Annotated in this window: 214 protein-coding genes and 6 tRNA genes (2 of these 220 running past the window's edge); 111 read left to right on the top strand and 109 right to left on the bottom strand. The window is 55.8% G+C overall.

The window, feature by feature from the left end; translation table 11 throughout:
- The 8 genes from QC816_RS06580 to QC816_RS06545 all read left to right on the top strand — a co-directional run.
- Positions 1-135, top strand: partial view of a flavodoxin domain-containing protein gene (locus tag QC816_RS06580; protein ID WP_085918638.1) — the 3' end only. The gene continues 333 nt to the left of window position 1, outside the view; only the last 135 of its 468 coding nucleotides appear in the window; its start codon lies beyond the left edge, outside the window; it ends in the stop codon at positions 133-135.
- The gene (locus QC816_RS06575) at positions 135-503 is read left to right on the top strand and encodes a hypothetical protein (protein WP_264827410.1); all 369 of its coding nucleotides are present in this window, start codon (positions 135-137) and stop codon (positions 501-503) included. Before QC816_RS06580 ends, QC816_RS06575 begins: the two co-directional genes overlap by 1 nt.
- Positions 504-706: 203 nt before the next feature.
- Positions 707-2,059, top strand: a complete 1,353-nt coding sequence (gene tig / locus QC816_RS06570) for a trigger factor (RefSeq protein ID WP_085918637.1) — start codon at positions 707-709, stop codon at positions 2,057-2,059.
- A gap of 65 nt (positions 2,060-2,124) precedes the next feature.
- Positions 2,125-2,742: an ATP-dependent Clp endopeptidase proteolytic subunit ClpP gene (gene clpP, locus QC816_RS06565; protein ID WP_085918636.1), complete on the top strand. Its 618-nt coding sequence runs from the start codon at positions 2,125-2,127 to the stop codon at positions 2,740-2,742.
- A 74-nt stretch (positions 2,743-2,816) separates the two neighbouring features.
- Positions 2,817-4,097, top strand: coding sequence for an ATP-dependent Clp protease ATP-binding subunit ClpX (gene clpX, locus QC816_RS06560; RefSeq protein WP_066317568.1), 1,281 nt, complete (start codon positions 2,817-2,819; stop codon positions 4,095-4,097).
- Positions 4,098-4,273: 176 nt separating this feature from the next.
- Positions 4,274-6,685: an endopeptidase La gene (lon, locus tag QC816_RS06555; protein ID WP_264827412.1), complete on the top strand. Its 2,412-nt coding sequence runs from the start codon at positions 4,274-4,276 to the stop codon at positions 6,683-6,685.
- A 189-nt stretch (positions 6,686-6,874) separates the two neighbouring features.
- Complete coding sequence (hupB, locus tag QC816_RS06550) at positions 6,875-7,147, top strand: nucleoid-associated protein HU-beta (RefSeq protein WP_066317565.1); 273 nt, start codon at positions 6,875-6,877, stop codon at positions 7,145-7,147.
- 112 nt (positions 7,148-7,259) lie between these two features.
- Positions 7,260-9,080, top strand: a complete 1,821-nt coding sequence (locus QC816_RS06545; RefSeq protein WP_268901205.1) for a SurA N-terminal domain-containing protein — start codon at positions 7,260-7,262, stop codon at positions 9,078-9,080.
- Positions 9,081-9,148: 68 nt separating this feature from the next.
- Here QC816_RS06545 and QC816_RS06540 read toward each other — a convergent pair whose 3' ends face one another.
- Together QC816_RS06540 and QC816_RS06535 are read right to left on the bottom strand one after the other, a co-directional pair.
- Entirely contained in the window at positions 9,149-9,919 is a 771-nt protein-coding gene (locus QC816_RS06540) for a UDP-2,3-diacylglucosamine diphosphatase (RefSeq protein WP_085918633.1), read from the bottom strand.
- Between the two features lie 14 nt (positions 9,920-9,933).
- Positions 9,934-10,434, bottom strand: coding sequence for a peptidylprolyl isomerase (locus QC816_RS06535; protein WP_085918632.1), 501 nt, complete (start codon positions 10,432-10,434; stop codon positions 9,934-9,936).
- Between the two features lie 155 nt (positions 10,435-10,589).
- Here QC816_RS06535 and QC816_RS06530 point away from each other — a divergent pair, with 155 nt between their 5' ends.
- The 10 genes from QC816_RS06530 (at position 10,590) to QC816_RS06485 (ending at position 23,093) form a co-directional block, all read left to right on the top strand.
- Positions 10,590-12,269, top strand: coding sequence for a glutamine--tRNA ligase/YqeY domain fusion protein (locus QC816_RS06530; protein ID WP_199285281.1), 1,680 nt, complete (start codon positions 10,590-10,592; stop codon positions 12,267-12,269).
- An 11-nt stretch (positions 12,270-12,280) separates the two neighbouring features.
- The gene (gene cysS / locus QC816_RS06525; RefSeq protein WP_085918629.1) at positions 12,281-13,687 is read left to right on the top strand and encodes a cysteine--tRNA ligase; all 1,407 of its coding nucleotides are present in this window, start codon (positions 12,281-12,283) and stop codon (positions 13,685-13,687) included.
- A gap of 107 nt (positions 13,688-13,794) precedes the next feature.
- A complete protein-coding gene (osmF, locus tag QC816_RS06520; RefSeq protein ID WP_085918628.1) occupies positions 13,795-14,709 on the top strand; it encodes a glycine betaine ABC transporter substrate-binding protein OsmF in 915 nt (304 codons plus the stop codon).
- A 2-nt stretch (positions 14,710-14,711) separates the two neighbouring features.
- On the top strand, positions 14,712-15,929 hold the full coding sequence (locus tag QC816_RS06515; RefSeq protein WP_085918627.1) for an ABC transporter permease: 1,218 nt from the start codon (positions 14,712-14,714) through the stop codon (positions 15,927-15,929).
- Positions 15,926-16,891, top strand: coding sequence for an ABC transporter ATP-binding protein (locus tag QC816_RS06510; RefSeq protein ID WP_309781408.1), 966 nt, complete (start codon positions 15,926-15,928; stop codon positions 16,889-16,891). The genes QC816_RS06515 and QC816_RS06510 overlap by 4 nt, the downstream gene beginning before the upstream one ends.
- Positions 16,892-16,934: 43 nt before the next feature.
- Positions 16,935-17,657, top strand: a complete 723-nt coding sequence (locus QC816_RS06505; protein WP_085918661.1) for an ABC transporter permease — start codon at positions 16,935-16,937, stop codon at positions 17,655-17,657.
- A 134-nt stretch (positions 17,658-17,791) separates the two neighbouring features.
- Positions 17,792-18,994: a thiamine pyrophosphate-dependent dehydrogenase E1 component subunit alpha gene (locus tag QC816_RS06500; protein WP_085918625.1), complete on the top strand. Its 1,203-nt coding sequence runs from the start codon at positions 17,792-17,794 to the stop codon at positions 18,992-18,994.
- Position 18,995: 1 nt separating this feature from the next.
- The gene (locus QC816_RS06495) at positions 18,996-19,973 is read left to right on the top strand and encodes an alpha-ketoacid dehydrogenase subunit beta (RefSeq protein ID WP_066317536.1); all 978 of its coding nucleotides are present in this window, start codon (positions 18,996-18,998) and stop codon (positions 19,971-19,973) included.
- Between the two features lie 18 nt (positions 19,974-19,991).
- Positions 19,992-21,236: a 2-oxo acid dehydrogenase subunit E2 gene (locus QC816_RS06490; protein ID WP_268901208.1), complete on the top strand. Its 1,245-nt coding sequence runs from the start codon at positions 19,992-19,994 to the stop codon at positions 21,234-21,236.
- Positions 21,237-21,248: 12 nt separating this feature from the next.
- Positions 21,249-23,093: a protein kinase domain-containing protein gene (locus QC816_RS06485; protein ID WP_309781407.1), complete on the top strand. Its 1,845-nt coding sequence runs from the start codon at positions 21,249-21,251 to the stop codon at positions 23,091-23,093.
- A 22-nt stretch (positions 23,094-23,115) separates the two neighbouring features.
- On the opposite strand, the gene QC816_RS06480 is transcribed toward QC816_RS06485, so the two are convergent.
- Complete coding sequence (locus tag QC816_RS06480; RefSeq protein ID WP_309781406.1) at positions 23,116-24,819, bottom strand: SulP family inorganic anion transporter; 1,704 nt, start codon at positions 24,817-24,819, stop codon at positions 23,116-23,118.
- 246 nt (positions 24,820-25,065) lie between these two features.
- Here QC816_RS06480 and QC816_RS06475 point away from each other — a divergent pair, with 246 nt between their 5' ends.
- On the top strand, positions 25,066-26,715 hold the full coding sequence (locus QC816_RS06475; RefSeq protein WP_264827425.1) for a methyl-accepting chemotaxis protein: 1,650 nt from the start codon (positions 25,066-25,068) through the stop codon (positions 26,713-26,715).
- On the opposite strand, the gene rarD is transcribed toward QC816_RS06475, so the two are convergent.
- Positions 26,686-27,594, bottom strand: coding sequence for an EamA family transporter RarD (gene rarD, locus QC816_RS06470; protein ID WP_264827441.1), 909 nt, complete (start codon positions 27,592-27,594; stop codon positions 26,686-26,688). The genes QC816_RS06475 and rarD overlap by 30 nt on opposite strands.
- A 72-nt stretch (positions 27,595-27,666) precedes the next feature.
- Here rarD and QC816_RS06465 point away from each other — a divergent pair, with 72 nt between their 5' ends.
- Positions 27,667-28,482, top strand: coding sequence for an amidohydrolase (locus QC816_RS06465; protein WP_309781405.1), 816 nt, complete (start codon positions 27,667-27,669; stop codon positions 28,480-28,482).
- Positions 28,482-29,186, top strand: a complete 705-nt coding sequence (locus tag QC816_RS06460) for a pseudouridine synthase (protein WP_309781404.1) — start codon at positions 28,482-28,484, stop codon at positions 29,184-29,186. Before QC816_RS06465 ends, QC816_RS06460 begins: the two co-directional genes overlap by 1 nt.
- A 132-nt stretch (positions 29,187-29,318) precedes the next feature.
- Here QC816_RS06460 and QC816_RS06455 read toward each other — a convergent pair whose 3' ends face one another.
- Genes QC816_RS06455 through gloB form a run of 6 tightly spaced genes read right to left on the bottom strand, consistent with a single transcriptional unit; the run spans position 29,319 to position 37,032 of the window.
- Positions 29,319-30,911: an ABC transporter ATP-binding protein gene (locus QC816_RS06455; protein WP_309781403.1), complete on the bottom strand. Its 1,593-nt coding sequence runs from the start codon at positions 30,909-30,911 to the stop codon at positions 29,319-29,321.
- Entirely contained in the window at positions 30,904-31,977 is a 1,074-nt protein-coding gene (locus QC816_RS06450; protein ID WP_085918616.1) for an ABC transporter permease, read from the bottom strand. The genes QC816_RS06455 and QC816_RS06450 overlap by 8 nt, the downstream gene beginning before the upstream one ends.
- A gap of 2 nt (positions 31,978-31,979) precedes the next feature.
- Positions 31,980-33,053 (bottom strand): microcin C ABC transporter permease YejB, encoded by a 1,074-nt coding sequence (locus tag QC816_RS06445; RefSeq protein WP_085918615.1) that lies wholly within the window; start codon positions 33,051-33,053, stop codon positions 31,980-31,982.
- Between the two features lie 35 nt (positions 33,054-33,088).
- Positions 33,089-34,990 (bottom strand): extracellular solute-binding protein, encoded by a 1,902-nt coding sequence (locus QC816_RS06440; protein ID WP_309781402.1) that lies wholly within the window; start codon positions 34,988-34,990, stop codon positions 33,089-33,091.
- 33 nt (positions 34,991-35,023) lie between these two features.
- Complete coding sequence (locus QC816_RS06435; protein WP_309781401.1) at positions 35,024-36,238, bottom strand: transglycosylase SLT domain-containing protein; 1,215 nt, start codon at positions 36,236-36,238, stop codon at positions 35,024-35,026.
- A gap of 26 nt (positions 36,239-36,264) precedes the next feature.
- Positions 36,265-37,032 (bottom strand): hydroxyacylglutathione hydrolase, encoded by a 768-nt coding sequence (gene gloB, locus QC816_RS06430; protein WP_085918612.1) that lies wholly within the window; start codon positions 37,030-37,032, stop codon positions 36,265-36,267.
- Positions 37,033-37,130: 98 nt separating this feature from the next.
- Here gloB and QC816_RS06425 point away from each other — a divergent pair, with 98 nt between their 5' ends.
- The 4 genes from QC816_RS06425 to nudC all read left to right on the top strand — a co-directional run bounded on the left by QC816_RS06425 (position 37,131) and on the right by nudC (position 39,917).
- Positions 37,131-37,877, top strand: coding sequence for a methyltransferase domain-containing protein (locus QC816_RS06425; RefSeq protein WP_199285289.1), 747 nt, complete (start codon positions 37,131-37,133; stop codon positions 37,875-37,877).
- A gap of 62 nt (positions 37,878-37,939) precedes the next feature.
- On the top strand, positions 37,940-38,401 hold the full coding sequence (rnhA, locus tag QC816_RS06420) for a ribonuclease HI (RefSeq protein WP_085918611.1): 462 nt from the start codon (positions 37,940-37,942) through the stop codon (positions 38,399-38,401).
- Between the two features lie 9 nt (positions 38,402-38,410).
- Complete coding sequence (gene dnaQ / locus QC816_RS06415) at positions 38,411-39,142, top strand: DNA polymerase III subunit epsilon (RefSeq protein ID WP_309781400.1); 732 nt, start codon at positions 38,411-38,413, stop codon at positions 39,140-39,142.
- On the top strand, positions 39,135-39,917 hold the full coding sequence (gene nudC, locus QC816_RS06410; RefSeq protein ID WP_085918609.1) for an NAD(+) diphosphatase: 783 nt from the start codon (positions 39,135-39,137) through the stop codon (positions 39,915-39,917). The genes dnaQ and nudC overlap by 8 nt, the downstream gene beginning before the upstream one ends.
- A 21-nt stretch (positions 39,918-39,938) precedes the next feature.
- Here nudC and QC816_RS06405 read toward each other — a convergent pair whose 3' ends face one another.
- Positions 39,939-40,250: an SCP2 sterol-binding domain-containing protein gene (locus QC816_RS06405; RefSeq protein ID WP_085918608.1), complete on the bottom strand. Its 312-nt coding sequence runs from the start codon at positions 40,248-40,250 to the stop codon at positions 39,939-39,941.
- Between the two features lie 189 nt (positions 40,251-40,439).
- Here QC816_RS06405 and sohB point away from each other — a divergent pair, with 189 nt between their 5' ends.
- Positions 40,440-41,471, top strand: coding sequence for a protease SohB (gene sohB, locus QC816_RS06400; RefSeq protein WP_309781399.1), 1,032 nt, complete (start codon positions 40,440-40,442; stop codon positions 41,469-41,471).
- Positions 41,472-41,491: 20 nt separating this feature from the next.
- On the opposite strand, the gene QC816_RS06395 is transcribed toward sohB, so the two are convergent.
- The gene (locus QC816_RS06395) at positions 41,492-41,809 is read right to left on the bottom strand and encodes an ArsR/SmtB family transcription factor (RefSeq protein ID WP_085918606.1); all 318 of its coding nucleotides are present in this window, start codon (positions 41,807-41,809) and stop codon (positions 41,492-41,494) included.
- A 288-nt stretch (positions 41,810-42,097) separates the two neighbouring features.
- Between QC816_RS06395 and QC816_RS06390 the strand changes: the two genes are divergently transcribed.
- The 3 genes from QC816_RS06390 (at position 42,098) to QC816_RS06380 (ending at position 45,649) form a co-directional block, all read left to right on the top strand.
- Positions 42,098-44,011, top strand: coding sequence for a propionyl-CoA synthetase (locus QC816_RS06390; RefSeq protein WP_085918605.1), 1,914 nt, complete (start codon positions 42,098-42,100; stop codon positions 44,009-44,011).
- 123 nt (positions 44,012-44,134) lie between these two features.
- Positions 44,135-44,803, top strand: coding sequence for a 7-cyano-7-deazaguanine/7-aminomethyl-7-deazaguanine transporter (locus QC816_RS06385; RefSeq protein WP_199285292.1), 669 nt, complete (start codon positions 44,135-44,137; stop codon positions 44,801-44,803).
- 27 nt (positions 44,804-44,830) lie between these two features.
- Positions 44,831-45,649 carry an alpha/beta fold hydrolase gene (locus tag QC816_RS06380; RefSeq protein WP_085918603.1) on the top strand — a complete coding sequence of 273 codons (819 nt, stop codon included), beginning with the start codon at positions 44,831-44,833 and terminating at the stop codon, positions 45,647-45,649.
- On the opposite strand, the gene QC816_RS06375 is transcribed toward QC816_RS06380, so the two are convergent.
- Together QC816_RS06375 and QC816_RS06370 are read right to left on the bottom strand one after the other, a co-directional pair.
- On the bottom strand, positions 45,644-46,498 hold the full coding sequence (locus QC816_RS06375; protein WP_254902893.1) for a GIY-YIG nuclease family protein: 855 nt from the start codon (positions 46,496-46,498) through the stop codon (positions 45,644-45,646). The two genes, QC816_RS06380 and QC816_RS06375, sit on opposite strands and share 6 nt — an antisense overlap.
- Before the next feature lie 39 nt (positions 46,499-46,537).
- Positions 46,538-47,605, bottom strand: coding sequence for an ABC transporter substrate-binding protein (locus tag QC816_RS06370; protein ID WP_233337404.1), 1,068 nt, complete (start codon positions 47,603-47,605; stop codon positions 46,538-46,540).
- Positions 47,606-47,827: 222 nt separating this feature from the next.
- On the opposite strand from QC816_RS06370, the gene QC816_RS06365 reads away from it, so the two are divergent.
- From QC816_RS06365 to QC816_RS06345, 5 genes are all read left to right on the top strand, one after another.
- On the top strand, positions 47,828-49,534 hold the full coding sequence (locus QC816_RS06365) for a potassium/proton antiporter (RefSeq protein ID WP_199285294.1): 1,707 nt from the start codon (positions 47,828-47,830) through the stop codon (positions 49,532-49,534).
- 48 nt (positions 49,535-49,582) lie between these two features.
- Positions 49,583-49,673, top strand: a tRNA-Ser gene (locus tag QC816_RS06360).
- 272 nt (positions 49,674-49,945) lie between these two features.
- Positions 49,946-51,082 carry an endonuclease/exonuclease/phosphatase family protein gene (locus tag QC816_RS06355; RefSeq protein WP_309781398.1) on the top strand — a complete coding sequence of 379 codons (1,137 nt, stop codon included), beginning with the start codon at positions 49,946-49,948 and terminating at the stop codon, positions 51,080-51,082.
- A gap of 161 nt (positions 51,083-51,243) precedes the next feature.
- Complete coding sequence (locus QC816_RS06350) at positions 51,244-51,534, top strand: BCCT family transporter (RefSeq protein WP_264823080.1); 291 nt, start codon at positions 51,244-51,246, stop codon at positions 51,532-51,534.
- A 413-nt stretch (positions 51,535-51,947) separates the two neighbouring features.
- Positions 51,948-52,607 carry a metallophosphoesterase gene (locus QC816_RS06345; RefSeq protein WP_309781397.1) on the top strand — a complete coding sequence of 220 codons (660 nt, stop codon included), beginning with the start codon at positions 51,948-51,950 and terminating at the stop codon, positions 52,605-52,607.
- 79 nt (positions 52,608-52,686) lie between these two features.
- On the opposite strand, the gene QC816_RS06340 is transcribed toward QC816_RS06345, so the two are convergent.
- Entirely contained in the window at positions 52,687-53,718 is a 1,032-nt protein-coding gene (locus QC816_RS06340) for a sodium:calcium antiporter (RefSeq protein WP_199285295.1), read from the bottom strand.
- A 229-nt stretch (positions 53,719-53,947) separates the two neighbouring features.
- Between QC816_RS06340 and QC816_RS06335 the strand changes: the two genes are divergently transcribed.
- Positions 53,948-55,153 (top strand): GGDEF domain-containing protein, encoded by a 1,206-nt coding sequence (locus QC816_RS06335; RefSeq protein WP_233337405.1) that lies wholly within the window; start codon positions 53,948-53,950, stop codon positions 55,151-55,153.
- Between the two features lie 193 nt (positions 55,154-55,346).
- Here QC816_RS06335 and QC816_RS06330 read toward each other — a convergent pair whose 3' ends face one another.
- Both QC816_RS06330 and QC816_RS06325 read right to left on the bottom strand, forming a co-directional pair.
- Positions 55,347-56,732 carry an FAD-binding oxidoreductase gene (locus tag QC816_RS06330; protein ID WP_309781396.1) on the bottom strand — a complete coding sequence of 462 codons (1,386 nt, stop codon included), beginning with the start codon at positions 56,730-56,732 and terminating at the stop codon, positions 55,347-55,349.
- A gap of 305 nt (positions 56,733-57,037) precedes the next feature.
- Positions 57,038-57,778: a dienelactone hydrolase family protein gene (locus tag QC816_RS06325; protein WP_309781395.1), complete on the bottom strand. Its 741-nt coding sequence runs from the start codon at positions 57,776-57,778 to the stop codon at positions 57,038-57,040.
- 153 nt (positions 57,779-57,931) lie between these two features.
- On the opposite strand from QC816_RS06325, the gene QC816_RS06320 reads away from it, so the two are divergent.
- Together QC816_RS06320 and QC816_RS06315 are read left to right on the top strand one after the other, a co-directional pair.
- Positions 57,932-59,569, top strand: a complete 1,638-nt coding sequence (locus QC816_RS06320; RefSeq protein ID WP_085918596.1) for a BCCT family transporter — start codon at positions 57,932-57,934, stop codon at positions 59,567-59,569.
- A gap of 79 nt (positions 59,570-59,648) precedes the next feature.
- Positions 59,649-59,936, top strand: coding sequence for a sll1863 family stress response protein (locus QC816_RS06315; RefSeq protein ID WP_085918595.1), 288 nt, complete (start codon positions 59,649-59,651; stop codon positions 59,934-59,936).
- Positions 59,937-59,951: 15 nt separating this feature from the next.
- Here the strand turns inward: QC816_RS06315 and QC816_RS06310 are convergent, their stop codons facing one another.
- From QC816_RS06310 to QC816_RS06295, 4 genes are all read right to left on the bottom strand, one after another.
- Positions 59,952-61,148: a toxic anion resistance protein gene (locus QC816_RS06310; RefSeq protein WP_085918594.1), complete on the bottom strand. Its 1,197-nt coding sequence runs from the start codon at positions 61,146-61,148 to the stop codon at positions 59,952-59,954.
- Positions 61,149-61,224: 76 nt separating this feature from the next.
- Positions 61,225-62,166, bottom strand: a complete 942-nt coding sequence (locus tag QC816_RS06305) for a cobyrinic acid a,c-diamide synthase (RefSeq protein WP_085918593.1) — start codon at positions 62,164-62,166, stop codon at positions 61,225-61,227.
- A gap of 126 nt (positions 62,167-62,292) precedes the next feature.
- Positions 62,293-63,228 carry a GGDEF domain-containing protein gene (locus QC816_RS06300; RefSeq protein WP_309781394.1) on the bottom strand — a complete coding sequence of 312 codons (936 nt, stop codon included), beginning with the start codon at positions 63,226-63,228 and terminating at the stop codon, positions 62,293-62,295.
- 357 nt (positions 63,229-63,585) lie between these two features.
- The gene (locus tag QC816_RS06295) at positions 63,586-65,460 is read right to left on the bottom strand and encodes a bifunctional diguanylate cyclase/phosphodiesterase (protein ID WP_254902891.1); all 1,875 of its coding nucleotides are present in this window, start codon (positions 65,458-65,460) and stop codon (positions 63,586-63,588) included.
- Between the two features lie 242 nt (positions 65,461-65,702).
- Between QC816_RS06295 and QC816_RS06290 the strand changes: the two genes are divergently transcribed.
- The 4 genes from QC816_RS06290 to QC816_RS06275 all read left to right on the top strand — a co-directional run bounded on the left by QC816_RS06290 (position 65,703) and on the right by QC816_RS06275 (position 68,412).
- The gene (locus QC816_RS06290; protein WP_309781393.1) at positions 65,703-66,260 is read left to right on the top strand and encodes a response regulator; all 558 of its coding nucleotides are present in this window, start codon (positions 65,703-65,705) and stop codon (positions 66,258-66,260) included.
- 197 nt (positions 66,261-66,457) lie between these two features.
- Entirely contained in the window at positions 66,458-67,144 is a 687-nt protein-coding gene (locus QC816_RS06285; RefSeq protein ID WP_085918590.1) for a LuxR C-terminal-related transcriptional regulator, read from the top strand.
- 18 nt (positions 67,145-67,162) lie between these two features.
- Positions 67,163-68,173, top strand: coding sequence for a hydrolase (locus QC816_RS06280; RefSeq protein ID WP_085918589.1), 1,011 nt, complete (start codon positions 67,163-67,165; stop codon positions 68,171-68,173).
- A 77-nt stretch (positions 68,174-68,250) separates the two neighbouring features.
- Positions 68,251-68,412, top strand: coding sequence for a hypothetical protein (locus QC816_RS06275; protein WP_176243658.1), 162 nt, complete (start codon positions 68,251-68,253; stop codon positions 68,410-68,412).
- Positions 68,413-68,461: 49 nt separating this feature from the next.
- On the opposite strand, the gene QC816_RS06270 is transcribed toward QC816_RS06275, so the two are convergent.
- Positions 68,462-69,220, bottom strand: a complete 759-nt coding sequence (locus QC816_RS06270) for a dienelactone hydrolase family protein (protein WP_309781431.1) — start codon at positions 69,218-69,220, stop codon at positions 68,462-68,464.
- Between the two features lie 193 nt (positions 69,221-69,413).
- Between QC816_RS06270 and QC816_RS06265 the strand changes: the two genes are divergently transcribed.
- The 5 genes from QC816_RS06265 to QC816_RS06245 all read left to right on the top strand — a co-directional run bounded on the left by QC816_RS06265 (position 69,414) and on the right by QC816_RS06245 (position 71,621).
- On the top strand, positions 69,414-70,094 hold the full coding sequence (locus tag QC816_RS06265; protein ID WP_085918588.1) for a Bax inhibitor-1/YccA family protein: 681 nt from the start codon (positions 69,414-69,416) through the stop codon (positions 70,092-70,094).
- A gap of 105 nt (positions 70,095-70,199) precedes the next feature.
- Positions 70,200-70,592 (top strand): sulfurtransferase complex subunit TusD, encoded by a 393-nt coding sequence (tusD, locus tag QC816_RS06260; protein WP_085918587.1) that lies wholly within the window; start codon positions 70,200-70,202, stop codon positions 70,590-70,592.
- Between the two features lie 8 nt (positions 70,593-70,600).
- Positions 70,601-70,966, top strand: coding sequence for a DsrE family protein (locus QC816_RS06255; protein WP_309781392.1), 366 nt, complete (start codon positions 70,601-70,603; stop codon positions 70,964-70,966).
- An 8-nt stretch (positions 70,967-70,974) separates the two neighbouring features.
- On the top strand, positions 70,975-71,265 hold the full coding sequence (tusB, locus tag QC816_RS06250; RefSeq protein ID WP_085918585.1) for a sulfurtransferase complex subunit TusB: 291 nt from the start codon (positions 70,975-70,977) through the stop codon (positions 71,263-71,265).
- A 29-nt stretch (positions 71,266-71,294) separates the two neighbouring features.
- Positions 71,295-71,621, top strand: a complete 327-nt coding sequence (locus tag QC816_RS06245; RefSeq protein WP_199285303.1) for a TusE/DsrC/DsvC family sulfur relay protein — start codon at positions 71,295-71,297, stop codon at positions 71,619-71,621.
- Positions 71,622-71,654: 33 nt separating this feature from the next.
- Here QC816_RS06245 and QC816_RS06240 read toward each other — a convergent pair whose 3' ends face one another.
- Positions 71,655-72,596, bottom strand: coding sequence for a histone deacetylase family protein (locus QC816_RS06240; RefSeq protein ID WP_264823092.1), 942 nt, complete (start codon positions 72,594-72,596; stop codon positions 71,655-71,657).
- Between the two features lie 104 nt (positions 72,597-72,700).
- On the opposite strand from QC816_RS06240, the gene QC816_RS06235 reads away from it, so the two are divergent.
- Positions 72,701-75,448, top strand: a complete 2,748-nt coding sequence (locus QC816_RS06235) for a bifunctional acetate--CoA ligase family protein/GNAT family N-acetyltransferase (RefSeq protein WP_309781391.1) — start codon at positions 72,701-72,703, stop codon at positions 75,446-75,448.
- A gap of 51 nt (positions 75,449-75,499) precedes the next feature.
- On the opposite strand, the gene pdxH is transcribed toward QC816_RS06235, so the two are convergent.
- The 4 genes from pdxH to QC816_RS06215 form a co-directional block, all read right to left on the bottom strand.
- The gene (pdxH, locus tag QC816_RS06230; protein ID WP_085918581.1) at positions 75,500-76,144 is read right to left on the bottom strand and encodes a pyridoxamine 5'-phosphate oxidase; all 645 of its coding nucleotides are present in this window, start codon (positions 76,142-76,144) and stop codon (positions 75,500-75,502) included.
- A 65-nt stretch (positions 76,145-76,209) separates the two neighbouring features.
- A complete protein-coding gene (locus QC816_RS06225; RefSeq protein WP_085918580.1) occupies positions 76,210-76,605 on the bottom strand; it encodes a DUF2069 domain-containing protein in 396 nt (131 codons plus the stop codon).
- Positions 76,602-77,225 (bottom strand): NAD(P)H:quinone oxidoreductase, encoded by a 624-nt coding sequence (gene wrbA / locus QC816_RS06220; protein WP_199285305.1) that lies wholly within the window; start codon positions 77,223-77,225, stop codon positions 76,602-76,604. The genes QC816_RS06225 and wrbA overlap by 4 nt, the downstream gene beginning before the upstream one ends.
- Positions 77,226-77,249: 24 nt before the next feature.
- Positions 77,250-77,720 (bottom strand): gamma-glutamylcyclotransferase family protein, encoded by a 471-nt coding sequence (locus QC816_RS06215; protein ID WP_309781390.1) that lies wholly within the window; start codon positions 77,718-77,720, stop codon positions 77,250-77,252.
- A gap of 132 nt (positions 77,721-77,852) precedes the next feature.
- Between QC816_RS06215 and smrA the strand changes: the two genes are divergently transcribed.
- Positions 77,853-78,443: a DNA endonuclease SmrA gene (gene smrA, locus QC816_RS06210; RefSeq protein ID WP_085918577.1), complete on the top strand. Its 591-nt coding sequence runs from the start codon at positions 77,853-77,855 to the stop codon at positions 78,441-78,443.
- A 74-nt stretch (positions 78,444-78,517) separates the two neighbouring features.
- Here smrA and QC816_RS06205 read toward each other — a convergent pair whose 3' ends face one another.
- From QC816_RS06205 to metH, 4 genes are all read right to left on the bottom strand, one after another.
- A complete protein-coding gene (locus QC816_RS06205) occupies positions 78,518-79,060 on the bottom strand; it encodes a DUF934 domain-containing protein (RefSeq protein ID WP_085918576.1) in 543 nt (180 codons plus the stop codon).
- Positions 79,050-80,705, bottom strand: a complete 1,656-nt coding sequence (locus tag QC816_RS06200) for a nitrite/sulfite reductase (protein ID WP_085918575.1) — start codon at positions 80,703-80,705, stop codon at positions 79,050-79,052. The genes QC816_RS06205 and QC816_RS06200 overlap by 11 nt, the downstream gene beginning before the upstream one ends.
- 124 nt (positions 80,706-80,829) lie before the next feature.
- On the bottom strand, positions 80,830-82,155 hold the full coding sequence (locus QC816_RS06195) for an MATE family efflux transporter (RefSeq protein ID WP_309781389.1): 1,326 nt from the start codon (positions 82,153-82,155) through the stop codon (positions 80,830-80,832).
- A gap of 2 nt (positions 82,156-82,157) precedes the next feature.
- On the bottom strand, positions 82,158-85,853 hold the full coding sequence (metH, locus tag QC816_RS06190) for a methionine synthase (protein ID WP_264823099.1): 3,696 nt from the start codon (positions 85,851-85,853) through the stop codon (positions 82,158-82,160).
- Positions 85,854-86,125: 272 nt separating this feature from the next.
- Between metH and nfuA the strand changes: the two genes are divergently transcribed.
- Positions 86,126-86,749, top strand: a complete 624-nt coding sequence (gene nfuA, locus QC816_RS06185) for a Fe-S biogenesis protein NfuA (RefSeq protein ID WP_309781388.1) — start codon at positions 86,126-86,128, stop codon at positions 86,747-86,749.
- Between the two features lie 80 nt (positions 86,750-86,829).
- Here nfuA and QC816_RS06180 read toward each other — a convergent pair whose 3' ends face one another.
- Entirely contained in the window at positions 86,830-87,876 is a 1,047-nt protein-coding gene (locus tag QC816_RS06180) for a DNA-binding protein (RefSeq protein ID WP_309781387.1), read from the bottom strand.
- A 235-nt stretch (positions 87,877-88,111) separates the two neighbouring features.
- Between QC816_RS06180 and QC816_RS06175 the strand changes: the two genes are divergently transcribed.
- Positions 88,112-89,269 carry a tyrosine-type recombinase/integrase gene (locus QC816_RS06175; RefSeq protein ID WP_309781386.1) on the top strand — a complete coding sequence of 386 codons (1,158 nt, stop codon included), beginning with the start codon at positions 88,112-88,114 and terminating at the stop codon, positions 89,267-89,269.
- Between the two features lie 38 nt (positions 89,270-89,307).
- A complete protein-coding gene (locus QC816_RS06170; protein ID WP_085918570.1) occupies positions 89,308-89,727 on the top strand; it encodes a SufE family protein in 420 nt (139 codons plus the stop codon).
- Here the strand turns inward: QC816_RS06170 and yidD are convergent.
- The 6 genes from yidD to QC816_RS06140 are packed head-to-tail and all read right to left on the bottom strand — an operon-like array spanning position 89,724 to position 94,404.
- The gene (yidD, locus tag QC816_RS06165; RefSeq protein ID WP_085918569.1) at positions 89,724-90,053 is read right to left on the bottom strand and encodes a membrane protein insertion efficiency factor YidD; all 330 of its coding nucleotides are present in this window, start codon (positions 90,051-90,053) and stop codon (positions 89,724-89,726) included. The two genes, QC816_RS06170 and yidD, sit on opposite strands and share 4 nt — an antisense overlap.
- Positions 90,050-90,508, bottom strand: a complete 459-nt coding sequence (gene hisI, locus QC816_RS06160) for a phosphoribosyl-AMP cyclohydrolase (protein WP_085918568.1) — start codon at positions 90,506-90,508, stop codon at positions 90,050-90,052. The genes yidD and hisI overlap by 4 nt, the downstream gene beginning before the upstream one ends.
- Positions 90,509-90,510: 2 nt before the next feature.
- Positions 90,511-90,960, bottom strand: coding sequence for a transcriptional repressor (locus QC816_RS06155; protein ID WP_199285311.1), 450 nt, complete (start codon positions 90,958-90,960; stop codon positions 90,511-90,513).
- 49 nt (positions 90,961-91,009) lie between these two features.
- Positions 91,010-92,008 carry an alpha-L-glutamate ligase-like protein gene (locus QC816_RS06150; protein WP_085918566.1) on the bottom strand — a complete coding sequence of 333 codons (999 nt, stop codon included), beginning with the start codon at positions 92,006-92,008 and terminating at the stop codon, positions 91,010-91,012.
- Entirely contained in the window at positions 92,005-93,528 is a 1,524-nt protein-coding gene (locus QC816_RS06145; RefSeq protein ID WP_264823104.1) for an inactive transglutaminase family protein, read from the bottom strand. The genes QC816_RS06150 and QC816_RS06145 overlap by 4 nt, the downstream gene beginning before the upstream one ends.
- Before the next feature lie 36 nt (positions 93,529-93,564).
- Complete coding sequence (locus tag QC816_RS06140) at positions 93,565-94,404, bottom strand: ATP-dependent zinc protease family protein (RefSeq protein ID WP_309781385.1); 840 nt, start codon at positions 94,402-94,404, stop codon at positions 93,565-93,567.
- A 213-nt stretch (positions 94,405-94,617) separates the two neighbouring features.
- On the opposite strand from QC816_RS06140, the gene QC816_RS06135 reads away from it, so the two are divergent.
- Positions 94,618-95,166: a DUF3833 domain-containing protein gene (locus tag QC816_RS06135; RefSeq protein WP_309781384.1), complete on the top strand. Its 549-nt coding sequence runs from the start codon at positions 94,618-94,620 to the stop codon at positions 95,164-95,166.
- A gap of 114 nt (positions 95,167-95,280) precedes the next feature.
- Here the strand turns inward: QC816_RS06135 and QC816_RS06130 are convergent, their stop codons facing one another.
- The 4 genes from QC816_RS06130 to gorA all read right to left on the bottom strand — a co-directional run bounded on the left by QC816_RS06130 (position 95,281) and on the right by gorA (position 99,262).
- Positions 95,281-95,673 carry an ectoine synthase gene (locus QC816_RS06130; protein WP_066320560.1) on the bottom strand — a complete coding sequence of 131 codons (393 nt, stop codon included), beginning with the start codon at positions 95,671-95,673 and terminating at the stop codon, positions 95,281-95,283.
- Between the two features lie 74 nt (positions 95,674-95,747).
- Entirely contained in the window at positions 95,748-97,016 is a 1,269-nt protein-coding gene (gene ectB / locus QC816_RS06125; RefSeq protein ID WP_309781383.1) for a diaminobutyrate--2-oxoglutarate transaminase, read from the bottom strand.
- 74 nt (positions 97,017-97,090) lie between these two features.
- The gene (gene ectA / locus QC816_RS06120; RefSeq protein ID WP_085918560.1) at positions 97,091-97,669 is read right to left on the bottom strand and encodes a diaminobutyrate acetyltransferase; all 579 of its coding nucleotides are present in this window, start codon (positions 97,667-97,669) and stop codon (positions 97,091-97,093) included.
- 207 nt (positions 97,670-97,876) lie between these two features.
- A complete protein-coding gene (gene gorA, locus QC816_RS06115) occupies positions 97,877-99,262 on the bottom strand; it encodes a glutathione-disulfide reductase (protein WP_309781382.1) in 1,386 nt (461 codons plus the stop codon).
- Positions 99,263-99,413: 151 nt separating this feature from the next.
- Here gorA and can point away from each other — a divergent pair, with 151 nt between their 5' ends.
- Positions 99,414-100,061 carry a carbonate dehydratase gene (gene can, locus QC816_RS06110; RefSeq protein ID WP_085918558.1) on the top strand — a complete coding sequence of 216 codons (648 nt, stop codon included), beginning with the start codon at positions 99,414-99,416 and terminating at the stop codon, positions 100,059-100,061.
- 49 nt (positions 100,062-100,110) lie between these two features.
- Here can and msrA read toward each other — a convergent pair whose 3' ends face one another.
- The 6 genes from msrA to galU are packed head-to-tail and all read right to left on the bottom strand — an operon-like array spanning position 100,111 to position 109,737.
- Positions 100,111-100,749 carry a peptide-methionine (S)-S-oxide reductase MsrA gene (msrA, locus tag QC816_RS06105; RefSeq protein ID WP_199285317.1) on the bottom strand — a complete coding sequence of 213 codons (639 nt, stop codon included), beginning with the start codon at positions 100,747-100,749 and terminating at the stop codon, positions 100,111-100,113.
- A gap of 10 nt (positions 100,750-100,759) precedes the next feature.
- Positions 100,760-104,806: an autotransporter assembly complex protein TamB gene (gene tamB / locus QC816_RS06100; RefSeq protein ID WP_309781381.1), complete on the bottom strand. Its 4,047-nt coding sequence runs from the start codon at positions 104,804-104,806 to the stop codon at positions 100,760-100,762.
- Between the two features lie 9 nt (positions 104,807-104,815).
- Positions 104,816-106,672, bottom strand: a complete 1,857-nt coding sequence (gene tamA, locus QC816_RS06095) for an autotransporter assembly complex protein TamA (protein WP_309781380.1) — start codon at positions 106,670-106,672, stop codon at positions 104,816-104,818.
- A 53-nt stretch (positions 106,673-106,725) separates the two neighbouring features.
- Complete coding sequence (locus tag QC816_RS06090) at positions 106,726-107,541, bottom strand: coiled-coil domain-containing protein (protein WP_309781379.1); 816 nt, start codon at positions 107,539-107,541, stop codon at positions 106,726-106,728.
- Between the two features lie 9 nt (positions 107,542-107,550).
- Positions 107,551-108,843, bottom strand: a complete 1,293-nt coding sequence (locus tag QC816_RS06085) for a nucleotide sugar dehydrogenase (RefSeq protein WP_085918553.1) — start codon at positions 108,841-108,843, stop codon at positions 107,551-107,553.
- A gap of 3 nt (positions 108,844-108,846) precedes the next feature.
- Complete coding sequence (gene galU, locus QC816_RS06080) at positions 108,847-109,737, bottom strand: UTP--glucose-1-phosphate uridylyltransferase GalU (protein ID WP_085918552.1); 891 nt, start codon at positions 109,735-109,737, stop codon at positions 108,847-108,849.
- 146 nt (positions 109,738-109,883) lie between these two features.
- Between galU and ubiG the strand changes: the two genes are divergently transcribed.
- Together ubiG and QC816_RS06070 are read left to right on the top strand one after the other, a co-directional pair.
- A complete protein-coding gene (gene ubiG, locus QC816_RS06075) occupies positions 109,884-110,627 on the top strand; it encodes a bifunctional 2-polyprenyl-6-hydroxyphenol methylase/3-demethylubiquinol 3-O-methyltransferase UbiG (protein WP_085918551.1) in 744 nt (247 codons plus the stop codon).
- Positions 110,627-111,295 carry an HAD-IA family hydrolase gene (locus QC816_RS06070; protein ID WP_264823114.1) on the top strand — a complete coding sequence of 223 codons (669 nt, stop codon included), beginning with the start codon at positions 110,627-110,629 and terminating at the stop codon, positions 111,293-111,295. The genes ubiG and QC816_RS06070 overlap by 1 nt, the downstream gene beginning before the upstream one ends.
- 14 nt (positions 111,296-111,309) lie before the next feature.
- Here the strand turns inward: QC816_RS06070 and QC816_RS06065 are convergent, their stop codons facing one another.
- The 13 genes from QC816_RS06065 to QC816_RS06005 all read right to left on the bottom strand — a co-directional run bounded on the left by QC816_RS06065 (position 111,310) and on the right by QC816_RS06005 (position 122,055).
- A complete protein-coding gene (locus QC816_RS06065; RefSeq protein WP_085918549.1) occupies positions 111,310-112,074 on the bottom strand; it encodes a YciK family oxidoreductase in 765 nt (254 codons plus the stop codon).
- 27 nt (positions 112,075-112,101) lie between these two features.
- The gene (gene ybgF, locus QC816_RS06060; protein WP_309781378.1) at positions 112,102-112,893 is read right to left on the bottom strand and encodes a tol-pal system protein YbgF; all 792 of its coding nucleotides are present in this window, start codon (positions 112,891-112,893) and stop codon (positions 112,102-112,104) included.
- A gap of 51 nt (positions 112,894-112,944) precedes the next feature.
- The gene (gene pal / locus QC816_RS06055; protein ID WP_085918547.1) at positions 112,945-113,490 is read right to left on the bottom strand and encodes a peptidoglycan-associated lipoprotein Pal; all 546 of its coding nucleotides are present in this window, start codon (positions 113,488-113,490) and stop codon (positions 112,945-112,947) included.
- Positions 113,491-113,524: 34 nt separating this feature from the next.
- A complete protein-coding gene (gene tolB / locus QC816_RS06050) occupies positions 113,525-114,814 on the bottom strand; it encodes a Tol-Pal system beta propeller repeat protein TolB (protein WP_085918546.1) in 1,290 nt (429 codons plus the stop codon).
- Positions 114,814-115,938 (bottom strand): cell envelope integrity protein TolA, encoded by a 1,125-nt coding sequence (tolA, locus tag QC816_RS06045; protein WP_309781377.1) that lies wholly within the window; start codon positions 115,936-115,938, stop codon positions 114,814-114,816. The genes tolB and tolA overlap by 1 nt, the downstream gene beginning before the upstream one ends.
- A 13-nt stretch (positions 115,939-115,951) precedes the next feature.
- Complete coding sequence (gene tolR, locus QC816_RS06040; protein WP_085918544.1) at positions 115,952-116,389, bottom strand: protein TolR; 438 nt, start codon at positions 116,387-116,389, stop codon at positions 115,952-115,954.
- 12 nt (positions 116,390-116,401) lie between these two features.
- Entirely contained in the window at positions 116,402-117,076 is a 675-nt protein-coding gene (gene tolQ / locus QC816_RS06035; protein ID WP_233337408.1) for a protein TolQ, read from the bottom strand.
- A gap of 67 nt (positions 117,077-117,143) precedes the next feature.
- Positions 117,144-117,536 carry a tol-pal system-associated acyl-CoA thioesterase gene (gene ybgC / locus QC816_RS06030; RefSeq protein ID WP_199285323.1) on the bottom strand — a complete coding sequence of 131 codons (393 nt, stop codon included), beginning with the start codon at positions 117,534-117,536 and terminating at the stop codon, positions 117,144-117,146.
- The gene (ruvB, locus tag QC816_RS06025; protein WP_066320533.1) at positions 117,533-118,570 is read right to left on the bottom strand and encodes a Holliday junction branch migration DNA helicase RuvB; all 1,038 of its coding nucleotides are present in this window, start codon (positions 118,568-118,570) and stop codon (positions 117,533-117,535) included. Before ruvB ends, ybgC begins: the two co-directional genes overlap by 4 nt.
- A gap of 32 nt (positions 118,571-118,602) precedes the next feature.
- The gene (ruvA, locus tag QC816_RS06020; RefSeq protein WP_085918540.1) at positions 118,603-119,214 is read right to left on the bottom strand and encodes a Holliday junction branch migration protein RuvA; all 612 of its coding nucleotides are present in this window, start codon (positions 119,212-119,214) and stop codon (positions 118,603-118,605) included.
- Between the two features lie 79 nt (positions 119,215-119,293).
- Complete coding sequence (gene ruvC, locus QC816_RS06015) at positions 119,294-119,848, bottom strand: crossover junction endodeoxyribonuclease RuvC (protein WP_085918539.1); 555 nt, start codon at positions 119,846-119,848, stop codon at positions 119,294-119,296.
- Between the two features lie 74 nt (positions 119,849-119,922).
- Positions 119,923-121,704 (bottom strand): aspartate--tRNA ligase, encoded by a 1,782-nt coding sequence (aspS, locus tag QC816_RS06010; protein WP_309781370.1) that lies wholly within the window; start codon positions 121,702-121,704, stop codon positions 119,923-119,925.
- A gap of 66 nt (positions 121,705-121,770) precedes the next feature.
- The gene (locus tag QC816_RS06005) at positions 121,771-122,055 is read right to left on the bottom strand and encodes an FmdB family zinc ribbon protein (protein ID WP_085918537.1); all 285 of its coding nucleotides are present in this window, start codon (positions 122,053-122,055) and stop codon (positions 121,771-121,773) included.
- Between the two features lie 182 nt (positions 122,056-122,237).
- Between QC816_RS06005 and QC816_RS06000 the strand changes: the two genes are divergently transcribed.
- A complete protein-coding gene (locus QC816_RS06000; RefSeq protein WP_309781369.1) occupies positions 122,238-123,179 on the top strand; it encodes a D-2-hydroxyacid dehydrogenase in 942 nt (313 codons plus the stop codon).
- Here QC816_RS06000 and yccX read toward each other — a convergent pair.
- Together yccX and QC816_RS05990 are read right to left on the bottom strand one after the other, a co-directional pair.
- Complete coding sequence (yccX, locus tag QC816_RS05995) at positions 123,176-123,451, bottom strand: acylphosphatase (protein WP_085918535.1); 276 nt, start codon at positions 123,449-123,451, stop codon at positions 123,176-123,178. The genes QC816_RS06000 and yccX overlap by 4 nt on opposite strands.
- Positions 123,452-123,465: 14 nt before the next feature.
- Entirely contained in the window at positions 123,466-124,374 is a 909-nt protein-coding gene (locus tag QC816_RS05990; protein ID WP_309781367.1) for a YihY/virulence factor BrkB family protein, read from the bottom strand.
- A 155-nt stretch (positions 124,375-124,529) separates the two neighbouring features.
- Between QC816_RS05990 and QC816_RS05985 the strand changes: the two genes are divergently transcribed.
- Entirely contained in the window at positions 124,530-125,633 is a 1,104-nt protein-coding gene (locus QC816_RS05985) for a bifunctional nicotinamide-nucleotide adenylyltransferase/Nudix hydroxylase (protein ID WP_085918533.1), read from the top strand.
- A 4-nt stretch (positions 125,634-125,637) separates the two neighbouring features.
- Here QC816_RS05985 and QC816_RS05980 read toward each other — a convergent pair whose 3' ends face one another.
- The 7 genes from QC816_RS05980 to QC816_RS05950 all read right to left on the bottom strand — a co-directional run bounded on the left by QC816_RS05980 (position 125,638) and on the right by QC816_RS05950 (position 133,320).
- The gene (locus QC816_RS05980) at positions 125,638-126,555 is read right to left on the bottom strand and encodes a LysR substrate-binding domain-containing protein (RefSeq protein WP_199285327.1); all 918 of its coding nucleotides are present in this window, start codon (positions 126,553-126,555) and stop codon (positions 125,638-125,640) included.
- 55 nt (positions 126,556-126,610) lie between these two features.
- Complete coding sequence (gene cls, locus QC816_RS05975) at positions 126,611-128,029, bottom strand: cardiolipin synthase (protein WP_085918531.1); 1,419 nt, start codon at positions 128,027-128,029, stop codon at positions 126,611-126,613.
- A 116-nt stretch (positions 128,030-128,145) separates the two neighbouring features.
- The gene (locus QC816_RS05970; RefSeq protein WP_309781365.1) at positions 128,146-129,651 is read right to left on the bottom strand and encodes a fumarate hydratase; all 1,506 of its coding nucleotides are present in this window, start codon (positions 129,649-129,651) and stop codon (positions 128,146-128,148) included.
- 181 nt (positions 129,652-129,832) lie between these two features.
- Positions 129,833-130,660: an endonuclease VIII gene (nei, locus tag QC816_RS05965; RefSeq protein ID WP_309781364.1), complete on the bottom strand. Its 828-nt coding sequence runs from the start codon at positions 130,658-130,660 to the stop codon at positions 129,833-129,835.
- A gap of 3 nt (positions 130,661-130,663) precedes the next feature.
- A complete protein-coding gene (uvrB, locus tag QC816_RS05960) occupies positions 130,664-132,688 on the bottom strand; it encodes an excinuclease ABC subunit UvrB (RefSeq protein WP_085918528.1) in 2,025 nt (674 codons plus the stop codon).
- 27 nt (positions 132,689-132,715) lie between these two features.
- A complete protein-coding gene (locus QC816_RS05955; RefSeq protein WP_309781363.1) occupies positions 132,716-133,123 on the bottom strand; it encodes an OsmC family protein in 408 nt (135 codons plus the stop codon).
- Complete coding sequence (locus QC816_RS05950) at positions 133,123-133,320, bottom strand: hypothetical protein (RefSeq protein ID WP_199285331.1); 198 nt, start codon at positions 133,318-133,320, stop codon at positions 133,123-133,125. Before QC816_RS05950 ends, QC816_RS05955 begins: the two co-directional genes overlap by 1 nt.
- A gap of 209 nt (positions 133,321-133,529) precedes the next feature.
- On the opposite strand from QC816_RS05950, the gene ygfZ reads away from it, so the two are divergent.
- A complete protein-coding gene (ygfZ, locus tag QC816_RS05945) occupies positions 133,530-134,492 on the top strand; it encodes a CAF17-like 4Fe-4S cluster assembly/insertion protein YgfZ (protein ID WP_199285332.1) in 963 nt (320 codons plus the stop codon).
- Positions 134,493-134,499: 7 nt separating this feature from the next.
- Here the strand turns inward: ygfZ and QC816_RS05940 are convergent, their stop codons facing one another.
- The 4 genes from QC816_RS05940 to QC816_RS05925 form a co-directional block, all read right to left on the bottom strand.
- Positions 134,500-135,276: a TatD family hydrolase gene (locus tag QC816_RS05940; protein WP_309781362.1), complete on the bottom strand. Its 777-nt coding sequence runs from the start codon at positions 135,274-135,276 to the stop codon at positions 134,500-134,502.
- Between the two features lie 20 nt (positions 135,277-135,296).
- Positions 135,297-136,886 carry a peptide chain release factor 3 gene (locus QC816_RS05935; RefSeq protein ID WP_085918523.1) on the bottom strand — a complete coding sequence of 530 codons (1,590 nt, stop codon included), beginning with the start codon at positions 136,884-136,886 and terminating at the stop codon, positions 135,297-135,299.
- A gap of 259 nt (positions 136,887-137,145) precedes the next feature.
- Positions 137,146-137,355 (bottom strand): putative motility protein, encoded by a 210-nt coding sequence (locus tag QC816_RS05930; protein ID WP_066320510.1) that lies wholly within the window; start codon positions 137,353-137,355, stop codon positions 137,146-137,148.
- Between the two features lie 71 nt (positions 137,356-137,426).
- On the bottom strand, positions 137,427-138,668 hold the full coding sequence (locus QC816_RS05925) for an NAD(P)/FAD-dependent oxidoreductase (RefSeq protein WP_309781361.1): 1,242 nt from the start codon (positions 138,666-138,668) through the stop codon (positions 137,427-137,429).
- Between the two features lie 322 nt (positions 138,669-138,990).
- Between QC816_RS05925 and amt the strand changes: the two genes are divergently transcribed.
- Positions 138,991-142,368, top strand: coding sequence for an ammonium transporter (amt, locus tag QC816_RS05920; RefSeq protein WP_309781360.1), 3,378 nt, complete (start codon positions 138,991-138,993; stop codon positions 142,366-142,368).
- A gap of 143 nt (positions 142,369-142,511) precedes the next feature.
- Here amt and QC816_RS05915 read toward each other — a convergent pair.
- The 4 genes from QC816_RS05915 to QC816_RS05900 form a co-directional block, all read right to left on the bottom strand.
- A tRNA-His gene (locus tag QC816_RS05915) sits at positions 142,512-142,586 on the bottom strand.
- Between the two features lie 41 nt (positions 142,587-142,627).
- Positions 142,628-142,702 (bottom strand) — tRNA-His (locus QC816_RS05910).
- Between the two features lie 52 nt (positions 142,703-142,754).
- Positions 142,755-142,831 (bottom strand) — tRNA-Arg (locus QC816_RS05905).
- Positions 142,832-142,918: 87 nt separating this feature from the next.
- Positions 142,919-142,995, bottom strand: a tRNA-Pro gene (locus QC816_RS05900).
- A gap of 203 nt (positions 142,996-143,198) precedes the next feature.
- Between QC816_RS05900 and folD the strand changes: the two genes are divergently transcribed.
- A complete protein-coding gene (folD, locus tag QC816_RS05895) occupies positions 143,199-144,062 on the top strand; it encodes a bifunctional methylenetetrahydrofolate dehydrogenase/methenyltetrahydrofolate cyclohydrolase FolD (RefSeq protein WP_309781359.1) in 864 nt (287 codons plus the stop codon).
- A 43-nt stretch (positions 144,063-144,105) separates the two neighbouring features.
- Positions 144,106-144,813 (top strand): 5'-methylthioadenosine/S-adenosylhomocysteine nucleosidase, encoded by a 708-nt coding sequence (mtnN, locus tag QC816_RS05890; protein ID WP_085918520.1) that lies wholly within the window; start codon positions 144,106-144,108, stop codon positions 144,811-144,813.
- Here mtnN and pyrC read toward each other — a convergent pair.
- A complete protein-coding gene (gene pyrC, locus QC816_RS05885) occupies positions 144,806-145,840 on the bottom strand; it encodes a dihydroorotase (RefSeq protein ID WP_309781358.1) in 1,035 nt (344 codons plus the stop codon). The genes mtnN and pyrC overlap by 8 nt on opposite strands.
- Positions 145,841-146,008: 168 nt before the next feature.
- Here pyrC and QC816_RS05880 point away from each other — a divergent pair, with 168 nt between their 5' ends.
- The 3 genes from QC816_RS05880 to QC816_RS05870 are packed head-to-tail and all read left to right on the top strand — an operon-like array spanning position 146,009 to position 148,280.
- On the top strand, positions 146,009-146,425 hold the full coding sequence (locus tag QC816_RS05880) for a hypothetical protein (RefSeq protein ID WP_085918518.1): 417 nt from the start codon (positions 146,009-146,011) through the stop codon (positions 146,423-146,425).
- Between the two features lie 5 nt (positions 146,426-146,430).
- Positions 146,431-147,699, top strand: coding sequence for an ATP-binding protein (locus tag QC816_RS05875; protein WP_199285337.1), 1,269 nt, complete (start codon positions 146,431-146,433; stop codon positions 147,697-147,699).
- Between the two features lie 41 nt (positions 147,700-147,740).
- Entirely contained in the window at positions 147,741-148,280 is a 540-nt protein-coding gene (locus QC816_RS05870) for a response regulator transcription factor (RefSeq protein ID WP_085918516.1), read from the top strand.
- A 49-nt stretch (positions 148,281-148,329) separates the two neighbouring features.
- Here QC816_RS05870 and QC816_RS05865 read toward each other — a convergent pair whose 3' ends face one another.
- Positions 148,330-149,100 carry a 3-hydroxybutyrate dehydrogenase gene (locus QC816_RS05865; protein WP_264823122.1) on the bottom strand — a complete coding sequence of 257 codons (771 nt, stop codon included), beginning with the start codon at positions 149,098-149,100 and terminating at the stop codon, positions 148,330-148,332.
- Between the two features lie 194 nt (positions 149,101-149,294).
- Between QC816_RS05865 and QC816_RS05860 the strand changes: the two genes are divergently transcribed.
- Positions 149,295-149,570: a GrxA family glutaredoxin gene (locus tag QC816_RS05860; RefSeq protein WP_309781357.1), complete on the top strand. Its 276-nt coding sequence runs from the start codon at positions 149,295-149,297 to the stop codon at positions 149,568-149,570.
- 113 nt (positions 149,571-149,683) lie between these two features.
- A complete protein-coding gene (locus tag QC816_RS05855; protein ID WP_309781356.1) occupies positions 149,684-150,451 on the top strand; it encodes a VOC family protein in 768 nt (255 codons plus the stop codon).
- A gap of 50 nt (positions 150,452-150,501) precedes the next feature.
- Here QC816_RS05855 and QC816_RS05850 read toward each other — a convergent pair whose 3' ends face one another.
- Together QC816_RS05850 and QC816_RS05845 are read right to left on the bottom strand one after the other, a co-directional pair.
- Entirely contained in the window at positions 150,502-151,167 is a 666-nt protein-coding gene (locus QC816_RS05850) for a CoA transferase subunit B (RefSeq protein WP_085918512.1), read from the bottom strand.
- Between the two features lie 66 nt (positions 151,168-151,233).
- Positions 151,234-151,932 carry a CoA transferase subunit A gene (locus QC816_RS05845; protein WP_066320486.1) on the bottom strand — a complete coding sequence of 233 codons (699 nt, stop codon included), beginning with the start codon at positions 151,930-151,932 and terminating at the stop codon, positions 151,234-151,236.
- Positions 151,933-152,117: 185 nt separating this feature from the next.
- On the opposite strand from QC816_RS05845, the gene QC816_RS05840 reads away from it, so the two are divergent.
- Genes QC816_RS05840 through QC816_RS05830 form a run of 3 tightly spaced genes read left to right on the top strand, consistent with a single transcriptional unit; the run spans position 152,118 to position 154,851 of the window.
- Positions 152,118-153,032, top strand: a complete 915-nt coding sequence (locus QC816_RS05840; RefSeq protein WP_268901353.1) for a LysR family transcriptional regulator — start codon at positions 152,118-152,120, stop codon at positions 153,030-153,032.
- Between the two features lie 44 nt (positions 153,033-153,076).
- Positions 153,077-153,958, top strand: coding sequence for an acyltransferase (locus QC816_RS05835; protein ID WP_085918510.1), 882 nt, complete (start codon positions 153,077-153,079; stop codon positions 153,956-153,958).
- A gap of 20 nt (positions 153,959-153,978) precedes the next feature.
- On the top strand, positions 153,979-154,851 hold the full coding sequence (locus QC816_RS05830; RefSeq protein ID WP_309781355.1) for a LysM peptidoglycan-binding domain-containing protein: 873 nt from the start codon (positions 153,979-153,981) through the stop codon (positions 154,849-154,851).
- 49 nt (positions 154,852-154,900) lie between these two features.
- Here the strand turns inward: QC816_RS05830 and gcvT are convergent, their stop codons facing one another.
- Together gcvT and QC816_RS05820 are read right to left on the bottom strand one after the other, a co-directional pair.
- Positions 154,901-156,013: a glycine cleavage system aminomethyltransferase GcvT gene (gene gcvT / locus QC816_RS05825; protein WP_309781354.1), complete on the bottom strand. Its 1,113-nt coding sequence runs from the start codon at positions 156,011-156,013 to the stop codon at positions 154,901-154,903.
- Between the two features lie 94 nt (positions 156,014-156,107).
- Complete coding sequence (locus QC816_RS05820; RefSeq protein ID WP_309781353.1) at positions 156,108-157,496, bottom strand: alanine/glycine:cation symporter family protein; 1,389 nt, start codon at positions 157,494-157,496, stop codon at positions 156,108-156,110.
- Between the two features lie 414 nt (positions 157,497-157,910).
- On the opposite strand from QC816_RS05820, the gene gcvH reads away from it, so the two are divergent.
- Entirely contained in the window at positions 157,911-158,297 is a 387-nt protein-coding gene (gcvH, locus tag QC816_RS05815) for a glycine cleavage system protein GcvH (protein WP_085918506.1), read from the top strand.
- 78 nt (positions 158,298-158,375) lie between these two features.
- On the top strand, positions 158,376-161,273 hold the full coding sequence (gcvP, locus tag QC816_RS05810) for an aminomethyl-transferring glycine dehydrogenase (protein ID WP_309781351.1): 2,898 nt from the start codon (positions 158,376-158,378) through the stop codon (positions 161,271-161,273).
- A 52-nt stretch (positions 161,274-161,325) separates the two neighbouring features.
- Here the strand turns inward: gcvP and QC816_RS05805 are convergent, their stop codons facing one another.
- Positions 161,326-162,216, bottom strand: a complete 891-nt coding sequence (locus QC816_RS05805; protein WP_085918654.1) for a LysR family transcriptional regulator — start codon at positions 162,214-162,216, stop codon at positions 161,326-161,328.
- A 128-nt stretch (positions 162,217-162,344) separates the two neighbouring features.
- On the opposite strand from QC816_RS05805, the gene ppnN reads away from it, so the two are divergent.
- From ppnN to QC816_RS05790, 3 genes are all read left to right on the top strand, one after another.
- Positions 162,345-163,727 (top strand): nucleotide 5'-monophosphate nucleosidase PpnN, encoded by a 1,383-nt coding sequence (ppnN, locus tag QC816_RS05800; RefSeq protein ID WP_085918504.1) that lies wholly within the window; start codon positions 162,345-162,347, stop codon positions 163,725-163,727.
- Between the two features lie 72 nt (positions 163,728-163,799).
- A complete protein-coding gene (locus tag QC816_RS05795; RefSeq protein ID WP_309781349.1) occupies positions 163,800-164,000 on the top strand; it encodes a hypothetical protein in 201 nt (66 codons plus the stop codon).
- 220 nt (positions 164,001-164,220) lie between these two features.
- The gene (locus tag QC816_RS05790) at positions 164,221-165,528 is read left to right on the top strand and encodes an MFS transporter (protein WP_264823126.1); all 1,308 of its coding nucleotides are present in this window, start codon (positions 164,221-164,223) and stop codon (positions 165,526-165,528) included.
- A gap of 121 nt (positions 165,529-165,649) precedes the next feature.
- Here the strand turns inward: QC816_RS05790 and QC816_RS05785 are convergent, their stop codons facing one another.
- On the bottom strand, positions 165,650-166,561 hold the full coding sequence (locus QC816_RS05785; protein ID WP_309781348.1) for a homocysteine S-methyltransferase family protein: 912 nt from the start codon (positions 166,559-166,561) through the stop codon (positions 165,650-165,652).
- Between the two features lie 186 nt (positions 166,562-166,747).
- On the opposite strand from QC816_RS05785, the gene QC816_RS05780 reads away from it, so the two are divergent.
- From QC816_RS05780 to QC816_RS05770, 3 genes are all read left to right on the top strand, one after another.
- On the top strand, positions 166,748-167,263 hold the full coding sequence (locus tag QC816_RS05780) for a molybdopterin-binding protein (protein WP_085918501.1): 516 nt from the start codon (positions 166,748-166,750) through the stop codon (positions 167,261-167,263).
- Entirely contained in the window at positions 167,263-168,387 is a 1,125-nt protein-coding gene (locus tag QC816_RS05775) for a GGDEF domain-containing protein (RefSeq protein WP_309781347.1), read from the top strand. The genes QC816_RS05780 and QC816_RS05775 overlap by 1 nt, the downstream gene beginning before the upstream one ends.
- A gap of 418 nt (positions 168,388-168,805) precedes the next feature.
- Positions 168,806-169,333, top strand: a complete 528-nt coding sequence (locus QC816_RS05770; RefSeq protein WP_085918499.1) for an HPP family protein — start codon at positions 168,806-168,808, stop codon at positions 169,331-169,333.
- 151 nt (positions 169,334-169,484) lie between these two features.
- Here the strand turns inward: QC816_RS05770 and QC816_RS05765 are convergent, their stop codons facing one another.
- On the bottom strand, positions 169,485-170,543 hold the full coding sequence (locus QC816_RS05765; protein WP_085918498.1) for an SDR family oxidoreductase: 1,059 nt from the start codon (positions 170,541-170,543) through the stop codon (positions 169,485-169,487).
- Between the two features lie 144 nt (positions 170,544-170,687).
- On the opposite strand from QC816_RS05765, the gene QC816_RS05760 reads away from it, so the two are divergent.
- The gene (locus QC816_RS05760) at positions 170,688-171,626 is read left to right on the top strand and encodes a LysR family transcriptional regulator (protein ID WP_268901575.1); all 939 of its coding nucleotides are present in this window, start codon (positions 170,688-170,690) and stop codon (positions 171,624-171,626) included.
- A 345-nt stretch (positions 171,627-171,971) separates the two neighbouring features.
- Here QC816_RS05760 and QC816_RS05755 read toward each other — a convergent pair.
- The 5 genes from QC816_RS05755 to QC816_RS05735 form a co-directional block, all read right to left on the bottom strand.
- Positions 171,972-172,048: transfer RNA gene (locus QC816_RS05755), tRNA-Pro, on the bottom strand.
- Positions 172,049-172,175: 127 nt separating this feature from the next.
- On the bottom strand, positions 172,176-172,994 hold the full coding sequence (locus tag QC816_RS05750) for an inositol monophosphatase family protein (RefSeq protein WP_268901359.1): 819 nt from the start codon (positions 172,992-172,994) through the stop codon (positions 172,176-172,178).
- Between the two features lie 25 nt (positions 172,995-173,019).
- On the bottom strand, positions 173,020-173,472 hold the full coding sequence (locus QC816_RS05745) for an anti-virulence regulator CigR family protein (RefSeq protein ID WP_254902887.1): 453 nt from the start codon (positions 173,470-173,472) through the stop codon (positions 173,020-173,022).
- Between the two features lie 131 nt (positions 173,473-173,603).
- On the bottom strand, positions 173,604-174,101 hold the full coding sequence (locus QC816_RS05740) for a pilin (protein ID WP_309781345.1): 498 nt from the start codon (positions 174,099-174,101) through the stop codon (positions 173,604-173,606).
- Between the two features lie 80 nt (positions 174,102-174,181).
- Positions 174,182-174,673 (bottom strand): pilin, encoded by a 492-nt coding sequence (locus QC816_RS05735; RefSeq protein ID WP_309781343.1) that lies wholly within the window; start codon positions 174,671-174,673, stop codon positions 174,182-174,184.
- 240 nt (positions 174,674-174,913) lie between these two features.
- On the opposite strand from QC816_RS05735, the gene pilB reads away from it, so the two are divergent.
- The 6 genes from pilB to QC816_RS05705 all read left to right on the top strand — a co-directional run bounded on the left by pilB (position 174,914) and on the right by QC816_RS05705 (position 180,588).
- The gene (pilB, locus tag QC816_RS05730) at positions 174,914-176,671 is read left to right on the top strand and encodes a type IV-A pilus assembly ATPase PilB (RefSeq protein WP_264823132.1); all 1,758 of its coding nucleotides are present in this window, start codon (positions 174,914-174,916) and stop codon (positions 176,669-176,671) included.
- Positions 176,672-176,674: 3 nt separating this feature from the next.
- Positions 176,675-177,907, top strand: coding sequence for a type II secretion system F family protein (locus tag QC816_RS05725; protein ID WP_085918493.1), 1,233 nt, complete (start codon positions 176,675-176,677; stop codon positions 177,905-177,907).
- Positions 177,908-177,928: 21 nt separating this feature from the next.
- Positions 177,929-178,774, top strand: a complete 846-nt coding sequence (locus QC816_RS05720; protein WP_309781341.1) for a prepilin peptidase — start codon at positions 177,929-177,931, stop codon at positions 178,772-178,774.
- 39 nt (positions 178,775-178,813) lie between these two features.
- A complete protein-coding gene (coaE, locus tag QC816_RS05715; RefSeq protein WP_085918491.1) occupies positions 178,814-179,416 on the top strand; it encodes a dephospho-CoA kinase in 603 nt (200 codons plus the stop codon).
- 62 nt (positions 179,417-179,478) lie between these two features.
- The gene (yacG, locus tag QC816_RS05710) at positions 179,479-179,712 is read left to right on the top strand and encodes a DNA gyrase inhibitor YacG (protein ID WP_085918490.1); all 234 of its coding nucleotides are present in this window, start codon (positions 179,479-179,481) and stop codon (positions 179,710-179,712) included.
- Entirely contained in the window at positions 179,713-180,588 is an 876-nt protein-coding gene (locus QC816_RS05705) for a ubiquitin family protein (RefSeq protein WP_268901362.1), read from the top strand.
- Between the two features lie 37 nt (positions 180,589-180,625).
- Here QC816_RS05705 and QC816_RS05700 read toward each other — a convergent pair whose 3' ends face one another.
- Complete coding sequence (locus QC816_RS05700; protein ID WP_199285359.1) at positions 180,626-180,952, bottom strand: hypothetical protein; 327 nt, start codon at positions 180,950-180,952, stop codon at positions 180,626-180,628.
- A gap of 371 nt (positions 180,953-181,323) precedes the next feature.
- Between QC816_RS05700 and QC816_RS05695 the strand changes: the two genes are divergently transcribed.
- Positions 181,324-182,154 carry a helix-turn-helix domain-containing protein gene (locus tag QC816_RS05695; protein ID WP_085918487.1) on the top strand — a complete coding sequence of 277 codons (831 nt, stop codon included), beginning with the start codon at positions 181,324-181,326 and terminating at the stop codon, positions 182,152-182,154.
- A gap of 69 nt (positions 182,155-182,223) precedes the next feature.
- Here QC816_RS05695 and QC816_RS05690 read toward each other — a convergent pair whose 3' ends face one another.
- From QC816_RS05690 to QC816_RS05655, 8 genes are all read right to left on the bottom strand, one after another.
- Complete coding sequence (locus tag QC816_RS05690; RefSeq protein WP_085918486.1) at positions 182,224-182,598, bottom strand: histone-like nucleoid-structuring protein, MvaT/MvaU family; 375 nt, start codon at positions 182,596-182,598, stop codon at positions 182,224-182,226.
- 275 nt (positions 182,599-182,873) lie between these two features.
- Entirely contained in the window at positions 182,874-184,553 is a 1,680-nt protein-coding gene (rpsA, locus tag QC816_RS05685; RefSeq protein ID WP_066320448.1) for a 30S ribosomal protein S1, read from the bottom strand.
- Positions 184,554-184,736: 183 nt separating this feature from the next.
- Positions 184,737-185,426, bottom strand: coding sequence for a (d)CMP kinase (cmk, locus tag QC816_RS05680; RefSeq protein WP_085919564.1), 690 nt, complete (start codon positions 185,424-185,426; stop codon positions 184,737-184,739).
- Entirely contained in the window at positions 185,423-187,684 is a 2,262-nt protein-coding gene (locus tag QC816_RS05675; protein ID WP_309781337.1) for a bifunctional prephenate dehydrogenase/3-phosphoshikimate 1-carboxyvinyltransferase, read from the bottom strand. Before QC816_RS05675 ends, cmk begins: the two co-directional genes overlap by 4 nt.
- 17 nt (positions 187,685-187,701) lie before the next feature.
- Positions 187,702-188,793, bottom strand: a complete 1,092-nt coding sequence (pheA, locus tag QC816_RS05670; RefSeq protein ID WP_085919562.1) for a prephenate dehydratase — start codon at positions 188,791-188,793, stop codon at positions 187,702-187,704.
- Between the two features lie 5 nt (positions 188,794-188,798).
- Entirely contained in the window at positions 188,799-189,902 is a 1,104-nt protein-coding gene (gene serC / locus QC816_RS05665; protein ID WP_268901364.1) for a 3-phosphoserine/phosphohydroxythreonine transaminase, read from the bottom strand.
- Positions 189,886-192,579: a DNA gyrase subunit A gene (gene gyrA / locus QC816_RS05660; RefSeq protein WP_309781336.1), complete on the bottom strand. Its 2,694-nt coding sequence runs from the start codon at positions 192,577-192,579 to the stop codon at positions 189,886-189,888. Before gyrA ends, serC begins: the two co-directional genes overlap by 17 nt.
- Positions 192,580-192,732: 153 nt before the next feature.
- A complete protein-coding gene (locus QC816_RS05655; RefSeq protein WP_085919559.1) occupies positions 192,733-193,170 on the bottom strand; it encodes an acyl-CoA thioesterase in 438 nt (145 codons plus the stop codon).
- 179 nt (positions 193,171-193,349) lie between these two features.
- Here QC816_RS05655 and QC816_RS05650 point away from each other — a divergent pair, with 179 nt between their 5' ends.
- From QC816_RS05650 to nth, 12 genes are all read left to right on the top strand, one after another.
- Positions 193,350-194,294, top strand: a complete 945-nt coding sequence (locus QC816_RS05650; protein WP_309781335.1) for a recombination-associated protein RdgC — start codon at positions 193,350-193,352, stop codon at positions 194,292-194,294.
- A 71-nt stretch (positions 194,295-194,365) separates the two neighbouring features.
- Entirely contained in the window at positions 194,366-195,547 is a 1,182-nt protein-coding gene (locus QC816_RS05645) for a 1-acyl-sn-glycerol-3-phosphate acyltransferase (protein ID WP_085919557.1), read from the top strand.
- Between the two features lie 98 nt (positions 195,548-195,645).
- Complete coding sequence (locus tag QC816_RS05640) at positions 195,646-195,927, top strand: hypothetical protein (RefSeq protein ID WP_085919556.1); 282 nt, start codon at positions 195,646-195,648, stop codon at positions 195,925-195,927.
- Positions 195,928-195,993: 66 nt separating this feature from the next.
- The gene (gene metG / locus QC816_RS05635; protein ID WP_309781334.1) at positions 195,994-198,030 is read left to right on the top strand and encodes a methionine--tRNA ligase; all 2,037 of its coding nucleotides are present in this window, start codon (positions 195,994-195,996) and stop codon (positions 198,028-198,030) included.
- A gap of 93 nt (positions 198,031-198,123) precedes the next feature.
- Complete coding sequence (locus QC816_RS05630) at positions 198,124-199,725, top strand: sensor domain-containing diguanylate cyclase (RefSeq protein ID WP_309781333.1); 1,602 nt, start codon at positions 198,124-198,126, stop codon at positions 199,723-199,725.
- A complete protein-coding gene (rsxA, locus tag QC816_RS05625) occupies positions 199,722-200,303 on the top strand; it encodes an electron transport complex subunit RsxA (protein ID WP_199285364.1) in 582 nt (193 codons plus the stop codon). The genes QC816_RS05630 and rsxA overlap by 4 nt, the downstream gene beginning before the upstream one ends.
- A gap of 8 nt (positions 200,304-200,311) precedes the next feature.
- Positions 200,312-200,920, top strand: coding sequence for an electron transport complex subunit RsxB (rsxB, locus tag QC816_RS05620; RefSeq protein ID WP_309781331.1), 609 nt, complete (start codon positions 200,312-200,314; stop codon positions 200,918-200,920).
- Positions 200,904-202,556: an electron transport complex subunit RsxC gene (gene rsxC / locus QC816_RS05615; protein ID WP_309781330.1), complete on the top strand. Its 1,653-nt coding sequence runs from the start codon at positions 200,904-200,906 to the stop codon at positions 202,554-202,556. Before rsxB ends, rsxC begins: the two co-directional genes overlap by 17 nt.
- Positions 202,553-203,590, top strand: a complete 1,038-nt coding sequence (locus tag QC816_RS05610; RefSeq protein ID WP_309781430.1) for an RnfABCDGE type electron transport complex subunit D — start codon at positions 202,553-202,555, stop codon at positions 203,588-203,590. The genes rsxC and QC816_RS05610 overlap by 4 nt, the downstream gene beginning before the upstream one ends.
- Complete coding sequence (gene rsxG / locus QC816_RS05605; protein WP_264823141.1) at positions 203,587-204,225, top strand: electron transport complex subunit RsxG; 639 nt, start codon at positions 203,587-203,589, stop codon at positions 204,223-204,225. Before QC816_RS05610 ends, rsxG begins: the two co-directional genes overlap by 4 nt.
- Complete coding sequence (locus QC816_RS05600; protein WP_264823142.1) at positions 204,222-204,923, top strand: electron transport complex subunit E; 702 nt, start codon at positions 204,222-204,224, stop codon at positions 204,921-204,923. The genes rsxG and QC816_RS05600 overlap by 4 nt, the downstream gene beginning before the upstream one ends.
- A 14-nt stretch (positions 204,924-204,937) precedes the next feature.
- Positions 204,938-205,576 carry an endonuclease III gene (gene nth, locus QC816_RS05595; protein WP_264823143.1) on the top strand — a complete coding sequence of 213 codons (639 nt, stop codon included), beginning with the start codon at positions 204,938-204,940 and terminating at the stop codon, positions 205,574-205,576.
- Here nth and QC816_RS05590 read toward each other — a convergent pair whose 3' ends face one another.
- Positions 205,577-206,668 carry a tRNA-queuosine alpha-mannosyltransferase domain-containing protein gene (locus QC816_RS05590; protein WP_264823144.1) on the bottom strand — a complete coding sequence of 364 codons (1,092 nt, stop codon included), beginning with the start codon at positions 206,666-206,668 and terminating at the stop codon, positions 205,577-205,579.
- A gap of 203 nt (positions 206,669-206,871) precedes the next feature.
- On the opposite strand from QC816_RS05590, the gene QC816_RS05585 reads away from it, so the two are divergent.
- Genes QC816_RS05585 through QC816_RS05570 form a run of 4 tightly spaced genes read left to right on the top strand, consistent with a single transcriptional unit; the run spans position 206,872 to position 212,271 of the window.
- Complete coding sequence (locus tag QC816_RS05585) at positions 206,872-207,246, top strand: response regulator transcription factor (RefSeq protein ID WP_085919545.1); 375 nt, start codon at positions 206,872-206,874, stop codon at positions 207,244-207,246.
- A complete protein-coding gene (locus QC816_RS05580; protein WP_268901373.1) occupies positions 207,243-209,306 on the top strand; it encodes a 3'-5' exonuclease in 2,064 nt (687 codons plus the stop codon). The genes QC816_RS05585 and QC816_RS05580 overlap by 4 nt, the downstream gene beginning before the upstream one ends.
- Positions 209,303-209,512 (top strand): hypothetical protein, encoded by a 210-nt coding sequence (locus QC816_RS05575; protein ID WP_085919543.1) that lies wholly within the window; start codon positions 209,303-209,305, stop codon positions 209,510-209,512. The genes QC816_RS05580 and QC816_RS05575 overlap by 4 nt, the downstream gene beginning before the upstream one ends.
- A gap of 2 nt (positions 209,513-209,514) precedes the next feature.
- The gene (locus tag QC816_RS05570; protein ID WP_309781328.1) at positions 209,515-212,271 is read left to right on the top strand and encodes a sensor histidine kinase; all 2,757 of its coding nucleotides are present in this window, start codon (positions 209,515-209,517) and stop codon (positions 212,269-212,271) included.
- Between the two features lie 12 nt (positions 212,272-212,283).
- On the opposite strand, the gene QC816_RS05565 is transcribed toward QC816_RS05570, so the two are convergent.
- From QC816_RS05565 to QC816_RS05555, 3 genes are read right to left on the bottom strand one after another with little or no spacing between them, the layout of a single operon-like run.
- Positions 212,284-213,411, bottom strand: a complete 1,128-nt coding sequence (locus QC816_RS05565) for a DUF294 nucleotidyltransferase-like domain-containing protein (RefSeq protein WP_085919541.1) — start codon at positions 213,409-213,411, stop codon at positions 212,284-212,286.
- 33 nt (positions 213,412-213,444) lie between these two features.
- Positions 213,445-213,768, bottom strand: a complete 324-nt coding sequence (locus QC816_RS05560) for an HlyU family transcriptional regulator (RefSeq protein ID WP_085919540.1) — start codon at positions 213,766-213,768, stop codon at positions 213,445-213,447.
- 55 nt (positions 213,769-213,823) lie between these two features.
- Complete coding sequence (locus tag QC816_RS05555; RefSeq protein WP_085919539.1) at positions 213,824-215,044, bottom strand: argininosuccinate synthase; 1,221 nt, start codon at positions 215,042-215,044, stop codon at positions 213,824-213,826.
- A 191-nt stretch (positions 215,045-215,235) separates the two neighbouring features.
- On the opposite strand from QC816_RS05555, the gene rnt reads away from it, so the two are divergent.
- Together rnt and QC816_RS05545 are read left to right on the top strand one after the other, a co-directional pair.
- Complete coding sequence (rnt, locus tag QC816_RS05550; RefSeq protein WP_066320406.1) at positions 215,236-215,904, top strand: ribonuclease T; 669 nt, start codon at positions 215,236-215,238, stop codon at positions 215,902-215,904.
- 81 nt (positions 215,905-215,985) lie between these two features.
- On the top strand, positions 215,986-217,245 hold the full coding sequence (locus QC816_RS05545; RefSeq protein WP_309781327.1) for a 6-phosphofructokinase: 1,260 nt from the start codon (positions 215,986-215,988) through the stop codon (positions 217,243-217,245).
- Positions 217,246-217,338: 93 nt separating this feature from the next.
- Here QC816_RS05545 and QC816_RS05540 read toward each other — a convergent pair whose 3' ends face one another.
- Entirely contained in the window at positions 217,339-219,054 is a 1,716-nt protein-coding gene (locus QC816_RS05540) for a bifunctional protein-serine/threonine kinase/phosphatase (protein WP_085919637.1), read from the bottom strand.
- Between the two features lie 262 nt (positions 219,055-219,316).
- On the opposite strand from QC816_RS05540, the gene ppa reads away from it, so the two are divergent.
- The 8 genes from ppa to purH all read left to right on the top strand — a co-directional run bounded on the left by ppa (position 219,317) and on the right by purH (position 228,120).
- A complete protein-coding gene (gene ppa / locus QC816_RS05535; RefSeq protein ID WP_085919537.1) occupies positions 219,317-219,847 on the top strand; it encodes an inorganic diphosphatase in 531 nt (176 codons plus the stop codon).
- Positions 219,848-219,991: 144 nt separating this feature from the next.
- Positions 219,992-221,917, top strand: coding sequence for a protein-disulfide reductase DsbD (gene dsbD, locus QC816_RS05530; RefSeq protein WP_309781325.1), 1,926 nt, complete (start codon positions 219,992-219,994; stop codon positions 221,915-221,917).
- Between the two features lie 259 nt (positions 221,918-222,176).
- Positions 222,177-222,647: an acetyl-CoA carboxylase biotin carboxyl carrier protein gene (gene accB / locus QC816_RS05525; RefSeq protein ID WP_199283354.1), complete on the top strand. Its 471-nt coding sequence runs from the start codon at positions 222,177-222,179 to the stop codon at positions 222,645-222,647.
- 30 nt (positions 222,648-222,677) lie between these two features.
- Positions 222,678-224,018: an acetyl-CoA carboxylase biotin carboxylase subunit gene (accC, locus tag QC816_RS05520; protein WP_085919534.1), complete on the top strand. Its 1,341-nt coding sequence runs from the start codon at positions 222,678-222,680 to the stop codon at positions 224,016-224,018.
- 71 nt (positions 224,019-224,089) lie between these two features.
- A complete protein-coding gene (prmA, locus tag QC816_RS05515; protein ID WP_085919533.1) occupies positions 224,090-225,001 on the top strand; it encodes a 50S ribosomal protein L11 methyltransferase in 912 nt (303 codons plus the stop codon).
- Between the two features lie 109 nt (positions 225,002-225,110).
- Entirely contained in the window at positions 225,111-226,148 is a 1,038-nt protein-coding gene (dusB, locus tag QC816_RS05510) for a tRNA dihydrouridine synthase DusB (RefSeq protein ID WP_309781324.1), read from the top strand.
- Entirely contained in the window at positions 226,145-226,492 is a 348-nt protein-coding gene (fis, locus tag QC816_RS05505; RefSeq protein WP_085919531.1) for a DNA-binding transcriptional regulator Fis, read from the top strand. The genes dusB and fis overlap by 4 nt, the downstream gene beginning before the upstream one ends.
- Positions 226,493-226,539: 47 nt before the next feature.
- Positions 226,540-228,120: a bifunctional phosphoribosylaminoimidazolecarboxamide formyltransferase/IMP cyclohydrolase gene (gene purH, locus QC816_RS05500; protein WP_309781322.1), complete on the top strand. Its 1,581-nt coding sequence runs from the start codon at positions 226,540-226,542 to the stop codon at positions 228,118-228,120.
- 87 nt (positions 228,121-228,207) lie between these two features.
- Here the strand turns inward: purH and QC816_RS05495 are convergent, their stop codons facing one another.
- From QC816_RS05495 to QC816_RS05485, 3 genes are all read right to left on the bottom strand, one after another.
- Positions 228,208-229,665 (bottom strand): NAD-dependent succinate-semialdehyde dehydrogenase, encoded by a 1,458-nt coding sequence (locus QC816_RS05495; protein WP_085919529.1) that lies wholly within the window; start codon positions 229,663-229,665, stop codon positions 228,208-228,210.
- Positions 229,666-229,772: 107 nt separating this feature from the next.
- On the bottom strand, positions 229,773-230,324 hold the full coding sequence (gene folE / locus QC816_RS05490; protein ID WP_085919528.1) for a GTP cyclohydrolase I FolE: 552 nt from the start codon (positions 230,322-230,324) through the stop codon (positions 229,773-229,775).
- Between the two features lie 251 nt (positions 230,325-230,575).
- A protein-coding gene (locus QC816_RS05485; RefSeq protein ID WP_309781321.1) for a serine/threonine protein kinase crosses the window boundary here: on the bottom strand, positions 230,576-230,686 show its end. The gene runs 864 nt beyond the window's last position; the window shows 111 of its 975 coding nt (coding positions 865-975); the start codon falls outside the window, past its right edge; the stop codon is at positions 230,576-230,578.

Here is a 230,686-nt window from a genome sequence, read left to right as displayed (position 1 = left end):
CTGGCAGATCTTGGTGCGACACGTCTGGGCGAGCGATTGGAAGTCGATGCCATGGAAACCTTTATGGCCGATGACGCCGCATTACCCTGGGTCGAAGAATGGCTGGCGTCTGAGCAACTGCCGGTGAATAGCTGATGCAGCCGGGGGAGGCAACGTCAGCCAATAAAGTGAGCAGTGCGCTAGGCCTGTGTGTCGTGATGCTCGCCACCTTGCCTCGCTACATGGCGGGTGGCCACGAAACCCGCTTGACGTTGATACTGCTGGCTCTGGTGGTTGTGCTAGTGGCTACCGTCGTGCAGTGGCGTCTCCTGCCGCGCGATGGTCGACAGCAGCTTCCTGGTATGCTTAAACGTCTTGCCATCATGATGATGCTCGGAGTGTTGGTAATGGGGGCGTGGCATGCACTGTTCACCGACTGGATGAGCTGGCAGGTGTTTATTTCCCATGCAAGCACCTTTGGCCTTATTGCCCACGTTGTCAGTCTATGGTGGGTGGCCAAATAAGGCGGCAGGCCATGAAAATTGTCCGCCTTGGTACTAAATCGATGTCAAAGGGGCTCTGAAACCAGCACTATCCCCTTGTTTTTCACGATGCTGCCCCCATCTTGCGAGCATGGCGCTTGCCACGATGCGCAAGGGTTCTTAAAATTGCCCCTTGGACTTATTTACAGCAATCAACACAACGCCCAGCCGTTAGAGGACAATTCATGCAAGTTTCCGTCGAGACGACCTCCCAGATTGAGCGCCGCATCACGATTCAAGTGCCTGCTGGCGAAATCGATGAGGCTGTCAATACTCGCTTAAAAGAAACGGCGAAGAACGTTCGCTTGAATGGTTTTCGCCAAGGGCGAGTGCCGATGGCCGTGGTTCGTCAGCGTTACGGTCAAAGCGTGCGTAATGAAGTTGTTGGCGAAGTAATGCGTGAACGCTACGTGCGTGCAATCACCGATGAAGGATTTAACCCGGCGGGCTATCCGCAAATCGAGCCGGTCGTCAACGAAGCGGGTAAAGACTTTGAATTTGTTGCCACCATGGAAGTCTATCCCGACGTCGAGCTTGCTTCGATTGAGGGTACAGAAGTGGAGCGCCCGGTAGTAGAAGTCACCGATGCTGATGTTGACGAAATGATCGACACACTGCGTAAGCAAAATGCGACCTATGAAGAAGTCGATTCTGCTGCGCAAGACGGCGATCAAGTGACCATCGACTTCCAGGGCTACCTTGGCGACGAGCCGTTCGAAGGCGGTAGTGCTGAAGGTCATGAGCTGGTGATTGGTTCCAATAGCTTCATCCCCGGTTTTGAAGAGCAGCTCATCGGTGCCAAAGTTGGTGACGACAAAACCATTACGGTGACCTTCCCTGAAGACTACCAGGCCGAGCACCTCGCGGGTAAGGAAGCCACCTTCAAGGTCAAGGTGCACAAGGTCAGCCGCCAGGCGCTGCCGGAAGTCGACGCCGAGTTCATCGAGCGTTTCGGCGTTGAGGGCGGAGACGAAGCCAAGTTCCGCACTGAAATCAAGAAGAACATGACCCGTGAAGCAGAACAGGCGGTCGATAACCGCGTCAAGCAGCAGGTGCTGGATGCGCTGAAAAAAGCCAACGACATCCCTGTTCCGAGTGCGCTCGTGCAACAAGAGACTGACGGCATGAAGCGGCAGGCTGCTCAGCAGTTCGGCCTCGGTGAAGATTTCGACGTCAGTCAATTGCCGAATGAGCTTTTCGAAGAGCAAGCGAAAGGCCGCGTTCAGGTCGGTTTGTTACTCGCCGAGGTCATCAAGGCGAACGAGCTTGACGCATCAGACGATGAGATTAAGGCGAAGGTTGAAGAACTGGCGGAGCAGTACCAGGATCCTTCTGAAGTCGTTGACTACTATATGGGCAACGAGCAGATGAAAACCCAGGTCAAATCTGCCATTCTCGAAGAAAAAGCGGTTGATAAGCTGCTTGAGCAAGCAACCGTCGCCGATGTTGATATGTCCTACCAGCAAGTGCTGGCAGCGGCTCAGCAACAGGCTGAGGCAGGTGAGGGCGCTGAGGAAGACGAAACAACCAACGCGTAAACTCCCTGACACTGGCGCACTTTCCGGGTGCGCCATTCCCTTATCGGACGCAAGGAATCACCTAAATGAGTGAATTTGATATTCAAAACGCCGGCGGTCTAGTGCCCATGGTGGTGGAGCAAAGCGCCAAAGGGGAAAGATCCTACGATATATACTCGCGTCTGCTTAAAGAGCGCGTTATCTTTTTGGTGGGCCCCGTCGAAGATTACACAGCCAATCTGGTCGTTGCCCAGCTGCTGTTTCTTGAATCTGAAAACCCCGACAAGGACATCCACCTTTACATCAACTCTCCCGGTGGATCCGTGACGGCAGGTATGTCGATCTACGACACCATGCAGTTTGTGAAACCCGATGTGTCGACAGTGTGTATTGGCCAAGCGGCCAGCATGGGTGCTTTGTTGTTGACCGCCGGTGCCCAAGGCAAGCGCTATTGCCTGCCCAATTCACGCGTGATGATCCATCAGCCGCTGGGTGGCTATCAGGGCCAAGCGTCGGATATCGAAATCCACACCCGTGAGATTTTGGGTATTCGTGAGAAGCTGAATCAGATTCTGGCACATCACACTGGCCAGGAGATTGAGGCTGTTGCGCGCGACACTGATCGCGACAACTTCATGAGTTCCAGCCAGGCTCAAGAATATGGCTTGATTGATGCAGTGCTGGATAAGCGGCCTACATCCTGATAGCGTGATGGGATACTGCATTTCCAACGAGCTTACAAGGCGGTCTTTACCGCCGCAGTGAAAGAGGTACGCGAATGGCCGACGGCAAAGGCAAAGACGAAGGTGGCAAGCTGCTTTACTGCTCGTTTTGTGGCAAGAATCAAAACGAAGTAAGAAAGCTGATTGCAGGTCCATCCGTCTATATCTGCGATGAGTGTGTCGACTTGTGTAACGACATCATTCGCGAAGAAGTTCTCGAAGCCGATGCCGAGAGCGATGAGGAGCGTTTACCTACGCCTCGCGAAATACGTTACACGCTTGACGACTACGTCATCGGACAGGATCGAGCCAAAATGGTCCTGTCGGTCGCTGTGTACAACCATTACAAGCGACTGAAATCTGAAGTCCGTGAAAGCGACGTCGAGCTCGGAAAATCCAACATCCTGCTGATTGGTCCGACGGGGAGCGGTAAAACACTCCTGGCCGAAACCATGGCGAGATTGCTGAATGTGCCGTTCACGATTGCTGATGCCACCACGCTGACGGAAGCGGGCTATGTGGGTGAAGATGTTGAAAACATCATCCAGAAGCTGCTGCAGAAGTGTGACTATGACGTCGAGAAGGCGGAACGAGGCATCGTCTATATTGACGAAATCGACAAGATTTCGCGCAAGTCGGACAATCCTTCAATTACGCGTGACGTTTCCGGCGAAGGCGTACAGCAGGCGCTGCTCAAGCTGATTGAAGGTACGACAGCGTCTGTTCCTCCGCAGGGTGGTCGCAAGCATCCCCAGCAGGAGTTTGTGCAGGTCAATACCGCCAACATGCTGTTTATTGTCGGTGGGGCATTTGCCGGGCTGGACAAGGTTATCCGTGACCGTGTTGAAAAGGGTGGTATCGGTTTCAATGCGACGGTTAAGAGCAAGGAATCATCTCGGGGTGTCGGTGAAATGCTTGCCGATGTCGAACCGGATGACTTGGTCAAGTTTGGCCTTATTCCTGAGTTCGTCGGTCGTCTTCCAGTGATCGCCACGCTTACCGAGCTCACTGAAGAAGCGCTGATCGAGATACTCACCGAACCCAAGAACTCCTTGATCAAGCAGTATGCCAAGCTGTTTGAAATGGAGAATGTAACGCTTGAGTTTCGTGATGATGCGCTTCGTGCCGTTGCGGAAAAAGCGATGGAACGCAAAACCGGTGCGCGTGGCTTGAGGTCGATCCTTGAATCCGTATTGCTTGATACCATGTACGAAATACCTTCTTTGGAAGGTGTCAGCAAAGTGGTGATCGAAGCTTCGGTAATCGCCGGTGAAAGTGAACCGCTGTTGATTTACTCCCAGCAAGAAGAGGCACGGGTCGACGGTACCGATGGCTAAACCCATCACCGAAGAGCCTTAGCTTTCTATCGCTTTCGCGGTTAGCGCCAGTCAAGGGGGTCGCCTAGGCGGCCCCCTGTCATTAGTAGCGCAGTGCTACATGGTGCTTAGGCCGTGCTTTAAACGTAGTCAGTTCTCTTCCCAGAACTCATCTGATTTATCGAGGAACGTCTGCGATGCAGCAGAGCGCCGAACAGACACAATGTCTACCCTTGTTACCATTGCGCGATGTGGTGGTTTATCCACAAATGGTGATCCCCCTTTTTGTGGGACGTGAAAAGTCGATCCAGGCCCTCGAGGCGGCAATGGAGGCTGACAAACGCGTTCTGCTAGTGGCTCAACGCGAGGCATCTCAAGATGAGCCCGACAACGCCGACCTTTATGCCATGGGGACGGTGGCTGACATCATGCAGCTCCTGAAGCTGCCTGATGGAACGGTAAAGGTGCTGATCGAAGGCAACTTCCGGGCGGACGTGAGTCGCATCGAAGAGCATGCTGATGGTTACACTCAGGCCTATCTGGTGGCCCGTGAAAGCCAGCCGCTGACGACCCGCGAGCAAGAAGCATTGGTTCGCGTACTGCTCAATCAGTTTGAACAGTACGTCAAGCTGTCCAAAAAAGTACCCAATGAAGTCCTCAACTCGTTGTCCGGCATTGAGGATCCAAGTCGCCTGGTGGATACCATCTGTGCGCATTTATCGCTGAAAATCGGCGATAAACAAGAGCTCCTGGAAATGGATCGTGTGCGTGATCGCATCGAGCATTTGATGGCGCTCATCGAGTCTGAAATTGACCTCTTGCAGGTAGAAAAGCGGATTCGCACGCGTGTCAAAGAGCAGATGGAAAAGACGCAGCGTGAGTATTACCTGAACGAGCAAATGAAAGCCATCCAGAAAGAGATGGGCGAGCTCGATGATGTACCCAATGAAGTGGAAAAATACGAGCAGGCGATTGCCGCATCCGGCATGCCGAAAGAGGCGGCGGACAAGGCCAACCAAGAGCTGAACAAGCTCAAGATGATGGCGGCCAACTCGGCTGAAGCCAGCGTGGTTCGTTCTTATCTGGACTGGCTGGTTGCAGTGCCGTGGAAAAAACGTACCCGTGTTAAGCACGACTTGCAGAAAGCCCAACAGGTGCTTGATGAAGATCACTATGGTCTGGAAGAGGTAAAGTCACGCATCCTTGAATACCTCGCGGTACAAAAGCGTGTACGCAAGATGAAAGGCCCCGTTTTGTGCCTGGTTGGCCCTCCTGGCGTGGGTAAAACGTCGCTTGGTCAATCGATTGCTCGGGCGACGAATCGTAAATACGTGCGCCTTGCTCTGGGCGGCGTGCGTGATGAATCAGAGATTCGGGGACATCGCCGAACCTATATTGGTTCGTTGCCAGGTAAACTCATGCAACGCATGAGTCGGGCAGGTGTTAAAAACCCCTTGTTTTTGTTCGACGAAGTCGACAAGTTAGGCATGGATCACCGGGGTGACCCGGCGTCTGCGCTGTTAGAGGTCTTGGATCCTGAGCAGAACAACAGCTTCAGCGATCATTACCTTGAGCTTGATTATGATCTGTCCGAAACGCTGTTCATCTGCACAGCAAATTCGATGAATATTCCGGGTCCCTTGCTGGACCGTATGGAAATCATTCGTCTTCCTGGCTATACAGAAGATGAAAAGCTGGCGATCGCCAAGCGTTACTTGCTACCCAAGCAGTTGAAAGCCAATGGTTTGAAAAACGCCGAGCTGGCGGTTGAAGATGAGGCCTTGCTGGAGCTTATTCGGTATTACACCCGTGAAGCGGGTGTGCGTGAACTGGAGCGCCAGATCGCCAAGGTCTGCCGGAAAGTGTTGCGCGAGCGTATAGAACCTTCTGCCGTCAAGGATGGCGAATTGCCACCTGATCTGCTCGCGGCCAAGCACGTCGAGCACTATGCCGGCGTTCGGCGCTACAGCTATGGTCTTGCCGAAGAAGATGACCAGGTGGGCCGTGTGACCGGGCTGGCATGGACCTCTGTAGGTGGTGAGTTGCTTAATATCGAATCGGTTGTGACGCCAGGCAAAGGGCGAATCAACAAAACCGGCTCGTTGGGCGATGTCATGAAGGAGTCCGTCAGTGCTGCGCAAACCGTGGTACGTGCCAGAGCGCAGGCATACGGTATCGACGCCGAGCGATTCGAGAAAGAAGATCTACATATTCACGTCCCTGAGGGCGCCACCCCCAAGGATGGACCGAGTGCCGGGGTAGCCATGGTAACGGCGATTGTCTCTGCCTATACCCAACGGCCAGTGAAGTGTCAGGTTGCGATGACAGGTGAAGTCAACCTGCGTGGCGAAGTATTGCCGATTGGTGGGCTAAAGGAGAAATTGCTGGCAGCCCGTCGTGGTGGTATAAAGATAGTCCTGATTCCGGAAGAAAATCGTCGCGATCTCAAGGAGGTACCGGACAATATCAAGGATGCACTGGATATCCGTCCGGTACGCTGGATTGACGATGTACTTGCCGTGGCGTTGGCGGACGAACCTCTAGAAGGTGCGCCGCTACCTAAAGCGGATAAAGCGTTGGGTAACTCCGCCGTCGCCAATACACATTAGGCAACGTCGGCAAACCAATAGCATTTTGTTTGTATCATTGCCCAAAGCCTTTATGGCGGGCACATCCAGGCAAGGTTGCTTGACAGGCGTTTCAGGGCATTGCTATAAAACGCTGCTATGCCTTGATCGTCGATACCGTCGGTGACCATGTCTTTAGAACCATTTTTTGAAACAGTCAAGGGGTGAAGTGTGAATAAGTCTGAGCTGATTGAAGCCATTGCCGCGTCTGCAGATATTCCAAAAGCAGCGGCAACCCGCGCATTGGATGCCATGGTGGAGTCTGTCACCGATAGCCTAAAAAATGGTGACAGTGTTTCACTGGTGGGCTTTGGTACCTTCGCAATCAAAGAACGCGCTGCGCGTACGGGCCGTAACCCACAAACAGGTCAGCCGATCCAGATCAGTGCGGCAAAAGTGCCTAGCTTTAAAGCCGGTAAAGCATTGAAAGACGCCGTTAACTAAGTTGTACGCGTTTGTAGTCATCTATGGGCGCATCGCAACCGCGATGCGCCCATGTTATTTTCTAGCTCACCTTTAGGGGCGACCCGTTTAGCTGTGACTGCCTGAGGAAAACATGCTGCAAAGTATTCGGAATGGATCCAGAAGCTGGGGAGCCAAGATTATTATCGGGGTCATGGTGGCTGCCATGGCGCTTTTCGGTGTGGAATCTTTGTTTGGTCTGTTCGGTGACGACCCGAATCAGGAAATCAGCGTGAATGGCGAGCCCATCATGCGCCAACAGATTGAATTGGAAGTTCAGCGTGCTATGCGTTCGGGCCAGGTCCCTCCTGAGCAAGAGCGTCAACTGCGCAATGACATAAGGGATGAACTGGTAACACAAACACTGCTTACCCAATACGCAGAAGAAGGCGGCTTGTACGTATCCGAAGATCAAGTCGACCAGCTCATTGTGGGGATTCCTGAATTCCAGGATGAAGACGGACGATTCTCGCCCGACATATTTCGCAACCGCCTATCAGGTGCTGGCTATACCCCTCTTTCATTTCGTGAGGAACTGGAAGTGGACGTTAAACGTCAACAGCTTCAGCAAGGCCTCGCGTTTAGTGACTTCACGCTGGATAACGAACGTCAGCGTCTGGCAGAACTTCAACGTCAACAGCGAAGTTTTCGTTACGTGATGTTGGATGAAGATGACCTCGAGGGGGGTATCGAGATCAGCGACGATGAGCTTCAAACCTACTATGAAGCCAATGCTGATCGGTTTGAACGTCCCGAACAGGTGCGTCTTGAGTATGTTCTGGTCGACCGTCGAGAAATGGCAAATAACGTCGATGTGGATGAAGAGGCACTGCGAGAAGCCTGGCTAGAGCGGACCGAAGACGCAGATCGTCGCGTTTCGCACATCATGATTACATTCGGTGATGAGCGCAATCGCGATGAAGCTCAGCAGCGGGCGGATGAAGCGCTACAAGCCCTTGAAGACGGCGAGTCTTTCGCCGATACGGCACTCCGCTATTCTGATGATACGGCCAGTGCTGAAGAAGGCGGCGACCTCGGCACGATCAGCCCTGGCTTCTTTGGTGAAGCCTTTGATGAGGCGGCATTTTCTCTTGATGAGGGGGAAACGTCATCGGTTGTCGAAATGGACAACGCCTTGCATATCATTCAAGTCACCGACATTGAGCGTCCGGCGTTTGAGGACCAGCGGGATTCGCTGCGTGAAGATGTCGCGATGAACGAAGTGAATGATGCGTTTAACGATAAGGTTCAGCAGCTCATCGACGAGAGCTTTGCCGCCGATGACTTGCAAAGCGTCGCCGAAGACCTTTCGCTAACCCTTGAAGAAAGCGACTGGCTGTCCCGGAATGACCAGGGTAGTAGCGTTCTATTTGAGCCAGGCGTCATGGAGCAGGCCTTCAGTGACGACGTTCTGGAGGAAGGTTATAACAGCGAAGTGATCGAGCTCGATGAAGACCGTCGATTGGTCGTTCGCGTTGCTGACCATCGTGAGCAGACTCAGTTGCCGCTAAATGACGTGCGCGATGAGGTCGAGGCAGCGGTACGCGCCAAGCGGCAACAGGAGCGGCTTCAGTCGCAAGCCGAAGACATGGTGGCACGCCTGCAGGCAGGTGAGTCGATTGATAGGCAATGGCTGGAAGCCAACAATGTACGCCGCCAAGATGAAGTCACGGCTTCTCAACTGATCGTGCAAGCTGCTTTCCGGATGCCCCATCCCGATGACGGCGAAAGCACCTACCAAACGGCAGTTCTACCTACTGGCGTTGCGGTCCTTGCGCTTGACGAAGTCACGGCGGGTGATGTGGATGAAGAGCGTGAGCGGTTTGTCGCTCAAATGGCCCAGCAATTGCGCGCGCAGGCGATTATTCAGGGGCTTGTTGAAGACCTGCGTAGTGACGCCGAGATTGAGCGATGATATTTGGGCGTTAAGCACGTACCGTCAAAAAAGCCGATCCAAGGGATCGGCTTTTTTTATAGTGGCCGCTAGGGAGGCGGTGGGTCGTTAAGGGGGAACTGCCGCAGCCGAGGGGTAGTATGGTCTGTTTTCTCGACCACAATATCCCAACCGTGACTGGCATCCCAGTCGCCAAGCACGAAGCGTTTTGCAGGAACATCTTCCACGGTTAAATCGTGCACTTTGGGGCGATGGGTATGGCCATGAATCATGGTTGTGACACCATGCTTTTCCATCAGCGCTACCACCTCATCGTGGGTAACATCCATGATGGCATCTGCCTTCTTGGCATTGGCATCTCCCGACTGCAGGCGTAGGCTGCTGGCCAATTCCAAGCGTTGATCCAGCGGCATGGCGAGTATCTGAGCTTGCCATTCAGTGTCCCGAGATTGTTGGCGAAATGCCATATACGCCTCATCCCGAGTGCACAGGCTATCGCCGTGCAAGATGACGGCAGGCACGCCCTGGAGCTCGATTTGTTCGACCTCGGAAAGCAGTGTCGCCTGGCAGGCGTCAATAAAGCGTTGGCCCAGCAAGAAATCACGGTTGCCGTGAATAAAATATATCGCGGTTCCATCGCTGCTAAGCCGGTGTAATTGCTGAATGACCTCGCGAGCGACAGCGCCCAGTGGGTGAGGCGTATCGAGGAGATCATCACCGATCCAGGCGTCAAACAGATCGCCCAGAATGTACAGGGCATCCGCTCCTCTGGCGGTATGGGCTAAATAATCATAGAACCCCTGATTGATCTCAGGGGTATCATGACTTAAATGCATATCAGCAACTAGCAGGGTACGCATATAGCTCCCGGAGATTATTCTGCTTCCTTGAGATAGGCGCGCTCGATGATAACGTCCTCGGCGGGTACGTCGGCATGCATACCGCGACGCGTGGTGCTGACGTTTTTAATGGCGTTGACCACGTCCATACCGTCGACGACTTCACCAAAAACGGCGTAACCCCAACCCTGCAAATTCTTGCCGCTATGATTCAGAAAACTGTTATCACCGACATTAATGAAGAACTGAGCAGTAGCGGAGTGAGGGTCCTGGGTGCGTGCCATCGCCAGGGTCCCCAGGGTATTTTTCAGCCCGTTATCCGCTTCGTTTTCGATTGCATCACGGGTGGGTTTTTGATTGAAATCCTGGTCAAAGCCACCGCCCTGGACCATAAAGCCATCAATGACACGGTGAAAAAGGGTGCCATCGTAAAAACCATCGCGAACGTACTGCTCGAAGTTGGCGGCGGTGACGGGGGCTTTTTCGTGATTAAGCGCAATCGTGATGTCGCCGTGGTTCGTCTGTAATACGATCATAGATAAATTCCTGTTCAATAAAGGCGTTCGCCTTGGCGCTGTGCATCGGCGTCACGTTATAATACCGGTTTTGCTTGGCACCGCGAAGCGCTATACCGTTAGAGTAGGCAGACGACGCCAAGCATGCCATCCACCACGAGGTTATCAACACCACCATGACCAACGAGACCACCCCAGCGCCGAACTTCATTCGCAACCAAGTACGCGACGAAATCGAGGGCGGCCAGGTCACTAAGATTGTGACGCGCTTTCCCCCTGAGCCCAATGGCTTCCTGCACATCGGCCATGCAAAGTCGATCTGCCTGAACTTTGGGTTGGCGGAACAGATGGGTGGTGAGTGTCATTTACGCTTTGACGACACCAACCCTGCTAAAGAAGAGCAGGCCTATATTGACGCGATTAAAGAGGACGTCAGTTGGCTGGGCTTCCAGTGGGCAGGGGCGGTGCGTTTTGCTTCTGACTACTTCGACCAGCTATATGCCTGGGCGCAACACCTGATTCGTGAAGATAAAGCCTATGTTGATGACCTGACGCCTGACGAGATTCGCGAATACCGCGGTACGCTAACCGAGCCAGGCCAGCCGAGTCCTTACCGTGAGCGTAGCGCGGAGGAGAACCTTGATCTTCTCGAGCGCATGCGCCTGGGAGAGTTTGCTGAGGGTGAAAAGGTGCTGCGTGCCAAAATTGACATGGCATCGCCCAATATCAACCTGCGTGACCCGATCCTGTATCGAATCCGACATGCCAGCCACCATCAGACCGGCGATAAGTGGAAAATCTACCCGTCTTACGATTTTACCCATGGGCAGTCTGATGCCATCGAGGGGGTTACCCACTCGATCTGCACGTTGGAGTTCGAAGACCATCGGCCGCTTTACGAGTGGTTCTTGAATCATCTTCCGGTACCCACCAAACCCCGTCAGATCGAGTTTGCCCGATTGAACCTGAACTACACGCTGACCTCGAAGCGTAAGCTTAAAATGCTGGTGGACGAACAGATCGTCGACGGCTGGGATGACCCGCGTATGCCGACTATCTCTGGCATGCGTCGCCGCGGCTATACACCCGCCGCCATCCGCAAGTTCTGCGAGATGATTGGCGTTACCCGCGCAGATGGCGGCCTGGTGGATATCGCCATGCTGACCCACGCGATTCGTTCGGACCTTGAAGATAATGCGCCGCGTGCGATGTGTGTATTGAAGCCACTGAAAGTGGTGCTGACCAACGTGCCTCAAGATCACGAGGAAGTATATGAAGTGGCAGGCCACCCGGCGCGTGACGACATGCCGGTGCGGAAAGTGCCATTAACCCGTGAGGTCTACATCGACCAGAATGATTTCATGGAAGATGCGCCGAAAAAATTCTTCCGCCTGGCGCCGGGCAAGGAAGTCCGCCTGCGCAATAGCTATGTTATCTGCTGCGATGAGGTCATCAAGGATGACGCTGGGGAGGTAACAGAACTGCGCTGCTCGGTTGATTTTGACACCCTGGGCAAAAACCCCGAGGGTCGAAAAGTGAAAGGGGTCATCCATTGGGTCAGTGTCGACCATGGTATCCCGTTGGAAGTGCGTCTCTATGATAATTTGTTCATGGTGGAGCAGCCTGACCGGGACAAAGATGTCGACTTTCTGGACCATCTGAACCCCGAGTCACTGACGGTTTGCCACGCCATCGGCGAACCCAGCCTGGCGGATGCAGGACCTGAAGCGCGTTTCCAGTTCGAGCGTGTGGGTTATTTCTGTGCTGATCGGCATGTATCGACGCCAGACCATCTGGTGTTCAACCGTACTGTCGGGCTCAAGGACAGCTGGGCGAAAATCAAACAGAAAGGTTAAGGAATCGGCACATGCATATTTACAATACGCTGACACGTCGCAAAGAGCCTTTTACCCCGCTGGTGGCGGGCAAGGTGAGTATGTATGTCTGCGGCATGACGGTGTATGACTATTGCCACCTTGGCCATGCCCGCGTCATGGTGGCGTTCGATGTCATTACGCGCTACTTGCGGGAGCGAGGTTATGAAGTCAATTATGTGCGCAATATCACCGATATTGACGACAAGATCCTGAAGCGTGCCGATGAAAACAGCGAGACTATCTCGGCGCTGACCGAGCGCATGATTGCGGCGATGCACGAGGACGAGGCGCGCCTCAGTGTGTTGCCGCCCAGCCATGAACCCAGGGCAACCGGGCATGTCGACGATATTATCGCCATGATCCAGACGTTGATTGAAAAAGGCTTTGCCTATCCGGCCGACAACGGCGATGTGTATTACCGCGTTCGCCGTTTCGCTGACTATGGCAAGCTGAATAATCGCCAGTTGGATGACATGCGCGCAGGCGCCCGCGTTGACGTAGACGTTCATAAAGAGGACCCGCTGGATTTCGTGCTGTGGAAGGCGGCCAAACCCAGCGAGGCCAGTTGGCCATCTCCCTGGGGAGATGGCCGCCCCGGTTGGCATATTGAATGCTCGGCAATGTCGACCTGCTGCCTGGGCGACACTTTCGATATTCATGGAGGTGGCCCGGACCTGACCTTCCCTCACCACGAAAATGAAATCGCACAGTCTGAAGCGGCCACCGGCAAGACCTATGTGAATACCTGGATGCACGCGGGGGCCGTCCGTGTTGACCAGGAAAAGATGTCGAAGTCGCTGGGAAACTTCTTCACAATTCGTGAAGTGCTGGCTGAGCACGACCCCGAAGTGGTCCGTTTTCTGCTGGTCGCCAGCCACTACAGAAGTGCGATTAACTACTCACTGGATTCGCTTTCAGAAGCCAGAAAGTCATTGACGCGGTTTTATACGGCGTTGGAGGGCGTGCCAGTTGATGCCGCCGCCGCGAGCGATGATCCGGCGGTTGCCCACTATCGCGAGCGTTTTACCACAGCCATGGACGATGACTTCAATACCCCCGAAGCGTTGGCGGTCTTGTTTGACCTGGCGCGTGATGTCAACCGTGCTAAATCCGATGCACCTGAAAAAGCCCTGGGTCTGGCCGTTGAATTGAAACAGCTGGGCGGCGTGCTGGGGCTTCTCCAGCAATCACCAGAGGCGTTTCTCAAAGGCTCGCAGCAAGACAATCTCGCGCTGAGTGAGTCGGCCATCAACGAAAAGATTGCCCAGCGTCAGGCTGCCAAAGCCAACAAGGATTTTGCTCAAGCCGACGCCATCCGCGACGAACTGGCGGCGCTGGGGATTATTCTTAAAGATTCCCGAGAAGGCACCACCTGGGTCGTCGAGTCTGCTTCTTAAGCAGGGCCAAGCGATGGTTTAGATAGCGCTGTGGATTCGAAGGGCGTCTGACTTCAACGCACGAGGGGCATATACTCCTACCAAACTCTGCCAAAAGGATGATGACAATGCGTTTTGCGACTAAATCGGCCATCGCCATCGGATGTGTCAGCCTGTTACCGCTATCATCGGTTAATGCCAATGACCCTGTGGTAGTCTCGTCAAAAATCGACACGGAAGGGTCGGTGCTGGGTGAACTGATCATACAGACGCTGGAGCGTAACGATATCCCCACTGAAGACCGCCTGCAGTTGGGCGGCACCAGTGTTGTACGTAGCGCCCTGCAAGCGGGGGAAATCGACCTTTATCCCGAGTACACCGGCAACGGCGCCTTTTTCTTCGATATGGGCGGCAGCGATGTATGGAACGACCCGGAAAAGGCGTATGAAACTGTCCGTGAGCTCGATGCCGAACAGGGACTGGTGTGGCTAAGTCCGGCGAGTGCCAACAATACCTGGGCCATGAGTGTGCGAAAGGACGTCGCAGAGGCGAATGGCCTGGAAACGCTCGATGACCTGGCGGCTTATCTGGACGAAGGGGGCGAGTTCAAGTTTGCGGCAAGCGCCGAATTTGTTGAATCCGAGCAGGCTCTTCCCGCTTTTCAGCAAGCCTATGGGTTTGAACTCAGCGAAGACCAACTGCTGGTGCTTTCTGGCGGTAACACGGCGGCCACCATGCGGGCAGCCGCCGAGCAGACCAGTGGCGTCAATGCCGCGATGACATACGGTACCGACGGCGGTTTGAATGCGCTGGGGCTCGTGGTGCTTGAAGATTCAAGGGGTGTTCAACCCATTTATCAACCCGCCCCGGTCGTACGCGAAAGCGTATTGGAAGCGTATCCTGATATCGCTCCGTTGCTTGAGAACGTATTCAGCACGCTGGATCTTGAAACGCTGCAAAAACTCAACGCTGACGTGGCAGTGAACGGCATGTCACCCGGTAATGTCGCAGGCGATTACCTCGATAGCCTGGATAACGACTGATAATGGCGTTGCTGGATGCTTTGCCAAGTCCGCGTATGTCTTGGCGACAGTGGCGGCCCAATAGTGTTCTCGTCGTTCTCCTCAGCGTCCTATTGGTGGCCGTTTGGCTGTTCGATGTCGTCAGCGTCTCCCCCAACCGGATCGTCAGCGGCCAGGGAGCTGGTCTGGTTGAAGCCGTGGGCTGGTTGGGGGCATTGCTGGTCAGCGGTGTCATTCTCACCCTGGTGCTGCTGTCTCTCCAGCCTAGTCGACAGAACTATCAGGTTGCCCTGGTAGGTGTCTGTCTATTACTTCTCCTGATGCCGTTTGGTTTGATGGTGGCCAGCGACCGGCTGGTCAGTAGCGATGCGCCACCAGCTCGACTGAATATGGGGATGGCCTATTGGCTGATGCTATCTCTATTATTCCTGTGCTGGATCGAGCTGCGCTTGCGTTTAACGCTGCCACGGCGTTGGACTGTCCTGATGCTTCTGGGCGTCGCGATCGTCTGGTGGCTGTGTGCCATGTGGGCGCTTGAGGCGTTGGCGTTGGGGCAGGAGTTTCGCGCTCGGGACGATGAATTCTGGCGCGCCTTGCGACAACATATATCGCTGGTGAGTGTCGCCGTGGCTATCAGTATTGGATTGGGTCTATCCCTTGCCATGCTGATGCGCCGCTATGCAAACTTTCAGAAAGTCGCCTTTGGGGTGCTCAATTTCCTGCAGACCATTCCGAGTATCGCCCTGTTCGGTTTAATGCTGGGCCCCCTTGCTTGGCTGGCGGCTCAGTGGCCGCTGTTGTCTCAACTGGGAGTCAGTGGCATTGGCTGGGCACCCGCTTTGCTGGCGCTGGTCGCTTACAGTCTACTGCCGATGGTGCGAAACACCTACATTGCCCTTGAGCAAGTCAGTCCTGAAACATTGGAAGCGGCACGCGGGATGGGGATGCGCAATAGCCAGCGCTTCTGGCAGGTACGTTTGCCACTGGCCTTGCCGGTGCTGATTGAGGGTATAAGAATCACATCGGTCCAAGCTATTGGCCTTACGGCGGTTGCTGCCTTGATTGGCGCGGGCGGTCTGGGGGCTTTTATTTTTCAGGGATTGGGGCAGGCAGCGATGGATATGGTGTTACTGGGCGCATTGCCCATTCTGATACTGGCGCTCATAGCAGACGCCGGACTGGGGGCCTTGTCTGATATCCTCCGGCCGAAAAATACCGTGCCGCCTGGAGAAGCCCAATGATCGAACTCGCCCACGTTTCCAAACGTTTTGGCGACGCTGTCGCAGTGGATGACATTTCGCTGCACATCCCAAAAGGCAAGTTTTGTGCGCTTGTGGGTACGTCGGGCTGTGGTAAATCAACCACTTTACGGATGATTAACCGTCTGATCGAGCACAGCGAGGGTGACATCATATTGGATGGTCAAGCGATTGCCGCCTATGACCCGGTCAAGTTGCGGCGTCGCATCGGCTATGTGATTCAGCACACAGGATTATTTCCCCACTGGACGGTGGCTCGCAATATTGGCCTCGTTCCACGCCTGCTTAAATGGTCCGCCGCAGAGGTTCAGGCAAAAGTTGACGAGCTGATGAACCTGCTGGGTTTGCCGAAAGATGAATTCGCCCATAAATACCCTCATCAGCTGTCGGGCGGGCAGGCGCAACGTGTCGGTGTGGCGCGGGCGCTGGCTGCTGACCCTGATATTTTGCTGATGGATGAACCCTTTGGCGCACTGGATCCGATTACCCGTGAAAAGCTTCAGGATGAACTTGCCAGGCTCCAGGCAAAGATGCATAAAACGGTGGTGTTTGTTACCCATGACATGGATGAAGCGCTAAAGCTGGCGGATCATCTGGTCGTGATGCGTGAAGGCCATATTGTTCAGCAGGGCACGCCACTGGCACTGCTTCAGCATCCGCAGGATCCGTTTGTGGAATCGTTGCTCGGCGGACTTGAGCGCGGGCTGAAGCAGGCGGCATTGACCCGGGTAAAGGACCATATGGCCCCGATGGGACCAACATTACCTGCTCAATCGAGAATTCCCGCGGCGTTTTCCCTGCGCCAGGGGCTTTCCATGATGCTGCGTGACCATACGGATCGCCTTACCGTCGTGGACCAACACGACGTGCCGGTAGGCGAGCTCACACTGCGCAAAATCGTCAAGGAAGCCCAACCGGAACAAGGAAAAGTGCGTGAGTCATAATGCCTTGGGCCGTTCGCTGACGGCGCGCGGCGCTAACCAGGTGATGTGGCCGGCTATCTGGCTGGTGCTTTTAATGGTGTGTGTCTGGGGATTTCCTTACGCTGACGGTGTGCTACGCGTGATAGAGCCGGATGCCCGTCAGGTAGTCTATCAACGCGCCAGCTTAGCGTCGCTGTTGGTGCAGCACCTCCTTGTGGTCAGCGCGGCCGCCGTGATTACCACGGCGAGTGGCGTGTTGGCGGCGATTGTCGTGACAAGGGAATGGGGACGTAATTTTTTACCTCTGGTGGCGCAAGTCGCCTCACTGGGTCAGACCTTTCCACCGGTTGCCGTGCTGGCGCTGGCGGTACCGGCATTAGGTTTTGGCACACTGCCGATCATTGTTGCGCTGGTGCTGTATGGCGCGCTACCCATCGTTCGAAATACACTAGGCGGCATACAGGGCGTTGATAAAGAGGTTAAAAGCGCCTCCGCCGCGATGGGCATGACGGGCTGGCAAACCCTTTGTCAGGTGGAGTTGCCCCTGGCGGCCCCAGTCATACTGGCCGGCATTCGGACCTCCATCACCATCAATATCTCGACCGCCGCGATCGGCGCCACCGTCGGTGCGAGCAATCTGGGTGACCCCATCATTGCCGGTATTGTGAACGGAAACATGGCTTATATCATTCAGGGGGCGCTGACCATCGCGTTGCTGGCGTTGACTGTCGATAGCCTGTTCGAGCGTCTTCAGGAACGGCTACGTTCGCGCTTTTATACCTCTTAAGTCGAATCCCTAAAGTGTCTCAGCTGCGTTACTGTCGCAGGTGTTGCGTTGACCAATGTCAGATAAATCCACTGGCATAAAAGGTCATCACCGACAACACTGCCCTCAAAAGGGGTACGACAAGGACAATAATGATGACACAGCATGCACACCAGCCTGTCTTCCTGACAGGCGATGAATTTTCGATTCCCACCTTCAGTTTGCTGAGCCCCGAGGGCGAACTCTACAGCGAAGCTGATGCCCCGACGCTTGAAAAAGACCATGCCCGGCGCATTTATCATGCGATGCTGGCAACGCGTATTCTCGATGAGCGTATGTTGGCGGCCCAGCGTCAGGGACGGCTGTCTTTCTACATGCAATGCACCGGCGAAGAAGCCGCCGTGGTAGGCGCCACTGCGGCGCTCGACGATGCCGACATGATCATGGCGCAGTATCGCGAGCAGGGTGCCTTGATGTACCGCGGGTTTTCCATTGATGAATTCATGAATCAGCTATTCGGCAACGAGCTGGACTATGGCAAAGGCCGCCAGATGCCGATTCACTATGGGTCGCGAAAGCTCCACTACATGACCATTTCCTCGCCGCTTGCTACCCAGATTCCCCAGGCGACAGGCTATGCCTATGGTCAGAAAATGGCGGGCGATGGGCACTGTACCCTAACGTTCTTTGGTGAAGGGGCGGCTTCTGAAGGCGACTTTCATGCGGCGCTGAATATGGCCTCGGTCCACCAGGTCCCGGTGATCTTTTTCTGCCGCAACAATGGCTACGCGATTTCGACGCCGGCGGTAGAGCAGTTTGCAGCCGACGGTATCGCCCCCCGGGCTTTTGGTTATCACATGCATGTGATCCGTGTGGATGGCAACGACATACTGGCGGTCTATGAAGCCACGCGACAGGCTCGTGAAATCGCCGTTGAACGCAATCAACCCGTGCTGATAGAAGCGATGACGTATCGGCTGGCCGCGCATTCCTCTTCCGATGACCCGTCGGGTTATCGTTCCAAAAATGAGGAAGAGGCCTGGCGTATCAAAGACCCACTGTTGCGCATGCAGAAGTGGCTGTTGGCCAAAGGCTGGTGGAGCGAAGACGAAGAGGCCAGCGAGCAGGAACGTCTGCGTCGTGAAGTGTTGGACACCATGAAGCGCGCCGAAAAGCGCTCGCCTCCGCCCCTGGACTCCCTGATCAGCGATGTCTATGCGGATGTCACCCCGGCGTTGCAGCAGCAGTTCGACCAGCTCAAGCAGCATATCCGCCGCTACCCGGAGGCTTACCCGCGTGGGGCCAAGTCATTGGATCTGAGTGTGAGCACCGATGCCGACTCCCAGGGGGGCGAATAAAATGCCGACAATGAATATGCTTCAGGCAATTAATAACGCCCTCGACATTGCCATGGCGGAAGACGAAAAAGTCATCTGTTTTGGTGAAGATGTGGGGATTTTTGGCGGCGTCTTTCGTGCCACCAGCCACCTGCAGGAAAAATATGGCAAGGCCCGCTGTTTTAATACCCCTTTGGTAGAGCAGGGTATCATTGGCTTTGCCAATGGCTTGGCTGCTCAGGGATCGGTTCCAGTCGCTGAAATTCAGTTTGCCGATTATATTTTTCCCGCCTTCGATCAAATCGTTAACGAAACCGCCAAATTCCGCTATCGCTCGGGCGATTTGTTTAACGTCGGCGGCCTGACCATTCGGACGCCTTACGGCGGTGGGATTTCCGGTGGCCTTTATCACTCACAATCCCCCGAGGCCTACTTCACCCATACACCTGGGTTAAAGGTTGTGGTGCCCCGCAACCCCTATCAGGCCAAGGGGCTACTACTGGCGTCCATTCGTGACCCGGATCCGGTGCTGTTTCTAGAACCCAAGCGGCTTTACCGCGCGTCAGTCGGCGAGGTACCGGAAGACGATTACCAGCTTCCCATCGGCGAGGCCGAGATCACCAAGGAAGGCAGCGATATTACCCTGGTCGGTTGGGGCGCGCAGATGGAAGTGATTGGCAAAGCGGTGGAGTTGGCAGAGGAGCAGGGCATTAACTGCGAAGTCATCGACCTGCGCTCGCTATTGCCCTGGGATGCAGATACGGTCGCCGAGTCCGTTCTCAAGACAGGTCGGTTAGTGGTCAGCCATGAAGCGCCGTTGACCGGTGGTTTCGCCGGTGAAATTGCCGCGACGATTCAGGCGCGTTGTTTTCTCTACCTGGAATCGCCCATTGCACGGGTGACCGGGCTGGATACGCCTTTCCCGCTGGTGCTGGAAAAAGAGTATCTACCCGACCACCTGAAAATCTTTGAAGCGATTCGTGAAAGCGTTAATTTTTGACGCCAGAGGAGAACAACAATGAGCGATTTTATGTTGCCGGATATCGGCGAAGGTATCGTCGAGTGTGAAGTGGTCGAATGGCGCGTCGCTGAAGGCGACCGGATTGAAGAAGATCAGCCTATTGTCGAGGTCATGACCGACAAGGCGCTGGTGGAAATCACCGCCCATGAGGCAGGCGTGGTCACTAAACTGTATGTCGATCAGGGGCAAATTGCCAAGGTCCATGCCCCCCTTTATGCCTACCAGGCTGAGGGTGAAGATGCTGATGAGGCAAAGGTATTGAATGATAGCTCAGAAGCGTCGTCGTCCAGTCAGCCCCCGGCTGCTGAAAAACAGGCGGAAACTCAGCCGTCACCCTCAACCCCATCGGTTGTTACTCAGGGGAAAGTGCCTGCCAGCCCCGCCGTCAGACGGCTGGTCAGAGAGCATCAGTTGCAGCTCACGGATATCGCGGGAAGCGGCAAAGACGGCCGAGTCCTCAAAGAAGACGTCCTGGCGCATCTTGATCAACCTGCAGAGACCGTTTCGATGGCTTCTTCATCACGAGGGAGTGGTGAAGTGAGCCGGGTCGAGCCACTGCGTGGTATGCGGGCGATGATGGCCAAGCGCATGGTGGAATCGGCCAGCACGATTCCGCATTTTCATTACGGTGAGGAAATCGACGCGACGCAGCTTCTCGCCATGCGGGAACGCTTGAAACCGGTAGCAGAAGCCCAGGGGGAGCGCTTGACGCTGATGCCTTTCTTCATGAAAGCGATGGCATTGGCGATTGCCCAAACACCGATTATCAATGCCCAGCTCAATCAAGCAGGCGACGAGCTGCGCTACTACTCTCATTGCAATATCGGCATGGCCGTGGACAGCAAGGCTGGCTTGCTGGTGCCCAATGTCAAAGGTGTCGAGCGATTGACGCTCCTGGAGATTGCCAGGGAAGTTGGTCGTTTAACCCATGCGGCCAGAGAAGGGCGGGTTGATCAGGCGGATCTCAAGGGTGGCACCATCAGCATTTCCAACATTGGGGCGCTGGGCGGCACCTACGCGGCGCCGATCATTAATGCCCCGGAAGCCGCCATCGTGGCGATTGGCAAAACCCAGTGGCTGCCGCGTTTTGATGATCAGGGCGAGGTCCAGCGGCGTGCGATCATGACGATTACCTGGGCGGGGGATCACCGTTTTATCGACGGCGGTACGATCGCGCGCTTCTGTAATACCTGGAAGGGCTTTCTGGAAGCCCCAGATAGCATGTTGTTGCATCTGGGATAACGCAGGCACCCCATGGCTCAGGCACCCCTTCAGCAGTTTTATATACCCGAGGAGCAGTCGGTATACCTGCTGAGCCACCACGATGCCCGCAAGCTCAAGGACTGGGTGGCGCTGTGCCAGGAGCAGCTCTCTCAGTTGGGCTACCGGGACATCGAACTGATCGGTAAGGGTGCCTACGGTTTCGTTTTTGCCGGTAGTGCGCCGATCCAGGGAGCGACGGCGCACTACGTTTTCAAGTTCTCGCGCATTACCCTGCCTATTCACCTCCAGGAACGCCTCGAAGAAGAGGCGTTCATGCTGGAGCAGGTGTCGCACCCGCTCATTCCCAGGTTGATTACCTACCAGCGCGCGCGGGGGCAATCGATTCTGGTCATGGAGCGCGCGCCCGGCTTGAATCTTGAACAGGTATCGCTCAAGGAGGGGCGCCTGTCACCCCGTCTGATCGTCCGCATCGCCGCTCAGTTAGCCGATATCCTCATGGCGTTACGCAGAGAGTCCGGACCCAAGGCGCGACCTGTCGTCCACGGTGATATCAAACCCTCCAATCTGGTCTTTGACCCGACTGACGAGTCCATCGCCTTGATCGATTGGGGCTCATCCGTCTTTGCCAAGCTCGATGCCCAATTGCAGTTCGTTGGTGCCAATGTGATGGAGTTGATGTCGGATAACCTGCAACAGACCAATGCGCGACTGGGCGATGTCTACTTCATTGGCGAGGAACAGCTCAATGGAGCACTTTCGTCGCCACGCTTTGACGAGCAGGGCGTGGCGGGCACCTTGTATGCCTTGGCGTCTGCCCAGTCGTGCCGCTTTGGTCATCGCGCGATTCCTGCCAGTTCGCTGGGGCTTCCCATGGAGTTTGCCCGAACGCTGGACGCTATGCTCGACCCAGATCCTCAAATACGCCGCAAAGCGGGTGACTATTTTTTGCGCGCCATGCCCCGGATGGCCCGCGTGGTGATGCTGGACCTGCCGGGTAGCGTTCAATCACCGCTGGTACCGGTATGGGGGCGTCCGGCTGAACAGGAAATTGACACCGTGGTGTACAGTTCTCGCAAGGCGTTTCTGCGTGAAGCCAATGCCCCTGAAACCCTCAACGACGTTAACGATGTGCAGCTGGATCGCTATTACAAACAGTTCATGCAGGGGATGGGAGAAACTGAAAAAGCCTTTCTGGCCTCGGTGAGCCGTCTGGGCAAGTACCCGGTTGTAGGCGGTCTGGCGGTACGCTGGGAGCGCGACGGGGTCTATATCGATTCGTCGTTGAACCTGCACGACCCGGCATTGAAGCCTGCGTTTATCGAAGCGGTCAATAACATGGTGCACCTGGCGCGGGCGATCCATCGCCAAGGGGTATTCAAGAGCTGTCTGTTTAACGCCCGTCAAACGTTGCATCTGGAGCGGGGTTCAGCGTCAGAGGCTTTTGATTGCGAACCCGGCATGGCGATCAGCTATGAAATGAGCGCCGTTCCGGAACTTGAGGACCGTACTCGTCAGCATAGCTACTTCGAGGATGGTCCCGATCCCGAAGAGCTATTAGCATTGCCAGAATCGATCATGCAGGTGCTCAAACAGCTTAACGAGATTCATCACACCGGCATGATCATTTTTGAAGCGCTGCCCAAGCACCTCAAGATTCACAGCTACTATCGTCTTCTCGACCCTTCCAGGGAGGGCGAATTTCGTGCGTTGCTGGTGAAAATGCTCGCATCAGTCAGCCAAATTGAAGGTCTGGGGGTCTCTGGATTCATGAAAATGCCTTACAAAGATACCCGCTACTTTACGCACCTTGAAAGCCAGCCCGAACGATACTACCCGCGTGACCCCCGGGACTATATCAGGAAACATGGCCAATAAAGGCAGACCATTTTTGCAGGTGTTACCGGGAGAATTCCCGCCATGCCGCGTAAGTACTGAGAAAGACGCGACCGGTGAGCGCCTCAAGAAAGTCACTTTTCTTGAGCTGATCCATCACAGGGCCTTTTACCTCTGAAAGGTGCAGCTTGACACTTGCGTCCTTGAGGCGGGCATTGATGGCGTCGAGGCTTTCCAGTGCTGATGCATCAATCAGGTTAACGGCTGAGCAAATCAATACCACGTGTTCCAGTTCGGGGCGGCTGGCCACCAGATTATACAGCGTATCTTCCAGATAGCGCGCATTGGCGAAGTACAGGCTTTCATCAATTCGCAGTAGTGCGACACGGCTTACAGTCTCGACATCGTGACGGGTAATGTTACGGAAGTGTTCGGTGCCAGGAACGCGCCCGACAAGCGCGCTGTGCGGGCGACTGGTACGATATAGATAAAGTGCAATGGAAAGGGTCACGCCCCCCAGAATACCCGCCTCGATTCCCTCGACAAGCGTCAGGATGATGGTAAGCGCCATGGCTGAGAAATCACTGCGGGAATAGCGCCACGTCTGGCGCAGCATGGGGATATCCACCAGGGTCAGGATAGACACGGTAATCGTCGCTGCCAGGGTGGCAATTGGCAGGTAGTAAAGCCATCCCGTAAACGCCATCGTCACCAGCGCAATGCCCAGCGCGGCAAAAGCACCGGCAGCTGGCGTCTGAGCGCCCGCATCAAAGTTAATCACCGTGCGTGACAGGCCGCCGGTCACCGGCATGCCATGGGTAACGGCCGCGGCCAGGTTGGTTGCGCCCAGGCCAATCAATTCCTGATTGGGGGAAATGCGCTGGCGCCGTTTGGCCGCCAGCATCTGCCCCATCGACACCGACTCGACAAAACCGACCAGGCTGATGAGCAAGGCCGGAATGAATAGCGCTTTCCATAACGAGGCATCAGCCCACGGCAGGCTGAAAGCGGGAAGCCCAGACGGCACGTCGCCGACGACATTGACGCCCTGATCAGCAAGCCCCCAGTACCAGGTGGCAAGGGTGGTAGCAACCACGGCGATCACCGGCCCTGCCTTGGCGACCAGGTCGGCAGCACTATTGGGTAGCCCCAGGCGCTTGAGTGTCGATTTCCCATGTCGACGAAGCCATACCAAAAACACCAGTGTGCCAAGCCCCAAAAGGCAGGTGGGCACGTTGAGGGCATCCAGGTTGGGGATGAGCGTCATCAAACGCTCCACCAGAGTGAAACCGCTGCTTTCGATCCCCAACAGACTGCCAAGCTGACTGACCGCAATCAGAATACCTGAGGCCGTTAGAAAACCTGAAATGACCGGGTGGCTCAAGAAATTGCTAAAAAAGCCCATTTTCAGCAGCCCCATGGCGACCAGCATGCCCCCCGAAAGCATCGACAGCACCAAGGCGGCTTCCAGGTAGACATCAGATCCTGGAGAGGCAACCGATGAAAGGGCAGCCCCGGTCATTAGCGCAATAATCGCCACAGGGCCCACAGCCAGGGTACGGCTGGTACCAAACAGGGTATATACCAGCTGCGGTAAAATACTGGCGTAAAGGCCCACCACGGCCGGAAGTCCTGCGAGAAGGGCATAGGCAAGCGACTGCGGTATGACCATGACGGTGACAATCAAGCCGGCAAGTAAATCTGCTCCCAGTAACCGCTTATGGTAGTAAGGCAGCCAGGACAGAATTGGCAAGTAGCGCTTTAGCATGGGCTCCCGGGGCGATCCGCCTCAATTCATCGGATTGATAAGCTGTGTCAGAGCTTAACGCGAATGTAGGTCATTATATTAACAAGTTATAAGTCAAATTACGGCACCCTGCGGTAATTTCATCTTCAGAGGGGCGTCCTTCCCCCAAAGTGTTACTTATTTAATCCTCATTAATTAGTAAGCTTACGATAAGTCTAATGGAAGACTTGGGGCATCATTACCACTTTAATAACAAGAGAACTGACTATGCGTGTCATTCAATGGGCGGTTCCCATCGTGCTCTTGGCACTGGCGGGTTGGCTGGTGTCTTTCAGTACATTTGGGGGATATGTAGCGGTGGGGTTGGCGGCCCTTGCGGGGGGGCTGAGTGTTTTGATGGCCTGGGGAGCGCTATACCAGGCAGATCAGCAGTCGTTGGAGAGCAGGCGACCTGTCAATCGGTTAATGGCCGATTATGCGTCGCTACGCGCCATGGCGTTTAGGTTAATGAAGCGCGCCAGCAGCACCGCGATCGCCTCGGCAGAAGTTTCACACTACGCAGATTTGATGGATCAGCGTCTCACTAAACAGGAAAGAATGGCTCGAGAGTCGTCAGCCAGCATGGGGGCTATCAATACGGCTATCATGCAGGTCAGTGCCAGCGCCTCTCAGGTTGCCACGCTCGCTGAAAGCGCCCGCGAAGCCAGTCATCACAATCAGGAAGCACTCACCGATATCATCCAGGAAATGAGCGATGTGTCCGAACAGTCCCAGCAAGCGCTGGAAATGCTGACCGCGCTTAACGACAAGATCGAGCGTGTGCGCAACGTCACCTCAATGATTGAAGACATTGCCGAACAAACGCACCTGTTATCGCTCAATGCCTCCATTGAGGCCGCACGGGCAGGCGAGCACGGACGAGGGTTTGCTGTCGTGGCCGGTGAGGTTCGCAACCTGGCTCACAAGACCTCGACGGCCACTCAAAGCGTGGATGAGCTCGTCAAGGATATGCATCAAAGCGGGCAAAACGTGGTGTCATCGATGGGGAGCCTGATGAGTCGAATCAGCCACCGGTCCGCTGACATGCAGCACGTCGGTACCAGTCTGGGCACCATTACCCAGGAATTTGATCAAGTGCAAAGTGAAATCAGCAGCGTTGCGGACGCCATCGATAATACCCATCAGCATAGCCAGACCGTGGCCGATACCTTGCACGAGCTGGAAGCAGACGTTGATGAAGGCAACCGCGACATGCACGACCTGGCGAATCAGGCCCGTGCGCTGATGGAAGCGGCAGAAGGTGTTGATGGCGAGCTGGCGCAACAGCGGCTCAACGGTCGTCATCAACAAGTTTTTCATGCGGCGCGGAAAGCCGCCGACCGGTTGGGCAAACTGTTTGAGAACGCCCTCAAACGCGGCGAATTAAGCGAAGCGGCGTTGTTCCAGCCCAGCTATCAGCAGATCCCCGATACTCGGCCACCGCTGTATCGAACGTCGTTCGATGACTTTACCGATAAATATCTGCCCGATATCCAGGAACCGTTACTTACCCAACTTGAGTTGAGCTACGCGATTACCTGCGATAAGAAAGGCTATGTGCCCACCCACAATCAAGCCGTGAGCCGTGCGCCCACTGGCGACTTTGAACACGACTTAAAATTCTGTCGCAGCAAGCGTATCTTCGACGACCCGACGGGGCGCCGCTGTGGTGCACACGAAAAGCCACTGCTACTCCAAACCTATAAGCGTGATACGGGCGAGATCATGCATGACCTGTCAGTACCCATCTATATCAATGGCCGACACTGGGGTGGTTTCCGTATCGGCTATCAGCCAGAGCGCGAACCGGTTTCTCAGGCTCTGGACCATCAAGACGATGTGCCCGCGCTACCTGGCCGACAGCTGGCCGGGACGTGATTGCCAGGCAGACCAAGAGTAAAGTGCCAGCCCTGTCCAGATCATGATAAACGTCACCAACTGGATAGGGCTGAGAGGTTCTCCAAAAACAGCCAGGGCGATTAAAAACTGGATACTGGGGTTGATGTACATCAGAAACCCAAGCGTCGCGAGGCGCAAACGCCTCGCAGCGCCCGCAAAAGCCATGAGCGGGAGGGCCGTAATGACCCCGCTGGCGATCAACAGGGCCGTTGTCTGGGTGTCGCCTAAAAAGTGGGATGTTCCTTGCCAGCTAAAGCCTGCCAATGCGATCAGCGCAACGGGGAATAGCAACAACGTCTCAACAAAAAGCCCCGACAGGCCATCAAGCGGGACCTGTTTGCGAAACAGGCCATAACTTCCAAAGCTCAGTGCCAGCAGTAGACTGATCCATGGCAATTCCCCCAACATGAAAAACTGAATGGCGATCGCCAGGCTGGCCAACCCCAGTGCCACCAGTTGCAACCGTGCCATCACTTCACGCAGTACCAGCATGCCCAGCGCCACATTGACCAGCGGGGTTAAAAAATAACCTAAACTGGCCTGTAATACTTGGCGGGTTTCAACCGCGTAGATATACATTCCCCAATTGAACCCAATCAGCAAGGCGCAGGCGAGAACACGGCCGAGACGCCTGGGCTCCACCAGGGCGGCGACAACCGGCGGCCAGCGGCGTAGGAGGGTAATAAGGCCCACCAGGAAAAGACATGACCACAAAATGCGGTGAACCAGTATCTCGACCGCCGGTACGCCATCAAACAGCGCAAAAAAAAGCGGGAAGCATCCCCACATGGTATAGGCCGTCAAACCAAAGGTGACCCCTTTGACGGCTTCGGGATCGCGTGGTGGAGTGGGATGCATAGCAGCCTCATTATTTAAAAATGCTAATCTAACACAAACTCGACAACATGAACGGCGTAAAGGAGTGATTCGATGAGCCAACTCAGAACCAGCCTGGTGCAGTGCGATCTGCGCTGGGAAAACCCGGAAGCCAACCACACCCACCTTGAGAAGCTGCTGGGTGATCTAGATAACCGGGAAACTGATCTGATCGTATTGCCCGAAATGTTTGCCACCGGGTTTACGATGAACTCCCGTGAGATGGCACAGCCCATGGACGAAAGCCAAAGTGTTGCCTGGATTAAGCATCAGGCCCGGTCACGTCAGTGCGTCATGACCGGGAGTGTGGCCATCCAGCATGAGGGTGAATTCTACAACCGGCTGATCTGGGCCATGCCGGATGGGGAGCTGACCTATTACGACAAGCGACACCTGTTTCGCATGGCCGGTGAACATGAGCGTTATGACATGGGGGAGCGTCGTGAAATTGTCGAATTGAACGGATTCAAAATACTGCTCACGGTCTGCTACGACTTGAGATTTCCGGTTTGGCTGCGCCAGCAACCGGCACAAGGCGAACATTTCGAGTATGATGCGCTGCTGTGCGTGGCCAACTGGCCCGCACCTCGCCGTCAACCCTGGCGCACCTTGCTTCGGGCCCGGGCGATTGAAAACCTGACCTACGTGATTGGCGTCAATCGCGTGGGCGAAGATGCCAAAGGCCTGGCGTACAGCGGCGACTCCATGCTGGTTGATTTCAAAGGCGAGCCACTTATCGACCATTCAGCGCATACGCCGTTTGTGGAAACGGGATGCCTCAATAAAACGGATCTAGATGCTTTTCGAGAAAAATTTCCTGCCTGGCAAGACGCCGATCGATTTTCATTACTCCCAGGAGTCGGCCAATAATGCGTCTTGATCGCTTTTTAAGTGAAACGACCCCGTTAACGCGCAGCCTGGCTAAGCGCGCGCTAAAAAACGGTGAGGTTACCTTGAACGGCGAGCCGATCAAGCAGGCAGCAACGCATATTGATACGCAAGAAGACGTGGTGCTGCTTAACGGCGCGCGTCTGGCGCTGGTAGGGCTACGCTATATCATGCTGAACAAGCCTGCTGATGTGGAGTGCACCGCCAGGCGAGGGCTTTACCCCAGGGTCATCGACCTGATTGACCTTCCCAAGGCGGAGCGATTACAACCGGTCGGTCGTCTTGATGTCGATACTACGGGTCTATTGCTGCTTACCGACGATGGCCAGTGGTCGCATCGTGTGACGTCACCGCGCCATCGCTGCGCCAAGGTGTATGTGGCTGAGCTTGCCGAGCCCATGGAAGGTGATATGGCCGAGTGGGCCATCAACCAGGTGGCAGAAGGCATCATGCTCGATGGTGAAGAAACCCCGACCCAGCCAGCAACGCTGCGTTTTATATCACCGCGCCAGGCCAAGTTGACCATCACGGAAGGCCGCTATCATCAGGTCAAGCGCATGTTTGTAGCGTTAGGCAATCACGTAGATGCACTGCATCGACGTTCCATTGGCGATATTGAGCTGACTGATGCCCTTGCGCCAGGCGAATGGCGTGAACTGACCCCGGAAGAAATCGCCACCTTTTAATTGCCCACGAACGCCCTGAGCTTACGCACACCGATATGGCTCAGGCGCGTTTCATTTTACTATCATTTTATACCGTTATCTTTTTTACCTGGTCTTTAGGCAATCTCGAGATATTCTTGAACAGGGAACAAATCAGCCCGCGAAATCTTTCAGATACGCCGCCGCTATAAGCGATTGGGTATAAGGATGCTGGGGGGAGGCCAGTACATCCAGACAGGATCCTTGCTCGACGACGTCGCCATCTTTCAGCACCATGATGCGATGGGCCATCGCACGCACCACGGCGAGGTCATGGCTGATAAACAGATAGCTGAGCTGGCGCCGTGCCTGGAGGTCCCTCAGCAGTGTCACCAGCTGCTTTTGAACGGTGCGGTCCAGTGCTGACGTCGGTTCATCCAGCACCAGCAGCTCAGGCTCCAGGATAATGGCTCGCGCGACGGCGATCCGCTGGCGCTGACCACCGGAAAATTCATGCGGGTACCGCGCTGCACAGCTTTCCGGCAGGCCAACTTCTCTCAGCGTTTGATGGACGCGCTCGGTGACTTCCGCATCAGACAGGTGCGGGTAGTGAAACCGCAAACCTTCGCTGACGATATCGAATACCGGCATACGCGGTGACAGTGCGCCATAGGGATCCTGAAAAACCATCTGTAGCCGGTGCCGCTGACGGCGCAAGTCGTTACCCGTCAGCTTACTCAAGGGGGCATCACCCAGGGTGATATCGCCCTGGCTGGTCACCATCCGCATGATAGCGGAGGCGAGGGTGGTTTTGCCCGAACCTGACTCACCCACAATACCCAAGGTTTCGCCTGGTGCGACGGTGAGGTCAGTGGCTTTGACCGCTTCAAAGGCAGGCGGTTGACGCTTGAACAATCCGGGTTTGGGTCGTTTAAAGCTTACGCTCAACTGTCTGACGGTCAGTAACGGCGAACGCTCGGCAACAGGCGATGGCCTGCCTTCCGGCTCGGCGGCCAGCAGTCGCTGGGTATAATCGCTTTGTGGCCGCTCAAACACCTGCTCGACGGGGCCAGACTCCTGGATTTTACCCTGATACATGACGCACACACGGTCTGCATGACGGCGTACCAGGTTAAGGTCGTGACTGATCAACAGCAGCCCCATGCCGTGCTGGTCGCGCAGCTCTTTCAGCAGGGCCAGAATTTCCTGTTGAACGGTGACGTCCAGTGCGGTGGTGGGCTCGTCGGCGATCAACAGCGATGGGTTATTGGCAATCGCCATTGCGATCATAACCCGTTGACGCTGCCCCCCGGATAGCTGGTGAGGCCATGCATCGAGCAGTTCTTCAGCACGCGGCAGTTTCACTTGTTCAAGCAGGTTTTTGGCCCTTGCTCGGGCGGCTTTTCCACGAAGCCCCTGGTGCAGGCGAAGGGATTCACCAATCTGCTTACCAATCCGGTGTAGTGGGTTGAGCGATGTCATTGGCTCCTGGAAGACAACGCCTACCGTATTGCCGCGCAGGGCGTTCCACTCGGCATTGCCAAGTGAGTTAAGCGGGGTACCGTTCAGACGTCGTTCGCCGCTTACCCTGGCATTGGCCGGCAACAGATTCATCAATCCGAGCGCCGATACCGATTTGCCTGAGCCGGATTCGCCCACAATGGCCAGCGTCTCGCCTGCATGTAGCTCCAAACTCAGTGACTCGACCACCGAGCTACCATCAAAGGCGATGGTCAGGTTGTCGACGCAAAGTAGCGGCTCAGGCATGGGGCGTTTCCTTAGCAGGCGTTGGTAGCTGCTGAACGTGGCGGGGGTCAAAGGCGTCACGTAGGCCTTCGCCGATAAACACCAGCAGCGAAAGCATAATGGCCAGGGTCATGAAGGCGGTGATGCCCAGCCAGGGTGCGTGCAGGTTGTTTTTGCCCTGAGCGGCAAGCTCGCCCAGTGAAGGCGCTCCCGGTGGTAGTCCAAACCCCAGAAAATCCAACGCGGTCAAGGTGCCAATGGCCCCGGTAAACAGGAAAGGGATGAACGTCAGGGTGGCCACCATGGCATTGGGCAGCACGTGTCGCCACATGATCAGACGCGACGGCAGCCCCATGGCTTTGGCCGCGCGAACGTACTCTAGGTTACGTGCACGCAGGAATTCGGCGCGCACGATGTCCACCAGCCCAAGCCAGGAAAACAGCAGCATGATACCCAGCAGCCACCAGAAACCGGGCTGCACGAAACTGGCGAGAATGATCAGCAGAAACAGTACTGGGAGTCCTGACCATATTTCGGTAATGCGTTGGCCGACAAGGTCCGTCTTGCCGCCAAAATAGCCCTGGACACCCCCCGCAAGCACGCCTAGTACCAATGATCCAGCCGTTAATACCAGGGCAAACGCGACCGAAAGACGAAAGCCGTAAATCACACGCGCAAGCACATCCCGTCCCTGGTCATCGGTGCCCAGCCAGTGGCGACCATCTGGCGGGGCAGGCGACGGGCGGGTCATCTGCATATCCAGGGTCTGGTAAGAAAACGGAATCAGGGGCCACAACGCCCAACCGTTGTTCTCGATCTGCTGCTGGACAAAGGGGTCCAGGTAATCGGTTCGTGTAGGCAAGAAGCCGTCAAATTCCGTTTCGGGGTAGTCGACCAGCAGCGGAACATACCACTGACCATCGTATTGCATGATGATCGGTTTATCGTTGGCGATCAGTTCGGCAAACAGGCTCAACACAAACACGACACCAAACACCCATAATGATACCCAGGCGCGGCGGTTCGACCTGAATGCGGCAAAGCGGCGCCGGGTAATGGGTGAAAATCGAGACGTAGAAACAGTCATGGTCACGACTCCCGGGTGGCAAAGTCGATGCGCGGGTCAACCCACACATAGGTGAGATCTGACAGCAGTTTCAGCAGCAACCCGATGACCGTATAGAGAAACAGCGTACCGAAAATGACGGGATAGTCTCGCTGCATGACCGCTTCAAACCCCAGCAGGCCCAGCCCATCAAGAGAGAAAATCACCTCAATCAGTAACGAGCCAGTAAAGAAGATACCAATCAAGGCTGAGGGCAGGCCGGCAATAATGATCAGCATGGCATTACGAAACACGTGTCCATAAAGAATGCGCTGCTCATCGGCGCCCTTGGCCCGGGCTGTCAGCACGTATTGCTTGTGGATTTCATCCAGAAAGCTGTTCTTGGTCAGCATGGTGAGCGTGGCGAAACTGCCAATCGATGCAGCCAATACAGGAAGCGTGATATGCCAGAAATAATCCTTGACCTTACCCCAGGTGGAAAGCTGGTCGAAATAAGGGGAAGTGAGCCCCCTGAGTGGAAACCAGTCCAGGTAGGTGCCACCGGCAAATAGCACAATCAGCAAGATGGCGAATAAAAACCCCGGGATGGCGTAACCGACGATGACCAGCCCGGATGTCCAGACGTCAAATCGTGAGCCGTGGCGCAGGGCCTTCCGTATGCCTAGCGGAATCGAGATGAGGTAGACCAGCAAGGTCGTCCAAAGCCCCAGCGAGATAGATACCGGCAAACGCTCTATCATCAAATCGATTACCGGCCGGTCGCGAAAAAAGCTGGTGCCGAAATCGAAGGTGAGATAATCCGCCATCATGCCGATGAAACGTTCATGGGCCGGTTTATCAAAGCCAAACTGCTGTTCCAGTTGCTCAATAAAGCGAGGGTCGATTCCCCTGGCACCGCGGGATTCGTCGTTGACCTGTACATCGGCACCCCCCATATCCAGGCGCGTACTGGCCATTGCATCGGCGCCTTCAAAGCGTGCCAGCATTTGATCGATCGGGCCACCAGGCGCGGCCTGCACGATAATGAAATTGAGCAGCATGATCCCGACAAGCGTCGGAATCATCAACAACAGTCGGCGTAGGGTGTAACGTGCCACAGAACTCTCCATGGTTCATCAAGAATAAGCCGAGGTCAGCGGCGTGACCTGCGCTGTAAAGCGGCTTCACGTTCGGGGACCACCCACCAGGCGTCTAAATCCATGGCGTATTCGGGGAAGGGGTCGGGATAACCGAATTTATCCCATATGGCGATCCGTGTCTCACCTGAATGATAGTGGGGAATGACATAAAACCCCCAGCGCAGGACACGGTCCAGCGCCCGGGTAATGGTATTAAGCTCTTCGCGGTCTTCTGCTCGGATCAGCTTTTCCACCAGATCGTCGATAGCCGGATGCGCAAGGCCCATGCGATTGCGACTCTGTGGCGAGTCAGCTGCTTGGCTGGTCCAGAAGTCACGCTGCTCATTGCCTGGGTTATTGGACTGGGGGAAATGGCTGATTACCATATCAAAATCAAAATTGCGCTGACGATTGAGGTACTGATTGATATCGACGATACGCATCGAGGTTTGCACACCCAGGCGGGCCATGTTGCGCAACATAGGCTGTACCACGCGCTCAAGCCCTGAATCGTATAGCAATACTTCCAGGCTTAGCGGCTGCTGGGTATCCTCATGGACCAGAACGCCGTCTTCCACCCGATAACCTGCCTCGCGAAGCAGGTCCAGGGCCAGGCGAAGCCGTTCGCGGAGGTCGTGAGGATGGTCGATGGGCAGTGGTTCCGTGAACAACCGCTTTGACTGGTGGGACTCCATCAGCTCCTCGCGATGGGGTTCGAGTAATGCAAGCTGTTCGTCGCTCGGTAGGCCGTGGGCTTCCATTTCGGAGTTTTCAAAGAAGCTTTGCGTCCGCTGATAGGTATCGTAAAAAATATTGGTGTTCAGCCATGGAAAATCAAAGGTCAGGCTCAGCGCTTCACGAACGCGCGGATCCTGGAACTTTTCCTTGCGCAGATTGAACACGAACGCCTGCATCATGGAGGGGTTAACATCGGGGACCGTGATACGCTTGACAAGCCCTTCCTCATAAGCGGGAAAATCGTAGCCAATCGCCCAGGTAGCGGCGCGCGCGTCAGTGCGAAAATCCGTCAGTCCGGCCTTAAAAGCTTCCCAGGCAATATCCCGATCCCGGTAATAATCGTAGATCACCCGGTCAATGTTGTATCGGCCCACGTTGACCGGCAGGTCCTTTGCCCAATAATCGTCGTCGCGCTGATAGACAATCCGTCGCCCAGGATCCACTTCGCCAATTTTATACGGGCCAGACCCGGGATGCGCCGCCAATGTCGGGGCGGTGAAATCATGCTGTTCCCAGTAATGCTTCGGCAGCACGGGGAATTGGGCGACGATAAGCGGTAACTCTCGTGACTCACTGTCGCTAAGCGTGAAACGAACCAGGTGGTCATTGAGGGCAACGGCTTGCTCAACCCCTGCATAGTAGCTGCTATAGAAAGGGTTGCCTTCGTCACGAAGCAGGTTCAGCGAAAAGACGACATCGTCGGCCGTGACCGGCTCACCGTCCTGGAAGCGAGCTTCAGGGCGAAGGTCGAATTCAATCCATTCACGATCGGGGTCAAGACGCACACCTTCTGCAAGCAAACCATAAAGACTGAAAGGCTCATTAGGATTGCTTGCCATTAAGGTGTCGTAGATCTGAAATATTCCCGCCGCTGGTGTGCCGCGAATAATGAAGGGGTTTGTCGAATCAAAACTGCTTCCCACCGCCGTATGCTTGATACTCCCGCCTTTGGGCGCGTCGGGATTCACGTGGGAAAAGTGCGCAAAATCCTCAGCGAGGGCAGGCGCGTCATAAAGCGACATCGCATGGCGGGTTTCGACAGGTGCCGAGCCATCCGTGGCGGTGGACTCTGCCACGCGGGCATCACTGCTGGCATGAGTGCTGGCCAGGAGTGATGCCGCAAGCAGCGCGTTACGGGCAAGGCATAAAACAGGACGCAGAATAACGCCACAGCGCATGGGGCAATTTCCCTATCAACAAGGCGATGAGTCTCAACGTCCTGAAAGTGTCAGGAGTTGGCCTGCTTGTAAAGCTTCTGGACGTTCAATCTCATTTAACCGCATCAACTCTTGAGCGCTCAGATTATAGCGACTCGCTATCACTGATAGGCTATCGCCGCTTTCCACGCGGTAAGTGTCGGGCGTATTGGCGCTGGCTATGGCCTGGCGCTCATTTGCACCGTTTGACAGCTCTGCGAGAACGTCATGATCCACGTCTTCAGGTACCAGCAGCGTTTGAGAACTTGATGGGTTGAGCGCACCATTGAGGAGACCGGGGTTGAGTTCAGCCAGCGCCGATTTATCTATCCGAAGCAACTTTGACGCTTCAGACAGGGTAACCGAATGCTCGAGCTTTACCTTGGCGAAGGCCGGCTCTGTATGAATATCCGGCAAGCTGACATTGTAGCGTTCCGGATCATCGATAATCTTGGCAATAGCAAGCAGCTTGGGCAGGTATTGCATGGTTTCCTGGGGCAGGTTCAGATCCCAATAGCTGCCTTGCAAGCCTTGGTTTTCGGCGCGTTGTTTGGCTTTATTGACTGTCCCGGCGCCTGCATTGTAGGCGGCAAGAGAAAGCTGCAGGTCCCCTTCATACCACTGGTCGGCCTGCATTTCGAGGTAGTCCAGCGCGGCGTTAGTCGAGGTGACAACGTCGAGCCTGCCGTCGTAATGGCCGTTGCGTACAAGCCCTAAAGCGTCACCGGTGCCAGGCATAAATTGCCATAGACCAGCAGCGCCCCGATGACTTCGCGCATTGGGGTCAAAAGAGCTTTCAACGAAGGGTATAAGCGCTAATTCTCCCGGCAGGTTGCGATCACTTATCTGCTGAGTGATCCAGGCAAGCCATGGACTTGCACGACCGGTGATTTCAGCAATATTTTCAGGGCTTGAGCGGTAGTGGTCTATCCATTCATCGACACGTGCCTGTGCCTTGGCAGACAGTGACTGCTCGCGCCAGTGGAAGCTGTCACGCAGTTTGCTCCAGGCATCCTGAGGCTCCAGCATCAGCTCTTCCCAGAAATGTACATGAGACGCTGTGGGATGATCGGACGCAGAGGCATTCCGTGAATCGGAGGCAGACCGCTGAGAAGGGTCGTATTGGATAGCGGATGCCTGAGAGTTAGCGGCAGCTGCCAGTAACAGGCTCATGATCACGGTACTGCCGGCGCCCAATAAAAGGCGTTGGCGAATCGTGCGATAGGTCATAGTAGTTTACGTCGTTGCGATAGCGTTTAGAAACGATTCTTCCACTCACGCAGAGTGGTGAACGTTGCGAGATCATTATCAATAGCGCCCTGCTTGCTTGCGGCGCCGCGGACACTTTCCGTATCGACACGCAAGTAGGGGTTGATTTTCAGCTCGCGTCCTATCGTGCTGGGTAAGGTGGGGCGGTCTAGTGCCCGTGCCTTCTCACACTCCGTTAAGGCGTGTTTGACGTCTTCATTTTCCGGGTCTGCTTCGCTGGCAAAGCGAAGGTTGGCCAACGTGTATTCGTGAGCAGCAAACACAAATGTTTCTTCCGGCAGGGCAGCAAAGCGTTTCAATGCCTTGTGCATCTGCTCAGGGGTCCCTTCAAAAAGGCGGCCACAACCGGCACAAAACAGGGTGTCGCCGCAGAACAATAACGGGGGAATCCCTGGTGTAAAATAACTGATATGGTCTAACGTATGCCCAGGCGTCTCGATGACCTCGAACAGGCGGCCCATGACGCGAATTTCATCGCCATCACTGACCCGCTCGTCGACCCCCTCGATAGAGGGATTGTCCGGGCCTATTACCCGGGGGGCATAGCGCCTGATTAATTCTCCCAGCCCATCAGTATGATCAGGATGATGATGAGTGACCAGGACAGTGCCGAGTGACAACGACTCGCGTTCAAGAAACTCGATAACCGGCAACGCTTCACCAGGATCCACCACGCACACCTCTTGACTGGTATCCTGTCGGAGCAGCCAAATATAGTTGTCGCTAAGGGCGGGAATCGGTGTCACGCTCAGCATAGGCGAGATCCTTTAACGATGGATTAGCGCTCATGATTAATAGCTTTTTCATGATGCAAGACGTCAAAAAGCAGTTACTGTGGAGGGTTGAGCGGTACATGTCAAATTCAACGGCGGCAGAGACACTCGCCCACACGCTATTTACAAGCCGCACCTACTGGGAGTCGGAGGCAGGTAAATCATTGTGGGATTCCCAACGCGCCTGCCTCGGGCCCCTGGTTGATTCCCGTTCCGGTGGTCATAGCCTCGAGATGGGAATGGGGCCAGCACTGATGTCGATGTCCGGCATTGCCCATCGCCTGCAGTGGGCACCTACACGCACGAGCGCCTCCAGCGACCAGACGTTAATTTGTCCGCCCGACAGGCTCGCACTACCGGACAGCTGTCTGGATGTCGTCGTGCTTCACCATTGGCTTGAGCATTTGCCGGATGCCCATCATGCGCTTCAAGAAGCCGCACGCGTTACCTCAGATAGTGGCCTACTGGTACTGTTCGGGTTTAACCCTATGGGGGTCAGCGGTGTGGTCAAACAGTGGCGCAAGCGCCAGGGGCAATACCCCTGGAACGGGCAATGGCGAACGGCCAGCCGGATGGGTGACTGGCTGGCATTTGTCGACTTTGAGGTGGAGCGAGTAGACTACTGCTGCTTTAGAAGCTGGCCGGGAGGGCGTTGCGTCGAGCACTGGGAGTCACTGGGTCGGCGCTATAACTGTCCTCTGGGGGAAAGCTACATGGTGCTGGCCAAACGCCGCCAACGCCATGCACCCAAACAACGCATTAAATTTGGTCTGAAAGCGCCGGTTGCCGCGAATTCCCTGGGGGCGACGCGTACCCATGGTCATTAACCGCCGTTATCCAGTCTACAGACCCCAAGCTCAAACATTATGGATTTAAGGACGCACACAACGTGACTGACACTGGACGGTTACCCCGGGTAACCGTGTATACCGATGGAGCCTGCCGTGGGAACCCCGGCCCCGGCGGATGGGGCGTTGTGCTGGCAAGTGGGCAGCATGAGAAAACCCTTTATGGGTATGAAGCACAAACGACCAATAACCGCATGGAATTAATGGCGGCCATCATGGCACTGCGTACATTGAATACCCCTTGTCAGGTGGCGATCTGGACGGATTCCCAATACGTCCGTCAGGGTATCACGCAGTGGATACATAACTGGCGTAAACGCCAATGGAAAACCGCTGCTAAACAGCCGGTCAAAAATGCCGAACTGTGGAAAGAGCTTGATGCTGAAGCCCAGCGTCATCAAGTTGAGTGGCACTGGGTAAAAGGGCATAGCGGTCATCCCGGCAATGAACGAGCTGATGCCCTTGCCAACCAGGCAATCGATGAAGCAGTAAAAAACGCATAGGAGACCATGATGCGCCAAGTCATTCTGGATACGGAAACCACAGGTATTGATCCCAGGGAAGGTCATCGGCTGGTAGAAATCGGTGCCGTGGAAATGGTCAATCGGCGTTTTACCGGCCGTACCTACCATCAATATATCAATCCCGAGCGTCACATCGACGCTGAGGTAGTCGCAGTACACGGGATTGATGATGCCAAAGTTGCCAACGAACCGGTGTTTGCCCAGGTTGCCGACGATTTCTGGGCCTTTATAGAAGGGGCCGAGCTGGTCATTCATAACGCCCCCTTCGATGTGGGGTTCATTGATCACGAATTAAAAATGCTGAAGGGTCGTGGGCAACCGCTCGGCCCTGTCGGTGATCATTGCCGTATTCTTGACACCCTGGTGATGGCCCGAAAGATGCACCCGGGCCAGCGCAACAGTCTTGATGCGCTATGCAAGCGGTATGATATCGATAACGGTCATCGCGTACTGCACGGCGCCTTGCTGGACGCCGAGATCCTGGCTGATGTCTATCTTGCCATGACCGGTGGGCAGACGGCGCTCACGCTGGATGCTGAGGTCAACCAAGAGCAGCGTAGCGATACTCCGTCCGAGGCGGGGCTGTCGGTTCAGCGCATGTCATTATCGCCTGGGCAGCTTCGGGTCATTGCGCCTAGCCAGGAAGAGCGGCAAGCGCACTTGGCGAAATGTGAAACGCACCAGCTTCGCTGGTTCGAGGGTATGCCGGGCAATGCTTAGACGAGAAATACCCCATGAAGCACGGGAAGGGCGTGTTATTTACCTTTCACGCAGTCGTCTTGCGCCTGCCGAGTCGACACTAGATCGCGAGGCATTGACCCCTCTCCACCCCTGGCAAAAGTGGACTCAAGAAATGCAGCCGCTTTGCTACTGGGAGGAAGAGCCTGTTGCGCTGCAGTTAGCCTCATCGCCGGGCGAAGGATGGATAGACGGGCGGCAATGGATGGGTGAGTTGCCGACCCACTGGTATTCGCTGTTATCCACCGCCCTGCAAGTGGGAGCGTGGCTGGAAAATCATCGCTTTTGTGGTCGCTGTGGTGCAGAAGCAACGAAGCTCTCCACTGAATTTGCGATGCATTGCCACGCCTGCGGTCACCGTAACTACCCACGCATCTCGCCCTGCATTATCACGCTGGTGACCAGTGGCGAGGCGATGCTGCTGGCACGCAGCCCGCGTTTTCCGCCTGGCCGCTATTCAACTCTGGCGGGGTTTATTGAACCGGGAGAATCCGCTGAAGAGGCCGTACATCGAGAAATTTTTGAAGAGGTGGGCGTCCACGTAAGCCAGTTACGCTATTACCAAAGCCAGGCGTGGCCATTTCCCCATTCACTAATGCTGGGTTTTTTTGCCGAGGCGACCACACGGCGGATTCGCATTGACGGGGTGGAAATCAGTGATGCAGCGTGGTTTTCCCCCCGCCAACTGCCTACGCTACCGCCGACCTATTCGATCTCTCGCGAGCTGATCGAAACCCATTTAAACCATTGGCGATGAAAAGGCTGGGGAGCCGTCGGCTTATTCGCCGGGAAAGAGGCTCGTCAACTTGGTGGCCAGCATCACGTTACCCGTTGCCTTGAGTTTGCCGGTCATGAATGCGGTCATGCCATTGATGTCGCCATTCATGATGCCTTTCAGCGTATCGGTGCTCATGCTCAGGCTGACCGACGGGTCGTCGTGCTCACCCTCTTGAATATCGAGGTTGCCATCCTGGATATCCAGATAGTGACTGCCCGCATCAGAAAAATGAAACTGGAAAATCTCATGCATCCCCTGAGCGGCTTTTGGGTCAAAGCGAGCTTGCAACTTTTCGAGGGTGTTGGTTGACATAATAGCGTTCCGTTAAAAAAACCAGATGGAATGAATAATGGGATGAAGTGGCGTGCAATGTGAAGCGACATCGTACCATTGGCCACTTTGGGGCGAGAGAATATTTCAAACATATGTTTCATATCAAGCGCCGTTTTCATGCTGCGGTCAACGGTGGCAGCTTGATGCACATCAATCAAGGAGACGCACGTGAACGAATGGGTCGTAGAGATAGGTACGTTTATCGTACAAGCCTGCATTATCGCCGCTGTTATCGGCATCGGTGTATTGCTTATTGCACGTGCCAAGGCAGAAGGGGAGCGCGATTTAACCCTGCACGTAGAACCCCTGCACGAGCGTCGCCGTAGCCGCGCTCGTCGCCTGCGGCTCGCGGCGACGCCTGCCGGTATTCGCAAAAAGCTGCTCAAGACTTTCCGTCGTGAGGACAAGCATCGGCGTAAAGAAAAGGGCGAAACTGAGACGCCCAATGTGTGGGTGCTGACATTCAAGGGCGATATGAAAGCCTCGGCCACCGAGCATTTTGCCCAGGAAATCTCAGCGCTTATCGAGGTCGCCAAACCTGATGATGAAGTGGTGATCTGTCTTGAGTCGCCCGGTGGGCTGGTTCACGCCTATGGTCTAGCTGCTGCCCAGTTGGATCGTTTGAGAGAGGCAGGGCTTACGACGACTGTGTGCGTGGACAAGGTGGCGGCGAGTGGCGGCTACCTGATGGCGTGTACCGCGCATCATATTAAAGCAGCGCCTTTTGCCGTGGTGGGGTCAATTGGCGTGGTCGCTCAGATTCCTAACATCCATCGCTTGCTCAAGCGCCACGATGTCGACGTTGAGCTGTTAACCGCTGGTAAATACAAGCGAACATTGACCCTGTTGGGTGAAAATACCGACGAAGGGCGTGAAAAATTCCTCGAAGATCTTGAGAATACGCATCAATTATTCAAGCGTTACGTTGGCGAGCGTCGCCCCGATATGGATATCGATGCCTTGGCGACGGGGGAGATCTGGTACGGCAGTGAAGCATTGGATCTCAAGCTGGTCGATAGTGTCGGCACCAGCGAAGCGTATTTGATGGAGCGTATCGCAAAAGCCCACGTTTATCGGGTAAAACTCGAGCCCCCCAAGACAGTTGGCCGCAAGTTTGGCCTGGCGATGGCCAGCGGCGCAGAAAATGCCGTGCTTAAAGGATTAAGCATGCTGGAAGCCACAGGTTGGCATCGTCGTTAAGTACGCTTTGCTGCTGTCTATCAAGCAGCAAAATGATCTGCCAAGGTCATGATGATGGCCTTGGCGCTATCACTGCTGAGCGAATAATAAATCGTTTGTGATTCCCGCCGGGTATTCACCAGTTGGTCACGCCGCAAAATTGCCAAATGCTGCGAAAGCGCGGACTGACTCAGTGCCAGCTGCTGATTAATCTGTGTTACCGAAAGTTCCTTACCCGCGAGCAAGCACAAAATCTGCAACCGTTTCTCATTGGCCAATGCTTTCAACAGGTTGGTTCCCGCTTCGATGGCGTGACCGTTATGATTAAGCAGGCGTGCAGCACTCTTGGAAGCCGACATGGGGATCTCCTGGTCTACCTTTGAAAGGTAGCGTTGTTATAGGTTGTTGAAGGCATGGCCGCGATGTAGTGTCTGATTATTTAATGATCAGTAAATTAGCGTGGTTTGTCCAAGTTGTTGTTTAACGGTTTATCAATGGTAATCAACGCATTTTGTCGACAATGAAACCCATTCCGCGAATTATCTCCCACTTGTAGCCCATGGTCTTAGAGAAAAGCATCGGCTTAGTGCATAAAGTGTCAACAATCCTGAGAGCCTTCTCCAATCACAATAACGATAGGTGTTCCCATGCGCCGCTACCCGCAGCTTTACCAGCAATCTATTGAGCAACCAGAACAGTTTTGGGCCGAGCAGGCCAAGCGGATTCCCTGGATGATGCCGCCCACCACGGTACTGTCCTACGATGAACAACAGCACGCGCGGTGGTTTGCCGACGGTGAGATGAACCTTTGCCACGCGGCCCTGGACTACCATGTGGATCAGGGGCGAGGAGAGCAGGCCGCCATTTTCTGGGATTCGCCAGTGACGCAAACCGAGCAGACCATTACCTACCGTCAGTTACGGGATCGGGTAGCGGCATTTGCCGGCGGCCTTCAACAGTTAGGCGTTGTAAAAGGCGACCGGGTGGTCATCTATATGCCGATGATTCCGGAGGCGGTGGTCGCCATGTACGCCTGCGCCCGACTGGGCGCGATTCATTCCGTTGTATTTGGTGGTTTCGCTCCCCACGAACTGGCCGCACGCATCGAAGACGCCGCACCGAAAGTCGTTGTTGCTGCCTCCTGCGGTATCGAGGGTGGCAAGGTAGTGGCCTACAAGCCGATCATCGACCAGGCCCTGGCCTTAAGTCCGCATCAGCCCGATGCCTGCATTATCAAAGTCCGCGCGGAGTGTGACGTCGAGTTCAACGAACGGGAATACGACTGGGAGGCCCTTGTCAGCCAGGCGACCCCGGCCGACTGCGTACCGGTAAAGGGCACCGACCCGCTTTATGTGCTGTATACCTCAGGCACCACGGGAAAACCTAAAGGCATTGTGCGCGACACCGCTGGCTATGCCGTGGCGCTTGCTTACTCGATGGAGGCGATTTATGCCCTGGCGCCGGGCGATGTGTTCTTTACCGCGTCAGACGTTGGCTGGGTCGTCGGCCATTCCTATATCGTCTATGGCCCACTGTTACACGGATGCAGCACGGTTCTTTATGAGGGCAAGCCGGTCAAGACGCCCGATGCTGGGAGTTTTTGGCGTCTCATCGAAAAATATAACGTCACCAGTTTCTTTAGTGCACCTACGGCCTTTCGTGCGATTAAAAAGGAAGACCCGGATGCACAGTGGCTGTCAAAGTACGACATCAGCTGTCTCAAGCATCTTTACGTTGCCGGTGAGCGGCTTGATCCGCCGACCTATCACTGGCTTGACGATCTGCTCGACGTGCCGGTTATCGACCACTGGTGGCAAACTGAAACCGGCTGGCCCATTGCCGCCAATCTGCCGGGTATCGAACCCATGCCCACCAAGGCCGGGTCGGCGACCGTACCTGTTCCTGGCTTTAATGTGCAGGTGTTGAATCGGGATGGCGAGCAAGCAGCCCCCATGGAACAGGGCAGCGTTGTGATCAAGCAGCCGATGCCCCCGGGTTGTTTAACCGGTGTTTGGGGAGATCCAAAGCGCTTTCACTCTGCCTATATGGCAGCATTTCCGGGCTATTACCTGACCGGAGATGGCGGCTTTTTTGATGAGCAGGGTTACCTGTTCATCATGGGGCGCACCGACGATGTGATTAATGTGGCAGGCCACCGGCTTTCTACCGGCGAGATGGAAGAAGTCGTGGGCGGTCATCCGTCGGTCGCCGAATGCGCGGTCATTGGTGTCCATGATGATCTAAAAGGGCAGTTGCCTGTTGGCCTGGTGATTCCCAAGGATGGTTACACTGAAGGTGAAGAAGCACTCGAAGCAGCATTGATTGCGCGTGTACGCGAGCAAATTGGCCCGGTGGCCTGTTTCAAGCAAGTCATTGTCGTCGACCGGCTGCCCAAGACACGCTCCGGAAAAATCTTGCGGAAGTTGCTGCGCAACCTGGCCGATGGCCAGGAGGTGGGCATTCCTTCCACTATCGATGATCCCACCAGCGTCGATGATGTGCATCGCGCCATGTGCGATCACCGGATCGGTCGCGCGAACGAAACGCCACCTCACGCATAGCCTTTGCTGACCGCCGCCCACTTTTAATGCGGTCGAGAAGGCGTATAATGCGCCTCTCGCCGCACTGGGTGCGCAATACATTGAGGGTTCCCTAACCCCTCGTTACACAAAAAGGCTAGCCGCATGTTTGTTTTAAACGACGCTCAGCACCGCCGTTGCCTCGCCGTCATGGTAGCGTTTCACATAGGTATCATCGCCGCCAGTAACTATCTGGTTCAGCTTCCTTTCAGCCTGTTCGGTTTTCATACCACCTGGGGCGCCTTTAGCTTTCCGTTTATCTTTTTGGCCACTGACTTGACCGTCAGGCTGTTTGGAAAAGGGCCTGCGCGAGCGATTGTTCTGCGCGTCATGCTGCCTGCGCTGGTCGTTTCGTATGTGATCTCCGTGGTGTTTCCGCAGGGCGATTTCGCAGGACTGGGCGCATTGAGCGAAGGCAATCTATTTGTCGCGCGTATCGCACTGGCAAGCTTTTTGGCTTACGTTATTGGGCAGTTATTGGATGTGCAGGTGTTTGATCGTTTGCGACAGTGGGTATGGTGGGTCGCGCCGGTGTTTTCTACCGTGCTGGGCAACCTGGCCGATACCTTTGCATTTTTTTCGGTCGCCTTTTACCAGAGCCCGGATCCCTTCATGGCCACCCATTGGGTGGAAATTGCTGCCGTCGATTACGCCATAAAGCTTGCCATCAGCCTGCTGTTTTTCCTGCCACTGTATGGCCTGTTGCTATCCTGGTTAACGCGTCGGCTGGTGGTCTGGACCGATCAGACTGACGTCGCGCCGCGACCGGCCTGATAGCCCATCAACCGACGAGGAGCCACGATGAATGACGCCATGCCGATAGATTTACACTACCTTGACCAGCCCTCGGAAGAGCACGCCGATGCGACTCCGATGGTCGTCATTCACGGTCTTCTCGGCAGCGCCGACAACTGGCGCTCGCATCTCAAGGTATGGCAAGCCTCACGGCGGGTGATTGCGGTTGACCTACGAAACCACGGCCGTTCGCCTCATGTCGAGGGAATGAGCTACGCCCAAATGAGTGCCGATGTCGTCGCCTTGCTCGACAAGCTCGGATTATCGCAGGTTCATCTGGTGGGGCATTCCATGGGCGGCAAGGTGGCGATCAGCCTGGCCCGTCAACACCCGGATCGCGTTGCCTCACTGGTGGTGGCGGACATTGCCCCAGTGGCTTACCAGCATGGCCATGATGATGTCTTTGCCGCGCTCGAGCGGGTGAGGGAAGGGCAGCCCGCTAATCGCCGCGCAGCGGATGAACTGCTTGCTGAACACGTCGATTCCCGGCCGACCCGGCTGTTTCTTGCCACTAATCTGGTGCGAGGCGAGCAAGGTGGGCTCAAACTGCGCGTTGGGTTGGATTACATCCGCCAGGATTACGAGGCAATCATCGGTTTGCCGTCGGGGGAGGCGCCTTACAACGGACCGACGCTGGTACTACGCGGCGATGAGTCCCCCTACGTGAGCGACGCCATGCTGCCTGCGCTGCGTGAGATACTTCCCGCCGCACGTGTCGTGACGCTAAAACAAGCCGGGCACTGGCTGCATGCCGATCAGCCTGTGGCTTTCCAGCAATCAGTTGACGCATTTTTGACAGCGCAAACTTCTTCAGTCAACTCATAGAGCCTTGATGGATAGGCCATACTCATCAGGTTCACGTAAGAAACGCTGCAGGATCCGATAGCTGTCGATATCGAAGCTGGCTGACTCGGCATCCAGCTTCTTGGCGGCGGCTAAAGTGGCGGCACTTCCCAGGTAGCACCACTGATTTACCACGTGCCAGGCCACTGCCTTGTGCTCCGGTGGGGATTCCTTGATGACAATCCGCCCCGGCCACGGCCAGGTGTTGACCTGTAGGGGCTGCAACGCTGTCTGCGCGCGCTGTGTGTGGTCGCTGATTGTTTCGTTACCGCAACAGGCGCCCCGGCACTTTCCTACCTGGCTGGCAAAACAGCGGCCTTTACCCGCTTCCAGGCCCAGCACCTGCGGGCAAAGCTGATGCGTTTCGGCTAGCCCACGTAAGGCCTCCTTGGCACTGGAAGCATTTCGGTAAAGACCGAAGAATCCTCCCGTTGTCGGTTGATTAAGCGCCGTGCCGCTGAGCAATTGTGGCTGTGTCGCCCCCTCTGGCCAATGCCAGGTGGTCAGGTTGCGCTGCTTGCGTAATTGACGGTTCATGATCGGTAGCAGTGACTTGACCAGTTGGGCTTCCCGTAGCTGGGCACCCAGGTCGCCAGCTGTCTCTTCCCATTCTATATGCTGTATCTGCTCGACCATTCGCATCGCTTTATGATCGTGGCGGGCTCGCCGAAAATGGTCGCGCACGCGGTCGCGTAGGCGGATACTCTTGCCGACGTAAAGCGGTAGCCGGTTATGGCCATAAAACAGATACACTCCAGGCCTGGATGGTAGCTGGTCGAGCATGTCCTGATCAATCCGTGCCGGTCGTTGACGACCCCGGGTTTCATCCAATTGCGTTTGCCGTTTGGTCGGTGATTAACAGCCCCCCGACTAGAGGGTATGGGGATCGATGGCCAGGCGTGACACTGGCAAAAGCTCATCGCTGAGGCCTTGCTGTAAAAGAAATTGTTCAAAGGCCTGATAGCGGCGGTTATCCACCGCACCAGGTGACAACGCGATACGCCTGAGGAGGTCTTGCCAATTTGCTGCATTAATGGGGTTATCAAGCACCGGTTCGGCACTGATCAGTAACTCCCAGGCGGCATCGGGGTTTTCCAATATCCAGTAATGCGCGTCTTCAATGGCCCTGACAATGTGAGACCAGGTCTTGGCACGACGGGCGGTACCGTCTCGGTTGGCCAACAGTATCAAGCCGTCGTAGCGCGGAATATCCAGGGCACTGTGGCGTATAACCTGCGTATTGATGCCTTCATTCGCCAGTTGTTCAGGTAATGAATGAAAGGGCGCATCGATGACCGCATCGACCTGCTCCTCAGCGAAAGCACGGCGAATGTCAAAATGCAGATTAACCGGAGGCGCGACATTGCCAGCCTGGGTGAGTGCCTTGGGGATCAAATAAGGGATGAACAGGTCAAGACCTTCGCGGCTTGTGTAGCCGTAGCGCATCCTTGCAAGTTTATCCTTGATGGGATCTTCAATCTCACCTGCCACGACCACTGCGCTTAGCGGTGTTTCGATCAGCGTGGCGATACGTACGATAGGAGCTCCATCATGCACGTAGAGATGCAGTGAAGGCTGGCGACTTAAGGCAAAATCGATTTCATCGGCCGCTAATAGCTTCAGTCCGACGCTTGGGTCTGCCGGTGTCTGGAGCTCAACCTTCATGCCTTGGGCGGTAAACAAGCCACGTTGCTGAGCCACGATGAGCCCTGCGTGCTTTGGGCTCAAAAACCAGTCCAGCATGATGCTGACCTGTTCAAGGGGTGGTGGCTCAAGGGGAGGCGCTGGGGTGACGGCGTTGGTAGGCGCCTCCTGTTGGGGCTCCTCTGGTTCGGCATCGGGCGTCCACCAGGCGGGGGGAACCTCGACGCTGCTGTTAAGTTCGAGCTGGCTGTCACTGTTCGTCTTCTGAGCATCCGACTCATTTGCGTATGTCATTGAACTTACGAATAATAAAACGACCTTTATAGACAGCAAAACATACCAAGTGCGACACAAACGGGTCAGCATCATCAATCACTCCCAGTAACAGAAAGCAAAGTGTATCTGGCACGCTAATCATCTGACCAGCCTTCAATTACGCCTTGTCAGTCCATGAGGCGCAGTAAATTCAACGCTGGCATGCGATAATCAGCGTGCTTAGAGAAGAGACGGAGAGTCATGGACGCAATCTACACGTTTTTCTTGGTCGGCGGTTCCTTGATGGCGCTCAGTATTCTGGCGAGTCGTCTTTCCTCGATGATGGGGGTTCCCCTGCTCCTGATCTTCCTTGCGCTGGGGATGGTCGCCGGTGAAGAAGGACTGTTAGGGCTCCAGTTCGATGACTATTACATGGCGTTCACCATCGGCCATTTAGCGCTGGCGATGATTCTACTGGATGGTGGCCTGCGCACACGCCTGAAAACTTTCCGCGTCGGCTTCAAGCCGGCGCTTTCACTTGCCACCTTCGGGGTCTTTATCACCAGTGCCATTGTCGGTGGCATCGCCATGCTGGTGTTTGATCTATCGCTCGCCGAGGGGTTGCTGGTGGGTGCCATTGTAGGCTCCACCGATGCCGCCGCGGTGTTTTCAATGCTAAGCGGACGAGGTGTCAATCTCAATGAGCGGGTAGGGGCCACGCTTGAAATCGAATCGGGTACCAACGACCCGATGGCGATTTTCCTGACCTTGATGTTGGTCGAATTGTTGGTTGGTGATATCGGCGGTCCCATTGAAACGCTGCTGTTTTTTATTACCCAATTCGGTATCGGCCTGGTGGTGGGACTTGGCGGCGGCTGGCTGAGTGCCAAGCTGTTGCGCTGGCTGGACCTGGCCCCGGGCCTCTACGCCATGCTAGCGCTTGCCCTGGGCTTCAGCGTCTTTGGCCTCACCAGTGTACTCGGCGGCAGTGGCTTCTTGGCGATCTACCTGGCGGGCTTGATGATCGGCAACCAGCCGGGCCGCCATCTCAACTTTATCCTGCCCGTTCACGATGGCCTGGCGTGGTTGAGTCAAATCGGTCTTTTCCTGGTGTTGGGGCTTCTGGTAACGCCCAGCGAGCTCTGGGACGTCGCGCTTCCCGCCGCCTTGGTAGCGCTGGCCCTGATTTTCATTGCCCGCCCGCTGGCCGTGTTGATTACCATCAAACCGTTTTTCAAGTTTCGCTGGCGGGAAACGTGGTTTATTGCCTGGGTGGGTCTGCGCGGCGCGGTGCCGATCGTGCTGGCCATTTTCCCCTTGATCGACGGTGTGGAAAACGCCTCGCTCTACTTCAATGTGGCCTTCGCGGTGGTGCTTATGTCGCTTCTGATCCAGGGTGGCTCGCTGACTGTCATGGCTCGCTGGCTAAAGGTGGAGGTGCCGACGGGTACCACGCCTGATCGACGCGGTCCGCTGGGTATATTGCCGGAAAACGACTACGAGATGTTCGTCTACTCAGTTGACAACAAAGACCTTGAAGACGTGCCCATCCGTCTTCTGCGCTTTCCCTCCGGTGCACTTATCTCGGCGCTATTCCGTGAACATGCCATGCTGCACCCGAAAGGCAGCACCCGACTCAAGCTGGGCGATGTAATTTGCGTAATCGGCCGTTCGGAAGACCTGAATGCGCTCAACCGTCTGTTTAACGGTGATTCAAAGTTAAAAAGGGAGCGTGCCTTTTTCGGTACCTTTACCCTGGATGGCAGCGCCCAAATGCAAGATATTGCCCAGGCTTATGGTCTGACCTTGAGCCCAGGTGAGAAGGACATGACCCTGGCCGAGTTTGTATCGCTCCGCGTAGGCGGTCACCCTGTGGTAGGTGACGATGTGGACTGGCATGGCATCCATTGGGTTGTCAGCGATATGCAAGGCGGAAAAATCACCCGTGTCGGGCTAAGGTTGTACTAAAGGCGTTGACTTCCAAGGAAAAGCTGGTAGTATATGCATCCGTAAGCCGGAGGGATGGCAGAGCGGTTGAATGCACCGGTCTTGAAAACCGGCAAAGGTTAATAGCCTTTCCAGGGTTCGAATCCCTGTCCCTCCGCCACCTCGATTTCAAAGCCCCTGATTCGTCAGGGGCTTTTTTATTGTCTTGAATTTATATCCAATATCTTGGGTTACTGTGTGCTGAGTACTAAGTTACTTACATAGCCGTTCTGTATGTTTTGCCGTATAGGTGATAGCGGCACATTGAGTTAAACAGCCAAGGCAAGCAGCGATCCAGAGCGTTGGATCTGCCTATGCCGAAAGAACAATGACGGCAATCAAGGTAATAACAAAGAACTTTTCCGATCACTGATACTGGATTTGAGAGGAATCATGTTTTTAAAGCTTCTCCTCTGGGCCACCCGTCTGATGCTGCTCGTGCTGGTAGTAGTGAGCATTTTGCCGTTGATACCCAGCGGTCAATGGTGGATCAGACTATGGGACTTTCCACGTCTTCAATTACTGGGTGTGCTCGTGTTCCCCCTGTTACTGCTGGTATTTCACGCATGGCGCGCGCAATCAGGCAAAGAACATGCAGCATGGGGAGTGGCGGTTGTGGCGATTGCAGGATGGCATCTTTATCATGTTTTGCCGTTCACCCCTGTATGGCCGACCGAAGTGCCAACCGTGGAGGCACAAGCCAACGGCAACCAGGGGACCTTGAAAGTAGTCACCGCGAATGTGTCGTACAAAAATGACCAGCATGACGAGATAATGACAATGGTGCAGCATGAGGACCCCGACTTGCTGCTGCTAATTGAAGTGGATCAAGAGTGGGCTGAAGGGGTGAGTGCGCTTAATGAACGTTACACGAACCGGGTAGGCGAGGTGCGTGACGAGGGGCTAGGGCTCGTGCTCTGGTCGCGCTTCCCACTGCTTGAACACGAGGTTAAACACCTCGTCTCCAAGCGCCGCCCCTCCATCTTCGCCACTCTGGACGTGCCAGGAATCGGGCCGGTCGAATTCGTTGGTGCCCATCCAGTGCCGCCGGGTCTTCAAGACAGAATCGCAAGCAATGATGAGATCGACGAGCGCCGGGACAGCCGGGTCCGCGATGCTGAACTCATGCGCATTGCTCACCACGTACAACAAGATGCCGACCACCGCTGGATTGTTGCCGGTGATTTCAATGACGTTGCCTGGTCTGACACCACTCGGCTATTCGCCGACTTGAGCGATTTGAAAGACCCACGGCGGGGGCGGCGACTACTGAGCACCTACCACGCAGAGCGGCCGTTATGGCGTTATCCTATCGACCATTTGTTCGTCTCTGATGGCTTTCATTTAATCAATCTTGACCGAGTGAAAGTGGATGGCTCCGATCATTTTGCGATTTCTACCACGCTAACGGCTGCACAGAAGGACCATGCCAGGCCCGAGGCTTCGACAAAAGAGGAGCAGGAAGCCGAAGAAATCGTAGAAGAAGGAAGCGAGGACGCCGAAGAGCATGACGTAAGCTCGTCAGAATAAGTGTAGGAAAACGCCGATAGGGCGGTAAGTGTTGTTAAATCGCCTGTTTGCGAAACTCGTCTGGTAATACCACTTTCATCAAGAAAGGTACAAAGTTTTGCTCATGGCTTGGCATGATCAGCAAATAACTCCTATGTAGCCGAAAGGTGATAGGAGTAACGATGATGGATGCACTAGCGCGAAAGCTTGGCCTCAAGACAGATTCCACCATTTTCTTCTCATCCGCGGGGATTATGATTCTTTTCTTGGTGGTGATTTTGATTGCGCCGGGCCCCATAGGAGCAGCCTTCGGCGCTGAGCCGAAATGGGTCGTTACCAACCTTGGGTGGTTGTTTATTTTCGGGGTGACGAGTTGGGTAGCTGTACTGCTATGGCTGAGCGTGAACGTTCCAACATCAAGGAACGCCAACTGGCTGGCATCAAGCGGGCCAAGGCTGAAGGTAGGGCTTTAAGGTCGGGAAAGACCATCAACGATGAAGATGTGGCTCTATATTAAAGCCCCGTTTTTACGGGGCTTTTTTGCTTTTCTAGTCCCTTCGTTTCTTGTTCAATACCCCTTCTACTAAATGCACAGGTCCTTTACTGTGTCCAGATCGTGTCTACGGTTGTTTAGCAACCTCCGTCGGCGCTTGGCGCTCTTGTTGTTTTCACCTTTCAGGTGAGGTGGGGCGTTATCAACGTCGATACGTGACCAGATCATCTTGAGAAGCTCATTCATGCGGCCTTAGGCCCAATAGAATGACGTCTGCGCACCGCTGCGTTATGTTTTGGATGCCGCTAAAGACCTGACTGCTTCCGAGTGGGTGGTTCACCTACTGTCCTTCTGGCTTCCTTGAGCACCCTGTCGCAACCAGGAGCTATCACCATGCGCTTGATTCAAAAACACGACCAGAACATGACGGGTAGGGACTTCATTGTCAGCGATATCCATGGGCAGTACGACTTGCTGATCGAGGCCATGGCTCGCGTGGATTTCGATAAGATAAAGGACCGCCTGTTTTGCGTGGGTGACTTGATAGACCGCGGCGCTGATTCATTGAAGTGTCTATCGCTACCCTTCGAGCCCTGGTTTTTCGGCGTGCGCGGCAATCACGAAATGCTGGCATTGGAGGCTCTAGAAAGGGGTGGAAACGCTGAAAGTCTTTGGATGATCAACGGCGGTACTTGGGCGAACAAAGAGAACCGGACCGAAGTGCACCGACTACTCCTCAAGGCGTTGAAGTATCTGCCCTATGCACGCCAGGTGGAGGTGATGGGGCAGCAGATAGGCATCGTTCACGCGGAGTCGCCCGCTGACTGGTCAATGATTGAAGATGCAGGCCCTGCCGAAAAAGAACAAATCGTGTGGGGGCGTTCCCGTATCAAGCGTATGGAAAAAACGCCGGTGACTGGCATCGATGCGGTGGTGGTCGGGCATACGATCATCGAGCGACCGACGTGGTTGGGTAATGTGTTCTATATCGACACCGGCGCTTTCCAAACCGGGCGACTGACGTTGATCAATGCCCGGGAGGTGTTGGCATGAACGGGAGCGAATGTCGGCCACCCAGTAGGGCTAGTGCGTTCTAAACGGTAGTTTCGCGGGGATGATCTCTTTCGCACCGCTAGTTGAATAGTATGATGATTCCCGTCAAATAAAGGCCGATTATTGCCATGCTTTCAAATCCAATACGGCCCGGCCCTTGCTCTTGTCGATGCAGAAGGCCCAACATGAGCACCCCCGTCATCAATACCGTAAGGGCAACCCATAGCATCACATGATTGGGGATGACGTGATAAATGGAGCCGCCCCGATAAGCTACATCTGATGCGGCGGCAAACAATGTATCAAACGCATTACCACCGATAATCCCAGCCACTGCGAGCGTTAGCGCTCCCCGTCGCACCGCTGCAATCGTCGTTACAAGCTCGGGTAACGATGTGACGACTGATGTGAGCAGGACACCGACGGCGGCTTGGCTAAGCCCTGTTTCGGCAGCAATAATCGTCGCGCTACGTTCCAGCAACCAGCCGGTGAAGCCTATTGCAAGCGCGAGACCCAGGAAAATGAGCCATAGCCGCTTGAGCGTAATTTTTCCAGACGGCTCATCGGGCTGGTCCTCACGCGTCTCGCGGGTTCTTGTCGGGGACCACATCGGCCGTGTGTGAGCATTTTTAATCAGCCTTAGACCAAATAGGTAAGCAATAAATAATAACGGTGTGATCGGATGTATCTGCCAGAAAGTCCACTCAGGCGCGAAACGCCCCACCAGCAACAGGCTGAGAAGGCACAAAAGTAATGCCCCCTGAATCAGGTTACCAAGAGAGGCTGCCGCGTGTTCGAGATTGGCACGTCGATATACCATGTCGGCGATCGTTAAAAATAGCGTCTGGACGGCGATACCGCCTAGCGCATTACTCATTGCCAGTTCGGGTTTATCAGTCCAGGCAGAAGAAACCGATACCACAATGCCTGATAGCGAGGTAGCCATTCCAAGCAAAACAGCTCCCGCAATCGCTTCACCTAAGCCAGTGCGATCAGCGAGGCTATCAACCACTCGAGTGAGTCGGGTACCCACGATACCAATGACAACTGCGCAAAAACCGAAGAGGGCAAACGCGGCCAGAAGCGAAATATCATTGAGCAATGTGAACATTCAGTTTCCCTCGTTAGGGCATATCGCTGTGTCATGCCGAGAATGTTTAACACTGGCTCATTAGAAAGCATGAGTTCAAGCAATAAGTGCCTCACCAACAGTATTCAGGATCGATAAAAAAACATTAAGCTGTGGGGCATGCGATATTACCTCAGCTAACGATCGGTGAAGTCAGCTTCGCTGGCTAAATTCTAGAAAAATCGCCGTTTTACTCGGGGAGTATGGGACCTTGTCGTCACTAAAAACGCACTACCAGGTGCATTGGTTGACCGGTCAGTTCTGTGGCGGTGGCAGTGAGTCAATGTATCGCCAGTCCATTGAGTCGAGGGTGCGGTTTGAATCCTGCCTTTACTTGATTGTGGCCGCGTTGATCTTCGGCATGTTTGCCATTTCGGATTATTACCTTCTGGGCATCACCAGAGAGTTTTATTTGCTGCTCGCTATGCGTATCGGGGTGGTGAGCTTCTGCCTTATGCTGGCCTTCATTATCGGGCGCTGGGGCGGCTATTCGAGAAAAGTCTGGCTGCATGCTTTGCCGCTATGGCTACTGGCGACGGGTATCATTTTGATTGTGCCATTACGCCCCGAAAGCCTTCCCACTCAGGTAACAGCGGTAGTGGTAGCCACGATGGCTTTTTATCTTTTGATTCCCAACCTGCTGACGGTAGCGGCGCTTGCCAGCCTCTATTTGAATATTGGGTTTTTGGTCTTTGCAGTGCTGTTTGCGGCGCTTGGCCCAATGACAATGCTTCGCATAGCGCTGCTGTTGATTATGGCCAACGTGGTGGGGTTCTGTGCATTGCTGCGTATTGAGAGCCTACAACGTAAGCAATTTGCGTTGCTTCACGAAGAACGTGGTCAGAATCAGCAGTTGCATGAGGAAATCGTTCGCCGAAAATCACTGGAAACGCAGCTGCGCGAAGTGGCAGAGCGGGATGCTCTGACAGGATTAAATAACCGCGGTCATTTCATGAATTTGGCCGAAAAACTATTGCAGCACTCACAACTGGAAAAGGTGCCGTTCGGCTTTTTCATGATTGATGTGGACCACTTCAAAGTCATCAACGACACCTGGGGCCATCGCCATGGGGATTGGATTTTGACCAAGATTGCCGAGGTCTGTGTTCAATCTCTGCGCCCTACGGATGTGATAGGGCGCTTCGGAGGGGAAGAATTTGTGGTGGCCCTTCCTAATATCAGTCCTGAAGACGCGCAAATGGTGGCAGAACGACTTAGAAAACAGGTCGCAGATCTGCCATTACAAAAAGAAATGGAAAAACTATGCCCAAGCGTTACGATCGGCATAGCGATAGCGCACACCCAGGACGTTGATCTCGAGACGCTGATCACGCGAGCTGATCAGATGCTTTACAGCGGCAAACGTCAAGGCAGGAACCGGGTGGTAATGTACGACAACCCGCGAATAATCCGGTAACCACTCCTTCCACAACGCCGAAGATGGCGGCAGCCAAAAATATGAAGTGGGCATTTTCGTTTGGCGTGCCACCGGTAAGATTAACCACCAAGGTTCCTGCAAGCAGCTAAAAGCGCCCTGAATAAGGGCGCTTGCTAATACGGGGTTTTGCGGAAAACGTACCCAAAACGAAGCTTCATCACGCAAGCGGCATTCAGGCCGGTAGGATGTTTTGGTTGACGCGGAAGAGGTTTGTCGGATCAAACTTCTTCTTGAGCTCCACCAGTCGCTCGTAGCTCGCGCCATAGGCGAAGGCAATGCGGTCGGTTTCATCATCGGTCAGGAAGTTGATGTAGGCGCCATCACTGGCATAGGGCTGGGTGCGGGTAAAGAATTCACGCGCCCAGTCGATGCAGCGCTCGTCCTCGGCAGCCGTCTCCCAACGGGCATGCACGTTTAGCACGTAGTTGGCGTCGCGGCTCGAGTAGGCCATCGCTTCGGATTGGGCCCGGCCCGTTTGGCCGCCTAACGTGGCAATAAATATCTCGCACTGTGAAGACGGTAGAGTGCCGGCGTATTCGATGATGGCATCGACCGCCCCTTCGCCAAGCGACGAGAAATTATGCGACTTCCAGTAGTTGCGGGCGCCTGAGGTTAACAGTGGATCGAACGCCTGTTGCCAATCGGTATATGGCTGTACGCCGATATGCTCACCATGGGCGGTACCGAACCCACGCAGCGGTTCGATGTGTTTCTCGCCTTCAGCAGGATCACCTGTGTAGCAAATGGCCAGTGCGACAATCTCTTTCCCGTGGACAGTCTTGGGCAGGAAGGGCAAGGGAGGTGCCTTGCGGGTCACCATCCACACGTTGAGTTCATCAGGCATCGTTTCCGTAAAACGGGCGAACTGCGTGATGACCGATTTCGCCTGATCGAAGGGAAAGACGATGAGACCGCACAGCACATTCGGGCCTACGGGATGCAGCTGGTACTCGAAACGCGTCACGATACCGAAGTTACCGCCTCCACCGCGAAGTCCCCAGAAAAGGTCGGCGTTTTCCGTTTCACTGGTGTGCAACTGTTGGCCATCGGCAGTAATCACGTCCATACCGAGCAGGTTGTCGATGGTCATGCCGTACTTGCGGCTGAGCCAACCGAAACCACCTCCCAGGGTCAGGCCGGCCACACCCGTGGTGGAGTTAATGCCCAGCGGGGTGGCAAGGCCATACGCTTGGGCAGAGGCATCGAAATCTGCGAGGGTGCAACCAGGCTCAGCATATCCGCGATGAAGCTTCTGATCTATGAGTACGCCCTTCATTAATGAGAGGTCGATCATCACACCATTGTCACAGACAGAATTGCCTGCAATGTTGTGACCACCGCCACGTATGGAAAAGGGCAAGTCGTTGGCGCGCACGTAGTTCAGGGATTGGACAATATCGTCCAGTGAAGAGCAGCGGGCAATCATGGAAGGCCTGTGGTCGATCATGGCATTCCAGATCTGTCGCGTTTCTTCGTATTGCACATCATCCGGAAGCATCACACTTCCCGAGAAATCGGCCTTAAACGCCTCTATTGCGGTTTGAGAAATATGGTTCATGACGACCACCGTTGCGTGTGCCCGAGGCAGGGACGCATGGAAAGAGCGTCGGGCGGAGAATGGAAGAAAACAAATCGGCTGGCGACTCGCCCCCAATCCTCACAGCGACCCTTTGATTGGCATTTCGTCAGTGGATCATCATAGTGTAGGTCAGACTGTTAACAATCGCGTTTATTTATTGGGTGGACTCATGGAGAATCCTAGTCTCATAGCGACTGGATCTCTGGCAAGTAGTTATCGCCGTTCGTTTTCGGTAACTCTCGGCCCATATAGTGAGTAGAGCAGTTGATGAAACGAGCGGGAAGCTACAGTGTTTCTTCCAGGAGCAAGGCCAGTCGCTTGAGATGCAGTTCATAGGCGGTTGCATTAAAAGAAGGGGCGTCCTTGGCAGTGAAGCCGTGGGCTGCGCCTTTGTAGAGTTCGGTGGTGAAGTGCACGCCAGCGGCGGCTAGCGCAGCGTCCATGCGGGCGATCTGCTCCGGTGGCAAAAGCTCGTCCTGGTCGGCATGTCCCAAATAGACGTGCCCCTGAATATTGCCGACCCCGTGTATGGGACTGTTCGGGTCGTCTGCTTCCGCCAGCCGGGCCGAATGGAAACCGGCCACCGCTGCAACGCGGTCGGGGTGTTCAGCTGCCATGCGAAGCGCAAACGCCCCAGTCATGCAATAGCCGACCGCCGCCATCTTGCCGTCAGCAAATTCGGCCTCGTTATCAACGCCGTTCAGAAGGGCAATGAAGTCACGGGACTGTGCCTCGGGCGTGAGGTGACCGGCATACGCTAATAGCGTTGGCCTTACGTCCGGGTCACGAAAGGATTTGCTCTCCGGCACGACAGAGCCTTGCGCATCACGGTAGTAGACGTTAGGCATCAACACGGCATAGCCATTGTTGGCGACCTGCTGGGCTTTCTCGTGATAGCAGGGCCGCAAACCGCCGATATCCGTGAACAGAATAACGGCCGGAAAGGGGCCTACGGCGTTCCCGGGCGTGAAGATATGAGCGTCGATGGTGCCGTCGGTGGCGGGAATTTCGATAGCACGAGACATGAATAAGCTCCGGCTTGTCGATAGCGAGTGGTTGTTATCACAGTCGAATATTACACAGATAAATCTAGCCGAATAAAGGCTTGTCATCCTCGTAACTTGGCGTGATCGACGTAAAACTCCTATGTTGTCGGAAAGGCGATAGGAGTAACAATAATGGATGCACTTGCGCGGAAGCTCGGCCTCAGGACGGATCCCACTATATTTTTCACCTCCGCAGGGATCATGATCCTTTTCTTGGTAGTGATTTTAATTGCGCCGGGCCCCATAGGCGATGCCTTCGGCGCCGGACGGGAATGGATCGTCACCAATCTTGGCTGGTTCTTTATTTTCGGGGTGACGAGCTGGGTGGCCTTCCTGCTTTGGGTGGCGATCAGCCGTTATGGGGCAATCCGCCTGGGTGGCAATGATGCCAAACCGGCTTATAGCAATATCTCCTGGTTCGCCATGCTGTTTGCGGGCGGTATCGGCACGGTGTTGATGTTCTGGGGCGTAGCGGAGCCTATTTCCCATTTTACGACGCCACCAAGGCCGGATGTTGAACCCTTCTCTGTAGAGGCCGCTGACGATGCCATGAGCTTTTCGATCTATCACCTGGGGCTGCATACCTGGGCGATCTTCGCCATGCCGGGCCTTGCTTTCGCCTACTTTATCTATCGTTTCAATCTGCCGATGCGTTTTAGCTCGGTTTTCTACCCATTGATTGGCGAGCGCATTTACGGTTCCGTCGGTAAATCCCTCGATATCTTTGCCATTCTCGGTACCCTTTTTGGCGTGGCAGTCTCCATTGGCCTGGGGACTCAGCAGATCAATGCGGGGTTAACGGAGTTGTTCGGTATTCCTGATGCAGTGATGCCCAAGGTGCTGATCATTGCCATTCTGACAAGCGTTGCTGTCGGTTCGATCGTGGCAGGGCTGGATTCAGGTGTAAAACGGCTTTCCAATATCAATATCGGTATGGCCGTTGGCCTGATGATGTTTGTGCTCTTTACAGGCTCTACCGTTTTCCTTTTACGTGCCGTTGTCGAGACATTTGGGCTCTATATATCGAACCTGCTGCCCATGGCGTTCTGGAATGACACCCTGGCGACCTATACCAACGATGATGGCAGTGGCTGGGGATGGCAGGGCAGTTGGACCGTATTCTACTGGGCCTGGACAGTCACCTGGTCGCCGTTCATAGGGATCTTCGTGGCACGGATTTCCCGCGGGCGGACCATCCGCGAGTTCGTGCTTGGGGTGCTGTTCGCGCCCTCCATTTTCACGTTGATCTGGTTTGCGATCTTTGGCTGGTCGGCGATGGAGATTGACGGAATCGGGCCCGAGGCCCGGGAAGCAATGGGCGAGCAGGCCGGTGTCTTGTCTGCTGCCGTCGGCGAAAGCATTCCACTCGCCATGTTTGCGTTTTTCGAGAATTTCCCGGCCGCTACATTGATTCAGGGTCTGGCGGTCGTCATCGTTGCCATCTTCTTTGCCACGTCATCAGACTCCGCGTCCCTGGTGGTCGACATGCTATGTACCGGCAGCCCTGACCCTGGCCCTTGGCATCAGCGCGTATTCTGGGGGGTCTCTGAAGGCATGTTGGCGGCAATGCTCATTGTGCTTGCCGGCGATGCAGGGCTGACGGCATTGCAGGAGGTGATTACCGTTGTCGGTCTGCCAATGTTCATTCTGGTGTTTGCCATGATGTTCGCGTTGTTCCGTGGGTTGTCCCACGAAGACCTTGGGGCGGTGAAGGTTGGTGATCCACCCAAACCTGAGGAGTTATCAGCGAGCGAGAAGGGGAGAACCTAAGCCCCTTTCGAAGATCAAAAGATTATAGGAAACTTGAGACAGCATTTTCCGGATCCATTACCGCAAGGGGAGAATGGCAATGAGTCAACGCGATGAATTCATCGAGGAAATGAAAGCCAGGCTTGATGAGTGGAATGCTGAAATCGACAAACTAACCGCTCAGGCCCGTCAGGCCAGTGATGAGGCCAGAGTCAAATACCACGAAGACATTGAGCGACTCAAGAAGCGCCAGGCGGAGACTCAGCAAAGGCTCGAGGAACTGCGCCATGCCAGTGAAGAGGCCTGGGATACCGTTCGCCAGGGCATGGACGATTCCTGGGAATTGATGCGCAAAGCTTTCCGGGACGCCTCCTCTCGTTTCAAGTAGCCGGCGCTAGCCCCATTAGTTGGAGGCACGACCGTCCTGCGGTTGCGCCTCATTGCCTTCGCGTAGTCGTTCGATAGACGCACTTCCCTGCTCTGACAAAGCGGCGAGGCGGTCGATCTGCTCATCCAGGCGGGGCAGGGCTTCCTGACGGTAGGTTGAAAGGTCGTCGATTGCGCCCATCACCTCGCCAAACGCCTCTTCGAGCACCTGCATGTCGAGCATCGCCGAGGAGGCCCGCTTCTGGATGTCCACGCCCTGCTGGCGTAGTGCCTTGGCGGTTCCGCCGATCATCTGCGATGTGGTGGAATTTAGGGATTCGATGCGGTCCAGCACCAGACGCTGATTGGCCATGGCCATGGCGACCGTCACTGCAACGGTAAGGGCCGAGACGGTCACGTTGATGGCCCTGTCCACACCGCGCATCAACTCCCGGTTGTTGCGGATGATGACTTCCAGCGCCAGTACACCCTGCTGGCTCACCGCCAACTGTTGCTGAAGATCGACAATGCGTTGACGAAGCGGAAAGAGCAGCTCCTCTTCGATAAATTGACGCCGTGGGTCATTCACGTCACGGTCGGCGACATCATCCTGAAGTCGCTGATCGATCAAGCGACCCAGCGTGATCTGGCGGTTCAGCTCACTGAGGATGTCATTGAGCGCCTTCTGGTCATCGCTAAGAGTGAGGTTGTCACGATGTAGCATGTCGCGACCGCCTTCCAGCTCCTCGATGATCGCGTCCAGGGCCTGCTGGGCATTCTCGAACTTGCGGAAGTAGCGCTGCAAGCGGCTGTCGACGCCGGGAATGATCGCCATCACGCGATCCAGTGCGCTGGGCGCCAGGCGATGACGGGCGGGGTCGAGGCCTTCCATCCGCCCCCGTAGGTCACTTAGCGCCTTGGCAACCGGCCCACCTTCGTCGCCCTGGTGGGCCAGCTTGCGGAGCGGTGTTTGCAGCATGGCACTGCGATGGGCGGCCTGCTGCTGAAGCTCCAGGCCCATTTCGTCCACGGCGCGGCGCTGGCGAACCGCTGATGCCTCGTCGCCTTCGGCTAGAATGTCCTCGATAAAACGGTCAGCCAGGGACGCGAGTTCGGGGTCGATATCCTGCTTGTCAGGCTCAACTGACTCGTCCTGGCGCGCCCCCAATTGGCTGGCGATCTCGTCCACCGGTGGCAGGGAGAGGCGAGGTTGGTCATCCGATGGCTGAGTCATGAGCGTCTCCAGAGGATAAAAAAACTAAGTGATCAAAAGACCGTCGTAAAACGTTACTCTATCAATGGCTACCGGATCAGTCTTTGCGCGCATACCGATCGGCGCCTTCGACGAAGCGGCGCAGATCTTCCAGCGCTTTATCGGTGGTAACGGACGCCTGGGGTCGCGTTGTTTCGATGCGTGACATGGAAACGGCGGTATCGTCGAGCACGGTAAGCGCCGACTCAATTCGGGCGGCTCGCTCATTGAGCCGATGTTCGGTCTCCACCAGCAAGTCGAGGCGACGCACCAGGGCGGCACGTTCCTCATCGCTTAGCCGTTTGCCATCCCGTTCCAGCCGACCGCGCACGTATTGGCCGTCCACGCTGACCACGCCGCGGGCCTGGGAGGCCATGGTCGTCAGTGTATCCACCGCGCCGAGACATACCTGGGTGACCAGCCCGCGCGAGCGCTCAAAGGCCAGCTCGCCCGTGTGGAAGCGACCGCTCAGGACGTCCATGACATGACGGTAGCGGCTGTAGAGACGGTCCGCGAGAATCGCCAGGTCAGGACGCTTGACGTCCAGCAAGCTCTGCTTGGCCCGACACATGGCCAACACAAGATCATCGGCACCCTCGGGTGGTCTTGCCGGATCGAGCACCGAGACGCCAGCTTCATAGGCCTTGCGCTCCTCCTGGGCTCTGCGCTGCTGCGCTTCGGCGATACTTTGAGCCTCTCGACGGCGTTCACGGCGGCGAGCAAGCCAGCCGCGTAGCGTTCGCTCGATGGGCAGCGCCACCGGAATGGCAACAATGCCCGCCAACCAGCCAAACAGACTAGGGCTGAAACCACCCCAAAGAGAGGTTAGCCATAGCAGCATGCTGATGAAAGGGATGATCAGGCAATAGCGGAAGACGACCTGTAGCCGCCCTTGGGTTGCCACCGGAAGCGCTATACCGGGGTTGTACAGGCCGACCAGTAACCAGGGGAGACAGGTCATGAAGAGGCCATAGGAAAATCCCTGCAGGAATCCCAACATTGATGCGATTATCCTTGAGTGATTGAACGCCTAGAGTAACCGAGCCGGGATGATCAGCACCAGCAGCGCTGGCACTCTAATATTGACTTGCATCCTCCATGTGGATGGTATTGATGAATTTATGGATCAACATTGCACTTCACCAACAACTTGATTGCGCCCGTGATGCTTGCCTGTGTAGAGAGAGGTATCCGCACGATGAAGAATGCTTTCTTCTGTTGCGTCATCCGCAGTGAAATGCGCAAGCCCGCAGGTGACAGAAATATAAAAGGTAGCACCGGTATGCGTAGTGAAGGCAGTGTTGGCAAGCTTTTGTCTGATATCATCAGCGATTGCTAATGCAGCGTCTGGCGTTATTTCAAACAGCAGCACGGCAAATTCCTCTCCACCCAAACGCCCGATGACATCGGTCTCTCTGAACCGTTCCTTGAATAAGCGGCAAACTTGCTTCAGTACCTTATCGCCTACGGCATGCCCATAAGTGTCGTTGACGTTTTTAAAATGGTCGACATCAAAAAGCAGGACGGCGGCGTTATGTTCGCTTCGACAAAAATGAGAAAAGGCTTGTCGAAGTCGTTTCATAAAGTGACCTCGGTTGAATGTGCCGGTGAGGTCATCAGTGATTGCTTGATTTCTTAGGTTTTTCTCCAGCACCTTGTGGTCGGTGATGTCCTGTAAAGTGCTGAGGAGAATATCAGGGTCGTCGGGTGCAGAGTTATCGGCAACTTCATGTATCCAGCGCACATTACCACCAGGCTGGACGATACGATATTTGATATCAATGGCGCCGGTTTTCTTAAGTGTCTGCTGTGCCTTGGCAACTTTTTTCCGATCAGAGGGATGCACCAACCTGATAAAGTCCTTTCTATCAGGTATGAACCGGTCAGGGTCAACGCCAAAGAATTCGTAAACCATCTCTGACCAATACATCTGCCCAGTTGATAGTGACATCTGCCAGTAGCCGAAGCCTCTTATCTTATGCAGTTTTTGTAGCATGATCGCGAAGGACTGCCACTCTTGCGATGTCGAAGGCATACCGAAAATTCGAGATGAAGTCTGCATGCCATGATTTGCGGGGTTGATAGTGTTCCTCGATGCCATTTTTACGGCTGCCGAATGAGGGCCCTGAGGCCATACCTCTTAAAAATTAGTGCTTGGGTCAGCATCCATAGCCAGTACCCAGATTATCCAATGTACTTGAAGGTCAATGAATTGTTCGACTGCTGATTTTTCTATTGGCCTTGAATAAAGATGCCACCATCTTTTCCTTAAGCACCCTTTAAGGCGCTCTATCATTGGGTGTGTCAATGTCGTTTTATGTACCAACCGTTGTAAGGGGCTGAGATGCCTTGCGTGTTGAAGGCATGCCAAAGATCCCGTGCTGGTATGTGGAGATGTGATGAAGTGCCTGAATGCCATTTACATGGCTGCAGGATGAGAGCCCTGAGACCACGCCTCTAAAAAATTGAGTGCTTTGTCGGCATCAACGGGACGGCTGAACAGGTAGCCCTGAAGGACATCACAGCCAAGCTTTTCCAATAGCGTCTGCTGTGTCTGGTATTCAACGCCTTCGGCAACGACCGTCAGACCAAGGCCGTGAGCGATGCGGATAATGCCGCTCACGAGATTGATGGCTTTTTCATCATGAGGCAGGTCGTCGATAAAGCTCTTGTCGATCTTAAGCACGTCAACGGGTAAGCGCTTGAGATAATTCAGTGACGAATAGCCAGTACCAAAATCATCCAGCGCCAGAGATATACCGCTGTTTCGCAGCTTATCCATGGTCGAAATCGCGCGGTCGATATCTGTCAGCAGGCTTTCTTCGGTAAGTTCCAGCGTCAGGCGCTGTGGGGCCAGGTTGTGCTCACCAAGGGTCCGCAGAACCTGCTCGACAAAATTGGGTTGATAAAACTGGTTAGCGGGGATATTGACCCCGATTTTCAACGAGGGGTCGCTGAGCTTGAGGGGCCAATGGAAGGCTTTTTGGCATACAAGCTCAAGCGACCAGTCAGTCAGTAACCGTGACAGCCGTGCATTTTTTTCGGCAATGGGGACGAACTCTCCAGGGCTGATGGCCCCCAGCTTGTTATCCTGCCAGCGCGCTAGTGCTTCGAACCCAACCACGCCGCTGCCATCGGCGGAGACCAGCGGCTGGTAGTGTTGCTGCAATTTATTCCCTGACAGAGCCGCTTCAAGGCGCTGCTCAACCTCATGTCGACGTAACGCACTTTCTTCTGTGCGATGGGTAAAGACATGAATGTTTTCATATGTCTTGGGTGCCTTTAGCGCTGTACGAGCCCTTTCCAGCAAATCATCCGGGTTGATTCCATCACTTGGTGAGACGCTGACCCCTACGTCGATTTTCGGTCTTACCGTATGACCATCGAGATCAATGGGAGCGTTCAGCTTGTTGATAATCGGCTTGATAACGCCGAAAAGATCGCGCAGTGAATAGATGGATACCACGGCACCAAAACGATCAATGTCGATATTGCCAGCTGTCAGGATACCGATATCAGGGGCAATGAGACGATCGGCCAGGCATTTAAGAATCGCGTTACGATACTTGCGACCATGAAGCCGACTAATCTCGTCTAGGTTGTTGATCCGCAAGTGCAAAACAACCAGATGGTAAGATTCGGTTTCAGCAAGTTGGACTAGATTGTCCAATGTTTCGCCCAGCAAGGTTTCGTCGGGTAGGCCCGTTCGCGCATCCCGTTGATTAATACGGCTGGCCTGGTGGCGCATCTCGAGTATCTGCGTCTTGATGTTGATCTGCTCTTCGACAATATTGCCAAAGGCGAGCAGCCATGAACGCTCAACTTCATTGAGTGCGCGCGGCTGGATATCACTAAGACAGAGCGTACCGATTGCCTTTCGGTTTGGGTCGCGTAACACGACGCCAGCGTAGAACCGAATATAAGGATATGAAATCACGGCCCTATGGCGTTTGAATAAATCGCTCTCCAATGTATCGGACACTTCCATATAACCGTGCTCTAGCGCATGGATACAGAAAGAAAACTCGCGTGAGATTTCACGCCCTTCCATGCCGACTGACGATTTCAGCCGCTGACTATTTTCATCGAACAGTGAAATGAAAGCGATGGGCACATTGAATACCTGGGACACCAGGTGGATAAAACGATCAAAGTGCGCTTCTGGGGCGGCATCTGGTGAATACTGAGGGGTGAGGCCGTTGTCATCGTTTTGCAAAGGGGGGCAGCGGTTACTTTCGTCATCCATTGAATATGCCTGCTTGAAGCTGAGCACGCAGGTAACCAGCCGGGGCATTGACACTCGTGCTTTAAACGATAGTAATTGATTTAATCATTCCTGCGGGTATGTTTCAAATGTTCTAGGGGTTTTTATGTATATATTGGTGCTCATGTGCCTCTTAAAAAGCTGTTCACGACGAGGAAGGTAAGTATTCTCGTCAGGGGGTTGTAATAAATCGTTTTGCTCAGCAGTCAGTGGGAGCGTCCAAAATCAGTGGGGCATGCCGTAAAACAGCATTGATTAATGAGGAGTGCGAAGTGAATCCACAAGAAGGTTCCGGGTCAGCTATCAGAGTGTTGGTTGTCAACGAAAGCGGTTTTATTCGTGAGGGACTTTGCAAGGTTATCGAGCGGTTCAGGGGAGTTGACGTGGTGGGCAGCACTTCTTGTGCTCATGATCTGGACGCGGTGGTGCAAACCTTGTGCGTTGATGTTGCCTTGATTGACGCACAATTCCCCAGTCAGGCGGGGTTTGATGCCGCTCGTCAGCTTCACGAAAGCGGCGTCGAAACGCGGGTGGTCATCCTGTCGGTCAATCCTAGCCTGACGGATGTAAGAAGAGCATTTCAGGCAGGGGCTATCGGTTTTTTGCTGCGTAGCGCTGGTATCAGCGACCTTGAAATAGCGCTGCGTGTCGCTGTTAAGGGGAAGATGTTTTTGTGCCCAACCTTACTCAAACGGTTGTATGAATCATCGGCGTCAGAAGGTATTCTAGACGGCGAAAACATAGGTGCTGACACCCATCAAAATTGTCATTCGATTGAGGATATGCTCCTTAAGGCACAGCACTTGGGTATGCTCCAGCAGGATAGCTAGTCAGGGTTTTTACTTATACTGCTTTGTCGATCACTGCGTTAACGTGCAGGAACGAATATACACCTAAATTTCTAATGTTAACTTTTTATCCAGTAACGGGGTGATGCGCCTGCTAGGTTCACGATTCACGATTGAACACACCCTCAGCCAAGAGGGAGTTACAGGCAACAACCTGTCAAGGTCAACAGCATAAATTCATGAAATCTAATGACAATACCATCCAGATACTACTGGCGGATGAACATCAGCTCGTTCTTTCTGCGATCAGCTCGCTTATTGAAACCTTTGATGACATGACGGTGATTGCCGAGGTTGGCTCTGCGCAACAGTTGCTGAAAGACGACGACGTATATACCGATGTTGATGTGGCACTTATCGACGCAACGTTGCTTTCGATGAAGGGAGTCGCGTCATTGAGTCGTCTCAGGAAGCGGTGCCCCAAAGCGCGGGTCGTGATTCTATCCAGCTATTCCAGCGATAGTTTCATTCGCCGCCTTTTCGAAGAAGGGGCACATGGATTTCTACATAAAAACGCTGACGTCGATACACTGGAATTGGCAATCAAGAAAGCGTCGATGGGCGAGTGTTTTGTATTTACTTCCATGGAACCTGAGCAATTCGTTGAAGCAGCCTCCGTTGTCGGGACCTCCGCCATCCCGGATAACCCCTTGACCTCGCGTCAATGCGAAGTTCTTGAGCTGGTGGCAAAAGGCTTTCGCAGCAAGGCCATTGCTGACCAGCTTAACGTCAGTATTAAAACCGTCGAGACCCATCGAGCCGATATTATGCGTCGCCTGGGGGTGAGGCATACGGCAGGGCTCGTTCATGAAGCGATTCGATTTGGCTTATTGGTTTCACCCAACGAAACGGATGAACCTGAATGAACAACACGATGGTTATCCATGTCCTCGTTTAGTCCTTCCAGATGGCTGCCCGGTGGTCATTTGCAAACGCTGTATAGCCCATTGTTTCGTTCAGAACTGCTTTTAGCGCGCGAGCGTGAGCGGATGACACTGAAAGATGGGGACTTCCTTGATCTCGACTGGTATGGCCGTCGTGACGACGATACGCCTTGCGTCATACTGCTACACGGGCTGACCGGCAGTTCTTCGTCACGTTATATCCTGGGCCAGCAGCAGGCGTTAGCCTTGAGAGGCTGGCAGAGTGTGGCCGTGAATTGGCGCGGCTGCTCTGGACAGCCCAATCAGCTCGCTCGCGGTTATCATTCTGGGGTGAGTGACGACCTGGCTGAGGTTGTCGGGATGCTATCCATGCGCCGACCGGCCCAGCCTCTGGCGGCCATTGGTTATTCGCTGGGCGGCAACGTCCTGTTGAAATACCTGGGCGAGCAGGGCAGTGCCACCCCGTTGCAGGCAGCCGCCGCCGTTTCGGTCCCGTTTCGTCTGGACCACAGTGCCGAGAGGATTCGTCAGGGCATGTCGAAAATATATCAAGCCCGTTTTTTACGCGACCTGGGTCATTACATGAAAGATAAGCGCCAGCGATTCTCCATCAATGGCGACCCCGATGAATACGCAAAGCTGTTAGCTTTGGGGTCGCTCAAGGGGATGTCCACGCTATGGGAATTCGATGAGCGAGTAACGGCCCCCTTGCATGGTTTTTCAAGCGCTGCCGACTATTACCAGCGATGCAGCAGTCTGTATTTTGTTTCGTCGATCACTGTGCCGACGCTGATCATCCAGGCACAAGACGACCCCTTTCTTTATCCGGAAAGTGCACCACCTCCACAGTCATTACCTTCCAGCGTGACGCTTGAGTTTCACCGCCAAGGAGGGCACGTGGGCTTTATTGAAGGCACGCCCAGATCCCCCGGCTATTACCTGGAGCGGCGTCTGCCAGCGTGGTTGGCGTCTACGCTATCAAACGCCGAGAAGTGGGCGAGCTGCGCGTGAAATATTGATTGTGTTAGTGAGGCGTTGCACTACTATGCAGCTATAAGGCTCATTGGGAGCCCTTATGGAAAGACGCCATGCTAAAAGGTCTGATTATCTGTTTTGCTGTGCTGTTTGCACAATTAGCGGTACTGCATGTGATTGACACGCGTCTCTACAACTCATCGCAGGACGCACGTCAAACCGCGGTGACCAAGACCACACCGCTGAAAGACGATGAGGAAGACGTGCAAAGTTGAGGCGCGGACATCAACATACCCAGCGGGGCTAACCGCTGGGTCACTCGATTTAGAGCATATCCTCCAGCCAGACCGTAAAGGCTTGCCAGGAGCGCTGGTCGGCACGTTCATGGTAAGCATCACTTCCGAAGACGCTAAAGGCGTGTGGCGCGCCAGAATAGATACCGACTTCGTAGGTAACTTCGGCGTTTTCCAGTTCGCCGGCCAGGGTCGCTACATCGCCGAGGCTCACCGATGAATCGGCGCCACCGTGGGCAATGAAGATCGGTGCCGTATCACTTGAATAGGCCTGCCCCTCGGGCGTGGTCAACCCACCATGAAAGCTGGCATACGCCGCAATATCTTCGGCCTCATCAGAACGGGCGATCTCCAGTGCCACTGCACCGCCAAAGCAGTACCCCATGATCACGGTGTTATCGGCGGCACCCTGTTGCCTTGCCTGCGAAAGGCCACCGAGGGTAAGCGCTCTCATCCGTTCCCTGTCTTCGTAAAGCCGATTGGTGGCCGCCCGTTTGTCTTCAACTGCCTGGGGCCGGTTGCCTTCCCCGAACAGGTCCAAGGCAAACGCGTCAAAGCCTTTTTCGGCGAGCATATCGGCACGTTCCCGCTCATAATTATCCAGCCCGTCCCAGTCATGAACGATCAGCACGCTGCCTTGTGCGTCGTCACCACCCGAGACGAAATAACCTTCGAAATCTTCATCATTGATGGAGTAAGCCACATCCTGCCCGGCGGGGGAGAAAGCAAAAGTAGCCTGAGCAAATGACATCAGCACGATGGTGCTGGCAGGGAATAGAATTTTTTTCATCATCTTGGTGTCCAAGGTGGGAATGGGTATCAAGGAGGTTCTTAGCAAGCATAGCTAACGCTTGCTAAACTGACACAATGTTGAAAGTCTCAACGCTGAAAGACTAATAGCGTGGAAGACAAAGACTTGCGTCTGGAACTCGGTAACGGCATGCTGGTCAACTGTTTGATAGATCATTACGGAGCATGAACACATGAGTTACAACGACTCGCATATTGCGCAATCAGCCTCTGGCGGTGTAGCCAATTCGGTTAGCACCAACAAAGTGCTGCGTAACACCTACGCGTTGTTGGCGATGACGCTACTTTTCTCTGCGGTCACCGCAGGCGCCTCCGTCGCGATGGGCGTTCAGCAACTGAACATCTTCGTGTTCTTCATTGGTGCTTACGGGTTGATGTTCCTGGTCCATAAAACGGCCAATTCAGCGCTAGGGCTGCTTTCTACCTTTGCCTTCACAGGCTTCATGGGCTTCACCTTAGGGCCGATCCTGTCCGCCTACCTGGCACTGCCCAATGGCGGCGCCTTGATCATGAATGCCCTGGCCATGACCGGCATCACCTTCATCGGCCTATCAGCCGTCGCCCTGATAACGAAGAAAGATTTTGGCTTCCTGGCCAACTTCATGGTGGCCGGTGCCATCGTGCTGGTGCTCGCGATGGTGGCGGCGTTGATTTTCAACATCCCCGCGCTTTCACTGATGGTATCGGCTGGCTTCGTACTGTTTTCTTCAGCGGCCATTCTTTACCAGACCAGTGAAATCATCCATCGCCAGGGTGAGACGAATTATATTCTGGCCACCATCACGCTCTTCGTCTCTATCTACAACCTGTTTATCAGCCTGCTGTCGCTGCTCGGTTTCATGAGCAACGAGTAACCCATCTGGCGTTACACATAGCAGCATGTCTCAACAGACCCTATTACCAGGGTCTGTTTTTTGTTATATGCAGGATGTCACTCGCCACACCGATAGGTAAGGGCAATGAATTACGGACTGTTAGTCATGGGGGCCCCCTACAGCCAGCCGGCGCCTCATTCGGCGCTCAGGTTTGCCCATGCGGTGCTGGCAAGGGGTCATCAGCTCGCCGGCGTTTTCTTTTATCACGACGGTGTTCATAATGCGTCAATGCTAATGACCCCGCCGCAGGATGAGTTGAACCTGCGCGAAGCCTGGAAAGCGCTTCATAAAGACCACAATGTGGCGCTGGATGTATGTATCGCCGCTGCGCTGAGGCGTGGTGTCATCAGTCAATCTGAAGCATCCCGCCATGGCCATGATGCCTTTAACCTGGAAGCTCCCTTTGAGCTGACCGGGCTTGGTCAGTTGCTGACGCTGCAACAACGCTGCGATCGTTTGATTACCTTTGCCAGTTGAGGCCGTCCATGCATGAATCAGAAGAACTGTTGGTGATCATTCGTCATGCTCCCCATAATTCGAACTGGCTGCGTGAGGGACTTGACGCCGCTCTGGTTGGCGCCGCCTTTGGGCAATCTGTCAGGCTGCTGTTCATGGGGCAGGGTGCGTTGGCACTGTGCAGGGAACAGCAGGCAGGCGCCCCGGGGCAAAAGGCCAGTCTGCCGACCATCGACATGCTCGAGATGTACGATATCGACCAGTTGAATGTCCCCCAGCGAGTGCTCGACGACCTCAAGCTTCCTCTCGAAGCGCTTGTCGATGGCGTAACACCGCTCAGCGAGGAGCAAGTCAAAGCGCTGTTTAGCCAAAACCGCCCGATCCTCAACTTCTAGGGTGTTTCATGATCCTGCATATTTTGACAACCCCTCCCACCCATGAGGCCGCCCAGCAGGTCGAGCAGGCCATTCAGGCGGGGGATACGCTGTTGCTGACCGAAGCAGGCGTGATGGCGGCGCTTAACCCAGATTTACACTGCTGGACGCAGAATGACTACGCGGTATTTTTGCTTGAAGAAGACCTCGTCGCCCGAGGGCTCTCAAGCATTGCCGCAACCCATGGGTTGGCGGCAGTGGATATGGAAGGGTTTGTAGCGCTGACTGAGCAGCATGCACAGTCGGTCACCTGGTATTGAATAGCTGATAGGCAACAGTGAGTACACTGATGGAGAACACCGACGCTAACGTACTGCTTGATCCGGAAGGGTACCTCGTCGACATGAGTGACTGGTCAGAAGCGGTTGCTGACCAGTTGGCCGTCGATGAAGGCATCGAATTGACGTCCGAGCACTGGGAAATCATCCACTTGGCGCGCGGTTTCTATCGCCGTTATGAAATGGCACCGGCAATGCGACCGCTCGTCAAAGCCACTCAGCAGACGCTGGGTAGTGACAAGGGCCGCTCTATTTACCTGATGCGGCTCTTTCCTGGCAGTACCGCCAAGGTGGTAGCGCGCATTGCAGGGCTTCCCAAACCCACCAACTGCCTTTGAAAACAGCCAGGCAGCGTAACCTCTGGTCGGCCGTTAGCTCGATGCCGCAAAAGGCAGGCCCAGCAATGCCTTGAGATGCGCCTCCACACCGCTTGCCAGCGATGTCGGGTTATAGCCGCCCTCCAGCGAGGAGACAAGCCGGTTATCGGCATACAGCGTGGCAATTTCCATCGCCATGTGCGTGATCCAGTAGAAGTCCTCATCCACCAGGCATACATCGCCCATGGGGTCGTCACGGTGGGCATCGAACCCGGCGGACATCATCACCAGGTCAGGCTTGAAGCGGTGCAACGCTGGTAGCCATTGGCTTTCAATCAGGCGACGGAATTCGGGCCCTTGCGTGCCGACTTCCAGGGGCGTATTGACGACGTTTTGCCATTCGCTACGTAAATATCGCCATGGGTAGAAGGGATACTGGAAGCTGGTGCAGATCAGCACATCCGGATCATTCTTGAAAATATCGATCGTGCCGTTGCACTGGTGGACGTCAAAATCCAGGATGGCAATGCGCTGGGCACCGTAGCGTTCCCTTGCATAGGCCGCGCCGACCGCGATGTTGTTGTAAAAGCAAAACCCCATCGCCTCGGCGGCTTCGGCATGATGCCCAGGCGGACGAATCGCACAAAACACATTATCGGCCTGGCGCTTGAAGACCTGATCGATCCCTTTGATAACCGCACCAGCGGCATAACGAGCGGCTTTCAGGCTATCCGGGTTCATCAGGGTGTCGTTATCAAGCGATACGATGCCTTGCTCGGGCAGACATTTGGTAAGGGCGTTAAGATGACGTGTGGCGTGCACTCGATTGAGTGCCGCTTCATCCGCTTCCCTGGCATCGGCCTGCATGGTTTGCTGCAATAAGCCTGACAATGCCAGACGCGCTCGAATCGCCTCCAGTCGATGAGGGTTTTCAGGATGTTCCGGCCCCATATGATGCAATAAGCAGTCCGGGTGGGTAAGGTAGGCAGTGATCATTCAAGCGCTCCATGGTAGCTAGTATCACCTTAATCGCGACACGCTGATAGGCGACAGTGTCCATAAGTCTTACATCGCGCTGCACCGTTCCAGGAGAGGCAAACGTGAGTACACGTTTCTTGCACCATTTTTTCGAACCCCGCACGCTTGCCGTCATTGGCGCATCCGAGAACCCAGCGTCGCTTGGGGGCTTGGTGCTTCGCAATATTCATGAAGGCGGGTTCAAGGGGCGACGTTGGGCGGTTAATCTGAAAGGCTATGATCAGGTCTTCGGTGACCCCTGTGTCAAGCGCGTTGACGACTTGCCTGAGGTGCCTGACCTCGCCATCATCTGTTCGCCCATTGACGGGGTGCCCAAATTGATCCACCAGTTGGGCAAGTTTGGGGTCAAAGCCGCCCTGGTACTTTCCGGTGGCGCTTATCTGGATCGCGACACGGGCAATAAAGGCTCGATACGCGAGCGCATGCTGAAGGCTGCCCGTGAATCCGGCATCCGCGTGCTGGGGCCTGAGTGCATGGGCCTTATCGTGCCAGCTAAAAAACTCAATGCCTCATATGCCAGTCAGCCGGTCAAGGCAGGCCGAGTGGCGTATCTTGGCCAGTCAGGCATGTTGGCCAACGCCATGATCGATTGGGCAGCCGGGCGCGATGTGGGGTTTTCGCACCTGATTACCGTGGGTGACAGTGTCGATGTGCTATTGCCGGATCTGATCGATTACGTAAATCAGTTCTCACCGGCGCAGGCAATTCTGCTCCATCTTGAGCGGATTTCCGACGCGCAGCATTTCATGACCGCGGTACGCGACGCCTCGAGAAACCGGCTCGTGCTGGCCATCAAGAGCGGAAGAACCTTTGCTTCGGATATTTCCGGCATGGCCCCGACGCCGGGTATTGCCAATCGCGATGTCGTGTTTGACGCGGCTTTTTCACGCGCCGGGGTAGTGCGTGTCGACGACTCCGACGAGTTGCTGGATGCCCTGGAAACCCTCTCGCGCATGAAACCATTACGTGGCGACCGCCTGGCGGTGGTGTCTAACGGTTTGGGGCCTGCCATGCTGGCTATCGACAAGCTGGTCAGCGCCGGAGGCAAGCTGGCCGAGTTCAGCGATGAAACACAACAAGCGTTGCATCAAAGCCAGGTCGATTTCAGCAAACCCGGTGAAAACCCCGTTGACCTGGGCGGTAATGCCACGCCCGAGCGGTTTGTCGAGGCGCTGAAAATTGTCGCCGCAGATGCCAATGTGGATGCGGTCCTCGTGGTGCATGCACCAACGCGCCTGGCGCCTTCGCTGGTCACCGCACAAGCGCTGATTGCCAACCGCAAGGCCTTCCGTCGTAATTTATTGACCAGTTGGATGGGGCTCAAAGAGGCGTTGAATGCTCGCCACGAATGCAACCTGGCCGGCATTCCCACTTATATTTCGCCCGAAAAAGCGGTGAAAGCCTTCATGCATATGGTGGACTACCAGCGCGTTCAACAGCTGCTTCAGGAAACACCGCCCAGCCTGCCGTTTTCCACCAGTGCTGATATTCGCGCAGAGTGCCGGACATTGATCAGCGAGGCGAAGGCCGAGGGCCGTCAGACGTTAAGCCACTCGGAAACGGCGCAAGTGCTTGAGGCTTACGGCATTCCTGCAGCGACCAGTTATTACCTTACCAGTGCCGAGCAGGCGTTGGACATTGCCGGGCAGATTGAAGGACCCAAGGCGCTGAAGGTGGTGCATGAGGGCAATTGTCGACCCTATCGCTATCGCAAGCACCCGCATAAGATTTCGGCAGGGCTGCTTCAGGATCTTGAAACCCCCGAGCAGGTGGCGGATGGAGTTCGCCAACTGGGCGAAAAGGTGAACGAAAAGTACCCCGAATACGCGATCCATGAATACTGCCTGCAGCCCATGCAGCGCGGCAAGCATTCCATGCAGGTGTGCGCGGGCATTACCCGGGACCCGGTATTCGGCCCGCTGATCGTGTTTGGCATTGGTGGCTATAAAGTCAATGTACTTGCTGACCGCCAAGTCGCTTTACCGCCCCTCAACATGAGCCTGGCGGCGGATGTGGTCAATCGCACCCACGCCGCATCGTTGATCCGCGAACACTCGTCAGACCCCGACCGGGATACCCAGCACTTATGCCAACTGCTGGTAAAGCTGTCACAAATGGCCTCGGATCTGGGCGAGCTGCGTGGGCTTGAACTTAACCCATTGCTGCTCAACCGGGACGGCATGCTGGCCGTCGATTTTGCCATGGACCTCGGCCCCCCGGCTCGTTTTGCCATCATGCCTTATCCGGAAGAGCTGCGTGAATGGCTGACGTTGAAAAACGGCTGGCAAGTCGAGGTGCGGCCGATTCGTGCCGAAGATGCACCTTTGATTACCAATTTTCACCGCCAACTTTCCGAAGAAAGTATTCGTTTCCGCTATTTTCATAACAAGTCGGATTTAACCCAGCGCGATCTTTCGGTGTTGTCGCATATCAATTACGACCGCCAGATGGCGTTTATTGCCGAACATCAACGCGATGATGGCAGCAAGGAAATGCTCGGGGTGGTGCGTGTCTGGAATGATCCGGATAACATTCGAACGGAATTTTCAGTCATTATTCGCGACGACATGCAGGGCCTGGGGATCGGCAGCCTGTTAATGAAAAAAATGGTCGCTTATTGCACCCACATTGGCACCCTGGAAATGGTGGGCAAAATCATGCCGGATAATCATCCCATGCGGGCACTGATGAAACACCTGGGCTTCACTTGTCGTTACAACATGGAAGAACAGGTAATTGATGCCATCATGCGGCTCAACGAGCCCGAAAGTGAATGGCAGCGCCACCGGCTGGAAAGCCTGCCGGACTAGCCGCTGGGCATGGCTAGCCCGCCACCTTGGCCAGCCACAGGGCAGAGGGGCTCAGGGCGCCATGCGGAAAGAGTTCCACTCGCCGCCTTCGCGACGCTCAAAGCGTATACGGTCGTGCAAGCGACTGGGTTGGCCCTGCCAGAATTCGATCATATCGGGATTCACGCGGTAACCGCCCCAGTGGTTGGGACGCGGAATTTCTTGCCCTTCATAGGCTTGTTCAAAACGCTTTTGCCGTTCTTCAATCCAGTTACGGTCCGGTATCACTACACTCTGGGTGGCAATCCAGGCACCTAACTGGCTGCCACGTGGGCGGCTGGCGAAATACGCGTCGGACTCTTCAGCGGCCACCTGCTCGACGGCTCCCTCAATACGCACCTGGCGGGAAATCGATGGCCACCAGAAGGTAAGCGCCGCGTAGGGCACATTGTTGAGTTCACTTCCCTTGTGGCTATGGTAATTGGTGTAAAACACCATGCCGCGCTCGTCGAACCCTTTCAAAAGCACCACGCGCGCGTGAGGGCGCCCCTGGCTGTCGACGCTTGCCAGCGTCATGGCATTGCTGTCTTTGCCTTCCTTTTCGATAGCCAGATTGAACCATTCATCAAACAACACGAGGGGATCATCAGGGGCCTGGGATTCATCGAGTTGGCCACCTTCATAATCACGCCTGATATCCGCTATGTCGCGTGCCATTGCTAGGCTCTCCATCAAGAATTTTTTACATGGTGTCGGGTGTGGTCACAAAGCTCAAGCCCTGATTAGCCCTGAGCACGTAATTGGCGGCTGCGAAACCGCGCAAAGGCCATGCAACCGGTAAACAAAGCGAGCGAGAGAACGGCCTCGGTGACGCCACGCAAGGTTTGAGTGGGTAGGGTGGCCACCATCACGCCCTGGCTGAAATACAGCAGGCTGACAAAGGCTAACCAGGCATGTCCTCGCGGTCGCCTTCCGATAATAGAAGGTAGAAACAGGATCAGAGGAAGCACAAAGGCTGCCATGGGGCGCCAACTGAACGCCGCGTCCTGCACCATGAAACCACGTAACAGCATCATTATCAGCAACAGGCCAAAACTTGCCAATACCCACTGCCGTGCCCGCAAGGTGAGAAGATCAACGCCGTGCCGTTGCTCAAGCCGCTCCAGCCACTGCTTCATGATGTCTCCTCGCGCATTGTCCGCATCGCCAGCGCCAGTTTGGCGAGGCGCTTGCCCTGAGCGACGCACAGGGCGCGCTCATGTTCGTCGACTGAGCGGTCGCTCCTTGGCCCTGCCAGGTGGCTTGAGCCATAGGGCGTTCCACCGGTTTCTGTGGCCAGCAGCTCAGTGGCGCTATAGGGCACGCCAGCGTAGACCATGCCGTGGTGAAGCAGCGGGACCAACATGGTCAACAACGTGGCTTCCTGCCCACCATGCAGGCTCGAGCTTGAGGTAAAGGCGGTTGCCGGCTTGTCGATCAGGGCACCATTGATCCAAAGGCTGCTGGTGGTATCCAGAAAATATTTAAGTGGTGACGCCATGTTGCCAAACCGGGTCGGGCTGCCCAGCGCCAGGCCGCTACAGTGACGGAGATCGTCGAGCTCGGCATAAATCGCGCCTTCCTCGGGGATCTCGGGGGATGTCGCTTCGCAGGTGGGGGAAACCGGCGGCACAGTGCGCAGGCGCGCTTCAATGCCTGCCACTTGCTCTACGCCGGCGGCCATCTGCTGAGCCATGGTGGCGGTCGCACCCGAGCGCGAGTAATAAAGTATCAAGACATAGGGCAATGAACCGGACATAGTAACTCCAAGCAGATTATTCTCTTAGGGTACCAGAGCAATGTGGGCAGCGGGTAATGCCAAACGCATACCTTGCGCATTGGGCAGCCGTTGATAGACCCAGGCACGGGTGCTATCGGCAAGCTGCTTCTTCACCCGCTCGTAGCGAACCCCCAGGCGTTCATAGCGATCCAGGCGAGCGAGTTGATCGGCGGTGACGCTCAGGCGAAGCCCTTTCACCTGGCTGCCAGGCGAAGGCGATAAATCAAGCCCGTTGCGCTGATGGTCTTCAAGCGTGGCTGGTTCAGGGTCGCCCGAACCGCCAATCACCACCCAGCGAACCGGCGCATAGCGCAACGTGCCGTAGACAAACACCTGGTGTGTGCGCTGTTCGATATCCGCAAGATCGTCGGGTCGCTCATAAAACCACGGGCTGAGCATGGTCAGCCAAAGCCACCCGGCAAGGCCCAGTAGCAGTATTGTACATAGCACCAACAGGCGTTTTACCCAGGCCATGGTGTTTCCTTATGTAGCAGGCAGAAAGCGTAGCGTGGCGTGCGTCAGCGTGGAACACAAGCGTAACAAGACGCTTAAGCAATCAGTGCGTGTTTGGTAGGATAAAAAGCCTATCCTGTCGGAGAGCCTGCCATGAACCAGCCACTTCGTGATGAAACAGACTTTCGGGCGCTTGTGGGCGACGTGAAACCGCTAGCGGATAAAAACCGCGCAGATACCGGTGATGCGCGCAAGCGTCCTTCCGAGGCTCAATTGGCAAGGCGCGAACGCGCTGAAGCAGAGATTGATGAGCGTAACTTTCTATCCGATGATTTTGTCGACCTGATACCCCCCTTTGACCCCATCGAGTACCGCCGCGAGGGAATTCAGCAGGGGGTGGTTGATAAACTCAAGCACGGCGGCTACCCGGTCCAGGCACAGCTTCACCTGCTAAGACGGCCTCTGGCCGAATGCCGGAGACTGGTATTTCCCTTTATTCAGGATGCTTATGCGCACGACCTGCGTTCGGTACTGATTGTCCACGGGCGTGGGCGGGAGATCGACAGTCCGGCCAATGTGCTGCGCTCCTATATTGGCAAATGGCTGATCCAGTTTGACGAAGTACAGGCCTATATCTCCGCCCAGCCGTCGGAAGGTGGGTTGGGGGCTACCTGGGTCATGCTACGCAAGAGCGATCGGGCGAAAGCCAACAACCGTGAACGGCAACAGAAGCGTCGTGGCTAGCCAGCGACACATAAGCCGTCAAAACAAAAGGGGCAGCCGTTGGCTGCCCCTTTGCGTTTAGATGACTGACGCACTTAGTGGCTAGCGTTAAGGCGTTTTTCAAACAGTGCCTGGCGTTCTTCGACATCCGGCTGGTAGCGCACACTGAAAAAGCTCAACGCCCGCAGGGCATCTTCGGGATGCTGGTCATCGCGCAGCGCCATGGCGGTAAAGCCACAGCGGCGCATGTATTCCAACTGGTCGACCAGCACATCGCCAACTGCGCGCACTTCACCGTTGTAGCCGAAACGCTCGCGTAACAGCCGGGCAAGGCTGTAGCCACGGCCGTCGGTGAATGCCGGAAAATGAATGGCGACTGCCGGGGCCGAACGGATCTCATCGGCCAGGGTCGCCGTCAGTTCGCAATCGCTTGCCAGCAGCGGTGCCAGCTCGGTGTCTTCCTGATGAGCCTTCCAGAGCGCCAGCGGTACAAAAGCAGGGCGTTGCTCGGGAAGTGCCTCAGCGTCGTAAGACACGCACCAGGCATTTTCCGCCGCCAGTTCGCCATTGGCGATCAGGTGATCGGCATGAACCGGCGTCATCTCAACCGCCTCGGCCTGTTTGTCATTAGGCGGCATACACACGCTCCTTGAAGGGTTTCAGTCCAATACGGCGATAAGTGTCCAGGAAGCGTTCATCTTCATGGCGCTGGGCCACGTAGACTTCCAGCACTTTCTCGACAACCCCGGGGACGTCTTCACGGAAGAAGGAGGGGCCAAGAATCTTGCCCAATGAGGCATCATCGGTCGAATTGCCGCCAATCGATACCTGGTAGTACTCCTCGCCCTTTTTATCGACGCCCAGAATGCCGATATGGCCCACGTGGTGGTGGCCACAGGCATTCATGCAGCCGGAAATATTCAGATCCAGCGGCCCCAGGTCGTAAAGGAAATCGAGGTCTTCAAAGCGTTCCTGCAATGCCTGGGCGATGGGAATCGACACCGCGTTGGCCAGGCTGCAGTAATCGCCGCCAGGGCAGCAGATGATGTCGTTGAGCGTGCCCACTGTCGGGTTGGCCATGCCCAGTGTTTCAAGCTCTTGCCAAAGGGCTTCCAGCTCGTCGACCGGCACGTCGGAAAGTACCAGATTCTGCTCATGGGTAACCCGGACTTCACCGAAGCTGTAACGGTCCGCGAGGTCGGCGATGGCGTCCATCTGGTCAGCCGTCACGTCGCCAGGGGCATGCTCGCGGCGCTTGAGCGATAGCGTCACGGCCTTGTAGCCGTAAACCTTGTGGTCAGCCACGTTATTGGTCACGAAGCGTGCAAAGCCTCGATTTTCCTGTCGAAGGCGCTCGTAATCCTGCACAGCACTTTCAGCCACGCTGCGACGTTCCGGTTCGGGGAAGTGGCTTTTGGCTGCCTCGACCGCCGCCGCATTGAGCGTCTGGGGGCCGTCTTTCAAATGCGCCCACTCTTCCTCGACGCGACGGCGGTACTCTTCGATGCCCAACGCCTTGACCAGAATCTTGATCCGCGCTTTGAACTTGTTGTCGCGACGCCCGAACTGGTTGTACACCCGGACACACGCTTCCAGATAGGTCAGCAGGTGCTGCCAGGGCAGGTCGTCGCGCACCACATCGCCGATCATCGGCGTGCGGCCCAGACCACCACCCGCAAGGACTCTTACGCGCAATTCGCCTGCCTCGTTGTACCACAGACGCAGGCCGATATCGTGAACCTGGATGGCCGCACGGTCCTGGGAAGCACCGCTGACGGCGATCTTGAACTTGCGCGGCAGATAGGCAAATTCAGGGTGCAGCGTCGACCACTGGCGAATCAGCTCGCACCAGGGACGCGGATCTTCCACTTCATCGTTGGCAATACCGGCAAATTGATCGCTGGTAGTATTGCGAATGCAGTTGCCGCTGGTCTGGATCGCGTGCATCTGGACGTTGGCCAGATCCGCCAGGATATCCGGCACGTCTTCCAGGGCAGGCCAGTTGAGCTGCAGATTCTGGCGCGTGGTGAAGTGACCGTAGCCACGGTCGTAGCGACGGGTAATACTCCCCAGCGCACGCAGCTGATGGCCAGCCAACATGCCGTACGGGATCGCAATACGCAGCATGGGCGCATGGCGTTGGATATAGAGACCATTCTGCAAACGCAGTGGACGAAACTCTTCTTCTCCCAAACGCCCGTCGCGGTAGCGATCCATTTGATCGCGAAACTGAGCGACGCGCTCATCTACCAGCGTTTGGTCATGAATATCATAGCGATACATGGGGCACGGTCCTGCTAAAGCGAAGTTGTCACGTTGAAACGGGACGAATCAGTGTCGCCACCTTAACGCGGGCATCATATTCTACAAAAGAATATATAATTATCTTTTTATCTCAAAATGGTATTTACGCTAGCGACGTCGCCCACCGGCGGCGTTGCCATATCCAGAAAAAAGCAGCTGAGTTAATGATGCGATACATCAACTGCATTAGCCAAATGCCGAGCAGCCCATAGCCGAGACTGACGCCAACCCACCAGGCCAGCGGTAAAAAAAGCAGCCACTGCAGGCTCAACGTCAACAGCATGACGGTTCGCTGAGCGCCCGCGCCCATCAGGGCCTGGGCGAGTACCAATGCGGCGACGTCAATGACCATCATCAGGCCCGTTAACTGAAGCGGCAAGGTGCCAAGCTTAATCAATTCCGGCGCCTTGAAAAACAGGCCAAGCAGTTTGTCCGGCATCCATAGCATGGGCAGGGCCAGTACGACCAGCAGCAGTGCAGCTACCCAGAGCGCGTCCAGACCCCAGCGGTGAGCTTCTTGCTCGGCGTCCCGCCCCAGGGCTTCACCCACCAGGCTCATTGCGGCAACCCCGACACCCACGCCCGGCAATATCAGCAACAGCGACAGGTTGATCAGCACGTGCCCCACCGCAACACTCGCGGTGCCGAGCTGGCTCAACAGCCAGAAAAGCACGGCATAGCCAGCGGCAAACCAAAGCTGCTGGGCCGAGTGCGGCAACGCCAGCCGGGCCGTGGTTCGCAGCCCCTGTATGTCAGGTCGTAACTGGGCCCATGTCAGAGCGCTGCTGTGGCGGGCGGTGATGCCTATCCAGAGCAACAGCCCCACGCCCACCGACAAGCTGGTGGCAACGCCAGCACCACTGGCGCCCAGTTCGGGAAGCCCGGCAAGGCCAAAAATCAATCCCGCGCTGAGCACCACGTTAAGCAGGTGAACCGCCACAATAATGCGCAAATACAGGCGAGTGTACTGACGGCCATTCCAGTAACCACGAAAGCACAGGGTGAGCGCAATCGCCGCCAGCGACAGCACACGCCAGCGGAAGTAATCAACTGCCACGTCATGAACGTCCGGCGTCGGCGAGATCCAATGCATAATCAAAGGCGCCTGCCACCATGCCAGCAGCGCCAGTAATGTCCCACTGATCAAGCCAAGCAGCAGGCCCGCCTGCAGCGGCAGGGAGAGGCCAGAATGACCCGCGCCCAGGCGCTGGGCGGTTTGTGATTGAACGCTGGAGGACAGCCCGAACACCAGGGCGGTCATCATGAACATGGCGTAACCGCCAAGGCCAACACCCGCCAACGCTGTTTCGCCTAGACGGCCCACCAAGGCGGCATCGACCAGATTGAGCATGCTCTGCGAGAGCATGCCCAGTATGACCGGCCAAGCCAGACGAACCACTATGCCGTGGCGGTGGGCGACGTAGGGCACAGTCAGCTCGGGTCGTAGGAAAGCACTGGTGACAGCCAGCGCTCCATTTCCTCGAGCGGCATCTGTTTACGCTCAGCCAATACCTTGACCTGGTCTTGGGTAATCTTGCCGGTTGAAAAATATTTGGACTGCGGATGCGAGAAATACCACCCTGATACCGCCGCGGCAGGCCACATGGCAAAGTTTTCGGTCAGCGCCAGTCCGGTATTGGCGGTGGCGTCAAGCAGTCTGAACAGCGTTGCCTTCTCGGTGTGGTCAGGGCAGGCCGGGTAGCCGGGGGCAGGGCGGATACCCTGGTATTTCTCGGCAATCAAGGCGTCATTATCGAGCGACTCCTCGGGCACATAGCCCCAGAACTCCTTGCGCACACGTTCGTGCATGCGCTCGGCAAAGGCTTCCGCCAACCGGTCCGTCAGGGCCTGAACCATGATGGCGTTATAGTCGTCCCCCGCCGCTTCATATTCTTTGGCCAGTTCATCGACCCCGTGCCCGGTGGTCACTGCAAAGCCACCAATCCAGTCCGCTTTGCCGCTGTCCTTGGGGGCGATGAAATCCGCCAGGCTGTAACAGATGCCGTCGCGCCCTTTGGTGGTCTGCTGACGGATATGGTGAAGTCGTTCGACGACATCGGTACGGGATTCATCGGCGTAGACTTCAATGACGTCGTCGTCGACAGTATTTGCCGGCCAGAAGCCAATCACGCCCCGTGCCTGGACGCGCTTTTCATCAAGCAGCTTGCGCAGCATCACCTTGGCATCTTCAAACAGGTTGCGGGCGGCTTCACCGACCACCTTGTCATCCAGAATCTTGGGGAACTTCCCTGCCAACTGCCAGCTCATGAAGAAGGGTGTCCAGTCGATCCGCTCGACGAGTTCATCAAGCGGGTAATTATCGAAGGTTTGTAGCCCCAGTTGATGAGGTTTGCCCGGTGTGTAGCTGGCCCAGTCGGTCCGGAAACGCCGCTTACGCGCCTGGGTGTAGTCAAGGTCGGCGGCTTTGGGGCGACGCTTGGCATTGCGTTCACGAACCTTTTCGTACTCTTCGCGTATTTCGGCGATATAGGGCGTCTTGAGGGACGGGGTAAGCAACCGGCTGGCCACCCCAACGGCCCGGGACGCATCGGTCACATAAATCACCGGATGGTCATACTGGGGTTCGATTTTAACCGCCGTATGCGCTTTCGAGGTCGTTGCACCGCCAATCAGCAGTGGCAGGTCCATGCCGCGACGCTTCATTTCCTTGGCGACGTGAACCATTTCATCCAGGGACGGCGTGATCAAACCGGACAGCCCGATGATATCGGCGTTGTGATCCTTGGCGGCCTGGAGGATTTTCTCGGTGGGCACCATTACGCCAAGGTCAATAACCTCGTAGTTGTTGCACTGAAGCACCACGCCGACGATATTCTTGCCGATATCGTGGACGTCGCCCTTGACCGTCGCCATGACAATCTTGCCCTTGGCCTGGGTGTCAGCGCTTTTTTCGGCCTCGATATAGGGAATCAGATAGGCGACGGCCTGCTTCATGACGCGAGCGGATTTGACCACCTGGGGCAGGAACATCTTGCCCGCGCCAAACAGGTCGCCGACCACGTTCATGCCGTCCATCAATGGCCCTTCAATGACCTCAATGGGGCGTTCCGCCTCGGCGCGTGCCAGTTCGGTATCGTCTTCGATATGCGCTGTGATGCCTTTGACAAGGGCATGTTCGATACGCTTGTTGACCGGCCAGCTGCGCCACTCCAGGTCTTCTTTTTTCGCTGCGCCGCTGCCATCGCCTTTATAGTTATCGGCAATATCGAGCAGGCGCTCGGTACCGTCGCTGCGACGGTTGAGCACCACGTCTTCCACGGCGTCGCGCAGTTCGGCCGGCAGATCGTCGTAAACGGCCAACTGACCGGCATTGACGATCCCCATGGTGAGCCCCGCACGAATGGCGTGGTACAGAAAGACCGAGTGAATCGCTTCGCGTACCGGATTATTACCCCTGAACGAGAAGGAGACGTTGGAAACGCCCCCGGACAGCATCGCATGGGGCAGGTGTTCGCGAATCCACTGGGATGCCTCGATGAAATCAACGGCGTAGTTGTTATGCTCTTCGATACCCGTGGCAATGGCGAAAATGTTGGGGTCGAAAATGATATCTTCCGCCGGGAAACCGATTTCATCTACCAGCAGGCGGTAGGCGCGCTCACAAATCTCGGTCTTGCGGGCGAAGGTATCAGCCTGGCCTTCCTCGTCGAACGCCATCACGACGATGGCGGCCCCGTAGCGCCGGCATTTGGTCGCCTGCTCGCGGAAAGCTTCTTCGCCTTCCTTGAGCGAAATGGAGTTCACCACTGCCTTGCCCTGCACGCACTGAAGGCCGGCTTCGATGATTTCCCATTTGGACGAGTCGATCATGATAGGCACACGGGCGATGTCGGGCTCGCCGGCGATCAGGTTCAGAAAGCGCACCATGGCTTCCTGGGATTCCAGCATGCCCTCATCCATGTTGATATCGATGATCTGGGCGCCGTTTTCCACCTGCTCCAGCGCGACTTCCAGCGCGGTGGTGAAATCTTCTTCCACGATCAGTCGCTTGAAGCGCGCCGAGCCGGTCACATTGGTGCGCTCGCCGACATTCACAAACAGCGAGTCGGCCTCGATGTTGAACGGTTCAAGTCCCGATAACCGGCATGCGCGCGAACGCTCTGGCACCTCCCGGGGCGCCAAACCGTGAACGGCTTCTGCAATGGCGCGGATGTGTTCCGGCGTCGAGCCGCAACAGCCGCCGATAATGTTGACCAGGCCGCTCTGTGCAAACTCGCCGACGATGGCCGCCATTTCTTCAGGCGTTTGGTCGTATTCGCCAAATTCGTTGGGCAGGCCCGCGTTGGGGTGGGCCGATACAAAGGTGTCGGCCTTGGTGGAAAGCTCTTCGACGTACTGGCGTAATTCCTCGGCACCCAACGCGCAGTTTAGGCCCACGGAAAACGGCTCGGCATGGCGAATCGAATTCCAGAAAGCTTCCGTGGTTTGCCCCGACAGCGTTCGCCCGGAAGCATCGGTGATGGTGCCGGAAATCATCACTGGCAACCGCTTACCCAGGGACTCGAACAGTTCATCAAGGGCGTAGATCGCGGCCTTGGCATTCAGCGTATCGAAGATGGTCTCGATCATGATCAGATCGGCGCCGCCTTCGATCAGCGACTTGGCTGCTTCAAGGTAATTGTCGCGCAGCTCATTAAATGTGACGTTACGCTTGGCAGGGTCGTTGACATCCGGCGACAGCGACGCGGTTCGCGAGGTAGGGCCCAGCACACCCGCCACATATCGCGGTACGCCGGTCTCTTCGGCAACGGCGTCACACACTTCCCGGGCCAGCCGTGCCGATTCCCGATTCAGCTCCGGCACAATATCTTCCATGCCATAGTCAGCCTGGGAGAGGCGCGTGCTGTTGAAAGTGTTGGTTTCAATAATATCGGCACCGGCCTCGAGATAATCGCGGTGAATGCGGGTCACCACGTCGGGGCAGGTCAGCGCCAGCAAGTCATTGTTGCCTTTCAGGTCCGACGGCCAGTCACTGAAACGCTGGCCACGAAACTCCTCCTCGCTCAGCTCGGCATTCTGCAACATGGTCCCCATGCCGCCATCCAGGATATGGATACGTTGATTCAGGCGTTGGGAGAGGGTGGCAATCAAATCACTAGCAGCCATGGCAGGGGGATATCTCCAGCGTCACAGTCAAAAAAGGTATTTTTATCGTCGGCAATCGCCGTTCAAATGAACCAACGGAGCACTATGATAACAAAGGGTGCCAGGCGGGGCAGCAATGTATTGTTTATGAATGCCATAGGCCCCATTAACAATACACCGGAAATAGCCTAGTAAAACAGTCGGGATTGTGTCGGCGCGCTGTTTTGCTTACCATAGACACAAAATGACATGTGAAGTGGCGCCGCCACTGCCACGGGAGGAAAACAACCCTCATGACCACGACAGCAGAAGCCGATACCAACTTCGATACCCAAGGTATTGATATCACGAACAGTGCGCAGGATTACCTGGCGGAATTGCTGGAAAAGCAAAACGTCGAAGGCATCGCCGTGCGCATTTTCATCACCCAGCCAGGTACACCTTACGCCGAAACGTGTTTGGCCTATTGTCGCCCGGGCGAAGAAGAGCCGACTGACGAAAAGCTTGAGCTCGAAAAAATCAATGTGTTTCTCGACAAGAACAGCTTGGCGTTCCTTGAAGAAGCCGTGGTCGACTTTAACGCCGACCGCATGGGCGGTCAGCTGACCATCAAGGCCCCAAACGCCAAAATGCCCAAGGTCAACGCGGACAGCCCACTTGAAGACCGCGTCAACTATGTTCTGTACAGCGAGATCAACCCAGGTCTGGCCTCTCACGGCGGAGAAGTCAAGCTGGTCGAACTGACCGAGCAGAACATGGCGGTGCTGGCCTTCGGCGGTGGTTGCCAGGGGTGTGCGGCCGTTGACCTGACCCTCAAGGACGGCGTCGAAAAAACGCTTATGGAACGTATTCCCGAGCTTGGCGGCATTCGTGATGTGACCGACCATTCGGACACCACCAACGCTTACTACCGGTAAGCGATAGCGTCCCAACAGCATTATGATGCCCAGCACCCGCTGGGCATTATCGTTTAAGAGTGCCCGTTGATGCTAGCCGTCTACTCAAGGCTATCTTTATCTTCGCGCTCATCGTCCTGATCACGCGACAGTGATGTCGGCAGGTCGGTTAACTGTCGCTGCATGGCGTCCATTCTTGACCAAAGCTGCTCCTGCCAGGCCTTTTCGCGAGCGTCATGCTGCCGCGCTTCTTCGGCTAATGCCGATTCTGCATCGTCGAGTTTCTTGATCGCCTCTTGGTAGCGTTGCTCCAGCGCATTCAGCGCTGCCTGAAGCTGCTGTTGAGCTTGCTGCTCGGCATGCGCCTCCAACTGATACTGATAGATTGATTTTTCCAGCGTTTTAACCTCTTGGGCCAGTTTCTCGTTGCGTTTATCAGCCTGTTTCAGCCGCTGCTGGTAGGCGCTTTCTTCCTGTGCCCGTTCCTGTCGGGCGCTGTCCAGCAAGCTCATTAGGCGATCTTCGGCGGCTTCATGGCGCTGCTCTTCCTGAGTCAGGCGCGCCTGCCATTCGGCTTGCTGTTGGCTGAGCTGATCGGCATGTTGCGCCTGATGCTCACCCAACTGTTGCTGGGCTCGCTCATAGGCGGACTGCCACTTGGCCACCTCTTCACGTGCCTCTCTTGCTTGAGTCCGCCACTGGGCTTCATTGGCTTGGCTGGCCGCCAGGTCTCGACTAAGCCCCTCGACGCGCGTTTCTGTATGACGCAGATGTTCCGCCAGGGCGCTTTCACGCTGCTTCGCATTGGCAGCCCGCTGGTCGGCGTCGTTGGCTTCAAGCTTTGCAGTCTCAACCTGGCGGTCGGCTTCTTCACGGTAATGGCATAACGCATCGTGCGCCGCCTCCCTGGCTTCCTTCCATAGTTCACTGGCAACGCTGACCACTGCCTCAGGCAACCCTTTGGGCGGTGGGACGTCACGGTTGTGCTCACGCTCAAGACGCCACTGGCGGAAATGTTCACTGATGGTGGTGAAGCTACCCGTACCGAGCACTTCACGAATGCGCTGCACGCTGGGCGTATCGCCTCGGCTGAGCAACGTATCGATGGCCTGCTGTACATCTTGATATTGAACGCCGCTGCGTGCCATTTGCGAGCTCCTTATTGGGGTTAGTGGCCGTCATTATCCCGCCCCGGGTCATACAAGGCAATATTACGTAATATGTAAAGTGTAATTTATTTATTTTAAATGGGTAAAATTCAAGATTACCCTTATTATCTTGAATTTAAAAGGTATAAAAGGCAGACTTGGCGCACCCGTTAGCAACTGGGCCGAATAAGAAGGGAAGAGGGACGATTAGGGTGAGAGAGGAGCAGGGTCGCCAATGGAAACGCGAGATAATACAGCTATCGCCAACCCGATATCGCCGCTGGAAAACCTCAGCGGTTCGCCGGTTTTGCCACACATTACCGCCAACACGGATGTGGAAGCGGTGGCGGCGTGGCTCGCCGAGTACCAGGACAGCCCGCAAACCTGGAAGTGCTATCGTCGGGAAGCCGAGCGCTTGCTGCTGTGGCTCAAGGCCCAGAATTTGACGCTTGGCCAGGTAAACCGTGACGTGCTGCGTCACTTCGAGAACTTCCTGGCCGATCCGCAGCCAAGCGCGCAGTGGGCGGGGCCTACCAAGCCCCGTCATCACCCGCAATGGCGCCCGTTTCGAGGTGGTCTTTCCCCGGCCAGTCGCCGGCAAAGCCTGATCATTCTGCAGGGGTTATTCAGTTGGCTGGTAGAAGCAGGCTGGGTGCGCCATAACCCATTTCGCCTGATGCGCGATAAATCGCGTCGCTTGAACAACCAGGCGCCGCGGATTGAGCGCTATCTGGAGCGCGAGCTATGGGGGTGGCTCTGGCAGTGGCTTAACCAGCCAGCGGGGAAGGGTGAACGCGACCGTTACGAAATGGCCAGGCGACGTTTTATCTTTGGTTTTGCGTACCTGCTGGCTCCCCGCGTGAGTGAAATGGCCGATGCCCGTATGGGCGATTTTCATCAAAGCGAGGGCCGTTGGTGGTGGTCCGTCGTTGGCAAGGGCAATAAGGTCGCCCATATTCCGCTACCCGCTGACATGCTGGAATGCCTGGCTGAATGGCGACAAACCCTGGGACTCGCTACCACGCCACCCCATCACGACGATACGCCGGTACTTCGCGCTTTGGACAAGAAGCGGGGGATTGGTCATAACCAGCTCTACCGTCTGATACGTGAGACTTTCAACGAAGCGGCCAACGCGCTGGAAGCGGCTGAAGGAAGCCCTGCTTATATCGCGGCGTTGCGTCGCGCAACCCCCCACTGGTTGCGCCATACGTCCATTACCCATCAAGCCCAGGCAGGCATCAGCCTGCGGCATCTGGCCGACAGTGCTCGCCACTCGCGCCTGGATACCACGGCGCGCTATCTGCACAATGAGGCTATCGAGTGGCACCAGCAACAGCAGCGCCATCAGATTGAGCCGAGATTCACCCAAGACGACGCTGAGACGTTATAATGGGCGGCATACGTGACACCAACGCTAAAGGAATCACCATGAGCACGTCCGGTGCCGAGTTAGCCCAGCAGGAACTGATCGAAGAGTTCGACATGTTTGATAACTGGATGGACCGTTATCAATACATCATTGATATGGGCAAGCAGCTCCCCCATTACCCAGACGAGTGGAAAACTGACGAGTATAAAATTCAGGGGTGTCAGTCGAACGTGTGGATGCACCATGAACAGCAAGACGACAAGCTGATCTTCAAGGCGACCTCTGATGCGGCGATAGTCTCGGGCTTGATTGCCGTGCTGCTGCGTATTTACAGCGAAAGAACCGCTGCCGAGGTGAGCGTCACAGAGCCGCATTTCATGACGGATCTGGGCCTGGACAAGCACCTGTCGCCAACGCGTAGTAACGGCTTGCATGCCATGTTGGAGCGCATTTACCAGGTTGCCCGGCAGAGCGCTTAATCACGCCGGGAGTGATGGTGACCATCGGTGTGAGCGTGTTCCTCGTCTTCCCGGCACAAGGCTTCGCTGCGCCCGCCGGGTACGGGGTCCATCCCGCCGTTGCTTCCCGGGTGGCATTTCAGAATACGCTTCATCGCCATCCAGCTGCCTTTGAACGGCCCGTGTACCTGAATGGCTTCAATGGTATAAGACGAACAGCTTGGCCAAAAACGACAGCGCGGGCCGAGCAGGGGGCTTAACGTATATTGATAAGTGCGCACCATGACAACCAGGCAATGACCGACCAGCCAACGAACGGCACTAACCAGTGCGCGCCAAGCCGTCATGGTGATGGCTTGGCGTAGAGCTCGGCGGGGTCAATAAGTGGCTCGCTGTTGACCGTCACGCCTTCACTTGAAAGTGACAGGTAAAAGCAGCTTCGCCGACCCGTATGGCAGGCAGGTCCTGTTTGGTCCACCTGGAGCAGCAGCGTGTCTCCATCACAGTCGAGGGCCGCTGATACGAGATGCTGCTGCTGGCCGGAAGACTCACCTTTTCGCCATAATTTGCCGCGCGAGCGTGAGTAATAGCATACCCGCTGCGTTTGCAGTGTTTCTTCCAGGGATGCGCGGTTCATCCAGGCCATCATCAATACTTCGCCGGTATCGTGCTGTTGGGCGATGGCTGGCATCAATCCGTCCGCATTAAAAGCGGCGGCATCGAGCAACGCCGTGACTGAGAGAAGGGTATCCGCGGGAGATGCCGACTCAAGGTCTTTGAGTAATGAATTTTTGGAGGACATGTTCACGATTCCTCATGGGGTTGGCAGCGCTGGCATAGCCCCTGTAGCTCAATGGTTTGGCGCTCTACATTGAAGCCTTGACGCTGGGCGAGGGCAGCCAGTTGATCGCTGATTTCATCCAGGTGGAGTTCTTCCACGTAGCCACACTGTCGGCAGATAAGCAGTTGAAAGCCATGGGCGTGCTCCGGACATGCGCAGGCAACATAGGCGTTTTGCGATTCGATACGGTGCACCAGTCCCTGCTCGATAAGAAACTCGAGGGCACGATACACCGTCGGGGGTCGAGCAGCCGCGTGCTCTGTGGAGAGTTTATCAAGTAGATCATAGGCCTTTAAGCCGCCGCCATGACGCGCAATCAGTTCAAGCACACGGCGCCGAATAGGGGTAAAGCGCACCCCCCGCGTGTGGCATTGGGATTCTGCCTGTTGTAATAGCACATTGGCGTGTGTCATAGACGTCTCGTTGACCATGGTGAGCGCAGTTCACGCGCTGAAGAGTAGTTTACGCGCTTGCAGGAGGCGTGTCAGGTGGGTCAATCAACTCACTCACGCGGGCAAAATGATGCTGTGCAAACGCCACACGCTTCTCGGCCGGCACACCATCGGGCTGACGTTCAATAAGGTCCAGGCGGCGGCGCAGCCCTTCACCGTTGGTCATCTGGATGGCAAGACCGGGGCGGGCATTGAGCTCTAATAGCATCGGGCCATGCTGGCGGTCGAGCACCATGTCGGTTCCCAGGTACCCCAAGCCGGTCATTTCATAACAACCGGCCGCTAAGTTAAGCAAGGTTTCCCACTGCGGAACTTTGAGACTAGCAAGATCATGCCCTGTATCGGGGTGGACAAAGCAGGGACGATCAAACTGAACGCCGCGAAGGGCAGCGCCCGTTGCCATATTAAGCCCCACCCCGACAGCCCCCTGATGCAGGTTGGCCTTGCCATCCGACGCCGCCGTGGAAAGTCGCATCATGGCCATGACGGGGTAGCCTTTAAAGACGATGACACGAATATCGGGCACGCCTTCATAGGTGTAGGCCATCAGGCTTTCATCAAAGTTGATCAGTGTCTCGACAACGGCGACATCGGGTGAGCCGCCAAGCGAATAGAGTCCTGACAGAATATTCGATACATGGCGCTCGATGTCGGTGATCGACAGGCGAGCACCGCTGGGCTTGATAAAATCGTCGCCCTCAATCTTTTCAACCACCAGAATCCCTTTGCCGCCGCTGCCTTTGGCCGGCTTGATCACAAAGCCATGGTGGCCTGCCAATATGCGTCCGATATGTTTGACCCCAAACTGCGTCGTCACCGTGCCGATTAACGCCGGAGAGGTAATTCCATAACGCTGCGCCAGTAGCTTGGTTTTCAGCTTGTCATCGACCAGCGGGTAAAGACGCCGATTGTTGTAACGCCCGATATAACGGATGTTACGCCGGTTCATGCCAATGATGCCTTTGTCACGCAGTTGCGTCGGCCATGTCCAATTGCTCAGCAAGCTCATGAGGGTTTGTCTTCCTCGGTAATGGGCTTGAAGCGCCTCAGTTCCAGCAGGCGGTAACCGGTGTAATTACCGAGCAAAAGAATCAGCGCCATCAAGATAAACTGAACCCCCAGGAAGTTGAAGGTGATGTGTCGCACCCACGGATTGTTCATGGCCAGGAACGCAATGACGGCTGTCAGCAAGCTCCCGCCGCCCTGTATCAGGACCTGCTTGGGACCTTCTTCTTCCCACAGAATCGACATCCGCTCGATCGTCCAGGCCAGAATGATCATCGGGAAAAAGGTAATGGTGAGTCCGGCGTTCAAGCCCATTCGGTACGCCAGCACCGAGAACACCGAGATGATGGCAATGACAGTGATGATCACCGCCGAGACCCTGGCAACCAACAATAAATTCAAGTAAGACAAGTAATTGCGGATTATCAGGCCTACCGATACGACCAGCAGAAAACCAATTAATCCGGTTGCCAGACTGGTCTGGATGAAGGCGAGGGCAATCAGTACAGGCATGAAGGTGCCCGAGGTTTTGATGCCTACCAGTACGCGCAGGAAGACGACGACCAGCGCCCCAATCGGGATAAGCAAGATGGTTTGGAATAGGGCCTGTTCTTCCAGCGGGAGGCTGTGAATCGAGAAATTCAGCAGCGTATCGTTGGAGTTGTGGTTACGTACCGCCGCGGATGCGGGCTGATAGTGGGTCATCATCGAGAAGCTGACCCGAGAGTTTGTCCCGCCTTGTACCTCAAGTACAGCGTCGCCGGTCGTTTCCCATAGCAGCAGGTTGTCAGGCTTGCCTTGGACACCGGTAATGGGATGAAAAAGCGACCATGTTTCATCGTTTTCATCGAAGACCTGAATCCAGGTGCTCAGCGTTTGTCGGCGACGGCCATCGTCAAGTAGCAAGCCGCTAACCCCTCGAGCTTTCACACCTGCCTGGTTAAGCAGGCGAACAACCAGTGGGGCAGGGTCCATCTCGCCAAGCAGAAGGCGAGCATTTTCATCCTGGCGTTCTCCGTTTGTATCGCGAATCAACTCCCGGGCAAAGGTGGCGTTATTGGCACTTCGCTCCCAGGCTTCCTCGATAAGCTGCTCAGCAGCTGAGTCGTAAGGACTTTCCCATTCGACGGCAGGAGGAAGCTCAGGTGCAGCCTGCACCGGCGCTTGCGCCTCGGGCGATACCAGCATTTGAACGGAATAATACAGCTGCTGTTCACCATCAGCCTCGCGAATCGTCCACTCCGCACGCCGACCTGCTTCATCTGCCTGGTAAGCCAGCCCATAACCGGAAGACGCTGTGTTCTCGGTGAGTATGCGGTATCCGGCCTGCTGGGTCGGCAGTGCAAGATCAACCTCTACAGGCCCATCCTGAGCATCAAAGGTAATGACGGCCTCGATTTCCCATACCTGGCGCTGCTCACCTGGCACCCAGGGTATTTCAAACTGCAGGTGACGATGTACACTCATCGCAATGCCGGCTGCGAGCAATAAACCGACAATAAAATAAAAGGGTAGCCGTGACATTAAGATTCCTTTCAAAAGTGACAGTGGCGACTGTCGTTATTCTTCACTATCGTCCGAGTCGGCGGCTTCATCCTCAGCCGCTTCGTCGGCGGGCTCACCACCTGGGAATTCAGGTCGATCGAAGCGATAAGTTTCAGCCACATCAATAAGGGCAATATCGAGTAAAAAACGACGACCAAGCAGAACAGGGTAGTCCAGGTGACTGCGGTTACTAAGGGTGAACTCCACATTTTCGCTAAGCGGACCCAGGGTTAGCAGCAGGGAAATCACCAGGCGCGATTCTTCTCCGGAGGCCTGTACAATACGGACGCGACGCTCGATAGGCGCTTCAATCCACTCATCGCGGATACTTTCAACCACGACATCTTCTTCATTAAGCGCCAACTTGAAGCGCACCCAGTCTTCACCGTCACGCTCAAAGGGCGTGATGTCACGGGCAGATAGCGATGATGTATTGGCGCCTGAATCCACTTGGGCCTGGAGATAGGTACCAATACTCGGCAATCCCACCCATTCATTGCGGCCAAGCAGCGTTTTATTTTCAAACAGGTCGTTTTCAACGTTGCATTCTTCACGAACCACGATGGATTCTTGGTTGTGCGCATCCAGTTGCTGCACGTCGTTACGTAGGCGACGAAGCAGGCTGCCAACTTCACGCACATCGGCGGTGAAGACTTCCTGCTGGTCAAGCTGGCGTTGCTGCAAGGAAGCGGTCTCGCCGCACTGCTGGGACAACTGGGTCTGTAACCTATCCATGCGAATGTTGAATGCTGCTTCATCAAGAGGCGGAGGGCCTTCGGGAGCAGGCTTCGGCAATGCACAGCCAGACACCAAAACAGCCGAACCTACTATCAACCAAACAACACCTTTACGCATAACATGGACATCCGTGATCAATAAGAAGATGAATGATAAGGAGTAGTGAGACCGGTTGTCCAACAACCGCGTGGTGTTATTTACCGGTAATCTATTCAATTTAACATAATATATATTATGCGAACCGAAAGGGTAGATTGGCTTTAGCCACAATTCCTGCGATAGTCTTGACAGTAATTATACATGCCACGTTGTCTATATAGGAAAAACGCGATGAGAAAACCTGTACACGCTACCGTTATCGCCCTCTTGGTTGTTTTCCTTGCCAGCTGTTCGAGTGTCGACGTCGAAGATTACGCCGATACAGAACCGCGACTGGATATTGCGGAATACTTTACCGGCTCAACACGCGCCTGGGGCATGGTACAGGATTACAGCGGCGAGGTTCAGCGCCGGTTTACCGTGACCATCGATGGCCGTGTTGAAAACGGCACGCTCATTCTGGATGAAGACTTCGTGTTTGCCGATGGCGAGACAGACAAGCGCGTATGGCGCTTCGAGCGTATCGATGAGCATCGTTGGGTGGGTACTGCCAACGACGTCGAGGAGCCCGTTGAAGCCCGCCAGTACGGTCATGCGTTCCACATGAATTACCCACTTGATGTGGCGATCGGCGATAGAACGATAAACTTCACCATGGATGACTGGATGTACTTGCAACCGGATGGACGATTGATCAATCGTACCGCGATGAAAAAGTTTGGTTTAACCCTGGGTGAGATCACGCTGGTTTTTGAGCAAGCAACGCCGCGATCAAAATAATAGTCGCTTTGATGCATCAGCCTCTGCCGCACCCAAAAACAGCCTGCTGATCAGCAGGCTGTTTAAGTACTAAGGTTTTAGTACGGTGTGCCAAAAAAGCTTGAGCCCCATGGCTCAATCATCGGCTGGTGCGTACGAGCCATCTTCACGGTGTACTTCGTTGCCTGTGATTGGCGGTGTGAACACACAGGCCAGATGCATCGTTTTATGAGCACGCAGCAGGTGTTCGTCATGCTGGTCAAGAATGTAGATGTCACCGGGCTTGATCGGCCAGATTTTGCCATCTGCCAGGGTTTCTACCTCCCCCTCACCTTCGATGCAGTAGACGGATTCATAGTGATGCTTGTAATGAATATGCGTTTCGGTGCCTTCGAAGATGCGCGTAATGTGGAACGAGAAGTTGCCACCATCACCAGCCAGTACCAGGCGCGTGCTGTCCCAGTTTCCGTTTTCGGCTGTCACTAAGCGATCTGTTTGGCGAGCTTCTTCAATGTTGCGAACGATCATACGTGTGCTCCAGTTCAGAGGCGGCCCGGACGGTACCGCGTACGTTATATCTTAGCGGAAGATCAGTAGCGTTGTTACTCGCTAGCGACGGCTTTGACACATTTTTCCAGGATATCCAGCCCTTCCAGCAGGTCTTCATCGCTGATGGTCAGCGGGCACAGGCACTTGACCACTTCACCGTCTTGACCGCTGGTCTCGATAATCAGACCGTGTTCAAACGCCATACCGGTGATTTTATCGGCGATATCACCTGATACAACGTCGATGCCACGCATCAAGCCACGGCCACGCTCAGTCGCTGGCATGCCGTTTTCTGTGAGCACAGCGGCTAACGATTTAAAACGCTCTTCTACAATACGGGCTTTACGCTGCACGTCACGCTCGAAGGTATCGTTTGACCAGTATTTTTTGAAGGCGGCAGTGGCCGTGACCATCGCCAGATTGAAACCGCGGAAGGTACCGTTGTACTGACCCGGCTTCCACTTATCCAGCTCAGGCTTGATGAGCACATGGGCAAACGGCATCCCGAAGCCTGACAGCGACTTGGAGTTGGTCACCATATCAGGGTTGATGCCCGCGTGCTCGAAGCTGAAGAACTTGCCGGTACGACCACAGCCTGCCTGGATATCGTCAATGATCAAAAGAATGTCGTGGGCTTTACAAATCTCTGCCAGGCGTTTGAGCCACTCGAGACCGGCGACGTTGATACCGCCCTCGCCTTGCACCGTTTCGACAATCACCGCGGCTGGCACATCCAGACCGCCCGATTTATCCTTCAATAGCTTCTCGAAATAATCGAGAGTGTCGGCATGTTCGCCCATGTAGCCATCAAAAGGCAGGAAGCTTGCTCCCTGGGTCGGGATGCCACCGGTGGCTTCGCGGAATTTACGGTTACCGGTGGTTGCCAGGGCCCCCATGGTGACGCCGTGGAAACCGTTGGTGAAGGTGACGATGTTGTGACGCCCTTTCGCAACACGCGCCAAGCGGATGGCGGCTTCTACCGCATTGGTGCCGGTAGGACCAGGAAGGTGAACTTTATAATCCAGTCCACGAGGCTTGAGAATGACATTTTCAAGCGTTTCCAGATAATCGCGTTTTGCATCGGTCCACATATCCAGGCCGTGAACGACACCATCTGTTGCCAGATAGTCGATCATGGCTTGCTTCAGATGAGGGTTATTATGCCCATAGTTCAATGTGCCCGCACCGGCGAGAAAATCGATGTATTCTCGGCCGTTTTCATCGGTCAATCGGGCATTCTGCGCCTTGGTGAACACCACAGGGAAAGAGCGAGAATAGGTACGAACATTGGATTCCATGCGTTCGAGTGTCTGGGTCTGCATTAGCGACCTCCTTTTTAATAAGAATCAGTTTGCCAAGCGAAAGGAAACAAAGGTAACGCGAGCGGGAAAACCGGTCAGATGTTGTGGGTATTGAAGGGACCAATACGCACCAGGTTTTCCGGATCGTGCTCGCCCCCGAGTTGTTCGGTTGAAAAGTACTCGCGGCTGTTCAGTGGTGCCTGCCAGCGGCCTGCCAGCCGTTTGAACAAGCCCCATGAAGCTTGGTTATCGGGCGTGATCGTCGTTTCAAGGTGGTGGACATCGGCCAATTCCGGGCGCGACATGATGGCTTCGACCAGGCGACGTGCCAGCCCGGTTCCCCTGGCCTTTTCACCCACGGCCACCTGCCATAAAAAATACGTATCCGGCGCATTGTCCTTTACATAGCCAGACACAAAACCAACGATTTCACCTTCTTCATTGGTCGCAACGGCACAGGTGTCACGGAATTGGGTGGCTAGCAGAAGATAGGCATAGGCGGAATTTACATCCAGCGGGGGGCACGCTTTTATCAATTCATATACCCCCCAGCCGTCTTCGGCATTAGGCTTGCGAATGTACAGCGGGGTGTCCGCATGGCCAACAACGGCATCGGCGACGGTCGGCCGTGCCAAGTCTGCTGAAGGGGTAAACGGCGGTATTGGGGTGCTCATGGTTATGCTTCGCTGTTGCGATTTTGGATGTGATTATAACAGCTGCTTATGAGCAATTCAAAAATCATGTTATTCAACTCCCTATTTTCGATAATTATTTATTATACGAGAAGCCTGTCCTTGGCGAACTGGATGCCGTTACCCCTCTACTGCCTATGATGAGTTTAGCTCAAAGACGGTGGCTGCCCAGGGCATATTGAAGTGCCACTATCTCCGAGAAGGCGTACGCATCGTGACAAATTCTTCAGCGCCGGTGGGATGAATCCCGACCGTATTATCAAAGTCTCTTTTGGTTAATCCTGCGCGCACTGCAATGGCAATTCCCTGGATGACTTCCCCCGCGTCGTCACCGACCATGTGGGCACCGACAACCACATCGGTCGCATCATCCACCACGAGCTTCATCAAGGTGCGTTCCTGGCTGCCTGACAGCGTATGCTTCATGGCTCGAAAGTCAGTGCGATAAACGCGGATGGCGCCAAATTGCTCCCGTGCGGCTTCTTCCGAAAGGCCGACCGTGCCAATGTTGGGGTGGCAGAAAACGGCCGTTGGCACTCGGGTGTAGTCCAGGGGAGCAGGCGCCGGGCCACCGAAGTGGTGGTCAGCTAATTGCATGGCTTCCGCAATGGCGACCGGGGTCAGCTCGGGCGTATCAATCAGGTCCCCAAGGGCAAGAATTGACGGGACCTCAGTTTCAAAGCGTTCATTGACCGATAGCTTGCCCTGCTCGTTTAGCGAGAGGCCTACCGATTCCAGGCCCAGTCCGGACACGTTGGCACGGCGCCCTGTCGCAGCCAGAACGGCATCCACTTCAAGGGTATCCCCATTGCTGAGCGCAACCTGGTAGCCAGTGTCAGTTTTCTCGATTGTCTCGATATTGGTATCAAAATGGAGATGGACACCTTGGCGGTCCATTTCCTGACGCGTGAACTCACGCACCTCGTTATCAAAGCCTTTCAGGAATAGATCGCCGCGGTAGATCAGATGCGAATTGCTGCCTAGCCCATTAAAAATACTGGCAAACTCAACGGCAATATAGCCACCGCCTAGCACCAGGAACCGCTCCGGCAGACGTTCAAGATCAAAAATCTGGTTGGAAGTCAGGGCATGCTCATTGCCAGGGAACGTCGGTACCCAAGGCCAGCCGCCGGTAGCCAGAAGGATACGCTCGGCCGTCACATGCTGCTCGTCGCCCTGCTGATCGGTAATCACGACCGAGTGCTCACTGTCCAGGCGGGCTCGGCCGTTATAGAGGTTGACGCCTGCGGTCTCAAGCAAACGCTGATAGATGCCATTGAGTCGTTTGATCTCGCTGGTTTTATTGTCCCTTAGCGTCGCCCATTCAAAACGCGCCTCGCCAGGCAGTTGCCAACCGAAACCACTGGCATCATCGAACGCGCTATGGAAATGGGACGCATAGGCATAAAGTTTTTTAGGCACGCACCCCACGTTGACGCAGGTGCCGCCTAGATAGAGATCCTCCACAATGGCGACGCTGGCCCCCTTGCCAGCGGACATGCGTGCAGCCCGCACGCCGCCGGACCCGGCGCCAATCACCAATAAATCGTAGTCGTAACCTGCAACCTCTGACATTTCAAACTCCTATATCGTCAACGCGGCGAATGTTGACCCGCTGTCGAGAGAAGGTTAAAACCTTCCTCTGATTAATGTACGTGATGGCTGCCATGATTAACGATGAGCATGCCGGACGTAATGATGAAAAAATTAAGTAATCGGAGACCCAATGTCTGACCCTATTGAGACGTTACTCGAGAACAATCGCGCCTGGGCGAAGCGCATGTGCGACGAAGACCCTGATTACTTTAAACGACTCTCCGAGCAGCAAAATCCTGATTATCTCTGGATTGGCTGTTCCGACAGCCGGGTGCCCGCCAATCAGATCATTGCTTTGCCCCCTGGCGAGGTATTTGTCCATCGCAACGTCGCCAACCTGCTGCATCATACCGATATGAATGCACTTTCAGTGGTGCAATTTGCTGTGGATGTGCTCAAGGTCAGCCATATCATGGTGGTTGGGCATTACGGCTGCGGGGGAATCAAGGCAGCGGTAATGGGTGGCGAATGCGGCGTCGTCGACTATTGGCTACACTCGGTTCGCGAGCAATACAATCAACATCGTCGTTCGCTTGAACATCTCCCGCTTGACGAGCAAATTGACCGCATGTGTGAGCTGAATGTAAAAGCGCAAGTCAATAGCCTGTGTCGCACCAAGATCCTTCAACGTGCCTGGCAGCGTGGGCAGCAGATTTCGGTTCATGGTTGGGTCTATGGCTTGAGCGATGGACACGTAAAAGACCTCAATTGCACCATCAACGGCCTTGAACAAGTCGAAACGTTATACCGCATTGACCGTCTTCAGACCGATGATTGACTGCCTCTCGCCCGCGGGTTCTGCGCGGGCGACAGTAACATCCAGCAGGTTATCCGATAGGACAGCTGACACCCGTACCCTTGATGCCACAATAGCCATTGGGGTTTTTGTATAGATATTGCTGATGATACGCCTCAGCATAATAAAAAACGTCCAATGGCTTGATTTCAGTGGTGATATCGCCTTTTCCAGCGGCGTGAAGCGCCTCCTGGAATACCTTGGCACTTTCCTCGGCTGCCTGATGCTGCGCCGTTGTCGTCGTGTAAATCGCTGAGCGATACTGAGAGCCAACATCATTACCCTGGCGGTTTTTTTGGGTAGGGTCGTGCTGCTCCCAGAAAACATTCAGCAATGTTGCCAGTGAGACCTGGCTCGGGTCGTAAATAATTCGTACGGCCTCGGTATGGCCGGTACGCCCCGTGCAGGTTTCTTCATAAGTCGGGTTGGGTGTTTGCCCCCCGGCATAACCTGCCGCCGTCACATAGACCCCCGGCAAATCCCAGAAAAGACGCTCCACGCCCCAGAAACAGCCCATGCCCACAACCAGTTCCTCAGTCTCTGAAGGAAAAGGCGGGTGCAGAGGGTGGCCGTTAACGGCATGGTGATCACTGGTCGCAATGGGTGTCTCGCGACCCGGCAGAGCGAGCTCCGCCTGGCGAGTGGCATTATGGGTGTCAAATATAGACATGCTGCTTACCTCATTGCTGATCGAAAATAGTTGGGTTACCAGAACGACTGAAGGTGTAGATCAGATCGACTGCCTGATTGGCCCCGGAAACCGCCTGTACATAAAGGTTGCGCCACAAAGTGTAGCGTAACGTTAGTTCTGCAATGGGTGAAAAAATTCCCACACCGTAGCTTATCCGGATATCGTCAGTCAGTTGTCCACTCAATGCCACCTGGCTATCTTCACCGGAACCTGCCGTATCCAGCGTCAAATCGTCGATGCCAAAGGCCTCGCCAATAGAGCCAACCGCCCCGCCCGTGCGACCCAACGACATGCCAATCAGCGCGGTTGTTAAAGCGCTGTCGACACCACCGCCTGAAGCCTCCGGGGCTCGCCCTCTCAACACGTAGGAAAGCGCACGGCTCTCATTCATGGGGGGCTCGGAAAAAATGGCAATATTAGGCTGTTCAGCATTACCCGTTACACGAAGGCCGGCAATGACATCGTCTTGGGTCACATCCGGGTTGCGTATGGCCTCAAAGTCGAGAATGGGCAGCCCAGGTGGGCCACTGAACAGCAGTTGGCCGCGGCGAATGAGCAGGTCCTGGCCAAATGCCTGGAAGCGTCCGTCGATCAGGTTGACCTCGCCAAATAGCTGTAGCGAACCGCTATCCTGACGAACTTCTAATGTACCTCCCAGCCGAGATTCCAGCCCATAAGCTGAAATCATCATGTCGCGACCTAACGTCAGGGTAATTAACACATCCAGCTCCATGCCATCACTGGCCAGCTCATCCGCGGCACTGGGGCCGTCTTCTCCACGTTCTGCCTGGCGGCGTGCCTCCTCGGCCGCCTGCCTATCCTGGCGCTCGGTAATAATCACTTCATCGGGGCTGGGTGAGATGGCAGACGACGGCAGGTCTCCCACTTCTAGCCGTGCCCATGGCAAGTCAACATTGCCGCGGACTTGCAGTCGCTCGGGAGTGACCCGGATACGAATATCCGGGGCGGCTTCCAATCGCCCAAACTGCGGTAATACCACCAGTATGGGTGATTGGGTTGCGTTGAGGTCTACGCCCACTCGCCAGTCATCATCCGCTGGCCAGTTGGCATTCCCGTCAATATCAAGCTGGCCTCGCTCGGCTGCCAGGAACCCATCAATCGTCCCTTCTTCGCCCTCGAACGTTATGTTCACCTCGCCATCTTGTACATCGACAGGAATATCGGGGCCATTTACCTGGATGCCAAGCAGCGCAAGCTCGCCCTGCAAGTCCGGCTGAGTGGTGGTGCCAGAAATATCGATGCGGCCATTCAAATCCCCCGCAAGCTGCTCAAGGGATACCACCATGGGCCGATACGGAGCCAGTGATACGCCATTGGCTTCAAGCGAGCCGGACAGCTCCCCCGCGCCGAGTGGGTCCAAGACCGATAGCGCAAGTTCGATATCCCCCGCCTCTTCAAGCGATAGCAGCACCCTGCCATCCGCCTCGGCCTGTGTGGCGGATACCTGAGTATCCAACGAGATACGCGGCAGCTCAACGGGCTGGCCATAATCATTAACCGCCGTGACTGCCAGTTCGCCTAGCACCTCGACATCGGCTTGCCAACGCTGGCCTCCCTGGCTCCATTGGGCGGCCAGGTCCGCGGTTGTATCACCATCGACCTGCCATGCTTCGGGTAACCAGGGTTCCAGCGCTTCGATAGGAATATCACGCACGCTAAGCGCCGCTTGCCCCTGGTCAGGCGATGCGACCGTCGGTTGGTCAGCGCATACCCGGCCACCCTGCTCGCGAACCAGGCAAAACGGCGTCAAACGAGCCTCACTGCTGGCGAGATTGAAAACGATCTCAAGCGGATCTTCCAGTCGAATATCGCCTGCCTCGGTGTCAATTTCCAGCGGTGTCAGACGCGCCTGGTAGCGCTGAGCAGCCTGGTCGAACTGACCACTGAGGCTGATCAAGGCGCGTTCCAAGGCGCCGTTCGGCTGACCATCCACATTGATCTCCAGTTGATGCGATGACAGGCGTCCATCCAGCGTTAGATTCGCTGCAGCCAGCGACTGACCACCGGCAACCAGATTCTCGAGTGCCAATGAAACATCCAGTTGTGGATCTTCCAGCCCTTCCACATTAGCGTTCAGGCGCAACTGTTCAATGCGGTTTTGGGCAAACCGCAGCACGTCGCCGTTGAGCGTCGCTTGAAGCTGGGGTTGCTCCAGGCTACCCCGAGCTTCAATGTCGCCGCGGATCGTACCAGCAAGATCAGGGGAAAGCGTTTGCAGCTCGCGCAGATCAATATCGGCGTCCACGGCAAGCGCGTCAGGCTGAACCGAACCGCTCGCCGACAAGCGATTCTCACCCTGACGAAAGCGCAAACGCTCAATGTTGGCCTGCAAGTCACTGTTGGCATCAAAGGCAGCATCAAGCTGCAGTGGGTAGTCACGCAGGTCACCGCTCAAGCTTAAATTCGGCACATCAACCAACCAACGTGTGTCCTGCTGATGAACGGTGAAAGCGAGTTCGCCGTCGATATCGCCTTCTAACTGGTCAATAAACAAGGCGGGATCAAATTGCTCGAGCCCAACCCGGGCATTAACCGTCAGCGGCGACGTCCAGTCGACACGGCCTTCGCTTGTCAGTTGACTATCGCCTGCGACGAGCGTCAATGGCTGCCAGATGAAATGTGCCGTATCGCCTTTTCCGTTCACCGTGATGTCGGTTTCGGGCAATCCAGGGCCCTGAGCCTTCAAACCCAGCTGTAGTTGATAAGCGTCGAGGTTACCGCTGGCCTCCAGGTCCATATCATTGATGACAAACCCCTCACTTGAAGAGGTTTCTTGAGGATTTTCGTCAATCGCCGCATTGGCCGGCAGCGGCCATGTCAGCTCATTACTTTGCAGGTGCGCCTTAAAGGGGAGCACCGGGTCCAGGGCATTCACCTGGCCTTCCAATGACGCGTTAATGGCCCCTTCCGCGTCAAACTGTGCCGTCAAATCGCTTAGATTTCCCGACAGATCCAGTGTGAATGCCTGACCCTTCAGTGCCGGTAACGGTTCCTCCAGAAACAGTGTGGTTTCAGCCCGTAATTCCAGCGGATAGTCGTCACGCAGTGCAACATTACCCGCCAGGTTAAACGTTGCATCGGCAGACGACACCGCGAAGTGTTCGATTACAATGTCATTACCCTGGGCTCCAACCCCGAGACTTAATCGTTCGACGAGATAGCTGAAGCGACCCGCCACCTCGATATCATTAACCGTCAGCGTAGCGAGGTGAATATCGACAGGCAGACGAACCTCGGGCAATTCGATGGGAGAGCGATCTGAGGCTACGGACTCAGTGGTCGCGCCAGTCGTTTCTGCAGGTGGATTTTGTAACGCGATCGAGGCATCAATAGCCGCAGCGGTTAACCCTATTTCACCCTCTGCTGGCGCCAGGCGTGCCCCCACTGACGGCGGCAAATAAAGCCGTGGGTTTTCCCAGTGCGTCGGGGCAATATCAACCTGTCCGGCGCTAGCACTTAACGAGGTGCGAAAAGAGGTCCAAGCGAACCGGGTCCCATCAGGTAGTTGCAGGGAGACATCATCCAGCACCAGTTCCCTGAGCTCGACGGGAAAGGGAAAACGGAATGGAGACGTGCCCTCTGAACCTGCCGCCTCTGCGGGGGCTTCTTCATCACCGCCGCCGCCAGACAGGCGAATATCAACGCCTTCCAGGCGTAGCGTATCCAGGCACAGCTTGCCGGACAGGACACAGTCATCCGCCCATGCAAGCTCAAGCTCGTCAATCCGAACCTCTGCGCCTGGGGCGTCGAGCCGGAAACCGCTAAGCCGGAGCTCATCGAGTACACCGCCCACGTGTTCTTCGACGCTGAACCAGCCGCGATCCTGGCCCTGGGATAGCAATACGCCGGTTCCCCACGGTGACAGCGCGACCCCCAACAATAGCGCTATGGCGCCAAACAGCCATAGTGGGAATAGCAACACCAGCCGCAGCATACTCCAGCACAGTAACCACAGGCGGTAGCGACGTGATAACGCTCGGCGACCAGTCGCAGGCGTTTGCTTAGCTTGAGACACATCGCTCTCCTAGAATTCGGGTCCAATCGAAAAGTGCAAACGCCAGTTATCGTCGGCGTCGTCAAAAGGATGCGCCACGTCCAAGCGAATAGGGCCAACCGGGGACACCCACCTAACTCCTAAGCCCGCGCTTTTTTTCAGATCAGCGGGGCCCCAGTTGTCAAAGGCATCCCCGGCATCGATAAAGGCGGCTCCCCACCATGCACCGGTCACGCGGCGCTGGTACTCGAGGCTAGAGGTAAGTTTTTGCTGGCCACCACGCAGTTTGCCTTCATCGTTACGGGGTGAGAGTCCTTCGTAGGAATAACCGCGTACGCTGCGATCGCCGCCGACAAAGAACCGCAGGGACGGGGGAATCTTATCGAAATTTTGGGTCTCGATGGCCCCGACACTGACGCGTGCCAAAAAGCGGTTATCATCGCCGTAGGTGCGAATCCATTCGGTGTCACCCGTTAGGCGTAAAAACTGGGCGTCCGATCCCCAGACCGGATCAGAGTACTCCACCGAAAACTGCTGGCGGTCCCCCCACAGAGGAAAGCGCTGTGGCCTGGTGCGCGTACGTGACCATTGAATGCCGGGGTAGAATAACCACACTTGATCGGCCTCCCCCCCTTGGTTGAAATCCTCATAGGTCGTTCGAAAGTACAGCGACTGTACCCAGTCATTGTCGAACTCCCAGCGCCGAGCGATTTCAACGGTACCTTCCAGCGAGTCGGTATCGCTGTCATCGACGTTGCGGACACCGTATTGAAGGCGATAGCTATCACGCAGCGGGTCTTCGAGGGGAACGTCGTAGACGCCGGTAAAGCGCTGCTCAGGCGCTGACAGGTAGAGATCGTGATCCAGGCTATGGCCATAGCGGTTGATCCATGGCTGGTCCCAGCCGAACCGTAACCGTGCGCCTACGTCAGTGGCGAAGCCTATGCCTGTTTCAAACTGGTGCCGATTGGCAGGCTCTACACTGACATCGATGGGCAGGGCTGTGTCGTCGGATTGTTGCGTGCTCAACGCGCTGGCAAGTGCGGCACTGGTAATCCTTGGCCGCTCAGGCTGCGATTCGGTTGCCGATACCCACCATGGGTCACCACCACCAGGTGGGGCGAGTGTCAGTTCTTGGGCAGTTTCCAGGCGTGGCTTGACGGATACTGAGCTAAACCATCCGGTCTCGGCAAGACGTTGGTTAAAACGCGCAAGGGATTCAGCCAAATAAGGTTCATTCACTTGGTACGTGCGCATCTGCTGCAGACGTTCGGGTTGAATGTGGCTCCCAGTGATCATCGTCTTGCCAAACCGGTAACGCGGGCCACTGTCAAAATCCATATACAGCCGGGCACTTTGCAAGTAGGGGCGAACTTCCATTCGACGCTCAGTAAATCCCCAGTCGAAGTAGCCTCGTTCAATCGCCAAACCGGAAAACTCACCCCGCAGTCGATCCCAGGGCGCGTGGCGCAGGGTATCTCCCACTTTCAAGGGGAATCCCGCCAACGCCTCATTGAATGGCTCATCCTGAGCGGCGTCACCGAGTATGTTGATATCCAGTGTTTCGATGGTGACCTGGGGGCCTGGCTCAATGGTCAGGTGTGGATTACCCTCCGCTGGTAAGTCGATGGAAATATCGGGTTCATAATAACCGTAAACGCGCATCGCTTCCTGGGTGCGTTGGCGGATTTCACCCACCAGACGGCTTTCGGTGTACTCGTCTCCTTCGAGATTCTGCAGATAGGCGCGAATATTGCCCTCTACCTCATCTTCCACACCTTCAAGCGTCGCGCTCAGTGCCCATACGGCGGGTGCAGCCATCCCCAGCGGCAATGTTACCAAGTGTGCGATGACCGCTGCTGAAAGCCACTGCCGTTGTCTTCCCATACATTTTCCCTAACCTAATCATCGGCGTGCTGCCTTTCAGCAGGTCGTGTCAATTAACGCAACATTTCAAGTTGTGCACTGAATGCCAGTTGCGCTTGGCGAACCTGGCGTAAATCGTTTTCGAGTTCATCCAGTCGCTGTGACAATCGACTCTCTAGTGTTTCGTTGTCGCTCTTTGCACTCTCTAGCTCACTTAGCGATGCTTCAAAGCGTGACCATTTCTCTTGTCGCTCGGCGTCGCGGGCACTGAGGCGTTCGTCAATATCGTTCGCCAAAGCGGCCACTGACGTCTCCAACGCTTCCAACTCTTCGCGGCTTTGAGCCTCTACATGAGCGATTTCCTCGGTTAACGATCTACGCCCCGATGTCCCAGCTTCTTCCAACGCATCCAGCGACGTGTGTATGGCGGCAAGCTGGCTATCGCGAAGAGCCGCTCGCTCGCGCTGTTCCTCCAGTCGCTCAAGCAATGGATCAATGGTGTCACTGGCAACAGTGCTTTCATTTTCGGTAAGTACGTCGTAAAGCTCATTACGAGTATCCGTTAGCGCTATCGACAATTGTTCCTGCTCTTGGAACAAGGTACTCATCTGAGCTTGGACAAAGGTTAACGTATCTTGTACATCACTGTCACCCGAGTCTAGTCTAGCGTGCATGTTCGATACCTCACCACTGACCCGCTGCAACTCCTCCTGAAGCCGCTCGCGCTCGAGGTACAGACCAATCGCGGCCGCCACCAACAGGCCAATCAACAAAAACATGCACAGCCAAAGCGGCCATAGCGAAGGCCCCTTACGATGCTTGACATGCTGCGATGCAATACTCTGATCGGCATCCGGTACAATGCGCGAAGATGGGGCTCTATCGGACATGCAGTTTCCTCACAACGACGTTGGATCGGCGCGCCGACCTATTCCTCGATACTGTAACCCACAGCTGGCCACAAATTCAGGATCATAAATATTTCGGCCGTCCAGTATCAGCTTATCGCCAAGCTGTGAAGCCAAGTGTTTCCAGTCTGGATTCCAGTAGATTTTCCATTCTGTTACCAACATTAACGCATCGGCATCTTCACAGGCATCGTACGGGTTATCGACAAAGGTAACCAAATCATTCCTTGGGCCAACGGCCGCCATTAATGCAGGGGTGGCCGCAGGGTCGTGAAGCTTGACGTGAACCCCTTGCGCCCAGAGGGCGTTCAATAACGTCAGTACCGGCGCATGATCAATACGTGCTGTGCCTGGCTTAAAAGCGGCTCCCCAGATGGCAATCGTCTTCCCTTCAAGCGCGCCGCCGTAGTAGGACCATAGCTTTCTGAATAATGTCTCTTTCTTCTGTTCATTGATATCCAGCACGTGTTCAAGCAAGGCAGACTGTCGCCCGCTGGCGACCTGCACGTCGGCAAGCCTCATCAAATCCCGCGAGAAGCTTGGCCCGCCAAACCCACAGCCTGGATAAAGGTATTCATACCCGATACGTGAATCGGCCCCCATTCCCTGCCTTACATGCTCGACATCAACGCCCAGGGTATCTGCCAGCCCCGCAATTTCATTCATGTAGCTGATGCGCGTGGCCAACATGCCGTTAATGGCAAGCTTGGTTAACTCAGCGGCACGCGTGGGCATCACCTGAAAAGCATCACGGCGTCGATTGAAGGCTCTCAGTAACTCTCTTAGCTTTTGCTCGGCCAGTTGATCATCACAACCCAATAGCCAACGGCCAGGGCGTGTAAACGACGCCCAGGCTCGCCCTTCTTCCAGCGTATCTGGCAAGGCAACGCCCAGAGCGCACTCCCCTGTCAGGCGCTGTAACCGTTCGGTATCACCGACCGGGAAGGTCGAGTTATTGACCAGTATGCTATCGGTCTGCCATCTCAGCGCGGGGTGCTGCAGCAAAGCGGCTGCCGACTCGCGCTGTGATGGTGAGAGTGCTAACCACAGCACATCGACAGCCAGATGCGTTTCCGGCTGGGCAATAACCGTTAAAGCGCCACTCTCCAGAGCTTGCTGTATCTGCTCAACGAGTTGTGGTTCGCGGCGTAGCCAATCCTCGTTGAGGAGCGTCGACCACGGTGTATCTCCATGAGGAAGCCATGCCACCACATGGCCCACAGAGGACAAGGCCGCCGCCGCGGTTGCGGTGCTTAATTCACTACCGTACAGGAGCACCCGCATCGATTAGGCTCCCTGATGGTAGCGCGCGAGCAATGCTTTAAACTCATCACCCAAGTCAGGGTGCCTGCGTGCATAGGCCAGCGTTGCCTCCAGGTATCCCAGTGGTTGTCCGCAATCGTACGTCGTCCCTTGCATACGATAGGCCTGAACGCCCTGCTGCTCACGAAGCGTTTCAATGGCATCGGTGAGCTGAATTTCCCCACCGGCGCCGGGTGGCGTCTTGGCAAGAATAGGAAAAATCGCGGCGGGCAATGCATAGCGGCCGATGACCGCCAGATTCGAGGGAGCCTGGTCACGCGCCGGCTTCTCAACCATGCCAACCAGGTCGGCAGAGCTGGCGGGAGCCGGCACATCACCTGCGGGAGCAACAATGCCGTATTTTTCCACAAGCTCCCACTTGACTTCCTCGACCATCAGTTGAGCGGTGCCCTGCTGGTCGTAAGCCTCGAGCATTCCTTGCAGATCGCTGCGCGGGGTGTCGCTGTTGTCCACCAACACATCCGGCAATAGCACGGCAAAGGGTTCATCGTCGCCAATAACTGGCTGTGCGCAAAGTATGGCATGTCCCAGTCCCAAGGGCTCACCCTGGCGTATACTGATGATATTGACGTCATCAGGCACCATTTCCCTGAGCGAGGCCAACAGATCATGCTTCCCCTTTGCTTCCAGGCTCGCCTCTAATTCAGCATGGGTGTCGAAATGGTTTTCGATGGCGCCCTTATTACTGCTGGTGACAAACACGATATCGCGAATACCTGCGGCAATTGCCTCCTCGACCACGTATTGAATGACTGGCCGATCCACAATGGTGATCATTTCCTTGGGAATGGCTTTGGAAGCGGGCAGGCAGCGGGTACCGAATCCCGCAACAGGCAATACAGCCTTACGAATCATAAGAGGTCCTTTTCATGCGTTCCGGCTCAGGAGTGGTTAGAATGCCTATCATACTGAACGCGCGTTGGGTTTCCAGTTCGCCGTTACACTGCAAGTATCAGGCCACGGTCTTTCCCATGCTTGCTCAATGTTGATGGAGTCAAAACATGTCAGCGACACCAAAGGATAGCATTGCTCACCAATACCAAGGCAATGTTGATAACGCCGAAGTGGCGAAATTTGAAGCACTTGCCAGTCGCTGGTGGGACCCGCAGAGTGAATTTAAACCCCTGCACGATATAAATCCCTTACGACTCGACTTTATCGATGCCAGGGCAGGATTAGCGGGCAAGAAAGTGCTGGATGTTGGCTGCGGCGGCGGTATTTTAAGCGAAGCCATGGCCCGCCGTGGTGCAAAGGTGACCGGTATTGACCTGGGTGAAGCACCCTTGGGCGTTGCCCGCCTGCATGCTGAAGAGCAAGGCGTGACGATTGATTACCGCAACATCAGCGTGGAAGCACTGGCGGATGAACAGCCAGGCCAGTATGACGTCGTCACCTGCATGGAAATGTTGGAGCATGTTCCTGACCCGGCGTCGGTCGTGCATGCTTGTGCGGCCTTGGTGAGACAGGGTGGCTATGTGTTTTTCTCTACCCTTAACCGGACGCCGAAGTCCTACGCCTTTGCCATTCTCGGTGCCGAGTACGTGCTGAAGCTACTGCCTCGGGGAACGCACGACTATGCGAAATTCATCCGCCCCTCGGAAATGGCGAGTTGGAATCGGCATAGCGGTCTGGAAGTGCGCGAACAGATCGGGCTGACCTACAACCCCCTGACCCGACGCTATCGGTTGACCGAAAACGATGTCTCGGTCAATTACATGATGTATTGCCGTAAGGTGCAGGCATAATGCCTGTCTGCTCATCGCCCCGTGCCGTGCTGTTTGACCTTGACGGCACCCTGGTGGATACCGCGCCGGACTTAGCTGTCGCCACCAATGCATTGCGTCAACACCACGGTTTGACACCGCTACCGTTCGCCACGATTCGCACCCAGGTGTCAAATGGCGGTAACGCCTTGGTGAGCCTGGCGCTGGGCAGTGATCTTGGCGTTACTCATCAGGCAGAGGCTCGTCAGTTTCTGCTGGACGCCTATGAAGCCTCGGTTGCGGTTCACAGCCGGGTATTTTCACCTCTGGATCAATGGCTCGCTGAATGGCAATGCCAGGAACGCCCCTGGGGAATTGTCACTAACAAACCCCGTCGCTATACCACGCCGTTGCTCGAGGCCTTGTCGCTGACTCCGGGTGCCCTGCTTTGCGCGGATGATCTGACCGTCAAAAAACCCGATCCCGCTCCGCTGATCGAGGCCGCTCGGCGATTAGGTGTCAAACCACAGCATTGCTGGTATGTCGGCGATCATCTCAGAGATATGCAAGCCGCCAGAGCAGCCGGCATGACGGCGGTGGCGGTTGGCTACGGGTATATTGCGGAAGGCGATGATTATCGTCTGTGGCCAGCACACTGCTGGTATCAGCAGTGTGCTGAGCTGGTCGATGCGCTGCCTGATATCGCTTGAACAACCCTCAAAGGTCAAGTCTGCTTGGGTGGTTGGGCATCGATTTTCTGACCATGGGTGCCTGCGCTATCGGGCCCCATCAACCACAGGTACGTGGGCATAATGTCATCGGGGGTACGCAAGTTGGCGGGGTCTTCACCAGGATAAGCATTACGCCGCATTTGCGTCCGGGTAGCGCCTGGATTAAGGGTGTTAATGCGCAGGTGGGGCTCACTATCCAATTCGTCGGCCAGTACCTCCACGAACCCTTCGGTGGCAAATTTGGATACAGCGTAGGCCCCCCAGTAGGCACGGCCTTTGCGGCCGACACTGGAAGAGGTAAAGATGACCGAGGCATCGTGGGAGCGTTGCAACAACGGCAATAGCGCCTGGGTCATCCAGATGGGGCCATTGATATTGACCTGCATGACCTGCTCCCAGAGTGCGGCATCGTACTGCGCAAAAGGGGTAATACGACCCAGTAGACCGGCATTGTGCAGCAGACCGTCCAGACAGCCGAACTCTTTTTCGAGGGTGTCGGCCATGTCGTGAAAATCCTTGAGCGTGGCGCCCTCAAAATTGAGCGGAAAAATGGCCGGTTGAGGGCCTCCGTCCGCCTCGATTTCATCGTACACACGCTCTAACTTGGCAATGGTGCGGCCAAGCAGGATCACGGTCGCACCATGGCGGGCGTAACTTAGCGCCGCCGCACGCCCTATGCCGTCACCTGCGCCAGTGACCAACACGACACGGTCACGGAGCAAATCGGGCGCTGGCTGATAATCAATTTTACATGTCATCGCAGACCCTCCTGGCGGCTTTTGCCATCAACTGCCCTGGCGAAGAAAATCATCGGCCAGCCCCGCCGCACTGCTTTGTGGATAATCATCCTGCACTTTTTCGAGGAACGCACGACTTTCTTTCGCTTCGCCCTGCCGGGCCTTGACCAAGCCAAGCTTGTACAACGCATCCGGCACCTTGCTGCTACCATCATAGTTGTCAATCACGCGGGTGAACGCTTGCTCGGCGGCATCCAGTTCGCCTTCCGCTGCATACAGCTCACCCAGCCAGTAATGGCCGTTGGCGGTCAAGCTGGTATCGGGATAGGCTTCCACAAAGGCTTCAAAGGCGGCGATGGCTTCGTCGAAACGGCGCGCCTGTACATGTGCGAAGGCGTCCTGATACGTCTGCCGCGCATCCTCACTCACATCGCTTGGTGAGGGAGTATTGGCAACTTCCTCGGCGGCGTCAGGCTCCACCTCGGGTGTCGATTCATCGATTTGACTCTGCCCAATGCTCATCAGGCGGTCTTCAATATCAAGGTATTGCTGCTGTGATTGGCGGCGAAGTTGCTCCAATTGGTGACGCAGCTCTTCAATTTCACCACGCAGACGCTGAATTTCCTGCTGGTGCTCCTGCACCGTGTTGAATAAGACGAGGCTTCCATTGGAGCCTCCGCCCTGGGTCTGGGCTTGTTCATAAAACCCGCCGCCTGAACCTGAAAGGTCTTCGACAACGGGCTGTTGGGCAACACTGGCAAGGGGCAATACGGATAACGGGAGCACTAAGGCTCCCGCACCGCACAGCCTCTCAATGTAACGCTTGAGACTGTGATTCATGATGACTCCAAAATGACGAATCCTAATGCGTGTTGATTATCACGCGGGTCATCAATAATTGAACACAACGCGACGGTTTTGTGAATATGCAGCCTCGCTGCTACCACGTTCAGCCGGACGCTCTTCCCCATAGCTCACCACGCTCATTTGCGAGGATGAAACGCCTTGAATGTTCAGAAAGCGCTCGACGGCGTTGGCACGGCGTTCACCGAGGGCCATGTTGTATTCACGGGTACCGCGTTCATCGGTATGCCCGTGCAAGACGACGTTGACATCCGGGTTTGAACGCAGATAGCGCGCGTGGGCCATCACGACAGATTCGTATTCGCTTTTAATCGTGTCGCGATCGTAGTCAAAATAGATGGTTTTGACATCCGGAATACGCGAGTCGGCCTGTTGACTGCGATCAGCGCCTGATGTGGCGCTGCCATACTGACCGCTCGTTCCGGTGCCCGAGGTGCTGCTGGCGCTTCCATCACGGCCATCCTGGCTGCCGTATGAATCACCGTCTTGAGTGCCGCCGGTGCTTGAACAGCCTGCGATAACGGCGATAGAAAGCGCGACTGCCAATGAGCGAGCCAACGGTTTAAGTTGCATAATCAGACTCCTTGCCTGAAAACATGAATGGATTTCAGTTGTTTAAAAACGGTGACCATGCGGGGTCACGCACATCACCTTGGGCAGCGGGCAACCTGAATGACGAACGGCCATCGGCAGAAACGGCACTCAGCACCCCGTTGTTACCCTGTTGGGTAGCGAAGATTACCATGGTCCCGTTCGGTGCAACACTGGGTGATTCATCACTAGTGGAATCACTCAACGTGACCAGGCGACCACTGTCGATTTCCTGACGTGCGACTTGAAAACCACGGTCAGAACGGTGGATCAAAAACAGGTTTTCGCCATCCGGCGAGAAACGCGCCCGAGCGTTATAATTACCCGTGAAAGTCATACGCTCCGTTTCACCGCTACCGAGCGTATGCTGATAAATTTGCGGCCCACCGCTACGGTCGGACGTGAACACCAGACGGCGACCATCCGGCGACCATGCAGGTTCGGTATCGATACTGTTGCTATCCGTAACGCGAGTGAGCGAACGGTCGGCGATTTCCATGACATAAATATCGGGCTGACCGTCTTTTGACAAGGACATGGCCAACCGGCGGCCATTTGGCGACCAGGCGGGTGCACCGTTAATCCCCTCAAACGATGTAATCCGCGCACGATTACCGCTACTCACTTCCTGAATATAGATCTCCGGGCGTCCACTCTCGAAAGATACATAAGCAAGTTTGCCACCGTCCGGTGACCAGGCAGGGGACAAGATGGGCTGGTCGGACGTCAAAATCTGCTGGCTATTGCGCCCGTCTGCATCGGCTACGTACAGGCCATAGTCGGTGTTATCGCCAACCCCTTGCGCGGTGACATACGCAATTCGCGTCGAGAAAGCACCGCGAATGTCAGTAATCTCCTCAAAAATCTGGTCGCTGATATAGTGCGCGGCACCACGCAGATCATTTTCACTGGCCGTCACGGTTTCGCTCATCATGCGCCGCTGGCCGCTGATATCCATCAGATCATATTGGATTCGATAGCCAGTGTCTGTCCGTTCGGTTCTGCCAACGACCAGATAACGAACATCCAATGACCGCCAGGTGCTGTATTGAACATCCTCTGCCTCGTTGGGTTGCTCAAACATCGAACCGCGATCCAGGGGATCAAAAAAACCGCTGCGATCAAGATTGTCATGAATGATTTGTGCCACGTCTTCGGGCATACCCTCTGGACCCTCGAACGGCACCACGCCTATGGGTAGCGCCTGATCACTGCCGCGGGTAATTTCGATGGTTAAATTGGCGCTAGCAACTGTGCTCATTGCCAGCAACAGACAGAATAGCCATACCTTGCTTATGGTGTGCATCAGCGAACATCCCCCGGGGTAAATCGCAGATTGAATTGACGTAAATTGCGCTGCTGTCCAGCCGGCAGCTCACGCAGCTCAACGAACGGTGCTGCATGTTCGATTGCCTGCATCGCCGATCGATCAAAGTTGCCATCGCCGCTTGACGATACCACCGACGTGGTCAGCACTTCGCCTGACGGCCCTAACCTGACTTCAAGCGTAGCACTCATCGAGTCGCTTGCGTCTGACGGAATTATCCATGCCTGCTCGACGGCGCGCTTAACAATCGTCAGGAAGCTATTGGCGGCTTGCTCGGCTTGTTGTGCTGCAGCAGCGGCCTGGGCTTCACCTTCCAACTGTCGCTGCATTGCGGCTTCTGCCTCTTCCTGAAGGCGCTGTTCTTCGGCTTCGCGTTGACGCTGGGCCTCGGCTTCTGCCTCTTCCTGACGGCGTTGCTCTTCCGCTTCGCGTTGACGCTCGGCCTCGGCTTCTGCCTCTTCCTGGCGGCGTTGCTCTTCGGCTTCCCGCTGACGCTGGGCCTCGGCTTCTGCCTCTTCCTGGCGGCGCTGTTCTTCGGCTTCCCGCTGGCGCTGGGCCTCGGCTTCTGCCTCTTCCTGGCGGCGCTGCTCTTCGGCGGCCTCCTGACGGCGTTGCTCTTCAGCTTCCCGCTGACGCTCGGCCTCGGCTTCTGCCGCTTCCTGGCGGCGCTGCTCTTCAGCTTCCCTTTCACGTTCGGCTTCAGCTTCAGCTGCCTCCTGGAGGCGTTGGGCTTGCGCTTCTGCTTCTGCCCTGGCAGCTTCCAGGGCTTCTTCGGCAGCAGCAGCTTCAGCCGCTTCCTGTGCAGCCTGTTCGGCAGCGGCCTGCTCTTCGGCGGCTGATGTATCGGGTTCTTCTATTGTCTCCTCAGCTTCCTCAGCCCCCTCCATGGCAGCTGACTCATCATTGGCCTGCTGGGCCAGGTTCGTGAACGCCTCTGTGCTGATCAGGGTTGCCTGTACAATAGAAGAGGAATCTGGCTCGGCGTCACTATCTGGCCATTCAACCAACGAGAACAACACGATCAGCAGGTGCACGGCAATCGCAAACACCGCTGGCCAAAGGTAGCCAATATCTTGAGGATCACGAGGTTTTTTTACAGCCATGCCCTGTGCGTCCTTACTCATTCTGTGGTGGCTCAGAAATGAGCCCCACATTGGCCACGCCCGAGCGCTGCAGATTACTCATCAACACGACCACTTCACCATAAGCCACATTCTGGTCGCCACGAACCATCACCGGCGTGTCAGGCTGCTGCTCTATAATAGCGCTAACCCGGCGAGTGATATCATCAGCAGAGACCTGGGTCGAATCGTCTCCGAGGCTAAGGTAGTACTGTCCTTCGCGATCGATGGAAATAATGATCGGGTCGTTGTCTTCCTGACTTTCTATTGGCTCTGAACTGACCTGGGGCAATTCAACGTCCACTCCCTGATTCAACATCGGAGCGGTAATCATGAAAATGACCAGCAACACCAGCATGACATCGATAAAGGGGACAACGTTGATTTCACCCATAGGCTTACGCTGTCCGCCGCGTTTAAACGGTCCTTGCATGGGGCAACTCCCTTAGCTTGACGCGCTGTCGCGCCCTTGCAGATTGCGGTGCAAGATAGCGTGGAACTCTTCAGCGAAATCCTCGTACTTGCCCAACAAGCGACTGGCGTTGTTGGAAAGCCGGTTGTAGAAAATCACGGCAGGTATCGCGGCGAAAAGGCCCATTGCCGTGGCAATCAATGCCTCTGCGATCCAGGGGGCGACCGTTGCCAATGTGGCTTGCTGGGTCATGGAGAGCGATTGGAAGGACCCCATGATGCCCCACACAGTGCCAAACAGGCCTATATAGGGGCTGGCAGAAGCCACTGTCGCGAGAAAGACAAGATGCTGGGTCAGGCGGTCTTCCTCACGTGACCATGCGACGCGCATGCTGCGCTGAACACCTTCCAGAACCGTTGTGGTATTACGGGTCTTGGGCATCAGGCGATTGAATTCACGAAAGCCTGCCTGAAAGATATGTTCAGCCCCGTGGCGGGGATCGTCAGCAGGGATTTCACGGTAAAGCTCATTCAAATCAACGCCTGACCAGAACGTTTCTTCAAACTGGGTATATTCTTTTTGCGCACGGCGCAGGGCGATGCCGCGTTGAAAAATCACCACCCATGAAAGAATGGACCCCACTGTTAATAGCAACATGACCAGCTGAACAACGACGCTGGCATTCATAATCAGGTGTGGAATAGACATGGCATTATCGTTCACAAGTGCCCTCATCAATCATCAGTAATGTGGTGTTAGGTGCCCGCATCGTGCGTTACATAAGCGATTTGAGCGCAGACGGCCATGCCATAGGGCGCAGATCCTGCGCACTCAAGCACGCTATCTCGACCGTGGCGGCGCAAAGACGTTCATTTTCCCGCCATACGTGCTGCTCAAATGTCATCCGGCAGCGGCCAACACTGACGACATCGGCACTTACGTCAAGCGCATCGTCTAGTCGCGCAGGCTTGGTGTAATGACAGGACAAGCGATATACCACTAGCTGAGTGCCTGCGTCCAGCAACGTTTGCTGGTCGATCCCCAGGGATCTCAGCCATTCACTGCGGGCACGTTCCATAAACTTCAGGTAGTTAACGTAGTAGACAATCCCCCCCGCGTCTGTATCTTCCATGTAAACGCGGACCGGGTAACGCGGCGACTGGTTCATGGACGCTGCTCTCCCTGGGCCTCGATGGACGCCTCATGGGGAACACGCTCAAAATGCAACCAGGCCTGCCGCGTGACGACGCGCCCGCGAGGCGTGCGCATCATCAGTCCCTGCTGGATCAAATATGGCTCGATGACGTCTTCAATGGTATCGCGTTCCTCACCGATGGCGGCTGACAGTGAATCGACACCTACTGGCCCGCCGTCGAATTTATCGATCATTGCCAATAACAGCCTGCGATCCATATGGTCCAACCCATGGTGGTCCACATTAAGCATGTTTAGCGCCGCGTCTGCCAGACTTGCATCTACGGTGCCATCGCCCTTCATTTCGGCATAGTCGCGGACTCGGCGAAGCAAGCGGTTGGCAATTCGGGGGGTGCCCCTTGAGCGACGGGCAATTTCAACGGCACCGTCATGATGAGTTTCAACGCCAAGCAGCTTGGCTGAACGGGTCACGATCTCTGTCAACTCGGTCAGGTTATAAAATTCCAGCCGTTGAACGATGCCAAAACGATCACGCAACGGCGAGGTGAGGAGCCCTGCTCGGGTGGTGGCGCCCACCAACGTAAAGCGCGGTAAATCCAGCTTGATCGAGCGTGCAGCAGGCCCCTCACCAATCATGATATCGAGCTGAAAATCTTCCATCGCCGGATACAGCACTTCCTCGACAACGGGCGATAAGCGATGGATTTCATCGATAAACAGGACGTCCCCAGGCTCCAGGTTGGTGAGCATTGCCGCCAGGTCACCGGCCCTTTCAAGCACCGGGCCCGACGTCGACTTGAGCCCCACGCCCATTTCCGTGGCAATAATGTTGGCCAAGGTGGTCTTGCCCAAGCCTGGTGGGCCGAACACCAATGTATGGTCAAGGCTATCTTCACGCAGCCGGGCGGCCCCAATAAAAATTTCCAACTGCTCGCGAACGCGGGGTTGGCCAATATAGTCCTGGAGCCGTTTAGGGCGAATCGCATGGTCAATGCGACCTTCACCCTGCTCTGGCTCAGCGGCAATCAGTCGATCGTGCTCTAGCATAAGCGTTCATTTACGTCCTTGGTTGTACGCGTTCAGCCCTTCATGCGCTGGGTAAGTGCCGCCTTGATGAGGGCCTCGGTCGACTGAGAACCATCAAGGTCGGCCAGCATTTTCGTGGCCTCGGTCGGTTTGTAGCCAAGACTCACGAGCGCCGACTCGGCGTCCGCCAAGCTGTTTCGGTGATGAGTAGCCTGTCCATTGGCGGCTTCGAGAGGAAGCGTGGTATCGCGGCCATTTTCCCACTCAGGAAAGCGGTCACGCATTTCTATGATCAAGCGCTCGGCGGTTTTTTTACCCACGCCTGGAAGTTTGGTGAGCGCCTTGCTGTCATCATCGCGCACACAACGCATAAAGGCGTCTTCATCCATACCCGACAAGATGGCCAAAGCCAGTTTGGGCCCCACACCATTCACTTTGATCAGGGCGCGAAACAGGGCACGTTCATGCTCGCGACCAAATCCATATAGCAGATGGGCGTCGTCCCGTATCGTGAGATGAGTATATAAAAAAATGCCTTCACCCACCGGCGGCAGCGCTACCAGCGTTGTCATCGACGTTTCCAGCTCGTATCCCACGCCATGTACATCCACCACGATCCAAGGCGGCTGCTTCTCAATTAACTGGCCTTTAAGCCGTCCAATCATATCTATGCTCGCGCTAAGCCAAACCAGTCGCCACTATAAAGCCACTCTGTACAAGTGACCAGTGGTTGGCGGCTGATTATCAGAGTCGCCAGCGCCCGGAGGAACGGCGACGCCCACCTCCTTGCGTGGTTAGCGCCTTGGGTCCTTGGCTGGCGTAGGCATGGGTCAGTGCAATCGCGAGTGCATCAGCCGCATCCGCCTGCGGTGAAGCCGCCAGATGCAAGATAGCCGTTACCATATGTTGCACCTGCAACTTATCGGCGCCGCCCTGACCGGTTACCGCCTGCTTGATCTGCCGCGCGGCATACTCATCAACTGCCAGACCATGGTTGGCCATACAGACCAGCGCCACCCCTCTTGCCTGCCCCAGTTTGAGCGCTGAGTCGGGATTTTTTGCCATGAAAACGCGCTCAATGGCCACAGCATCTGGGCGGTGCAATCCGACCACCTCCCCTAGCCCTGCGTAGATTTGAGCCAAACGCTGCTCGAGCGGACCTTCAGCGGTACGAATGCAGCCGCTAGCAACATACCGGGGAACAAGCCCTACCAGCTCAATGACACCATAGCCGGTAATGCGCGAACCAGGGTCAATGCCCAGGATACGCAACGGATTGGATAAGGCAGGTGTCTGCATATAACAGCACTCAAGTCGTCCAAACAAAAACACCGACGCCTGGGCGCCGGTGCAAGGTGGTATATGAAGAGCGCTTATTCGGCCGTGGTATCCGCTTTGGCTTTCTGACGCAAACGGATATTAAGGTCTTTGAGCTGCTCTGAGCTGACTTCGCCCGGGGCGTCGGTCATCAAACAAGCGGCACTTTGGGTTTTCGGGAACGCGATCACTTCGCGGATGGTCTTGGCACCAGCCATCAGCATCACCAGGCGGTCCAGACCAAAGGCCAAACCACCGTGAGGCGGCGCACCGTACTGGAGGGCGTCCAGCAGGAAGCCGAACTTTTCCTGGGCTTCTGCCTGGCCAATTCCCAGGATGTCAAACACCGTACGCTGCATGGTTTGATCATGAATACGGATCGAGCCGCCGCCAAGCTCGGTACCATTCAGCACCATGTCGTAGGCGCGCGACAAGGCGTTCGCCGGGTCATCCTTGAGTGCTTCAGGCGAGCATGACGGGGCAGTAAAGGGATGATGCAGCGGGCTGAGGCGGCCGTTATCGTCCTCTTCGAACATCGGGAAGTCGACGACCCAGAGAGGAGCCCAGTCTTGGGTATACAGGTCGAGGTCTGCCCCCAGCTTGACGCGCAATGCGCCGATCGCTTCGTTGACGATACGCGTTTTGTCAGCACCGAAGAAAATAATGTCGCCATCTTTGGCGTCGACACGGTCGAGCAGATCCTCTACCACATTCTCCATGAACTTGACGATCGGCGACTGCAGCCCGTCAAGGCCTTTCGCGCGCTCGTTGACCTTGATCCAAGCAAGCCCCTTGGCGCCGTAGATACCGACAAATTTGGTGTATTCGTCGATTTCCTTGCGTGAAAGTGATGCACCGCCAGGAACCTTCAACGCTGCAACGCGGCCATCTGCCGCATTTGCCGGGCCGGAGAACACCTTGAAGTCAACCTGTTGCATCAAGTCATCGACATTGGTCAATTCAAGGGGAATACGCAAGTCGGGTTTGTCTGAGCCAAAGCGGTCCATGGCTTCCTGCCACGTCATGCGCGGAAACGCGGCCAGTTCGACATCGAGCACTTCCTGGAAGAGTTGACGAATCATGGACTCGGTAATGCCCATGATGTCGTTTTCTTCAACGAACGAGGCCTCGATGTCGATTTGGGTGAACTCGGGCTGGCGATCGGCACGCAGATCTTCGTCGCGGAAACACTTGGCAATCTGGTAGTAGCGGTCAAACCCCGCCACCATCAACAGCTGCTTGAAGAGCTGCGGCGACTGCGGCAGTGCAAAGAAGTTGCCCGCATGGGTACGGCTCGGCACCAGGTAATCGCGCGCCCCTTCGGGCGTCGCACGGGTCAAAACCGGGGTTTCGATATCCAGAAATCCCTGATTTTCGAGGAACGCGCGTACGGTGTGTGAAATACGCGAGCGCAGCCGTAGCTTGTCGATCATATCGGGGCGGCGCAAATCGATATAGCGGTGCTTGAGGCGGACCTCTTCACCGACTTTGCCATGCTCGTCGAGCTGGAAAGGCGGCGTCACCGCGGTATTAAGCACTTCGACGTCTTTTGCCAGTACTTCAATCATCCCGGTGGGCATATTGGGATTCTGCGTACCTTCGGGGCGCAGACGAACCCGCCCGGTAATGCGCAGAACGAACTCATTGCGAGCACGGTCGGCATTGGCAAACGCGTCGGCGGTATCTGGGTCCACGACGAACTGAGCGACGCCATCGCGATCACGCATATCGAGAAAGATAACCCCACCATGGTCACGGCGGCGATGCACCCACCCGCATACGGTGACCGTCTGGTCTACCAATGTTTCGTTTAGCTGGCCGCAATAATGACTGCGCATGTTTCATCCTGTTGTGTTTCGTGGCAAAAGGTAATTGTAGGACCTTGGTCGGTCTGACGACGTCGGCTAGGCCGCCGTGTCTTTTTTCTTGGCCGCCGGACTGGCGCTATTCTGACCACCTGTCTCGGGCGTTGCGCTTTTGGCATCAGCAGCTAAATTCTTTTTACTGCCGGTTTTAAAATCAGTTTCATACCAGCCGCCGCCCGCCAAGCGGAAACCGGCAGCGGATACCAGCCGCGACAAGCTGGCGCTTTCGCACGCAGGGCAATCCGTTAACGGATCGGCGCTGATTTTTTGCAATTTATCCATGCGATGGCCGCAGGCCTTGCACTCATATTCATAGATGGGCATGTTGATGACTCCAGATAAAGCTCAACTCCGACAAAACAGCAACATGAATGCTGCCAAGCTGCAATATGCGGCCCGTCGGGATAAATTCCAAGGCGATGATTATTCACGCCAGCTTATTATACCCTTTTGTGCCCCCTGCCGAGCAAGGCTAGACGCCACCGGCAGACAGTGGAGGTCAGAAAATGCCAAATGCAGTCATATTGGATGCCGAGAGTCTTGGTCCGCAAATCGATCTAACCGCTATCCGTCAGTCGGTATCGCACCTTGAGGTGTTCGGTCAAAGCACGTCTCAACAGGCTCGTGAGCGCCTGGCCAATGCCGATATCGCCATTGTCAATAAAGTTGTCCTGGATGCGGAGACACTCAATCAGTTGCCCTCGCTGAAATTGATCTGTGTGCTGGCTACCGGGCTTAACAATATCGATCTGGAAACTGCCAATGCCAGAGGGATAGCCGTTAAGAACGTTGCCGCTTATGGCACCGCCAGTGTGTCGCAGCACACCTTGATGCTGATGCTGACGTTGGCAAACAGACTGCCGCTTTATCAACGGGATGTTGCCGCGGGCGCCTGGCAAAACAGCGACTTTTTCTGCCTGCAGCATTATCCGACGATGCAGTTATCGGACAAGCACCTGGTGATGGTAGGCCAGGGCGAACTTGGTTCGGAAGTAGCACGTCTGGCTGAAGCACTGGGGATGCGCGTCACCTTTGCAGCCCGCCCGGGGAATGAAGCGAACGACGCCCGTCCGTCACTCGACGACCTGCTGCCAGAAGCCGACGTTATCAGCCTTCACTGCCCGCTAAATGACGCCACCCATCACCTGATCAATGCAGGACGCCTGGCCAGGGCCAAACCTTCGTTATTGCTGATTAACTGTTCCCGTGGAGGCGTTATCGACGAACATGCCGCGCTCTCGGCACTCAGGGATGGGCATATAGGCGGGCTTGCCGTCGACGTGCTACCCAATGAGCCGCCACGCGAAGGACACCCACTGCTAGCCGCGCTGGATGAACCACTCAACCTGGTTGTCACGCCCCATAATGCCTGGATTACGCCAGAGGCCAGGCAAAACATTGTCAGCCTGACCTCTGAGAACATCCAGCAGTGGCAGGCAAACCGCTAATAAGTCGCAAAATGATCCGGGGCGTGGCACTGATCCAGCACGTTAAATTCGACATGGGTCACCTGCGCCCCGTCAGGGCCTTTCCATAACCACTCGCTGACGGTTTTTACATCCTCTGGACCGCCGCAAAGCAATACTTCAACACGACCGTCAGGCAAGTTTTTCGCATAGCCGGTTAAACGATACTGCAGCGCCTGATGTTGGGTAGAGCGCCGAAACAAAACGCCTTGCACTTTTCCCGTCACCCAAGCACGTACACAACAATCTGCCATTGTCGTCTCCTGTTTTAGCCGTCGTCATTTTCCTGATATTTGATAACAACAGCGCTATTGCGTGGCACCAACGGTCGACCTCTGCGCAAAAGAAGTGAGCGGGTAAAGGCGGCGCCAAAGAGCAAAATGAGGGATGAATAATAAACCCACAGCAGCACCATCACCACAGAACCAGCCGCACCGTAAGTGGAAGCCGTTGCCGTATAAGCAAGATAGACAGCGATGACACTCCGGCCAATGGTAAATAATACGGCGGTTACCAAAGCACCTATCAAAACATCCTGCCAACTTAATACCACATCGGGCAAGACCTTGAAAATAGTGGCGAAAAGCAAAGCAACAACCAATAGCGAAACCAGCGATTCGGCCACTTGGCTCAGCAGGCCTACATAAGGTAGCAGGTTATCTGCCGCACCGAGCGCACCCCGGATGGCCACACCCAACACTAACGAGACCAGCAATATAAACCCGATCGACAGCACAACCGTTAACGAGAGTATACGATTTTTAATGAACACCAGCGCCCCGTTGGCAGTCGGCTTGGCGGTGACGCCCCAGATCGTATTGAGCGAGAACTGCATCTGAGCAAACACCGTTGTGGCACCCACGACAAGTGCGCCCACGCCGAGTATCGTCGGCATTATCCCCGCTTCCTGAATGCGCGATTGAGCGACGGCTTGTTCCACTACCGCTGCGGCATCACTGCCGATCGTGCCTTGCAGTTGTGCCACGATCTGACCCTGCGCCGCCTCCTCACCCAGCACAAGGCCAATGACGGTGACCGCAATAATAATGGTGGGGGCCAGTGAAAAGAGGGTGTAAAACGCCAAGGAGCCTGCATAGCTGAAGGCGTTGCGCTTCAACCATAATGACGCCGAGTCCCTGAGCACGTTGCCCCAAAAATATGCGCTGCGTTTGAGCATGAAAACTCCCTAATCAATTGATACAGGGCCAACTCTCCATGGCCTATTATAATTAGCATACCCAATCATACCGTTGGCTGCAGAGCTAGATTGCGCCGCCTCGCCAAGCCCACCATAATGCGGGGCCATGATTGACAGACAAAGGACAGCCTCGCATGCCAACTGATGCCTCACACCCGAGCCAGGCGTATGACTTTGACTGCCTCGTCTTTATTGGCCGTTTTCAGCCCCCTCACCTGGGACATCTGGCGGTTATTCGTGAAGCACTGAAACAAGCTCGTCAGGTCATCGTGTTGGTCGGCTCCTCCTGGCAGGCGCGCTCGCTGCGGAATCCATGGCGTTTTGAAGAACGGCAGATGATGTTGCGCTCAGGTTTTGACGAGGAGGATAACCAGCGACTGGAAATCACACCGCTACTGGATGCGCTTTACAACAACGACGTCTGGGTTCGCGATGTTCAGCGTAAAGTAAGGGACTTGACCGCGCCGGCAAATGCCAGACTGCCACGGATCGGTCTTATAGGGGCTAGCCGGGGACAATCCAGCTACTACCTATCACTATTCCCGCAATGGGAGTCGGTGAGTGTCCCGTTGGTCGAAGGTATTTCAGCAAGCCAGATCCGTGAACGTCTGTTTCGCTCGCCTGGGTCCACCGACGACTACCTCAGTACAGGTGCCTACCACGACCTACCCCCTGGCGTGGTTGATCGTGTGGCGCTTTTTTGCCGGGGAAGCGACTACGAACAACTGCTGGAGGAGCAGCAACTGCTGGACCAGTATCGTAAAGCCTGGCAACAAGCGCCCTACCCTCCCATTTTTGTTACCGTCAATGCCGTGGTGGTCCAGTCAGGCCATGTGCTACTGGTACGCCGTACTGCAGCACCGGGTAAGGGGCTGTTCGCATTACCAGGTGGCTTTATCAATCCCCATGAACGATTGCTTGACGCCTGCCTGCGGGAATTGCGTGAGCGTATTCGTCTGAAAGTACCTGAGCCGGTTTTGAAGGGCTCATTGAGAGGCCAGCGCCTGTTTGATGAACCTCACCGCAGTTGGCGTGGCCGAACGCTGGCTGAAGCCTTCTACTTTGCCTTGCGCCCCGACCAGCAGTTGCCGCAATTGAAACCCGTCAAGGGCGGTGACCATGCCCGCTGGGTCGCCCTTGCCGACCTTCAGCCCGATAGCCTGTTTGAAGACCATTTTTTTATCATTCAAAATTTTCTTGGCCTGCCTGCCGACTTTACGAGCGAGTCAGCGCACTAATTCATTACCCCTGCAGAAAGTCCCGGGGCAGCTTCATCATTTGCCGCCACAAGCGCTCTACACCAGGCTTGTGGACCAGTGAACAGCGGTACAGCCGGATTTCCAGCGGGATATCCCAGTTGGCATCGGCAGCACGCACCAAACGACCGCTCTTTAGTTCTTCGCGAATACAAAAATCGGGGATCCATGCCATGCCTACCCCTTGAAGCACCATCCCCTTCAGCCCCTCCGCCATGGCGGTTTCATAGACGGTGCGCAGTTTCATACGCAAGGGGTCGTTTTTCAGCAGCATGCGTACACTGCGCCCCAAAAAGGCACCCTGCGTATAAGCCAGGTAGGGCACAGAGTCACCTTCTTGAAGTGAAAACAATGGTTTGCCCTGGGCATCGGGTAATGACACGGGGAGCATATTGACGTTGCCAATCGAAAAAGACGGGAACACTTCAGCATCCAGCTGCATGGTGGCGAATGGATCATAGTAGGCCAGCATGAGGTCACAGTTGCCTTCACGAAGCACGTGAATGGCCTCTCCGACATTCATCGCGACCAATCGGGTAGGCAGCTCACCGAGGCCTTTTTGCAGTCGCGATATCCAGGGCGGATAAAAGCTCAGCGCTAACGAATGCGCGGCGACGATATCCAGCGCCTCATTGGCAATCGAGAGCCCCCGTAAATGGCCTAACGATTCGTTAAGCTGCTCAACAAGGTTTCGCGCGGTAACCAGAAACAGCTGTCCTTCTGAGGTCAAGCCCACCGGCGTCGTTGAACGGTCAACCAACGTCACCCCCACCGCCTGCTCTAAAGCCCGGATACGCCGACTGAACGCTGGCTGAGTCACGTGCCGCTGCCTGGCAGATGCTGAAAAACTCCGGGTATTGGCCAATGCGACGAAATCTTCCAACCATTTTGTTTCAAGGTTCACCAACGACTCCTTGTCACCCTAGTTATTTGAATTGATCTGGCACGGAGCCTTCAGTTTACTGAATGGGCGCCGTTAAATAGGCCGCCCGTGATACCACTTTTTTCCACCAGGGACGCTGGGCAATCTCATCCAGGCTGATACGACGACATCTTGCGAAATCGTTCTCGAGCATCAAGCTAACCTGGGCAGCAACGGACGGGCTGGGCATAAAAGCGGTGATTTCAAAGTTTAACCGGAAAGAACGGTTGTCCATATTCACTGTACCGACCGTTGCTGCCTTGTTGTCGACAAGCATAACTTTCTGGTGGAGAAAACCAGGAAGATAACGGTATATTTTTACACCAGCGCGCAACATATCGGGCAGGAATGAAAAGGCCGACAGGAAAACCAGCAAGTGATCAGGCCGTTCGGGTATCATGACCCGGACATCCACGCCACGCATGGCGGCTAGCCGAAGCGCATCCTGAACACCCTGGTCCGGCACAAAATAGGGGCTGGTAACCCATAGCCGCTCTTCGGCACTCTGTATTACCTGCTGTATGAGCAGGCTTGCTGTGTCCTGGCGATCTGCAGGTCCCGAGGGGACCACGACCACGTGGTGATTACTGGCGAAGGTTTTCACGGGCTGCCAATCCAGGGTTATCACTTCGCCTGTCGCCCAATGCCAATCTTCCCAGAAGGCTTCCTGAAGCCCCAGAACACTCGGGCCTTCAAGCTTGAGATGCGTATCGCGCCAGGGGCCACGATTAGGATCCTCGCCCAGGTACTCCACGCCGACGTTAAACCCGCCAAGCCAACCTTCATGCCCATCGACCACCATCACTTTACGATGATTGCGAAAGTTCAGTTGGAAAGGATGCTTAAGCCCCCTGGAGGATCGAAACGCACTGACTTCGATACCTGACTGGGCCAAATCATTTAAATAGCGATCGCTGAGCTTTCGGCTGCCCATCTCGTCGTATAGGAAATAGATATTGATACCACGCCGCACAGCCTGCTGAAGGTACGCCATCAATCGGCGGCCAAGCCGATCATCCCGAACGATGAAAAATTGCAGAAGAATATAGCGCTGGGCACGCTCAATGCCCGCAAACAGGCTTTCGAAGGTCTCCTCGCCGTCAATCAGCAAGGTTGCCTGGTTACCCTGGGTCATTGGCATCATGGCCAACTGTTCAACGGCTCGAATATCGGCGCTTTTAGCCGTCACACCATAGGGGTCAATGTTGGCGCGATAACGTACCAGCATGCGGCGTAAAATATTGTCACGCACCCCGCGGGCCGTCACGTAGCCATAAAACCGTGGCCGTCCAAATAGCCAATAGGCAGGTACGGCAACATAAGGAAACGTGAGTAGTGAGATAATCCAGGCGACCGCGCCCTGGGAGGTCCGGCTGGACATCAGCGCCATCACCGCTGAAACAATCCCCAGCACATAGATCAACAAGATGCCGGTCCCTAGCAACCACGAGGTCATAGTGGTGTCCTCATTATGGGTGTCAATTCCATTGCGATGCGCTGGCCGAGAATGGACATAGGCCCCGCCACTGGCAGGGCCTATATCGCCTGAAACACGCGACTCCTTTCCAACATTCAAGCCGTCTGGGCGATAATGTCCTTCCACTTGGCAGGCCCGGTCTGGTGCACCGAGGTTCCTGCACTATCCACGGCGACGGTAACCGGCATATCTTCCACTTCAAACTCATAAATGGCTTCCATGCCGAGATCCTCGAAGCCAACCACGCGGGATTTCTTGATTGCCTGGGCAACAAGATAAGCAGAACCGCCTACCGCCATCAGATAAACCGCCTGGTTATCGCGGATGGCGTCAATCGCCGCCTGCCCTCGCTCGGCCTTGCCCACCATGCCCAGCAAGCCTGTTTCTTCGAGCATGGTGCGGGTGAACTTGTCCATGCGTGTGGCGGTGGTAGGACCTGCAGGGCCGACCACTTCGTCACCTATCGGATCCACCGGGCCCACATAGTAGATAAACCGCCCTTTCATATCGACCGGTAACGGCTCGCCCTTGGCAATCATATCTACCATGCGTTTGTGGGCCGCATCACGCCCGGTCAGCAGCTTGCCATTCAACAAGAGCGTATCGCCGGGCTGCCAGGTTTTGACATCGTCGGGGGTCACCGTATCCAGGTTGACACGTTTGACGTTGTCGCCGGCTTCACGGGTAATTTCCGGCCAATCTTCCAACTTGGGGGCAGGTAGCGCCACGGGGCCAGAGCCGTCCAGTGTGAAGTGGGCATGGCGAGTGGCCGCGCAGTTGGGAATGATGGCGACCGGCTTATTTGCCGCATGCGTCGGATAATCCTTGACCTTGATATCCAGCACAGTCGTCAAGCCACCCAAGCCTTGTGCGCCAATGCCACTTTTATTGACCTTGTCGAACAGCTCGAGACGCAGCTCCTCGGCGCGATTGCTGGCCCCTCTTGCCTGCAAGTCCTGGATATCGATAGGATCCAGCAGTGCCTCTTTCGCAATTTCCATGGCTTTTTCGGCCGTGCCGCCAATCCCGATACCCAGCATACCAGGCGGGCACCAGCCAGCGCCCATTTTAGGCAATTGCTCCATTACCCACTCCACCACGCTGTCAGAGGGGTTGAGCATGGCAAACTTGGATTTTGCTTCGCTACCACCGCCCTTGGCTGCCACATGGATATCGACTTTATCGCCCGGCACAAGCTTATGGTGGATAACCGCCGGGGTGTTGTCCTTGGTATTCTGACGCTTTCCATCAGGGTCCGCCAGGACAGACGCTCGCAAAATATTGTCGGGTAGCTGATAGGCGCGACGCACCCCTTCATTGACCATGTCATCCAGGCTCATCCCAGCGTCCCAGGTGACATTCATACCCACGTGAACAAACACCGTGACGATACCGGTATCCTGACAAATTGGGCGATGACCGGTGGCACACATACGCGAATTGATCAAAATCTGGGCAATCGCGTCCTTGGCGGCAGGGTTTTCTTCACGCTCATAGGCAGCCGCCATGGCATCGATAAAGTCTTTGGGATGGTAGTAAGAGATGTACTGCAGTGCATCGGCAACGCTTTGAATCACGTCGTCCTGGCGAATCACGGTCATGGACAAACTGCTCCTCGGTTATCGTCTTGTCGGCGGCCTAAGCGGTGATGGGAATAGCGGCCTGTTTAACGTGTAAACATTATACCGTATTGGCATTATTCCGGCAGCAACACTGTATGTCTGCAATTCTAGGTGTGTGTGTTGGTTTAATTGTTTTCAAACAGAAAGATAACGGTATAAATCATGGTGTATCTATTTGACAGCCGGGGCACCAGTAAAGCCGCCGGGAGCCGACCATCATACGCTCGATAACGCGACCGCAACGATGGCAGGAAAGTCCCGCTCGCTCAAAAACACTGAAGCGCCATTGGCGACGCGGTTCACCGGCGGCGATGGCGTTTTCAACCCAGGCCTTTGTATTGGTTACCCCCGCCTGCTGGTAGGCCTGTCGAGTTATGTCGATAATAAAAATAGCCAACTGCTGGCGCTGCCGCTCGGTTAAATCAACCGGGCGCTGTTTGGGGTGGCACTGGGCAAAAAAAAGAATTTCCGAGCGCAGATAATTGCCTAACCCCGCGACAAAGCCCTGGTCCAGAAGTAATGCACCCAGGCTACGTCGGTGAAACTGCTTAAGGCTCATGCGCTGCTGTACTTGCAGCGGGGTCACCTTCTGGCTCAGGAGGTCAGGCCCGAGCCGGGATAAAAACGGGTGTTCTGTGAGATTGTCTTCGTGCCAGAGTGAAATATCGGAAGCACTATACAGACTGGCGCAGCGCCCATCTGTGGTTATTCGAACACGCAGCGAGCGCCGGGTGCTGGGGGGCTTATCTTCTTTGTGAAGCTTCCAAACCCCATACAGTTGATTGTGGGAGTAAAGCACGCTCTGGTCGGCAAACCAGATCAGCATTGCCTTGCCCCGAGTATCTACCCGCGAAACCCGCACCCCAAGCAGTGACGCTGCCTGCTCGGCAAGTTCCGGGAAGGCGAACCAGGCATCGTCAATCACCTGGCCGCCTATCTGCTGCTCAATGCGATCTGCCGCACGACGGATTTCCGGACCTTCAGGCATGCCCTACCCTAGCGCCAGCTGTTTTTCTTTCATCTTGTGCAACTGGTCGCGCAAGCGTGCCGCTTCCTCAAACTCAAGGTTTTGCGCCGCTTCAAACATGGCATCTTCGATTTTGCTGATCGCGGCAAGGAAATCGTGCTTGTCCATGCTCGCGGTATCGTACTCGGCAGTACTCTCGGCCACTTTGCGATCACTACCCCGCTTGCGGTTGCTTTTCTTGCCCGGTGCCTGTGCGGCTTCCATGATATCGGTTACCGAGCGCGTAATCGTGGTTGGGGTAATACCATGGGCTTCGTTATGCGCCTTCTGTTTGTCACGCCGACGCTCGGTTTCATCCATCGCCCTGCGCATGGAATCGGTAACCCGGTCGCCGTAAAGGATAGCTTTCCCCTGGGCGTTACGTGCGGCGCGGCCAATGGTCTGGATCAATGAGCGCTCGTTACGCAGAAAACCTTCTTTATCGGCATCAAGAATGGCAACCAATGAGACTTCCGGGATATCCAGCCCTTCACGCAGCAGGTTGATCCCCACCAGCACGTCGAATTTCCCCAACCGCAGGTCGCGGATGATTTCCACCCGCTCGACGGTATCGATATCCGAATGCAGATAGCGGACGCGGATGCCATGCTCGTCCAGGTATTCGGTCAAGTCTTCGGCCATACGCTTGGTGAGGGTGGTCACCAGCACGCGTTCGCCCACCTCGGTGCGAAGCCTGATCTCGGACAGCAAATCGTCAACCTGCGTGCTTGCCGGACGCACTTCAATCTCGGGGTCCAGCAAGCCCGTCGGCCGCACGACCTGCTCGACAACCTGGCCTGCATGCTCGGCTTCATAAGGGCCCGGTGTCGCCGAGACAAAAATCGTTTGCGGTGAAATGGCTTCCCATTCTTCAAACTTCATCGGCCGGTTATCGAGTGCAGACGGCAAGCGGAATCCGTACTCCACCAGCGTTTCCTTGCGCGACCGGTCACCTTTGTACATCCCGCCTACCTGGGGCACGCTGACGTGGGATTCATCAATAAACAGCAGCGCATCGTCTGGCAGGTAATCGAAAAATGTCGGCGGTGGCTCGCCGGGGGTGCGGCCCGATAAATAGCGAGAGTAGTTTTCGATACCGTTGCAGTAACCCAGTTCGAGCATCATCTCGATATCGTACAGCGTGCGCTGCTCGAGCCGCTGCGCCTCGACCAGACGCTCGTGCTTGCGCAGCCACTCCAACCGCTCTTTAAGTTCTGCCTTGATATCGTCAATCGCGCCTAGAATCGTTTCTCGAGGCGTAACATAGTGGGATTTCGGGTAGATGGTCATGCGCGGGACTTGCCCGCGCACGTCGCCCGTCAAAGGATCAAAGAGCCGGATCGAGTCGATTTCATCGTCAAACAACTCCACCCGCACGGCTTCTTCTTCGGCATCTGCCGGGAAAATATCGATCACATCGCCTCGCACCCGGTAAGTACCGCGGCGAAAATCCATATCGTTACGCGTGTACTGAAGTTCCGCGAGACGACGGAGGAAAGCACGCTGGTCGATCAACTCGCCGCGGGTAAAATGCAAGCGCATCTTGAGGTACTGGTCAGGGTCGCCCAGGCCATAAATCGCTGACACCGATACGACAATCAACGCATCCCGGCGCTCCAGAAGTGCTTTCGTCGCCGACAGGCGCATTTGCTCGATGTGGTCGTTGATGGAGGCATCTTTTTCAATGAAAGTGTCCGACGACGGCACATAGGCTTCCGGCTGGTAGTAATCGTAGTAGGACACGAAGTATTCAACGGCGTTATCCGGGAAAAACGCTTTGAACTCACCGTATAGCTGCGCCGCCAACGTCTTATTGGGCGCCATGACAATCGTTGGCCGCTGCTGTTGCGCGACGATATTGGCCATGGTGAAGGTTTTTCCCGAGCCGGTGACACCGAGCAGCGTTTGATGGGCAAGTCCCGACTCTAGCCCCCCCACCAGGCCCTTGATAGCGTTGGGCTGGTCGCCTGCGGGCTCAAATTTCGATTGCAACCGGAAATCCTTGCTCATCGTCACTCCTGATCAGGGTAAGGCGAGCTACGTGGTGCTCGTCGTAATCTCCACGGTCGATGTGGTCATCAACCGTTGGATGGGGCAGCGGTGGCTGATATCTTCCAGCCGGGCACGCTGCTCAGGATCATCAATGCCGTGAAAGGTCATCATCACCGCCAGCTTGTACTCACCTTTCCTTTCCTGGCTGTCATCGCGCTGAACAGTGACGGTAATGCCTTTCAGAGGCCATTGCTTTCGCTTGGCATACATCTGTACGGTAATTGCCTTACAGGTTCCAAGGGCAATATCAAAATAGTCATGGGGGTCAGGCGCGCTGCCGTCACCGCCCACGACGGGCGGCACATCGGCGGCCAGATCCTCAAGGCCGTCAACCTCGACGCGATGGCGGAAAGCGCTGTTGCGCTCACTGATCACCGTAATCGGCTTGTGCATCATGTTACCTTTATGCCCAGCTTGAGCTTTTCAACGGCCTTGATGAGCGCCTCACGCTTTACGCGACCGTCCACTTCAGCGCCATAGCGACCCACTTCAGCGCTGTCCACGCCTTCGAGCATCATCAGCGCGGTGGTAATCTGATTGACCTGTTCAGCGGATTTCACACCGTGAAAGGTTAGTGATTGCTGTGCCATCGGCTAGCCTTGTTTCAAATACATTTTACCGTCACGGGTCAATGCCAACTGGATTGGCTCTCCGAGCGAATTGATATTGTCCTATGCAAAACTGATACAGACAACGAGTCTAGCACGCGGCAGGACCCTTGCAATTGCGGTCCATTGCCCATACTTAAGACAATATTGATTCGCAACACGATCCAGCCACCCCTTCAACAGGAGTTGTCATGGCGACCGTTCCCTCAATCGATGCCCTTAACAGCGGTATTCGCCTTAACCATTTAGCGGCATTGGATATCCAAGGACCCGATGCCGAGAAATTCTTGCAAGGGCAAACCAGCGCTCAGGTCAGTCTTGCCGACGGGCGTTTTGCGCCGCTTACCTGTTTCTGCACGCCAAAGGGACGCATGCTGGCAAATGCCCAGTTGATGAAGGTTGGTGACAGTCATTATCGGCTACTTCTCAGCGCGTCGCTGCTTGAAACGCTGAGCAGCCACCTAAAAAAATTTGCCGCTTTTTATAAAGCGGAGCTAACCCCACTTCCCGGGCTATTGCTGGTCGGCGTGGGAGAAAATGCCCGCTCAGTTGCGGAAACGCTGGACCTCCCCTTGCCCAACGCGCCTGGCACTCAATCCACAAACCCACACGCCAGCGTGCTGTGCTATCCAGGCGATACACCACGCTGGCTGTTCTGTCTGGAAGACGACACTCTTATCGAGACACTTGACGATGAAGGCGGACGGGCCGCCTGGCAATTGGCTGACATCCGCAGCGGCCTGGCATGGCTGACCGAGGCACAGCAGGACCATTTCCTGCCGCAGATGCTCAATTGGGAAGCGCTGGGCGGTATCAGCTTCAAAAAAGGCTGTTACACCGGTCAGGAAGTCGTTGCCCGGGCTCATTTTCGTGGTCAGGTAAAAAAACGCCTGGTGCGTGCCGAACTTTCGAATATCGAGGCGCCAACAACCGGGGACACGATTATCAATGAAGCCAATAAGGCCGTCGGCGAAGTCGTTACCAGCGCTCTTAGCGAAACAGGCAGCATTGAGCTTCTGGCTGTCATGAATACCAAGGTGATGGAAGAGGCCATGCCCGTTTATATCGGGGAGGCCCGCTTGACACTACTCGATCTTCCCTACGCTATCGAGCGGCTCGACCCCGAGCAGCTCGCCATGGGCCTGGCGAATTGAACGCTGATTAATCGACCGCAACGGGTAAGTGAAACAGGCGGGCAGCATTGGCGCTGCTGATGGCGGCGACATGTTCGCGTGCTTGTCCGCGTAATTCGGCCACGACATTGCAGACGTCACTTACTCGGCAAGGTTCATTGCGCTGTCCCTGGTAGCCACTTAGCGGCATGTCGGGGCTGTCCGTTTCCAGCACAAAACTGTCATCGGGCAGTGCCTTGATAACCCGGTGCAATCGCTTTGCCCGGTAATAGGTCGCCGCGCCCCCCAGACCCAGGACATAACCAAGATCCACAAACTTCCTGGCCTGCTCGTAAGACCCGGCAAAGGCATGGATCAACCCGGTTCTGGAAAGCGTGCGTTGACGAAGCCGTTTGGCGACGGTGTCGTTGGCTTTGACACAATGCACGACCACCGGCAAGGCATGCTGCTTGGCCAAGGTTAATTGGGCATCAAAGTACGCCCATTGGGCATCAAGGGTAGTGTCAAAGCGAGCGTCAATCCCGCATTCACCGACGGCGACCAGCTCGGAGCGCTCTTTCAGCAAGCACTCGAGCTCAGCCAGATCCTGGTCACGGTGTTCACCCGTAAAGTAGGGATGAAGCCCTGCGCAAACGCTGACATCCTGACATCGCTGTCCCAGCGCCAGCACGGCTTGCCAGCGAGCACGCGTCGTCCCCGGCACGATGAAGTGCTTGACCCCCACGCCTCTTGCGGCTGACATGACTGCATCACGATCAGGGTCGAACACCGCAAAATCAAGATGGCAGTGGGCATCAATCAGCATGGTCGCCTCGTATTGCCCGGCTAGTGCTCGCGCGTCGGCTGGAAGCGAATATCCGGCCAGCGCTCCTGGGTCATTTGCAGGTTGACGCGGGTCGGTGCGATGTAGGTCAAGTAGCCGCCGCCATCGATCGCCAGGTTGGTGCTTGCCTTACGCTTGAATTCCTCAAGCATCTTGGGATCTTCGCAATACACCCAGCGCGCTGTCTGAACATTGACGGCTTCATACAGACAGTCGACCTTGTATTCTTCTTTCAAACGGTGCGCCACGACGTCAAATTGCAGCGTCCCCACTGCCCCCAGAATCAGGTCATTGTTGTCGATCGGCATGAAGACCTGGGTAGCGCCTTCTTCGGAGAGCTGCTGCAAGCCTTTCTGCAAGGCTTTCATTTTAAGCGGATCTTTCAAGCGCACGCGTTTGAAAAGCTCCGGCGCAAAATGCGGAATACCGGTGAAGCGCATATTCTCACCCACGGTAAACGTATCACCAATCTGGATAGTGCCGTGGTTGTGCAGGCCGATGATGTCGCCAGGCCAGGCTTCTTCCACCTGAGAGCGGTCGGAGGCCATGAACGTCAGCGCGTCGGCAATCTTGACGTCCTTGTTGATACGCACATGGCGCATCTTCATGTTCTTGTCGTACTTGCCCGAGCATACCCGCAGAAAAGCGATACGATCGCGATGATTGGGATCCATATTGGCCTGGATTTTAAACACAAAGCCAGTAAAGCGAGAATCGTCAGCCGGCACATCCCGCACATCGGTTTCCCGGGGTTGGGGAGCCGGTGCATATTCGACAAAGCCATCCAGCATTTCGCGTACGCCAAAGTTGCCCATGGCCGTCCCGAAATAGACGGGCGTCAATTCCCCACGGCGATAAGCATCAAGGTCAAACTCATGGGATGCACCGCGCACCAGTTCAACTTCCATGCGCAGTTCTTCAGCCTGTTCTTCACCCAGCACTTCGTCTACCTCGGGATTATCCAGCCCCTCGATACGCTTGTCCTCGGGGATACGACTGCCCTGACCCTGGGTATAGAGATGAACCACATCATTATAAAGGTGATACACCCCGCGGAAGTGCCGTCCCATGCCGATGGGCCATGTCATTGGCGCACACTGTATGTTGAGCACCGTCTCGACCTCGTCCATCACCTCAATAGGATCACGGATATCGCGGTCCATTTTGTTGATGAAGGTCAGAATCGGCGTGGTGCGTAGACGACAGACGTCCATCAGCTTGATGGTCCGGTCCTCGACGCCTTTAGCGCCATCAATCACCATCAGGGCGGAGTCCACCGCCGTCAGGGTACGGTAGGTGTCCTCAGAGAAATCTTCGTGACCTGGCGTATCGAGCAGGTTAACGATGCGTCCCCCATAAGGAAACTGCATCACGGAGGTTGTCACCGAGATGCCCCGCTCCTGCTCCATTTTCATCCAGTCCGACGTGGCATGGCGATCATTGCGCTTGCTCTTCACCGATCCGGCCAGCTGAATGGCATTACCAAACAGCAGCATTTTCTCTGTAATGGTCGTTTTACCGGCATCGGGGTGCGAAATGATAGCAAAGGTTCTTCTAAGCCCGGCTTCCTGGGCTAATTGAGTATCTTTCATCGGGCCTCATCATTAACGTGGACTCAGCCAGGCACATAGATGCAGGGTGTCAGCGGCTGAGCTGTGTGGCATTGAGCGCAATTGTACCCTCGCAGACAGTATGGGGCCACAAGAGGACGGTTGTGGGACGGTTTAGTTAAGCGAGACTGCGGTCATGAACAGCAGGAGCCATGACAAAGAGCCAGGCGTGAATAACCGGACATAAAAAAACGCCGGGAAACCGGCGTTTTGCGCAAAGCTGTCGGGAACGTATTACGTTTCAGGCAAAGGTGTTGACCTGAGTCCCCACGGTGCCCTCTTTTGCTAGATCAGGCTGTGCACCGGTATCGGCAGACGCCATGATGTCAGTCACTTGCTGCGCCTGGGTATCCAGTGCTTCCTTGAATACCTGCATTTGAGCTTGCTCAGCACTTTGCGCCTGATTCATGTAAAGCGCCGTACTGACGGCGTTGCTGACGGCTACATCCATATAATCACCTCAATGTAGTACGAATATACTAGGAGACTAGCAAATGGTGTGACAACACGCAAAATCGCGCGCTAAAAACGCTCGGCCCTGAAGGGGGCCATATCAATGGCTGGCGTTTTACCTTCCATCATGTCCGCCAGCAGGTAGCCCGTCGCCGGCCCCAGGGTAAACCCTTGATGGCCATGCCCGAAGGCCAACCAGAGGCCTTTATGACGGGGCGCAGGGCCAATCACCGGCTTCATATCCGGAAGACACGGGCGTGCGCCCTTCCAGGCGGCTTCATCAAGACGTTCACCCAGCGGAAAAATACGTCGTGCAGCGCTTTCCGCCGCGCTTAGCTGGCCTTCATGAGCCGGTGACTCAAGGCGGTCCAGCTCGGCACCAGTGGTCAGACGGATGCCTGCATTCATGGGCGCCAGCAAGTAGCCCACCTCGGCATCCATCAACCAGTACTGCAACCGAGCCGGTGCTTGAGTGGCATAATGCATGTGATAGCCCCGTTTGACGAAGGTCGGGAAGCGGTAGCCCAGCCCTTTGAGCCACTCGCCTGACCAGGGTCCCAGTGCCATTACGACATCATCTGCCACCACTTCTCCATCGCTGGTCGTCACACGCCACTGGGTTTCACGCTGGGTGACCGACTGAACATCACTTTGCACAACGCGTCCGCCATTGGCGACAAATGACGCCGCGTAGGCAGCCACCAGCGCGCCTGGGTCGGCGACTGTCCAGGAATCAAGCCAATGAATGGCCCCAATGATGTCATCGCCAAGGTCGGGCTGCTTGTCTCGCAATGCCTGTCGATCCAACACTTGAAATTGCACATCGTAGAGGTCCCGCATTTCTTCGGCCTCTTTTGCGCGCGCGGCCAGCTTCTCCGGGGTTCTATATATCTCCAGCCAACCTTGACGACGCACCAAGTCCTCGACCCCCGCGGCCTCAATCATCGGCTCATGGGTTTTAAGACACAGCTGAATCAAGGAGGCATATTCCGGCACGATCTGCCGGTAGCGACGCGGCGAAGAATGATGCCAATAGCTCAATAACGGCGATGCCGCCTCCAGCATCCCGCCGGTACGATAGCGAATATCCACGCGCCGATTGGGCAATACGCTCAGGATAGTTTTCAAATCGCGAGGAAAGGGATACGGTTTTACCGCTTCACGTTGGATAATACCGGCATTGCCAAAGGATGTTTCCCGGCCTGGCTGGCGCCGGTCCATCAGGGTGACCTGAATACCCCGCTGCTGCAGTTGCCATGCAATGCTGACACCTACCATACCTGCCCCTAACACCACTGCATGACGCGACATTGAAACACCCTCCGATCTGCAAATTACACGACACGCGGGCTCGTTACACCGCACGCCTATTTATCTAAAAAATAGCACTGATAAAGAACCATTAATACAGTCCAAAAAACTGTTTTTAATAGATAAATCAGAAATTAATATCGCCTTAAGCACAAAAATCGACAGCGCCCGACATTGCGGCACAGCAATTGCTTGGCCTTATTACCGGGTGAATCATCATCAGGGCAAAGAACATTAATTCAGCACTGTCTTAACAACCTTTGCATAGCGCCATGCACCGAAAAGGTGCGTGCCACGCACCAAAAATACCAAGGACACCGCCATGCCGCTCTCACCCATTGTCGACACCGAACTGCTCGATACGCTGTGGGTATTATGGGCAGCCGCGCTGGTATTTGTCATGCAGGCGGGGTTTTTATGCCTGGAAGCCGGCACAACCCGCAGCAAAAACGCCATCAATGTCGCAATGAAGAATATTGCGGATTTTGCCATCGCATTGAGCATCTTCTGGCTAGTGGGCTTCGGGTTGATGTTCGGCGTTTCGGAAGGCGGCTGGTTGGGCACAAGCCTGTTCGGGTGGCAGCTCAACTCCGTATCGAGTTGGGTAATCACGTTGTTTATCTTTCAAGCCATGTTCTGTGCTACCGCTGCAACCATTGTGGCGGGTGCCGTCGCCGAAAGAATGCCATTTTTTGCCTACCTATGGACCGCCCTCTGGATAGCGCTACTCATCTACCCCGTATTTGGACACTGGGCATGGGGCGGTCTATTGGGAGGCGAAAGCGGCTGGCTCGCCTCGCTGGGTTTTGTCGATTTTGCCGGCTCAACCGTCGTTCACAGCGTGGGGGGCTGGGTCGCGCTTGCAGCCGTCCTCGCCATCGGCCCTCGCCAGGGACGCTTCAACCAAAACCAACCTCCCACCGCCTTCCCGGCAGGCAACCTTCCCCTTGCCATGTTAGGGGCATTGTTCATGATACTCGGCTGGTTTGGCTTCAACGGCGGCAGCACGCTGGCTGTTAACAATCAGGTACCTGGCATTCTTGCCAATACCGTCCTGGGCGCCGCCGGTGGCATTTTATCCGCCATGCTGATGGGCTGGCGAAGCCGCCGCTATGCTGACGTCATGTATGCCATCAACGGCGCCATTGCCGGGCTGGTCGCTGTTACCGCAGGCGCCCATGCGATTTCGATGTCGGCAGCACTGGGGCTCGGGGCTGTCAGCGGCGTTCTGATGGTGGTCACCAGTGAATGGCTACTCAACCACCGCATCGATGATGCCGTAGGCGCTATTCCGGCGCATTTGATTCCCGGCATTTGGGGCACGCTCGCTCTGCCCTGGATAGCCAACCCCAAGGCACTGGCCACGGGACTGAGCACCTTGGAGCAGGCAGGCGTTCAATTGCTGGGCGTCGTTGTCTGCGGACTCTGGAGCTTTGGTATTGCGTGGCTGCTGTTTCGTATCTCGGGGCGCTATTTTCCACTTCGCGTTAGCGCTGAAGATGAAAAAATGGGCCTCAACCTCGCCGAGCACGGTACCCATAACGAACTGACTCAATTACTGGAACACATGCGCCGTCATGAGCAGCAGGGCGACATGCGCCAGCGCATCGAGGCAGATCCTTTTTCTGAAGTTGGCGAAATAGCGGCAGGCTACAACCGCGTCGCCGCGGCACTGGAAAGCGCTATCGGGCATACCCGTGTGATGCTGCACAACCTGCGCGACGGCGTGCTTACCTGGCAAGCCAATGGGCTGCTAACCAGCCTTAACCCCGGAGCCGAACAGCTGTTCGGCGTTCAAGCCGAGCAAATGATAGATACCCCCGTCAGCCGCTTACTGGATAGCCGAAACCTGGCACCGGGTGAGCGTCACGAGATTAAACTGCGCTCCGCCACTCAGGAAATCCGCTACCTGGAAATTCAGGTAAGCGAAGGTGCCAGTGGCTCGGCCTCCGAACGTTCCGGCATGGTGCGTGACATTACCGAACGCAAGCGCCTGCAGGAGCAGCTAAACCGCGAGAGGGACCTGGCAAGAACAACCCTTGCTTCCATTGGCGATGGCGTTATCACCTGCGACGCCAGTGGCTTGATCACGTTCATGAATAGCGAAGCCCAGCGGCTGACCGGCTGGCACCTTCGCGACGCACGTGAAAAACCGATCCAGTCTATTTACCGGCTCATTGACGACAATACCGGTAGCCTACGGAGCAACCCAGCGCGCCAGGTGCTCACCCAGCATCGCGCCATTCATTCAACGGACGATGGCTGGCTTGAACACCGCGACGGACAGCGAACGCCCATTCAGCATAGCGCCGCCCCTATTCGCTCGCGCAGCGGCATTACGCTGGGCGCAGTGGCCGTCTTTCAGGATGTCAGCGTCACCCGCCAGCTTGCCGACCAGCTTAACTACCAGGCCAGCCACGACAATTTGACAGGGCTAATCAATCGCCGAGCATTTGAAACAACACTGAGCCATTTGCTGAATGAGAAGGAAGGATCGCACGTTTTATGCTATCTGGATCTTGACCAGTTCAAGATCGTCAACGATACCTGCGGCCATATCGCCGGTGATGAGCTCCTCCGGCAGGTGGCCACAAAGCTGCAGGTTTATGTGCGCACCAGCGATACCGTCGCACGACTTGGTGGCGACGAGTTCGCCCTGCTGCTGCCCAACTGCCCTATTGATCAAGCCTGCCAAATCGCCGATGCCATCCGCTGTGATATCGAAAACTATCGCTTTGCCTGGCAGGAGCACACCTTTGGTATTGGCGTCAGCATCGGGCTGGTCGCTCTGACGGATCACAACATGCAGCTAACCGATGCGCTTCACGCCGCCGATGCCGCCTGCTATACCGCCAAAGAGGCAGGACGCAACCGCCTTCACTGCTACCAGGCCAATGACCATTCGGTACTCGAACGCGACGGCGAACTTCTCTGGGTACAGCGCTTACAGAACGCCCTCGACAATGATCATTTCCGACTCTTTGCCCAACCAATCAAAGCTGTCTGCGCCAAACGCCCCGCTTACCAGGAAATACTTTTACGCCTGGAAGAAGACGGCAACCTGATCACACCGGGCAGTTTTTTACCTGCCGCCGAACGCTATCACTTTATGCCGCGCATTGACCGCTGGGTGGTTCGCAACACGCTTGCATGGCTGTCCGATATTACCCGCTCAGCCCCAGACACTGCCTGGGGCTGCTGGGGGGTCAATCTCTCGGGCGCGTCACTGTCTGATGGCGAATTCTGCAGGGATTTGATCACCCAGGTACACAAAGCCCAACTGCCCAAGGGCAGCCTGTGCTTTGAAATTACCGAAAGCGCGGCCATTGCCCAGCTTTCAAGCGTGAACGAGCTCATCCACACGCTTAAGCAACTTGGCTGCCGATTTGCGCTGGATGATTTTGGCACAGGGCTGTCTTCCTTCAGCTACTTGAAACAGTTGCCCGTTGATTATTTAAAAATCGACGGTCATTTCATTCGCCATGTTCATGAAGACCCGATAGATCGAGCGATGGTGGAAGCCATTCATGCCGTGGGGAAAGCGCTCAATATAGAAACCATCGCTGAATTCGTCGAAACACAGCAAACCCTGGATACACTCACGACGCTCGGCCTTGACTATGCCCAGGGTTTTTTACTCGGACACCCAGGCTCACTCACCCAGGTAGGCGGACAGCCTATCAAGGTAATGCCGCGTTAATCAGAAAACGGAAATAACAAACCCCGGCAAATCAACTACCAAGGAAGAAAGGCGAAAGAACGAACTTGAAGAACGAACTTGAAGAACGAGCTTGAATAATTAACTGAGGAGTTATAACAGAGAAATAACAGAAAAGAGGTTAATGGGGTGGATGATGGGGATCGAACCCACGACCACCGGAGCCACAATCCGGGGCTCTACCACTGAGCTACATCCACCATAACCTGTAGAAGGGAATTGCTGCTTGCTGTGCTGTCACTGGGGTGGATGATGGGGATCGAACCCACGACCACCGGAGCCACAATCCGGGGCTCTACCACTGAGCTACATCCACCATTGACAACTGCAACTGACGAGACATCAAGGCTGATCGCTACTGGTACAAATGGCGCGCCCAGCAGGATTCGAACCTGCAACCTACGGCTTAGAAGGCCGTTGCTCTATCCGGTTGAGCTATGAGCGCACATGTAATATCTGTAGACAAAGACATTGATGAGCACTTGACCACAACCATCGCCTGGAAAAGCAAAACTACCTTTCGCGTTAGACGTGGTCGGGGTGGAGGGATTCGAACCCCCGACATCCTGCTCCCAAAGCAGGCGCGCTACCAGACTGCGCTACACCCCGATTTCATTGCCTAAACGCTGCCGCCTGGCCCGTCTCAAGCGAGGCATATATTACTGTTTTTAATTTTAAAGTCAACCATCAACATGACAACTTACCGTGGCACTTTGCCTGACTGCCCCATCATGCGAAAATTAGCGATGTCAGACCTTTGATTAACACTCGTGTTTTTGTTCGCCCTTCAACCTCTACGGGGATTTCTTTACATGACCGCCCAACTCATCGATGGCAAAGCGATCGCCGCCAATGTCCGTCAGCATGTTGCTCAACAGGTAGCTGCCCGCCAGCAGGCGGGTAAACGAGCACCCGGACTTGCGGTTGTGGTGGTAGGAGATGACCCCGCTTCACAGGTCTATGTCAACAATAAACACCGCGCCTGTGAACAGGCAGGCATTCTTTCCTTTCAGCACGCCCTGCCCAGCCATACTTCCCAACAGACACTTGAAGCACTGGTTGACCAGTTAAATGACGACCCTGCCGTCGACGGCATCCTTGTCCAACTGCCCTTGCCTGAATCGCTTGACGCCGAACCGATACTCGAACGAATTCGCCCCGACAAGGACGTCGATGGTTTTCACCCCTTCAATATTGGCCGTCTTGCCCAGCGCATGCCTGCCCTTCGTCCCTGCACCCCGAAAGGCATCATGACGCTGCTTGAGCAGAGTGGCGTCAAGGTCCGCGGTCTCGATGCCACTGTCGTCGGCGCCTCTAACATTGTCGGCCGACCCATGGCGCTGGAACTTATGCTCGCTGGCGCCACCACCACGGTATGTCACCGGTTTACCAAGGATCTGGAAGCACATGTCCGGCGTGCCGACCTTGTAGTGGTCGCCGTTGGCAAACCCGGCATTGTCCAAGGCGATTGGATAAAACCCGGTGCTGTGGTGATTGATGTGGGTATCAATCGCCAGGAAAACGGCAAGCTGAAAGGGGATGTCGGTTTCACCGCTGCGGCCGAACGCGCCAGCTTGATCACCCCCGTCCCCGGCGGCGTGGGACCGATGACCGTTGCCACGCTGCTGGAAAACACCCTGGCGGCCGCTGAACAGCACGACCAATCTGACAGCTAATCGTGGCTGTTTATCTTCTTCTGATGGATAGGAAAACAACATAGTGAAGCGTATCGGCATCATCGGCGCCATGGCCCAGGAAGTCAGGATCCTGGCGTCCCAGCTCGAAAACCCGGAGCGTTATGAACACGCTGGGTTTATCTTTCATCGCGGCACACGCCATGGCCTCGATGTGACAATCCTTCAATCGGGTATTGGCAAAGTGAACGCCGCGGTGGGCACTGCGCTACTTTTAGAGCGCCATCAACCTGACGCGGTGATCAACACCGGCTCAGCCGGTGGGTTCGCCAGCGACCTGAAAATCGGCGATATCATCATTTCCGACGAAGTTCGCCACCATGACGTAGACGCGGTGGTATTCGGCTACGAAATGGGCCAGGTCCCCGGCATGCCCGCGGCTTATCTGGCCGATAAAGCGCTCCGCAAAGTGGCTCAGGGAGCCATCAAGACACTCGGCGAGGTCAACGTGCGTGAAGGCTTGATCGCCACTGGCGATGCCTTCATGGCCGACCCGGCCAGAGTCGATGCCACACGCGCCTTGTTCCCCAGCATGCTGGCGGTGGAAATGGAAGCCGCCGCTATTGCCCAGACATGCCACCTTTACCAATGCCCGTTCGTGGTTATCCGCGCGCTATCCGATATTCCCGGCAGTGGCGATAACCACCTGTCCTTTGAGCAATTCCTGGATGTGGCTGCCGACCATTCCTCGCGCATGGTCGACCAGATGCTCCTCACTTTAGGCGCTAGCTGATTGACCAGTCGAGCGTCTCCCCCGCCAGCAGCGGAATAATCGCCTCGCCATCGGCATAGGGGTAGCTGGCGGGGACGCTTTGCGGGCTCCGCGACAAGGTAATCGTATCGCCATTGGGCGGCAGCCCGTAAAAGCGCGGTCCGTTGAGGCTGGCAAACCCCTCCAGCGCCGACAGCGCCCCGACTTCATCAAACGCCGTCGCATAAAGCTCTATCGCCGTGGAGGCCGTGTAAGCGCCCGCACAACCACAGCTGGACTCTTTGGCAGTTTGCGCATGGGGAGCGCTGTCGGTGCCCAGAAAGAACTTCCCGCTGCCACTGGTCGCCGCTTTCAATAGAGCCTGACGGTGCCTTTCGCGCTTGAGAATGGGCAGGCAGTAATAGTGCGGCCGAATCCCCCCGACCAGCATTTTATTGCGATTGAACAACAGGTGATGCGCGGTAATCGTCGCGGCCACGGTATCGGGTGCCTGGGCAACGAACTCGGCGGCTTGTTGTGTCGTGATATGTTCGAACACCACTTTCAGCGTTGGGTGGCGCGCTAAAAGCGGCGTCAGCACGCGCTCGATAAACACCGCCTCGCGATCAAAAATATCAATATCTGGGTCGGTGACCTCGCCATGCATCAACAACGGCATGCCTGCATCGGCAAGCGCGGCAATGGTAGCATCGCAGCGGGTCAGATCTGTCACCCCTGAGGCGGAGTTGGTGGTCGCCCCTGCCGGGTAAAGCTTGACGGCGTTGACAATACCGCTTCTTGCTGCCCGTTCAATCTCTTCCGGCGGAGTGGTATCTGTCAAATACAATGTCATGAGCGGTTCAAAGCGGCTACTGGCAGGCAATGCATCCAGAATCCGCTCACGGTAAGCGATAGCTTGCTCGGTCGTGGTGATCGGCGGCGTCAAGTTCGGCATAATGATTGCGCGCCCCATTTGGGCCGCGGTGTGGCCCACAACCGCTTTCAGCGCTTCGCCATCGCGCAGGTGGAGGTGCCAGTCGTCTGGCCGGGTCAAAGTAATAGCGTCCACGGAAGATCCTGTACGTCGTCAGTTATCGCAGTTCAATGAAATGGGCGCCCTGCGCCTCAAGCAGCAGTATACCGGATACACCATCAGGTTGAATCGAGTGCAATTCACCCACAGCTAACCCGATGTGGCGTATGATAATTATCACTGGTTGGTCAAAGGATACACGTTATGCAGAAGGTCCGGCGAAATGCCGACATTATTGCCAGCCTCGAAGGCTTGCTGTGGCTCGCGCTAGCGTGGTCGGTGTCGTTTTCAACGTATTACGGCAGCACCGAAGCGACAGTCACCATGTTGCTGATCGTCGCCACCCTGGCATTTTTCAGCTGGGCACACCGGCCGCTTCGCTACCTGCTGCGACGCTATCATGTGCGCAAACGGCGGACCGATATGTGGATTCACTTGCTGGCGCTGCCGGTGCTTATTGCGATGTTTTTCCACATCATGATTGAGGGCCTGCTGGGCAGCGCCTGGCTGCCGCCCAAGATGCTGGTATTCAATATTGTTGCCACGGCGGGATGGTTAACCTACGTCATGACACTGTTTATTAAATTCCTGATCCATCGCTTTAAATCCACCGCCAGGTGAGCAAGATGCCAACCGAGCTCCCGCTGCCGTTATCGACCCCAAACCGTAATCTGGTCCGATTGACCATTGTACGAGGCATCACCTGGACGGGTTTTTTAATCGCCATCATCGTGGGCGTCAAATTCCTCTCGTTCGAACTACCCGTTCCTGAGGTGGTCAGCGTTGTCCTGGCAATGGGACTGCTCAACATTGCCACCTGGTGGCGGCTGGGTCGGCCGCGTGCGGTCCGGCATCTTGAGTATTTGCTGCATCTGCTTGCTGATATAGTGGGCTTGACGCTGCTGTTCTATTTTTCCGGGGGCTCCACCAATCCCTTCATCACCTATTACCTGGTACCCATTACCATTGCGGCCGCGACCCTGCCCTGGCGTCATGCGTGGATCATTGCCGGCTGTGCCATGGCCGCCTATAGCTTCTTGATGATTGACTACCATCCGATCCCCCAACTGGGCCATATCAACAGCGGCAGCCCGCTTAGTCTCCACGTACTGGGCATGTGGGTGAATTTCGGCATGTCAGCGGGGCTCGTCACTTTCTTCATCTATAAAATGGCCCATGCCTTGAGACGTCGCGACCAGGCCCTTTCGCGCACCCGTGAAGCGGCGTTACGCAACGAACAAGTGTTGGCCGTTGCCACCCAGGCGGCGGGCACCGCGCATGAACTGGGCACGCCACTATCCACCATGGCCGTACTGCTCAAGGATATGCAGGAAGAAGCCAAGGACCACCCGGAGCGTCAGGAAGATATCGAATTACTGCGTCAGCAGGTGGATATTTGCAAATCGCGCCTGCAGCATCTCGTCAACCAGGCGGACCGGCGGCGCATGGCAGAACCGGAAGTGCTCGACGCCGAAACCTGGCTGGGCGGTGTTGTCCAACGCTGGCTGGTATTGCGGCCCGATGTCAGCCACCAATTGGACATCGCCAGCCGCCGTGGGCGACCCTGGCTGGCGGTTGACGCCACCCTTGATCAGGCGCTGACCAATCTGCTCAATAACGCTGCGGACGCCAATCCTGAAGACATCGCCATCGGGCTGGACTGGCACTCTGACCGCGTCGTCATCGATATTCGTGACCACGGCCCAGGCGTTGCCATGTCGATCGCCGATCAGTTGGGCGATACGTTCATTTCCACAAAAAGCAAGGGAATGGGCATTGGTTTATTCTTGACCCACGCCACGATCAATCGCTTTGGCGGGGGCGTCAGTCTTTACAACCATCCCGAAGGCGGTACGTTAACCGAGGTCACGCTACCCCGTGCAGACGCTGACTAGGCTATGTGGCGCTCTCGTTTTAGTGATTAATTGAGGTCATCATGCAAACACCCAACCAGCGGTTATTGATTGTCGACGACGACGAGATGTTTTGCCATGTGCTAAGCCGCTCCCTCACCCGGCGAGGCTTTGAGGTCGTCGTGGCACATGATGCGGACCAGGCCCTGGCACTTGCGGCCCAACATGCCCCCACCATGGCCACCCTCGACTTGAAGCTGGAAAATTCCTCGGGGCTCAAGTTATTGCCCGACCTGCTGGCAGTCGTGCCGCACTGCCATGTGGTCGTCTTGACCGGCTACTCGAGTATTGCGACCGCCGTGGAAGCCATCAAGCTGGGGGCCGTCAATTATTTATGCAAACCGGTTGACGCTGACGATGTACTGAACGCGTTCGACCGCTCCGAAGGTGATCCCAACATTGAAGTTGCTGATAGCCCACCTTCCATCAATCGCATTACCTGGGAACACATCCAAAAGGTCTTGCAGGAGCACGATGGCAATATCTCGGCCACTGCCAGGGCGCTCGGCATGCACCGCCGAACGCTACAGCGCAAATTGCAAAAGCGCCCTGTACGTCGCTAACCGTTTATCTGCCTCCGCTTGCATGGCAACGGAGGCGGTTTAAGACGGACTAATGGGCGGTCCAGCCAAGGTCGATATTCCAACTCGCTCCGGTCACCGCCCCTGCAGCGTCGGAGGCCATATAGGCAACCAGCTGCGCCACTTCAGCGGGTTCGATCAGGCGTTTCACAGCGGCATTCTTGAGCATGATATTTTCAATCACTTCCTGCTCGCCCATGCCATGCAGCTTGGCCTGATCCGCAATCTGATTATCGACCAGAGGGGTTTTCACGTAGGCCGGGCATATCGCATTAGCCGTAATCCCCTGCTCACCACCTTCCAGCGCAGCCGTCTTGGTGAGCCCGATCATGCCGTGCTTGGCACTGATATAAGCGGCCTTCCCCGGCGAGGCCACCTGGGCATGAATAGACGCAATATTGACGATCCGGCCCCAGCCCTTTTCGCGCATGTGCGGCCAGGCTGCCTGGGTCAGCAGGAAAGGGGCTGTCAGCATCAGGTCGATAATGTGACGCCATTTCGCTTCGGGAAAGTCTTCAATCGCCGCCACATGCTGAATCCCGGCATTGTTAACCAGGATATCCACGCCGCCAAAGCGTTTGACCGCCTCCGCAACGGCACCTCGACAGGCCTCCGGGTCGGTCAAATCTGCCTGGTAGAACGCAGCCCCTGCCGCCTCGGCGATCTGTTTACCCTCAGGGTTGAAATCGACCGCCAATACCTGATGGCCCAATTCGCAAAAGTGTTTGACCACTGCTTCGCCAATACCGCTGCTGGTGCCGGTAACCAAGGCAACACGGGGGGTCACTGCTGTCGTCGTCATGGCAAATCCTGTTGATTAAATGAGTGGGCTTGCTGGGTTCAGTTTAGTTGATTGCTTACCGCTTCACTGCGCCTCTTCGAAAAGACGCAGATGATAACGTGACTCAATAACCTTTTTAGCGTTCCCCTATTGGATAACACTGGCGGGTTGATTCACAATGTTCTGTCGTTCTATCACCAGCAAAGGAGTCATGTATGTTTGTGGTCATTTTTGGACGCTTGTCCTGCCCGTTTTGTGTTCGCGCCAAGCAGCTTGCTGAGCAGCTGGAACAAGCGGGGAACATTGAAGGCTATCGCTACGTCGACATGCCGTCTGAGGGTGTCAGCAAAGACGATATTGCCAAAACCGCCGGCAAGCCGATTCATACCGTTCCCCAGGTTTTTGTCGATGAGCAGCATGTCGGTGGCTTTACCGAATTCGACCAGTTTGTGCGCGACCACCAGCTACTGAGCACCTCGTCGACTGCCTGAGTCAGCGTTAGCCTGCCGTTTAGCTGCGTTGAACCGTTCACCTGTCACTTGCCTATACTGACTTGATAGCAACCTAGACGTTAATGGTCCGATACCTTGGCAAGGAAGGCAGTATGCATCGCGAGGAGTTCATCCAGCAGTTGTGGCTGGATTATATCCATACTCACCCTGATATCGGGGCACTCCGCCTCTGGCCCCTTTCTACGCCAGCGGATTACCTCACTCTGGTGACGCTCAACCATGGCGGTTTTTCCGCCCAAGCGCTATCGCCTTCGCTTGCCCATATGGGTTATCGCCACATCGGGCATTATGCGATGGCCGACAAGGGACTGCTCATCCATCTCTTGGCGCCAGCGGAGGGTGGAAGCTGCCTGGTTCTTGTCGAATTACAGACGGGCACCCTGTCAAAATCGCTACGTGAAGCGCTGCTGGGCCTCGTCCAGCAAACGCACCCGCAAGACAGCAAAGGCCAAAACCTGTTGTGTAGAGGTCGCCCCTGGCCAATGCCTGCTTGGGCACTTTATCAGAAGCTACACGATGAACACCCGCTCGCCGCCTGGTTAGCCGTTATGGGGCCCAGGCTGCACCATGTCGGCTTTGACTGCGAACAGCTTGGCAGCTCAATGGAAGCCATTGACCGGCAACTATTACAAAGCGGCCTGACCCACATGGTAGATCAGCAAAATGGGGTATTCAGCGTTTCCAACCTGCTTGTCCATCGTTTTTACCCCGCCACCCCTCAAAAAGTGATATTCGACCAGGGGGACGAACATCGTCTCTGTCTGGGCGGTCTGGCCATTGTTCAGAGGCACCTGGAAAGCAATCACGAACGGATAGCCGAGCTATTGCTGCCTGTTCATGCCCGCTGCGAGATGGCGTAAGCGCCAGGCGACGCTTACGCCTTGACTTGCGTCAGGCACTCGGGGGCCGACTAGCCTTGGGCAAATGTCATTTCGGGGACGTGGTCGGGTACCACCAGCTTGCCTGCAGTCTTTTCGACGATTTCTTCAACGCTCACGCCCGGCGCACGCTCTTTCAGAATGAAAGTGCCGTCCTTGATTTCAAGGTATGCCAGGTCCGTCAATACACGGTTAATACAGCCTGCGCCGGTCAATGGCAGATTGCATTTTTCGAGCAATTTGGACTCCCCGTGTTTCGACGCATGGGTCATGGTGCAAATGATATTTTCCGCACCAGCTACCAGATCCATGGCGCCCCCCATCCCCTTGATCAGCTTGCCGGGAATCATCCAGGAGGCAATATTGCCATTCTGATCGACCTCAAACGCTCCCAGTACCGTCAGATCCACGTGGCCGCCGCGAATCATCGCGAAGGACTCTGCCGATGAGAAAATCGCCGCGCCGGGCCTCGCCGTTACGGTTTGCTTGCCGGCGTTGATCATGTCGGGATCAACTTCTTCTTCGGTGGGATAACGCCCCATGCCCAGCAAACCATTTTCCGACTGAAGCATTACGTCCATATCCTCGGGGATATAGTTAGCCACCAGGGTCGGAATGCCGATTCCCAAATTAACGTAAAAGCCGTCTTCCAGTTCCCGCGCCACACGCTGAGCCATTTGTTCACGTGTCAGTGCCATGATCAGTTCCTCATAGTGAATCGATTAAAAGCCAAAACAACCGGGTCGTTCGATAGCGCTGCACTCTTAACTGTGAACCGTGCGTTTTTCGATGCGCTTCTCAAACGTGCCCTGAATGATTCGGTCTACATAGATGCCCGGTGTATGGATCTGACTGGGCTCCAGTTCGCCGGGCTCAACGATCTCTTCGACTTCAACGACAGTAATCCTGCCCGCCGTTGCGACCATGGGATTAAAGTTCTGCGCCGTATGGCGGTACATGACATTACCGTAACGGTCGGCTTTCCAGCCCTTCACAATGGCAAATTCACCGGTTATGGCCTCTTCCAGAATATGCGGACGACCATTGAATTCACGGACTTCCTTGCCTTCGCCAATGGGAGTGCCATAGCCGGTGGCGGTATAAAACGCCGGGATACCGGCTCCGCCTGCGCGCATCTTTTCCGCGAGCGTCCCCTGAGGGGTTAGCACCACTTCGATCTCGTCATTGAGCATTTGCTGCTCGAACAGCGCATTCTCGCCTACATAAGACGCCAGAATCTTGCGTATCTGACGGTCTTCGAGCAACAGGCCGAGGCCAAAACCGTCAACGCCACAGTTGTTCGATACAACGGTCAGGTCCTTGACGCCACGTCGCTTTATTTCAGCAATCAGATTTTCGGGAATGCCGCACAGGCCGAAACCACCGGCCAATACGGTCATGCCGCTTTCAATGCCTTCCATCGCTTCTTCGTAGGAAGCAACACGCTTATCGAATCCTGCCATTGTTATACCTCGCCTTGTTGTCGATGACGGTTGTCAGTGATGCACCAATGTCGCTGAGCCCACGAGATCCAAGGTGTGACGGCTATCGCGACGCAGGCTTCTGGTTGCAGTGTTGTGCCAGACAATATATTTGTTAAGTTTGTTTTTCTTATCAATTTATTTGCATAACTTATAAAGAGCCGACCATGACCGTCAAACAGTTGCGCGCCTTCCTGGCCGTTGCCCAGACCCTGAGCTTTACTCAGGCCTGCGAACGGTTACATTTGTCCCAGCCTGCCCTTAGTCTAGCCATAAAAGGGCTCGAAGATGCTCTGGGCGGCAAACTATTGCTACGCAGCACTCGCAGTGTCCGCTTAACCCCCGAGGGCGAGTCGCTGCTGCCGCTGGCCAAGCATTTGCTCGCCCAGTGGGACAATACGGAAGAACGCCTGCGTCAACGCTTCACTTTGCAACTGGGCCGCCTCAGCGTCGCGGCCATGCCTGCCTTTGCCTGCAACCTGCTCCCCGGGGCATTGGTCAGATTCCGTCAACAATACCCCAAAATCAATGTGACCGTGCACGATGTCATCAACGAAGATGTTAACGACATGGTCCGTTCGCGCCAGGTGGAAATGGGCATTGCGTTTGCACCAGAAGGCACCGGCAGCCTGACATTCACGCCTCTGTTCGAGGATCATTTTGTCGCGGTTGTTTCCAAAGGCTCACGGTTGAGTAAGCGAGCCTCACTGTCATGGGCGGACTTGCTAGGCGAGGATTTCATCACCTTGCAACGACCCTCAATGGTCCGCCGACTGCTGGAACAGGCTCTTTCCCGACAGCAAATGGATTTACCGGTCGCCTTCGAAAGTCATCAATTATCGACCGTCGGCCGAATGGTGGCAGAAGGCCTGGGCGTCAGCGCAGTGCCATCAATGTGCATTCCGCAAATGCAGGCGCTGGGCGCTCAATACCTTCCCCTGACCTCGCCAAGCGTTGCCTGTCGCGTGGGGATACTGACGCAACAGGAGCTATCAGTCGCTGCACATGCATTGCGCACGGTATTGCTGGAAACCGTTCAGGCGCCTTACTTACCCGAGCATGAGGCTGGGCAGGCTGGTTAATATCCTTTAGCATTCAACATTACGCACCAGTAAGGAAACGCGGTATGCCGATGTTAAAAGGGGTGGTTAGCGTTGCCTTGCTAGCCCTCAACACGCTTTTTTGGGGAATCCCCCTGACAGCGCTGTCGCTGCTCAAAGTAATAACCCCCAAGGGTCGCGTTCTAAAGGCAGTACAAGCAGGCATTGGTCACGTCACCATGAACTGGATAGGCGTTAACCTGTGGTGGATGCGGCACTGGATACAGCCTCGGCTTGATGCATCTGTCCCCGATAACCTGCGTCCGGATCAGTGGTGGTTGGTGATTTCCAATCATCGTAGCTGGACCGATATCTTTATGCTGTTGTTGGTTCTGCATCGGCGCATTCCCATGCCGCGTTTCTTTGTAAAACGGCAGTTATTGTGGATACCGATTGTGGGTCTTGCCTTTTGGGCGCTCGATTTCCCTATCATGCGTCGCATTACCCGAGAGCAAATCGCCCGGAATCCCGCCCTGGCAAAGCTGGACCGAGAGGCGACAGAACGCATGTGCGCTCGCGCCCGCCAGTCGCCCATTGCTATCTACAACTTTGTTGAAGGCACTCGCTTTACGCCGCATAAACATGCCTTGCAACAGAGCCCCTACCGCCATCTGCTTCGCCCCAAGGCGGGCGGGGTTGCTCAAGTCCTCAACTTGCTTGGCGACAAGCTCGACGGCATCCTTGACGTCACGTTGAGCTATACCAATCCAAATCCCACTTTTTGGGGCTTTCTCTGTGGACAGGAAGCACCGATCACCCTGAAGGCACGCATCCTTGAAGTGCCTGCATGGATGTTGACCGCTGACTATCACGCCGAATCGCAGCACAAGGAACATTTCCACACATGGATCAATGCACTTTGGCAGGAAAAAGACTGTCAACTGGATGGTCAGATCGATCATGCTTGAGCAAGTGGCTCGGGGCTATCATGGTCGCCAGCATAATGGTGGGCTGCGCCGGCACGCCCTCTATCCCGCAGCGAGTCGCTGCCCCGGCGATGACCCAGATCAGCGGTAGCTGGGTGGCAATCAAACGTGGTGATACGCTGGGCCAGTTAGCCAAACGCGCCAACGTGCCACTCGAAAGGCTACAGCGCTTCAATCCAGGCGTAAAAGCTCGCCACCTGGCCGTTGGCCAACGCGTGCTGATTCCTACGCAGCAGGAACGCGCGCCGGCAAGTGGACCATACCGCTACCAAATCCGCCCGGGCGATACTTTTTCCAGCCTTGCTCGCCATTTCGGCACCACCTCGTCGCGGCTACAAAGTGCCAACGCGGGCAGCTCGGCGACCGAATTGCGCGTTGGCCAAATGATCAATATTCCCGTCGGTTCGAGCGCTAGCACCTCGACCGCCAGCTCGACACCGTCAAGCACCAGCAAACCGGCCGCGCAAACGTCCAGCGCAAGCAGTTCATCACTCCCAGCATCGGCCAAACGCTGGCCCTGGCCACTGGACGATTACCGGGTTGTTCGCCGCTATGGCCCTGATAGCCGTGGCACGCTTCAGCCCATGCTACTGGCCACCCAGGCCAATGCCAGCGTAAAGGCAGTCGCCAAGGGCGAGGTCCGCTTTGCAGGCAGTATGCGACAGCTTGAGAAGGTGGTGATTGTTCACCATGCAGATAACCTGCAAAGCGTCTATGCCCTGTGTGAGCAGTTAACTGTCGAGGAAGGTCAGCAGGTAGCCGTAGGCGACCCGCTTTGCCAGGTAGGCAAAAGCCGGGCCACGGGTCGTCATGATTTGTTGTTTGATTTACGCCAGGGTGGAAAACCGATTGACCCTCGGCAAGTGCTGAAATAAAACCGGCCCCGCGGCTACAGCCAGGGCGGGGGCGGTTTCACCACCACGCCTAACCACGATAATAGTTGGCAGTGACAAACGGTGTTTTTGTGACGGTCATGGGTAACCGTTTACCGCGCACTTTGGCATAAACGGTCGTGCCCGGTGCTTCAAGGTCGCGGGAAACGTAGCCCATTGCCACTGGCTTACCCACACTGGGCCCGAATCCGCCGGAGGTCACCATCCCCACCTCACTGCCATTCTCAGTTAACAGCGTTGCGCCTTCACGCACCGGCTGGCGCCCCTCGGCCACCAGCCCCACGCGTTTACGGGTATGGTCTTTGGTATCGACCTGGTGAAGGATCAAATCCGCACCGGGAAAGCCGCCAGGGCGATCGCCGCCGTGACGACGCGGCTTGCTGATCGCCCAGATCAAACCGGCTTCTACCGGTGTGGTCATGGTATCCATGTCGTGCCCGTAGAGGCACAGACCTGCCTCCAGACGCAAGGAGTCCCGGGCACCGAGGCCGATGGCTTCGACTTCAGGCTCTGACAGCAATCGTTCAGCGAAAGCCTCGGTGGCGTCAGCCGCCACCGATATTTCGAAGCCATCTTCGCCGGTGTAGCCACTGCGGCTGATCCAGACCTCTTGATCGGCCACTTGAAAGCGACCGTGCTGCATAAACACCATCTCGCAGGCTGCCGGGCAAATCCGCTGCATGACCAGATGCGCACTGGGTCCCTGCAGGGCGAGCAACCCCCGGTCCAGCGGTTCTATGGTCAGGCGGTCACCTAAATGTGCCTGCAGATGGGCGATATCCTGTTCCTTGCAGGCAGCATTGACCACCACATAGAAATGATCTCCCGCATTGACGACCATCAGGTCGTCAAGAATTCCGCCTTCGCTGCTGGTCAGCAGCCCATAGCGCTGGGCACCTTCGGCCAACCCAACCAGATCGGCAGGAATCAGGGTTTCCAATTCCTCGGCGACGTTATCGCCAGACACCACTACCTGCCCCATATGCGAGACATCAAACAAGCCGCACTGCCGGCGTGTATGCTCGTGCTCCTTTTTAACGCCCAACGGATATTGGACAGGCATCTCGTAACCGGCAAAAGGCACCATCTTTGCCCCCAGTCGGCAATGCAGCGCATGCAACGGGGTCTGTTTAAGCTCAGTCATCAATCACTCCTTTACAAACAAGAGCGGGAAGCCACATCAGTGCCTTCCCGACTCTTCATCAGCATTGCAAATGCGCACGAGCGCCTGGCAACGATTAGTTATCGTGGTCTAACGATTCCCCTGGCAAGACATCTTTGCCATCGAAATAGTCTTTGGTCAGTTTAAACACGACGGGCGACAGCAGGGCCAGTGCAATCAGGTTGGGGATCGCCATCATGGCGTTGAAGGTATCCGCCATCAGCCAGATGAACCCAAGCTGCGCCATGGCACCAAGCGGAATCGCTAGAACGAAGAGTACGCGATAAAGCATGATGGAGCGCGTCCCGAACAGGAACTGAAAGCATTTTTCGCCGTAGAACGACCAGCCAAGGATAGTGGTAAAGGCAAACACCGCTAGCGCAACGGCAACAATCTGATTGCCGAACCCGGGTAGCGCCGCATCGAAGGAGAGTGCCGTTAACGACGCCCCCTCCTCGCCATCAATCCATACGGTTGAGGTCAAGATAACCAACGCTGTGATGGTGCAAACCACAATGGTATCGATGAAGGTTCCCAGCATGGCAATCAGACCCTGGCGGACCGGGTTCTTGGTTTGTGCCGCCGCGTGAGCAATAGGCGCACTACCCAAGCCTGCTTCGTTGGAGAAAATCCCCCGAGCCACACCAAAGCGAATCGCTGCCATGACCGCCGCGCCTGCAAAACCACCCGCAGCCGCAACCGGGTTGAAGGCATAGTAGAAAATCAAGCTGAAGGCTTCACCGATCTGACCGACATTAATAATCAGCACGACAATACCCGCGACGATGTAGGCTATCCCCATGACGGGTACCAACTTGCCGGCGACCTTGGCAATCCGCTTGATGCCGCCGAGAATGACCGCACCGGCTAGCACCATGATCACCACCCCGGTTAACCATGTCGGCACGCCGAAGGTGGCATCCATGGCATCCGCGACCGAATTGGACTGCACCGTGTTACCAATACCGAAGGCAGCCACAGCACCGAAGAACGCAAACAACACACCAAGCCACATCCACTTCTTGCCGAGACCGTTCTTGATGTAGAACATCGGTCCGCCGACATGGTAGCCAGTGCTGTCGGTCTCACGAAAACGGACCGCCAGCAGGGCCTCGGCAAATTTTGTGGCCATCCCTACCAGCGCCGTGATCCACATCCAGAACACCGCGCCCGGCCCACCTAACGCAATCGCGGTGGCCACCCCGGCGATATTACCGGTACCAATAGTCGCCGACAGCGACGTCATCAGGGCATTAAAGGGGGAAATTTCGCCATCTTTTTCAGCGCTCTCTCCCTTGGCTTCCCGTCCCTGCCACATTAGCTTGAAGCCGATACCGAGCTTCCTGATGGGCATCAGTTTCAGGCCAAGCTGGAGGTAGATCCCCACACCTAACAACAAGATGAGCATCAACGGGCCCCATACCACCCCGTTAATGGCTCCGAAGAGACTGTTTAATGTTTCCACCTGCTACCTCCTTACCCTTTTCATGATTTGATTTATTCGATGTAGGCCAGATGTAACGCTTGACGACGCGTCGCTTAATTCTGGCCATCAAACGCTCTTGTGTCACGAGCCGATCGCTGGCGGCACCCGACGTAAGATCGCCATGTTTTACACCATAACTTTGGTCACTTGCCATGGCATTGTCGAGTTAACGCAGTAAATTTCGCTAAATTGACAATTCATGACCACGTAATCGTCATCGACGTTTTAGATAGCTAGGGATGTCGCTATAAAGCAGCAGCATGGAAACTTGTTTCCTTTTGGAAACACGTTACCATGCTTCGCTAAACGCTCGCCGTGAACAGCGCCCATCGCCAAGGTGACCAACAAGCGCTAACATGGCGGCTCCACATCCGTTTCGTATAGGGAATCACCATGAGCAATCTTCCTGCCAACCTTCGTTACGCTGAGAGCCACGAGTGGGTGCTTGACCATCAAGATGGCACGGTCACCATTGGCATTACCGACCATGCTCAAGCCGCGCTTGGAGATGTCGTGTTTGTCGAACTGCCCGATGTCGGCACCACGCTGACCAAAGGCGATGAGTTCGGTGTGATTGAATCGGTCAAAGCCGCTTCTGATCTTTATTCGCCCGTTGATGGCGAGGTTATCGACGTCAATGAAGCGCTGGAAGACGCCCCTGAAACGGTCAACGATGCCCCTTATGAAGGCGGCTGGATCATGAAGGTGCGGTTAAGCGATGACAACCTTGATGAGTTGATGGATGCAGACGCCTATCAAGCGACGTTAAGCGACGACTGATCAATAACGCCTGCCCAGCATTGGCAGGCGCAGCCCCAACCCCTGCCCGGTTTTCTCATCACGTTCGGAATTCTCTCCATGCCTTTTGAAACTCGCCGATTAGCCGAACTGGCTGACCACGATGCTTTTATCAAACGTCACAATGGCCCTGACGCCGACGACGTCTCCACCATGCTAAAAGCGCTCGACATGCAGCGCATGGAAGATCTGATCGAGCAAACTGTCCCCGGCGATATTCGCCTTGGCCGCGAACTGTCGCTCGACGACCCCAGAAGCGAAGCTGAAGCCCTCGATTACCTGAGCCAGTTGGCGCGTCAAAACCGGGTCGCCAAAAGCTATATTGGCCAGGGTTACTATGGGACACACATGCCTGCGGTGATTCAGCGCAATGTCCTGGAAAACCCGGGCTGGTACACGGCATATACGCCTTACCAGCCGGAAATCTCTCAGGGGCGCCTGGAGGGGCTGCTGAACTTCCAGCAGGTGGTCATGGATTTAACCGGCATGGAGCTTGCCAACGCCTCCCTGCTGGATGAGGCGACAGCGGCGGCTGAAGCCATGGCGCTGTGCAAGCGGGCCAACAAGAAAAACAAGTCCAATGCCTTTTTTGTCGCTGACGATGTGTTTGCCCAAACCCTGGACGTGGTGAAAACCCGCGCCGATTTTTTTGGGTTTGAACTCATCGTGGGACCGGCAGCGTCGGTTGCCGAGCATGACGTTTTTGGGGCCTTGTTCCAGTACCCCACGGCCAGCGGCGAAATCAGTGACCTGGCATCGTTGGTCAGCACCGCCGCTGAACGCTCGATCATGACCTGTGTCGCCACTGACCTGTTGAGCCTGGTTCTGCTTAAAGAGCCGGGCGCGCTGGGTGTCGACATTGTGGTGGGTAACTCTCAGCGCTTTGGGGTGCCCATGGGCTTCGGTGGGCCTCATGCCGCCTTTTTTGCCACATCAGACAAGCTCAAGCGATCCATTCCCGGACGGATTATTGGTGTGTCCAAAGACAGCCGCGGCCACACGGCGTTACGCATGGCGATGCAAACCCGTGAGCAGCACATTCGCCGTGAGAAAGCCACGTCGAACATCTGTACTGCCCAGGCGCTACTGGCCAATATTGCCGGTTTTTACGCTACTTACCACGGTGCCGACGGGCTACGCAAAATTGCCGGACGCGTGCATCGTTTGACGACCCTGCTCGCCCACGGCCTTCAGCAGACAGGTATCCGCCTCGCGCATGACACCTGGTTCGATACGCTGCGCCTGACCCAGGTGGATGCAGGCAAAATCCATGGCCGCGCGATGACCCACGACATCAACCTGCATTATTTCGCCAACGGCGATGTGGGTATCAGCCTGGATGAAACCACCACGGCCCACGACGTGGCCATCCTGTTTGACGTACTGCTCGGTGATGAGCACGGACTCTCTGTCGCCGCTCTTGACGAGCAGATTGTCACTGACCGTGTTTCCGGCATTCCCAGTGCTTACCAGCGCGAAAGCGATTTTCTGACCCACCCCACCTTTAAGCGCTATCGCAGCGAAACCGAGATGCTGCGCTATCTGAAGCGGCTGGAAAATAAAGATTTATCGCTTGCCCATGCAATGATTCCCCTCGGCTCGTGCACCATGAAACTCAACGCCACCAGCGAGATGATCCCCGTTTCCTGGCCTGCGTTCGCCCATATCCACCCCTTCGCACCCCGCGAGCAGGCGGCTGGCTACCACCAGATGATCGACGAACTGGCCGATTTCCTGGTTGAGGTGACGGGTTATGAGCATATTTCCATGCAGCCCAACTCAGGTGCCCAAGGCGAATACGCCGGGCTGGCAGCCATCAGGCGTTACCAGAATGCCCAGGGCGAGGGCCACCGCAATGTCTGTCTGATCCCAAGCTCGGCCCACGGTACCAATCCGGCATCTGCGGCCATGGTGCAAATGAAAGTGGTGGTCGTCGAGTGCGACGCTAACGGCAACATTGACCTGGACGACCTGCGTACCAAGGCAGAACAGCACCGGGATCAGCTTTCCGCCATCATGCTTACTTATCCGTCGACCCACGGGGTCTTTGAAACCAGCGTGCGCGAGGCTTGCCAGATCGTTCACGACAACGGTGGCCAAGTGTATATCGACGGCGCCAACATGAACGCTCAGGTGGGGTTAACCCGTCCCGGGGATTTTGGCGGCGACGTTTCACACCTGAATCTGCATAAAACGTTCTGCATCCCCCACGGCGGCGGCGGTCCAGGCATGGGGCCCATTGGTGTCAAAGCCCACTTGGCTCCCTACGTCTCCAACCACGTGGTCACGCCCATCAACGGCGTCAATCCAGAGTGTGGCGCGGTATCCGCCGCGGCGTTTGGCAGTGCCTCCATCCTGCCGATTTCCTGGGCGTACATTAAAATGATGGGTGCGCGGGGTCTGCGTGAAGCAACTGAGCTGGCCATCCTCAATGCCAACTATATCGCCAAGCGGCTTGAAGCGGCTTTTCCGATTCTCTATCGCGGCCAGAACGGTACGGTGGCTCATGAATGCATCATCGACATTCGCCCACTCAAGACGGCCTCGGGCATCAGCGAAGAAGATATCGCCAAACGCCTGATGGATTACGGCTTCCACGCGCCTACCATGTCGTTCCCCGTGCCAGGCACACTGATGATCGAGCCAACCGAGTCGGAATCGCTGTATGAAATAGACCGCTTCTGCGATGCGATGATTGCCATTCGTGGGGAGATCACGCGAGTCGAGCAAGGCGAGTGGCCGCAGGACAACAACCCGCTGGTCAACGCGCCGCACACCCAGGAAGATATCATCGACGCTGAGTGGCAACGTCCTTACGATCGCGAACTGGGGGCCTTCCCTACCGCCGCCGTCAAGGCGTCGAAATATTGGCCGGCGGTGAATCGCGTGGATAACGTCTTTGGCGACCGCCAACTGATTTGCTCCTGCCCGAGTATCGACGAATACCGCGACGCGTAACGGCCAGGTCGATCAGCCAAGCGCCTTGAGGACGACGCCGGCAAAGGCGGCCTCAAGGCGTTATTTCCTGCATCCGTTCCTGATGAAAGCCATTGAGCAGCTTTTCATAACGCTTGGGCAGTACGGAATCTCGCCGACGCAGCAAATACAACACTTCATTGACCGTGTTGGGCAGGTTAAGCGCCTTTACCTGCCGCTGCCATGGGGACGTCTCCAGCACCAGACGCGACACCACGGTAAAACCCAGCCCCCGGGCGACGGCGTCAAGTACCATGCTGACTTCATTGGTAAAGCCCTGGTGGCGAAAATGCGTCATCGAACGGTAATCATCGGGATAGTTGGCGCGCAACAGGGCGTTGGCGTGGTTGATGCCATCATAGTAGTTGAGAAAGCCAATCCCCATCAGGTCCGAAAGCGTTCCTTCGACGAAGTCCGCTGGCACGACCAGACACAGGGGTTCCTGGTGCCATACGTAACATTCCAGATCGGGATGATTGACCGCTTCAGTGACGATCCCGATGTCGTACCGCCCTTCCAGTAAGTCATTGACGATTTCGTGATTGAACGCAAAGCTGTAGCTGACCGTTAGATTGGGATGCCGTTGCTGCTGTCCCAGAATGTAAGGATAAAACATCAGGCCAACACTGCCCGGAGAGGCAATACGACATTCACCGCTGTCCAGTAAATCGTCGTCCAGCGCATGACGAAACTGCTCATGCTCAGCAAACAGTTTTAACGCATAGTCGTAAGCGCGACGCCCCGACTCGGTCAATGTAAACCCCCGTCCGCGCCGTTCCAGCAAGGTCTTATTTAAATAACGCTCCAACTTGCGAATGTGCTGGCTCACCCCTGGCTGCGTCATATCCAGTCGCTGCGCGGTGCGCGTAAAGCTGCCGGTTTCCACTAAGGTGATGTAGGTTCGAAAATATTGCGCATTAAACATGTTGAGCATCATCGGGTTAGCAATGGCGTATATCATATCATACTGCTTACCAGGCACTTGCGGTGTACCTGCTCAGGTAGCGTGATAGTATGAGAAAAGACCTCACACCGTCAGGAACCGCACCACTAATGACCCAAAACGCTCAATCGCGCGACACCATTTCCAGCATTATCTCGCCGGAAGGCAGCCTTGAAGTCCTCTCGCAACACGAAGTCAATCGCCTTCATCGCACATCCAAGAGCGGCCTGCATGATTTACTAAGGCGCTGTGCGCTGGCCGTGCTTAACTGCGGCAGCCCCACCGACGACAGCCTGGCGATTCTGGAAGCCTATAGAGACTTTGATATCGAGGTACTTCAACAGGATCGCGGCATTCGTTTGAAACTGACCCATGCGCCCGCCGAAGCCTTTGTTGATGGCCGCATGATTCGCGGTATTCGGGAACACCTCTCTTCGATCATCCGCGACATTGTGTACATCTACAATGAAATCCAGCGTCATGATCGTTTTGATCTGACCACCGCAGAAGGCACCACCAACGCGGTGTTTCATATCCTGCGTAAGGCAGGCACGCTCAAACCTGGCCGTGACCCCAGCCTGGTGGTTTGCTGGGGCGGTCACTCCATTTCACGGGAAGAGTACGAATATACCAAGGACGTCGGCTACCACCTGGGGCTGCGCGATCTGGACATTTGCACAGGCTGTGGCCCTGGTGCCATGAAAGGCCCGATGAAAGGCGCCAACGTCGCTCACGCCAAGCAGCGTCGTCGTGATGGCCGCTATCTGGGGATTTCGGAACCAGGCATTATCGCCGCCGAAGCGCCCAACCCCATTGTCAATGAACTCGTTGTCATGCCCGATATCGAAAAGCGCCTTGAAGCGTTTGTCCGCCTGGGGCACGGCATCATTGTCTTCCCCGGCGGCGTGGGCACCGCAGAAGAAATCCTCTATCTGTTGGGGATTCTGTTGCATCCCTCAAATCAGGATATGCCATTTCCGCTGATATTGACCGGCCCAGCCGACTCGGCTGCCTACTTCGAGAAGATCGATGAATTTCTGGTCTATACCCTGGGCGAGGACATCCGGCGATTTTATACCATCATTACCGGTGACCCCGTCGCGGTAGCTCGGCTCATGCGCGAGAGTGTCGATGAGATTACTGAATTCAGGCGTACTCACCAGGATGCGTTCTACTATAACTGGCGCCTGACGGTTGCGCGTGACTTCCAGGCGCCTTTTGACCCCACTCACGATGCCATGCGGGCCCTGGCACTTCACCGCCAGCAGCCAACCCATGAGCTGGCCGCCAATCTTCGCCGGGCGTTCTCGGGTATCGTCGCCGGCAACGTCAAAGAGCAAGGCATTCGTGCGATTGAGGCCCACGGCCCCTATGTGCTCAATGCCGAGCCTGAGCTAATGCGGCGCCTGGATGAGCTGCTGAGCTCATTTGTGGCACAGGGCCGCATGAAACTCGATGGGCAGGCCTACGTCCCCTGTTATGTGCTGACGTGATCATGCGGGCAAAAAGGCACTGAACGACTACACTGGACGTGTTTAACGCGTCATCAAGGAGAGCAAACTACCATGGACATGGTCAACCAGTTAAGTGACGGCAAAACCAAGGCGTTTGCCAAGCATTGTTTTGAACGACACTCCAGGGATGAGCTTGAAGATGCCGCCAAAGGCAGCCCTGACCAGGCGGAAATGAAGCATTGGGGGATTACCCCGGGCCAGTGGGAAGAAGCCGTGACCGCTGCCCTCGCCGATCACCAGGCACCCAGCTAATCCCTCTGGACCTGGACTGCCGACACATACAAAAACGCCGACTGGGAATAACGTCCCTCGGCGTTTTTGTCGTCAGATACTCTGAAAGGAATTTTGTTGGATTAACGACTTAATCACTTCCAATGAAATAGGTCGTCTTGCATTGCCCCTGACAGATGTCATTGAGAGAATGGAAATACCCGTATGACATTCAAGCCAAACGCGACAGTGGGGTGGCCATATGAAGACTTTGTCCAACATGGGGTTTGCCTTCTTTGGCGCAGCCCTGGTGGCTATAAGCTACGGGCTTGCGCGCTTCGCGTTTGGCTTGTTCGTCCCTTCCATCAGCAATGAACTTGACCTGTCAGCGTATATTGTCGGCATCATCGGCGCATTACCCTTTGTCAGTTTCGTGCTAGCCACCATGGTGGCGCCACTTGCCGCCAACCGTCTCGGCGCGCGCAATCTGGCAGTGCTCTCAGGGTGTTTTGGTGTTGCGGGCCTGGCACTGATCAGCCGGTCTTCAGACGCTCTATCCCTAGGTATTGGGGTGTTTACCTGCGGCGTCTGTACGGGGTTGATGATGCCGGCGCTGACCTCCGCCATGCAGGTATTGGTCAGCCGTTCGATGCACGGCCGTGTCAGCTCCATCATGAACGCGGGTACCAGTATCGGTATCATCGTGGCGGTACCTACCGTCGTGTTCCTGGCAGATGCCTGGCGTTTTACTTATACATCATTTGCCGTACTGGCAGGTATCGGGGTTGTGGCAGCCTGGTTTTTTATCCCCTCGGTCTCAAGGGTCATTCCCGCCAATGCAGCGCCTCCTCCCCCGGTGACTCGACAGCAGTGGTCGCGCCTTGTCCGGCTTTCGCTGTTTGCTTTCGCGATGGGTTTTGTATCTGCACCTTACTGGATCTTCGCTCCGGATCTGGTAGTCAGGCTTGGTGAACTCCCCCCCGCCTTTACCGGCTGGCTATGGTTCGCCGCCGGGATTGCCGGCCTGGGAGGTGCCGTGGTGAGTGATGTAGCCGACCGCAATAACCCGCCCATTACCCAGGCGTTAATGCTGATGATGCTGGCGGCAAGCCTTGTACTACTCGCCGCCAGCCCCGACCAGTTAGCCCTGACGATGTTTTCCGCATTAGTATTTGGTCTCGCTTACATGAGCCTGACAGGTTTATACCTGATGACCGGCATCCGCCTGTTGCCGGGACGCCCATCGATGGGCCCGGTATTACCCTTTATGGCCTGCGCCTTGGGTCAGGCAGCTGGCTCCCCGATGGTCGGTATGCTGGTCGGCAAATTCGGCTATGCCGACGCTTTTTCCGTATTCTGCGTGATCGGCATTCTGGTGGCGGTACTCTCGCCCCTCTATCCGGGCCACATCGACTACCTGACTGACGATGACGAACAGCCCCAGGAAGTCGAACCAGAAGAGACTGGCCTCCAAGCGGCGTATGATCACCAATTTCTTGACGAGGATGGCAACCCCCTGGAACCGGTCGGGGACGATGAAGAAGCAGAAACAGAAGAAACGACGAAGTGACGCAGTCAGTGATCGCTATTGCAGTGCGCAATCCCGGGTTTCAATCGCCCGGGGCATTTACGCTTGCGGCCTCTTCTCGAGATGGCAAGCACCGGGCTTGCTGATAGCACGTACCACACGGTCAATATGCCACCAGACGGTAATCGTCGTCGGTCAACCGCCTGGCTAACTCGGCAATATGCGCAGGACCCACCTCACAGCAGCCACCGATCACCGTAGCGCCCAGCCTAACCCATTCGAGCGCATGTTCGGCATAGCCGGCAGGATCAAGATCACTACGCGACATTAGCGCGTCTACGGTCCCGCCGGGTTGTAGCGGTGCCACGGATGTAAAGCCGTTGGCATACCCTCCAAAGGGCACATCGAGGGTTGCAAGTTCATACATGGCGGTTGTAACGGCTTCAGGTACTGAACAATTGACCACTATTCTCTCCGCGCCAATGGACGCGACCTCATTGGCCGCCTCGGACAGCCGTTCGCCAGAGCGCAAGCGGGTGCCATCGCGATCGTCCACAGTGAATGCCACCCATACCGGGCGCTCAGCCTCCACCGCCGCGATTGTCGCTGCTCGCGCCTCACGTATCAGCGACATGGTTTCACAGAGAAATAGGTCGACCCCCTCTGTTTGTTGCTTCACCAGACGCCGGTAATCACGCTGGCAAACGCCATCGTCGGGTACGCTATCAGCGTGATAACTGGCCACCAATGGCGGCAGGCAACCTGCGATACGAACCTCACGCCCGCTCTCTTCTCGCGCCTGCCGGGCGGCATTTAGTGCCGCAGCATGCAAAGGCTCGAACATGGCAGCGCTGCCATCGCGTTCCAGACGAATCGGGGTGGCACTGTAATTATTAAGCTTGATGACTTGCGCTCCAGCCGCTATAAAATCACGATGTGCATCTACGACCAAATGGGGTTCGTCAAGCATGACCTGAGCAGACCATAGCGGGGACGCTGGCTGGCTGCTGCGTTTCCTGAGTTCTTGCCCCATTCCACCGTCCAGCAGCACTATGTTTCTGCTTTCAGTATTCATCAGTATTCCCTTAATAAAAAATCGATCACAGTCTTCGTATCCCGCCGCTATGTGACTCATACCAATATAAAAGTTCTCATGGCGCAAGACTTCGATGAGTAGAGGTATCAATGACTCAGTATGACTAGACGTCCCTGATACAGACGGAGTATGTTCTACACATCATTAGAATTAAGAGCCTCAGGCATGTTAGCTTTCATTCGACGGATACTCATAACAGTTGCTTTTACGGTCACCGCCTTTGCAGCACCCGCCCAAGCAGCCGAAGTGACACCAAGCGCTCTTTCACCATCAACAGATGACACACCGGTTATTACACTGCATAGCGATGAGGAACGCCGCTCAATCAGTCGTGCGCAGATTGAGCAATCATCTCTCCATGAAGTATCACTGCAACACTTTGAAGGACCAGAAGGGAGCTTTGCGGGCGTCTGGCTCGATGACTTCCTCAATGCTGAAGGCATCGATAATGCAGCGACATTACGTTTCATTGCTCATGATGATTATACGACCTTCCTTACGCCTGAAGACCGCGATGCCAAACGCTATCTCCTCGCCACAAGGCTGGACGGCAAGACACTGACCAGAGATGAGTTTGGCCCGACGATGTTGATCATTCCGGCGGACGCTGATGCCGTTGAGACAGGCACGGTGAGTATGACCTCATGGGTATGGTCAATTAAAGACATCTACGTGCAATAATGAATCTGCGCTTTAATCGGCCACTGGGCTGGCAACTCGGCCTTGGGTTTACGCTACTAGCGGGCATTTGCGCAATCGCCGCAGGGATTTATCTGTACCAGGTACGCCAGCAACTTGGATCGAACTACACAGCGCTCGTTGCCGATGTCATTCGCCCGCAGTTGCATACTGCCCTGCTACGCTCCACGTTGAACGAGTTTCGCGAGGATCCACAAGATAGCGAGCTGATAGAGCGCTTCGACAACCTTCTTTGGCGCATCCCGCAACATATTGAAGGTATAAGCTTCGGGCTCAGCAAAAACCGCTTCGCACCAGCCGAGTATAGATCCTCTTTAAACCGCTTACGCCGCGTAGAAGAGAAGATTCCCCACCTACGTCAGACGCTGGGTGAAATAGCCGCTGGCGCGCCTCCCGATGACTTGATTCAACAAGGCATCGCCATTGAAAACGATTTGGCTCAAGCCTATAGCAGGCTGAGTCACCTCTTACATTCTGAGGCCGCCAAGCAACGCATTGTGATGGACCGTCTTGCGATAGGCATTGCCGTGCTGATCCTTGTTATTCTTCTCCTCGTGGGCGGCCTCATGCTGCTCTTGATGCGCCTGCATCATCAGCACAAAAAAGTGCTCCAACTAAGCCTGATGGATGAGCTCACCGGACTAGGCAACCGCCGTTACGTGCTCAATTTCGCCGAACGCTTATTCGAACAGAGACAACGCAGTGGCCTCCCCCTGAGCATGGCTGTTCTTGATCTTGACCATTTCAAGCGCGTGAACGACGATTTTGGCCACCCCGCGGGCGATCAAGTCCTTAAAGTCTTTGCCGACTCGCTACTCGACGAGGTCCGCAAGGCAGATATTGTGGCGCGCCTGGGCGGGGAAGAGTTCTGTGTGCTTATGCCAGAAACCGACGCTGAAGGGGCGCTGGAGGTCGTCGAACGGATACGCCATCGAGTGGCAACCCTTTCCCATCAAGAACTTGGCGTACCCGTTGGCCTCACGGTTAGCCTGGGGCTAGCCACAGCCGTCAATCATGATGCATCTTTCGATCAGCTTTACTCCCGTGCTGACCGAGCCCTCTATCAAGCCAAGACCCAGGGACGCAATCGTGTTGTCGTCGACTGACGTCATGCGTCAGACTTGCCTGCTCGGTATAGCATGAACAAAGGTTCGTCCCAAGAGCTGCCACCCCATCAGTGATACAAAAGGATCGGCAGGCAACGCGATTACGGGTTTGAATAACGCTGGATCTGAACCTAGATAGCCTAGGGAAAAGGGATAGCCAGGTTTTATCGCATTGCGACAACACCGTATGGAGGCTGTGTTTCAGCGTCACGCTCGTTTCAATTATCTGGATGTGGTGGACAGAGCGAGGCGTCAAAGTGCTCACCGCAGATCGCAGCAAACCGTAGATTAAATATTGCCCCCTGGCTATTCGATAGGCATCTTGAACCGCTTGCATCTATGCATTACGACTATTCATTTGCTTTAACACGGTGCATTTTGTAATCATTCGCACTCATTTGGTGCATGCGGGCGTGGAATGAAGACTTATTTAAGCAAGATGCGCGGAGGGACTGTCCAGCGTTCTTTTGTGGGCTGGAAAGACGCTTTCTGGTCGTGGCTCGGTGCCTTCAGCGGTATGGCGTTGATTTGCTGGTTAAGCGCAGGATGGCTCTCAAAAGAACTACTCATTGTAGGGTCTTTTGGTGCCACCTCAGTACTCATCTATGCAGCACCTGAAAGCCCCTTTGCACAGCCAAGCCACGTACTCGTTGGCAGCATGCTGTCTGCGTTAGTGGGCGTTGTTTGTTACCAAGGGCTTGGCACGTCTCCTATTGCCATGGCACTGGCCGTGTCGCTATCGATTTTTGTCATGCAGCTTACCCATACGGTTCACCCACCGGGTGCCGCCGCGGCTTTGACGGCTGTTGCGGGTGGTGAAAACGTCCATCAGTTAGGCTGGCTATATCCGATTTTCCCTATTGGGGCTGGTTGCATCATTATGCTTTCAGTCGCCATTACGGTTAACAACCTTGCCCGCCACCGTCGCTATCCCCACTATTGGTAGACATCCTTTTCTCAGGATCGGATTGCCAGCACCTGTTCGGCGATATCGTGACACTCAGCTGAGAAGCCCTGTTCGCTGCCATGCGAGAAACCGGCCATTGAAAAGCCTGGCGCTATATGGCGCCAGGCTCATTTGTCCGTCTTTTCCATACTCAGGGGATGATTTTTTCGGCGCGCAGGCGATCAAAGAGGTCAAAAAAGGCACCGCGTGTCTCGCGGAAGTGGTCAAAACCGAAGTCGCGGGCCTTGGTGGTGTCATTGACGCACTCCTGATCACGGCCCAGATCAGCGTCGGTGTGCCACCAAGACGCTAGTTTGTCGACGTCCGGCTCCACCAAGTCGTGCTTTTTGGCAATCTCGCGCCAGGTCGATTCCGCGTCAGCCATCTGCTCGTCTAACGGCTGGGGAGTCTCGGGGCAGTTCGCCACGTCAAGACCAAAGTACTCGCCGATCTCTCGCCACATGCGACGCCAGCGGAAGACGTCGCCATTAACTGTATTGAAGGCCTGATTCGCTGCACCTGGCGTGGTCACCGCCCACTCCATTTGGCGTGCCAGAACAAGGGCATCGGTCATGTCCGTTAGCGCGTTCCATTGGATCTGCGAGCCTGGGAACACGAACGGTCTGCCGGTCGCCTTACAGATTGAGGCGTAGACGGCAATCGTTGTCCCCATGTTCATTGCGTTGCCACGGGCATAACCAATCACCGTGTGCGGGCGGTGCACGTTCCAGGCGAAGCCGTGACGCTCGGCGGCCTCGAACAGTACATCTTCCAACGCGTAATAGAAATTGTCACCCGGTACTCGTGGCTCGGATTCGCGGAACGGGGTCTCGATTCGACCGCTGCCATAGGCCTCGAATGAGCCTAGGTACTGTTTGGTACCCGTCACCAGCGAGGCGTGTTGCAGGTTATCACTGTCGAGCGCCTCGAACAGGTTACGCATCATCGCACTGTTGGCCTCAACGTTGGCTTTTTCGTTGTCGCGACGAATCCAAGTGCAGTAGAAGACGTGAGTAATCGGTAGCCCAGCAAGCGCCTGCTCGGTGGCGGGTTCGTCCAACAGATCGGCGGCGATGGGAATCACACCGCTCTGCTGGGTGGCGCGACGCGACAGACCATACACGGTCCAACCACTGGCCACCAGGTAAGAAGCCAGATTACCACCGGTGATACCCGTGGCACCTACCACAAGCGCAGTACCTTTACGCATGATTGATGTCCTTCTTGAGAGTTATAAAAGTTCTGACACCAAGCCAGACTAGTGAAAGTAGTCTGTAAGACAGAGATAATTGCTACAATCGAAAATATCGCAAATCTTTATTGCAGGGAACGCAACTTGATGAACCTGAATGCGCTGGACCTAAACGCCTTACGAGTGTTCGAACGCGTTGCCGCTACCGGCAGCTTCACCGCCGCCGCGCATCACTTCCACCGAGCAGTATCGTCAGTCTCCCGGCAGATTCGGGGACTGGAAGAATCAGTGGGGCAACCTCTGCTCTACAGGCATACCCGTGCCGTCACACTGACAGAAGCAGGTCAACGCTATTACGCAGAAGTGCGTGACATTCTTGAGCGCCTCGACATGGCGACCGAAGCACTCAACCAGCCAGAAGCAGAACCCAGAGGCGTGCTTCGTATCAATGCACCGGTGGCCTTCGGCCAGCGCCAGATCGTGCCGTTGCTTCACCGCTTTCAAGACCGCTTTCCGGGCATCAAGGCGGAACTGCAGCTGGACGATCGTGTTGTCGATCCGGTACGCGAAGGGCATGACATCACTTTTCGAGTTGGTGATCTGTCCGACTCATCAATGGTCGCGCGGAAGGTGGCACCGATGAACTACGTCTTGGCTGCATCACCCGACTACCTGGCAGTACAGGGAACGCCGGAAACCCCCGAGGCACTCGCTGAATACGACTGCCTGCTCTATCAGGGCGAACTGGGTCGCCAGCGGTGGTATTTCCAGCAAAACAAGGCGGCGCCCGAAGTGGCCTACGAACTTGACGGTAGCCTAGCCAGCAATGATGCCGAGACGCTGGTAAGGGCGGCGCTAATGGGTCAGGGGCTCGTCATGTTTCCCACCTGGTTGATAGCCGAAGAGCTTGCCAAGGGGGCTCTGGTGCCACTGCTTGAGGGATGGCGTGGCGAGGTCATGCCCGGTCGCCGCGAACTTTACGTTCTGACACCTGAGCGCCGAATCAAAACGCTCAAGGTGCGTACCTTTATGGATTACCTGTTCGAGGTGGTATCGCCACTTCCCCCTTGGGATCGTTGGCAGGAAGGGATTTACCGTTAAGTTTATTAAACGGCTGCATAAACTTCATAAGCGCCACCTCATCTTCCCCAAGAATCGGCTGCTTTGCCAGGTCAGGGCTGTCGTCGACTACCTGTTTAATTATCGCGAGTGTTGAGGAGCGAAAATTCACTCACTCAGCAGAAAAGGAAGGCACGGTAAACCAAAGAACAAGTGTTCTTTAGCTGGGCCACCATACCTTCAGGGCATGAAGCTCCCGCCCGAGAAGTGTTCGGCGTCGTGTATAACAAGTGGCAAGCCGTTGTCGCCTCTTAGTTTCCTGGTACCAAAGACAAAAAAACGGCCACTCGCTATATTAGCGAAGTGGCCGTTTTTGGTATTAACTTTTGGTCGGAGCGACAGGATTCGAACCTGCGACCTTTGCAACCCCATTGCAACGCGCTACCAAGCTGCGCCACGCTCCGATTCACCGAGGCGCTAATTTCTTGCCTCAAGACGGTGCGTATACTAGCGGTTTAGCCGGCAAATGAAAAGCTCTTTTTGCGCTTTCTTTTCAAGTGTTTGTCTACCATACGGATTCATCGTTTCAGCCTATGCGGCACTATCGGCATCGCGTAACAGTCTGGCCATCGCAGAGTGAACGGCGGGTGTCGTCACCAGCAAATGCTGGGAATATAAATCTACAGGTACGTCAGCTGGCACATCGTAAAGATGCCCCACACTGGCACCCGCCTCGCGCGCGACAACCCAGCCGGCGACGAAATCCCAGGGCGAGACGCTCTCGTAGTAAGCATCCAGCCGCCCACAGGCAACATCGCAAATATCCAGAGCGGCGGCGCCGTTGCGTCGTATATCGCGGCAGTTACTCAATACGGCAGCCAGGCGAGGCAACAGAGCTTCCCGAGCCTCTCGCTGATAGGGAAACCCCGTTGCCACAAGACTGCGCGCCAGTTCGCTTGCGTCACTTGGCTGGATGGGCTGGTCATTGCAGAAGGCCCCAGCTCCCTCGGCGGCGGTGAAGGTTTCTTCCAGAAACGGTGCGTGGACAACACCGATCTTTGCCACACCGTTCTCCATCCAACCGATCGAGACCGCCACATGGCGAAGCCCCTGGGCAAAATTGACCGTGCCGTCAATCGGGTCGACAACCCATAGCTGCGGGGCACTTTCGTTGAATGCCTGATCGGGAGAGAGTTCTTCGCTTAAACGGGTCTCGCCAGGAAAATGTGATGCCAGTTGATCACTAATAAAGCGATCAACCGCCACGTCAGCATCCGTCACCAGTTCATCACCGGCCTTGTAATGCCGACCAAAAGATTGCTCCTGGCGTGCCTGACGAATCATTTGCCCCGCCTGTTCGGCAATCGAGCGGGCAATGTCCAAACGCTCTTTGAGGGTATAGGCAGGCATAGCGACTCCGTTAATAGACAAGCCCCTAGCGTAGTGCATCCACCAGGATATCGACAACTACGCGCGTGGCCGCATCGATCAACACCACATCAGACCCCACACGCTGCCACTCATAACCGGGATAACGAGGCAGTTCGTTGGCGATCGGCCCGTCAAACCGCTTGGCGATGCCTGGCGGAAGCGGCTTTCCACGTGCCAGATTGCGCTCTATACCCGGTGGAAGCGGCTCCGCTCTGGGCGCGCCGTATTCACGCAGCAGGCGCTGCAACAACCGCTCCTCAATACGTGGCCAGTCACCACGATAATTCCGTTCGGTGCGATCATCGTAAGACCGATTCTCACGCTTTGGAGTCTGCCCCTGATGATGCTGCTTATCGCGAGCGCCGTGAGCCGGGGCATGGTCGGGCTGGGCTATGGCAGCACTGCTTAGCATAAGTGCTATGAGTGCGCTTGGAACCACGATTTTGAAAAGATTCACTGTAAGCTCCACATCTAGGTTTAGAGCTTACAGTGTAGTTAGCCAATGCGCAGATATTGAGTAAATAACAAGCATATTACAGACATTTAAAATGCTGAAAACGCCATTACAACTGATATCTCCCTTGGGGGCTAAAGTTCTTTCTGATCACGGCAGGAACCCGGCAAATATTTTTCGTCAAGCGCATTACCTGCGCCGGTAGTCGTTCGGCAAGACCACTGAATAGAACCACCTGTCGCTTCTGATTCCATCACCACCCATTTACCCGCAATGGCGCTATTGGCATTATCGCTCATTTCCACGACAACACGAGCCGCATAGTTCTCTTCGCCAGGCCAAATGCCGATATAGGCCACATAGCTGTCGTCACTGCTTTCTCCGCCGTTACCACTCCTATTCACCTCTTCAGGCAGACCAGCTTCCTCATTGCTATCGGGGAAGCGCCCTCTCACCGCATAAAACTCACTCATGGTCGTTTTATAGGCGGACGCCAGATTAAATGCCTCGGACACCTGGGCGCGGGCGGTATAGTTCTGGTATTGCGGAATGGCGATGGAGGCTAATACCCCGATGATGGCGACCACGATCATCAGCTCGATCAGCGTAAAGCCTTGCTGGGTTCCCTTCATTTTTATCCCTCTAATAACACTGGGTACGTTACTATCTAAATGGGGGCCAAAAGGCCCCCATCAATAATTTTATTTATAAACTAGTCTCCGCGGCATCCAGCGGGTAGCCAACTAACATTTGTGCTGTCACCCTCCCACTCACAAATCCAACCGTTACCAGGGTTATTTGAAACCGGAGCGATATTCATCTGAGCACTTGAATCTGAATCGCTTAGCGCGCTATCTGTGCCAAAAACAACCTCTATTTGCCCCGATCCATCATCGTAAGCGTAATCAACACTATCAACGTAGCGGCCTTCAATACCTAAATTGTCCTCTTCATCTTCGCCAATACCAAGCTGCGCAGCAGTTGGCATTGAACCACGCAACGAATACTGCTCCGCAATATCAGCGCGCACCCCTGCCGTTACTGATAGCCCTTCACTGGCCTGAGCGCGGGCGGTGTAGTTTTGATACTGCGGCACGGCAATGGACGCCAGTACGCCGATAATGGCCACCACAATCATCAGCTCAATCAGCGTGAAACCACCCTGCTTCTTGTTACGAATTGCCGGTTGTGCAGAATGCTGCATGGAGACGTCTCCTTGGGGGATGCTACCCAGCGTCGCCGCAGGGTATCGCGATAGGGGAAATTTAAAATGACACTAACTGACAGTCTGTGCTTTATCAATATATCGCACCAACGCTTGAGTATGAGTTATATCGGCAGTGGGATGCCTGGCTTGAGCTTTTCGACTTAACGAGACGCTACTGCCTTGTGGTGCCAAGTATGGTAAAAGTAACCCGCAGCGCACTTCACCAACGAGTCACGCATGAGCGAACCCTATTTCGAGTCCACTTTAAGCCATGCCGCCGCCCGGGGCGGACTGCGTGGTATCGCCCAACGCCTGGTCAAGCACGGGTTGCTGACCGAGGCTCAGGCGGCCACCGCTGAAGCGACAGCGTTCGACTTGGATATCTCACTGCTCCAGCATGTCGTTGACAGCGGCCTGGTCGATCCCAGGCAATCAGCCATTGCCGCTGGCTGGGAGTATGGGTTGCCGGTGATTGATCTCAACGCCGTCCGGTTATCGTCATTGCCACCAGCGGCTGAGTACCCTGTTAAAGTCCTTCAGAACTTGACGGTGCTGCCATTGGCGCGCCACGGTCACCGGCTCACTGTTGCCGTCCCTTACCCGGCGACGCTTACCCAACTGGATGAGTTGCAATTTGCCACCGGGCTAAGCGTTGAAGGTGTTCTCGCGCCTGTTGATCAGTTGAGCACGGCGTTAAACCAGTATCTCACCCAGAATGAGCGCAGCATGCTGGAGGAGCTTGACGACATCGACGATGCCGTCAGCTCCTTGAATGTCGTCCAGGGAGCCGCCGGTGAAGACGCTCCCCTTGAGGAAGCACCGCAGAATAGCGACGACGCACCGATCGTCAAATTCGTCAATAAACTGCTGCTGGATGCGATTCGCCGGGGCGCCTCAGATATCCACTTTGAACCCTATGAAACCCAGTACCGGGTTCGCTTCCGGATTGATGGCATGCTGATCGAGGTGGCACGGCCGCCTTTCGCCATGCGTAACCGAATCGCCGCGCGCTTGAAGATCATGGCCCGGCTGGATATCTCCGAGCGCCGCTTGCCCCAGGACGGTGCGATCAAACTCAAGCTTTCACGCACTCGCTCCCTCGACTTCAGGGTCAATTCACTGCCGACTGTGTATGGCGAGAAGCTCGTACTGAGGATCCTTGACCCCACCGCCACGCAATTGGGCATCGAGCAGTTAGGCTTCACCGATGACCAGCGCGGTTACTACGAGCGGGCGCTGGCGCAGCCGCAAGGCATGATTCTGGTGACCGGCCCCACGGGCAGTGGTAAAACCGTATCGCTGTATACCGGGATCAATATCCTTAACCAGATAGAGCGCAATATCTGCACTGCCGAAGACCCAGTGGAAATCAAGGTCCCTGGCGTTAACCAGGTCAACGTACTGCCAAAAATCGGTCTGGATTTCGCCAGCGCGTTAAGGGCATTCCTGCGCCAGGATCCTGACGTGGTCATGGTCGGTGAAATTCGCGACCTGGAAACCGCCGAGATCTCCATCAAGGCGGCCCAGACTGGCCACCTTGTGCTGTCAACGGTACATACCAACTCGGCGGCCGAAACCCTCACTCGCTTGTCCAATATGGGGGTGTCTTCCTTCAATATTGCCAGCGCGGTCAGTTTGATCATTGCTCAGCGCCTGGCGCGCAAGCTTTGCCCTCACTGCAAGGAACCGGCTGACATTCCCCACGAAACACTGAGACGCGAAGGGTTCAGCCAACAGGAGATTCAGCAGGCTACCCTATTTCGCCCGGTCGGCTGCAAGCAGTGTACCCATGGCTACAAGGGGCGTGTGGGTGTCTACGAAGTCGTGCCGATAACCGATGCGATGCGCCAGTTGGTCATGCGCGATGCCAACTCACTGGATATTGACCAGTTGGCCCGCCGTGAGGGGTATCCGAGTCTGCATCAAAGTGGTCTTTTAAAGGTGATGCAAGGGATCACGAGCCTTGAGGAAGTTAACCGTATCAGCAAGGAGTAAACCATGGCCAAGTCGCCTCGGGCTCGTCGTCAGCCGGGTATTCAGCTTTACCGCTGGAAGTGGGAAGGCACTGGGCCCCAGAACCGCACGCTTAGCGGTGAAATAATTGGTCGCAGCAAGGCAGACGTCGCCAGCGAGCTCGCCAATCAGCAGATCAACGTAAAACGGTTACGCAAGAAAGGCGGCCTCAGCGGTCGTGGTCGAATCAGTCCGCACGATATCATGGTGTTTGCCCGCCAGATGGCGACCATGATTCGGGCAGGCATTCCGCTACTTCAGGCGTTTCAGGTGGTCGCCGAGAGCCTCAAAAAACCGGCAATGGTAGCGCTGGTCCAGCAAATGATGAGCGATGTATCCGCTGGTTCCAGCTTCTCCGATGCACTGCGCCGCCACCCCAGGCATTTTGACCGCCTGTTCGTGAACCTTGTTGAAGCAGGCGAGCAGTCCGGGGCACTTGACCAGATGCTTGACCGCATTGCCACTTACAAGGAGAAAGTCGAGTCGCTTAAAAGCCGCGTCAAGAAGGCCATGTGGTATCCCTCCGCGGTCCTCCTGATCGGTGTCGGCGTCACCCTTCTTCTGCTGATCAAGGTGGTGCCCGAATTTGACAGCATGTTTGACAGCTTTGGCGCAGAACTCCCCGCCTTGACGCAGATGACGGTCAACCTATCGAGCCTGGCCCAGCGTTACTGGCTATATGCATTGGGGGGCGTCGTCGCGGGGATCTTGCTGCTCAAACAGGCGATTAACCGCTCTCCCCGCGTTGCTTACCGCGCGCACAGTGTCCTGTTACGCCTGCCCGTCGTCGGTGACATCCTGCATAAATCGGCAGTGGCACGTTTTGCCCGGACCCTGGCGACCACCTTTGCGTCTGGCGTGCCGTTGGTTGAAGGATTGGACACGGCGTCCGGGGCCACCGGCAATAGAGTCTATGAACGCGCCGTCACCCGGACGCGCCATGACGTGGCCACCGGTCAGCAGTTACACTTCGCCATGCGCATGACCAATCAGTTTCCGCCCCTGGCAGTGCAGATGGTCAGCATCGGTGAAGAAGCAGGCTCGCTGGATGCCATGCTCAACCGCGTCGCGGACTACTACGAAGAAGAAGTCGACAATAAGGTAGATGCCTTAACCTCGCTGATGGAACCGCTCATTATCGTGGTCTTGGGCCTGCTGGTCGGCGGTGTTGTGGTGTCGATGTACTTACCCATCTTTAACTTAGGCTCGGCCCTGTAAGGCGCCGTGCAAAGGTATTTCATGCAGTACTTGTCGATCACTTTCTGGCCACTGGTCTTTTTATTGGGGTTATGCCTGGGCAGCTTTCTCAATGTGGTCATTACCCGTCTGCCCGTTATGCTGATGCGGCATTGGCGTCAGGAAGCACGTGCCCAGCTCGCGCTTGATGAAGAACCATCGCCGCGCTTCAACCTTGCCCAACCACGCTCTATGTGCCCGCGCTGCGAGTCTTCTATCGCCTGGCACGATAACCTGCCGCTGATCGGCTGGTTCAAGCGGCGCGGGCGATGCGCGCACTGCAATGCCCGGATCAGCGTGCAATACCCGCTCATAGAGCTTGCGGGTGGCATCCTGGCTATCAGTGTTACCCTACTTTATGGCATCAGTTGGCAGGCGCTATGGCTTTATGGGGCCTGCTTGACGCTGCTTGCTCTGGCCGTCATTGACTGGCGTGTACAGCTACTGCCCGATATCTTGACAATGCCGCTGCTGTGGGCCGGTTTGATCTATCAATGGCTTTTTCAACCCGCTTTCCTCGCCGATGCCGTTATCGGTGCGGTGGTGGGGTATATGAGCCTCTGGAGTTTTTACTGGCTATTCAAGCTGACTACCGGCAAGGAAGGGATGGGCTTTGGTGACTTCAAGCTACTCGCTGCATTGGGTGCCTGGCTGGGTTGGCTATCGCTTCCACTGGTCGTGCTGTTCTCTGCGGGTTTAGGCGCCATTCTCGGCCTGGCCTATCAAGCATCATCACCCCAGGCGCGGGGCACCCCCATGCCGTTCGGGCCTTTTTTAGCACTTGCCGGATGGATAATGCTGCTCGCTGGCAACGACATATTAGTAATGTACCTCAATATCGTCAGTTAACCCTGACAGTCTGAATGACATACCATAGGTAGACACACCATGATTATTGGCCTTACGGGAGGCATCGGCTCAGGCAAGTCAACGGTCGCCCGCACCTTTGGCGGACGCGGTATCGGGTGGGTCGACGCCGATGACGTGGCGCGGGAAGTCGTGGCCCCCGGCGAGCCCGCACTTGATGCTATCCGTCAGCATTTTGGGCCCAGGGTGATAAATCAGGATGGGGCACTCGACCGAGCTGCTCTGCGCGAGATTATTTTTGAAGCCCCTGAACAACGTCGCTGGCTTGAGCAGCTCACCCATCCGCTCATCCGCGAGCGGATTATTGCCCAGTTGGACAACATCCAGTCGGGGCCTTCCCCCTATGCGCTGTTGGTATCGCCTTTACTGTTCGAATCGGGCCAAGCGGCGTTGGTCAATCGCACCCTGGTGATCGATATTCCCACCGACATGCAGCTATCCCGAACGCTTGAGCGCGACGGTGTCAGTGAAGCAAATGTGCGTGCTATTCTGGATGCACAGATGTCGCGCGAGGAACGTTGTGCCCGTGCCGATGACATCATCGACAACAGTCGTGATATGGCGCACATGCAGCGCCAGGTCGCCCGACTTGATCAATACTATCGCGAGCAATTATCGTCGTGACCCGTTGACGGCCCTTGAGGCGGTCTCTTTCACTGATCACGTTTTACACCTGCGGATATTTTATGTCTCAACCTGCTAACGACAGCCCATTTGAAGTCGCTTGCCCTCAATGTTCAAGAACCGTTGCATGGAGTAGCGAAAGCCCTTTCCGTCCATTTTGCAGCAAACGCTGCCAACAGCTCGACCTGGGGGCCTGGGCGGAAGAATCCCACCGAATAGCCGGTGAAAACGCCATGGACGAAGCCGATATCGACGCTATGCTAGCGCAGGCTGATCGCGATGCACCGCTTTCCTAAATGACCGTATCCGACTACCCTGCCTACCATCTTATGCAGCACCTTGAACGGTGCTTTGATGATCTGATGGCAGCATTGGACGTACTTGCAACGCAATACGCAACTCAGTGCCCGCCTACCTGGATGCTGTCTCCCATGGCCGATTCCTCACCAGACGGGTTCAGAACGGCACTCTTTGATGTCTGGCATCAGACGGGGCAGGATGGTCGGGAAACACGCAATTACCTGGGTATCGTTGTCGCCAACGAGGCGCTTATCGACGCTGCTCGCAATGTAAATGCAGCGAAAGACGCATTCCATGCCGGTTTGCAAAAGATTAAAAGCACCACCCCTAAAGCGTTAAGTGACACTAAAGCACAACTGACCACTCGCCACCCGGATGTTAATCAGGTCTTGCGTAAAGAGGGGTTAGCGCGGCTACATTTAAAACAATGCTGGCGTCAATTGCCTATCGCCGATGCGGAAGTCGCAAAAGTGCGCTTTGCCTGGTATCAAAGCGGACGCTCGATTAAACGCATCACCGTAAGAGACGCCGAACAAAAGCTACTTCGACTGGATACTGACGCGCCGCATATAAAAATACAATTGCGTCGTCTTGCAGGCTTACCCAGCGAAGAACCACTTGCCCAGGTTCAAACCCAGGCACCGCTGATGCGGGCCAATCTCTTTTTTAGCCACCCATTAGCGGATGGCCACACGCGACGGGCGTTAAACGTTTCCATGCCCCTTTTTGTACCCAATGAGCGCCTGGGAATGCCTGATATCAAGGCACCGCCAACTCACCCCCAGCCGCAACGGACTCGGGCGACTCGAAGCGATGAAAAACTGGAATCCGAGGTTTTCTTACCCAGCCTGCGAGTTTATCGCTACCGTTAAGCTTATTTTAACATCAGGTTTAAAAAAACGGGGTTAATCAAGCAGGCACCTGCTCCTCCGTCCAACGTCCCGAAGCCAGCAGCGCCTCGATCAACTCGCGCAGCTCATGCGACGCAATGTGGTATTCCGCCAGCAATGCTTCGAATTGCTGCTGAAACGCTTCCTCTCGTAATAGAGCCTGCTTTTCGGCGTCTTCCTCTTCAAGCGCCTCCAAGGAGCGCACTGGCGGCCCAGTCGGGATATCCGTTGCGCTGCCTGGGTCTTCTAGCTGACGTAGCGCTTGCGCAAAGGCATCATCCAATTCACGAAATTTACGAAGCTTGTCGCGCTCGTCCATCGGTTTCTGAACTTTTTGATATTTCATTGATATGTCATTCACACCCTTTCGATTGAGAGATACGCCTGCCTATAAGGCCATTTTCCCCAAAAACTGTGCCCAAACGCGTAAAAAGCCAAAGCAAACTTGCCTTCGAGAGCTGTTCCTAGCATAAAGAGAGCATCATTATGTATCGGTGCATAAAGTAAAGAATACTTACGTATCACTGCACATTTTGCGACCACTGACATATTACGCTGCAATGTAAGTACTGGGCTGCAATATAAACGTTGGGCTAAAAAACCGCCGCCACGTTGCACTGACGTGGCGGTTCATCCGTGACACCAAGGCACCGGGAGGGTGCACATACCGCCAGATACACTACCTGGCGGTAAGACTCATGCATGGGAGGCCAGATAATGTTCAATGCTATGACACGAGCTGAAATCTGGCTGCAAGACACACTTGAAAAGCCATTGAGTATTGACGACCTTGCGCAACATCTAGGGTATTCAGCTTCACAAGTACGACGCCAATTCCGTCATTACTTTCACACAACGCCGAGTGCCTATCGAGAAAAGCGTCGGTTAGAGCGTGCGGCGGTTTTACTCGCCCTCACTCCCCGTAATATAGCGCAAATTGCACTGCATTGCGGTTACCAAAACCATTCGTCTTTTTCGCGAGCTTTTCTGCGACATTTTCGACTATCCCCGCGACATTACCGTCAGGCTATGGGCCATGTAATGCATCAGCAAATACCGCCTTACGGCTACACGACTCGAATCAAGCAAACACCGGCTCGGCAGGCTGTTCTCATGCGACTCTATAAATCACCGGAGCAGCTTCAAGGCCTCGGGGACAGCACTTACCATAGCCACCAGTTGGAAAGCCTGCAAGCAAGGCTGGCAGACTCAACCCCAGCCGTTTCGCTGCCTGATCTACTCAGCGAAAAGATTGATGCTCTAAGCGATCAAGCTGCGCATCCGGTGCGTACCGATATCGGGCTTTATCTTGAAACACTTCACAACATGAAAAGCATCCCACTGCCTGCGCCCTACCGCCGGATTAATATCGCGGCACGCTACTATGCGAGCACCTGCTTCGAGGAATTTTCACAACTTTCACACGCGCTGACCAGCATGCTGCTGGAACTCTTGCATAAACAAAAGGGCTATTACATCAGCGGCGAGGCGCCCATGGTACTGTGGAAACCCGATTATTTGGAATTGAGGGTACCGCTGAATCAATAAGCAAATACATTTTGGGCAACCAATAAAGTCGGCATTCCCATTGGAAATGCCGACTTGGCGATACGATACTTAGTCTTCCATCCGGACAAGCCAGGACTCAACGGTCTCATCGCCGTGTTCGTCTTTCCAGCTACGCAATCCCTTGTGGTTACCTCCACGCGTTTCGATAACCTCACCTGTATGAGGGTTTTTATATATCTTTAAACGACGCTTACGGCGGCCTGCATTACTACTGGCGGGCTTTGAGCCACGCTGGTCAGCGGCAGGATCAAGCAATGCGACCACGTCGGCTGGACGCTTACCAAACTCGTTCATGAGTGCTTCAAGCTTTGATTTGAACTCTAGTTCACTCTTGAGGCGCTGATCACCCTCTAGTCGCTGAAGGTCTTCTTGAAGCTGCTTCAGCTGCTGTTCTTTTTGGATGTATTCATTAAGTAGTGACATGGGGAATCCTTTAACATCAGGTCAAACCAGATAAGATACCGAACGGACATTGTCAGTATCCATTAGTTCAGAATGCGCATTCATTATTGCTGTAAAAAGGCCAACTGACAACAGTCTAGATGATTTTTAGTCAATTACGAAAGATATTTTAAAGATTGGCTTAGCAATGAATAACTTTTTATTAGGTTAATCGCCAAGTTATACAGACAAAAATTGCTCACAAAAAAACGCCGCCCTAAAGGCGGCGTTTTTATGAAGCCATCACTAACAGGATATTAGTCTTGGCCCATTTGCTGCTTAATCAAGTCACCGATCGTGGTAGCACCACCTGCTGCTTCCGGCTCTTGTTCACGCAGTTTCTTGAGGTTCTGACGCGTGTCATCTTGCTCTTTCGCTTTCACCGACAGATTAATCTGACGGCTCTTGCGATCAACACTCACGATGCGTGCTTCGACACTATCGCCCTCACTGAGAACGTTACGTGCATCTTCAACGCGATCAGCCGCGATTTCAGACGCCTTGAGCACCGCCACTACATCGGTAGCCAGCTCAACGTGAGCTTCTTTGGCGTCTACTTCAACGACACGACCAGTGACGATGCTGCCCTTGTCGTTGACCGACAGGTATTCAGCAACCGGATCAGAATCCATTTGCTTGATACCCAGTGAAATGCGCTCGCGCTCAGGGTCGATAGACAGGATAACCGCTTCGGCTTCGTCGCCTTTCTTGAAGTTACGAACCGCTTCTTCGCCAGTATCGGTCCAGGAGATGTCGGACAGGTGAACCAACCCATCGATACCGCCTTCCAGGCCGATGAAGATACCAAAGTCCGTGATTGACTTGATGGTACCCGAGACGCGATCGCCCTTGTTGTACTCGGCATTAAAGGTTTCCCAGGGATTAGCAGTGCATTGCTTGATACCCAGAGAAATACGACGACGCTCTTCGTCGATATCCAATACCATGACATCAACATCATCGCCCACTTGAACCACTTTGGACGGATGGATGTTCTTGTTGGTCCAGTCCATTTCGGAAACGTGAACCAGGCCTTCAACGCCTTCTTCCAGTTCAGCAAAGCAGCCGTAATCGGTCAGGTTGGTGACCACAGCATGAACCTTGGTACCTTCCGGATAGCGCTCTTTAATACGAACCCACGGATCTTCGCCAAGCTGCTTGAGACCCAGAGAAACGCGATTGCGCTCACGGTCAAACTTAAGCACTTTCACGTTGACTTCGTCGCCGACAGCCACGATTTCAGACGGATGCTTGATGCGCTTCCATGCCATGTCAGTGATGTGCAGCAGGCCATCAACGCCACCCAGATCAACGAAGGCACCGTAATCAGTCAGGTTCTTGACGATACCCTTGATTTGCTGACCTTCCTGAAGCGTGGCCAGCAGCGCTTCACGTTCCGCACTGTTTTCTGCTTCCAGAACCGCACGACGTGAAACCACGACGTTGTTGCGTTTCGGGTCGAGCTTGATGACCTTGAAGTCCAGCTCTTTGTGCTCCAGGTGCGCGGTATCGCGAACCGGGCGAACGTCGACAAGAGAGCCCGGCAGGAAGGCACGGATAGAGTCGACATCGACGGTGAAGCCGCCTTTGACCTTACCGTTGATCACGCCTTTGACGACTTCATCTTTCTCGAAGGCGGCTTCCAGAATCTTCCAAGCTTCTGCGCGCTTGGCTTTTTCACGGGATAGACGCGTCTCACCGAAGCCATCTTCAACGGCTTCAAGTGCAACGTGAACATCGTCACCGATCGCAATGTTCAGTTCGCCGTTCTCGTCGCGGAATTGCGCCGCGGGGATCTGACCTTCAGATTTCAGACCGGCGTTGACGGTAACCCAGTCACCGTCAATATCGACAACCTGGGCCGCGACGATAGCGCCTGGCTCCATGTTAATGTCGTTAAGAGACTGTTCAAACAGTTCAGCAAAGCTTTCGCTCATGGTGTTCCTACGTGATCAACGTTGTTGAGGCATAAATGCCTTCTCCGTACCACCAGCGAGCACGGGCCTAATGTCACTCTGCTTTTGGAGGTGTTAGCGCTGGTTAAACCTGACCGGGCTCCCAATGTGAGTTTTACGCCCTGCCATGTCATGACACCTATCCAAAAACGCCGCAAGGGAGAGTCAATTTCCGGAGACCAGGCCTTGTTGGGCCAGTAGCTCGGTCAACTGATCAACCACTTCCGGTATGCTCAGGCGCGTGGTATCAAGCGTGATGGCATCATCTGCCGGCTTGAGTGGCGCCACGTCGCGATGCATATCGCGTGCATCGCGTGCCTGAATCTCCTTTAGAAGACTCGAAAGACTAGCATCCACGCCTGCTTCCTGCAACTGCTGATGGCGACGGCGGGCCCGCTCCGATGCTGAGGCGGTCAGAAATATCTTCAGAGACGCGTCAGGAAAAACGATCGTTCCCATGTCTCGACCATCAGCCACCAGGCCAGGCGCCTGACAAAAATCGCGCTGGCGCTCCAGCAGCGCCTGACGTACAGCCGGAAGCGCCGCCACCTGAGAAGCACGCTCGCCAGCTTGTTCGGTGCGGATTGTACGGCTGACATCCTCGCCTTCCAGCAGGGTTCGTGGCTGACCATTTTCGACCGGAAAAGCGACATCCAATGCTTGGGCCAATTGTGCCAACGCCGCCTCGTCGTCAAGCGCCACCTGATGTTTGACAGCGGCCTGCGCCGTCAACCGATACAAGGCACCACTGTCCAACAGGTGCCAATTCAGGCGTTCGGCCATTAGCCCGCTGATCGTGCCTTTACCTGCGCCGCCGGGGCCATCAATGGTCAATACAGGGGTGATTTCAGTCATGCCCCCTCCACCGATAGCGTCATCCCCACGCGGGTTACCAGGTCCACGAAATCCGGGAAGGAGGTCGCCACATTGGCGCAATCATCGATTACGATATCGTCGCTTGCCCGCAGTCCAGCAATGGCGAAGGCCATTGCAATTCGGTGGTCACCCAGGCTATCGATCCGCCCGCCACCATAACTGGCCACTTGGTCGTCGCCATTACCAGTAATATCAATACCGTCAGCAACGACCGTATGCTCGACGCCCAGAATGGCCAGGCCATCAGCCATCGCCTGAATGCGATCAGACTCCTTGACGCGCAGCTCTTCGGCGCCGCGTAATCGCGTGGTGCCCTTGGCGTTGGCGGCGGCAATGAATAAGGCTGGAAATTCGTCTATCGCTAATGGCACTTGGTCGACAGGAATCTCAATACCGCTAAGCGGTGCGTAACGAATGCGAATATCCGCAACGGGCTCGCCACCCACTTCACGCTGATTTTCAAGGGCCAGGTTGGCCCCCATCAGGGTGAGAATATTAATCACGCCGATACGCGTCGGGTTGATGCCCACATGCTCAAGCGTTATGTCGGAACCTGGGGTAATGGCCGCGGCCACCAGGAAAAACGTCGCTGATGAAATATCCGACGGCACATCGATCGGCCCCGCTGTCAGCTTTCCGCCACCCTGCAGCCAACAGGTATCACCCTCACGGGACACCGGATAACCAAAGCCGTTGAGCATGCGCTCAGTGTGGTCGCGGGTAGGCGCTGGCTCACGCACGCGGGTTTCACCTTCAGCATAAAGGCCTGCCAGCAACAGGCAGGATTTCACCTGGGCACTGGCCATAGGCATGTCGTAATCAATGCCTTTTAAAGCGGCGCCGCCTCTGACATTCAGCGGGGGACGTCCACCTTCTGCGGTATCGATGGTTGCCCCCATCAGGCGCAGCGGGTCGGCAACACGGGCCATTGGACGCTTGTTCAGCGACTCGTCGCCGGTCAATTCGCTGTCGAATGCCTGCCCGGCCAGCAAGCCTGCAAACAGTCGCATCGCGGTGCCCGAATTGCCCACATAAAGGGGGCCAGAAGGCGCTTTTAATCCATGCATGCCTACGCCATGGATGGTGACGCGCCCCTGGTGTGGCCCTTCAATGGCCACGCCCATTTCACGAAACGCCTGAAGCGTAGCAAGGCTGTCTTCGCCCTCAAGGAAACCTTTGACCTCGGTAACACCATCAGCCAGTGCCCCCAGCATGATTGAGCGATGTGACATGGATTTGTCACCGGGCACTCGCAGTCGACCCTGCGCCTGACCGCCTGGCCGCACCCGGTAAGTTACCTTACCTTCTGGTTGCATATGATATTCCGCCTGATAAGTGGTTTTGTTCAATAACGTATCAAAATAGTGGCGTGCATGGCTGGCCCGATCAAATGTCGCAATCAGGGCATCGCTATCGCCTTGCTCAACGGCCTTGCGCAATCGGGCAAGGCCCGCTTCAAAATCATCCAGCGACGACAGTACCGCCTGGCGATTGGCGATGAAGATATCGCGCCACATCACCGGGTCACTGCCCGCAATACGGGTGAAGTCACGAAACCCCCCGGCGGCGTAGCGAAAAATATCCAGCCGGTCATCCTGACGCGCCAGCGTGTCGACCAACGAAAATGCCAACAGGTGCGGCAAGTGGCTGGTACGCGCCAGTACATGGTCGTGGTGCTCAACGCTCATTTTCAGCACATCGGCACCGCAAGCTGTCCACAAAGCCGAAACCCGCGCCAAGGCCGCCTCATCAACGTCCGGCTCAGGGGTCAAGATCACCTTATGATGCCGATAGAGATCGGGATTGGCTGCCGACACGCCACTTTTTTCTGAGCCGGCAATTGGATGACCCAACACCATATTGGCAGGCACGCCACCAAAAACGCGCTTGGCACAGGCGCGAATCGCCGCCTTGGTGCTGCCCACATCGGTAATCACCACATCAGGGGCAGCCTTGGGCAATGCGCCAGCCAGCGTTTTCATTACCGTTTCCATCGCCAGCACTGGGACGGCGAGCACGATAAGTGACGCATCAGCCACCTGGGCGCCAAGCTCGGTGCCGCCGCTGTCAATCAAGCCCATCTCGATACCCCGGGCAATTTCATCGGGGTTGGGATCGCAACCGACTATCTGGCCCTCAAACCCGGCAAAACGCAGCGCCGAGGCCAGTGATCCGCCAATCAGGCCGAGCCCGACAATCAACAACCGCGACTCATCGACACCTGCCCCACCGGACATCTTCTCACCCGCTGGCGTCACAACACGCCCTGGGGGTAGGAACCCAGCACACGCAACTCGGCGGCTCGCAGTTGGACTTCTTCCAGCACAGCGGTGACCCGTGGCTCGTCGCGATGCCCCTTAAAGTCGATAAAGAAGACATAGTTCCAGACCCCGGTACGCGAAGGGCGCGTCTCCAGGCGGGTCATGTCGATTTGGTGACGATGAAACGGCTCGAGCAGATCATGGAGGGCCCCCGGCTGGTTGCGCATCGCCACCACAATCGACGTTTTATCTTCTCCCGACATGGGAATATCCTGGTTACCGATAATCAAAAACCGCGTGGAGTTATCCGGACGGTCTTCAATCTTTTCGGCGACACGCTCAAGATTGTAGAGTTTGGCGGCCATGTCGCCGGCAATCGCTGCACTGTGCCACTCGGTTTTCACCAATTTGGCGGCTTCGGCATTGGAAGCAACCGGCACTCTTTCCGCATGAGGAAAGTGGGCATCAAGCCACTTACGACACTGGGCAAAGGATTGAGGGTGGGAGTAAATACGCGAGACTTTATCCCGCCGGGTCGTTTCGCTGACCAGTAAGTGATGATGGATACGCAGGACCACTTCACCGCAAATGCGAATCGAGGAATCCATGAAGGTGTCGAGCGTATGATTGACCACCCCTTCCGTAGAGTTTTCTACCGGGACAACGCCATAGTTGACCGCTCCGGCTTCAACTTCGCGGAACACCTCATCAATGGCGGCCATCGGCAGGCTAATCGCGCTTTCCCCGAAATGCTTCAGCGCCGCCTGCTGGGTAAAGGTCCCCTCCGGGCCCAGGTAGGACACCTTGATGGGCTTTTCAAGTGCCAGGCAAGCGGACATAATCTCGCGAAACAAGCGCGCCATTTCCTCAGCATCCAGCGGGCCTTTATTTAACGCCATAATACGGCGTAGCACCTGGGCTTCGCGCTCGGGCCGATAAAATACCGCTTCCTCATCCTCGGCGAGCTTGATATGCGCGACCTGCTGAGCGCAGTCCGCCCGCTCGCTGATCAAGCGGAGAATATCATCATCCAATTGGTCAATACGCTGGCGCAGCGCGTCCAGATTGATCGACGTGTCGGCCATGGTGATTAGCCCCTTCGTTGTTCGAAATCTGCCATGAAGGCAATCAAAGCGTCCACCGCTTCCTCTGGCACGGCGTTGTACAGGCTGGCGCGCATGCCACCCACGCTGCGGTGCCCTTTCAGATTCAAGAGCCCCGCCTCATCGGCCTCTTTCAAGAAGGCGTTATCAAGCCTGGCGTCTTCCAGCACAAAAGGAACGTTCATGCGAGAGCGGTTATGACGTGCAATCGGATTGCTGTACAAGTCGCTGGCGTCAATGGCGGCATACAGTTTTTCAGCCTTGCGCTGGTTAATCGCATCCATCGCCGCCAGGCCACCGACATCCGTTTTCAACCACTGGAAAACAAGTCCCGCCAGATACCAGGCATAGGTCGGAGGCGTGTTGACCATGGACCCTGCCTCGGCAAGCAACTGATAGTCAAACAAAGAGGGAATGGTGGGCTGCGCGTTACCCAGCAGGTCGTCGCGCACGAGCACTAACGTCAATCCCGCCGGGCCAATGTTTTTCTGCGCGCCCGCATAAATCACCCCGAACTGACTGACGTCCCGCGGCCCGGAAAGGATGTTGGACGACATATCACAGACCAGCGGTACGCTGGTGCCATCGTTACGCTGCACGTGTGGCGTGTAATCAAATTCCAGCCCGCCAATCGTTTCATTGGAGGTATAGTGCAGATAAGCCGCGTCGTCACTGATCTTCAATGTGTCTGCCGCAGGCACCGCCGTATGGCCATTCGACTCACTACTTGCTGCCACATAACAGTCAAAACCAAGCCGCTTGGCCTCGTTGAACGCTTTCTTGCCCCAGATACCGGTTTGAATGAAGTTGCCTCGCCCCCCCTGACCCAAGAGGTTCATCGGCAGCATAGCAAACTGGAGGCTTGCGCCCCCCTGCAGAAACAGCACCTTGTAGTTACTGGGAACTCCCAGCAACTCACGTAAATCGGCTTCCGCCTGTTCGGCAATTGCCACAAACTCATCGCTGCGATGGCTCATTTCCATCACCGACAAGCCGCGGCCCTGGTAATCGAGCAGTTCATCCCGGGCCCGTGCCAATACCGCTTCAGGCAGTGCGGCAGGCCCCGCACAAAAATTATAACGACGTGTCATCGGCTCCGGCATCCTGTGCGTCATTATGGTTGGCGTCGTCTGTCTCCGCCTCTTCCAGCGTCTCAAAATCGCCTTCTTCGGGCTCTTCGACACGCACGGTTTTAACCAGCTTTTCTTCTTTACCGAGACGAATCAGCATGACCCCCTGAGTATTACGCGACGTGGTCGAGACCTCTTCCACACGCGTGCGGACCAGCGTGCCGCGGTCGGTGATCAGCATCATTTCGTCACTGTCATAGACCTGCATGGCCGCTACCAGGGAACCGTTACGCTCACTGGTCTGCATGGCTATCACGCCCTGGCCGCCACGACCGCGAAGCGGGAAGGCTTCAAGACGGGTACGTTTTCCGTAACCGTTCTCGCTCGCGGTGAGAATATAGATATGACCGGCGTCGGATTGACCATCGACAACACTGTCTGATGTATCGTCTTCACCGTCATCAATCTGCTGCGTCTTGGGAATGATCAAGCTGATCACTTCCGCCTTGTCTGCCAGGCGCATACCGCGAACGCCACGAGCTGTCCGGCCCATCGCCCTTACATTACCTTCCTCGAAGCGGATTGCTTTGCCGTTGGAAGACAGCAGCATGGCGTGGTCGGAACCCGACGTAATCGCCGCGCCCACCAAGCGGTCACCTTCTTCCAGGTCAATCGCGATCAGGCCTACGCTGCGTGGACGGGAGAACTGCTCAAGGCTGGTGCGCTTGACCGTCCCTTGGGCGGTGGCAAACAAGATATAATGATCAGGGTCATAATCGCGCACCGGCAAGATGGCGTTGACCGCCTCACCTTCCTCGAGGGGCAGCATATTGACCAGCGGCTTGCCACGGGAGCCACGACTCGCGTTAGGCATTTCGTAGACTTTAAGCCAGTACACCTTGCCGCGATTGGAGAACAGCAGCACCGTGTCGTGGGTCGATGCCACCAGCAGGTGCTCGATCACGTCCTCGTCTTTCATGGCCGTGGCAGACTTGCCGCGACCACCGCGGCGCTGGGCCTGATAATCGGAAAGTGGCTGTGTCTTGGCGTAGCCTGAACGCGAGACCGTTACCACCATGTCTTCTTCAGCAATTAAATCTTCCATCGAAAGATCAAGGTGGCTGGCCTGGATTTCAGTGCGACGGTCATCACCAAACTGATCGCGCACGGCATGCAGCTCTTCACGGATCACTTCCATGAGGCGGTCCGGCGAGGCAAGAATTTCGGTCAGCTCGGCAATTTTTTCCAGGATGGAAAGGTACTCATCGAGCAGCTTTTCGGTTTCAAGGCCGGTCAGCCGATGCAGACGCAGTTCCAGGATGGCTTGAGCCTGGGCCGGCGACAAGCGGTACTCGGTCGCGCTGGGATTAAGACCAAAGCCTTCGTCAAGGTCTTCAGGCTTGCAAGAAGTGGCCCCGGCGCGCTCCAGCATGCTGGTCACCTGACCTGGCTGCCAGACATTCGCCAACAGCTTATCTTTCGCTTCGGACGCGTTGGGCGATGCCTTGATGAGTTCAATGACTTCATCAATATTGGAAATCGCCACCGCCAGACCTTCCAGAATGTGACCACGCTCACGGGCTTTCTTCAGTTCAAACAGCGTTCGACGGGTGACGACTTCACGACGGTGGCGGATAAACGCTTCAAGCATCTGCTTGAGGTTCAACGTGCGTGGCTGGCCGTTTTCAAGCGCCACCATGTTGATACCGAAGACATTCTGCAGCTGCGTCTGGGCGAAGAGGTTATTCACCACGACCTCACCGGACTCGCCCCGCTTGATTTCGATCACCACCCGCAGGCCGTCCTTGTCGGACTCATCGCGCAGTTCGGCGATGCCTTCGATCTTTTTCTCTTTGACCAGCTCGGCGATCTTCTCGATCAAGCGCGCCTTATTAACCTGATAAGGCAACTCGGTAATGATGATGTGATCGCGACCGGTTTTATCATCATGCTCGATGGTGTGACAGGCGCGCACGTAAACACGCCCTCGCCCGGTACGATAGGCATCAAGAATGCCCGCACGGCCATTGATGATGCCACCGGTAGGGAAATCCGGCCCGGGAATATACTGCATCAGATCATCGACGCTGAGCGTATAGTCATCGATTAACGCCAGGCAGCCGTCGATCACCTCGCGCATATTGTGGGGCGGAATATTGGTCGCCATCCCCACGGCAATTCCCGAGGACCCATTGATCAACAGATTGGGAACCTTGGTGGGCAGAACGTCTGGGATGCGCTCGGTACCGTCATAGTTATCAACCCAGTCGACGGTATCTTTTTCCAGGTCGGCAAGTAGCTCGTGGGCCAGGCGTGCCATGCGCACTTCGGTGTAACGCATGGCGGCCGCATTGTCGCCATCTATCGAACCGAAATTGCCTTGACCGTCGACCAGCACATGGCGCATGGAGAAATGCTGTGCCATGCGAACAATGGTGTCGTATACCGCACTGTCACCGTGCGGGTGATATTTACCGATCACATCGCCGACGACACGCGCCGACTTCTTGTACGGTTTATTCCAGTCATTGTTCAGCTCATGCATGGCAAACAGCACACGCCGATGAACAGGTTTCAGGCCGTCACGCACATCAGGTAGCGCGCGGCCGATAATGACACTCATCGCATAGTCGAGGTACGACTGTTTGAGCTCGTCTTCAATATTGACGGGCAAGATTTCTCTGGCGATGTCACCCATGAAAGTCAGATCCTTTGCACTGCATTGGCACTGCGAGAGTTGAAAGCGCTTATAAATACGGCCTGAAAAGACACAGCATAGCGGCGCCCAAATAATTCCCCATCATACCACTGCATTTGCATCAAGGGCAGTCAGTCGCAATGCCGAGACGCTTCAATCGGCAAATATCGACTTGTCGACGGTTAACGCATCGAGTGTCTCGCGGACATTGCCGTCAATGGGGCTCGCCTTGTTGGCCTGCACGTCCAGCAATACAAAGGTAAGATCCGCCTGGGCCACCATACGGCCGTCCTTTTGGCGAATCTGATGGTGGCATACCGCACTTCGATCACCGACATCGATAATCCCAGTCACCACCACCAGGTCATCGCCTTGAACGGCAGCGGCTCGGTAATCAATATTTAAATTCACCACCACAAACGCCCGCCCGGCGGCGTGCAATTCTTTCATTAGCGCGGGATGTTCATCGAAAAATGCCCAGCGCCCTTCTTCCATGAATTCCAGGTAGCGGGCATTGTTGACATGGCCATAGCCATCCAGGTGATAACCACGCACGCGCAGCTGGGTACTCGACACTGATTCGACTGACATAAGGGCTCCTCCATTGTTCGGGTTTATAACGATAGTGGCTGACCGGCGTGACTTGGCCAGCGAGACCCCAATCAAACACAAGTTTGAAACACTCGCAACAATGAACCGCTTTGCGACGATGCTGGTAGGACAGCGCCGCTTTCGACATAATGTGCCACCTTTTACACAGGACAGGCGACATGTGGTTTAAACACCTGCACTTATATCGCGTACACAGCGCTCCTGAACTAAGTCATGAGGCGCTCAGTGAAGCACTGGATGCTCACGCAGCAGCACCTCTGGGTAATGCCGACGCCCGCCGCCTGGGCTGGACAGCGCCCGCCGGGCGCCTGGGCAGCGGCCAGCGCCTGCATGAAATCCAGGGGCACCGGCTGTTGTCGGCGCTGCGTCAGGAACGCCTCCTGCCGGCCTCGGTCGTCAAAGAGGATGTCGACGAACAGGTGGCAAACATTGAGGCAAGTGAAGGCCGCAAGGTGACCCGCAAGGAAAAAACCGCTCTCAAGGAGCAAGTCACCGAAGAGCTGTTACCTCGCGCTTTTGTACGCAGTCAGAAAATTGATGTTTGGTGGGATACTCGACGCCAGCTAATCGGTGTTAATGCCAGTTCGCGGACCCGGGCGGAAGATATTCTCGACCTGCTGCGCGAATCCCTGGGCACCTTGAGCGTTACCCCGCTCGCCTCCCAGACGCTGCCCATGCGGGCAATGACGACCTGGCTTGGCGACCCCGCCAGTCGACCCGCTGACCTTCAACTGGGCGACCAGGTAGAACTGAAGGCCAAAGGCGACGATGGCGTACTGCGTGCCCGACAAGTCGACCTGGATAGCGACGAAATCCAGCAACTTCTCGAGAGTGGGCGACAAGCCAGTAAACTCGCCATTCAAATCGAAGGTCGCCTAAGCTTGGTATTACACGATGACCTGGCGCTCAAGTCGCTACGCTTCGGTGATGCCCTGATTGAAGAAGCTGACCAAGCTGATGATGGCGACGACGCGCTCGCACGGCTTGAGACCGACTTTATTCTCATGGCGAATGCCCTGTCTGACGACATCGTCCGCTTGATGGAATGGCTCGGCGGGGAAGTACAGCAAGAACCAGTACAGCGAGAACCTTCACAGGCTTGATCAGGTCGCGCCCCGAGGTCAACGACTATCGCTCATACATTTGATTTTATTGAAGAAATCTTACGGATCGCATGACACATCACAATAACGCTTCGACCGCCTCGATGCCATCAGACCCCTGGGCGGATGTCCGCCCTTACATGGATCATGAAGTGGCTGACGTGCTTGCCAAGCTTTCGCGGGATAACGAGTTGCTAAATGCGCTTACCCGCTTCCGGCTGCCCCGCCTGGCTCGCTGGGCACCCCCGCTGGCACGTGCCATTGCCAGTCAAGCGGTGCGCCGGGAAGTCAAGGGCGTCACCAGCGTGCGTGAATTCCAGATGCGCATTGCCAGCTATATGGTGCGCATGATCCGCACCACAACCGATGCATTCGAGGTTGCCGGGCTGGACAAACTGGATCCTGATAGCGCCTATTTATTTATCGGTAATCACCGGGATATTTCGCTGGACCCGGCTTTCGTCAACTACGCTCTCTACCAGGCTGATCGGGACACGGTGCGTATTGCGATTGGTGACAATTTATTGAAAAAGCCCTACGTCACCGATCTCATGCGGCTCAACAAAAGTTTCATCGTCCCTCGCAGTGCACGTGGCAAGCGCGCCATGCTGGCCGCATACCAGAAACTTTCGTCCTATATCCGCCATTCGATTACCGAGGATCAACACTCGATCTGGATGGCTCAGCGGGAAGGTCGAGCCAAAAACGGGATTGATCGGACCGACCCTGCCATCATCAAGATGCTGACCATTGCGAGTCGCCTCAGCAATCGCGACGCTCAATTTGGCGATGCCATTGCCGAGCTTAAGCTTGTGCCCGTCTCGATCAGTTACGAATATGATCCTTGCGACCTGCAAAAAGCCCAGGAACTTCACGATATCGACACGAAGGGCCATTACGCGAAAAGCGAATTCGAAGACATTCAATCTATTGTGGCTGGCATCACCGGCACCAAGGGCCGTGTTCAACTGCGATTCGGCACGCCCGTGGGGGCCGATATGGCCACCCCAGATGAAGTCGCCGCTGAAATTGACCGGCAGGTGATTGGCGGTTACCGACTTTTTCCCAGCCATTATCTGGCGCTGGAAGCCCTTGGGGATGCCCCTGAACTGGTGGCCCGTCGCACCATTACCCGTGAAGACAGAGAGCGTTTCAATGCGCGACTGGCAAACGTGCCGGAACCGCTGCGGCCTTACTGGCTGGCACAATACGCCAACCCGGTTAAACACAAGGCGGGGCGTTTAACCCACTGAGGTTACACGCCATGCTCGTTGGCAGAAAAAATGCTATTGTCGAGGTATTTAGTGGCCTCGCTTGACGCCATGCTCGTCGCGATATGAAGGAGAACCCCATGTCCGCTTCAGAAATCCAGAAAACCCGTATCATCAATGAGCTCCGCGGCTTTATTCGCAAGCTGCTGCAAGACCCCAAAATTCTTGAGCAGTCGCTGACCATTGCCCGAGAAGAATTGGCCGAGGGCAACAGCCCCGCCGTCATGGCGCGTATTGCCAACCAAATATCTGATACCACTAGCGTGCATATCCCTGAAGACCCAACCGAGCACTCTGAGGCGGATAAATTGTTTTTAGAGCTATTGCGTGAAGTGGTTCAAGAGGAACAGGCGCTCTACTAGTCAGTTACTTGAGCCGCCTCACCGTTTTATCTTTTTGTTAATGCCTGACCGGGATCTTCGTTCATCATGTCAACTACCTCCTCGCGCCGCATATTGGTTACCAGCGCGCTGCCTTACGCTAACGGCGCTATCCACCTGGGCCACTTGCTTGAATATATCCAAACCGATATTTGGGTGCGCTTTCAGAAAAGCCGTGGTCAGCAGTGCCACTACGTATGTGCCGACGACGCACACGGCACCGCCATCATGCTGCGCGCCGAGCAGGAAGGTATTTCCCCTGAGGCATTAATCGACCGGGTTTCACGCGATCACCAAGCCGACTTTGCGCGCTTCGGGGTTGCCTTTGACAATTATCACTCAACCCATTCCGACGAAAACCGCTATTACAGCGAGCTGATCTACCAGCGCTTACGCGACAAGGGCCATATCGCCACGCGGGAAATTGAACAAATGTTCGACCCGCACAAGGGATTATTTCTCGCTGACCGGTTCATCAAAGGCACTTGCCCAAAATGCGGTGCGGACGATCAGTACGGCGATAACTGCGAAAAATGTGGCGCTACTTATACGCCAGCCGAGTTGATAAATCCGGTCTCGGCGATTTCAGGGGCCACGCCCGAAGTCCGCAGCTCCACGCACTACTTCTTCAAGTTGCCGGACTTTGCTGATTTCCTGCAGCGGTGGATTAACGATGGCCATGTACAGCCGCAGATTCGCAACAAGCTGATGGAGTGGTTTGAGTCGGGCTTTAACGAGTGGGACATCTCCCGAGACGCCCCCTATTTCGGTTTTGAAATCCCCGATGCCCCCGGCAAATACTTTTACGTCTGGCTGGACGCGCCGATCGGTTATCTGGCGAGCTTCAAGAACCTCTGCGAGCGAGAGGGCATTGACTTCGACAGCTACTGGGAAAAAGACTCGGATGCCGAGATCTATCACTTTATCGGCAAGGATATTGTGTATTTTCACGCGCTTTTCTGGCCGGCGATGCTCGAGGGGGCAGACCTTCGAACGCCAACCGCCGTTAACTGCCACGGTTTTGTCACCGTGGACGGCGCCAAGATGTCGAAGTCGCGGGGTACCTTTATCAAGGCAGCCACCTACGCCGACTACCTGAACCCTGAATACCTGCGCTACTACTTTGCCGCCAAGTTGACGTCCAAGGTCGATGACCTTGACCTCAACCTTGACGATTTTGCCGCCCGGGTGAATGCGGATCTGGTCGGCAAAGTCGTCAACATTGCCAGCCGTTGCGCCGGATTTGTCAAAAAGCTTGGCGGCGGTCGCTTATCCGCCCATTGCAGCGAGCCACAGATGGTCGCCCGGTTCATCGCTGCTGGCGACAGCATTGCCCAGGACTTTGAAGCGCGCGAATTTAGCCGCGCGATGCGCCACGTCATGGAGCTGGCCGACGAGGCCAATACCTATATTGCTGAAAAAGAGCCTTGGGTGCTCGCCAAGCAAGAAAGCCGGGATGACGAAGTGCTCGACATCTGCTCGGTGGGCATTAACCTGTTCCGCCAACTGATGGTTTACCTTGCACCGGTAGTCCCCGGCATGGCTGACCAGGCAAGAGTCTTCCTGAATCTGGAGTCGCTGGACTGGGAGAGCCGTCAAGAGGTGCTTGTCGACCATGACATCAACAAATTCAAACCCCTCATGCAGCGCATCGAGCGCGACAAGATTGACGCCATGATCGATGCCTCAAAGGAGGATATCGTGGAAGAGCAAAAGCTTAAGGAAACCCCCAAGGGCCCCTTGACAGACGACCCCATCGCGGCAGAAATCAGTTTCGATGAGTTTGCCAAGGTTGACCTGCGCATCGCGCGTATCGCCAGGGCGCAATACGTCGAGGGCGCGGACAAACTGCTTCAACTAACGCTCGACCTGGGCGGCGAAACCCGTAATGTCTTTTCGGGTATCCGCTCCGCTTATGCCCCGGAAGCACTGGAAGGCCGTTTAACCGTCATGGTCGCCAACCTCGCGCCGCGCAAAATGCGCTTTGGTGTGTCGGAAGGAATGGTACTGGCATCGGCTAACCAAGACGGCATTTATCTTCTCTCGCCGGACTCTGGTGCGGAACCGGGTCAGCGTGTCACCTAACTAGGTATCCGGCAGTAAAAGGGGCAAGGCACCCAGCCTTCGCCCCTTTTTTATAAGCGCTTATTTAGTACCCATACACTTTTGGTTCACTTTATGCACCGGCATATTCCACGCTCATTGCGTTTCCGCTTTTTCGCTGCTCTTGGCGGATTACTTATCTGTGCAATCGTAGCACTGGCCGCGATCAGTTCATCGGTCATCTTTCCGGCATTGCAAGCTGAAGAGCGCCAGGCCGTAAAACGAGAATTAGATCGCGTTGAGCGCAGCTTTCAGCTTGAGCAGCAGCAACTGCTTGCCCAGGTGCGTGACTGGGCTCATTGGGATGATACCTATCAGTTTGTCCAAGGTGACTATCCACGCTACAAAGACGTCAACTTCAGTCAGGAAATGTTTGACGATATGCGCTATCAGCTGATGGCGTTTTTCAATAATGCTGGAGAAGTCTACTTTTTAGCCGGTATTAACCCGACGACGGGCAACTACCAAACATGTGAAACGCCTAACGACGAATGTGCCTGGATGGAGCCTTGGGTTAAACGCATGCAGTCAGCCATTGATGGGGATAGAGCAGATCAAAGCGCTATCTATGCTGACCAGGAGCCTGTAATGGTGGGCTCCACCCCCATTTTACGCACCGATAAAAGTGGCTCACCGGCGGGATGGCTATTTAAGACACGCGCCTTAGACGACGAATGGCTGAGCTTCATGGAAGAATACACGGGGCTGCCTATCAACCTGAGCCTTACCCGGCAGGCCGCCTCAAGCAGTGATGCTCTTAGCTTCTCTGGTAACATCGTTCATGCCGAACGTTACTTACCCATCTATAGTCCACTAACCCCCGTTTCACTAGGAATAGGCATAGAGCTCAATCGCACTAGCTATTTAACTAGCTTGACCACCTTTCGCTATGTTCTGTTGTGGACGGCTGTCCTAATGATTCTGGTCATTGCCGTGGTACTACTGCTGCTTGAGAAAATTGTACTTAAGCCGTTGCGCTTACTTACCCAATTTACTCAACAACTGGATATACACGAGACGGATGTACATAAGCTCACCAGACGAAGCGACGAAATAGGGTTGCTGTCACGAGCGTTTCAGGAACAGTTTACCTGCCAGCAACAGCTCAATGATGAACTTCTGAAGATGTCCACGCATGACGCGCTGACAGGGCTGCCCAACCGGCGGCTCTTTGACCAGCAACTTGAAACTGCCTTCAGCGACACCAGTACCGATTCAGACTCAGTTGCCGTGATGATGCTGGATATTGATCACTTCAAACTCTACAACGACCATTATGGGCATCCCGAAGGGGACGTCTGCTTGCAACGTATTGCCGACGCCATGTACAGTCTCGCCCGAACGAGAGACTTTTTCATTGCCCGAACCGGCGGAGAAGAGTTCTGCGCCCTGCTTCCCCACATCTCGCCCGATAAGGCAAGAGGCATTGGGGAACAGCTTTTGGCGGCGATCGATGGCTTACAGATTCCTCATTCAACCTCACCCGTTAAACCGTTCGTCACGATAAGTGTCGGTATTGCCATGCAAAAAGACGCTAAATCCCAGTCACCCAGTGCGGTGGTCAGCTGCGCCGACCAGGCGCTCTATCTGGCCAAGGAAGCGGGCCGACACCAGGTGGCATTCTTCAGCCCCCAGCTAGCCAGTGGGCTGACGCCTGAACACAATGCTCCGCAATGAATGAGCTCTTTGTGATCTTGGTCAGCACCGCGCTGGTCAACAATTTTGTGCTGGTGCAGTTTCTTGGTTTATGTCCGTTCATGGGTGTTTCCAATAAACTTGAATCGGCGATGGGTATGTCATTGGCCACCACCTTTGTACTGACCCTGGCCTCCGCCGCCAGTTTCGTGGTCTACCATGGACTGCTGGTGCCCCTGGACGTTACCTATTTGCGCACCATCAGCTTTATCGTGGTGATTGCCGCCGTGGTCCAGTTCACCGATATCATGGTGCGCCAGCTAAGTCCCTTGCTGCATCGTGTACTGGGTATTTTTTTACCCTTGATCACCACCAACTGCGCGGTACTTGGCGTTGCCCTACTGTCACTTAATCGCGATCTGAGTTTTATTGCCACCACCCTTTACGGCCTGGGCGCCGCGGTTGGGTTTTCCCTGGTACTGGTACTTTTTGCCGCCATGCGCGAACGCCTCGCCGCGGCGGATACGCCCCGGCCTTTCAAAGGTGCCGCCATTGCCATGATCACGGCCAGCTTGATGTCACTTGCCTTCATGGGCTTTTCTGGCCTGGTCCAAGGATAGGTGCGTCGATGAGTGATGCCTTTTCGATCATCAGCCTGCTGAGCGCCATTGCGGTGCTCACCGCGCTAGGCGTGGGGTTTGGTGCCCTGCTGGGCGCCGTTAGCGAGCGTTTCAAGGGAGATGAATCCAGCCTGGTCGAGCAGATTGATACCCTGCTGCCACAGACGCAGTGCGGGCAATGTGGCTATCCTGGCTGCCGCCCCTATGCCGAAGCCATCAACCAGGGTGATGCCATCAACAAGTGCCCGCCCGGCGGCGAAGCCACCATTACCGCCCTAGCCGACCTGTTGGGCCGCACGCCTGAACCGCTGGATGGTGAAGCCCCGAGTGAGGATTTGGTGGCGTTCATCCGCGAGGATGAGTGCATTGGCTGTACCAAATGTATCCAGGCGTGTCCGGTGGACGCGATCATTGGCGCCGCCAAACAGATGCACACCGTTATCGAAGATGAGTGCACAGGCTGCGATTTATGCCTTGACCCCTGCCCGGTCGATTGCATTGATATGCTGCCGCGGAGTAAGCCGTTGGACCAATGGCGACCCATCACCTATCCACCCCAGGTGATTGCCAGTGACCGCCGCTCGTCAATGGAGATGCCTCATGGCACGCACCTTTGAGTTTCATGGCGGCGTCTATCCGCCCGAACGCAAACAGCGCTCCCAAGGGCCGGTGCGTCATGCAAGGTTGCCCGATCAAGTCGTGCTGCATTTGGACCAGCATGCCGGTCGCCCTGCCCTGGCGACCGTCGCCGTGGGTGATAGCGTCAGGGTTGGCACGCCGATCGCCAGGGGCGACGGCATGATTTCAGCCACTTTGCATGCCAGCATCAGCGGCCAGGTCACCCAGGTGGATCGCCATACCATCACCATCGACGGTGACGGCGTTGATACCTGGCAACGCTTGACGCCGCTTGAATGGCGTACCGAAAGCGCTGATCAACTGCTTAGGCGCCTGGAACAAAGCGGCGTGGTAGGGCTCGGCGGCGCGGGTTTTCCTGCTCATATCAAGGCCCGAATCGGCGAGCGCCAGCGCATCGATACCCTGGTGGTCAACGCCGCCGAATGTGAACCCTATATCACCGTGGATGACCTTACGCTGCAGCAGTACACTTCGGATGTGCTGGAAGGTGCCCAGTTCATCGCCTCGCTTTGTGGCGCCAAGCAGATCGTTGTCGGCATTGAAGATAACAAGCCCGAGGCGATAAGCGCCCTGCGTCAAGCGATGGCAGAAAGCCAACCGCTCAGTGTGACCGTCAGCGTAATCGCCACCCGTTACCCCAGCGGAGGCGAGCGCCAGTTGATTAAATCGCTACTCAACCGCGACGTGCCCGACCAGGGGTTACCCGCTGACGTGGGCGTGCTCTGCCAAAATCCCGGCACGCTCCTGGCAGCCCTGCGCTCGGTTCGCGATGGCGAACCGCTGGTTGAACGACTGGTGACACTGACCGGTGAGGCCATCGCCGACCCGGGTAATCGGTGGGTGCGGATCGGTACGCCGATGGCCGCCCTGCTCGACGAGGCGGGCCTGAATCGGGCAGAACTTCATCAACTGATCGAGGGCGGCCCCATGATGGGTACGCCGCTTGACGACCTTGAAGGCATGGTGACCAAAACCACCAACTGCTTGATTGCTGCCACGCGGCAAGAGCTCCCGCCTGCGCCGCCCGAATCGCCCTGCATTCGTTGCGGCGCGTGTGAAGAGGTCTGCCCGGCCAACTTATTACCCCAGCAGTTGCATTGGTATGCGCGCGCTCAGGACGATACCAAGCTGGCTCACTACCGGCTGTTCGATTGCATAGAGTGCAATGCCTGTAGCTACGTTTGCCCGAGCCATATTCCCCTGGTTGCCGACTATCGTCAGGCTAAAACCCGGCTTCGCCAACAGCAACTGGAAACCGCCAAGGCTGAGCATGCCAAGCATCGCTTTGAATGGCGCCAGGCGCGGCTCGCCCGCGAGGAAGCACAAAAGCAGGCGCGTCGGCAGGCACGACTTGCCAGGCAGTCGACTCAGCAATCCGATTCTCAGGGCGCTTCTCCTCAAGCCGACCTGCGAAGTTTACGCATCGCGCAAACCGCCGCCAAAGCCGCGGTCAGGAAAGCCGAGAAGAACCTCGCGCGGGCTGCCCAGCAAGACCCTGAACAGCCCAACGACGACCTCGAAATTCAGTTGGCCACCGCCCAGGAAAATCTGCAGGCAGCCGAGGCACGCCTCGCCGAGGCTCGTGAAGCAGGCGAACCCCAAGAGACTTCATAAGTATGCTGCACGCGTCCCAGGTAGACGACCGACCCCGCTTGACAACAATGCCCAGCACCGGGGGCATCATGCGCTGGGTGATCATTGCCACACTGCCTGGCCTTGCCACCATGACGTTTTTTTTCGGCCTGGGCGTGGTTAGCAACGTCGTCCTCGCCGCCGCTTTCGGGCTGGGGCTGGAGGCCCTTGTCCTGCGGCTGCGTCAGCGCAATTTGCGGCCGCTCAATGATGCCAGCGCGCTACTCACTGGCGTATTACTCGGCGCGTCGTTACCCCCTGCCAGTCCCTGGTGGCTGATCGGCATCGGCATGGTCGCGGCCATCGTGGTCGCCAAGCACCTTTATGGCGGGCTGGGAAACAACCCTTTCAATCCCGCCATGGTGGGCTATGCCCTGTTACTGGTGTCGTTTCCCACCTACATGACCCTGTGGCCGACGCCCCAGTCGCTATGGCCCGATACGCTTGTCAGCCAGATCATGGGCAGTACCTCGCTTGAGCAGATTGACAGTTTAAGCGGCGCAACACCGCTGGACGCGTTCAAACATAAAGCCGAGGAGGTATCCGCCAGCCAATTCTGGGCTAACCCGCCGCTACCCCGAGCCACCCTCACTGCGTGGGAGTGGATTTCGGCGGCCTGGGCAGTAGGCGGCGCACTGCTGCTTGCCAAACGCCTGATCAGTTGGCATATCCCCGTCGCCATGCTTGGCAGCATGACAGCCGCCGCCGCGTTGCTGTACTTGTTCAACCCCGATGAAGCTGCCTCACTCTGGCTACACCTGTTCACCGGCGCGACACTATTTGGCGCATTTTTCATTGCCACCGACCCTGTGTCCGCGGCCACCAGCCAGCGCGGCAAACTGATCTACGGCGCTGGGATCGGCCTGCTTGTCATCGTGATTCGTACCTGGGGCGGCTACCCCGATGCGGTCGCCTTTGCCGTGCTACTCATGAACCTGTGCGTACCGCTGTTGGATATTTACACGGTGCCCGCCGCGACGGAATCGCAAACCGCCACTGGCAGGGCACAACCATGAGCACCCTCAACGCCATGCAGCGCGGTGCACTGACGTTAGGCCTGTTTGCCTTGATCACAGCGGGCAGTGTCGCCTCGCTGAGGGCATTGACTGCCGAGCGTATCGACGCGCACCAGCAAGCCTATCAGCAACGCCAGCGCCAGGCCGTTCTGCCCGAAGCCCTTACCCAGCAGGCAACGGTATCCTCCGTTTGGCTGCCCGATGCTGAAAAACTCGGCTACCCCGACGGTGTGACCGGCTGGCAAGTGGAAAACGACCAGCAACGCGCTGTCGTGTTACCGGTGGTCACCCGACGCGGCTATAACGGCGACATCCACCTGCTCGTGGGGCTTGATGAGCAACAGCGAATCAGCGGGGTTCGCGTCACCCGGCATCAGGAAACCCCAGGCCTGGGCGACGACATCGAGCGCCGCCGTAGCGATTGGATCACTGACTTCGATGGCTTACGCTTGGATTCGCTAGCCACCGAAGACTGGGCGGTACAAAAAGATGGCGGTCATTTTGATGCCTTTACTGGCGCCACCATTACCCCCCGAGCTGTGGTCGATGCTGTACACAGTGCCCTACAATATGCGGCCAACCATGCACTATTTGACAATACACCCAAGCGGCAAGCAGAGGAGCCAAAGCGATGAGCCAACTTGGCCAGCTTTCGCGTGAAGGACTGTGGTCAAACAACCCGGCGCTGGTTCAACTGCTGGGGCTATGCCCGTTATTGGCTGTCAGTGCGAGCGTGGTCAACGCATTGGGGCTGGCCATGGCCACGCTGGTCGTCATGGTCGGCGCCAGCACCACCGTATCGCTGATTCGTCACCAGGTACCCAGCGCCGTCCGCCTGCCTGCCTTTGTGATGATTATTGCCGCCTTTGTCACCTGCGCTGAGCTCCTCATGGCCGCCTACGCCTACCCGCTTTATCAGGTGCTGGGGATTTTTATTCCGCTGATTGTGACCAACTGCGCCATTCTGGGCCGTGCCGAGGCGTTTGCCTCGCGCCAGCCAGTGTTACCTGCCGCCATTGATGGTTTGATGATGGGGCTCGGCTTTGGCGCTGTACTGGTGGTGTTAGGCGCATTACGCGAACTGCTGGGCCAGGGGACGCTGTTCCGGGAAATGGCGCTATTGTTCGGGCCGATGGCCGATGGCTGGCGATTGACATTGATCGACGACTATCAGTTTCTGTTTTTTGTACTTCCTCCCGGCGCGTTTTTCGTCGCGGGGCTGCTGATCGCGCTGAAAAACAGCATTGACCAACGCCTTGAGGCATCGTCACAACCCAAGACCATCACCCCCCGTGAACAGCGCCGTGTCCGCGTCACGGGGACGATTAAATAACCCAGAGACTGACCATGAATGCCCAAAAGCGTCATGAAATTTTCGCCCGGCTGCAGGCAGAAAACCCTCACCCCACAACTGAGCTCAATTGGCATACGCCTTTCGAGTTGCTCGCCGCGGTGCTGCTCTCCGCCCAGGCCACCGATGTAGGCGTCAACAAGGCAACCGCCAGCCTGTTCCCTGTCGCTAACACGCCCCAGGACATTATCGACCTGGGTATCGATGGCCTGAAAACCCATATCAAGACCATCGGCTTGTACAACACCAAGGCCGAAAACCTGATGAAAACCTGCCATCAACTGGTCGAACAGCACAATGGGGAAGTGCCTCAAACCCGTCCTGCGCTTGAGGCCTTGCCCGGCGTGGGACGCAAGACGGCTAACGTCATTTTGAATACGGCCTTCGGCCAACCGACCATGGCGGTGGATACGCACATTTTCCGGGTTGCCAATCGAACGGGCATTGCCAGGGGTAAAAACGTCGTCGAGGTAGAGCAAAAACTGTTGCGCCACGTGCCCAAGGATTTTCTGCAGGATGCTCACCACTGGCTGATCCTGCACGGCCGTTATACGTGCGTTGCCCGCAAGCCGCGATGCGGCAGCTGCATCATTGAAGATCTATGCGACTATAAAGAAAAAACTGAGATTGCTTGATCACTCAAATGCATCTTCCTCCAGCAGGGACGAATAGGCCGCCTGCCATGCTGGCCACTCCCATTGAGCCGTATTCAATGGCTCCGGTTGGTCTGTCGGCGCTGTAAGCCAGCGGTACAACTGATCGTAAAGCCCACCTCGGGTGCCATCGTAACGATACGCCTTGGGGTAAAGTGCCGGGAAGCAAAGACGGTCTGGCACTAACGGTCGTGCGCCACGCTGGGCCGCCTCCATGATCGCCAACCCTTGAAACTCGTGCCACGTCGTTGACACCACGATACCGGCTTTATCCAACTCGGCCTGATAATGCCCTTCCGGCAGCGGCCCCCAGGCGGTGATATGTGACGCAAGTCGTTGCTCCGCCTCGGCAAAAATCGGCGGGACATGACGAAAGCGTTGCCCCACCACCGCAAGCTCGAAGGCCACACCCTGGCCGCTCAGTTCAAAAAGCACCTCGAAAAAGTCCTCAGGGTTCTTGTCGTACTCCCAGCGGTGGTTCCATAGAATTCGCCGGGGATGGCGCTGGTCCTGGTACCCGCCATCAAGGGGCATGATCGGGACAGGCAGTATTCTGGCGCGTTGTCGCAGCGCCTCAAGAGGTTTTACCGCCGGTACATTCTCGGGCATCTTTTTTAAAAAGGCGCGCGCGCCATCGACAAAGGAGTCGCGGTTATAGGCGGTATTAAAAATCACCGTATCGGCCGCCAGAGCGGAATACAGATTGACCATTCTGCCTTCCACCGAGGAGTGCTGCGCTTCCGACACAGGGTAGGCAAACTGGTTCTCATGAAAATAGATGATCTTGTGCGCCTGGCCCAGCGAAGGGAACAAGCCGATTAACGTCGCCAGGTCCACCATCGAGGTTACCAGCACCACATCATAGGACTGACTCAGCGTTTCGCGCTCTTTAAGCAGCCATGTTAATGGGTTGCCACGGACACGCCAGCGAAAATGCCGCGCTGGCAAGCGCAGTTGCGTCCACTCGACAGTCTCGACGTGACGAATCACGCTGTCGGCCCAGTAGCGGTGGCTCACGGCATCATAGGCGGATAGCAATAAAACCCGCTTCCGGCGATTCAAGGGAGCGTTCATTAGGGTCTCGTTGGGTAGCGTTAATACAATTGTGTAATACCCAGGCGTTGCTTGTCATCACAGCCGCAGGCTACCTATTGAAAATCCACAGCCATCGCTTTGTTACCAAGGTCGTCTTGGCGCAGCCAGCTCGCCTACCTACACTCAGGCTAATAACCGGGCAACTCGGTCCGCCCCAACACCTTTAATCCATGGAGAGCACAATGGCCAGAGTGCTTGTGGTCGATGACGAACCCAACATCTTAATCTCGCTTGAGTTTCTTATGCAGCAAGGAGGCTTCGAGGTCATGACGGCAGAAGACGGCGAGCAAGCACTTGTGCATGTGCAACAAAGCAAGCCGGATCTAATCTTGCTGGACATCAGCTTACCGGGTATCAGTGGGTTCGATGTACTGGAGCAATTACGCCAAGCCCCCGACACTGCAACACTCCCCATCATTATGCTGACCGCCCATGGCCGCGAGGTGGAGCGGGAAAAAGGCATGGCACTGGGAGCTGATGATTACATTACCAAGCCTTTCTCTACCCAGGCACTGGTCGAAAAAGTCAACGCACTGCTGACAGGAAACAACCCATGACAAGAGGTGGGCTGCCCAAACGTCAGCGATTGATTGGCCTGTGGCTTCTGCTTAGCGGCATCAGCCTGCTGGGCGGGGCTGTCTTTGCTGCGTGGTTGGATGCCCAATTGGCGCCAAGTGGGGCGACGCGAGTCGCCTTGTGGCTGGGCAGTTTCTCTGGCGGCGCCACGATTTTCCTGGCGGGGTTGCTGCTTGAACGCATGCTGTTCACCCCCTTGCGCCACCTGCAGGTCCAATTGGCACGCCTGGTGGCCAACCCCGATGCTCGAGATGAATACCCGCCCGAAGGCTGGCTAAAAGGCTTGGGGCCAGACCTTAAGCGGGTCCGCGAGAGCTGGCGTGAAGACCGCAGTCGCCTGGCCACGGCGCATACCGAAGGCGCGCGCAGCGCCGCCAAAATTCGCCAGGAGCTTGAAACCCTGCTGCAGGTGCTCGAAACACCTCTCCTGCTATGTGACCATCATCGTCGGGTGATGCTGTTCAATCAGGCAGCCGAAGACTTTTTCGCCGATAATACCGGCCTCGGCCTGGGCAAACGCCTGGAAGCGCTCCTGCCGGTAGCGAGCTTGCAGCAGGCGATCAGCCAGCTACCCAACGATGGGGCCCCCCGTGAGCTGCTTTCTCCTTGTGACAACCGCTGGCTAAAGGTCATTTTACGCCGCGTCCCGGGTAGCGATGGCGAAACGTTGTTGACGTTCAGTGACGCGACCGCCTCCTGGTCGAACGAAATGGGGGTAAGAGCGGAGCTTGCTGACATGTTGACGCCCCTTCGCCAGCATACCGCGAGCCTGACCAGTGCCGCGGACGCGCTGATCCAGCTTCGTCATCAAGGCGACCTGGAAACCTCATCGCTACGCCAACGTCTTGAACGCGTCATCCAGGAGGAAGGCGCCACACTTGGCGACAACGTTGCCCAAATCGGCCAGCTACTGGATGCCATGCAGCATCAGGGCGAACGCCTGACCCCCATGTGGTCAAACGACTTCTGGCAAGCCCTGGACGAACGCCTTGACCCCGAGCACCGCCTGATTACCCCCGTCGGCATGCCTGCCTGGTTCAAGGGCGACGCGCCGGCTCTGATTGCGCTGTTTGATTCGCTGGTCAAGCATCTCAATGCGCACCTGCCCGACAGCGGCTTTGAGGGCGAGATGTGCCTGGGTAATAAGCGTGTCTATCTAGACCTTATCTGGCAGGGCAAGGCGTTACCCGAGCATGAGCTGGCCGAGTGGCGGCAACAACCGCTGCCTTCTCTGCCGCTGAGCCCCATCGTTTCCGACGTACTGCGCCAGCATGCCAGCGATATCTGGAGCCTGACCGACGATGATGGCGTTCATGCCCGCCTGCGCCTTCCGCTACCCGCCATGGACCGTGTAGGCGCCCCACGGGAAACCGCCCCGCCGCGCCCTGAATTCCATGACTTTGGGATTGCCGACCTGCCACCGCCGGATGAAGCTCTCGCCAGCCGCTCGCTGCGCAGCCTGGATGTGGTGGCATTTGATACCGAAACCACCGGGCTTGAACTGCGCCGAGGGGATACCGTGATCAGCCTTGGGGCCTGCCGCGTGGTTAACGCACGCCTGCTGGCAAGCGACGTCTTCGATCAAAAAGTGGATCCCAAGCGGCCTATTCCGCTGGCCAGTACCGCCATCCACGGCCTTACCGATGCCGATGTGGCCGGCGCGCCCCCCCTGGATATTGTGCTTAGCCGTTTTCGCGACTATGTCGGTGAAGCGGTACTGCTGGCCCATAATGCCGCTTTTGACTTACTCGCCATCAGTCATCAAGGGGTGACCTTTGATCTCCCCGTGATCGACACCCTCCTCATCTCGCGCGCACTGGACGAAGCGCTGGATGGACACGACCTGGATAGCCTCGCCGAGCGCTACGACCTGGCCTTCCCGCCCGGCACACGTCACACGGCGTTGGGTGATGCGCGCGTCACCGCCGAACTCTGGCTTGCCCTGCTACCACGCCTGGAAGCCCGAGGCATCAATACTCTGGAGCAACTACTTGCCCTCCAGGCCAATGCCTTCGACCGAGAGGATGCCAGCGCCTCATGACACCTTCAGGCCCTCAATCACGCAAAACAGAACGCCTGGTCGCTCTAGTTGCCATTGCCTTGGTGCTGTTTTGCCCGCCGCTGATCATTGTGGTTGACCGCCTTCCCTCACCCCACATTGGCTGGCTATCCCTGTATCTATTTAGCGCCTGGGCAATCATCATCGGCCTGGCGGCATGGCTGATGGAACACCGTGCAGGCCGCTGACCATGCGCACTGACCCTATTATTCTGGGCACCGCCTTTGGTTATCTGGCCCTGCTGTTCGTGGTCGCTGCCTGGGGAGATCGTCGTGCAGAACAGGGCCGGTCACTGATCGGCTCCCCCACGGTTTATGCGCTTTCCATCGCCGTTTACTGCACTGCCTGGACCTTCTACGGCAGCGTGGGGCGTGCCGCCGAGCATGGGCCCAGCTTTTTGCTCATTTACCTGGGGCCCACGCTTGCAATGCTGCTGTCGCCCTTTATCATCCGCAAAATGGTGCGCATCGCCGCTCGCCAGCGCATCACATCGATTGCCGACTTTATCAGTGCCCGCTACGGCAAAAGCAGCAGCCTCGGCGCCCTCGTCGCCTTGATGGCCCTGATCAGCATCACGCCCTACATCGCCTTGCAGTTAAAAGCGATCACCGTCAGCCATGCGGTGCTGATCAACTACCCCGCTGCGGCCGACACCACCCTTGTCGATGAACACTTCTGGATGGATAAGTCGCTCTGGGTCGCTCTGGTTCTGGCCGTTTTCATCATCCTGTTTGGTACCCGCCACCTGGATGCCAGCGAACGCCATGAGGGCATGGTGGCAGCCATTGCGCTGGAGTCGATCGTCAAGCTGGTGGCGTTCATGGCCGTCGGCGTGTTCGTCGTCTTTGTCATGTTTGAAGGGCCTGGCGCGCTGTTTGACCAGGTGGCCGCAACGCCCGGCCTGGCCGGCAGCATGCGCCTGGATAGTGTGCCTGGCGGCGCGACCGGCTGGGTAGGCATGCTGGTACTGGCTTTTCTGGCCTTTTTAACCCTACCGCGCCAGTTTCAGGTCCTGGTTGTCGAAAATGTCGATGAGCAGCATCTCACCCGGGCAAGCTGGCTGTTCCCGCTGTATATGCTGCTGATCAATCTGTTCGTGATTCCCATTGCGTTGGCGGGACTGCTCCTGGGCGTGAGTGCTGGCGACCCCGACAGCTTTGTGTTGACGCTGCCACTTTCCGCCGGGCTGGAAGGGCTGCCCTTGCTGGTATTTATAGGCGGTCTCTCGGCCGCCACCGGCATGGTCATCGTCGAGACGATTGCGCTTTCCACCATGGTCAGCAACCAGTTGGTCATGCCGCTGCTGTTGCGCTCGCGGCGGCTGCACCTGAGCACCAAGGGCGAGCTTGCTGGCTGGCTGCTCGGCATCCGCCGGGTGGCCATTGTGCTGATTCTGCTTCTCGGCTACCTCTACCATGCGCTGATTGGCGACTCCTATAGCCTGGTCACTATTGGATTGGTGTCCTTTGCCGGCGCGGCTCAGTTCGCCCCGGCGCTGCTCATCGGCCTTTATTGGCGTGGCGCCACTCGCCAGGGCGCCGCTGCAGGATTAATCGCGGGTTTCGTGGTCTGGTGTTATACGCTGCTGCTGCCAGGCTTTGCCCAGTCCGGCTGGTTGGATGCCGGATTGCTTACCGAGGGCCCCTGGGGAATCGCCTGGCTGATCCCCTATGGGTTATTCGGTCTCGAAGACTGGGATATTTATACCCATTCGCTACTCTGGAGCATGCTGGCCAACGTCGGGCTATTGGTGGGTGTTTCGTTATTTACCCGCCCCACACCACTTGAACAGACCCAGGCAGCACTGTTCACCGAAGCGATGCACCCCAACCTGCAAACCGCCCCACTCTGGCGAGGGCAAACGACGCAAGGGGCGCTTAGCGAGTTGCTCATTCGCTACCTAGGCAACCAGGCAACGCGGCGCGTCTTCCGTCAGAACCGCGCCGACAATGCCTTCGCAGCAGATGAGCCCGCCAACGCCGAGCTGATTACCCGCGCCGAGCAGGCCCTTGCCGGGTCGCTGGGCAGCGCCTCTGCCCGGGTTCTGATCAACTCGGTGGTACGCGGCGAAGCGCTGGATATCGAGTCGATTCTGAGCATTCTGGATACCACCTCGCAAACCCTTGAGTACAACCGCCGCCTGGAGCAAAAGTCCCAAGAGTTGGCGCAAATCGGCGAAGAATTACGCGCTGCCAATGAACGGCTGCGCGAGCTGGACCGATTGAAAGATGAGTTTGTCGCCATGGTCAGCCATGAACTGCGCACACCGCTCACCTCGATCCGCGCCTTTGCGGAGATTCTGCGTGATAACAGCGAGCTACCCGACGAAAAGCGCCAGCACTTTCTGGGCGTCATCGTTCATGAAAGCCAGCGACTATCCCGCCTGATAGAAGAGATTCTGGATCTTGCCAGATTGGAGAGCGGCCGCTTAACGCTTAACCCGGTGCCTCTTGACCTGGCTGCGCTGGCGCGGCGCAGTGTGGATACCATTGCACACCTGCATCAAGAACGCGGGATCAAGCTTGAGATGAGTCTTGAGGCCGACCCGGCCATGGTGATCGGCGATCAGGACCGCCTGGAACAGGTAATCATCAATCTGCTCGATAACGCGGGCAAGTTTGCTGATCGCCATCAGCCCATGGTGCGCCTGAGCCTATACCGTCACCGCCATCATTTCCGCTTAAGCGTGGAAGATAACGGCGCGGGAATTAGCGTTGATGAGCGCGAGCGGGTATTTGAAAAATTCCATCAGATACAGCAGGACGGCGATATCCCCCACGGCCGCCCCAAGGGAAGCGGGCTTGGGCTACCCATCAGCCGGGGCATTATTGCCCATCTGGGTGGACGCCTCTGGGTTGAAGATGCCAGGACTCTGGGCGGTGCATGCCTGACACTGGAGCTGCCGCCCGCCCCTGATCACCCTACGGCGACAGAGTCATCGGCATAATCCCACCGCTTGCTAGGCCGCTCTCACCTGCTTTACAAACGCCTTGATCTGCTGGAGGTCGAACTTTAACAGCAGTTGCTCATCTTCGCGCAGACGGTGCCCATCAATCCACCCGTCAGCAACATGGCCGCCCGCCTTGTTGTATCGCTGCTGATCCAGTAATCGCTGCTGTAAGCGCTCAAAGGCTGCCAGGAGCATGTCTGATTGCGACGCTGTCAGCACCTCTGCGGCATGGCTGAGCGCAACCAGCCGTTCCCGAGTGCCTATTTCATGGCGTTGGTGGCGAACACAAAGCAAGCGCACGGCACTGATCAGCGGCATTAACCCCTGCTGTTTCAGGTTGACAGCCTGCTCGTGGGGTGCCGCAAGACCGGGGCTTGAGGCGATCCGCCCGAAGCGATCCAGCGCCACCGGCAGCTCGTCAAGCAATGCGGCCATTTCGTGCATGAACAGGGAGGCCTTGGGCAACGTCGCCGCGATGCTTTCAGCCAGTTGTTCTGCCAGCGCGGGATTGCCCGCAACCGGTGAAAAATCAAGCAGAATATTAGTCTGCTGTACCCGTTTTACCCGCCGGTCGGCACTCCAGATTGACAGCTGCGCGCGCCATTCGCTCAACCGCTTGCGCCACATCGGCCAGCGCGCCATCACGTGGCCTCGGCACAGTGGTATACCTGCCTCGTCCAGGCGATTGGTAAACCGCTCGCCTAATGCTTGAAAGTAGCCGTCGATCTCGACGTGTCGATGGTCGGGATAGTCGTCAATAATCAGTGCGTTATCCTGGTCGGGACCCAGTAAACTCTCGTAGCGCGCTGCAGAGCCTAACAGCAGGACGCAGTAGTCGACTGGCGGTTCCCCCCAGCCTTGTGCGCGCATTTCGTCAAGCGATAGCGAAATCGCCTGGCGGTAAAGCATGGCGTTATGGTCACTGATCACCTCACTAATGCGCCAGGCTGGCAGATCGTAGCGAACCAGTGATTCAGCCAGGGACAGCTGCCACGCATGCGCATCGGCTAACGAGGTAAGCGGCGAAGAAAGATGGGTTGAAAGGTGGCTCAACGGCGCGGTGAGCGCCGATAGCTTGAGCGTCCCGTCATCAGTAAACAGGGAGCGCCAGGGTGAGGCTTGGTGGACAACCCGCATACGCCTCTCCTTAACGTTACAGCCGCCTCTCCGTCACCGGCCACCTTCGTGGCGTGGGTCGGGCTTGAACATGTCGTCGCCCACTTCATCAATGTAGCGCTGGGCTTTGGTGATCATCATGGCGTCGCAGGCATCGCGGCTGGGCAACATGTCCGAACGCTCAAAGCGGTGCTCAAGATCCTCGCCCTCGCCCTGAGGACGGCTGATCAAACCGCTCACCCGATACTGGCCACTCTGGTTATCGGGCTGAGAGGTGATCATGTAGCCTTTATATTCGACGGGGTCGGCCGACTGGGTTTTACCCGTGGCGCCTTCCTGACCGCCACCCAACAAACCTGAGAGTAATTTTTTTAACATTTTGACTCCTCGCGTCCGGCAGGCGGCAAGCCACACTTGCCGCCCAACCAGCCCGTTAGCTCTGTTGACGACCTTTACCCGCCGCAATCCGCAGACGCAGCGCGTTCAGCTTGATAAAGCCTTCAGCGTCTTTTTGATCGTAAGCACCGGCGTCGTCTTCAAAGGTGGCAATCGACTCATCAAACAGCGACTGCTCTGACTGACGGCCCACCACGATGGCATTGCCCTTGTAGAGCTTCATGCGCACAACACCCGAAACATTGTGCTGGGTTTCATCGATCGCCGCCTGAAGCATGCGACGCTCAGGGCTCCACCAGTAGCCGTTGTAGATGACTTCAGCGTACTTCGGCATCAACTGGTCTTTGAGATGGGCTTCTTCGCGGTCCAGGGTCAACGACTCGATCGCCCGATGGGCACGCAGCATGATGCTGCCCCCCGGGGTTTCGTAGCAGCCACGCGATTTCATGCCCACGTAGCGGTTTTCTACGATATCCAGACGGCCGATGCCGTTATCGCCACCCAGCTTATTGAGCTTTTCAAGCACTTCATGGGGTTTGAGGGCGTCACCATCAATCGCCACGATATCGCCTTTCTCGAACGTGAGTTCCACGTAAGTCGGCTGATCAGGCGCCGCTTCCGGCGAGACACTCCAGCGCCACATGTCTTCTTCGGCTTCCGCCCACGGATCTTCCAGAATGCCGCCTTCGTAAGAAATATGCAGCAGGTTGGCATCCATGGAATAAGGCGATTTTTTCTTTTTACTGGAAAAGTCGACGGGAATGTTGTGCTCTTCGCAGTACGCCATCAACTTTTCACGCGAAGTGAGATCCCACTCACGCCACGGTGCGATCACCTTCACACCAGGCTTAAGCGCATAACCGCCGAGTTCGAAGCGTACCTGGTCGTTGCCCTTGCCGGTCGCGCCATGGGAGATCGCATCGGCACCGGTCTCGTTGGCAATATCGATCAGGCGTTTGGCGATCAACGGGCGGGCGATGGAGGTACCCAGCAGATATTCGCCTTCATAGATGGTGTTGGCGCGAAACATTGGGTAGACAAAATCACGCACAAACTCTTCGCGCAGGTCTTCAATGTAGATTTCTTTGACGCCCAACGCCTCTGCCTTGGCGCGCGCTGGCTCAACCTCTTCGCCTTGACCGATGTCGGCGGTAAATGTCACCACCTCGCAGTTGTAGGTTTCTTGCAACCACTTAACGATAACGGATGTGTCCAGGCCGCCTGAGTATGCCAGCACAACCTTTTTGACATCGGACATTCTTGACTCCTTTTCTGAACAATTGCGCGCCAGACTCGCTAATCGCGGAATGGCTTACGTTGAAAAACACCAGTCACCAAGTATAGCGTTCTCAGTGCTCAGCGAATACCGCCAACGACGCCTTAAAAGGAAACTGCTAGAATCATCCACGAAAAGCGCTAACCGATTACTCGCAGACTAAGGAGAGCTGCATGAGCGAGGCGATTGCCCGCGAATTAATGGCCCAACGTTTTCGCAGTTACCTGCCCGTTGTCGTTGATTTAGAGACCGGCGGCTTCAATGCACAAGGCGACGCCTTGCTGGAAATTGCTGCCGTTACCCTGACAATGGACCCAGAAGGCAACCTTTTGCCCGATGCCACTCATGCCTACCATATTCAGCCGTTTGAGGGGGCTAACGTTGAGCAGTCCGCGCTGGATTTCACCGGCATCAATCTGGATGACCCCTTACGTCAGCAGGTCGCGCTGAGTGAAGAAGAAGCCTTGGGCGAAATTTTTCGTCCTATTCGCAAATCGATTAAAGCCCACGGCTGTTCGCGGGCTATCCTGGTCGGCCATAACGCGGCATTCGACCATGGTTTTTTAAATGCGGCTGCCAACCGCTGCGGTGTCAAGCGCAACCCCTTTCACCCTTTTTCCAGCTTCGATACAGCGACCCTGGCGGGATTGGTCTATGGCCAGACCGTTCTGGCGCGCGCCTGCCAGGCGGCGGGTATCGAATTTGATAACAAAGCGGCTCACTCGGCACGCTACGATACCGAACGCACAGCAGAGCTGTTCTGCGCCATGGTCAACCGCTACAAGGATTTAGGCGGCTGGCAGTTGGCCCAACGCGAACAGGCTCTGGATAGCGGCGACTAGCCGTATGCAGGCCTTAGCGCTTTACGCTAAACTTCGCCCACTTATTTACGCTTTCCGACTTTCAGGAGATGAGACGTTTCCATGGCTCAGTATAATGCCTTCTACGCCCAATCAGGCGGTGTCACCGCTGTGATCAATGCCAGCGCTTGCGGCGTCATCGAAGCTTGCCGACAAGCCCCCGACCAGATTGGCAAGGTCTATGCCGGTCATAACGGCATTATTGGAGCCCTGACGGAAGACCTCATCGATGTCACCCAGGAAAGCGACGACGCCATCGCGGCCTTGCGCCACACCCCGGGGGGTGCGTTTGGCTCTTGCCGCTACAAGCTTAAGGATATCGATACCCACCGCGCCCAATACGAGCGCCTGATCGAGGTCTTCAAGGCCCACGATATCCGCTATTTCTTTTATAATGGCGGGGGTGACAGCGCCGACACCTGCTTAAAGGTCTCACAGCTTTCCGAAAAGCTTGGCTATCCGCTGACCGCGATTCATGTACCCAAAACCGTCGATAACGACCTGCCGATTACCGACAACAGCCCAGGGTTTGGCAGTGTGGCGAAGTACATCGCCACCTCAACTCTTGAGACGTCGTTGGATATCGCCTCAATGTGCGCCACATCGACCAAGGTGTTTGTACTTGAAGTGATGGGTCGCCACGCTGGCTGGATCGCGGCGGCAGGCGGGTTAGCCGGTGAAGGTGCTGGTGCCCCCCCCCATCTGATTGTATTCCCGGAAATTCCTTTCAACCGCAAAGCGGTCATGGAGAGGGTCGAGCAAAGCGTCAAGCAGAATGGCTACTGCGTTATCGTGGTGTCGGAAGGGGCACGCTACGAAGACGGCACCTTCCTGGCCGATGCGGGCAACACCGACGCTTTTGGCCACCGCCAACTGGGCGGCGTTGCCCCTACGCTGGCAGGCATGATCAAGCAGGATCTGGGGTACAAATACCACTGGGCCGTTGCGGATTACCTGCAGCGCGCTGCCCGTCACCTGGCGTCTAAAACCGATGTAGAACAGGCCTACGCGGTAGGTCGCGAAGCGGTATCACTGGCACTGGCGGGCAAGAACGCCATGATGCCAGCGATTCGCCGTATTTCTCAGTCACCTTATCAGTGGGATGTTATCTCTGCCCCGCTCTCCCAGGTGGCGAACCAGGAAAAGTTCATGCCCCGCGACTTCATCAGCGAGGAAGGCTTCGACATTACCGACACGTGTCGCGACTATCTTTCACCGCTGATTCAGGGCGAAGATTTTCCACCGTTTGAAAACGGCCTGCCGAAAGTGGCCAAGCTGAAACTGGCCAAGGTAGAACGCAAGCTGCCTGTGTTCACGCTTTAACCGTTCGCTGATACCTGTAGGTTGATACACAAAAAGCCCGGGCGTCTCCACGACGCCCGGGCTTTTTGTCAGCTCAACGGCAAAGAGCGAGCACTAACGCAACAGCCAGGACAACACAAGCAGCAAGAGCAGAATACCGGCAACACCCTGCCAGAAATGGCGTGGCTCTTTGCGTTCTTTCTCGCCCGGTGTCCGTTTGCCCAATGGCAGCCGCAAGGCATGCAGAAACTCGGATAACCGCCTGAAACGCAGTGATCGTTGAGGGTCCAATGCGCGCCGCAAGGCCTCATCAAGCTCCGGCGATATTTCCGGATTAGTGGTGCGTGCATTGCGGTAGCTCAGCCCTTCCAGGTCGGTATGACTGCGCAGCCGGTTAGGCGTCAGGCTGTAAGGCAGTTCGCCCGTCAACAACCAATATACGGTCGACGCCAGCGAGTATTGGTCGCTGCGCCGCCCGACGCTGTCCCCGAGGGCATACTCGGGGGCCGTGTGCTCATTGAAGCCCACTTGCCTTAACAGCTCGCCTGAATGGCGATGGCCGTCAACCTCGCGCATGTGGCAGGCACTGAAGTCGGCCAGGACGACCTTCCCGTGCGGGTCGATCAGAATATTATCGGGATTGACTTGCTGATGCAGGATGTCGCGATGGTGCAATGCCTGAACCGCTTTGCCCAACTGATTGGCGATATCCAGCCGCTGGGACAGGTTTGCCTGGGGATGGCGCTCGGCCCACTGACGCAGCGTCTCGCCTTCAACATGCTGCATCAGATAGTAAAGGTAACGCCGCGGCCGTGACGGCTCAACAACCTTGACCACGAACGGCGAGTTGACCCGCTCTACCACCCACTGCTGGAGCAGAAAGTGCTCAAGATAGGCATTACGCAGCGAAAGCTCCGGGCTGGGCGCCTTCATGACCATTTCCCGCTCTGAGTAGACATCGCGCACACGGTATATGCGTGACTGGGCCGTACGCGACAACACCGCCAGCACCTCCAGGCCATCCAGTCTCGCCCCGGGGGCCAGTTCCGGCGGTATCGGCAATTCGCCATATAACTGACCGGGATGGTCGCTGCTTTCTTCAGGCAGTTCATCGATGCGTACCAACTGGAAACAGAACTGGTCACCCCCATAGCCGCGATCCTGAGCGCGTTGTTTCGCTTCATTGGCAAGGCGTTCACAGGCCGCATCCAGATCGCTGGCATCCTGGCGGATCAGTCGCACGTAGTCGGAAGGCAGCAAGGTGCCCCCCACGGCCTGGGTCGTAAACAGGAAAAGGTCGCCCTGCTTCATGGGCAGATGGGAGTAGTCAATATCCAGACTGCCATCCATACCCAGCGCCCGTGATGGATAGCGATACCCCCCAAGGTCCGTGACGTGGTCACGGGTCAGTTGTTCAAACTCGGCCCCTCTCAGGCGAAACACCAGGGTGTCACCCATATGGAACAGGTGGGCATCGCGTTCACGGAAGATCAAGGCCGACAGCGATGATACGAAGCTGCCATTCTGCACATGCTGGCTTTGACCATAACACCAGCTGTTGAGCGCTCTTAGTACACGCGTCGCCGAGGTTTTTACATCCCAGTGATCAGGTGTTGAAAAATAATCGGCTAAAAACCCCCTTACGCTTAAATCGCCTGCCTGTTTGGCCAGGGTATTGCGCGCCAGCGAGTCGCTAATGACCGCGCAACTCCCTTTAGCCTTGAGCAAAGGCGGCTCGGGGAAGCGTACCGACATGGAGCTGCGGTGCAGGCGCCGATCCGGGGCAACAAATGCCTGACCGTAACTGATCAGCAATTGGGCATGGGCCAAGTCATCCTCCTGAGCATACAGCATTGGCAACTGACATCACTGTCTAGGACTTCCTATGATACACACTGGAGATACTGAACGATGCTCGCCAAACGTCGTGACCTTATCAAGCTTGCCGTGCAGTCCGATCGCAGGATGGCAAACGCTTTGTCGTCGCAACACCTATGTCGCATTGGTAATCTTGCGGCCATGTTCGTATAATCCGGTGTTATTCATACAGCAACTTCGATTGCCTAGCCATTGTACGACCAAGGAATTAACGATGAACTTCGACAACATCCCCGCTGGTAAGGATCTGCCCAACGACTTGTATGTGGCGATTGAAATTCCTGCCAATCATGCGCCGATCAAATACGAGATCGATAAGGACATGGGGGCCCTGCTGGTCGACCGCTTTATGGCCACTCCCATGTTCTACCCGGCCAACTACGGTTTTATTCCCCACACCTTGGCCGACGATGGCGACCCGCTGGACGCACTTGTCGTCACTCCACATCCGGTGCAGCCCGGCAGTATCATTCGTGCACGCCCCGTCGGCATCCTGAACATGACTGATGAAGCCGGGGAAGACGCCAAGCTGGTATGTGTCCCGCACCCCAAGCTTAGCTCGCTCTATGACGACGTTCAGGAAGTCACCGACCTGCCCGAATTGCTGCGTCAGCAAATTGCCCACTTCTTCGAGAATTATAAAGATCTGGAAAAAGGCAAATGGGTTAAAGTCGAGTCCTGGGAAGGTGTCGATGCGGCACGCAAAGCCATTGAAAAATCGGCAGCGGCCTACCAAAAAGCCTAAGCGCCTCAGCGCACGTGATGAACGGGGCCACCTTCGGGTGGCCCCGTTTCGTTGACGGTCAGCATTCTCCCTGAAGCCCGTTGCCTGCGCGCCACGTTGCGTTATGCTAGCTGCTGATATGACGTTATCGACCAAGGACACATTTTGCACACGATTCGACGTTTAGGTCTGTTGCTTCTGCTCGGCACGCTACCACTATTTGCCCAGGCGCAGTGGTTCTCTTCAAGCGATCAGAACGACGACTTTCTACCCGTCCTGGAAGCCTTTCAACCCACCGCCTGGCATGACGGCGACACGCTCTTCGTGGGCGTCGAAGTCGCTGACGGGTATTACCTCTACCGGCACCAGTTTGCCGTGGAAAGCCTGACAAACAAGGTTCGCCTGGGTATGGCCGAACTGCCCGAGGGTACCTTCACCCATGATGAATTCATGGGTGACGTCTATATTTTCCGCGACCAAGTGGTCATGGAAGCGCCGTTGGAAAGTGACTTTTCAGGTCCGCTGGATGTCGACTTCACCTTCCAGGGCTGCGCCGATGCCGGGCTTTGTTACCCGCCGGAAACCATCGCACTGAAGGCTACCGAGAGCCAACCGCCACGCGCATATGCCGACTGGGAGACCGGAGCGAACGCCGACGAAACGCCTCCCGCATCGCCGGCGGACGCGTCGAATAACGCCACCGATGCGGCAACGGCTGCCGACTCGACGGTGGCATTGAACGACAGCGCTGCAACCCTTGGCGCGCCACAAAGCGAGGACAGCCGCTTCAGCCAACTGATGACCGATGCCAGCCTGCCGCTGGCGCTAGGGCTTTTCTTCCTGGCCGGCATCGGACTGACATTCACACCCTGCGTATTGCCGATGGTGCCCATCCTGTCTTCGATCATCATCGGTCAACAGCCCTCACGTCCCCGTGCGTTCATGCTGTCGGCCAGCTATGTAATGGGTATGGCCATTACCTACGCTGGCGCGGGTGTGCTGATGGGCCTCTTTGGGGCCGGTCTCAACCTCCAGGCACAGCTCCAGTCCGCGCCGGTACTGATCTCCTTTGCCATTCTGTTCAGCGTGTTTGGCATGGCAATGCTTGGCGCCTTTGATTTACGCCTTTCACCACGCCTGGCGCAACGCGTCGATGCCTGGCAGACACGAGCACAACGCAGCGGCCCGGCTGGCCTGGCACTGGCAGGTGCACTCTCGGTCCTGGTGGTGTCTCCCTGTGTAACGGCACCCTTGGCCGGGGCACTGGTGATCATTTCCACCACCGGTGATGCGCTGATGGGAGGTGCCATGCTATTTGCACTGGGCATGGGAATGGGCGTGCCGCTATTGCTGGTCGGCACCTTCGGCGCCACTCTGCTGCCACGTTCCGGCGCATGGCTTAACGGGGTCAAAATGGCTTTTGGGCTATTGCTGTTCGGGGTGGCAATCTGGATGGTAGAACGCCTGATAGCACCGTCAATTGCCCTGCTGCTCTGGGCGGGACTTGCCATTGGCACCGCCCTGACACTGGGCGCCTTGCAAACCCATACGCCATCGGGCTGGGCTAAAGCGCGTCAAACGCTGGGCCTTATCCTGTTGACCTGGGGCATCGCCCTTACCCTTGGCGCTGCCTTAGGCTCGCATAATCCGTTGCGCCCGCTAAACATCCAGACGACCAACAAAAGCGACGCTCAAGGACCATTGGCTTTTAAGCATTTGGACAGCTTGCCAGCACTCAACAGCGCCATCGACACAGCTGAGACAAAGGGCAAACCCGTCTTCGTTCATTTTACGGCTGACTGGTGCATCTCATGTCGCCAGTTGGAGCGCAAGGTCTATACTGACCCCGATGTCATTGAGCAACTTTCAGGCTTTGAGCGCATTGCCGTCGATGTCACCGATACCAATGAGCAAAGTCGGCAACTATTGAACCGCTACCAGCTTTTTGGCCCACCCAGCCTGCTCTTTTTCCAGAATGGTCAGGAGGTCCGTGCAGCGCGCATACAGGGCGATATCAACGCCGCCGACTTTGCCCAGCACCTGCGCGAATTGGCGCGCTGGGAAGAGAGTCGCCAGGCAGGCAACGGTTAGATATTGAGGCGTCCTGTCGCGAACGCCGTCAAACGACCGTTTAAGAATAGCCTTATGTGCCAGGCATGTGATAACTGGACATCGATAACGTTTTTCGGCACACTTCGCCACCATATTGATTGAACTTCTGCTTTTATAAGCAGTAAAAAAGGGTAACGTTCGTCATCATGCGGCGTTCTCTACATTTTATAATTTGGTTTACTGCGCTATTGACGCGTGATGAACACACCACTCTCAACGATAGTGATGGGGCTAGGTAATGGATATCCGTAAAGTCAAAAAACTGATTGAACTGCTTGAAGAATCCAATATTAGCGAGATTGAAATCCAGGAAGGCGAAGAGTCGGTTCGCATCAGTCGTCATCCCAATGGGGGCACCTGGCACCCGCAGTCAATGCCCCAGTACGCTCAGCCTGCCCCTCAACAGCAACCTGCTGCGCCTGCGGCTAACGCCGCAACGCCTGAAGAAGAGCCCGCTCCAGGCAACAGCTATCGCGGCGAAGCCATCAACTCGCCAATGGTCGGTACCTTCTATCGCAGCCCCGCGCCTGGCGCCAAATCCTTTGTTGAAGTCGGCGATACGGTCAAGCAAGGCGATACGGTGTGTATCGTGGAAGCCATGAAGATGATGAACCAAATTGAAGCCGACCGTGACGGCGTGGTGGAAGCCATTCTGGTAGAAGACGGTGAGCCGGTGGAATTCGATCAGCCAATGATCGTCATCGCTTAATCCTTCATTTCAATACGGGTGGACTCTCCCATGCTCGACAAGGTACTTATCGCCAACCGCGGCGAGATTGCCCTACGTATCCTCCGGGCCTGTAAAGAGCTAGGCATCAAGACCGTGGCGGTTCATTCCAAGGCGGACCGCGAACTCATGCACGTACGCCTAGCCGACGAGGCGGTATGTATCGGTCCGGCCTCCTCTGCTCAGTCCTATCTTAATATTCCGGCATTGATCAGCGCAGCGGAAGTGACCGATTCCAGCGCCATTCATCCCGGCTATGGCTTTTTATCCGAAAACGCCAACTTTGCCGAACAGGTAGAACGCTCAGGCTTTACGTTTATCGGCCCCCGCGCTGAAACCATTCGCCTGATGGGCGATAAAGTCAGCGCCATCGAGTCAATGAAAGCGGCTGGCGTCCCCACGGTTCCAGGCTCGGACGGCCCACTTGGCGATGATGATGAAACCAATCTTGCGACCGCGCGGCGCATCGGCTATCCGGTTATCATCAAGGCAGCAGCCGGTGGTGGCGGGCGCGGCATGCGCGTCGTGCATACTGAGGGCCACCTGCTTTCCGCGATTACCGTCACCCGCACCGAGGCCCACTCCTCGTTTGGCGATGGCACCGTCTACATGGAGAAGTTTCTCGAAAACCCCCGTCATGTGGAAGTTCAGGTACTCGCCGACGGCCAGGGCAATGCCATTCACCTCTTTGACCGTGACTGCTCGTTGCAGCGTCGCCACCAGAAAGTCCTCGAGGAAGCGCCAGCTCCCGGCATCGACCCTGACGCGCGTGCCAAGGTGCTGGAAGCGTGTCGCCAGGCATGCGTGGAAATCAACTACCGGGGCGCGGGTACCTTCGAGTTCCTCTACGAAGACGGCAACTTCTTCTTTATCGAGATGAACACTCGCGTCCAGGTCGAACACCCTGTCACCGAGATGGTGACCGGCGTGGATATTGTCAAGGAACAGCTGCGCATTGCCTCGGGCATGCCGCTGACGATCCGCCAGGAAGACGTTGTATTGAACGGCCACGCGTTCGAATGCCGCATCAACGCGGAAGACGCGCGCACCTTCATGCCGTCACCCGGTAAGGTAACGCTTTACCACGCACCAGGTGGCCTTGGCGTGCGTATGGACTCGCACATGTATACCGGCTATACCGTCCCGCCCCATTACGACTCGCTGATCGGCAAGCTGATCACCTGGGGAGAGGACCGGGAAATTGCCCTCACCCGCATGCGCAACGCACTGGATGAGCTATTGGTTGAAGGCATCAAAACCAACATTGATCTGCAAAAAGACCTGGTGCGCGATAGCTACTTCCGCCAGGGTGGCGTCAATATTCACTATCTAGAAAAGAAACTCAGCAGCTAACACACGCTGAGATCGATCATCACGGGATGGCCATCGTCATCCCGCTTTTTTTGCTGCTGCGGAGACCCGGAATGCCCTGGCTTCAACTCAAAGCGCACGTCCCGCCCGAGCAGGCAGAACTGCTGGAAGAATTACTCCTTGAAGAAGGCGCGACGGCAATTGGGCTTCAAGACGCCCAGGATGACCCGGTATTCGAACCCGAACGCGGCACAACGCCTCTATGGCAGGACACTGTCGTCACCGGGCTATACGATGACCTCGAGGGCATTGACGCCATGCTTGCGCGCATCGAAGCCGCCTGGTCGGAACAGGTACCGGACGAACCCTGCCCGGCCATTGACTATGAGCTACTCGCAGACCGCGATTGGGAACGCGAGTGGATGGAAGACTTTACGCCACTACGTATGGGAGAAAGGCTCTGGATTGTGCCAAGCTGGCACGAACCACCCGAGTCCGATGCCGTCAACCTGGTCCTTGACCCGGGCCTGGCGTTTGGTACGGGTACCCACCCGACCACGGCTTTGTGCCTTGAATGGCTTGATAGCCTGGCAGTCAAGGGGCAACTCGCTGACCAGTCTGTGCTGGACATTGGCTGTGGTTCGGGCATTTTGGCCATTGCCGCATTAAAGCTCGGCGCGGCCCATGCCGATGGTACCGATATTGACCCCCAGGCACTGCAGGCCAGTCGTGACAACGCCGAGCGTAATCATATCGACGAAACAGCACTGGCACTCTGCTTTCCTGAGCAACTCGTCAAAAGCCGCTACCCGATTGTCACCGCCAATATTCTGGCGGGTCCGCTGATCGAAATGGCATCAACGGTTGCTGGCCACGTTGCCCCTGGCGGTCACATTGCCCTTTCGGGCATTTTGGCCAACCAGGCCGATGATGTCATGCAGGCCTATCAGCAACAGGGGCTCAGCATGGATGCGCCTGTCATGCGGGAAGGCTGGGTACGCCTTACCGGACATCGCCTCATTTAATCTGTCGCTGACACTCAGGCCGCCTTCACCCCGCCGTCGAGTAAGCGTATCATACGCGTCCTCGGGCGGCCTGACGGTCGTTAACCGCAACATCAAAGCGCCAACTGCCATGACCCTAGCAACACCACCACTCAAGATCGGCCCACACGCCCTGCCGAACCGGGTCATATTAGCGCCCATGGCGGGGGTGACCGATCGTCCTTTCCGCCAGCTGTGTCGACGGCTCGGGGCAGGCTGGGTAGTTGGCGAGATGGTCACTGCCGACCCCAATCTATGGCATACACGCAAATCAAAATTGCGCATGGATCATCGTGGCGAACCCGCCCCCAGGGTTGTGCAAATTGCCGGGGGCGACGCCGAGATGCTCGCCCAGGCAGCCCGGCTCAATGCCGATCTTGGCGCACAGGTAATCGACATCAACATGGGCTGTCCGGCCAAAAAGGTCTGCAATAAGGCAGCAGGCTCAGCGTTGCTTCGCGACGAAAGACTGGTTGGCGAGATTCTTGACGCCGTCGTCAACGCCGTCGATATTCCTGTCACCCTTAAAATTCGCACTGGATGGTGTGCTGACTCCAATAACGGCGTCCGTATTGCGCGTCTTGCAGAGCAAGCAGGCATTCAATCGTTGGCAGTTCATGGCCGACATCGAGAGCAGCGCTATACTGGATGGGCAGAGTACGACACCATTGCCGATATCAAGTCACGACTGGGCATTCCGGTGATTGCCAACGGGGACATCACCACCCCGGAAAAAGCGGTAGAGGTGCTGCACTACACGCAAGCAGACGCCGTTATGGTCGGACGGGCCGCCCAGGGAAATCCCTGGATTTTTGATCAGATTCAGCACTTTCTGGAACATGGTGAGCACCGCGCTCAACCCAGCCTGGAAAAGCGCCGTGGCGTGCTCATTGATCATTTAAACGCCCTTCATGGCTTTTATGGCGACACCATGGGCGTGCGCATTGCGCGTAAGCACCTTGGCTGGTACCTGGGCGAAGATGCCCGTTTCACTCCAGCTCAGCGGCGTGATTTAAAGCAACAATTCAACGGATTGGCCACTACCGAAACACAAGTCAACTGGATCAATGACGCCATGGCACCCGATGCCATCAAGCGTCTGCTAGCCAAAGGAAGCTATGCAGCATGACCGAACGCGATCTTGACCTTGTTTCCAGCGACAGCGCGTCAGACAGCCATACACGCCTCAACGGCACACTGGCAGACTCCGAGGCCAATATGCCGCCGCAGCCTCTTCGAGAGGCCGTGGAAGCTGCGATGCGTCGCTACTTCGAGCATCTCGATGGCAGTCAGGCGAGCGACCTGTATGCCATGGTGATGGCCGAAGTAGAGGCGCCTTTGCTCGCCTGCGTGCTTGAGCACACCGAGGGGAATCAGACCCGTGCGGCGGATGTACTGGGCCTCAACCGTGGCACGCTGCGCAAGAAACTCAAGCTTTATGGACTTATTGAAGGCGACGCCCCAACACCCTGAGGGCGTCATTGACTTTTCATTCTCTACTCTGCACACGAGCACCCTCAATGGCTGATAGCACTGCGACCCCTGTACGCCGCGCCCTTTTGAGCGTTTCTGATAAAACCGGCATCGTTGAATTTGCCCGCGGCTTGTCCGAGCATGGCGTGGAGCTTCTGTCCACGGGCGGCACATTCCGCCTGCTACAGGAACACCAGATTCCGGTTAAGGAAGTTAGCGAACACACCGGCTTCCCCGAGATCATGGATGGCCGCGTCAAGACACTGCACCCCAAAATCCATGGCGGCATTCTCGCCCGCCGCGGCCAGGATGACGCGGTCATGGCGGAGAACGACATTACCCCGATTGATATGGTCGTGGTAAACCTCTACCCCTTTGCTGCCACCGTCGCCAAGCCGGACTGCACGCGGCAGGACGCCATCGAAAATATCGATATCGGTGGCCCGACCATGGTCCGCGCCTGCGCCAAGAACCACGCGTACACGACGATTGTCGTCAACGCCGACGACTATCCCCGGGTGCTGGGTGAGCTCGCCGCTCAGGAGGGGTATGTCAGCGAAGCCACCCGCTTCGACCTCGCGGTAAAAGCCTTTGAACACACCGCAGGCTACGACGCTGCCATTGCCAACTACCTGGGACGCCAGGTCGAGGCAACAGACGCCGATTTCCCAAGGACGCTAAATCTGCAGCTGCACAAGAAACAGGCCATGCGCTACGGTGAAAACCCGCACCAGCAGGCTGCTTTTTACGTGGAGGAAGGAGCCAACGAACCCGGCGTGGCGACGGCAACAATGCTGCAGGGTAAGCCGCTGTCGTACAACAATGTCGCCGATACCGATGCTGCCTTTGAGTGTGTCAAAGAATTCGATGACACCGCCTGCGTTATCGTCAAACACGCTAACCCCTGCGGCGTTGCGATTGGCGCCACCGCCCTTGAAGCCTACGACAAAGCCTTTGCGACCGACCCTACCAGTGCGTTTGGCGGCATTATCGCTTTCAATGTGGCGCTCGATGCCGACACGGCCCGGGCAATCGTCGATCGCCAATTTGTAGAGGTGATTATCGCCCCCGGCGTCAGCGCCGACGCCGCTTCCATTGTGGCAGCGAAGAAGAATGTCCGGCTACTGGATGTCAGCGCACATTGGCCCAGCGAAACCAAGCCCGCCTTCGACTTCAAGCGGGTTAACGGTGGCCTGCTGGTTCAAGAGCGTGACGACGGCATGGTAACGCGTGATGCCCTGACGGTGGTCAGTGAGCGCGCTCCGTCCGAGCAGGAACTGCGTGATCTCTCGTTTGCCTGGAGGGTCGCCAAGTTCGTTAAATCCAATGCCATCGTGTACGCCCACAGTGGCCAGACAATAGGCGTTGGCGCGGGACAGATGAGCCGTGTCTATTCCGCCAAGATTGCGGGCATCAAGGCGGCCGACGAGGGTCTCTCAGTGCCGGGTTCCGTAATGGCGTCGGACGCTTTCTTCCCGTTTCGTGACGGCATTGATGCCGCTGCGGCGGCAGGTATCACCGCCGTCATTCAGCCGGGCGGCTCAATGCGCGATCAGGAAGTGATCGATGCAGCCAATGAAGCCGGTATTGCCATGGTGTTAACCGGCATGCGTCATTTCCGCCACTAAGCCAGACTAGGGTCCCCGACAGCAAACAACCCTCATTGACGTGTTCAGTGAGGGTTGTTTCAGCTCAGGAAAAATGAAAAGCGGGGTTTAACTGAGATCAATACACAGATACTTGGTTTCCAGATATTCCTCCAAGCCCTGGTGACCCCCTTCGCGTCCCAGGCCGGATGCTTTCACACCGCCGAACGGCGCCGCTGCATTGGAAATCAGGCCGGTATTAATGCCTACCATGCCATATTCAAGCGCTTCAGCTACCCGCCAGACCCGCGACAAATCACGAGAATAGAAGTAAGACGCCAGCCCATATTGAGTGTCGTTAGCCATTTCAATGGCCGTCTCTTCGTCATCGAAGGGAAAGACAGCCGCCAGCGGGCCAAAGGTCTCTTCATGGGCGACTTTCATTTCATTCGTGGCAAAGCTGATCAAGGTTGGGCTGAAGAAGTTACCTCCCAAGGGGTGCGGATACCCGCCCAGTAACAGCTCTGCCCCATGGTCGACAGCGTCCTGGACGTGCTCACTGACTTTCTGAACACCATTCTGGTCAATCAACGGCCCGATGTTGATATTTTCCTGAGTGCCATCGCCCACATTCAGCTCGCTGTTCATCGCCACGGCGAGCTTTTCGCAAAACGCATTGATGACGCTGGACTGGACCAAAAAACGGTTGGTGCAGACGCATGTTTGCCCTGCGTTACGAAACTTGGCAGCCATGGCGCCGTCAACCGCCGCATCCAGATCGGCATCTTCAAAGACGATAAAGGGAGCGTTGCCGCCCAACTCAAGCGATATTTTCTGCACATGCTCGGAAGCCTGCGCCATCAGCTTGCGGCCAACTTCGGTCGAACCGGTAAAGGTAATCTTGCGCACTTTAGGTGACTGGGTCAGCGCTTCGGCAATGTCAGCAGCGCTCCCAGGTACAACGTTGAAAACGCCGCGGGGAATACCGGCACGCTCCGCCAGCATGGCCAGGGCCGTGGCCGAAAACGGCGTCTGGCTCGCTGGCTTGACCACAATGGTACAGCCAGCCGCCAGAGCAGCACCCGCCTTACGGGTAATCATCGCCGCCGGGAAATTCCAGGGGGTGATGGCACCGACAACGCCAACAGGCTGTTTGGTCACCACAATACGCTGGTTGGCCTTGGCGGCAGGAATGGTTTCACCGTAGACGCGCCGAGCTTCTTCAGCGAACCAGCGAAGAAAGCTCGCCGCATAGGCAATTTCACCCGCCGCCTCTTTCAGTGGCTTGCCTTGCTCGTGGGTCATCAGCATGGCGAGATCGTGCTGATGTTCCAGCATCAGGTCATGCCACTTCAATAACAAATCCGCCCGCTCCTGGGCAGTCAGCGAGCGCCACGCGGGAAGTGCTGCATCAGCCGCTTCAATGGCCCGTTCGGTTTCCGCTTTACCCAGCCTTGGCATATCGCCCACTATCTCACCGGTGGCCGGGTTAAGCACGTTGATCTGGTCACCGCTGTCGGCCGCTACCCAACTTCCATCGATATAGGCAAACGGACAGTACAGCTGTGTCTCTTTAAGCGCTTCCATGACAGACTCCTGCCCCGGATAAGGGACTCATCAGCAAAATAACGTGTTCATGCTATGACGAAACAGGGTAACAGACCAACCGTAATACAGTATCGTGTCGCACAGGGTTAATTGACCAGCGTCAAGAACTCCTGACGCGTTGCCTGATTGGCCCGGAAATCGCCCAGCATGACGGATGACGTCATACTCGAGTTTTGTTTCTCGACGCCACGCATCATCATGCAAAGATGACGCGCTTCAATTACCACGGCCACCCCACGCGCCTGGGTGACCTGCTGCACTGCCTCGGCAATTTCCCGAGTCAGGTTCTCCTGAATCTGCATGCGTCGGGCATACATATCGACGATACGAGCAAATTTGGAGAGCCCCAACACGTTACCGTTCGGCAGGTAAGCGATGTGACACTTACCAATAAAAGGCAACAGGTGATGCTCGCACATTGAATACAGCTCGATATCCTTGACCAGCACCATTTCGTCAGTCTGCGACTCAAAAACGGCACCGTTGACGATTTCCTCCAGCGACTGATGATAGCCATGCGTCAGGAACTGCATTGCTTTTGCTGCGCGAAGAGGGGTATCTCTGAGCCCTTCACGCTCGGGATTTTCCCCAAGTGCGCTGATGATCTGTTGGTAATACTGGGCGATATCATCCGTCATGGTAAGCCTCGTCAAAAATGTCGTGCACGATCAATATGGCTCCATCGCGCTAAAAGGAGTCGGCCATAGGCCGCCATGGCAATGATTGGACGCAATCCAGACACAACCATGTACAGAAAATATACTTTAAGCAAGGTATGTACAATAAAATATTAACATAACGCAATAAAAGCGTGCATCTTAGCGCACCTAAGCGCTGGGTGGCAGCTTGGCTTGATCCGGCATCCCGCTATGCGCGTGATAGAAAGACACTATGCCAACCACTGCGGCTTTTTTAGTATTAGCAATTGTTGCTCAAGTTGCCGGATATGCTGATCCCAGTACCCTTTATCAGCGACCCAGGGAAACGCTAACTGGAAGGC

Origin of the sequence: Vreelandella janggokensis (genome assembly GCF_031451615.1) — a bacterium.
GTDB classification, from domain to species: Bacteria; Pseudomonadota; Gammaproteobacteria; order Pseudomonadales; family Halomonadaceae; genus Vreelandella; species Vreelandella janggokensis.
This window is presented reverse-complemented; position numbering and strand designations above follow the sequence as displayed.

What these genes read in the sequence shown, in the direction of transcription:
- QC816_RS06340 (WP_199285295.1), bottom strand. Translation starts at nt 53,718, where the DNA reads ATGTTCACATTGCTCAATGATATTTCGCTTCTGGCCGCGTTTGCCCTC.
- QC816_RS06275 (WP_176243658.1), top strand. Translation starts at nt 68,251, where the DNA reads ATGCTAAAAGGTCTGATTATCTGTTTTGCTGTGCTGTTTGCACAATTA.
- tolQ (WP_233337408.1), bottom strand. Translation starts at nt 117,076, where the DNA reads ATGTCTATTCCACACCTGATTATGAATGCCAGCGTCGTTGTTCAGCTG.
- QC816_RS05805 (WP_085918654.1), bottom strand. Translation starts at nt 162,216, where the DNA reads ATGTTTAATGCGCAATATTTTCGAACCTACATCACCTTAGTGGAAACC.
- QC816_RS06130 (WP_066320560.1), bottom strand. Translation starts at nt 95,673, where the DNA reads ATGATCGTTCGCAACATTGAAGAAGCTCGCCAAACAGATCGCTTAGTG.
- amt (WP_309781360.1), top strand. Translation starts at nt 138,991, where the DNA reads ATGCCGCTCTCACCCATTGTCGACACCGAACTGCTCGATACGCTGTGG.
- QC816_RS06085 (WP_085918553.1), bottom strand. Translation starts at nt 108,843, where the DNA reads ATGCGGGTGCTCCTGTACGGTAGTGAATTAAGCACCGCAACCGCGGCG.
- cmk (WP_085919564.1), bottom strand. Translation starts at nt 185,426, where the DNA reads ATGACTGAAATCACCCCTGTATTGACCATTGATGGCCCCGGCGGCGCA.
- QC816_RS05750 (WP_268901359.1), bottom strand. Translation starts at nt 172,994, where the DNA reads ATGCCTGCCTATACCCTCAAAGAGCGTTTGGACATTGCCCGCTCGATT.
- QC816_RS06140 (WP_309781385.1), bottom strand. Translation starts at nt 94,404, where the DNA reads ATGCGTAAAGGTGTTGTTTGGTTGATAGTAGGTTCGGCTGTTTTGGTG.
- QC816_RS06135 (WP_309781384.1), top strand. Translation starts at nt 94,618, where the DNA reads ATGAGAAAACCTGTACACGCTACCGTTATCGCCCTCTTGGTTGTTTTC.
- rsxB (WP_309781331.1), top strand. Translation starts at nt 200,312, where the DNA reads ATGAGTGATGCCTTTTCGATCATCAGCCTGCTGAGCGCCATTGCGGTG.
- wrbA (WP_199285305.1), bottom strand. Translation starts at nt 77,225, where the DNA reads ATGTCCGGTTCATTGCCCTATGTCTTGATACTTTATTACTCGCGCTCG.
- gcvT (WP_309781354.1), bottom strand. Translation starts at nt 156,013, where the DNA reads ATGACTGAGCTTAAACAGACCCCGTTGCATGCGCTGCATTGCCGACTG.
- QC816_RS05875 (WP_199285337.1), top strand. Translation starts at nt 146,431, where the DNA reads ATGCCAACCGAGCTCCCGCTGCCGTTATCGACCCCAAACCGTAATCTG.
- QC816_RS06330 (WP_309781396.1), bottom strand. Translation starts at nt 56,732, where the DNA reads ATGAACCATATTTCTCAAACCGCAATAGAGGCGTTTAAGGCCGATTTC.
- QC816_RS06000 (WP_309781369.1), top strand. Translation starts at nt 122,238, where the DNA reads ATGCCAAATGCAGTCATATTGGATGCCGAGAGTCTTGGTCCGCAAATC.
- QC816_RS06325 (WP_309781395.1), bottom strand. Translation starts at nt 57,778, where the DNA reads ATGTCTCGTGCTATCGAAATTCCCGCCACCGACGGCACCATCGACGCT.
- QC816_RS06505 (WP_085918661.1), top strand. Translation starts at nt 16,935, where the DNA reads ATGTGGCCGGCTATCTGGCTGGTGCTTTTAATGGTGTGTGTCTGGGGA.
- QC816_RS06350 (WP_264823080.1), top strand. Translation starts at nt 51,244, where the DNA reads ATGATGGATGCACTAGCGCGAAAGCTTGGCCTCAAGACAGATTCCACC.
- QC816_RS05495 (WP_085919529.1), bottom strand. Translation starts at nt 229,665, where the DNA reads ATGGAAGCGCTTAAAGAGACACAGCTGTACTGTCCGTTTGCCTATATC.
- QC816_RS06065 (WP_085918549.1), bottom strand. Translation starts at nt 112,074, where the DNA reads ATGACATGTAAAATTGATTATCAGCCAGCGCCCGATTTGCTCCGTGAC.
- rsxG (WP_264823141.1), top strand. Translation starts at nt 203,587, where the DNA reads ATGAGCACCCTCAACGCCATGCAGCGCGGTGCACTGACGTTAGGCCTG.
- QC816_RS06265 (WP_085918588.1), top strand. Translation starts at nt 69,414, where the DNA reads ATGAGTTACAACGACTCGCATATTGCGCAATCAGCCTCTGGCGGTGTA.
- QC816_RS06515 (WP_085918627.1), top strand. Translation starts at nt 14,712, where the DNA reads ATGGCGTTGCTGGATGCTTTGCCAAGTCCGCGTATGTCTTGGCGACAG.
- gorA (WP_309781382.1), bottom strand. Translation starts at nt 99,262, where the DNA reads ATGTCAGAGGTTGCAGGTTACGACTACGATTTATTGGTGATTGGCGCC.
- QC816_RS05940 (WP_309781362.1), bottom strand. Translation starts at nt 135,276, where the DNA reads ATGCTGATTGATGCCCACTGCCATCTTGATTTTGCGGTGTTCGACCCT.
- clpX (WP_066317568.1), top strand. Translation starts at nt 2,817, where the DNA reads ATGGCCGACGGCAAAGGCAAAGACGAAGGTGGCAAGCTGCTTTACTGC.
- QC816_RS05570 (WP_309781328.1), top strand. Translation starts at nt 209,515, where the DNA reads ATGCGCACTGACCCTATTATTCTGGGCACCGCCTTTGGTTATCTGGCC.
- QC816_RS06575 (WP_264827410.1), top strand. Translation starts at nt 135, where the DNA reads ATGCAGCCGGGGGAGGCAACGTCAGCCAATAAAGTGAGCAGTGCGCTA.
- QC816_RS05830 (WP_309781355.1), top strand. Translation starts at nt 153,979, where the DNA reads ATGGTCGCCAGCATAATGGTGGGCTGCGCCGGCACGCCCTCTATCCCG.
- QC816_RS05590 (WP_264823144.1), bottom strand. Translation starts at nt 206,668, where the DNA reads ATGAACGCTCCCTTGAATCGCCGGAAGCGGGTTTTATTGCTATCCGCC.
- QC816_RS05970 (WP_309781365.1), bottom strand. Translation starts at nt 129,651, where the DNA reads ATGACCGTGATTCGCCAGGACGACGTGATTCAAAGCGTTGCCGATGCA.
- QC816_RS05855 (WP_309781356.1), top strand. Translation starts at nt 149,684, where the DNA reads ATGCATCGCGAGGAGTTCATCCAGCAGTTGTGGCTGGATTATATCCAT.
- can (WP_085918558.1), top strand. Translation starts at nt 99,414, where the DNA reads ATGTCTGACCCTATTGAGACGTTACTCGAGAACAATCGCGCCTGGGCG.
- QC816_RS05775 (WP_309781347.1), top strand. Translation starts at nt 167,263, where the DNA reads ATGAATCTGCGCTTTAATCGGCCACTGGGCTGGCAACTCGGCCTTGGG.
- QC816_RS06545 (WP_268901205.1), top strand. Translation starts at nt 7,260, where the DNA reads ATGCTGCAAAGTATTCGGAATGGATCCAGAAGCTGGGGAGCCAAGATT.
- QC816_RS05785 (WP_309781348.1), bottom strand. Translation starts at nt 166,561, where the DNA reads ATGAATACTGAAAGCAGAAACATAGTGCTGCTGGACGGTGGAATGGGG.
- QC816_RS06215 (WP_309781390.1), bottom strand. Translation starts at nt 77,720, where the DNA reads ATGGCCTGGGTAAAACGCCTGTTGGTGCTATGTACAATACTGCTACTG.
- nfuA (WP_309781388.1), top strand. Translation starts at nt 86,126, where the DNA reads ATGACCACGACAGCAGAAGCCGATACCAACTTCGATACCCAAGGTATT.
- uvrB (WP_085918528.1), bottom strand. Translation starts at nt 132,688, where the DNA reads ATGAGCAAGGATTTCCGGTTGCAATCGAAATTTGAGCCCGCAGGCGAC.
- dnaQ (WP_309781400.1), top strand. Translation starts at nt 38,411, where the DNA reads ATGCGCCAAGTCATTCTGGATACGGAAACCACAGGTATTGATCCCAGG.
- gcvP (WP_309781351.1), top strand. Translation starts at nt 158,376, where the DNA reads ATGCCTTTTGAAACTCGCCGATTAGCCGAACTGGCTGACCACGATGCT.
- QC816_RS05585 (WP_085919545.1), top strand. Translation starts at nt 206,872, where the DNA reads ATGGCCAGAGTGCTTGTGGTCGATGACGAACCCAACATCTTAATCTCG.
- ruvA (WP_085918540.1), bottom strand. Translation starts at nt 119,214, where the DNA reads ATGATTGGACGGCTTAAAGGCCAGTTAATTGAGAAGCAGCCGCCTTGG.
- QC816_RS05780 (WP_085918501.1), top strand. Translation starts at nt 166,748, where the DNA reads ATGTTAGCTTTCATTCGACGGATACTCATAACAGTTGCTTTTACGGTC.
- tusB (WP_085918585.1), top strand. Translation starts at nt 70,975, where the DNA reads ATGATCCTGCATATTTTGACAACCCCTCCCACCCATGAGGCCGCCCAG.
- QC816_RS05675 (WP_309781337.1), bottom strand. Translation starts at nt 187,684, where the DNA reads ATGTCCGGTGGGGCAGGTGTCGATGAGTCGCGGTTGTTGATTGTCGGG.
- QC816_RS05950 (WP_199285331.1), bottom strand. Translation starts at nt 133,320, where the DNA reads ATGGCACAGCAATCACTAACCTTTCACGGTGTGAAATCCGCTGAACAG.
- QC816_RS06380 (WP_085918603.1), top strand. Translation starts at nt 44,831, where the DNA reads ATGAATGACGCCATGCCGATAGATTTACACTACCTTGACCAGCCCTCG.
- QC816_RS05925 (WP_309781361.1), bottom strand. Translation starts at nt 138,668, where the DNA reads ATGTCGCGTCATGCAGTGGTGTTAGGGGCAGGTATGGTAGGTGTCAGC.
- tolR (WP_085918544.1), bottom strand. Translation starts at nt 116,389, where the DNA reads ATGCAAGGACCGTTTAAACGCGGCGGACAGCGTAAGCCTATGGGTGAA.
- QC816_RS05580 (WP_268901373.1), top strand. Translation starts at nt 207,243, where the DNA reads ATGACAAGAGGTGGGCTGCCCAAACGTCAGCGATTGATTGGCCTGTGG.
- QC816_RS05695 (WP_085918487.1), top strand. Translation starts at nt 181,324, where the DNA reads ATGTTCAATGCTATGACACGAGCTGAAATCTGGCTGCAAGACACACTT.
- metH (WP_264823099.1), bottom strand. Translation starts at nt 85,853, where the DNA reads ATGGCTGCTAGTGATTTGATTGCCACCCTCTCCCAACGCCTGAATCAA.
- clpP (WP_085918636.1), top strand. Translation starts at nt 2,125, where the DNA reads ATGAGTGAATTTGATATTCAAAACGCCGGCGGTCTAGTGCCCATGGTG.
- QC816_RS05575 (WP_085919543.1), top strand. Translation starts at nt 209,303, where the DNA reads ATGACACCTTCAGGCCCTCAATCACGCAAAACAGAACGCCTGGTCGCT.
- QC816_RS06225 (WP_085918580.1), bottom strand. Translation starts at nt 76,605, where the DNA reads ATGAAGCAGTGGCTGGAGCGGCTTGAGCAACGGCACGGCGTTGATCTT.
- cls (WP_085918531.1), bottom strand. Translation starts at nt 128,029, where the DNA reads ATGACCTCGTGGTTGCTAGGGACCGGCATCTTGTTGATCTATGTGCTG.
- QC816_RS05640 (WP_085919556.1), top strand. Translation starts at nt 195,646, where the DNA reads ATGTCCGCTTCAGAAATCCAGAAAACCCGTATCATCAATGAGCTCCGC.
- QC816_RS06315 (WP_085918595.1), top strand. Translation starts at nt 59,649, where the DNA reads ATGAGTCAACGCGATGAATTCATCGAGGAAATGAAAGCCAGGCTTGAT.
- QC816_RS06405 (WP_085918608.1), bottom strand. Translation starts at nt 40,250, where the DNA reads ATGTCAACCAACACCCTCGAAAAGTTGCAAGCTCGCTTTGACCCAAAA.
- QC816_RS06245 (WP_199285303.1), top strand. Translation starts at nt 71,295, where the DNA reads ATGGAGAACACCGACGCTAACGTACTGCTTGATCCGGAAGGGTACCTC.
- pdxH (WP_085918581.1), bottom strand. Translation starts at nt 76,144, where the DNA reads ATGGCACGCGACATAGCGGATATCAGGCGTGATTATGAAGGTGGCCAA.
- ruvB (WP_066320533.1), bottom strand. Translation starts at nt 118,570, where the DNA reads ATGCTAGAGCACGATCGACTGATTGCCGCTGAGCCAGAGCAGGGTGAA.
- ppnN (WP_085918504.1), top strand. Translation starts at nt 162,345, where the DNA reads ATGACCCAAAACGCTCAATCGCGCGACACCATTTCCAGCATTATCTCG.
- QC816_RS06425 (WP_199285289.1), top strand. Translation starts at nt 37,131, where the DNA reads ATGTCAAATTCAACGGCGGCAGAGACACTCGCCCACACGCTATTTACA.
- QC816_RS06540 (WP_085918633.1), bottom strand. Translation starts at nt 9,919, where the DNA reads ATGCGTACCCTGCTAGTTGCTGATATGCATTTAAGTCATGATACCCCT.
- QC816_RS06355 (WP_309781398.1), top strand. Translation starts at nt 49,946, where the DNA reads ATGTTTTTAAAGCTTCTCCTCTGGGCCACCCGTCTGATGCTGCTCGTG.
- rnt (WP_066320406.1), top strand. Translation starts at nt 215,236, where the DNA reads ATGAGCGAGGCGATTGCCCGCGAATTAATGGCCCAACGTTTTCGCAGT.
- QC816_RS05850 (WP_085918512.1), bottom strand. Translation starts at nt 151,167, where the DNA reads ATGGCACTGACACGTGAACAAATGGCTCAGCGTGTGGCGCGGGAACTG.
- QC816_RS05565 (WP_085919541.1), bottom strand. Translation starts at nt 213,411, where the DNA reads ATGCGGGTTGTCCACCAAGCCTCACCCTGGCGCTCCCTGTTTACTGAT.
- QC816_RS06495 (WP_066317536.1), top strand. Translation starts at nt 18,996, where the DNA reads ATGCCGACAATGAATATGCTTCAGGCAATTAATAACGCCCTCGACATT.
- QC816_RS06510 (WP_309781408.1), top strand. Translation starts at nt 15,926, where the DNA reads ATGATCGAACTCGCCCACGTTTCCAAACGTTTTGGCGACGCTGTCGCA.
- QC816_RS06450 (WP_085918616.1), bottom strand. Translation starts at nt 31,977, where the DNA reads ATGACTGTTTCTACGTCTCGATTTTCACCCATTACCCGGCGCCGCTTT.
- QC816_RS05990 (WP_309781367.1), bottom strand. Translation starts at nt 124,374, where the DNA reads ATGCTCAAACGCAGCGCATATTTTTGGGGCAACGTGCTCAGGGACTCG.
- ppa (WP_085919537.1), top strand. Translation starts at nt 219,317, where the DNA reads ATGAACTTCGACAACATCCCCGCTGGTAAGGATCTGCCCAACGACTTG.
- QC816_RS06535 (WP_085918632.1), bottom strand. Translation starts at nt 10,434, where the DNA reads ATGATCGTATTACAGACGAACCACGGCGACATCACGATTGCGCTTAAT.
- QC816_RS06145 (WP_264823104.1), bottom strand. Translation starts at nt 93,528, where the DNA reads ATGTCACGGCTACCCTTTTATTTTATTGTCGGTTTATTGCTCGCAGCC.
- QC816_RS06280 (WP_085918589.1), top strand. Translation starts at nt 67,163, where the DNA reads ATGTCCTCGTTTAGTCCTTCCAGATGGCTGCCCGGTGGTCATTTGCAA.
- QC816_RS05770 (WP_085918499.1), top strand. Translation starts at nt 168,806, where the DNA reads ATGAAGACTTATTTAAGCAAGATGCGCGGAGGGACTGTCCAGCGTTCT.
- QC816_RS06150 (WP_085918566.1), bottom strand. Translation starts at nt 92,008, where the DNA reads ATGAGCTTGCTGAGCAATTGGACATGGCCGACGCAACTGCGTGACAAA.
- QC816_RS06255 (WP_309781392.1), top strand. Translation starts at nt 70,601, where the DNA reads ATGCATGAATCAGAAGAACTGTTGGTGATCATTCGTCATGCTCCCCAT.
- QC816_RS05930 (WP_066320510.1), bottom strand. Translation starts at nt 137,355, where the DNA reads ATGGATGTAGCCGTCAGCAACGCCGTCAGTACGGCGCTTTACATGAAT.
- ruvC (WP_085918539.1), bottom strand. Translation starts at nt 119,848, where the DNA reads ATGCAGACACCTGCCTTATCCAATCCGTTGCGTATCCTGGGCATTGAC.
- gyrA (WP_309781336.1), bottom strand. Translation starts at nt 192,579, where the DNA reads ATGGGTGACATCGCCAGAGAAATCTTGCCCGTCAATATTGAAGACGAG.
- QC816_RS06530 (WP_199285281.1), top strand. Translation starts at nt 10,590, where the DNA reads ATGACCAACGAGACCACCCCAGCGCCGAACTTCATTCGCAACCAAGTA.
- tamA (WP_309781380.1), bottom strand. Translation starts at nt 106,672, where the DNA reads ATGGGAAGACAACGGCAGTGGCTTTCAGCAGCGGTCATCGCACACTTG.
- QC816_RS05645 (WP_085919557.1), top strand. Translation starts at nt 194,366, where the DNA reads ATGACACATCACAATAACGCTTCGACCGCCTCGATGCCATCAGACCCC.
- yacG (WP_085918490.1), top strand. Translation starts at nt 179,479, where the DNA reads ATGTCTCAACCTGCTAACGACAGCCCATTTGAAGTCGCTTGCCCTCAA.
- QC816_RS06090 (WP_309781379.1), bottom strand. Translation starts at nt 107,541, where the DNA reads ATGTCCGATAGAGCCCCATCTTCGCGCATTGTACCGGATGCCGATCAG.
- QC816_RS06440 (WP_309781402.1), bottom strand. Translation starts at nt 34,990, where the DNA reads ATGCGCTGTGGCGTTATTCTGCGTCCTGTTTTATGCCTTGCCCGTAAC.
- QC816_RS05740 (WP_309781345.1), bottom strand. Translation starts at nt 174,101, where the DNA reads ATGAAGGGAACCCAGCAAGGCTTTACGCTGATCGAGCTGATGATCGTG.
- QC816_RS06480 (WP_309781406.1), bottom strand. Translation starts at nt 24,819, where the DNA reads ATGCTAAAGCGCTACTTGCCAATTCTGTCCTGGCTGCCTTACTACCAT.
- dusB (WP_309781324.1), top strand. Translation starts at nt 225,111, where the DNA reads ATGACCCTAGCAACACCACCACTCAAGATCGGCCCACACGCCCTGCCG.
- QC816_RS06490 (WP_268901208.1), top strand. Translation starts at nt 19,992, where the DNA reads ATGAGCGATTTTATGTTGCCGGATATCGGCGAAGGTATCGTCGAGTGT.
- nth (WP_264823143.1), top strand. Translation starts at nt 204,938, where the DNA reads ATGAATGCCCAAAAGCGTCATGAAATTTTCGCCCGGCTGCAGGCAGAA.
- nudC (WP_085918609.1), top strand. Translation starts at nt 39,135, where the DNA reads ATGCTTAGACGAGAAATACCCCATGAAGCACGGGAAGGGCGTGTTATT.
- QC816_RS05985 (WP_085918533.1), top strand. Translation starts at nt 124,530, where the DNA reads ATGCCAACTGATGCCTCACACCCGAGCCAGGCGTATGACTTTGACTGC.
- QC816_RS06180 (WP_309781387.1), bottom strand. Translation starts at nt 87,876, where the DNA reads ATGGCACGCAGCGGCGTTCAATATCAAGATGTACAGCAGGCCATCGAT.
- QC816_RS06345 (WP_309781397.1), top strand. Translation starts at nt 51,948, where the DNA reads ATGCGCTTGATTCAAAAACACGACCAGAACATGACGGGTAGGGACTTC.
- QC816_RS05705 (WP_268901362.1), top strand. Translation starts at nt 179,713, where the DNA reads ATGACCGTATCCGACTACCCTGCCTACCATCTTATGCAGCACCTTGAA.
- QC816_RS05860 (WP_309781357.1), top strand. Translation starts at nt 149,295, where the DNA reads ATGTTTGTGGTCATTTTTGGACGCTTGTCCTGCCCGTTTTGTGTTCGC.
- QC816_RS05560 (WP_085919540.1), bottom strand. Translation starts at nt 213,768, where the DNA reads ATGTTAAAAAAATTACTCTCAGGTTTGTTGGGTGGCGGTCAGGAAGGC.
- QC816_RS05870 (WP_085918516.1), top strand. Translation starts at nt 147,741, where the DNA reads ATGCAAACACCCAACCAGCGGTTATTGATTGTCGACGACGACGAGATG.
- QC816_RS06460 (WP_309781404.1), top strand. Translation starts at nt 28,482, where the DNA reads ATGCGTCTTGATCGCTTTTTAAGTGAAACGACCCCGTTAACGCGCAGC.
- QC816_RS06365 (WP_199285294.1), top strand. Translation starts at nt 47,828, where the DNA reads ATGGACGCAATCTACACGTTTTTCTTGGTCGGCGGTTCCTTGATGGCG.
- osmF (WP_085918628.1), top strand. Translation starts at nt 13,795, where the DNA reads ATGCGTTTTGCGACTAAATCGGCCATCGCCATCGGATGTGTCAGCCTG.
- QC816_RS06295 (WP_254902891.1), bottom strand. Translation starts at nt 65,460, where the DNA reads ATGCCCCGGCTGGTTACCTGCGTGCTCAGCTTCAAGCAGGCATATTCA.
- lon (WP_264827412.1), top strand. Translation starts at nt 4,274, where the DNA reads ATGCAGCAGAGCGCCGAACAGACACAATGTCTACCCTTGTTACCATTG.
- QC816_RS06485 (WP_309781407.1), top strand. Translation starts at nt 21,249, where the DNA reads ATGGCTCAGGCACCCCTTCAGCAGTTTTATATACCCGAGGAGCAGTCG.
- QC816_RS05600 (WP_264823142.1), top strand. Translation starts at nt 204,222, where the DNA reads ATGAGCCAACTTGGCCAGCTTTCGCGTGAAGGACTGTGGTCAAACAAC.
- QC816_RS05790 (WP_264823126.1), top strand. Translation starts at nt 164,221, where the DNA reads ATGAAGACTTTGTCCAACATGGGGTTTGCCTTCTTTGGCGCAGCCCTG.
- QC816_RS06370 (WP_233337404.1), bottom strand. Translation starts at nt 47,605, where the DNA reads ATGACATACGCAAATGAGTCGGATGCTCAGAAGACGAACAGTGACAGC.
- QC816_RS05935 (WP_085918523.1), bottom strand. Translation starts at nt 136,886, where the DNA reads ATGAAAGATACTCAATTAGCCCAGGAAGCCGGGCTTAGAAGAACCTTT.
- galU (WP_085918552.1), bottom strand. Translation starts at nt 109,737, where the DNA reads ATGATTCGTAAGGCTGTATTGCCTGTTGCGGGATTCGGTACCCGCTGC.
- QC816_RS05650 (WP_309781335.1), top strand. Translation starts at nt 193,350, where the DNA reads ATGTGGTTTAAACACCTGCACTTATATCGCGTACACAGCGCTCCTGAA.
- serC (WP_268901364.1), bottom strand. Translation starts at nt 189,902, where the DNA reads ATGACACGTCGTTATAATTTTTGTGCGGGGCCTGCCGCACTGCCTGAA.
- QC816_RS05725 (WP_085918493.1), top strand. Translation starts at nt 176,675, where the DNA reads ATGGCCAAGTCGCCTCGGGCTCGTCGTCAGCCGGGTATTCAGCTTTAC.
- pal (WP_085918547.1), bottom strand. Translation starts at nt 113,490, where the DNA reads ATGCAACTTAAACCGTTGGCTCGCTCATTGGCAGTCGCGCTTTCTATC.
- QC816_RS06455 (WP_309781403.1), bottom strand. Translation starts at nt 30,911, where the DNA reads ATGCCTGAGCCGCTACTTTGCGTCGACAACCTGACCATCGCCTTTGAT.
- folE (WP_085919528.1), bottom strand. Translation starts at nt 230,324, where the DNA reads ATGACGGATGATATCGCCCAGTATTACCAACAGATCATCAGCGCACTT.
- rsxC (WP_309781330.1), top strand. Translation starts at nt 200,904, where the DNA reads ATGGCACGCACCTTTGAGTTTCATGGCGGCGTCTATCCGCCCGAACGC.
- tusD (WP_085918587.1), top strand. Translation starts at nt 70,200, where the DNA reads ATGAATTACGGACTGTTAGTCATGGGGGCCCCCTACAGCCAGCCGGCG.
- QC816_RS06005 (WP_085918537.1), bottom strand. Translation starts at nt 122,055, where the DNA reads ATGCCCATCTATGAATATGAGTGCAAGGCCTGCGGCCATCGCATGGAT.
- QC816_RS05840 (WP_268901353.1), top strand. Translation starts at nt 152,118, where the DNA reads ATGACCGTCAAACAGTTGCGCGCCTTCCTGGCCGTTGCCCAGACCCTG.
- QC816_RS05865 (WP_264823122.1), bottom strand. Translation starts at nt 149,100, where the DNA reads ATGACGACGACAGCAGTGACCCCCCGTGTTGCCTTGGTTACCGGCACC.
- QC816_RS06310 (WP_085918594.1), bottom strand. Translation starts at nt 61,148, where the DNA reads ATGACTCAGCCATCGGATGACCAACCTCGCCTCTCCCTGCCACCGGTG.
- ectB (WP_309781383.1), bottom strand. Translation starts at nt 97,016, where the DNA reads ATGCAGACCCAGACACTCGAACGCATGGAATCCAATGTTCGTACCTAT.
- aspS (WP_309781370.1), bottom strand. Translation starts at nt 121,704, where the DNA reads ATGCGCAGTCATTATTGCGGCCAGCTAAACGAAACATTGGTAGACCAG.
- ectA (WP_085918560.1), bottom strand. Translation starts at nt 97,669, where the DNA reads ATGAGCACCCCAATACCGCCGTTTACCCCTTCAGCAGACTTGGCACGG.
- metG (WP_309781334.1), top strand. Translation starts at nt 195,994, where the DNA reads ATGTCAACTACCTCCTCGCGCCGCATATTGGTTACCAGCGCGCTGCCT.
- ygfZ (WP_199285332.1), top strand. Translation starts at nt 133,530, where the DNA reads ATGGCGACCGTTCCCTCAATCGATGCCCTTAACAGCGGTATTCGCCTT.
- folD (WP_309781359.1), top strand. Translation starts at nt 143,199, where the DNA reads ATGACCGCCCAACTCATCGATGGCAAAGCGATCGCCGCCAATGTCCGT.
- rarD (WP_264827441.1), bottom strand. Translation starts at nt 27,594, where the DNA reads ATGCATCCCACTCCACCACGCGATCCCGAAGCCGTCAAAGGGGTCACC.
- QC816_RS06205 (WP_085918576.1), bottom strand. Translation starts at nt 79,060, where the DNA reads ATGCCGCCTAATGACAAACAGGCCGAGGCGGTTGAGATGACGCCGGTT.
- QC816_RS06465 (WP_309781405.1), top strand. Translation starts at nt 27,667, where the DNA reads ATGAGCCAACTCAGAACCAGCCTGGTGCAGTGCGATCTGCGCTGGGAA.
- QC816_RS05765 (WP_085918498.1), bottom strand. Translation starts at nt 170,543, where the DNA reads ATGCGTAAAGGTACTGCGCTTGTGGTAGGTGCCACGGGTATCACCGGT.
- rsxA (WP_199285364.1), top strand. Translation starts at nt 199,722, where the DNA reads ATGAATGAGCTCTTTGTGATCTTGGTCAGCACCGCGCTGGTCAACAAT.
- QC816_RS05835 (WP_085918510.1), top strand. Translation starts at nt 153,077, where the DNA reads ATGCCGATGTTAAAAGGGGTGGTTAGCGTTGCCTTGCTAGCCCTCAAC.
- prmA (WP_085919533.1), top strand. Translation starts at nt 224,090, where the DNA reads ATGCCCTGGCTTCAACTCAAAGCGCACGTCCCGCCCGAGCAGGCAGAA.
- tig (WP_085918637.1), top strand. Translation starts at nt 707, where the DNA reads ATGCAAGTTTCCGTCGAGACGACCTCCCAGATTGAGCGCCGCATCACG.
- QC816_RS06170 (WP_085918570.1), top strand. Translation starts at nt 89,308, where the DNA reads ATGAGCACGTCCGGTGCCGAGTTAGCCCAGCAGGAACTGATCGAAGAG.
- yccX (WP_085918535.1), bottom strand. Translation starts at nt 123,451, where the DNA reads ATGGCAGATTGTTGTGTACGTGCTTGGGTGACGGGAAAAGTGCAAGGC.
- pheA (WP_085919562.1), bottom strand. Translation starts at nt 188,793, where the DNA reads ATGGCCGACACGTCGATCAATCTGGACGCGCTGCGCCAGCGTATTGAC.
- gcvH (WP_085918506.1), top strand. Translation starts at nt 157,911, where the DNA reads ATGAGCAATCTTCCTGCCAACCTTCGTTACGCTGAGAGCCACGAGTGG.
- nei (WP_309781364.1), bottom strand. Translation starts at nt 130,660, where the DNA reads ATGCCTGAAGGTCCGGAAATCCGTCGTGCGGCAGATCGCATTGAGCAG.
- QC816_RS06070 (WP_264823114.1), top strand. Translation starts at nt 110,627, where the DNA reads ATGCCTGTCTGCTCATCGCCCCGTGCCGTGCTGTTTGACCTTGACGGC.
- gloB (WP_085918612.1), bottom strand. Translation starts at nt 37,032, where the DNA reads ATGCTGAGCGTGACACCGATTCCCGCCCTTAGCGACAACTATATTTGG.
- QC816_RS05555 (WP_085919539.1), bottom strand. Translation starts at nt 215,044, where the DNA reads ATGTCCGATGTCAAAAAGGTTGTGCTGGCATACTCAGGCGGCCTGGAC.
- QC816_RS05720 (WP_309781341.1), top strand. Translation starts at nt 177,929, where the DNA reads ATGCAGTACTTGTCGATCACTTTCTGGCCACTGGTCTTTTTATTGGGG.
- QC816_RS06390 (WP_085918605.1), top strand. Translation starts at nt 42,098, where the DNA reads ATGCGCCGCTACCCGCAGCTTTACCAGCAATCTATTGAGCAACCAGAA.
- QC816_RS06305 (WP_085918593.1), bottom strand. Translation starts at nt 62,166, where the DNA reads ATGTTGGGATTCCTGCAGGGATTTTCCTATGGCCTCTTCATGACCTGT.
- QC816_RS05795 (WP_309781349.1), top strand. Translation starts at nt 163,800, where the DNA reads ATGGACATGGTCAACCAGTTAAGTGACGGCAAAACCAAGGCGTTTGCC.
- yidD (WP_085918569.1), bottom strand. Translation starts at nt 90,053, where the DNA reads ATGACGGCTTGGCGCGCACTGGTTAGTGCCGTTCGTTGGCTGGTCGGT.
- msrA (WP_199285317.1), bottom strand. Translation starts at nt 100,749, where the DNA reads ATGTCTATATTTGACACCCATAATGCCACTCGCCAGGCGGAGCTCGCT.
- ubiG (WP_085918551.1), top strand. Translation starts at nt 109,884, where the DNA reads ATGTCAGCGACACCAAAGGATAGCATTGCTCACCAATACCAAGGCAAT.
- QC816_RS05880 (WP_085918518.1), top strand. Translation starts at nt 146,009, where the DNA reads ATGCAGAAGGTCCGGCGAAATGCCGACATTATTGCCAGCCTCGAAGGC.
- accB (WP_199283354.1), top strand. Translation starts at nt 222,177, where the DNA reads ATGGATATCCGTAAAGTCAAAAAACTGATTGAACTGCTTGAAGAATCC.
- QC816_RS05545 (WP_309781327.1), top strand. Translation starts at nt 215,986, where the DNA reads ATGGCTCAGTATAATGCCTTCTACGCCCAATCAGGCGGTGTCACCGCT.
- QC816_RS06155 (WP_199285311.1), bottom strand. Translation starts at nt 90,960, where the DNA reads ATGACACACGCCAATGTGCTATTACAACAGGCAGAATCCCAATGCCAC.
- QC816_RS06435 (WP_309781401.1), bottom strand. Translation starts at nt 36,238, where the DNA reads ATGACCTATCGCACGATTCGCCAACGCCTTTTATTGGGCGCCGGCAGT.
- QC816_RS06385 (WP_199285292.1), top strand. Translation starts at nt 44,135, where the DNA reads ATGTTTGTTTTAAACGACGCTCAGCACCGCCGTTGCCTCGCCGTCATG.
- rpsA (WP_066320448.1), bottom strand. Translation starts at nt 184,553, where the DNA reads ATGAGCGAAAGCTTTGCTGAACTGTTTGAACAGTCTCTTAACGACATT.
- ybgC (WP_199285323.1), bottom strand. Translation starts at nt 117,536, where the DNA reads ATGAACCAGTCGCCGCGTTACCCGGTCCGCGTTTACATGGAAGATACA.
- QC816_RS05700 (WP_199285359.1), bottom strand. Translation starts at nt 180,952, where the DNA reads ATGAAATATCAAAAAGTTCAGAAACCGATGGACGAGCGCGACAAGCTT.
- QC816_RS06285 (WP_085918590.1), top strand. Translation starts at nt 66,458, where the DNA reads ATGAAATCTAATGACAATACCATCCAGATACTACTGGCGGATGAACAT.
- QC816_RS06475 (WP_264827425.1), top strand. Translation starts at nt 25,066, where the DNA reads ATGCGTGTCATTCAATGGGCGGTTCCCATCGTGCTCTTGGCACTGGCG.
- QC816_RS05955 (WP_309781363.1), bottom strand. Translation starts at nt 133,123, where the DNA reads ATGCACAAGCCGATTACGGTGATCAGTGAGCGCAACAGCGCTTTCCGC.
- QC816_RS06240 (WP_264823092.1), bottom strand. Translation starts at nt 72,596, where the DNA reads ATGATCACTGCCTACCTTACCCACCCGGACTGCTTATTGCATCATATG.
- fis (WP_085919531.1), top strand. Translation starts at nt 226,145, where the DNA reads ATGACCGAACGCGATCTTGACCTTGTTTCCAGCGACAGCGCGTCAGAC.
- QC816_RS06270 (WP_309781431.1), bottom strand. Translation starts at nt 69,220, where the DNA reads ATGAAAAAAATTCTATTCCCTGCCAGCACCATCGTGCTGATGTCATTT.
- QC816_RS06200 (WP_085918575.1), bottom strand. Translation starts at nt 80,705, where the DNA reads ATGTATCGCTATGATATTCATGACCAAACGCTGGTAGATGAGCGCGTC.
- QC816_RS05630 (WP_309781333.1), top strand. Translation starts at nt 198,124, where the DNA reads ATGCACCGGCATATTCCACGCTCATTGCGTTTCCGCTTTTTCGCTGCT.
- QC816_RS05655 (WP_085919559.1), bottom strand. Translation starts at nt 193,170, where the DNA reads ATGTCAGTCGAATCAGTGTCGAGTACCCAGCTGCGCGTGCGTGGTTAT.
- QC816_RS05845 (WP_066320486.1), bottom strand. Translation starts at nt 151,932, where the DNA reads ATGGCAGGATTCGATAAGCGTGTTGCTTCCTACGAAGAAGCGATGGAA.
- pilB (WP_264823132.1), top strand. Translation starts at nt 174,914, where the DNA reads ATGAGCGAACCCTATTTCGAGTCCACTTTAAGCCATGCCGCCGCCCGG.
- smrA (WP_085918577.1), top strand. Translation starts at nt 77,853, where the DNA reads ATGAACCAGCCACTTCGTGATGAAACAGACTTTCGGGCGCTTGTGGGC.
- QC816_RS06320 (WP_085918596.1), top strand. Translation starts at nt 57,932, where the DNA reads ATGGATGCACTTGCGCGGAAGCTCGGCCTCAGGACGGATCCCACTATA.
- accC (WP_085919534.1), top strand. Translation starts at nt 222,678, where the DNA reads ATGCTCGACAAGGTACTTATCGCCAACCGCGGCGAGATTGCCCTACGT.
- cysS (WP_085918629.1), top strand. Translation starts at nt 12,281, where the DNA reads ATGCATATTTACAATACGCTGACACGTCGCAAAGAGCCTTTTACCCCG.
- QC816_RS06395 (WP_085918606.1), bottom strand. Translation starts at nt 41,809, where the DNA reads ATGTCGGCTTCCAAGAGTGCTGCACGCCTGCTTAATCATAACGGTCAC.
- QC816_RS05735 (WP_309781343.1), bottom strand. Translation starts at nt 174,673, where the DNA reads ATGCAGCATTCTGCACAACCGGCAATTCGTAACAAGAAGCAGGGTGGT.
- QC816_RS06175 (WP_309781386.1), top strand. Translation starts at nt 88,112, where the DNA reads ATGGAAACGCGAGATAATACAGCTATCGCCAACCCGATATCGCCGCTG.
- tolB (WP_085918546.1), bottom strand. Translation starts at nt 114,814, where the DNA reads ATGCACACCATAAGCAAGGTATGGCTATTCTGTCTGTTGCTGGCAATG.
- hisI (WP_085918568.1), bottom strand. Translation starts at nt 90,508, where the DNA reads ATGTCCTCCAAAAATTCATTACTCAAAGACCTTGAGTCGGCATCTCCC.
- purH (WP_309781322.1), top strand. Translation starts at nt 226,540, where the DNA reads ATGGCTGATAGCACTGCGACCCCTGTACGCCGCGCCCTTTTGAGCGTT.
- ybgF (WP_309781378.1), bottom strand. Translation starts at nt 112,893, where the DNA reads ATGAATCACAGTCTCAAGCGTTACATTGAGAGGCTGTGCGGTGCGGGA.
- QC816_RS06500 (WP_085918625.1), top strand. Translation starts at nt 17,792, where the DNA reads ATGACACAGCATGCACACCAGCCTGTCTTCCTGACAGGCGATGAATTT.
- coaE (WP_085918491.1), top strand. Translation starts at nt 178,814, where the DNA reads ATGATTATTGGCCTTACGGGAGGCATCGGCTCAGGCAAGTCAACGGTC.
- tolA (WP_309781377.1), bottom strand. Translation starts at nt 115,938, where the DNA reads ATGGCTGTAAAAAAACCTCGTGATCCTCAAGATATTGGCTACCTTTGG.
- QC816_RS05690 (WP_085918486.1), bottom strand. Translation starts at nt 182,598, where the DNA reads ATGTCACTACTTAATGAATACATCCAAAAAGAACAGCAGCTGAAGCAG.
- QC816_RS06300 (WP_309781394.1), bottom strand. Translation starts at nt 63,228, where the DNA reads ATGCAGACTTCATCTCGAATTTTCGGTATGCCTTCGACATCGCAAGAG.